Here is a 230686-nt window from a genome sequence, read left to right on the forward strand (position 1 = left end):
TTGTACCCGTTTTCATCGCCGTACGACGCGAGGCCCGCGCGCCCGCTGCGCACACCGCTCAGGTGCCGGGACAGGTTGCTGCGGATTTCCTCGGGATCGGGTGCGCCGGTGTCGGAGGGTGGGGTCAGGCCGCCCGGAACGAGCTGAGCGCCCGGATTGCGAATCGGAAGCCCACCGGAGGTCCGATGGTCCAGGATCGGTTTGCTGGCCTCCTCGGCCGCTGCCCAGCCAGCGTCGGCGGGGGAGGACCAGGCGCCACCCGGTTCGCTCGCCGAGGGCTCGACCAGCCATTCGGAGACCATGCGCTGGTAGATGGGTGATTCCGCAGGTTCGGGCGCGCCGGGTTGCTGGACCGGCAGGGTCGCGGTCTGCGCCCACAGGTCCGCGGCCTCGGTTTCCCAGGATGGGGTGGCCCGGGCTGGTTCGGGGACCGCGCGGGCCGGTGTGCCGGCCGGCATCGGCGGGAACTCACCCGAGGGCCAGGGCTCCGCCGCCGGGCGGCGGCGGCGCGGCCGCAGGATCTGCTCGCCGCCCGACGTGGCGGTCGCGGGATTGGAATCAGCCGCACCCCAGGGTTTTTCGGTGACGGCACTCGGTTCGGGACGTGCGTCGGCCCAGAATTGTTCCGCGGGTTCGGATCCGGTCTCCTCCCAGCGCACCGCGCCGGACCAGGAATCGCCGCTCTTCCAGCGGGCGACGTCCGGGCCCTGTTGGTACTGCGGCGCCTCGCTGTCCCAATCCTGTTCTCCCGCAGCCGTTTCCCGTGAGCGCCAACCCGAGGCCGGGCTCGACCACTCCGGCGCCGCCGACTCGTCGTCGTCCTCGTCCGGCGTCGGCAACGCCGACCGGTCCGGAACGGCCCAGGGATCGCGCGCGGTCTCGCCCGCGTGGCCGTACGGATTCCGTTCCTCCGGCGGCGGCTGAAAGCCGATCACGCCGTCGGAGGCCGGGTTCGAATCCCGGTGCGGTGCGAACAGTCCGGTCGGCTCCTCGTCGGGCTCCGGATCGTGCTGCGAGACGAACAGTCCGGTGGGCTCGTCGTCGGCGACGGGCGAGAGCTTCGCCGCCGATTCGCCGGAATCCTCGCGTGCCGGGCGTCGCTGGGGGAGCGGGGTCACCGAGTTACCGAACAGCGGCACCGGGACCGCGATCTCCTCGGGCGCGGCATGAGCCGCGGTCGAGGCCGGCGCGGCGGGCAGCGCGTCGCCGGGGAGGTCGACGGGTTCCGGTTTGTCGGAGGTGATCAGAGATTTCGGCAGATGAACCGTGGCGGTGATGCCGGGCTGCTGTGCCATCGTGGAGGTGCGGCGCAGGCTGACGGTGACCGTATGCCGCTTGGCGAGCCTGCCGACCACGTAAAGCCCCATGCGGCGGGCGGTTTCGACGGTCACCTCACCGCCGGAGGCCAGCCGGTCGTTGATCTCGCGCAGATCGTCGCCGGACATGCCGAGCCCGCGGTCGGTGATCTCGATCAGATAGCCGCCCTCGGGTGCGGCGGACACCGAGACCGCGACCGGAGTGCTCGGCGGCGAGTACCGCAGCGAGTTGTCGATCAGCTCGGCCAGCAGATGCTCGATGTCCACCGCGGGCTCCCCGGCGACCACGCCGTCGGGCACCGCGCCGATCTCCACCCGCTGGTAGTCCTCCACCTGGGAGACCGCGCTCCAGAGCATGTCGGAGAGCGGAACCGGGGGCAGCTGGCCGCGGCGCAGCGCGGTTCCGGCCAGCACGAGCAGGTTGTCGCCGTTGCGGCGCATGCGGGTGGCCAGGTGGTCCAGGCGGAACAGGCTCTGCAGCCGGCCCGGATTCTCCTCGTCGCGTTCCAGATCCTCGATCAGCGTCAACTGCTGCTCGACCAGGGATTGGCTACGCCGCGAGAGGGTTTCGAACATACTGCTGATCAACAGTCGCAAGCGGGCCTGGTCGGCGGCCAGGTGCAACGCCTGGCGGTGCATATCGTCGACCGCGCGGGCCAGCTGGCCGATCTCCTCGGTGGTCTGCACGTCGACCGGGAGGATCTCCGGGGTGGCGCCGCCCTCGCGCACCACCGACAGCTCGGCGGGCAGATCCACGTGGGCGACCTGCAGCGCGCCGCGACGCAGCCGGCGCACCGGCACGACCAGTGAACGCGCCACCGCCAGCGCCAGGGCCAGGCCCGCGAGCAGGGTCAGGACCACGGACGCGACGTCACGCAGAACCGTGCTGCGCGCATCGATCGAGGTGCGGCTCAGACCCGAGGTGATCAGGTCGGCCACATTGTTGACGGCCTCGGTGTAGGTCGCGGTGCTGCGCTGCAGCGAATCGTTCACGCCGGCGATGGTCATCGGCTCGGCGGAGGTCTGACTCAGCGCGCGCAACCGGGTCTGCTGGGCGTCCAGCAGCACGTCCGGCTTGTACGCCGAGTTCGGCTGGACCACCGCGTACTGGTTGATCATGGTGAGTTCGGAGCCGGTCGCGGTGAGCGCCTGCGCCAGCATCGCCGGATTGTTCCTGATCTCGCCGCTGCCGATGATGAGCTGCTGCTGCAGGAACATCCGACGGGCGATGGCGAGATCACCGAGCTGGGTGTAGTAGCGCTCGAGGACCGTCTCCTTGGGCGTGATCAGCGTGGTGACGGCGTTGCTGATGTGCGTGGCGACCTCGTCGGCCTGGGTCCCCACCACCTGGGTGGAACTGCCGTGCAGACTGTTCCGCATCCCGCGTCCGGTGGACAGCGCATCGGTGATCTCGGTGCTCACCTGCTGGTCGACCCGGGCCAGCGGCAGTGCCGACTGCAGATTGGCCGCTGCCTGGTCGAACCGCGCGGAGACCCGGTCCAGCGTCGCCTGCCCGATGTGGTCGCCGACACCGCCGGTGCCCGCGGCGACCGCGAGATCATCGGCGGCGGAGCCGAAGTCGAGCAGCGGCCGGATGATCTGCGCCTGCTGGGTGGCGACGTTCAGCTGGGAGATCGTGCCCAACTCGTCCCTGATCCTCAGGACGGCGAAGACCGAGGCCAGCATGACGGGAAGGAGCAGCACGATGCCGACCTTGCTCGTCACCGAGAGGTTGGAAAGATTCCGCTGCCATGGTCGCGGTGCAGTTACCATCCCGCTTCCGTCGCCTCCGCTCGCGCATTCGCCCTGCGGGTCCCACCGCGGCCGGTTCCCGGCTCACAGCCTCACCTCGCAGGTGCTCGGCGCACTGTGCCGAAGGCGCTGTATCCTCGGCAAGCTCTCGAGCTACCTCGCGGTAACGCAGATCCCGTCGTGCTCGAATTTGCGCAATGTGAACTGACGTTCTTCGGGTCCAACCGCCGGAGAACCGACTGCAGGTCTTCTTTTACGGCAGGCAACATACCGCGTGAACTTGGCCACGGCAATTCGGACTTCTATGCTCTGAAATTCGGTAATTTCGCCACGCACAAGGTGTTTCATCTGCTCGAGGCCGCGCGAGCGGGCAAAGCGACTGGTCACCGGCTCGTCGTGCTCGGCGTGTCGGATGGGGGCTTCTCAGTGGACTCTCAGTCGCTGCGGTCAGACTGGATCGCATGCGCATTCTGGTAGTCGACGACGACCGCGCGGTCCGGGAATCACTGCGGCGGTCGCTGACGTTCAACGGCTACTCCGTCGAGCTGGCGGTCGACGGGCTCGACGCCCTCGAACAGGTGGCCGCGCAGCGGCCCGACGCGCTGGTACTGGACGTCATGATGCCCCGCCTGGACGGCCTCGAGGTCTGCCGCCGGCTCCGCAGTACCGGCGACGACCTGCCGATACTCGTTCTCACCGCCCGGGATTCGGTCTCCGAGCGGGTCGCGGGCCTGGACGCGGGCGCAGATGACTACCTGCCGAAACCGTTCGCCCTGGAGGAGTTGCTGGCCCGGCTGCGCGCACTGCTGCGCCGAACCTCCGCGGACGCGGCGGGCGTCGACGAATCCGAGACGATGACGTTCGCCGATCTGTCGCTGGACCCGATCACCCGCGAGGTATCTCGCGGCGACCGCGCCATCAGCCTCACCCGCACCGAGTTCTCACTGCTGGAGATGTTGATGGCCAATCCGCGCCGGGTGCTCACCCGCAGCCGCATTCTCGAGGAGGTGTGGGGCTACGACTTTCCCACCTCCGGCAACGCGCTCGAGGTGTACATCGGCTACCTGCGGCGCAAGACCGAGGCCGAGGGGGAACCCCGGCTGATCCACACCGTGCGCGGCGTCGGCTACGTGCTGCGCGAGACCCCGCCGTAGCCGTGGGCGTCATCGTGGGAAGGCATGTTCCGCGGTCGGCGACGCGCGGCTCGGGCGGACGGGGACGCGATGGGAACGGGCGTGGCCGGGACGTCGTGGCCGGGCTGCACCCGCGCGCGGACACACCCGATCTGCGCCCGCCGATGCCGCTGACCCGGTCGGTGTCGCTGCGCTGGCGGGTGACGCTGCTGGCGGCCTCGGTCGTGGCGATCGCGGTGGCGGTCACCTCGATCGCCGCTTACGCGGTGGTGGCCCGCGCGCTGAATGCCGATGTGGACAAACAACTTCGGACCAGGGCGACCGGCATGATCGACCAGCGCCTGGACGCGCTGGACTATCAGGAGGTGCTGCAACTCGGCGCGCTGTACTCCAACGACGTGTCCATCGCGCTGAACTATCCAGGCAGCGATCAGTGGGTTTCGTTGTCCCGCAACTCCGATTCGCCGATCGGGGCGCCCGAGGTCGCGGTGGCACACGGCCGTTCCTCGTTCTCCCTGCGCACCAGCCGGAATCAGCGCATTCTCGCCGAGCACATGGAATCGGGTGCGACGCTGGTGATCTGGCAATCCCTGGAACCGACCCAGGAGGTGCTCGACCGGCTCGCCCTGCTGCTGTTCGTGGTCGGCGGCTGCGGCGTGGTGGTGGCCGCGGCAGCGGGAGCCGCGGTCGGCCGCACGGGATTACGGCCGGTGGCGCGGTTGACCGCGGCCGCCGAGCGGGTCGCGCGCACCGACGACCTGGCGGCCATCCCGGTGACCGGTGACGACGAATTGGCCCGGCTCACAGAGAGTTTCAACACCATGCTGGTGGCGCTGGGTGAGTCGCGCGAGCGGCAGCGTCGCCTGGTCGCCGACGCCGGGCACGAGTTGCGCACGCCGCTGACCTCACTGCGGACCAATATGGAGTTGCTGATCGCCTCGTCCCGCCCCGGCGCGCCGCGAATTCCCGAGGACGATATGGCCGAGTTGCGCGCGGACGTGGTCGCCCAGATCGAGGAGTTGTCCACGCTGGTCGGCGATCTGGTGGATCTGGCCCGCGAGGACGCACCGGAGGACGTCTACGAACGGGTGGACGTCGGCGCGGTGACCGAACGGGCGCTCGAGCGGGTCCGCCGCCGCCGCGCCGGGGTGGAATTCGTTGCCGAGCTGTGCCCCTGGTTCGTCTACGGCGACGAGGCCGGACTCGAACGTGCCGTGCTGAACGTCCTGGACAACGCGGCGAAGTGGAGTCCGGCCGGAGATCAGGTGCACGTCACGATGGCCGAGACCGGCCCCGGACTGATGGAGATCTCCGTCGACGACGCCGGGCCGGGTATTCCGCCCGCCGAACGCCGCCTGGTCTTCGAACGCTTCTACCGGACCATGGCCGCCCGGTCCATGCCCGGTTCCGGGCTGGGCCTGGCCATCGTGCAACAGGTGGTGACCAAGCACGGCGGGACGATCACCATCGAGACCTCCGGACGCGGCGGTGCGCTCGTGCGAATCGTGTTGCCCGGCGAGAACCCGGCGCCGCCGGTGCAATAGGGCAGTAACGAAACGGGCAATACCCCTGTGCGGTGCGCTGAATGCCGTCGACGGAGGTTCGCGGAGGCCGGTAGGTTGAGCTTACGAAGGCGGCCCGCCCACGATCGCGGAAGAACTGATGGAGAACTGAAAGCGCCGTCTCAGTTCGCTCTCAGTCGATGTCATCAGTCTGGTCGGCAGACGTGAGGAGATACGAGAAGATGACCGAGGACCCGAAGGACAACCGGGAACAGCCACAGCCGTCGGCGAACTCGGAATTGCGGGGGCAGACGCCCGATGCACGGCCGACCGAGCAGCAGTCCGCCGAGGCCGGTCGCCCGGCGGGGGCGGCGGGCCAGGAAGATCCCGCGCAGTCGTCGGCGTCCCAGCCGGGCGCGTCGCAGTCCGGGGTATCGCAGCCGGGGCCGGGCGCGTCACAGTCGCCGTGGTCCGGATCGGCTGTGCCGCAGTCGTCCTCGTCGCAGTCGCCCTCCGCGCAACCGTCCCCGCCGCAGTCGCCGTTCGGGCAGCAGGAGTCCGGGCAGACGCCGTCGGGCGGATCGGAGTCGCCGTTCGGCCGGCCGGAGTCGCAGGGGTCCGGGTCGCCGGGGTCTGCCGTGCCGCGGGCGCCGTTCACGCAGCCCGGCTCGGAGCCCTCGCCGTTCGGGCAGCCGGCCCCCGGCGGGTCGACGACTTCGCAGTCGCCCTTCGGCCAGTCCGCGCCGCAGGGGTCGCCGTTCGGGCAGCCCGTCTTCGGGCAGCAGCCGCCGGGGCAGACCGGGTTCGGCACGTCGCCGTTCGCCCAGTCGCCGTCTCCGTACGCGCAGTCCGGGCCACAGCAGGCGGTCACCGGTCAGTTCCCGCCGGCCGATCAGCCGACCGGCTCCGGTTCGGTGCCGCCGGAATACTCCCCGTACGCGTCCCGGGAGACGCCGACCCAGCACACCACCCCGATGCCGCCGTATCCGCACGCCTACGGGTCCGGTGGCGGGCAGCAACCGCCGACCGGTCCCGTGCCGACCGGCGCGGGCTCGCCCTTCGGCTCCGAGCACACCGGCGCGTACGCGAGCGCCCCGTATGCGACCGCCACGCCCCCGCGACGCGGCCGGGCCGGACTGGTCGCCGGTGCTATCGTGCTGGCGCTGGTCGCGGGCGGCGTCGGCGGCGCGGTCGGCGCGCTGGTCGCCGATTCGGGCAACGGGTCCTCGGTCGGCAACGCACTCGACAACTCCTCGCCGAACGCCAATCCGGCCTCGGTCACCGCCCCCGCCGGATCGGTGCAGGCGGTCGCGCAGAAGGTCTTGCCCAGCGTCGTGATGATCAAGGTGGCCGGTGATCGCGCCGAGGGGGAGGGCTCGGGGGTGATCCTGTCCCCCGACGGGCTGATCCTGACCAACAACCACGTCGCCAGCGGCGCCGGGCCGGACGCGAAGATGCAGGTGCAGTTCAAGGACGGCAGCACCAGTTCCGCCTCGATCGTCGGCATCGACCCGATCTCGGATCTGGCGGTCATCAGGGCGCAGAACAAGTCCGGGCTGACGCCGATCGACCTGGGCACCTCCAAGTCGCTCCAGGTCGGCCAGCCGGTCGTCGCGGTGGGCTCGCCGCTGGGGCTCGCCGGGACGGTCACCACCGGCATCGTCTCGGCGCTCAATCGTCCGGTGTCCACCAGCGGCGAGTCCGGTTCGACCGGAACCGTGATCTCCGCGGTGCAGACCGACGCGCCGATCAACCCGGGCAACTCCGGTGGCGCCCTGGTCGACATGAACGGCAAGCTGATCGGCATCAACACCGCGATCGCGACCCTGGGCGGAGGTTCGGACACCAGTCAGCAGAGCGGTTCGATCGGCCTGGGCTTCGCGATCCCGGTCGATCAGGTGCGCCGGGTCGCCAACGAGCTGGTCAAGACCGGCCACGCGACCTATGCCCAGATCGGCATGACCGTGCTCAACCAGGCGCCCAGCAACGTCAGCGCCAACGGCGCGGTGGTCAAGGACGTCGCCGCCGACGGGCCGGCCGCCAAGGCGGGCATCCCCACCGGCGTCGTGGTCACCAGACTCGGCGATCTGGTGATCGACAACGGTGACGCGCTGGTCGCCGCGGTCCGCTCGCATCAGCCGGGGGACAAGGTCTCGCTGACCTACACCGACACCAACGGACAGAATGCGAAGACGGTCCAGGTGACCCTCGCCGGAGCCGCCGCGGAGGGCACCCGTTGAGCCGCCCGCCGCGCCCCCTGACCCTCCTGACGGACGGCCGCTCCGGCAGCGGGGGACCCGATTTCCTGTCACCCACGGACGCTACGGTTAGCGATATGGAAATCGATGCTCCCGTGGCGGGTCGTGCGCTCGTGGTGATTGTGGACGACCGGTCCGCCCATGGCGGGGAGGATTCGCTGGGCCCGCTGGTGACCGAGTTGCTCTCCGAGGCCGGGTTCCTGGTCGACGCCACCGTGCTGGTGGCCGGCGACGAGGTCGAGATTCGCAACGCGCTCAACACCGCCGTCATCGGCGGTGTGGATCTGGTGATCTCGGTCGGCGGTACCGGCATGTCTCCGCGCGATGTCACCCCCGAGGCCACCTCCGAGGTGCTCGACCGCGAACTGCCCGGGATCAGCGAGGCGCTGCGTTCCTCCGGCCTGGCCGCGGGTTCGCTCGACGCCGGGCTGTCGCGCGGCCTGGCCGGGATATCCGGCAGCACCCTGGTGGTCAACCTGCCCGGCACCAGGGCCGCCGTACGCGATGGCATGGCCACTCTCGGCCCGCTCGTCAGCCGGGTCATCGATGAGCTGTCCGGTCTGGACGAGTAATGAGTTCCACCCCGAACGAGGACGATCGAGCCCTCCGCCCGCGCCGGGCGGAGGGTTCCGCGCGTTCGGCGGCCGATGCCGCGAAATTGGCGCGCATCTTCGGCGACATCCTCCCGCAAACCACCAGCGACGAACGCGGTACCGATGGTGAATCCCCAACTGTGGGAACATCATCCGAAGAATGGTTGCGATCCCAGGTCCCGCCGCATCACGGATGATCGATCCCTCAGCGCATATGCGTCGTTCTGACGCACTCGAGCCGTGGCGTGCTTCGGTTCCATTTTGCGAGCGCTAACACGCTTTTCGCATTCGGCATTCCATAAGCATTTGCTAATGTGATTTAGATCACAACATGTTTACATGAGCTTACGTTGTCAGCGTCTCCTCCCTGCGTTTAATGTTCGCCTTTGGGCTATACCACAGCGGCTCTTCAGGGCCCGGGAACGGCGTCTCGGCGTCGGTACCGGCGGAACGTAGCCCGGTTCCGACAGGTTGGTCTGGCGGTAGCGCGACCCATGTCGCCGGTTAGGCGGCGGCAACATGCTGGCGAATAGACTGAGCTGGGCCCGACAACGGGCCGCGTTTCCAACCCCGGTGGTCGGGGTCGGAAATCAGCCTCGGTGGTCGAGGCTGACTGCTATAACCTGATGAGGGGAAATATGAGCGAGAACCGCACCAGCGGTGCGCGTCGCGGTGCCCGTTTCGCGGGTATCGGGGCGGCGGCAGCCGTTGCGATCGCATTGCTATCGACCGGCGCTGCCAACGCCGACACCTTCGTGCCGTTGCCGGACGGCCAGAAGGCGGGACCTGATGGCGTTGTCATCACCCGAACACATGAGCACGCCAACATTTCGACTTCCATGGCAGCCAACGGTGCCGGCCGTACTGTCTGGGTGTCGGGTATCGCGGCGGCGGATGTTCCGCACGCACCCAATGCGGAGGTGGGCCCGAACAACGGCCAGCTGAACACTCCGGGCTCCAACAATTCGTCGACCCACGGCGCATCGCAGCTCAATTCGGGCTACATCGTCGGATGTCAGGTCGACATCGGCACCGACGCCATTTCCGCCGGAATCTCCGGCAGCGTCAGCCTGACCAGTGGATCACTCGGCGGATCGATCGGCTTGAACCTCGGCCCCGGCCAGGTCAAGTTCGTACAGATCGACTCGATCGACATCACGCACCCGGGCCACTATTCGGTGGAGTACCAGGACGCGGAAATGCAGATCCAGGGTTGCGCGGGTTACGCACAGGCTCGTGCGTACACCGTTGTCGAGGTCGTCGGCAACAACTACTCGAAGACCACTCTGTACGGGCAGCCCTTCAGCATCGGCTGACGTGCGTGGTTTCCAAGCGCCAACTCTTTTCTCGCGCATAGCGATTCACCCATGAGGGAATTTAATATGAACATCCGTAAGACTCTGGCACGTGTGGCCGGCGTCGGTGCCGTGGCCACTGCCGCTCTAGGTCTGTTCTCGACCGGCGCTGCGAACGCCGACACCTTCGTTCCGCTGCCCGGCGGCAACATCACTCGCACCCTGACCGACGGCACCTCCGTTCGGGTATGGATGGACGGCGAGTCGGCGAACATCAACCCGTCGATGGGTTCGACTCCGCTGCACCGCAATGCGTGGGCCTCGGCCACCGCGCATGTGCACATCGGCGGTAAGACCTCCGCCACCGGCGGCAAGATCTATCCGGGATATGTCGTCGGCTGCCAGGTGAACATCTCCGGCGGTGGCGTCAACGCGGCGCCGAGCGTCGGCGCCAGCTGGGACAGCTCCGGCAACGTCACCCCCAGTGCGTCCGTGGGCACCGGCGGCAACCTGACCCTCGGCCCCGGCCAGGCGCAGGCGTTCTACGTCCTGGACCTGGAGAAGAAGGACGATTTCGGCGCCGACACCCACAAGACCTACACGCCGTTCACCGGTAACGACGGCTCGGTCGCATGGGCGGACGAGACCATCGGCCTGACCGGCTGCGGGGGCTACGCGCAGGCGCGTTCGTTCGTCAGCGTGGAGGTCTCCACCGATAGCGTCATCAGCTGGGTGACGCTGTGGGGGCAGCCGTTCAGCCTGGGCTGATCGGACTCGCTCCTCCGGCATGACGGTGGGCCCGGCGCTTCTCACGCCGGGCCCACTGTCGAATCGGGAAGCGACGCATATCGCGTTGTTCTACAGGCTATTTCGTTCCTTGGAATCGACCGGGAGCTGGGATTCGTGCCGCCCGCCCGTGCTCTTGTTGCCTTCGGCGAGCAAATCGCGGATTTCGGCGAGAAGTTCGGCTTCGGTTTGCACATCGGCCACGCCCCAGCGCTTCTTGACCCGGGCGGCGGGAAGCACGAGGAAGAAATAGACCACGGCCGCGATGATGAGGAAATTGACCGCCGCGGTGATGATCGGGCCGAGCGCGACATAGGTTGCGGGTTTATCGGCGATGATCCGGAATCCCAGGCCCAGGTCCCCGGTTCCGCCGAATACCTCGATGAGTGGTTTGACTATTCCGTTGCTGAATGCCGTGACGATGGCGACGAATGCGGTGCCCATCACGACCGCGACCGCCAGGTCGATCACGTTCCCGCGGAATACGAAATCCTTGAAACCCTTCAGCATTGCTGCTCCTGTCTCATCCGGCGTACCCGGCCAGTGTCGAATGGTCTGGTCATAGCGGTGGACAACCATGATCACCGCTGACAGATCGGGTATTCGGGATGCTAGAGGGATTTTGTGGCAAACAGTTGGCGAATCGGGCGAACGCTACTGAAAAATGACCGTGAGCGCCGTTCGCAGCGAGGCTGCGGCGACCGTTGTGGCATGTGCCGAATCGAGTGCTATCAGTACGACGCGATCCTCGGACCGGGGTGATTTCCCGGTGCCGGCTCTCTCTGGTATCGACACTACGACGGCGCCTTGGGCGAGGGTGCGAGCGGGAGTGGCGGCCGGAGTGTCGGCTTCGGCCGCGGCGACCACATCGACCCGGTCGCCGGTGCGGAGCACCTCCGCAACGGCGTTGTCCGCCAGGCGAATCGGGACGATCCGGGCATCGGGCGCCGCGGTGGCCGCCGTGGCGAGGCGAGGGCCGAGCACCCGCAGATCGGTGAAGATCTCACCGGCCCGCATGGGTGCGGAAAGGGTGGCGCCCAGCAGTGGCGCGGGCTCGTGGATCGCGCCCGCGGGCAGACTGTTCGCGCTGAAGGTGGCGGTACGGAGATCGGCGGCGGCCACCGCGCGACCCGGTGAGAGATCGTGTGCGGCGACCACGACCTCGACGCGCTCGGTGGCCGGGTCGCCGCGCAGCAGCAGAAATCCGGCCAGTGCGGTGAGCGCGGCAGCCAGGATCCGGCGGGCGAGGGTGCCGTCCAGCCAGGCGGGGCGGCGGTGCCGCAGCCATTCCCAGCGAGGGGCGCGGCCCAGATCGATATCACCGCCGCGGACTGGAGCCGACCTGCCTCGGCCGGGCACGCTGTACGTCATACCGGGGACGCTACGGCTCGGGCGATACCGCTCCGCCCGGAAAACAGCTGGTCGACATCGGGCTGTGGATAACTCGGGAGCTGTGGACGAAACCCGGTGCGTCCACAGCGCCTACGGGTCAGGCAGCCGGAGTGCTGGTGGCTGCGCTGCTGGTGGAGGAGCTGCTCGACTCGCTGGACGAGCTGCTCGAGGACGAATTGCTCGACGAGGAATCCGCCTTGGCGGGCTCGCTCGCGGTAGTCGAACCGCTGCGGCTGTCGGTGCGGTAGAAGCCGCTGCCCTTGAACACGATGCCGACCGAATTGAAGAGCTTGCGCAACTTGCCGTCGCACTTCTCGCATGTGCTCAGAGCATCGTCCGTGAACTTCTGAACGATGTCGAACTTATCGCCGCACTGCGTGCACTGATACGTGTAAGTAGGCACAGGAACCTCCACAGTCTCCGTCGTTAGCACTCTACAGCCGACAGTGCCAACAACACCAATCCTCAGTTGATTCCGTGCCGGAACGCGGGGTGACCTCGAGCACGGAACAGCGCGATGCCGGCCACGGGCGCGGGGCGCCGCCGGGGCGTGGGTCAGTGCGTTGCGGACAGCGGGGTGAGGCCCGCGTGCGGGGTGAGGGCCCAGCCCATGCGGCGGTCGTGGGGTTCTTCGGGCAGATGGTCGAGGAGTTCCTCGTCGCGGACGACCGCGACGAGGCGCGCATCGGGGCGGGCGGCGGGCAGGGTCCGGTCGTAGTAGCCCGCGCCGCGGCCGAGCCGGACGCCGCGCCGGTCCACGGCCAGAGCGGGGACCAGGATCGTGACGGCTCGGGCGACGGCGGCCGGAGACAGGTGCGGCCCGGTCGGTTCGAGCAGGCCGTAGCGGGCGCGCCGCAATGCCGCCGGACCGGTGTACTCGGCCCAGTCCAGGGGCCCCGGCGGGCCGGTCACCGGTAGCAGCACCCGTGCGCCCGCACTCCGGAGCGCGTCGAGCACGGCCGGGGAACCGGGTTCCCCTCGCGCCGGGACGTAGGCGGCCACCCAGACCTGTTCGGCGTCGTCCAGCGGGAGCCGGGACACCGCTTCGGCGAGGGCGGCCGCTTCCGCTTCGTGTACGGCGGCATCCACCGCGGCCCGCGCGGCCAGCAGTTTCGCGCGCCATTCGGCTTTGCCCGGCGGGCCGGTGATCTCCACGTGACAACGATAGGACGCCGATCGGCACGGTCGCCGTTCGTCCATCGCGCTCGTGCTGCTCGCGGGTGTCCCATCGCCGGCCGACGTCGCGCAGCTCACGTTCGACCAGGGTTTCCCGCTCCACCCGGCGGGTAATTGACCAAGCACGCTGGTGGTGGGTGGGCGGAGGCGGCGCGATACGTCGCGTGACTCGGCGAGCGGTCGCAGGGGCCGCCCCCTAGGCTTCCGGTGTGCCGCGGGCGAAGCCCGTCCGGCCGACGAAACTGATGGATAGGGTGTGCCTTATGACAGCATCGCGCAGCGGTTCCGTGAGGGGCGACGGTCGGGCGACGGGTGGGTCAGCTGACGCCGCGACGGAGAAATCCTGCTTCCGCACGGCGGTGGTGCCCGCGGCCGGCCTCGGGACGAGGTTCCTGCCCGCGACCAAGACCGTGCCGAAAGAGCTGCTGCCGGTGGTGGATACTCCCGGCATCGAGCTGGTCGCCGCCGAGGCCGCCGATTCGGGCGCGGCTCGTCTGGTGATCGTGACCTCGCCCGGAAAGGACGGCGTGGTCGCGCATTTCGTCGAGGACCTGATGCTGGAGAGCACCCTCGAGGAGCGCGGCAAATTCCAGCTCCTGGAAAAGGTGCGCAAGGCGCCCGGTCTGCTCGACGTGACCTCGGTGATCCAGGAGGAGCCGCTGGGGCTGGGACATGCGGTGGCACAGGCGGAGAAGGCGCTGGACCCCGACGAGGACGCCGTCGCCGTCCTGCTGCCCGACGACCTGGTGCTGCCCTCGGGCGTTCTGGACGTGATGAGCCGAGTGCGCCGCAAGCGCGGCGGTTCGGTGCTGTGCGCCATCGATGTGCCGAAGGATCAGGTGAGCGCCTACGGCGTATTCGACGTGGCGGCGGTACCCGACGCGACGAACCCGAACGTGTTGCGCGTCAACGGGATGGTGGAGAAGCCCGACCTCGCCGACGCGCCGTCCACCTACGCCGCGGCGGGCCGCTACCTGCTCGACCGCGCCATCTTCGACGCGCTGGGCCGCATCGAACCCGGCGCGGGCGGCGAATTGCAGCTCACCGACGCCATTTCGCTGCTGATTTCCGAAGGACATCCGGTCCATGTCGTCGTGCACCGTGGGTCGCGCCACGACCTGGGCAACCCGGGCGGCTATCTTCGAGCTGCGGTCGATTTCGCTTTGGAGCGTGACGAATACGGGCCGGCCTTGCGTGAATGGCTGGAGCAGCGACTCGCCCCCGACTGGGATCCGCAGCTGACCTCGCCGGAGTAGTCTGGCGGGCAGCCGAGCCAGGCCGCATCGGACACGGAACGTGAGGGAAGGGCTGCATGCGCTCGGTGGAGGATCAGCAGATCAAAGTGACCGCGGCGGCCGTTGCGCCGAGACCGGTCCGGGTCGCGATCTCCGAGGCTCAGGGGCTGCTGTGTGCCGAGGATGTGGCCACCGAACGTCCGCTGCCGGGTTTCGATCAGGCGGCCATCGACGGCTATGCGGTGCGCAGTGTGGATGTGCAGGGCGCGGGTGCGGACATCCGGGACGAGAACGGTGATCCGGTCGATCTGACCCTGCCGGTCGTCGGCGAGGTCGAGGCGGGTTCGCGGCAGCCGATCCGGTTGCAGCCGCGGCAGACCGTGCGCGTGGACACCGGTGCGCCGCTGCCCACGCTCGCCGATGCCGTGCTGCCGGTGGACTTCACCGACGGTGGCCGCGCCCGGATCAAGGTCTACGAGCCGGTCCGTACCGGCGATTACGTGCGCCGCATCGGCGATGATGTGCAGCCGGGCGATATCGCCGTCCGGGCGGGCACGATCATCGGCGCGGCGCAGGTGGGGTTGCTGGCCGCGGTCGGCCGGGACAAGGTGCTGGTGCATCCGCGCCCGCGGCTGTCGGTGATCTCGATCGGCGGTGAGCTGGTCGACATCGATCGTACGCCCGGTCCGGGCCAGGTCTACGACGTGAACTCCTACGCGCTGGCCGCGGCCGCCCGGGACGCGGGCGCGGATGTGAACCGCGTCGGCATCGTCAGCGCCGACCCCAAGCGGCTGCGCGATGTGGTCGAGGGGCAGCTGGTCCGCTCGGAGGTGGTGGTGATCGCCGGTGCGGTCGGCGGCTGGGCCTCGGACCAGGTCCGTGAGGCGCTGGACGGCTTGGGCGAGTTGACGATCGATCGGGTGGCCATGCACCCCGGTTCGGTCCAGGGTTTCGGGCGGCTCGGGCGGGACGAGGTGCCGACCTTCCTGCTGCCGTCGAATCCTGTTGGCGCACTGGTGGTTTTCGAGATCATGGTACGTCCGCTGATTCGTATCGCGCTGGGCAGACGGCATCCGATGCGGCGAGTGGTGCGGGCGCGCACGATCATGCCGATCAGTTCGATGGCCGGGCGGCGCGGATATCTGCGGGCGCAGTTGATGCGCGACGAGCAGACCGGGGATTATCTGGTGCAGCCGCTGGGTGTGAACGGTTCCTCGCATCTGCTCTCCACTCTGGCCGAGGCGAACAGCCTGATCGTGCTGGAGCCGGAGGTGACCGAGGTTCGCACCGGCGATGAGGTCCAGGTTGCCTTTCTCGCTCAACGTGGCTGAATAGTTATGGATATGAACGTTTTTCGGGCCGCACAGCACCCCGGCTGGCCCGCGCATCTGGGACCGGTGCGGGTGGCCGCCGGGCAGGTCACGCTGCGTCCGGTCCGGTTGCGTGACGCCTCGGCGTGGGCGCGCATCCGGGTGCGCGACCGCGACCATCTCGAGCCGTGGGAGCCCACCGGCCGCGGGGCGTGGGAGGCGCGCAACCATCCGTCGAACTGGCCGTCGCTGTGGTCGAGCCTGAAGGCAGAGGCGCGGCGCGGGGCGATGATTCCGCTGGTCATCGAGGTGAACGGCGCCTTCAGCGGACAGCTGACGGTCGGCAATATCGTGCGCGGGGCATTGCGTTCGGCGTGGATCGGGTACTGGGTCGCCAAGGATGTCGGCGGCCAGGGCGTCGCGACCGCCGCGCTGGCCCTGGGGCTGGACCACTGCTTCGGCCCGGTGGGCCTGCATCGCGTGGAGGCGACCGTCCGTCCCGAGAATCTGCGCAGCCAGGCGGTGTTGCGCAACGTCGGTTTCCGCGAGGAGGGCATGTTGCGCCGCTACCTGGACGTCGACAATGCGTGGCGCGACCACCTTCTGGTCGCCATGACCGTCGAGGACCTCTCCGGCACGGTGGTGGACAGGCTCATCCGTGCTGGTCGTGCCACTCCCGCATGATCATTCGTGCCGAGCGGCGAGTTCCGATGTGCGCGGGTTCGGCCCGCGACGCCTTTACCCGTGTTACTCCTGGGGCAGATGTTGACGGCGCGCCTGCGACGGATTTCGCGTCGGCCGAATTAGCCTACGGACGTCGGTGGTGCGTCCCGCATCGCCGGAAGGGAGCCGGTGGCATGGCCCGATCATGCGGCGGTACAACCTCTTCCGTTGTTCCGGGACACGGTGCGGGAACGGTCGGCGGCATGTCGGCGATGTATGAGCAGGTCGCGAAATCTGTCGCAGGGTCGACAGTCTGGCGGGGACGGAGGTGCGGGCGCAGTGCCGAATTCGATCTTGTGGGTCGGCCTGGTGGTCCTCTGGGTCTTCGTGCTGTTCCCGATGCTCGCCGCGCGGTATCCGCGCATTCGGCGTACCACCGATACCGCCCTGGCCACCCGGGTACTGCACCGGGGTGGCACCAGACGACGCGCCAAGTCGGGGCCTGCCTCCGGGCACGACTCGGATCCGGACTGGGTGCCCACACGAGTGCAGAGAAGGCTTGTACACGGCGATGATGCGGAGGATCGGATGACGACTTCGGCCGACGGGCCCGTCACCGAGCACGACGACAGCAGCGGCACCCGAGCGGGCGGCGGCGTCGGCGAGGTCGTCGAGGCCGAGGCCGGCGGACCGGGTGAGTCCGAGTTCGGTGGCGCGGACGGCACGGGCATCGCCGGCGCGCAGGTCGGCGCCGCGACATCCGAGGTCGTGGACCCCTCGGCGGATGTGGCGGACGCTTCCGCGGTGGTGGCGGATGAACCCGCTCCGATGAACGCGCGAATCCCCCCGGCGCGCACGGTATCCGCAGCGGCGGAACCGCCCGAGGACGACGCCGCCGCATACCCGGCTGCCGATCCGGACCTGTTCGACGACGAATCCGGCTCCGGCGCAGGACGTTTCATACCGAATCGGCGAGGCCGTGGCGGCTACGATCCGGAGGCCGACGCGGTGGCCCGCGCGGCCCGGTACCGGTTCCGGCAGCGCATGACGCTCGCATTGGCGTTGAGCGCCTTGCTGTTCGGCGGTTTTTCCCTGGCGGTCTCGCCGCTGCTGTGGTGGGGGTGCGGTCTGTCCGCCCTGGTGCTTGCGGGCTACCTGTTCTACCTGCGTCGCCAGGTGCGTTTCGAGGAGGAGATCCGGCGTCGCCGGTCGTCCCGGCTGTCGCGTGGCGCGCGCCCCGCGACCGCACGCGATTCCGCCCGCCCCGCCGAGGCCGACTCGGGCCGCGCGGAGGCCGGCGAACTGCGGCGACGCGCCGTCGTGATGGACATCGACGACGAGGACCCGGCGTTCGACTTCCTGGAGACTTTCGACGCCGCCGCGGCCCGTGCCACCCGCGCCCGCGCGGCGGGCGATGAAATCGCCCGCGCCGCAGGCGAATAGCACTACTACTTGACCGCGAGGGTGATCACCGCGGCCACCACGCCGAGTGCGACCGCACCCAGGCTCCACGCGGCGCCCGAGCGCTGCCAGGGGCGGCCGTGGTCGACCGAGATGCGGCCGGGGCCGGTGAAGGCGATCGCGGCGACGGCGAGGGCGTAGACCAGGGGCAGTTCGTATCCGGAGAAGCCCTGTGCCCAGCCGGCGTGCACGGCATTGATCATGGTGCCCAGGGCGATGGCGGCGGCCAGTGGTGTGAGCAGGCCCAGGATCAGCAGGACGCCACCGGTGACCTCGCTGAGTCCGGCCAGTGTCGCGAAGAATCGGCCCGGGGAGTAGCCCATCGAGCCGAATGCCTTAGCGGTGGCGCTGAGGCCGTATCCGCCGAACCAGCCGAACAGCTTCTGGGTGCCGTGCACGACGAGCAGCGCGCCGAATGCCACGCGCAGGATCAGCAGGCCGATATCGGAGCCGAGCCGGGCCGAGCCGTCCGTGGATTCGAGGACGGGAGTCACGGCGCCGGTCGCTTCGGTATTGGTCGTTGTCATAGCGGAATATCCACCTCGGGGTCGGCGATCGACCCCGGCAGGTGCCGGGGTCGAAACGGACTACGGTCCGATTATGTATCGGAGCAAGTCAACCGTCGACCCGTCGCGGGTATTCCGGATTCCGCGCTGCTGCCTACTCAGTATTTCGGGACGCCCGGATCCTCGAAGCCCGGATCGGCTCGGCGCATCGCGGCGATATCGTCGCGGTCGCGCAGGTGCGGCATGGCGTTCCAGCGTTCGTGCAGACGGGCCACCGCATCGCGGTCGAGCGCGACGCCCAGGCCGGGGGCGTCCGGTACGGTGACCGCGCCCTCGGCGAAGGTGATCCGCTCGGTGATCACGTCCTCGCGCTGCCACGGGTAGTGGCTGTCGCAGGCGTATTCCAGATCCGGCACGGTGGCCGCGACATGGGTCATCGCGGCCAGGCTGATCCCCAGGTGGGTGTTGGAATGCATGGACAGGCCCCGGCCGTACGCGCGGCACACCGCGGCCAGATCGCGGGTGGCGAACAGACCGCCCCAGTAGTGGTGGTCCGAGAGCACGATCTGCACCGCGTCACGGTCGAAGGCCGGCTTCACCTCGTCGAGCGCGGTCACGATCATATTGGTGGCCAACGGGATTCCGGTGTGCCGATGCACCTCGGCCATCTCGTCCACCGTGGCCGCGGGATCCTCCAGGTATTCCACGACCCCGGTCAGCTCCTCGGCGACGTGCAGCGCGGTCTTCAACGACCAGCCCCCGTTGGGGTCCAAACGCAGTGGCGCGTCCGGGAATTCGGCCGCGAGCGCCCGAATCGCCGCGATCTCCTCGTCCGGCGGCATGACCCCGCCCTTGAGTTTGAACGACCGGAAACCGCCGTACTCGAAGAACTTTCGAGCCAGCCGAGCCACGCCCGCCGGATCCAGCGCCGCGCCCCAGTCGTCGGCGGGCGCGTCCGGGACCGGATGCTCGGCCCACTTGTAGAACAGATATCCGGAGTACTCGACCCGGTCTCGCACCTTGCCGCCCAGCAGCGTGTGCACCGGCACGCCGAGATGCTGTCCCAGCGCGTCCAGCGCCGCCACCTCGAGTGCGGACAGCACGCTCAGCCGGACCTTGTCCGTGGTCAGCGCGCCGCGCAACCCGCTGGCCGCGGGCTGCGCGTCCAGTAGCGTGCTCGCTGCCCGCCCGATGCCGGCGATCGAGTTGACCGCCCCGATCGACCGCCCGGCCAGTTCCGCCGCGAGTCCCCTGGCGCGCTCGAAATACACGCTGTCGCCGTAGGTTTCACCGAGCCCGACGATCCCGCCCTCGATCTCGACCTCCACGATCAACCGCGGCGTGTACGGCTGATGCACCCCCGACAGATTCAACAGCGGCGGATCGGCGATCAGAATCGGCGTCAGCCGCACATCGGTGATCGCGGGAAGGCTGGTAGCAGTGTGTAATTCGTCGGCCATCGGGTTCTCCATCGGGTGTCGGGAGGGATCGTGTCTTCGGTCGGCGGCGACTGTCCCGCACCGAGTTTCAGCTGCGCGGAACGCCGTACTCGCGAGAGCGCCTGTACGAGTGACCGATACGAGGTTGTCGGCGACCGGCCCGGGCGAAGTGCGGAGGGGCAGCACATCGACCTTCGGCCCGCCCGGAGTCATCGGGGCGTGTATCGCGCTCGGCGTAGATGGTGTCCGTGGTCGAGGTCGATGTGCCGAGACGGTGCGGCACATCGACCGGGACGCTCGCCTGGAGTCGGCGGGGTTCGTGATAGACGTTGTGTCCGTGGACAATACGGGTTCGTTCAGTGCACCCCGTCTACGCGCCGGGGGAGGTTCCACGGGTTTGCCTCTTGTAGCGGTGGCGGCAGGAGCGCCTCGGGGAAGCCCTGCCAGGCGACGGGACGCAGGAAGCGGTCGATCGCGGCGGTGCCCATGGACGTGAACTGGGGTGAGGTCGTCGCGGGGTATGGGCCGCCGTGCTGCTGGGCCCAGGACAGGGTGATGCCGGTGGGCCAGCTGTTCCAGATCAGGCGGCCGGCCAGTCCGGTGAGCGCCGGGAGCAGGGCGCGGACGACGTCGGCGTCGGAGTCCTGGGCGTGCACCGTGGCGGTGAGGCCCGGCTCGAGCCGGCGCAACAGGGAACGCAGTTCGTCCGCGCCCGCGTATTCGACGATCAGCGAGACGGGGCCGAAGCATTCCGCGTCCAGGGATTCGGCGTGCGCGAGGAAATCCGCGCCACCGACCTTCAGCAGCGTCGGGCCGAATTCGGCCGAGCCGGGTGCGGGTGCGTACAGCACCGTGACCGCGGGATGTTCGCGCAGCCGGTCCAGACTGTCGCGGTAACCGTGCGCGATCCGGTCGTTGAGCAGCTGCTGCGCCGGAACATCGGCCACCGCCGCCAGCAGCGCCTCGTCCAGGCCGTGCCCGGCGGGCAGCAGCAACAGTCCGGGCTTGGTGCAGAACTGCCCCGCACCCAGCGTGAACGATCCGACGTAGCCGGCGGCCACCTCGGCTCCGCGCTCGCGCACGGCGGTTTCGGTGACGACCACCGGATTGACGCTGCCGAGCTCACCGTAGAACGGGATCGGCCGCGGCCGCGCGTTGGCGATATCGAACAGGGCCCGCCCACCGGCTTCCGATCCGGTGAACGCCGCCGCCGCGATACCGGGATGCCTCAGCGCGGTCACACCCGACTCGAGCCCGTAGACGATGCCGACGGTCCCTTCCGGCGCACCCGCGGCGAGCAGGGCCTCGGACAGAATCGCGAAGGTGCGCGCGGACAGTTCCGGATGTCCGGGATGGGCCTTGACGACGACCGGACATCCGGCCGCGAGCGCGGCGGCGGTGTCGTGCCCGGCGACGCTCAGCGTCAGCGGGAAGTTGCTCGCCGTGAACACCAGCACCGGCCCGATCGGAACCGTCATCCGCCGGATGTCCGGCCGCGGCCCCATCGGCCAGTCCGGGTCGGCGTGATCGACCGCGGCGCGCAGGAATTCACCGTCGGTGAGCACCTGCCCGAACAGCCGCAGCTGGAATACGGTCCGAACCATCTCCGAACGCAGCCGGGGCTGCTCGGGCAGATGGGTCTCCTTCGCGGCCAACGTGACCAGCTCGTCCGAGGCCTTCTCCAGCGCATCGGCCGCGGCCTCGAGCCAGCGGGCGCGTTCGGCCGGAGTGGTCTGCGCGAGCTGTTCCGCGGCGTCCGCCGCCGCGGTGACGATGCGATCGATGTCCTCGGGGGATGTCTCGGTTGTCACTGTGTCCTCCACCGGTAGTTGAAACCTGTTGTCGGCCGGGCTGTCTCAGGCCCGAATCCGGAATTCGTCGACGGTCCAGGCGCGCGCCTGATCGCTGAGCGTCACGCCGAGTCCGGGACGTGACGACAGGTGCATGCGCCCGTCGCGGATCTCGAGTCGTTCGTTGAACAGCGGGTCGAACCATTCGAAGTGTTCCACCCACGGCTCGATCGGATACGCCGCGGCGAGATGAACGTGCACTTCCATCACGAAATGCGGTGCCAGCTGCAGATGTTCCCGGCCGGCCAGGGACATCACGTCCAGGAAGCGGCTGATACCGCCGACACGCGGCGCGTCCGGCTGCACGATATCGATTCCGGCCCTGATCAATTCGCTGTGCTCGGCCACGCTGGTGAGCATCTCGCCGGTGGCGATGGACGTGTCGAAGGTCCGCGACAGCTGGGCGTGACCGTCGAAATCGTAAGCATCGAGGGGCTCTTCGATCCAGACCAGCGACAGCGGATCGAACGCCCGGCACATTCGTCGGGCGGTCGGCCGGTCCCACTGCTGGTTGGCATCGACCATCAGCGGCGTGTGGTCGCCGATCTTCTCCCGCACCGCGGCGACCCGCGCGATGTCCACGGCGTTGTCGGGATGACCGACCTTGATCTTGATACCGCCGATTCCGGACTCGAGCGAGGCGGTGGCGCGGTCGAGCACCTCCTCGATCGGCGCGTGCAGGAAACCGCCGGAGGTGTTGTAACAGCGGACCGAATCACGGTACGCGCCGAGCAGTTTCGCCAACGGCAGTCCGGCGCGCTTGGCCTTGAGATCCCACAGCGCGACGTCGAACGCGGCGATCGCCTGCACGGACAGGCCGCTGCGCCCGACCGAAGCCCCGGCCCACATGAGCTTGTCCCAGATCTTGCCGATATCGCTGGGATCCTCGCCGAGCAGAACGGGCGCGATCTCCCGGGCGTGTGCGAACTGTCCGGGCCCGCCCGCGCGTTTGGAGTAGCTGATGCCGATGCCTTCGAGCCCGGCCTCGGTGGTGATCTCGGCGAACAGCACGGCGACCTCGGTCATCGGCTTCTGCCGTCCGGTGAGGACCTTGGCATCACTGATTCCGGTGGGCAGCGGGAGGGTGACCGAGGAGACCGTGACGCCGGTGATCCGGTCCAGTGCGGCTGGAGTGGTGGTCATGACGGAACTCCTTGTCAGGCAATGCTCTTGACGAGCGCGGTCAGCTCGGCGAGCTCGCCGTCGGTCAGATCGGTCAGCGGCGGGCGCACCCGGCTCGACGGGCGGCCCACCGCGGTCAGGCCCGCCTTGATGATCGACACCGCGTATCCCGCGCTGCGATCGCGGATATCCAGGTAGGGCAGGACGAAGCCGCGCAACCGCCGGTACACCTCCTCGCGATCGTGCGCGCGCACGGCCCGGTAGAACTCGAGCGCGAATTCCGGCACGAAGTTGAAGATCGCCGAAGAGTATGTGGTGACGCCCATTTCGGTGTAGGGCAGGGCGAAGGTCTCCGCGGTGGGCAGCCCGCCGATATAGGTGAGCCGGTCGCCCATCCGCGCGTAGATGCGGGTCATCGTCTCGATGTTGCCCACGCCGTCCTTGAAGCCGACCAGGTTCGGGCACCGTTCGGCCATCCGCGCGACGGTCACGTCGTCGATGCGGGCATTGGCCCGGCTGTAGAAGATCACGCCCAGCGAGGTGGCCGCGCAGACCGCGGCGACATGTTCCACCAGGCCGTCCGGCCCGGCCTCGGTCAGATACGGCGGAAGCAACAGAACCCCTTGTGCCCCAGCGGCTTCGGCGTTGCGTACCTGTTCCACCGCCACGGCGGTTCCGGCGGTGGCCGGGGCGATCACCGGCACGCCCTGTCCCGCTGTCTCGGCGACCGCGGCGCGCACGACCCGATCGATCTCGGCGGTGGTCAGCGAGAAGCCCTCACCCGTGCCGCCCGCGGCGAACAGCCCGGCCACGTCGTATTGCGCCAGCCAGCCGATGTGTTCCCGATAGGCGGCCTCGTCGAAGGCGAGGTCGTCGTCGAAGTGCGTGACCGGGAACGACAGCAGCCCGCGACCCAGCGCGGGCCCGAGATCTTCGGCGGATATCTGTGACACGGGTTTCCTCCTCGGGGAATGACATTCGCGGGCGGTATGCCGGCGCGCCGGACTCAGGAGTCCGGCCAGGACTCCAACAGGTCGATGACCCGGCGCAGGGCAGGATTGGCGGGGCGCCGCCGCCACACCGCGTACAGTTCGGCGGGTTCACGCACGCCCGACAGCGGGCGGTAGCGCACCCCGTCGGGATGCAGGTGGCTGGCGGTCTCGGGGACCAGGGCCAGCCCGCGCCCGGCGGCCACCAGCGCGAGCATGGTGTGCACCTGGGTGAGCCGGTCGGCGGGGTCGTAGGAGATCCCGGCCAAGGTCCTGGTCATGAGTTCGGCGAAGTAGCGGGCCGGGCCCGGTGCGTACACCAGCAGCCGTTCGCCCTCCAATTCGGCCAGCGCCATCGGGGTTTCGGCGTCGAGGCGGTGCCCGGCGGGCACGGCCAGCACCAGTGGTTCGCGATGCACCAGCCGGGCGTCGAACTCGGCGCGGTCGAAGGGCGGTCGGGCGAAGGCGAGATCCAGTTTGCCGCTGGACAATTCCTCGAACTGTACGGCGCTGACCTGTTCGGCGAGTACGAGTTCGATCTCCGGCATCGACCGGGAGATCTGGTTGAGGAACCGGCCCAGGAAACCGAAGCCCGCGGTAGCGGTGAAACCGATTCGCACGGTTCCGGTCCGGCCCGCCGCGACCAGCCGCGCGGTACTCGGCGCGGCCTCGGCCAGGGCGAGCAACCGGCGCGCCTCGGCGAGGAAAACCTCACCGGCGGGGGTCAATTCGACCTGCCGCTGGGTCCGGTCCAGGAGCAGCACGCCGATATCGCGTTCGAGCTTCTGGATCTGGCGGCTCAGCGGGGGCTGGGTCATCTGTAGTCGATCCGCGGCGCGGCGGAAGTTGCCCTCCTCCGCGACGACGACGAAGCCGCGCACCTGCTCCAGGGACAACATGGCGGACAACTTGCCGTCGCCGGTCATGGGTGCTCCTCGGTGGTGCTGGCGGGGTCTGTGGACATCGGTTTCCTTTGCAGGCTAGGACGAGCCGGTGATACCCGTCCAACATCGTTTCGGCATCACGATATGCCCAAGAGGTATCACTCACGATTCATATATCTGAATACTTTCCGGAAGCCGGAGGTATTCGAGATTGAGAATGTGGAGGCCTCTCACTAGCCTTCCGAGACACGGGTCACCCAGCGAAGGAGTGCCATGCAGCGCCGCATCGGCAATGAGCGTCGTGCCGATACCGATACCGATACCGCCGCCCGGACCGGCGTCGCGGCCGAATCCGCGGCCGGGGTGAAATCCGCCCGCCGCGCGATCACCCTGCTGGAGGTGTTCGCCGCCCAGCAGTCCTGGTTGTCCCTGGCGCAGTTGCACACCGCCACCGGATTTCCCCGCTCGAGCCTGCACGGCCTGCTGCGCACCCTGCGGGACGCGGGCTGGATCGAGACCGACGAGACCGGCACTCGTTTCCGCCTGGGGGTGCGGGCATTGATGTGCGGCACCGCGTACCTCGACCGCGATCCGGCGATGCCGTTCGCCACCGAAACCCTCGAGCGGCTGCGCGAGCAGACCGGATTCACCACGCACTACGCCCGCCTGGCCGGTGCCGAGGTGGTGTATCTGGAAACCCGCGAATCGCGCACCTCGGGACATCTCATCTCCCGGGTCGGCCGAGCGCTGCCCGCCCACGCCACCGCCCTGGGCAAGGCCCTGCTGGCCGAACTCGCCGACGCCGAACTGGGCGAACTACTGCCCGCCCGGTTGCGTCCGCTGACCGACCACACGATCACCGACCGCGACGTCCTGCACGCCGAACTGGGCGTGGTGCGCGAACGCGGTTACGCCACCGAACGGCAGGAGGGGACCGCGGGGGTGGCCTGCGCCGCCGCCGCGGTGCCCTACCGGATCCCGGCCACCGACGCGCTGAGCTGTTCGATGCCGATGGGCGAGGTGACCGAGGGGGAGCAGCACCGCATCGGCGAGGTGCTGCGCGAGGCCGCGGCCGAATTGGCCATGCGCCTGCGTCGCGCCGGAATTCGTTGAGCCGCCGCGGCTTTCGCGGCACAGCACGCCAGGTATCACAGCGAGGAGTTACACCCATGCCGGATCAGCGCATCCTCATCACCGGCGCGGCGGGCATCGTCGGGACGCTGCTGCGTCCCCGGCTCGCCCGTCCCGGCCGCATTCTGCGGCTGCTGGACATCGCGCCGCTCGAACCCGCAGCGCCCGATGAACCGGTCGAGACCATCACCGGATCGGTCACCGACGCCGAGGTTCTGGCGCGCGCCTGCGCGGGGGTGGACGCGGTGATCCATCTGGGCGGAATCAGCCGCGAGGACACCTGGGAGCGCATTCTCGAGGTCAATATCGACGGCACGCACACTGTGCTCGAGGCCGCCCGGGCGGCCGGGGTGCCGCGGGTGATCCTGGCGTCGAGTAACCACGCGGTCGGCTTCCGCCGGATCGGCGAGGCCGGCCCCGCCGGGCTGCCCGCCGACAGCAGCCCCCGTCCGGACACCTATTACGGCGTGAGCAAGGCGGCCGTCGAGGCGCTCGGCAGCCTCTACCATTCGCGGTTCGGGATGGACGTGAGCTGCCTGCGCATCGGCAGCTGTTTCGAGCGTCCCGGCGACGTTCGCCAACTCTCGATCTGGTTGTCCCCGCAGGACTGCGCGCGGCTGCTCGAGGCCTGCCTGAGCACGCCCGAACCGGGATTCCGCGTGCTGTGGGGCATCTCCGCGAACACTCGCGCGGTGGTGTCGCAGAGTGCCGGGGAACAGATCGGCTATCACTCCCTGGATGACGCCGAGGTCTTCGCCGATCAGGTACCGCCGGGCGAGTTGCCCGGCTACCTGGGCGGCGGATTCTGCGATATTCCGCTGGGGCAGCACAACCCGTTGTGACGCCGGATCTCCGGCCCGCCCGGGTGCTGTGTGTGCGCGGCCGTTCACATATGTGACGGCATTACGCGATACCGAATGAGCATCGTCATGTGTATTGCGTCCACCTATCGAGCATGTGACCCTGAGCACACTCGTTTGGTAGTGAAGGAAGCAGCACATGCAGTACTCGGCAACGGCGCCGGACCAGCGGCGCCGGATCAGCATCTCCTACCTGTATTTCTTCGGTGCGCTCGGCGGCATCCTGTTCGGATACGACCTCGGTGTGATCTCCGGTGTCCTGTTGTTCATCAACCCGCTGTGGCATCTGGGTTCGTTCGCGCAGGGCGTCGTCGGCGGCTCGGTGGCCTTCGGAGCGATCTTCGGCGCCCTGTTCGCCGGCCGGATCACCGACCGGTGGGGCCGGCGGCCCGCCATCGTGGTCGCCTCGGTCGTCTTCGTCATCGGCGTGCTGGGCTGCACCTTCGCACCCGGATTCGGAGTGCTGGTGGTGGGGCGGTTCATCACCGGCGTCGCGGTGGGCTGCTCCTCGGCGACCGTGCCCACCTACCTGTCCGAACTCGCGCCGACCCGGGTGCGCGGCAGGTTGTCGACGCTGAATCAGCTGATGATCGTATCCGGCATCCTGATCGCGTACATCATCGACTGGGCCCTGTCGAACGCCGGCTCGGCCAACTGGCGAATCATGTTCGCCATCGCGGCGGTCCCGGCCGTGGTCCTGTTCGTGGGCTTGATGTTCATGCCGGAGACCCCGCGCTGGCTGGTCAAGGCCGGACGCGAGGCCGAAGCGCGCGAGGTGCTCGCCCAGACCCACCGCAACGACGACATCGATGCCGAGCTGGGCAGTATCCGCGAGGTCATCCGAATCGATTCCGAACAGCGCGGCACGCTGCGCGATCTGATCACTCCCTGGGCGCGCCCGGCGTTGGTCGTCGCGTTGATTCTCGCTGTGGGACAACAGTTCGCCGGCACGAACGCGGTGAACCTGTACGCGCCCACCATGTTCAAGCAGCTGGGCCTGGCCACCTCGGGTTCGCTGCTGGCTTCGATCATCATGGGCGCGGTCAAGCTGGTGTTCACCGGCTGGGTGTTCCTGGTCGTGGACCGCTGGGGTCGCAAGCCGCTGCTGCTGATCGGCAACGTGCTGATGGCGTTGTCACTGGTCCTGTTGGGCGCCTGCGTACTCGGCCTGGACAAGGGCACCGGCACCGGCGTGATCGCCCTGCTGCTGCTGTGCCTGTACTGGGTCGGCTACGAACTGGGGTGGGGTGCGGTCGTCTGGGTGATGATGGCCGAGATCTTCCCGCTGCGGGTGCGCGGTATCGGCATGGGCGTGGGCAGCACGGTGCTGTGGGCGGCCACGTTCGCCATCACCTTCCTGTTCCCGGTGATGAGCGATCATCTCGGCCTGGCCGTCTCGTCCTTCATCTTCGCCGGTGTCAGCGTCGTGCTGTACGTCCTGGTGACGAAGTTCGTGCCGGAAACAAAGGGCCGCAGCCTGGAACAGATCGAACTGGACCTGCGCGCACGCGTCGGCGGTGTCGCGCGGGAGGCCGCGTGAGCGGCCCGACGATCGTCTATGTGTCCAATGCGGGCAGCGCCGAGATCTCGGTGCTGCGGCTGGAGGACGACGGCGCGCTGAAGCCGGTGCAGACGGTGTTCACCGGCGGGACGGTGATGCCGTTGACGACCGGGCCGGGGCATCGGTACCTGTACGCCTCGCTGCGGTCCGAGCCGTATTCGGTGGTGTGCTACGAGATCGCCGCGGGCACCGGCGAACTCACCGAACAGGCGCGAATTCCGTTGCCGGACAACATGGCCTATCTGTCCGTCGATCAGTCCGGTCGTTACCTGTTCGCGGCATCCTATTCCGGCAGCGTCGTCTCGGTGAATCCGATCGGGCCGGACGGGGTCGTGGCGGCCGAGCCGAGTGCGGTTCTCGGCACGCCGCCGCACGCGCATTCGTTCGTGGCCGATCCGTCGAGCCGGTACCTGTTCGCGGCCGCACTCGGCGGCGATGTCCTTCTGCAATATCTGTTCGACCACGTCACCGGGGTGCCCATCCGCAATGCGCCGCCGCAAGTCCCGACCCTGCCGGGGGCCGGGCCGCGACATCTCGTATTCCACCCGGACGGCCGGTGGGTCTACGTGGTGAACGAGCTCGACGGGACGGTCGGCAGCTATGAATTCGACACCGGCACCGGATGTCTCGGGCCGATCGAAACCTATTCGGTGATGCCCGAGGGGTACGGCGAACCGTGGGCCGCGGAGCTGCGGCTCACCCCGGACGGGCGTCGTCTGTACGTGTCCGAGCGACGTTCCAGCACACTCGCCGGGTTCCGGGTGGACGCCGGCACCGGTGTGCTGGAACCGCTGGGGCACACCATGACCGAGGCCTGCCCGCGCGGATTCGACATCGATCCGAGTGGGCGGTACCTGCTCGCCGCAGGTCAGGATTCGGATGCGCTGACGGTTCATCGCATCGATCCGGATACCGGCGCGCTGAGTAGCCGCGGCCGTCAGGAGTTGGGGCGCGACCCGAACTGGGTGGAGATCGTCGAACTCCGCTGAGCTCGCCGTGTCGGCGGGCTGTGCAATGCTGATGAGGGGCACAGCCCGCCGGGTCCGGCGCGGCGGCCGGACGACGGGAGGCGAGGGTGGCCGAGGAGACCCCGGTGGCGGACGAACTGCGAATGAGCGCGGGCGAGGCGCTGATGACGGTGAACCCGGCGACGGGCCGGGTGGCCCGGTTCAGCGTGGGCGCGCACGATCTGCTGCGAGGCGGTCCGCGATTCGGTTGCTTCCCGATGGCGCCGTGGTGCGGCCGGATGCGAGAAGGCGTCCTCGAATGGGCGGGGCAGCGGTATCGGCTGCCCCGCAATGCGGAGCCGCACGCCATCCACGGCACCGTGCGGGACCATCCGTGGGAGGTGGTCCAGCATTCGGAAAGCAAACTCGTTCTCGCGCAGGATCTTCGCGAGCCCTGGCCGTTCGCCGGCCGGGTGACCCAGTCCTTCGAGTTGGGCCCGGACACCGCGACCTTCGCGATGACGGTCGAGGCGACCGCGGCCCCCTTTCCCGCACAGGCCGGCTGGCATCCGTGGTTCGAGCGTCGCCTGAGCGCCGACAGCGCGCCCGTCGATATCGGCTTCACCCCGGCCTGGCAGGAGGAGCGGGGTGCGGACCATCTCCCGGACGGGAACCGCGTCGCGCCGAAACCCGGCCCGTGGGACGACTGCTTCGGCATGCCCGACGGGGTATCGGTCACGCTGACCTGGCCCGGCGCGCTGGAGTTGACCGTGCGCAGCCCGCTGCGATGGGTGGTCGTCTACGACGAACCGGACGACAGCGTCTGCGTCGAACCGCAGTCCGGGCCGCCGAACGGCCTGAACACCGATCCGTCGATCGTCGAGCCCGATATGCCGCTGGCCGCCGAGATGTCCTGGGCCTGGCAGGTTCCGACCGAGGGGGATTCGGCCGGCGAACGGGTCACGTGACGGATCGAAGGATCGGTGCGTCCCGGAGAGATCAGTGCACCCGCGACGAGTCGGGTACCAGATGTCCCACCGAGATCAGAGTCCGTACCGCGGCCCGGCGACGGGGGCATTCGTCGGTGCGGCAATTCAGATGCATCTGCATGATGGTGTGCGCCCGCTCGGCGGTTAGCCCGATGGGTTCGACCCAGCACGTACTGAACCTGTCCACGATCCCCTACCCTTCCTCATAGACGTCGGGTATGACGCCGCCCTGAAATGAGACTAGAAGCTGTTTTCAGGGGGAAGAATGTGACGAGGGGACTGATTGTTGGTAATTTCGGACCGTGGTTCCCATTGGAAGTCCGTTCGGCGCGCTCCCTCGCAGTAGCGCCAGTGTGCGAATGATGATCGCGGTTGGGCATGCGCACGGACTGGATGATTCAACGCTATTACGTGGCACAGGAATTACCGAGCAGAATCTGGCTGACGAGTTTGCCCAATTCTGGGCCGATCAGGAATACGACGTCGCACGTAACCTGCTCGGTGCTTTGGGAGACGAGCCCGGCCTCGGTGTGGAGACCGCTCGGCACGCGACACTCGGCAAGGCCGGTCTGGCGGGCCTGGCGGCATTGGCCAGCGCGACCACCGGCGCGGTGCTCAACGTCGCGGTCCGCTATCAAGACCTGGTTCCGGTCGCCGCGCGGTACTCGCTCGAGGAGGTCGGCGAGGAGGTCCTGATCATCGTCGACGGGCAGGCCATTCCGGAGGATGTGCGGGCCTACTTCGTCGAGCGCGACGTGATGCTGATCTTCGTCGCGGGGGAGGTTCTGGGCGTCGACATCCCGGTGCGTGAGATCAGCCTGCGCGATCCAGCTGACCGGGTCGCGAAATTGACATCGGTGGCGCCGTTCGATCGCTGTCCGGTGCTGTCCGGGCAGGTCCGCAACAGTATCGCCATCCCGCGCGGGTTTCTGCGGCAGCCCATGCCGCAGGCCGATCCGCACACCGCGGCGATGGTGGAACGGCAACTCGGAGAGGCTCTGCGTCAGCTGGTCGGGACCGGTCGCGGACTGACCGCCGCGGTATGTGATCGGCTGCTGCGCGATTCGGGCGTGGTGCCCACGATGGCCGAGGTCGCCGGGGAGTTGCACATCACGGTGCGCACGCTGCGCCGGCAGCTCGCCGCGGAAGGGGCCACGTTCCGCGGTCTGCTCAACAATGTGCGGGAGAGCCGGGCCGCGGAGTTGTTGCGTGGCGGGTCGACCGTCGAGGAGGTCGCCCGGCTGCTCGGCTACGCCGAGACCGCCAACTTCACCCACGCTTTCACTCGCTGGCGGGGTATGTCGCCGCGGGCGTTCCGGCAGTCTCTCACGCGTCGCGGATAACGCGATTGTTCATCCCCGCGTCGCGGTAATCCGGCCGATCCGATCGGCCGGAAAGTGAGGCCGGGATTGGTCAGAAATCCCCCTGGTTCACAATTCGCTACGCTGTTTTGGTAACGATGTTACAACGCCGAACAATCGGCCATCGGAATGGTTGAATTACGAGTTATTTCACGGCACTCGCCATTCCTCGCGCTCCGGCCGGGAATCTCGCCGAGCGGCTTGCCGTCGCAGCCGTTTCACGGCTCGACTCCGATTTCGGAGACTGTAGCGTCCCGAGGTCTCGCTGGGGACACGAAGGGTGAGACACCGCACAGGGGTATTTTCCGGGTAAAATATCTGCTAAGCTTCTCGCATGTTCCCGCCGCCTCACATGCATCTGCGCCCGGTCGATCGCTCGGCCCGGTCGTTGTGGCGCGCATGGCAGGTGCTGTCGTTGCACGGGGTGTTCCGGATGCGCCCGGCCGCGGATACCTGGCGGCGGTCCGCGGTCAGCGGGCTGATCGCGCTCGGCGTTCCCGAGGTGGTGCTGCTGGCCACCGGACATCTGCCGCTGGCGTTCTACACATGTGCCGGCGGGCTCTGCGCGCTGTACGGACACGGCCTTCCCTACGCCGCGCGGGCTCGCGCCCTCGGATGGGTGATCTCCGGGATGGTCGCGGGCGTGGGCGTCGCGCTGACCACTGCGGCGCTGACCGACTCCGCGGTGGTCCGGGTGCTGGTTCTGGCGCTGCTCGCGGGCCTGTGCAAGCTGATCTGCGATGCCTCCCGGATAGGCCCGCCCGGCAATGTCATCTTCACCTTCATCGTCTCCGCCGCGGGATTCCTGCCGGTGCGGCCGGCCGAGGTGCCGGCGCATCTGGAACTCGTACTGTGCGGCGGCGTTCTGGCGTGGGTGGTCTGCATGGCCCCCGCGCTGATCGGCCCGCACGCCCCGGAGCGGTTCGCCGTCGCCCGGGCGCTGACGGCCACCGCGCGCCTGGTGCGGGTGCCGGTCGGCGATCCGGCCGCGGCCCGCGCCCGGTACGACGCCGCGGCGGCGAGTCATGCCGCCTGGCATACCGTCAGATTGGTTCCCTGCGATACGCCGCAGCGGGTCGCCGAGATCACCGCGCTGATCCGCCTCCTGGTTCGCGCCGAATCCCTGGCCGCCGCGGCACAGCCCGAGCCGTCGACACCGGATCGGTCCGGATCGCCCGCCGCCGCACCTTCCGGGCGGGTATGGCGGGCCGGCTCCGACCAGGCCGCTCCGCTCGATCGATCCGCCGAGGCCGACCGGCTCGTGGACTGGGCCCGCCAACTTCGCAGGCGCGCTTCCGGGCGGACCTCAGCGAGGCCCGAGGTCGACTGCCTGGTCGCCGAACAGGACGAGATTCGCGGCATCGCGATACAGCGCGAGGCCGAGCGTGCGCCGAGCGGAATACGCAGGGTGCTGAGCGCTTTCCGGCCGACCTCGCCGGGCTTCCCACTCGCGGTGCGTGTTTCGGCGGGAGCGGCCGCGGCGGGGCTGCTGTCGGTCGCGCTCGGTGTGGATCGCCCGTACTGGGCGGTCATGACGGCCGCGGTGCTGATCGTCGCCAATACCGTGCTGTCCTGGCATCGCACGGTGCAGCGACTGCTGGGCAATCTGGTCGGGGTCGGGCTGTTCACCGCCCTGATCCCGCTGACCGCACAGCCGGTGGCGCTGGTCGCTGTGGCGCTGGTCTGTCAGCTCGTGGTCGAGGCGACGGTCTCCCGGAACTATTGGGTAGCATCGGTATTCGTGACGCCGATGGCGTTGGTGATGGTCGAGTTCGCCGGCCCCCAGCCCGCCGGGCGGTTGGCGCTGGACCGTTGGCTCGACACCTGTGTGGGCGCGGCCGTGGCGGTGGTCATCTGCTTCCTCGTGCCCAACCGGCGCGCCTTCGATCGGGTGGCGTTGGCGCTGCGTGAACTCGATGCCGTGCTCGCCCGTGCCCGCGAGGCGCTGAGTTCCGGGCGCGTGGATCACGATGTGCGGCGTCGGCTCGCGGCCGCGCTGGTGGAGGTGCGCGAGTCCACCGATATCGCGGCGGGGGAGTGGTGGAGCACCGAGGTGCCCGAGGAGCGGATCGTCGCCACCGAACGTTCGGGTCATCAAGTGCTGGCCCAGCTTCCGGTCCGCCTGCCGGTGCTCGTCCGATGAGCGAGGATGCGGTGGCGGGCGTGCTGCGCCAGTGGGAGGTCGTCTATCCGGAGCTGAACTTCGGCCCGATCGCGGTGCTCGGTCGCCTCAATCGCTGTGCGGCACTTCTGCAACGGGTTGCCGACGCTCCACTGGGCTCGGCCGAGTTGAGCCGCCCCGAATTCGACATCCTGACAGCGCTGCGCCGCATCGATGGCGAGGTGACACCGGGCCGCTTGGCCCGCGAGACCTTCGCCTCACCGGCAGCGGTCACCAAGCGGGTGCGCGGCCTCGAGACGCGGGGCCTGGTCGACCGGCGCATCGATCAGCGCGATCGTCGCGTGGCCCACCTCACGCTCACCGACACCGGCCGGGAACTGATCGATCAGCTTCTCCCGCAACAGCTTTCCTACGAGCAGACACTGCTGTCCCGGCTACCCGAAAGCGAACAGGGCGAACTCGCGCGCATCCTCGGCGACCTGCTGGTTCTGCTCGAGGGTCAGCTCGGCAGTGTGGACTACTGAGCCGACCAGCCCGTGACCAGCCTCCGCTGGGCACGGGCGCCTGATTATCGATTGATGGATCTGGGGATACCGGTCGTGATCAGTGATTCGCGGCGAAGGACATGGCCTGGTCCAGCTGCGGGATATCCGCCGGAACCTGCGCTGCGGTAAGGGCTTCCCGTGCCGCGTAGTAGGCGGCCTCGTATCCGGCGCCGAGTCCGTCCACCGAGAACCGCTCGATCACGTGACGTCGGCAGGCGACCGGATCGATGCGACCCACCTCGGCGATGGCGGCGGGCAGCTCCGACGGGTCGTCGCAGATGATGCCGGTGACCCCGTCCTCGACGACCTCCTCGACCGCACCGCCGCGCAACGCCACGACCGGGGTGCCGCAGGCCATCGCCTCGATCATCACGATTCCGAACGGCTCCTCCCAACGGATCGGGAACAGCAGGCAGCGCGCCGAGGACAGCAGCAGCCGCTTGGCCACCGCATCGGCCTCACCGAATACGCAGTCGCGGTCGGTCAGCAGCGGGCGCACCGCGGAATTGAAATACTCCCGTTCGGGCGGTTCGTTCATCTTCGCCGCGAGTACCAGGGGAATATCGGCCGCGTGCGCGGCCCGCAGAGCCAGGTCGGGGCCCTTGTAGGAGGCGTATCGGCCCAGGAACAGGGCGAAATTCTGCTTTTCCAGCTGCAACGGCCATTCGCTGGGCCGCACCGCGTTGTGCACCCGGCTCAGCCAATTCAACCCGGGCGCGAGGGACCGCTGCCGATCGCTGATCGCGATCAACTCCGCCGAGGTGCCCAGCGCACGGTAGTAATCCTGTGGCTCACCGTCCACCGGGCCGTGTACCGTCACCACGGTGGGGATGCCCAGGGACGAATACATCGGCGCGTTCAACGGTCCCGCGAAGGTGTGATCGTGCACGATATCAATGCGTTCGCTACGCGCCAATTCCGTGACGATGCGCCGCACCTTCAGCGCGTGCAGTACCTCGGGAAAGGGATCGCCGAGACGTTCGGCGAGAATGTCGTCCCAGACCTTGACGAACCGCGCGTTGGTTCCCGATCGGCCCGCTCCGAGCAGCGTGACGCGGTGTCCTCGGTCGGTCAATGCGTCCGTGAGCTGCGCGACTACCGCTTCGACGCCGCCGTAACCCGACGGTGGAACTTCGAAATACGGTGGTGCGACCATGACGATATTGAGCGGCGCGACGGACCTTCGGAATCCCACAATGCGTGAATCGGCATCGGACGGGATGGAACTCATGGTACTGCCTCCTCAACGTGTGAAGCTGCGACCAATCGGAACATCAGGTGGATATCGCGCTCACCTGGTGCTGGAGCTCTCGCTCCGCTATCGGGTGCGACCGCATTTCACCGGGCGCGACCCCAGGGTGAGACATACCCAGCATTCAGCCAGCTAATCATATGTCCGAAAATCTTACGGAAGTGCCCGAATTGCGCCGGTAGAATATGGCTCTTGCTCGCCGCTGGTAGATAAAGTGCGCATACTTAGACCCTCTTGTCCGTATATCGCATGACCAGTTCCGAAGGTTGAGCAAAGGCTTTCCTACTTCGGTCGCCCGACCGGAAAGCGGGACGCCGAACCCGAGCTGACGCAGTTACGAGACACGAGCTGGCACTACAGCCGTTTCACATCCGGTCACCCAATATCTTCGCATCCTTCGGTAAAGGGACGCAAGGGATCATCGTGCGGACCGGCGCGAAGGCGCCGCCGAGACGACGGCCGCGACCACGACATTGGCGGCCAAGGAGAACAGCCCGCCATTGATTCCGCACAGCGGATCCCGCCCAGCGGCGTGCAGAGCGAGCACGATGACGGTGCCGACCACCAGTCCCGCGGCGGCCCCCGCGGCGGTCAACCGTCGCCAGTAGAGGCCGAACAGCACCGACGGAAGCAACTGCGCGATGCCCTCGTAGGACAGCACCGACAGATTCACCAGCAGCTTCGGGTATCGCAGCGCACCGCCGAGGGCGATGGCCCCGGCGATCAGGCAGATCAGCCGCGACCATTCGCGTTGCCGATCGCCGGATCGCCCCGGACCGGCGCCCGCACTCCGCGCGGCGCCCGCCAGGCCGCCACCGAGAATCGTTCTGCCCCACAGTGTTCCGATCGACACCAGGAATACGCTCATCGGCACGATGGCCGACAGCGCGCCCGCGATGCCGATGAGCGCCACCACCGCGGGCGGCAGCGAATCGGTGACCAGGGTGAACAGCGCGAGATCCGGATCGGCCAGCTTGGGTGCGACGAACAGCGCGGCCGCGCCGATGAACATCGGAATCACCAGGAGCAGTTGGTACCAGGGCAGCAGGATCGAATTGCGGCGCAGCGCGGTGGGACCGCTCGCCGACAGATACCCCGCGACGGTGGTGGGGAAGATGCAGATGGTCACGAAGTTCAACACGATCGTCGATACGAACCAGGCCGTGCCGAAGGTCCCGCCTCCGGCGCCCGGGAATGTGAGCCACTGTGGACGTTCGGTGACCAGCCGGTCCAGCAGGTGCCCGGGGCCGTGGAAGTAGTGCCACGGCACGTAGATCGCCAGGAACACCACCGACAGCACGGCGAGTGCGTCCTTGAGCACGCTGACCCAGGCCGATCCGCGCAGTCCCGAGGCCAGGATGAACGCTTCGGCCACCACGAACGACACGACGGCGGCGACCTTCAGATCGATGGCTCCGTAGGACATCGCGTGCACCACCACGCCCATCCCCTGAATCTGCAGTTGCACATAGGGAATCAGGAAGATCGTGCAGATCACCGCGACGACGAGGCCCAGAACCCGTGACCCGAACCGGAATTCGGCGATGTCGGCGATCGACATCAGCCCGTGCCGGGCGCAGTAGGTCCACAGCAGCGGCGCGACGAAGTAGGCGGCGACCAGTCCGGTACTCAGATATGCGATCAGATAGAAGATCGGCACGCCGTATCGATAGGACCAGCCCGCCGCGCCCAGAAACGAGAAGCTCGTATAGGACTCGCCGGCCATCAGCAGCAGAACGAACAGCGTGCCGAGTCCGCGCCCGGAGACCGACCACTCCGACATCGAACGTTCCCGCCCGCGCCCGGACAGCACCCCGATCGCGACGGCGACGACCATGGCGACGGCGAACAGGGAGACGGCCACCGCCGCGCGGGCGCTCACCGCCGCACCTCGCCGAGGCCCGGCTCCCGCATACGGCTCACCAACTCACTCACCCCTTCCCCGCCGGGTGCTCGGGGCGGGGTTGGTCGTCGACGGGCACATATTCCGGTGCGCCCGTGCGGTATGCCGGATCGAACCGGGCCACCAGGCCGACCACCGGGCCGGTCAGCACCGTCACGACGAGGAGGTAGACGACGAGGAACGGGATTCCGGCGACCCGTGGCTCGATACGGTCGGCCACGAAGGGGGCGAGGCAGTACAGCACGCCCGGCAGCGCGAGCAGCCACAGGACCCTGCCGCGCCGACGCAGCGGAATCGGTTCGGGCGCGGTCGTGGGTTCGGGCATGGTGTCGCCTCTCGGTACGGTCCGGCGATCGTCTCACCCACCTTGACCGATGCCGGGCGCACGCGCCACCGGGCCCGCACCTGTGCGGCGCGGGTCGATGTTGCCGCCGAATCCGCCTCCGGGCACTCCGGTGCGGCCTCGAACCTCATGTTTGTATTGCGACATTCCGGTGAAAATCCCTCCCTCATAATGGCGTGGCGCCGGTTTTGCCGGACCGACGCCGGATAGTGTTGTGTCCTCATCGATTTGCCGGATATGGGCGGTTTGTCCCGATAGCTGGAGGATCGCTGAAGAGTCGTTCCGACACGATTCCGAGGCATATCAAGATCATCTGTGTGAAGATCAAAATTGTTGCTACGCAACGTCGTTGAGTATGTGTAAGCTGACGGACAATCATGACCCACTACGAGGTGGGACGACCGGCGAGGCGGTGTCACAGTGAATGTCGACAGACTCCGGATACGCCGCGCGGCCTATGTTGCGACCGCGTTCGGCGTGCTGGCTCTGGTGGTAGCGGGTCCGCTTGACCGGTTGTTGCTGGGCACCTTCATCTGCATCGGGCTCGGGTTGGGCTGGCTGAACGCTCAGCTCACCTGGAAGTTCATCACCCATCAGATTCGCTCGGAGACGCCCAGCAAGCAGGGGTTGCTGCTATCATCCGCGGTCCGGCTGTTCGGGCTGACGGCACTGTCGATCCTGGTGGCCTACCTCGCCCGGCCGAACGGCATCGGAGTCTTCTTCGGGCTGGCCCTCTTCCAGGTCATCTTGGTTCTTCACACTGTCCTGCCCGAGTGGAAAGCGATGCGCCAGCTGTCATGACGATCCACGCCTCGTTGACCGGTATCCCGAGTTCGATCGCCCGGTCAGAACTCCCGCTTGCCGATTCCGGCGCCAAGATCAAAGTCGGCGAACACGCCGTCGCGCATTTCTGGGGCATGGACTTCAACGTCGACACCATCGTCTCGACGTCGGTCGCCGCGCTCATCGTGATCGCGCTGGCCATCTTCCTGCGGGTCAAGCTGACTTCCGGCGTACCCAACGGAGTCCAGCTGTTCTTCGAGACCATCACCGTGCAGATGCGCGATCAGGTGGAATCGGCCATCGGCCTGCGGGTCGCGCCGTTCGTCCTGCCGCTGGCGGTCACGCTGTTCACCTTCATCCTGCTGTCCAACTGGCTCTCGGTGCTGCCGGTCCAGTACGGCGAGGGTGAACTGGTGTCGCCGCCCGCCTCGGACGTCAACTTCGTCTATGCCCTGGCGTTGTTCGTCTTCGTCTTCTACCAGGGCGCGGGCATCAAGCGGCGTGGCCCGGGCGGCCACATCAAGGCGCTGCTGAAGGGCCACACCGGATGGGGCCCGATGGTACTGATCAACATCATCGAGGAGATCGCCAAACCGCTGTCGCTGTCCCTGCGACTCTTCGGCAACATGTTCGCCGGCGGTGTGATGATCGCGGTGATCACGCTGTTCCCGGTGTGGATCAGCTGGGGCCCGAACGCAATCTGGAAAATGTTCGATCTGTTCGTCGGAGCGATTCAGGCGTTCATTTTCTCGCTGCTGACCGTACTCTACTTCAGCCAGTCGATGGCGTTGGAGCATGAAGACCACTGATCGGCGCCGCCGGTCGGAGTAACTGTTCGAGAACAGGAAGTGAAAATGGCAGATCCAGCAACCGCTCAGATCGTCCAGGGTGCCCTCATCGGTGGCGGCATCATCATGGCCGGTGGCGCCATCGGCGCCGGTATCGGTGACGGCCTGGCGGGTTCGGCGCTGATCAACGGTGTGACCCGGCAGCCCGAGGCCGAGGGCCGGTTGCGCGGTAACTTCTTCCTGACCGTTGGTCTGGTCGAGGCCGCGTACTTCATCAACCTCGCCTTCATGGCGCTGTTCGTATTCGCCACTCCCGGTAAGTAATACGTGATGTCTCCGCGAACCGATGTGGAGGCCGCAGGGAACTTCCTCATTCCCAACGGCACCTTCTTCGCCGAGCTGCTGATCTTCCTGATCGTGCTCGGAGTCATCTGGTTCTTCGTCGTTCCGCCGATCCGCAAGGTCCTGACGGAGCGCGAGGAGCGGGTCGATCAGACCTCGGCGAACAACAAAGAGGCCAAGGAAACGTTCGCCGAGGCACAGGCCAGATATGAGTCCGCGCTGGAAAAGGCACGCGCCGAGGCCGCCGACATCCGCAACGAGGCACGGGCCGAAGGACGGGCCATCCTCGAACAGCTGCGCGGCGAAGCGCAGCAGGAGGCGGACAACATCGTCGCGGAGTCCGCGGCGCAACTGCGGGCCGAGGCCGACCAGGTCGCCGCGGAGCTGCGTGAGGCGGTCGAGCCGCTGTCGCAGACCCTGGCCGAACGCGTGGTCGGTCGCGACGAAGGGCACGCCGGCACCAGCTCCGGCCAGCGAAGGGGACGGGCTACTTCATGATCAATACGAGCGGTGTGCTCGCTGAGGGCCCCTATCACATCTCGTTCGACTGGCCTGTCTTCTTCAGTCAGCTGTTCGGCTTCGTGGTGATCGTCTTCGTCTTCGTGAGGTGGATCCTGCCGCCGTTGCGACGGATGATGGCCAAGAGCCAGGACGCCATCGCGCGCCAGCTCGAGGAGAGCAACAAGGCGGCGGCCCGGCTCGAGGAGGCCAAGCGGTCCTACGACAACGCGCTCGCCGAGGCGCAGGTCGAACTCGAGCGGATGCGCAGCGATGCCCGTGCCGACGCCGACCACATCATCGCGCAGATGCGTGAGGCGGCGACGGCGGAAGTCGAGCGGGTGCGCAAACAGGGGCGCGATCAGGTCGCCCAGTTGCATCGTCAGCTCGTGCGCGATCTGCAGGCCGAACTCGTCACCAACATGCTCGACCGCACCGAGGAGCGGGTGCGTGAGCAGGTGGCAACTCTGCAGGCCAAGGCCGACAGCGTGGAGAACTTCCTGGAGGATCTCGAGGTGATGGCCAACGCGCACGCCTCACCGGCGGTCAAGCGCCGCGCCCAGTCTCGCTGGAACTGATACATGGCGATCGGTCGCCACATAGCGACGGATTCGCAGTGGGGCGGCCTGATTCGCGACCGAGTCTGCTCCGGTACAACAGAATCTCGCTAGCGCACGGCGGGCCCGGAACTCCGGGCCCGCCGTGCTGTGCTCCGCCGCCTCTCCGCGACTCAGCGTGTCGTCGGGGGGGGATTTCCGGCTCGCGCCGGCGGTCGGGTGGTTGGTCACCGTGTGGGTGTTCCCGGGGGATTACCCATGTGCTTACCAGACCAGTTGTCCCACAAGGATATTGATCCTTGACGCTCAGTGGGCGAGTCGGGTGGGTTCGGGACGTAAGGTCAGGACGGTGATCTCGCTGGGGGCGAACAGGCGCAGCTGCGGGCCCCAGAATCCGGTGCCACGGCTGGTGTAGAGGCGGGTGTGCTCGCCGTGCAGGCTCAAACCCGCGACCACCGGCTGTTCGAGTCGGACCAGATAGTGGAACGGCCAGATCTGGCCGCCGTGTGTATGTCCGGAGATCTGCAGGGCGACACCGGCTTTCACTGCATCGGCCACCTGCCTGGGCTGATGGGCGAGCAGGACGACCGGCAGCCGCGGATCGGCGCCGGCGAGGGCGGCGGGCAGGTCCGGCCCGTGTCCGGTCAGGCCCGAACCGGTCGGATCGTCGATACCGGCCATGACCAGGCTGTCGCCGCCCAGGGTGATGATCTCGTGCTGATTGCGCAGTGGCTGCCAGCCGAGCGAGGTCATATGTTCGAGCCAACCCGGTGCGTCACCGAAGTACTCGTGATTGCCGGTGATGTAGAACCGGCCCAGCCGCGCATCGACCTTGCCCAGCGTGTCCACCTGCGGATGCCGTTTGGCCACCGAGCCGTCCGCGAGATCACCGGCGTGACAGACGATATCGGGCTGCAGCGCGTTGACGATCTCCACGACCCGCTCCGACCAGCGCAGCCGGTTCAGCGCCGCGTAATGGGTGTCGGTGAGCACCACCAACCGCAGTCCGTCCAGATCCGGTCCGAGTCCGCGGATCGGCACGTCGACCTCGCGGACCCGCGGCACTCGCCGGGCCTCGCGAATACCCCACGCCACCAGCACCGCCGATACCGCGAGCACGCCCACCGCGACGATTCGCGAACGCGCCGGATCGTGCACCCCGCCCAGGGCGAGCGCCAACCCGGCGATATTCCCGATCGCCGACCAGGTGAAGAAAACCCACATCACTCCGAGCAGAGTGTCGCCGACGATCGATCCGCTGTCGGACTCCGCGGGCCCGTGCCCGAAGTACATCCCCGCGGGCAGTGCGACATAACCGAGCAGGAAGACCGCCGTGCCGATCCAGAAGAGGGCCCCGGTCGTGACCGCTCCGACCACCGTCCACCACGGCAGTGCGAAAAGTATTGCGGGAATCGCCAGAAACAGGATCAGGCGCGGAATGTATTTCACCAGGTCGTCCTCGTCCGTGTGAGCGCAGGGCACCACACCCGGCCCAACCGACCATACCCGGCAACAACGCCCTCTTCCCGGGTGGAGATCCAGGTATCCGCACCGTATCCGTGTGGCTCGGCAGATCGAGCCGCCGACTCGAGCGCTGCACACCGAGCCGTTCCGCAGCGGCGTTCGGCGCGTGCGCCGCGGCTACCTCGGGCGGGACCCGGTGCGCGAGGTGAAAAGCGGTTTCCCGATGGCGGGAGCGGTCATAGGGTCGCGGTATGACATCGGATCCAGTTGCCGACCTCGAACGGGCCTTCGAGGCGGTGGGTGAGTTGATCGCACGAATCGAGCCGGAGCAGTGGAGTGCGCCGACGCCCTGTACCGAATGGACGGTGCGTGATGTGGTGGGCCACCTGGTCGGGTTGAATCTTGTGTTCGCGGCCCTGGTGCAGGGTGGTCCGATGCCGGACAGCCGGGACGATCATCTGGGTGCGGATCCGCTCGGCGCCTACCGCGCCTCCGCCGCGGCGGTGACCGAGGCCTTCGCTGCCCCCGGCGTGCTGGACAAGACGTTCTCCGGCCCGCTGGGCGATGCCACCGGCGCCGGCCGGTTGCGTATCCGGATGGCGGATCTGCTCACCCACGGCTGGGATCTGGCCCGTGCCACCGGAATTCGAGCGGATCTGCCCGACGATCTGGTCGAGGAGTCGCTCGCGTACATCAGGCGACAGATGGCCGAGCATTCCCGCGCCGGGCGTTTCGATGACGAACAGCCCGTCGTCGAAGACGCTCCCGCCCTCGACAAACTCGCCGCGTTCACCGGCCGCGTCGTCTGAAATTCCCGGTATTGGCGGTGGCCCGGGCGCGTCCTGTCGCATGCTGGACGAAGAACCTGTACCTGTAGATGAGGTTCGCTCTGGGGTGGCTTTCTGCGAGGAGTACCGATGCCGACACGGCGGTTTCGCTGGCTCGTTTCGATGATGGGGATTGTCCTCATGGGCGGACTCGTCGCGGGCCCTGCCCACGCGCAGGGGCCGCTCGACCGGTTCTACCAGCAGCGACTGGATTGGCAGCCCTGTCACGACGGTGACCTCGACGCCGCCGGTGCGGTGTGCGCGCAGGTTCTGGTCCCGCTGGATTACAGCCGCCCCGACGGGCGGACACTGCACATCGCGATCTCCCGGATCGCGGCGACCGATCCGGGACGCCGGCGCGGGGTGCTGCTGTCGAATCCCGGCGGGCCCGGCGGCCCGGGTCTGCGCACGATGACGAGTGTGCAGAAGGCGATGAGCGCGGATGTGCGGGCACAATACGACCTGATCGGGATGGACCCGCGCGGTATCGGCCGCTCGGATCCGGTGCACTGCGCGATTCCGCTGCCGACCATGATGTTCTCGGCCGGATTCGACGTGTTCGGCTATGCCCGCGACACCGCGCTGGCCGGCGCGCTGGCCGCGTCCTGTCTGGCCGGGGACACCGACAAACTTCGCAACATCACCACGCGCAACACCGCCCGCGATATGGATGTCATCCGGGGTGCGCTCGGCGTGGACAAGATCAGCTATTACGGCGCCTCCTACGGCACCTATCTGGGTGCGGTGTATACCCAGATGTTCCCGGCGGCGAGCGACCGGATCGTATTGGACAGCGCCGTGGATCCCGATCGCTACTGGGTCGGACTGTTCCAGGACATGGGCCCGATCAACGAGTACGCGCTGGACGACTGGGCAGCGTGGGCCGCCCGGCACGACGACCAGTACCACCTCGGCGCGACGCCACAGCAGGTGCGCGCATTCGTGCAGGACATGATCCGCCGTGCGGCGAAACATCCGGTGGTCAGCATCGGCTCCGGATATCTGGTGGACGAGCACACCGTGCCGATGATGCTGCTCGCCATGCTGACCAACCCCAAGATGAACGCGAACCTGGCCGACGTAGTGCGGATGCTGTCCGACGGCGTCGACGGGAAACCGCTGGACGTGGCGAAACTCAAGGCCAAGATCAGCGCCGCGACCCCGCTGGAGGCATCCGGCATGGCCGCGGTGATGTGCGACGATCGGGCCGCGCCCCGGAACCCGGCCTGGTACTACCGCAATATCGAGGCCGCTCGGGCAACCCAGCCGGTATTCGGCGCGTTCGCCAACAACATCACCGCCTGCGCCTATTGGCCCGGCCCACTGGAAGCCCCGACCCGGGTGCGCAACGCGGTGCCCGCGCTGATTCTGGGCGTGGTCCACGACACCCGCACCGCCTACTCGGAAGGCCTTGCACTGCATCGTGATCTGTCGGCCTCGCGCCTGGTCACCCTGGCCGACACCAGAATTCACGGTTCCTTCCGGGCCGGTCTGAGCCCCTGCCTGAACGACCGTGTCAACAGCTACTTCGCCACCGGGGCCCTCCCTGCTGGCGACGTCACTTGCGAACCCGATCCGGAGTATTTTCCGAAGTAGGCGCGGCGGGCTATGACGGGGCTGCCGGACCACGAACCCGTGCCGTGGTCGCGGACAGTTCAGCGTCGCGCTGCCGGGGTCGGGATTCGAGGGCCGGCTGCCACAGCATCAATGCGCTCGAGCATCGAGGTCCGAAGTTCGAAGTCCGGTTCATCCGGTGTGATCCAAGGGCTCGCCGTGACCGCCGAGCCCGCGGTGCTGCCGGGTAGATGAGGTCGCGGGCGTGCGTGGGACCGTACTGGTGGCGGAGCTTGCGATGCGTCGCCGTGATTTGGGCGTGCGGGCATCATGGGTGCGAGGCTGTCGCGCGGACTAGGAACGAAATGGCGTGAGAGAGAAGAACGATCGCCGGTGGGAGGGGGCGAGTGAGGACTTCGACTCGGCTGAGCCGGTGCACGGGGCAACGGTGGGCGGGCGTACCGGGATCAGGCGGCACGCGGCCGGAAAGCCGGGCTCGCTGGTCCGCCCGGAGGATCGGCGCGAGCCCGGCGGGCAGGATGGCTTCGGTGACGAAGGTTCGAATCCCGCTGTGGCGCAGCAAGTTACGAGCTTCGACTATGGCGGCTCGCCCGGTCACGGGCGTCGGCGGGCGGCCGGATCCGGCTCGTTCGGGCCCGGCGAGGCGATGCCCGCGGGGGCAGACGGGCAGTACGTGGAGACGTCGGGGAATTGGACGCCCGGCCGAGCAGGTTGCAGCACAACGTCGTTCACGGTCCACACCTTCGCCTTCCACGCCCGGTCGGGCGCGGTACTGGTGCTGGCCATTCTCGCGGACCGGGGCACGGCGGGAGAGCTGACTCCCGATCGGGCGCGCGAAATCCTCACCAGCGTGCGCGAACTGCGCTGACCGGGGTCACAAACCGAGCCCCCGGGCCAATGTCGGCCAGGACTGCTTCAGCGCGTCCTGCCAGTAGCCCCAGGAGTGCGTGCCGGTGGCGGTGTAGTCGACCGTCACCGGGATGCCCAGCTGGTTCAGGCGATTCTGCAGATTGTGTGTGCAGGCGTTGGTTCCCGCTTCGAGCAGGCCGCCCACCAGAAGCTGATTCGCCAGCGACACCGGGCCGGGATGCAACAGGAACGGGCTGTTCAGGGTGTCGTACGGGCCGGGCACACCGCTGCCGGAGGACAGGAACAGGTTGATCCCGCGCAAGCGGTCGGCATGCACGTACGGGTCGTTCGCCGCCCACAGCGGGCTCGAATCCGGACCCCACATATTGGCGGGATCACCGTCGCCCCATACCGATACGGCCGTCTTCACCACCTCACGTCCGAGCGGGTCGCTGGTCTGCGCGCACCCGCTGTAGGAGGCGACGCTGCGGTAGAGTCCGGGCTGAGCCATGGCCAGGGCCAGCACCGAGGTGCCCGCCATCGACAGACCCGCGATCGCGTGAACGCCGTCGGTGCCCAACGACGCGTCGATCAGCGGCGGCAGTTCCCGGGTGAAGAAGGTTTTCCATTTGTTGCGGCCCAGTACCGGATCGTCCTTCAGCCAATCGGTGTAGTAGCTCCACGCGCCGCCGATCGGCTCGATGACGTTGACGTTCTTCTCGGCGAGATAGGGCAGCGCGTCGGTATTGCGCTGCCAGGTCGCCGCGTCCTGCCCGCCGCCCGCGCCATTGAGCAGATACAGCACGGGCCGGGGAACCGAGGTATCGCGGGGACGCTGCACCTCGATGGTGATGTCCTGATTCATCGCCGCCGAACGCACGCGCAGGGTCAGGTGCCGGGCGTCGCGAATGTAGTACGCGCTGATCTTCGACCCGTCGGCCGCGGTGGGGGAGGCCAGCAGATGTTTGCCGCTGATGATCGGATCGGCCGATGCGACCCCCGAACCCATCGCGGTCGACAATGTGGTCAGAACAGCGGTGAGCGCGACCGCCGTGACGGTGCGGATGCTCGATCGGCGGCGCAACGTGAAACCCCTGGGTGCTCTTCGTGATTCGGGTGATGTCGTAGAAGATATCGTCCGGTGCGGGGTACGGCATTACCGAATGGTCGCCGGGCGCTCGAACAGGCGATGCCGACGGCGCCCGGAATTCTTGCGAAAACGACTGAGCCCCGGCGATATTCACCGGGGCCCAGTTGCGAGGAACTCGGATCAGAACAGGCCCGCGAGCGAGGAGTCGCGGGACTGCAGGTCGGAGTTGCCGGTGTGCACGAGCTGAGCCGCACCCTGCAGGGTGGTGTTCAGCTGCATGATGTTCTGGTTCCACTGGGACTGCAGGTGCGCGAACGCGTCGTTCGCGTCACCCTGCCAGTGGTTGGTGACGAAGTCGGTGACCTGCTTGTGGAAATCCTCCAGGTCGGACATCAGGTTGCGGGCGCGGCTGATGAACGCGTCGGCACCTGCGGCGACATCGCCGAAGTTGGCGGAAATCCGCGAGGGATCGTTGGCGGCCATGATTTGCTCCTTATGAACGTGGTGATCTTCGAAGCCCGAACGTGAAGAGCCGGGCGGGATCAGATGGCGGGCAGATCCAGGCTGGAGTTCTGCTTGGCGATCTGCTGCTGGAATTCCTCGTCCTGCTTGGAGTAGTTGTCGGCGGCTTTCATCAGGCTGTCGACGGTGTTCGACAGCTTGTTGTTCATCGCCTGCGCCTGCTCGTAGTAGCGCTCCATGAACTGATCGAAGGCGGAACGAGCCTGACCGCTCCAGCTGGCGGTGGTCTGTTCCTGATCCGCCTTGGTGGACTGGATGTGGGCGATCAGTTTCTGGTGCTGTTCCTCCATGTTCTTGGAGAACGTGTTCATCTGATCGACATTGGCTTCGAGCTTGCCAGCCACAGTGTGCTCCTCTCGGGTCAACGATCGACGACAGGTTGTCCGTCGTGATCGGTATATCTGGTTGGACGCGTGCGACGTCCGTTCGGTTCCATGCCTCAATGAAGTGCACCCCCCAGGCGATGAAGCCGATCTGGTGTGCTCACGTGACGCGAGATGCCACGATGTGGACGTCATCCCGCCCGTGCCGTCGGAGCACCCGGCTCTGGTACCAGGGGCAGTCGAGGCCGCCGAGGCCTCGAATCCGGACCCTCCTTCCCCTCGAGTCCGGCCGCGACGGCCGGAAAGTGCGAACCCCACCATGCCGAAGGGACTCGATCGCCTACAGGTATTCGGACGCAGCATGCGCTGTTTCGGTTCCATCGATCGTCGAACCAATTCTTCCGATCGAATTCCGCGCGAAGAGAATCGGCCGCCGAGACACCCCCTGCGGCAGACATCGCGCGGTGACAGCGTATGTCCTCCTTCCCCCGAGGTGCCGCTGTACCCAGCTGACGGGCATGACTGCCGCTTCACCCTACCAATCGCGAGGCACGGGGGCCACAGGTGCCGACCGGTGTCGGCCCGCTCGCCGTCAATGGGACGGCCGGCCGGCGCACCGTAGGGTAGGTTCGGCACGTCGTCACCGGAGAGTTGGTCGGGTAGCTGAAGTGTCCACGATGCGTTTCCATGTCGTCAATCTGCCGCATACGCAAACCACTCGGGCATATTCGCCGTGTGCGTACACCCAGAAGGTGCGCCGGTTCTGCGACATGATGTCCGGGCTCGGACACGAGGTGTACCTGTACGCCTCGGAGGAGAACGAGGCGGCCTGCACCGAACTGGTCACCATCGTGACCAAGGACGAACAGCGCGAATGGTTCGATCGCAACGACTTTTTCGACGGACCGATCAATATCACCTGGGGTAAGAACGACAAACACTGGGTCATCACCAACGGCCGGGCCGTCGCCGCCATCGCCGAGCGGGCGAAGCCGCGCGATTTCCTGTGCATTATCGGCGGCACCTGCCAGGAGGCGATCGGCGCCGCGCTGCCGGACCTGATGACGGTGGAATTCGGTATCGGCTACAGCGGTGTGTTCGCGAAATACCGTGTGTTCGAAAGTTATGCGTGGATGCACGCGGTGCACGGCGCGCATACGACGCTGCCCGGAATCATGAGCGATCGCGGGCGATTCTTCGATCAGGTGATCCCCAATTACTTCGACGTGCCGGACTTTCCGTTCTCCGCGGAGAAGGACGACTACTACCTGTTCATCGGCCGGCTGATCGAGGCGAAGGGCTATCGGATCGCGGTGGACACATGTCGCACCCTCGGGCGCGAACTCGTGATCGCCGGCGCGGGAACGCCACCGGACTTCGGCGAATATGTCGGCGTGGTGGACACCGCGCGGCGCGGTGAGCTGATGAGCCGTGCCCGAGCGGTTTTCGTGCCCTCGCTGTATCTGGAGCCGTTCGGCGGGGTGCACGTCGAGGCGATGCTGTGCGGAACTCCGGTCATCACCACGGACTGGGGCGCGTTCAGCGAGACCGTGCAGCAGGGCGTCACCGGATTCCGGTGCCGCTCGCTGCGCCAATTCTGCGATGCCGCGGACGCGGTCGACGACCTGGATTATCAGGCGATCCGCGATTACGCCGTCGGCCGCTTCTCCACGGATGTGGTCGCGACGCAGTACGAGGACTACTTCCGCCGTCTGGAAACCCTCTGGGGCGACGGGTTCTACGCGTTGTGACCCCAGCGCCGGGGCCGCCGGTTCACTGAATGTGCTTGCTCAGCACCGGAACCAGCTTGCTCAACTCGGTCTTCTCCGAATCGGCTCCCCAGTTGCGCATGGCCGACACCGCGGTCGGATCGTCCAGCGGGATCACCGTGGCGTTGGACGCGCTGATCTCGTACGGCAGTCCGAGCAGGCCTCCGCCCCCGGCGGCCTTGTCGCTGCGTACCGCGATGATGTAGCTGCCGTCGGCGGTGTTGAGGGAGTCGTAGTCGCTCATCGGCTTCGGTGAGGTCTCGTTGCCCTGTTTGACATAGCTGAGGTTGTAGACGAAGCCGAGTCCCTGCAGGAATTGGGTCTGCGGGGTGCCGCCCAGGTAGATCGCGACCTTGTTGCCGTCGGTGACGTCCACCATGGTGACCGACTTGCCGGCGAAGGCCGGATTCTGCTGCTTGGCCTCGGCCACCGAGCCCGGTGCGGCCGCGGCGGTGGCCGAGGTGGCGGGCCCGGCCGGCTGGTTGCCGTCCCGGGTCACCCAGATCCCGACGCCGGCGGCGACCGCCACCACGACGACTCCTACGGCCGTGGGGATCAGCCACCGGCGACGGCCGGGCGGTTTGGCCAGCAGGGCGGACAGGTCCGGCTCTCCCGGACCGGAATTCGCCATCCGGGGATCGGTATTGCCCTGTGCGATATAGGAACCCGGGACATTCGCGCGCGGGTCGGTGCCCGGCCGGCCGGGCACCTGGACCGGGTACGTCGGCGAGGTGGAGGTACGCACCGGGTTGTAACCGGGGACCAGGGCGCTGGTGGCCGCGTCGGTGAACTCCCGGCAGGTGTTGAATCGCTCGGCCGGATCCTTCGCCAGCACCCGGGCGATGACCTGATCGATGGCCGCGGGGAGTCCGGGGTTCGACGCGGTCGCCCGTGGCGGCGGCTCGTACAGATGGCCCATCATGACCATCGCCGGTTGCATTGCCGGATAAGGGTTCTGGCCGGTCAGCAGCTTGTAGAAGGCGCAGCCGAGACTGTAGATGTCGGCGCGGTGATCCACCGGATTGCCCTGTAACTGCTCCGGCGGGGCGTAGGCGATCGTGGCCACGAAACTGCCGGTCTGGGTCAGCTCGCCCGGATCCTCGGTGGACTTGGCGACGCCGAAATCGGTGAGCAGCACCCGTTCCTCGTCGTCGCCGTCACCGGCGGACAGCAGGAAATTGGCCGGTTTGACGTCGCGGTGCAGCAGGCCGCGGCGGTGCGCGTAGTCCAGGCCGCGCCCGACCTCGGTGACGATGCGCAGCGCACGCAGCGGCGTCATGGCATGCCGGTCACGGGACAGTTCGGCCGAGGCGTCGGTGCCCTGGACGTACTGCATCGCGATCCAGAGTTGCCCGTCCTCCTCGCCGCGGTTGTACACCGAGACGATGTTCGGATGATCCAGTCCCGCGGCGAGATTGGCCTCGCGTTCGAACCGGGCGCGGAATTCGGCGTTGGCGGACAGTTCGGTGCCCAGCACCTTGATCGCGTCCATGCGCGGCAGGCTCGGATGCTTGCCCAGGTACACCGTGCCCATACCGCCCGCGCCGAGCACCCGCTCGATCCGATACCCGCCGACGATGGTGCCGGGACTCATCGCCATCTGTCACAAACTCCTGGTCGATCGGGGGTGAGAGGGTGCCGGTTCCGGGCGGGCGTGCTCTGGCGGAGCATACCGGCCCCGCCGGAGCGCGGTCGAGCTACGGTTCCCACTGACTGTTCGCCAGCAGTGCGTACTGCGCGGCGGCGCGTTGATGCGCGTCGATCAGCTGATCGGATTCGACGTAGCCGACGTAATTGCGGTACGCGACAATGCAGGTGAAGCGTTTGCGATTGGCGAAGATATCGGTCTTCGTATCGTTTTCCACGCAGGCCGAATCGGCGATCTTCGGCACCGCCGCGGCGGCCGACTGATGCGGTTGCGGGGTGAGCCGGTCGTGCACGGCCTTGTCCGCCGACGCGTCGTCCTTGGTCCGGACGACCAGTGCGGCATCGGTTCTGGCGAATTTGACCGCGTTCATCGCGGTGAAGGCCTGTTTCGCCTGCGACCGATAAGGCATGTAGTGCATGACGCCGCGCGGACCGTAGGCGGCGTTCTCGTCGTAGAACCCGATGGTCGTGTTCTTGTCCGGATTCAGCGCGCGGCTGATCATGTACTCCGGATCCCAGTCCAATCGCACGGTGTCCTCGTCCGAGATCGGCCGCAGTTGGTCCAGGACCGGGAATTCCGTGTCGTAGGTCTTCCGGACGAGGGTGGTGAGATTCTGCTGATCGGCTGTGGGGGTGAAGGCGACCACCGCCGCCACGTAGGAACCGTGCGCCAGAAACGATCGCACAACGCCGGTGCCCGGCCGCCAATTCGCGTGCGCGTCGGGGTAACCGGCGACAGGGATCGGTTGGTTCCTGGTGACGCCGATATCGGCATTGGAGAAGTCGGTAGCCGCGCGCCCAGCCGTATCGGCGTCGGGGAACTGCATCACCAGCAGATCGATTGCGGTGGCCTTCTTCGACGACTCGGACGGCCAATCGGTGAGATTCAGGAAGGAATCGGTATCCGACCCCACCGATTCGAAGCCGAAATACATGTTGTCGCGCTTGGCGACCGCGGTCATGGCGGGGCTGTTGCCGAGCGATTCGGCGATGACGCCGCTGGTGAAGGATACGGAGTTCAGACCCCTGGTGAGATGGGGGTCGACATCGTACGCGTCGACCACGTACTCGCCCAGCCGCAGGCCACCGACCTGCAGGCTGTGCAGCAGTCCCGGCGTGGCGTCCAGATGGAAGTCGATCGGTTCGACGGGATAGGGGCCGGTATCCAAAGCGCGGACGTCGATTTCGGCGGGCCGGGCGATACCGTGGTCGGTACCGCAGGAACCGAGTGCAGCGACGACCGCGATACTCCCGAGGACGGCGGCGCAGGTGCGGGCGAGCGATGTCGTGGTCATTTCGCCCTCACCAGGATCGCGTACTGCGCCGAAATGCGTTGCTGCGCATCGAGAAGTTGTTCGCCCCACGATTGCGCGGCATACCGTCCGTAGGCGACCGAGCAGTAGAAGTGCACCGCCGCGCGCACCGGGCCGTGGTACTGGCGGCATTTGGCGATCGGAAGGTTTCGCGGTGGTGCCGCGGATTTGAAATGTTTCGCCGGATCGCCCAGCTGATCGCGAACCTCCTTCGCGCCCTGCGCGTCCCGGGCTCGATAGAGACTGTTGCCGTATTCGGCGAACAGATCCACGCCGGCCTTCTGGAAGATCTTCTGATCCGCGACCGGGTCGGTGGTCCAGCCCAGGGCCGCGTGCGCGTGGAAGACCACGGGCGGGTTCAGCCATTCCCCCGTCGCCGCCTTCGGCCGCACCATCGTGCGGCCGAGCATGCCTTCGATATCGATCGGTTTGTCGGCGAGTTCATTCGCCGGGGTCGGCGTGAATTTCGAGACGGCCGGGACGATCGTGTCCAGGCTCTTGGTGACCATGGTGACCAGGGCGGGCAGATCGGTGTGGTGGAACCAGATCTTCGTGTGGTCGTAGTCGGAGGTGAACACGACCAATGTGCCGGTGGCGTACCAGCTGTCGATCGACTGGTTGCCGGGCTGCCAATGTGCGTGTGCGGCAGGATATTTCGGTACCGGTACCGGCTGATTATCCGGTTTGGCGACGAAATCCCGGTGTTCCAGCGCGGCGGCCGCGTCGGCGGCCTGCTTCTCGTCGGGAAACAGCAATACCGCGTTGAGCAGTTCGATACCGTCGTTGTCGCGGCTGTCGATGCCGTAACTGATGTAGCCGCCGATGAAATTGGGGGCGTCCTCGGCGAAATGCTCGAAGTCGCCGAAATTGTGCAACTGGGTATCCTTGGGATCTTCGAAGACCAAGCTCCCCGAATTGCCGCCGTAGGTCAGGCCCGGATCGATATCCATGGCCAGCGGAACCACGTCGCCGAGACGTTCGGCCTCGTAATCGCGCGCCTGATAGGCGTTCTTGGGCTTGCCCATATCGCGCGGCGTCGCCTCGTAGGGCCCGAAATCCAGTGTGGCGAGGTCGATCACGGGGTCCGCCGGTGCGGCGCCGGGTCCGGAGCCACAGCCTGTCGCGCAGGCCGTGACCAGCGCCATCGCCGCCACGAATATTTTCGACCTGCGCATGGCTTCCCTCCCGTGGAACCGGCCGTCGCGATCCGCTCGGCCACGGCCCGCCGGTAGTGTACACACGGTGGCACCCGCCGATGCCAGTGATTTGCGGCCGTGCGCGAGCCGGCTCACATGCTGTTGGCCAGCAATGCGTATGCCGCCGAGGCCTTCTGCTTCATATCGGATTGGTCATTGCTGATGACCACCTCGACATATCGTCCGTGCGGAATGTAGCAGCGGAATTTGGCCGAATTCGAGTGCACGGCGGAACTGCCGAGCTGCAGGCATTTCGCGCCCGGAAGTTTGTCCGGTGCATCGGTCGGGCTGTAGGCCGATCCGGAGGCCGAGACCAGGCCGGTGATGAGCCGAGCGCCCGCCGCCGCGTCCCGCACCCGCAGCACCGTGCTCGTATCGGCGATGGCGACCGCGTCCAGACCGGTATCGGCGACCAGGCGCTGCCTGGTGGTCTCGTCCTCGGCGATGTTCACGAAGTCGTTGGGCCCGTAGCTGGCGAAGCGGTCCCGATCCGGGGTGTGCTTGTCGCGGTCGTGCACCACGGCGCGAGCGAGCAACCCGTCGGGATCGACCGGCAGGCTCGAGAACTTGTCCTTCGGCGTGGCCTCGAATGTGTCGAGCGCCGAAACCTGCGCGTCGAGGGCCTTCTGTACCCACGCCTCGAGATCGTTCTGGTCGGGCTGGGGACGCTGGATGAACAGTGAGACGACGAAGTTCCCGTGCGCCAGGAACGCGCCGACATTGGATATTCCGGGCCGCCAATGCACCAGCGCGTCAGGGTATTTCGACAACGACAGTTTCTTGTTGATGTCCGGGGCGACACCGAAGTCGGCGTCCTCGAGCTCCTGAGCGGTGCGCTTGGCGGTGTCGGCATCCGCGAAACGCATGACGAAATCGGTGACCGAGGTGGTGTCGGAGGTGGAGATCGAAGTGCCGGGGTCGTCGGGCTTGTCCGCTCCCGACGCGGTGTAACCGGTGAGCAGGCCTTCCCTGTCCAGGATCGGCTTGGACACGGCGGCGAGCAGGCGGGTGGTCGCCTCGGTGTTGTTCAGCACGATGTGGCCGCCCTGCCCGACCTTCAGGGACGGGTCGATCGCCACCGCGGGCACCACCGCCCGGGACATCCGCATACCCTCCACCACGGCGCCCTGGTCGTCGGCGGTCTGGCGGTAGGCGTGCTTGTCGACCGCGTAACTGCCGACGTCGAGTGTGCGCACATCGATTTCGCCCGCTACCGGTGTGCCCTTCACCCCGCACCCGGCCACTACCGCGAGCGCGGCTGCCGCAGCGAACGCGATCCCCGCGCGACGTGTCGTGTGAACCATCGGCCAGCCCCCGTATCTCCAGCAATCTGCTCACAAATTACCGGACCGGCGGTGTTCGCGGGAACAGTCCGCGCGCCGCGATCTGGTGAATGCCGAACCGCGCGAACCGGTCCGGGGATGGACGCGGATCCGTTGCTCTAACCTGGTGCGTGTGGTGACGACCGCATACATGGTCCGCGGAGGCCGATCGCGTTGAGGGATCGGCAGGTCGAGGTTGTCCCGGGCAACCATGTCGTGGTCCGGGTAGCGGGTGCGCTCGTATTGGTCGCCCATCGTGGCCCCGGGCCGGTGCGGGAGGAGTCGGCGGCAATGCGCGTGGCCGAGGCGCTCTCGCAGTTGGTCTTCGAGGCGACCGAACAGGCGCCGGGCGGGCCCGGCCGTCTGGTCGCGCGGGAGGCGACGAACTGGCTGATGCGCGAGGCCGAACAGATCAGTCCCGGCACGCCGGTCGATCTGGGCATCCTGTCGCAGGCCGAGACCGGCGGGGTGGCGATCTTCCTGCACGGTGCGGTCACCGCGCTGCTGGTCGGTGCCGACGGCGTCGAATACCACCGCGGCGTGGACGCGGCGTTCACCGTGGATCGAGTGGTGCCGACACCCGCGCGGGCGGCCGCGATCTTCGCCGACGCGGAATCGGCCGGCGATCCGGAACTGCCCGAACGCGGCATCGGCGCCCTTGGCGAGGGCGTCGCGCAGGCATCCGGTGCGGTGGTCTGGTTCGAGGGACGGCGTTCCCGGGCGCGCGACCGGGACGAGGGCCGGGCCGGGCAGCACCGTCCCCCGCTGACCGGACCGGTTCCGTTCGCCGATGAGCCGCAACCGGTTTCGAATCCGCAGGCCGACCCGCCTCGCGCCGAGACGCATTCGCCGCAAGTGCGGCCGAGCGACGACTCCGTGCCGCAGCCTCCGCCGCTGCCCGCCGCGGGACCGGGTGCCGACTTCGCGCCGCAGCCGCCGCCGCTGCCGGTTGCGGGACCGGATGGCGATTCGGTCCCGCAACCGTCGCCGTCCGCTCCGACTCCGCCGCCGCTGCCCACGGTTCCGCCGCCGCTGCCGAATGCCGGGCCGGATCTGGCGTCGCGGCTGGCGCAGACCCAACTGGGTAGGCCGAGTTCGGTTCCGCCGCAACCTGGTCCGGAGTCGTTCGAGCGCGGTGCGGCCGCCGGTGTCCGGGTGCTCGGATTCAAATGTGCGCGAGCGCATCCCAGTGATCCGCGATCGGCGTTCTGCACCGTGTGCGGTATGCCGGTGGATCAGACCCAGCCGCCGTCCGAGGTACTGCGCCCGGCCCTCGGCGTGCTCGTCCTCGACGACGGCACCACCTTCACGCTGTCCGCCGACACCGTCCTCGGCCGCGATCCGCAGAACTCCGATGCCGCCCAGCGCGGCATGACCCCGTTCAAGATCGAGGACAACTCCGGCGGCATGTCCCGCGCCCACGCCGAGATCCGCCTGGTCAACTGGGACGCCACCATCGTGGACCGCGGCTCGACCAACGGCACCCGCGCCCGCCTGCCCGGCTACCAGGACTGGATCCACCTGGTCCCGAACCAGCCCCTGGTCCTGATCCACGGCACCGAACTCATGCTCGGCAACCGCGTCCTGCGCTACGACCCGTCCGCCCCACCACCATTCTGAAGTCAGTACCTTCGGCCTCCGCCTCGCTCCGGTGTGTTCACCCGGCCTCACCGATTGTCTCGGCGGGTGCTCGTTCCTCGCGCCTGCCGCGTGTCGGGCCGGCGAGGCGGGCGGCGAACTGTGTTTGGTTGCTTCAGCTTCGGCTGGTCTGCGGTACTGATGGTCTCATCGATTGGCTGCGTGTCGGGTGCTTGTTCCTCGCGCCTGCCGCGGGGTCCGGCCAGCGAGACAGGCGGGCCGCGAACTGTGTTTGGTTGCTTCAGCTTCGGCTGGTCTGCGGTACTGATGGTCTCATCGATTGGCTGCGTGTCGGGTGCTCGTTCCTGGCGCCTGCCGCGTGTCGGACCGGCGAGGCGGGCGGCGAACTGTGTTGGATTGCTTAAGCTTCGGCAGGTCCAGGGCACCGATGGTCTTACCGACTGGCTCGGCGGGTGCTTGTTTCTCAGCGCCTGCCACGCATCTGACCGGCGAGGCGGACGCGGACCTGGGTGGGCGTGCTCAGGATGGAGGAGTCCGGGGGCCGTTGCATTGCCCCCGCTTCGCTCCGGCGCATTGGCGCGGTCGGGACTCGGGGATCCGGTGCGGGTGCGTCGTTGCGGAGCCGAAGATGTTGTCCTGGGCCATAGTTCGTTGGTGTCGGCCTCGGCCGGTCAGGCGTAGCGGGATTCGCAGGTCTGCTGGTTGCCGAGTACCCCGGCTCGGAAGGCGTCGACGCGGGAGAAACCGCTCGGGACGGTGTTTCCCGCGATATCGCTGGCGGCCAAGCCGTCGCTCAGCAGGCCGGAGACGGCCTTGTCCAGGTCACCGGGAGACAGGGCGAGGTCGCCGTTGGCCACCGTGCGGGTGGGACTGGCCAGTTTCGCGGTGATCACGCCCGACAGACAGGATGCGCGCAGGCCGGTCTTGGCGCCCGAGAGTTGTTGATGCAGATTGTGCTGCACCGCCAAGGTGTAGCGGGAGATGAAGACGATGTAGGCGTTGTAGTCGCCGCCGATATGGGTCGGGAAATTTTCCTGTTCGTCGGTGTTCGCCTTCGCGCGGGCGGCGAGGGCGGGAACGTCGGTGCCGATCGTATTGGTCGCCGGGCAGTAGGTGACCGGCTCGGTGTCCGTGGCGTCCGGACAGCTCAGTTTCGCGCCGCGGTAGTCGTACGCGGGTTCGGTCGGCACCGGCATGATCGAACTCATCGCCTTGCTCAGCTCGGTGAGATTGTGCTGGGTGACGGCCAATTCGCCGTGGTCGGCATCGCTGCCGTACGACTGCGGCAGATTCTTGCGGCGACGAGTGATGTCGTTCATGTCGATCGCCGCGCAGCCCTTCGGGCCGTCGGTGAAGCCGATCTGCACTGCGGTCACCCGCTCGAAGGCCGAACCGTGCACCGACTCGGGATCGCTCGGATCGGCGTCGCGGATCGCCACCGTCGCGGCCAGCACCTTGTTCAGGCCGTCCGCGGTGTTGATCGTGAAATGCCTTGCCGAGCCTTCGGCCACATGCCGCATGAACGCCCCGGCGAAACAATCGGCCTGCTGCTCCTTGACGATCACCGGCGTGCGGCCGGTGACGAGTTCGGCCATGGTCTGCACGGCGTGGCCGTACTCGTGCGCCAGCACCATCACCACCGACATCTTGCCGAATGCCTTCGTCATCCTCGGCAGCAGAACGCCGCGGTCCCAGCCGATGGAATTGTCCAGGCGGCAGTAGGCGGCGTTGACCAGATGCAGGGTGGTCTGCTGGCAGAACTGGCCGTCCTGGGACTGCGTGGCATCCCAGGAGTAGAACTTCGGGACCGGCGTGAAGGATCCCCGGAAGTCCTTGGAATATTCAGTGCGCCAATAACTTTGGATGTCATCGATGGCGTTGAGCGCCAACTTGTCGTACTCGCCGCCGATCGCGCCGTCGGCGGTCAGGGTGCTGTCCGGAACGTCCGCGCGCGGACCGCTCGGGCCGCTGGTGGTGGGCAGACCGGCCACCTGGAACGGATCCTCGTAGATCGAGACGGCTCGGCCGTCGACGGACGAGGTACAGCCCGTCAAGGTGAGGACGGTCAGAACCAACGCGGAGACCGCGGTTGTCACCTGGAGCTTCGCCACACCTACTCCCTCCCCTGGGTGGTCACGGTTCGAATACCGGCCCGCACACCCTATGTCGGTGGGAAATTGTGGTGCCCCGACACCCGGGCTTTCGCATAGTATCCGGCACATGTCATCACCGGGGGCGCAGAAGATCACCGTGCGCCATGAGGGAATCGATCGGGGTTTCGAAGCGGGGCAGCAGATCACCATCGGCCGGGCGCCGGAGGTGACGCTGTTCGTCGACAGCCCATTGGTTTCCCGTGTGCACGCGACACTCAGCTGGCAGGGCAGTACCTGGGTACTGGCCGACAACGGCAGTACCAACGGCATATTCCTGGACGCGCAACGGGTTACGAGCCCGGTGGCGATCGGGCGGCCGATGCAGGTGCGGCTGGGGGACGCGGTCACCGGGCCGCTGCTGCAGCTCACACCGCAGGCGGTGCCGCCGCTACAGCTGCCGCACCAGGCGCCGCCGCAGCGGCCCGGTCCCGCGCCGCAGGATCGGCAGTCCGGGGCGCGCCCGATCGTGCCGCTTCCGCCGCAGGGTGTGCCGCCGGTGCCGGGCCAGATGCCGGCCCAGGGCGGGCAGGCGCAGGCGGTTCCGCCGCAACGTCCGCCGATGCCGCCCCAGCTGCCCGCGCCGCAGCGCCCGCCCGCGCCGATGCAGCGGCCGTCGGCGCAGGGGGTTCCGCCGCAGCGTCCGCCCGCGCCGCCGCAGGCCTCCGCCGCACCCCCGCAGGTTCAGGGTTTCGCGCCGCAGGACCGGCCCGGTCCGGTGCAGCGGCAACCGGCTCCGCCGCAGCAGCATTCGATGACGCCGCCGCAGCAGCAGGGGCCACAGTCGCAGGCCCCGCAACGTCCGGCGCCGCAGCGCACTCCGGTCGATCGGTCGAATTACTCTCCGCAGCAACCACTTTCACCGCAGCAACCGATCCCGCCGCAGCAACCGATCCCGCCGCAGCCGCTTTCGCCGCCGCAGCCGGTCGCTCCGCAACAGCCGGTCGCTCCGCAGCGACCGGTGTCCTCGCAGCAGCCGATTCCGGCGCAGCAGCAAGTTCCGGCTCCGCAACCGGCTTCGGTCCAGCAACCCGCCGCGGCCGTCGACATGACCGCGAAGGCCGATGCGTCGATGCTGCCGCCGATGCCGCCGCCGATGCGCGCCTCGACCTCCACCGCGCCGTTCGCCCGCGCGGACCGGATTCCCTCGGGCGGCTTGAACATCGGGCGCACCAGCGACAACGAGATCGTGGTGAACGACCCGCTGGCCTCGCGGCGGCACGCGCGCTTGGTCAAGGGCCCCGAGGGACTGGTCATCGAGGACGTCGGCTCGGCGAACGGCACCTTCGTCAACGGCCGCCGCGAACAGCGTGTCGCCCTGCGCGAGCGGGATATCGTCACGATCGGCAACATCGACTTCCTGGTGCAGGAGGGCGCGCTCGTCGTGCGGCAGAAGCCCGTCGCCGAGCAGGGTCTGGACGTGCACGGCGTCGGGTTCACCGTCGAGGGCAACAAGCAGTTGCTGGTCGATGTGAACATGCAGGCCGGGCGCGGCACGCTGACCGCGCTGATCGGTCCCTCCGGCGCGGGCAAATCCACGTTGTCCAAACTCATCGCCGGCGCGACGCACCCGTCCGCGGGCGCGGTCACCTTCGAAGGCCGGAATCTGCACGCCGAATACGAGGCCATGCGCAGTCGTATCGGCATGGTTCCGCAGGACGATGTGCTGCACCGCCAGCTCACCGTGCGACAGGCGCTCGGCTACGCCGCCGAGTTGCGCTTGCCCCCCGACACCTCCAAGGCGGACCGCCGCGCGGTCATCGACGGTGTGCTGGAGGAACTTTCGCTCACCGAACACGCCGATACGCGGGTCGACAAACTCTCCGGCGGCCAGCGCAAGCGCGCCTCGGTGGCGCTGGAACTGCTCACCGGCCCGGCCTTGCTGTTGCTGGACGAGCCCACCTCCGGACTGGACCCGGCGCTGGACCGCCAGGTCATGACCATGCTGCGCGAGCTCGCCGACGCCGGACGCACCGTCATCGTGGTCACGCATTCGGTGGCCTGCCTGGACATGTGCGATCAGGTGCTGCTGCTCGCTCCCGGCGGCAAGACCGCGTACTTCGGTCATCCGGGCGCGGTCGGCGCCTTCCTGGGCACCAGCGACTGGGCGGAGATCTTCGCCCGGGTCGCCGCGGACCCGGATCGCGCCTTCGCGAACTATCGCGCGAAACAGGCCGCGGTGCCGCCGCCACCGCCGCCCGCGCCCCCGGGCGATCAGGGCAAGCCGCCGAAATCCAGTGCGCGCAAACAATTCTCGACGTTGTCGCGGCGGCAGTTCCGGCTCATCCTGGCCGACCGCGGTTATCTGATATTCCTGGTGCTGCTGCCGTTCGTGCTGGGCGGGCTCTCGCTTGTGGTGCCCGGCACCAACGGTCTGGCCATCGGCCCGCTGTCGCAGGTGAGCGACGGGAAGGGCAGCATCATGTTCGTCCCCGACGGTGGCCGGGAGAGCGAACAGCTGCTGGTCGTGCTGATTCTGGGCGCGTGTTTCATGGGGTCCACCCTCACTGTCCGCGATCTGGTCGCCGAACGCGCGATCTTCCTGCGCGAGCGCGCGGTCGGGCTGCGCCCGTGGTCGTATCTGATGGCCAAGGTCGCCATCTTCGGCTTCGCCGCGCTGCTGCAATCCGCAGTGATGGTGGCGATCGTCCTGATCGGCAAGAAACAGCCCGGCCACGGCACGGTGATCCCGTCGGGCAATGTGGAGCTGTACGTCGATATCGCGGCCACCGCGATCGCGTGTGTGCTCATCGGTCTGGCGCTCTCGTCCGTCGCGAGGTCGAACGAGCAGGTGATGCCGCTGCTGGTGGTGGTGATCATGGTCCAGCTGGTGATGGCGGGCGGCGTTATCCCGGTGACCAATCGCGTGGTGCTCCAGCAGATCGCCTGGCTGTTCCCGTCGCGCTGGGGGTTCGCGGCGGGGTCCTCGACGGTCGACATGCCCGCGCTGAATCCCCTCGACAGCAGTGCGGCCACCGATACGCTGTGGAAGCACACCTCGCATGTCTGGTGGCTCGATATCGGCATGCTGGCCGTGCTCACTCTGGTGCTGATGATCGTCACCTGGTGGCGGTTGCGCCTGAAGAAGTCCTCGGCTTAACGGTTCTCCTGCCTGAAGGCGAGGGGATTTCCAGCTCAGACTGCAACCGAACCATCCACCCCGAGGAGGTGATCCGATTGTCTGACATCCTCGACACTGACGTGGCCCCGTTCTGCCACGGCCAGAATCACTCTGGCAGCGTTCCGGTCCCGGCTGTCGGTGAATCCGCAGTCCTGGCACCGGAAGTTTCTCTCGTGCAGTTCGAGTCGTTTGGTTCTCGCGAAACAGGAACTGCACGTCATGGTCGTGTATGCGGGCCGGACCATCACCACCGTCCGCCCGGCCCGCCCGGCACGCTCGACGAGTTCCCGCTTCGCCGCACCGATCGCGGCGTCAGCGCCCTTGCGTGCCATGGTGGATTCGGCCAGGAACAGCGGTTCGAAGTCCTCGACGGCGATCAGGTCGTGGGTGGCGACGACTCGTTTGGCCCATACCCGGGAATCGTGGACGGTTTGCCGGGCGGCTTTCTTCGCCAGCCGAGCAGCCTGTCGCCTGGCCTCGCTGTAACCCCGCGATTGTGGTCGGCCTTTGCGGTGACGGCGGGCCATCTTCCGTTGCGCTCTCGCCAACTCGGCCGCGCATCGCTTCCGATGTCCGAAGTGCGGCAGATCGAAGGACGGCGCGGTGGTCGTCGCCGTGGTGAACACGCCCCAGCCGATACCTATCCCACCTTCACCACGCGGGTCGGTCGTGATCTCGCGGCGTACCACGAACGAGGCGTACCAGCAGCCCAGGCTGTCGCGGTAGACGCGAACCGACGTGGGCGGCGAGGGAAGCTCTCGCGACTACACCACCGGAACCGCGACGCCCTTCGGCAACACCAACCGGCCATCACGGATCGAGAACCCGCGTGTGGTGTACTCCAGCGACGGCAGGGAAGTCCTGCGGGACTTGACCTTCGGATGTCTGCGCCTGCTCATCTTGAACGAGTGGTCCAGCGCCCGCGCGTGATCGCGCAGCATCTGTTGCTGGGCAACCTGGGATCCCTCGCGCAACCACGGGAGTTTCGCCCGAGCCTGGGTGGTGTACCGCACCACCTCATCTATTCGAACATATTATCGAAAGGGGTTGTCATGCGCCACGGACGACGCTCCTGCTTTCACCTTCCCGCCGTGAGCGGTTGGGTATCCCAGGCGGAAATCCGATGAACGGTATGAGCGTCAGTTGTCGTTGTCCACATCCCGCGAAACGGCGGCGACCAGGCGATAAGCCTGCCCGGTCGCGCGTGTCGCCGAAGAAGAAGGCACACTTGTGCGTGTGACGGCTCGAGTTGGGGCGGTACATCTCGGATGGGATGTGGTGTCCGTGGCCGGCGGTGGCGGTGGCATGCCGATCCGCCCGGTCCAGGTGGAAGGAACATATACGCCGCCCGCATATCTGCTGGCGGACGCGTCCGGTCGCCTGCACACTGCGGGCGGCGATCGGGGGCGTTCCGACCTGGGTATCGCCGTGGCCGACGTGCGGGACATCCTCGGCCACAAGCAGATCCGCATCGCGGGCGCGACCTGGCCCTCGGAACTGGTGTTCCGGGCGCGGTTGTACAACCCGCTGGCCGCCATCGGCAAATACGTGCGGGGCAAGCCGGACGTCATCGCGCTGCCGTATCCGGACGACTGGCCCGACGAGAAGATCGACGAATACGCCCGGCTGGTCGAGGAGCTGGACGTGACGAGCGAGCCACTGCCCGAATCGGTGGCGTTATCGGGTTACGTGCGCGCCATCGGCCTGGTCAGCCCGCCCGATGCCAGTGGCCGGGCGACGAGCGCGACCGGCGTCTACTCCGACGGCCGGATGTGCCTGGTCGTCTCGGTGAACGGCGACGACGAGCAACCCACCGAATCGGTCGGCGTACCGATCACCCCCGACGCCATGCGCGACGCGCACCACGCCGACAACGTGGTGATCGAGGTGATGGCCGCGGCCCGCTCGATCGGCGCGGACACCTCGCGGGTGCTGCTGACCGGCAACGTCTGCTTCAACGACGCGTTGCGACTGGCGTTCCAGAACCATCTCGGCCACCGGCTGCACGTGGCCGACCACCCGATGCACGCACTGGTGCTGGGTGCGGCGCATCTGCTGATCACCGACAGTGAATACGCCGACGAGGAGCCCGATCAAGGCTATGGGCCCGAGCCGGCACGCCCCGGCGGCCCGGGCCCGATTCCGCAGGGGCCCGGACAGGCGGCGACCCCGCCGCGTCCGGATCAGGGTCGTCCGGCCGATCCGGGTCGGCCCGGCGGCGGCCGCCCACCCGGCAATCCGGCGGGCGGATATTCCGGCTCGGCCGGCGGGCCGGGCACGGTGAATTCGTCCGCGGCCCCGGCCGAGGACGATGCCGGGTCGTCGGGCGGGCGGCACGGCCGGCGAGGGCCGGAGCCGACGGGCCATCTCACGGGGGTGCGTCCGGGCGGGCAGGGTCCGCGGCACGCGGCGCCCGAGGAGGGCGAGCAGACCACCGTCATCGTGCACGAGCAGGTGTCGAACGTGCATCCGGGCGTTCCCGCGATGGGCGGCCGGATGACCAGGCCCCCGGGTTCCCCGGCCGACACGATGCAGACCACCAGGATGGGTTCCGGCGGCGAACCGGCCGGTCCGCGGGCGCGTCACCCGGAGCCGCCGGTGCAGGAACAGGGTGCGGGCGAGTCCGGCCGGGTGTGGAACAAGGTGAAGGACAACCTTTTCGGCGCCCCGACGATCGTGGGCGCGGTCGCGCTGGCGGCGATCGCGGTGCATATCGGCTCGGCTCCGGGCGGTGCGAATCGGTCGAGCCTCGCGTCCGGGGTGCGCGTGGCGACGGATCTGGTGATCCCGGTCGGGACGCCACAGGACTGCCCGGGTATGCCGAATGCCGACCTGGAGCCCGGCCCGGGTATCGAGTCGGCGGACAGCTGCGCCCGGTTCGGCATCGATAATCTGCACTATCTCGTGCCGATGGTGTCCGATGACCTCGACCAGGGCCCGCCGCTGCACGTGTGAACCGCCCCCGGTCGTCCCGGCGAGCGTTCACGCAGGTGAGGTCACGGGTCCGATTTCGGGGGCGCGATGTCGGACTGGTATCGTTGCCCGCTGGCGTGCGATACGTCGCGAGTTGTTCGCGTCGTGCCACGAGTCCCGGGTCTCCGCTGGCCGCCGGGGTCGCTCGATCGTCCGCCGGGCCGGTAGAACACCACGACAGACAGGGAAGAACTGTGCCTACGTACAGCCCGAAGGCAGGTGACGTCACCCGCCAGTGGTACGTCATCGACGCCACTGACGTAGTGCTCGGCCGCCTTGCCGTTCAGGCAGCGAATCTGCTGCGCGGCAAGAACAAGCCGACCTACGCCCCCAACGTGGATGGTGGCGATTTCGTCATCATCATCAACGCGGACAAGATCGCGATCGCCGGCAACAAGGCCGATCGCAAGTTCCTCTACACCCACTCCGGCTACCCGGGCGGTTTGAAGACCCGGTCTGTCCGTCAGGTGATGGAGACCCGCCCCGAGCGTGTCGTGGAGCGTGCCATCAAGGGCATGATCCCGAAGAACAAGCTCGGCAACAAGATCGCCGGCAAGCTCAAGGTCTACGGTGGCCCCTCGCACCCGCACGCGGCCCAGCAGCCCATTCCGTTCGAGATCAAGCAGGTGGCCCAGTGACCGCTCCTGAGGAATTCAACGAGGAATACGCCGCCGAGGACACCGCGGTCGAGATCGTCGACGAGGGCGCCGGCTACGAGGAGTCCTACGAGTCCGCCTCGGTCGCTCCGATCGTGATCGACCGTCCGGTGCAGACCGTCGGCCGCCGCAAGGAGGCCGTGGTCCGGGTGCGCCTGCAGCCGGGCACCGGCCAGTTCGTGCTCAACGGCCGTCCCATCGAGGACTACTTCCCGAACAAGGTGCACCAGCAGCTGGTGAAGTCCCCGCTGGTCACCGTCGAGCGGACCGAATCCTTCGACGTGCACGCCCGCCTGGTCGGCGGCGGCCCGTCGGGTCAGGCCGGTGCGCTGCGTCTGGCGATCGCCCGCGCGCTGATCGAGGTCACCCCCGAGGATCGTCCCGCCCTGAAGCGGGCCGGATTCCTGACTCGTGACCCGCGTGCCACCGAGCGCAAGAAGTACGGCCTCAAGAAGGCCCGCAAGGCTCCGCAGTACTCGAAGCGCTGAGCCGTATCTTCGGCCTCGGCTTCGCTCCGGCGGGTTCGCGGCCCCCGAAGTCTCACCGGTTCGGCCCCGTGCCGGGTACTCGTTCCTCGTACCCGCCACGCGTCCGACCGGCGAGACGGGCCGCGTGGAGTGCCGGTGCGGCTCCCCGTCCGGGGCGGCCGGGAGTACGGTCGACTCGGCACCCGTACGAGAGCAGGCACCCGATCGGATCGTCCGCGATCGGCTCGGGTGCCTGCTCTCGTGCTGTATCGACAACGGTTCCGCTGACCCCCAGAGCCGGGTGCGCGGATGCCGTACGCAGACATTGAGGGGCATTGGAATGGGACGTTTGTTCGGCACCGACGGAGTCCGCGGGCTGGCCAACGGTTCGCTGGGTCCGGAACTGGCACTGCATGTTTCGGCCGCGGCGGCCCAGGTACTCAGCCGCGGGAAGTCACGTCCGACGGCGGTGGTGGGCCGCGATCCGCGAGCCAGTGGCGAGATGCTCGAGGCCGCGGTGGTCGCGGGCCTGACCTCCGCCGGGGTGGACGTGGTGTCGGTCGGCGTGCTGCCCACCCCCGCGGTGGCCTATCTGACCGCGATCTACGACGCGTGCCTCGGCGTGATGATCTCCGCCTCGCACAATCCCATGCCCGACAACGGGATCAAGATCTTCGCCGCGGGCGGGCACAAACTCGACGACGCGATCGAGGACCGCATCGAGGAGCTGGTGCACCAGCGTGACTTCCTGCGGCCCACCGGCGCCGGGATCGGCCGGCTGCTGAGTGTGTCCGGGATCGACGGCCGGGTCGAGGAGCACTACAGCCAGGCCGGGACGCACGAGCGCTATGTCGAGCATCTGGTGAAGGCGACCGGCCGGGACCTGAACGGGCTGACCGTCGTGGTGGACTGCGCACACGGCGCGGCCTCGGACGTCGGCCCGGCGGCCTATCGGGAGGCGGGGGCGCGGGTCATCGCCATCAACGCCGAGCCGGACGGCCTGAACATCAACGACCGTTGCGGTTCCACGCATCTGGGCGCGATCCGCGACGCGGTGCGCGAATACGGCGCGGATCTGGGCCTGGCCCACGACGGTGACGCGGACCGCTGCCTGGCGGTGGACGCCACCGGCGCGGTGGTCGACGGCGACGCGATCATGGCGGTGCTGGCGATCGGGATGCGGGAGGCGGGCGAACTCGCGCACGACACCCTCGTCGCCACCGTGATGAGCAATCTGGGACTGCACATCGCGATGCGGGATGCGGGAATCACGGTGCGCACCACCGCCGTCGGCGACCGCTACGTGCTCGAGGAGTTGCGCCGCGGCGGGTACACCCTCGGCGGCGAGCAGTCCGGGCACGTGGTCTTCCCGAGGTTCGGCACCACCGGGGACGGCCTGCTGACCGGGCTGCGGCTGCTGGCGCGCATGGCCGAAACCGGCCGCAGCATGGCCGATCTCGCGTCCGTGGTCGAGACGGTTCCGCAGGTCATGGTGAACGTCCCGGTCGCGGACAAGGTCGCGGTCGCGGAGTCCGGGGAGGTCCGGGATGCGGTGCTCGAGGCCGAGCGCGTTCTCGGCGAATCCGGCCGGGTGCTGCTGCGCCCCAGCGGAACCGAACAACTGGTGCGGGTGATGGTCGAGGCGACCGATCCCGACCGGGCTCGTCAGCTGGCCGACGACCTGGCCAAACGCGTCGCCGCGGTGTGATCGCGGCTGCCGGCCGGCCGGGCTTTCCGGTGCGTGATCGGTGATCGGAGAGCGTTTCGGGTCCGGGCCAAGTATGGTGGACTCGACTCATGATGCGACAGCGAGAGCTTGATTTCCGTGAGGGGGAACAGTGGACGCGCTGAAGCTGGATCCGGCGGCGATGGCCGCCTACAAGGCCGTTGCCGACAATGTCTCGCAGCAGTTGGCCTCCGCGGCCGTGGCTGCGGGCGGCGCGGTGAATCCGGATCGGCTCTCGGCCGATCTGGGCCTGGTGGGAGCGGAGTTCGCGGCTCAGTTCACCGCCGCGGTCTCGCAGCATGTGCAGGCGTTGTCCACGGCGGGCCAGCTGGTCCACGCCTACGGACAGGTGCTGCGCGACTACACCTCCGATATGCAGGATTCCGATGCCGGCACAGCGGCCGCCATCGCCAAGACCGGGGAGACACTGGTATGAGGCGTGCACCGCGGCTCGAACGCCGGCCGATCACCCCGCGCTCCGCGAAGCCGGCGACCAAGACCAGCTCCGACGGTGTGGATCCGCCCATCATCGCGCGCCTGGTGCAGCCGATGCTGGCCTTGCGCGCATCGCTCGGCAGCGGGGTCAGCGCGCCCGATGCGAGTATCGTGCGGGCGCTGACGAATTCGTCCACCCAGGCCGCCGATGCCGAGGCGCCGCACCGCGACGGCATGCATGTGCTGGAGTCGACCTGGTCGGGTCCCGGCGCGGACGCCGCAGTTCCGGCGTTGCGCACCACCCAGACCCAGATCGGCGACATCTCCGATCGCGGCCCGCAGTATCTGGCGGTGCTCGGCGATGCGCAGTCCACCAGTTACCGGGCCGCGCAGAAGGTCGACGCGATCATCGCCGATTTCCGTCGCGACGCGCGCACCATCCTGAACAACGCCAAGGCCGCCCCCGACACCGATGCGGTGATCAACCGGGCCAGCCAGGCCTTGCGCGAGGCGATCACCGCGGTCGATACCGCGAAGACCGAAATGGCCTCGCACACTTCGAAATTGAAGGCCATGGGCCCGCTGACGGTCACCACGCCGGTGGATCTGTCCACGAGCCGGTTCTCCGGCGACAGCACGCCGAGCTATTCGAGCAACGACTCGACCAGTTCCAGCAGCTACACGCCGAGCAATTTCTCCAACAGCTACGCCCCCCTCAACAGCGGGACCTCGTTCAACGGAACCTCGTTCAACGGCACCGCGCCCGCGCTGTCCGTGAACGGGACCGGCACCGGCCCTCAGCTCGATCCCGCCGCGGCCGCGCAATTGCAGTTGCAGGAGCAGCTCATCGCGGCGGGTGTGGATCTGGGGTCGTCGGCGATCAGCGCCGGGGTCAACATCGGCACCGAACTGATCGATAAGATCGCCGAGGTCGGTACGCACGCCATCGATACCGGGGCGCAGGTGGCCGAGCAGGCCATCCCGCAGCTGATCAATCCGAAGGCGAACACCGGCGGGACCAATGGATCCGGCGGTACGGACGGAACCGGTGGCGGCACCAGTTCGAGCCTGTTCGATTTCGGCGGTTCGCAGTCCACGACCTCCGCCCAGCCGGCGCAGAACTCGCATTCGATCCTTCCGCCGGATCAGGGCGGGTCCGATTCCGCTTCCGATACGCCCGCGCCGGGCGGCAACAGCACACCGCCGGGCACGAGCGCACCGGCGCCCATGGCGAAACCGGTTCCGCAACCGGCGACTCCCGCGCCCGGTGCCTCGGAGCCCGCGCCCAGCCAGTCCGGGCCGACCGCGGGGCTGGCCCTGCCGCCGTCGGCGGGTACCGGCGGCGGCGACCAGAAACCACGGGACGGCCAGCTCGGTGTGACGGCTCCAGCCGCGGCGCAGATGGTCCCGACCGCCGTCATCGGCGATCTGGGCGATGACGAGATCTGATTCCGAGGAACCGGATCCCGGGCAGGACAATCCGTTCGACCTGGGTCTGCCGATGCTGCGCCCGCCCATGCGGCAGCCGTCCCGGCGGCGGCCGGGACGGCGAGGCGCTCGTCGTCGGCGTCCTCCTCCGGCGCGTCCCGCGCCGATGCCGATCCCGGGCACCGCGGACCGCTCCGGCGATTGGGAGGAATGGCTGGATCAGGGTGCGCGGCAACCGGATCCGCCTCCCCAGGGGCCTCCTCCCGAGCGGGTGCCGGTCAGAGAATACGACTACAGCGACGACGACGGTCCGGTCCGGGTTCCGCAGATCGTCGACCGATCGGGCGGGAGCGCGGGGTCCCGGCTGCGCCGGGCGCGTTCGCGCCGAGCCGACGATCGTCGTCGCCGTGACAAGGTGTTGAGCCTGCTGATCCTGGTCGGCGTCGGCATCGTGATCGTCTCGGTGGTATTGACCGTGGTGCACACCGGCAATCGCAAGCACAACGCCACCGCGGCGGCGAGTGTGCCTGCGGTAGTGGAGGATTCGGCGCCTCGCGGCACACCGGCGACCACCGCGGCGGCCTCGCCGGCGCCGGTCGCGACCGCGGACTGTGAGCAGCGCCGCGACGCGGACGAGGTCTCCGGCACGGATCCGGGCGGCACGAGTTCGGGCCCCGACGCGATCCTGGCCTTCGAACGCGCCTACTACGTGCAGCGTTCCGGTTCGGCGGCTCGCGCGGTTGTCACCGACGACGCGACCGTGTCCTCGGCGTCCTCGGGCCCCTCGGCCTTTCCCGCCGCGGAGAGCATTCAGCGCGGGATCAACCAGGTTCCCGTCGGCACCCGCTACTGCGTGCAGGTCACCCGCGGCAGCAGCGACGGGAGCCAATGGGAGGTCCGGCTCACCCAGCAGAAACCCGGCGAGCAGCCGCACACCTTCACCCAGATCGTCAGCACTCGGACCATCGCCGACCGCACTCTGATCTCCGCGATCAAGGAGGGCTGAGAGCGGCTTCGCCGGCAGGGTGGCGGACAGCGGATCATATGGCCGTGGTCAATCGGTGTGCCCTGAAGCCCGCCGCCGCACCGGCTCGGCATCCGCACAGGTGTGCGCGTTGGCGACCACGGGCCGATCGCGCGGACGATGAGGACTGCGAGGTCGTCCCGGCGTCCGCGCGCCCACCGTCCAAGTGGAGCTGACGGGCACTTCCTGGTCGCCGCCGCGGAGTGGCGATGTGCCGCGCGGGTCAGCCTTCGGTGAGCTGCCCGCCGGTCATCCGCCAGCGTCGCGTCGCCCGGACGTTGTCCAGCATGCGGCGGTCGTGGGTGATGAGAATCATTGTGCCGGTGAAGGATTCGATGGCCTGCTCGAGTTGTTCGATGGCGGGCAGATCCAGGTGGTTGGTGGGCTCGTCGAGGATCAGCAGGTTCACCCCGCGCGCCTGGAGCAGCGCCAGTGCGGCGCGGGTGCGTTCGCCGGGGGACAGGGTGTCGTTGGCGCGCAGCACATGTGGCCCGCGCAGGCCGAATTTGGCCAGCAGCGTGCGCACCTCGGCCTCGGGCCAGTCGGGCACCTGTGCGCCGAACGTCTCGGCGAGCGAGGTGTTTCCACGGAACAGCCCGCGCGCCTGATCGACCTCGCCGACGGCCACGGCGGAACCGAGCGCCGCGGTTCCGGTATCGGGCGTGACCTTGCCCAGCAGCACGGCCAGGAGAGTGGATTTGCCGGAACCGTTGGCACCGGTCAGTACGATGCGGTCGCCCCAATCCACCTGTGCGGTAACCGGTCCCAGCGTGAAGTCACCGCGAGTGAGGCCAGCGCCGGTGATGGTGGCGACCACCGAACCGCTGCGCGGGGCCGCGGCGATCTCCATCCGCAATTCCCACTCCTTGCGCGGCTCCTCCACGACCTCGAGGCGTTCGATTCGCCGCTGGGTCTGCCGCATCTTCGAGGCCTGCTTCTCGGTCGATTCCGCGCGCATCTTGCGGCCCGCCTTGTCCGAATCGGTCTTGGCCTTGCGGCGAGCGTTGCGCACGCCGTGTTCGAGCCAGTTACGCTGCATCGTCGCGCGCGCCTGAAGACCGGATCTGGTCTCCGCGTACTCCTCGTAGGCCTCGCGGGCGTGCCGGCGGGCGATCTCGCGTTCGGCCAGATACGACTCGTAACCGCCGTCGTACACGCCGACCTGCTGCTGCGCGAGATCCAGCTCGACGATGCGATTCACGGTGCGCGCCAAGAACTCCCGATCGTGGCTGATCACCATCAGCGGCGCCCGCGCGGCTGTGCTCGATCGCCGTCGTGCCCGGGGCTCTTCGTGGTTACCCGAACTGCCGCCCGCGGGCCCGTCGGTCACGCCGGCCACGAAGCGCTCGAGCCGGGCCAGCCCGTCCAGGTCCAGATCGTTGGTGGGCTCGTCCAGCAGCAGAATGTCGAAGCGGGACAACAACACCGAGGCCAAGCCGGCTCGTGCGGCCTGCCCGCCGGACAGACCCGTCATGGGCGTGTCCAGACCCTCGGGCAGGCTCTCGCTCAAGCCGAGCTCCGCGGCCACCTCCTGGGCTCGCTGGTCCAGATCCGCGCCGCCCAGCGCCAGCCAACGTTCCAGGGCGGCGGAGTAGTCGTCCGCGTCGTCGGGAGCTTCGGCCAGCCGTTCGGCGGCGGCGTCCATGAAGCGTTGCGCCGCAGCGACTCCCGTGCGCCGGGACAGGAATTCCAGCACCGTCTCCCCGGAAATGCGTTCAGGTTCCTGGGCGAGATAGCCGACCGTCGCGTCGGGCGGGCTCAACGAGATCTGCCCCTCGGACGCGTTGCCTTCGGACAGCATGCGCAGCAGCGTCGACTTCCCGGCCCCGTTCACTCCGACCAGCCCGATCACATCGCCGGGCGCCAGAATCAGATCCAGGTCACTGAACAGGACGCGTTCGCCGTGTCCGGCGGACAGGCCGCGGGCGTGCAGAGTCGCGCTCACGATTCCGCCTCGCCGGCGCGCACGCCGTGTCCTGTCGGTCCCGGGCTGACAAGCTTGTTCACGGATATGAGTCTGCCTGCTCGGGGTTGTACCCCGAGATCGGGCCCGCGGAAATCAGGGTGGGCATCGGTCCTGGTCCCGATGTGCGTGCGGGTGCCGGGACGGCACAGTGGAGATATGACAACCAGTGATATGCGTCGCCTGACCCGTTCCCGTACCGATCGCTGGATCGGAGGCGTATGCGGTGGCCTGGCCGAATACTTCGGCTGGAACGCCACCCTCATCCGCCTGCTGTTCATCCTGTCGTGCCTGCTGCCCGGACCGCAGTTCCTGATCTACCTGGTGTTGTGGGTGGTGATCCCGAAGGACTGAGAGCGGTCCCGAATCCGGGCGTGCGCAGTTGTCCACAGCCGGGTTCGGTTGCCGCACATATGCTCCACGTCGCGATTCGGAAGTTGTCCACAGATAGCCGGCAAAGGCGGATGCGCCGCGGGTGGGTCGGATGACAGGATGGAGCCACTTCCCGCCGGACCCCATCCGAGGAGCTGCACATGGTCAATTCGGGCGACCTGCCAGGCCTGGACATGCCGGACGTCGACGCGCATTCGGATCTCGGCGGCCTCGGCGCTGTCGAGCTCCACCACCCCACCCAGGATCTCAACGGCGATCACATCCCCGACGCCGAAACCGTCCACGGCACGCACTCCATAGACGTATGGAGCGATCTGGACCACGACGGCTTCGCCGATCACGTCACCGCCGTCGACAACAACGGCGACTATTCGGCATGGGAATTCCACCACAACCCCGACGGCACGACCCAGTGGGTGCGCACGGATCAGGGGCACGTGGGCGACCACAAGCACTAACCAGCTCTCGCGGCCGGAGTCGACGGCGCGCCGGATATATGTGCCCGCGACTCCTATGATCGAACGGAACCGTTCGTGTGCCGTGTGCGTCCAAACAGGTAGGGCGATCGCAGGCCGAAGGACCGGCGGAGCGGTTGCCGCAGCCGGTCGGGGAGTGGAGGGACACAGCGATGGCGAACGCGCCGTTGGACGTCAGTACGGACGATCTGGCCAAACTCGCTGGGCACATGCGAGATTCGGCGACGACCGTGGCCAATCAGGCCAAGGCGGTCAGCAGCGGCGACCATATGTTCGGCACCGGCCGCAACGGTGCGGAGTGCGAGGCCGGGCGTGCCTATGTCGCGCAGGGTGCCGCGATCCACGACGGGCTACAGCACATCGCCGACTGGCTGCAGCACTGGAGTGATGCGACCACTGCCACCGCCACCGCGCTGGGGACGAGCGCCATCGCCTATGGCTGGACCGACGGTTACAACGCCGACCAGATCTCGAACGCCGACAAGTAGCCGCGGATAACCAGGGGAGCGTGAGATATGGGGATCGCGGCACCGACCGGCGATGAGGTCAAGGCGCATGCGGGGCAGTCGGTCGATCAAATTCTCGACTGGGGAGCAAAGGGCGGAATCGTCTATTTCATGAAGTTCTACCCGCTGTATCTGAAACTGTGGCCCTCGAATCGAAGTCTTGCGGATATCGAGGCGCGATACGACGAGCAGCGCGGCATGAACCTCGCGAAGCTCGCCGGCACTCGTGATGCGTTGTCGGCGGCGCTGGCCCAGGCGCAGACCGAGCAATACACGCAGCAGAACTGTGCCATTCGGCTTCAAGCCGTATGGAGCGGCGGGGCGACCTCCGAGACCGCGCATAAGATGGCAGTGGAGCAGGTCCGGCTGGCAGGTAACGATATAGCAGCAGCGCAGGCAGCGGTTGATGCGATCAGCAGGTTCATTGATATGGCTCGCAGTGCCGTGACTGGTAAAGCGGCGAATGTCCGCGGTATCACAGATTTCGACGGGGACGATCCGAAGTTGCAGATCGACGGCAGGTCTGCGGATGACATTCAGGAAATGATCGACATTCGCAATGCCAAAGAGTGGATCAGCAATACCCAAGCGGATCATGTGGAAAAATGGTTCCCTGCCAGGCAGTTGAATAAGCTGTATACCGGCGACCATGGAAAGACTCCTATTGAACACTCCGATACTGGCCCCGCAGGGCGAGGGGAAGCCACTCAGATTGCGGTCAATTGGTGGTTGGAGAACGTCTTCAAAGGAGATATCGAAAGGAAGCTGGCAGTACTCGACACGGTTTGCGCTGAAGCCGACACCGATATCAACAGTGCTTACAAGCTCGTCACCGATGCCATGAACGCGGTGCACGACACCAGCTATCCCCGCCCCGCGACGTCCAACGCATCTCCTGCGCCGTCGCCCTCCCCGTCTCCCTCGCCCTCCCCGTCTCCGTCTCCGTCCAAGTCGACAACGCCGGCATCGACGACTACCACCGATTCGGGGGACAAGACGACGACCACGGCGGCGCCCGCGAACAACAACACGAACAACTCGAACAGCAATAATTCCAACCTCGCCACCACGCTCTCCAGCCTTGCGAGCCAGGCCAGTTCGCTGACCAGCACCGCCACCTCGGCGTTGAACGGCCTCGGCAGCACGATGAGTTCGGTGGTCACACAGGGCGAAAGCGCGATCAGCGCGCTGTCGGGGCAGATCGAGAAGGGGATCGATGGCGTCCTGAAATCGGCGGGCGGCGCGTCGGGCGCCTCGGAGAAGTCCATCGCCGAATTCGATGTCGGCGGAAAGCATGTGAAACTCGGGTTGGGCTTGCAAGGCGGTCTCGCGCTGAATCTGTCCGACTCGGCAGGAGACGACAAGACCTACACGCTCAAACTCGACGAGCACGGTATGCCCGTCATCTCCACCGAGGATCACGGGGCATCAGGCCCGCAGGCGGCCTCGGATACCAAGGGCGCGTCAGGACCTCACGGCACGTCGGACTCGCACAGTTCTTCGGATTCGCACAGTTCTTCGAACTCGCACAGCACCTCGGAAACGCCTGGCGCATCGGGCAGTTCCTCGTCGACATCCTCGGATTCGGGCGACCACAAGAGCGAACCAGCCTCGGGTGTGCAGAATTCCACCACTGAGCAGACGCAGGACAAGACGCCGAGCGTCGATAGCGGAAACACCGGAACGACCGTCACTCCGGGAACCGCCGCGTTGAAGAACAACGACCAGGGGGCGAAGAACCAGCCCACCCCCGCCCCAACCAAACCGCTCGACAGTGGCGCGGAGCTGCCGGAGGCGGGGCCGCTGTGATCCGCACCGGGGCCTACTGAACACGGAGTGTCGAAATCGTGGACTACGCCGCTGAAATCGAGCGTATCGGCGCGGAGAACCGCCGCCGGATGTCGATGCTGAGGGAGGAGCTGGACGAGGCCAAACTCCAGACCGAGCGCAACGCCCGGGCATGCACCGAATGGTTTGCCGCGGAGGCGAACCGTGAGCGTCAGGAACGCGAGCAGGCCGCTCGATCCGCAGCCGATCCCCAACACGAACATCGAGTGGCCGAGGCCGACGAACAGCAGCGGGCTGTGACCCGCCGTGAGGCGGAGCTGCGCCAACGACATATGGTTCCGCGCACCGCCCCGGTACGACGGGCCAACGACCCTGCGATTCAACAACATTACGAACAACCCCGCGAAAGTTCGGAGCCGGCCGAACAACTCACCGAGGCCGAACGCCGCGAGGCCGAGCTCCGGGAGCAACGCGCCGCTATCGCACGCGCGGCCGCATTCCGCAAGGCCAACAACGTGGTTCGCCCGGTTGACGACGAAGACGAGGACGACGAATATTACGGCCGCAAGAGTTGGCTGGTCTGAACGGGACATCGCGGCGCTTGCGCGAAAACTCACGCGGCCAGGCGAATTGAAGCTGCACTTCGCTCGGCACCAAGAAATCTGGATCGACAATTGAAGGGGGAGCAATGGCCGTCAGTGTGAAAGTGCCACCCAGCGAAGACTTTTCGGGCTTCTGCGGCTTGGTTGCGAAGCAGGGAGAGCATTTCGGCCCCATGGTCGCCTGGACCGGTAAGCAGTGTTCGGATGTGGACGGGCTGGACGGTCTGCTGACGGTGCTGCAGCCGACGGTCAAGGGAGCCGCCGAGGAGATCGGTGATCTGCTGAAACAGTGCCAGACAGGCATGGGCACCATCAAGACCAAGGTCAGTACGGTCGACAAGGAGTTGCGGACCGAGGACGAGAAGAACGCGGCCGCGCTGAAACAGGCGTTTCCGGACATGGTCGCCGGGGTGCCCGACATCTCGACATTGAGCACCCCGGCCGGCGAGCAGTTGAACTTCAACGACGAAGCCGTGGAGTTGAAGGAGCCGTCAGAGACCAGCAGTACGAAGTCGGGGTTGCTCACGAGTGTTGCCGCGGGATTTATTCCGGGGGCGAAGGACACGAGTAAACCTTCGGTGCTGAGTCAGTTGAAGGACAATTTCAAGGAAGACGGTCTGGGTAATAAGTGGTCCGGTGTCAAAGGTACTGGAATCACAAAGACGACAGATATTCTCAAAAAGCAGGTAACAGGTGAAGGCAATACTATCTGGATTGCTGACAAGGTTTTCAAATTCATCACCGGACACAGCTTTATCGATCTGATCTTCAAGCCGTTGCTCGGTGATTGGGATCGCCTGATATATCTGCATGACGCCTACGACACACTCGGCGACGCATGCTATACGGTGGCGGGAACTCTCCGCAAAGGTTCCTGGAAACTCGGTAGTGAATGGCAGGGGGATACCGCTACCGCATTCGACTCGTACATGTTCCGCTGGACGAACGGAATCGGCGGTGTCGGAGACCGAGCCAAGGTCATCGCGGATGAGTACAAAAAAGGGCACACGATTATCCTTTCCATCGTGCAGCTGGTTGTCTCCTATGCCAGCCAGGCGTTGGACAACGAGATCAAGCAGCTTGCCTTGGATGCCGCGGAGACGGCCGAGGTCGACACTGCGGTGGAAGTTATCGGCGGCGGCCCGGAGGATCCGCTTGCCGATATCGTTGCCGGGGTATTCACTGCCGCGCAGGCAGTGAAGATCTACAAAGATGTCAGAATGGTGGTCAATGTTATCGAACAGATCGATAACTACTACAACTTGATCAAAGAGACAGTCGCAGAGGTGAAGTCGGTCATCGAGAAGATGCAGCACCCGGACTTCTCGGGCAATCAGAGCGTCGGCAGCCTGGTTCAGGATGTCGAGCAGCACGGTTTCGAATTCGAGAAGCAGGGTGGCTGGTCGCCCGAGAATGGCACCTCCCGTACCGGCTATCTGGCAGCTCTCTGAGGGGGATAATACGATGTTGGAAAATGTGACGGAATTCAGCGTCAAAATCCGGTACCTGGCGGGAGAGCAGAGACACGACATTTTTGTTCCAGGGATCAGGAAACCTGTTGCCCGCATGGAACTCATGAATGCGGGACATCCCGAAAAAAAGCACAACATAGGACTTCTTCGGGTGTTCGCCGGGCCGAAACTCCGGGATGTTGTCGGATATGTCAGAATGAATGAATCCGCGTTGAACGCTGCGGGAGCGAGAATCGGAATGGTTTCATTCGCCGGAGGATACCCTAATGGTCCTGTCGTCGGCGAATTCGACCAGTTCGGGCTCGGTAAACTGACTCGAGAGTGCATTCGGAAAAACCCGGAGCGCTCGTACGAGGAAATGAGTCGCTGGGCCAAGATCAGGGCGGAAAACGGCTCTCATGTTGCCCGGTACAGCAGCGCTGACAGTGCCGGATTCACCGTAACCGCCCGAAAGGGATCACGCGTTCATTTTACGGTACACGACGATCGAGTCAACCGATTTCTGATGCTGGCCACCTATCAGAAAGAGCAAAATGATAGTTTGCTTTTCGTCGTAGGCCTGCTGCTGCTCGCAGGCGTGCTCCGGGTATTTTCCGGGAGATGAGGAATAGACCGGCCTCTCGGGATCAGACCAACCAGGATTGCCGAGACTGCCCGTAGCCGTCGTCGTCGTCCCAGTCGGACGGCCCGACGATCCGGTCGCGGTTGGGTTTCCGCGTTCCGGGGATCACTCGGTTCGTGGCGGCCGGCGGGATGGGTGCTGGGCGTGGCGGCGGAGGGGTGGCCGGTGGTGGCGGGGGAGTGAGCGGACTCTCCTGATCCGAAAGCTCTGGGACGGGGAAGAACTCGTCCATGTTCGGCATATCCGCAGGGATGAGGCCCGATCCGACTGAGTCCATACGAGTCTCGTACATCTGGCGAGCCGCTCGCCCAGCTGCTTCGGTGATTGCCGTTGCGAGTTCGCCGACCGTGCCACTGTGGTACGCATCGGACGAGATCTGCACCACCGCAACGATTCCCAGCCCATCGACACCGACACGTGCCTTGTGATCGGTCGATGTCGCCTCCGCTCCGGGTAACGCAGGTGCGTTGGCCGAGCGGGGAATTCGTGGTTCATCGATGGTCGCGCTCAACTCGCGGCCGATCTCGGCGATGGGTGCCGCCGCGGTCTTCGCGCTCTGCCGGACCTGGCGGGTAGCCTGCTGTGCTGCCTCGAGCACGGATCTGCCCAGATATTGGGGAGTGCTGCGGCGAAATGTCTCGGGCGCCAATGTCACGCCGGTGACCGCGCCTGTGGGACTCACCGTCACCTCGACCAGGCCGTCCGCGGACCGAGCCTTGGCGCTGATAGCCGCGAGCTGCTGCTGGGCAGCCATCAGATCGGCCTCTTTCCGATCTATGTCGGCAAGGATCGCAACGAAATTGATCGGCTCGAAATCGGCTTCTTCGTCCATCGGAACTCCCACACCCTCGAATACTTCGCTCGATGATAGCCCCGGCCGGACTCGGCCGGGCAACGAGAACGGTGATCGAAGCACGGTGTGCCGCACCGGAACGAGGAGCCGAACCCGGTGTGCTGTAGTCGTTTTGGCGGGAATCGAGGATTCGACGGATTCGCCGGTTCGGCGAGTAGAGGCGCTTGCGGGATGGCGAGGGCGCGGAGCGCGGACTGAATGCGAACTGTGAACGCGCGCTCCGCGATCCGGTCTGTTACGTGCCGGGCAACTCACGGCGAGGCGCAGGCGTCACTATCGGTGGCGAGGGGTGCTCGAAAATACCGGTCCCCTCGGCGATCAGAACCGCCCGTGCGGGACTGCGAGCGGTTCGGCTGTGATCTAGCCGCGCGTTCGGCGATCCGGCTCTGTCCGGGCGGCGACTTCTGCAGGGCGGGGGTGTCAATGCCGACGCGGAGCGTCGTGCTCGGATTCGCCTGTCCGCTGGGCGATTAGACCAGCCCGCGTACGACACCTGGCGATTACGTGTGTCGTGGGGCGGGCGATCAGGTCGCCGTACTGGGAAGTACGTGAGCCTCGGGTGTCACTGCCACCCGAGGCTCACGGTGGTTCATCGGATGCGATCGATCAGCTCTGCTCGAGCTTGCCCGATCGCACAGAGGCGGTGAAAGCGTCCCACTCGGAAGGAGAGAAGATCAGGGCAGGGCCGGTAGGGTCCTTCGAGTCACGGACTCCGACCATATCGCCGCCGAGGAACGCGGCCTCCACGCAGTCGCGTTCGGGGCCGCTGTAGCTGCTCTTGAACCACATTGCCTTGGATAGGTTGCTGTTCATTCGAACTCCCTAGCTATGTCCAGGATGAGTTGCCTGGAGTCCTGCTCGCTCAGCGCCACGGCTCGAATCGCCTTGCACGCCAATTTGTATCTGTCGATCTCACCGGGCTTGTCCAGGTAAAGCGCACCTGTATAGCCCTCGACGTACACGACCGGCGGCTCTGTCAGTCGCGACGTCGGATGTGCGGGGAACTCCAACAGTGTGAACGATCCGGCAACGAGATGCAGGGGCATTTCAACTGTCAGGGGCACAACTTGGAGGGAGACTGTCGGCAAGTGCGAGGTCGAAGCGAGATGACGATGCTGCTCAGCCATGACGGCTTTGCCGCCGACTCGATGTCGCAGCGCCGCTTCGCTGACGAAGGAGCGAACACTGAACTGATCGGGCGTCTCGCGCAGTCGCACTTGGCGTTTCAGCGCGAACTCGATGCGACGCTCGACCTCGACTGTCGGCATCGAAGGGAAGGTTGCCCAGATCATCGCGCGCCTGTAGTCCGCAGTTTGAAGCAGACCCGGCAGCAGGGTCAGATGGAAGGTCGTCAGCCTGTATGCCGCCTCCTCCAGCCCCAGATAGAGATCGAAATCGGTCGGCACAGCATCCCCGTACGCGTGCCACCAGCCCGGATTCTTCGTCTCCGCCACCAGGCTCACCAGCACCGCCGCATCATCCTCCGACGCGTTGTACAGCCGGCACAGCCTCTCCACGTAGATGTCCTTCAGCTTGGGTCCGGGCTGGCCGGTCTCGATGCGCCACAAGGTTTGCGGGGCAATCTCGATCGCTCGGCACGCAGCGGCCTGGGACACTCCCGACCGCTCCCGCAGTTGCTTCAGACGCCGTCCCAGCATGCGCCGGGGGATCGTGGATCCAGCTGTCATACCTGGCCTCACTATCGGTCGTGTGAAAATTTGGAATGGTTCTGCCGCGGGAATTGGATCTTGGGAATTCTTCGGCCGGATTCACCTCTCGGAACCTTCCCCCGCTCTTGTGGCGAGCGTACTACTGAACGCACTCCAGGTAGCCGGGATGAACCTTTCGGACTCGAAAGTTTCTGCCTTCGGGACCGTTTCGGCCCCGGCTATCTGGTATGCCAAACCATCGCATTCATTCTGGAGTGTTCGCATGTGCAACCTGCCAGTGACGAACCATCGTGAATTGCCCGTGATGACAACCGAATGCGCGCACCTGGGGTACTGACGACGGCTCCGCTGATTCCATCGGAACCGGCTCTGTCCACTGAATCCCGTTGCCCCACAAACGTGGCTCCGGCTCGGCATGCCGAGCCGAGGCCGAGCGGGCGGCGTCCCCGGACCTGCGCAACGGCCCCGCGCGGTCTCCCCTGGGTGCCGGGGCCGCCAACGGTCGCCCGTACCCCGAGGGCGACGAGGGCACTCCCGGAGGACATGGCGACCTGCCCGGAATACCGGCCGGTACCCACCCTTCGGGAGTTCCCCGAATCTCTGCCTCGCGCATGGATTCCGGTGATATGGCGTGGAAATTACTGCCCCCCACTTTCGAAGGCTGTCATGCCAATTGCAGGCAGTTCGAAATCACGTCCGCCGAACTGGAATATCCAGAACCGGCGGCCCATGATTCCGCCCGGCGACACTGTAATCCCGTGCGCGCATCGACATTCGAATTTATCGTCGGGCAGCGGCGGAGTTGGAGCGAGAGCGCAACTCGTCTCGGCGCTCGACTGAGAATCCAACCCCGAGAGTGCAATACGCGTCGGCGGGAATCTGTCCCGCGGGAGGGAAGCGACGCCGAATCGCGTGACTGGGATCGTGGCCGAGATCTTGCCGCCCGCCGGGCGGTGTCCGAAGCTGCCGCCAGCGCATCACCCGCGCTACTCCGAGGCCGGACGCTAGGTCACGCTCGATTCGCGAGAGACCGGCCGCGCCGTGCTGGAGGAGGGCAACGCGTTCTCACGCCCTGATTGCCGGAGCGCTGACCGCGTTCGGCGTCAGCCTCGGGCGCCGGAGGTAGCGTGCATCCATGTCCGATGTGCCTCCGTTCAGTCCGACGATCATGCTGCTCACGGTGAGCCGGATGTGGGAGGCGGCTCTTGCCGACGGGCTGAAGCCGCTCGGGCTGACCACGCGCCAGTACGGGCTGCTGGGGCATATTCGCGCGATGCCGGGAATCTCGTTCAGCGAGCTGGCGCGACGTTCGCGGATCGCCGTGCAGAGTGCGCACACCGCGGTCGCGCGGTTCGTCGCGGCCGGTCTGGTCGATGACAGCACCGCACATGCCGGGGCGGCATCGTCCCTCGCTGTGACGGCAGCGGGGGAGGCTGTCCTGGCTCGGGCCGCGGAAGTGGTGGCCGAACTCGACGCGGAATTCGCCGCCCGGCATCCGGGCCTGACGGACGCGTTACGGGCGCAGATGAGGCGGGCGCCCTCGGCAACCGACTAACCTTCAGCTAGGCTGAAGGTTGTGAAATATGATGAGGCCCTGTGCCCATGAGTATCCGGCATTATCTGCGGCGGCCCCCGGCCGTGGGCGCCGCCGAGGCGGTTCGCCTCGTCGAGGGCGGCGCGCTCGTGGTGGACGTGCGGCGTCAATTCGAGTGGAATCGCGTCCACATTCCGGGCGCGGTCCACGCACCGCTGGAAGTGCTGTTGGATCGCTGCCTGGACTTTCCCGACGATCGCCTGCTCATCACGTTCTGCACCGGCGGCATCCGGTCCGCGGGTGCGGCGAACCTGTTGGTGGAGAACGGGTTCGACGCGGTCAATATGAGCGGCGGTCTGGTGCAGTGGCGCGCAGCTGGTGGACCGCTCACCGACTCGTGAAGTGCTTCAGGAGATCGATGTAGGTGCTGATGGCCTGGATGACGTATCGATACCCGTTGTGGGACACCGGATCGCCCAGTACCGGGTGGCCCTTCAGGGCGCGGCCGCCCCGGACTGTCCTTGCCCACGACGATCGCGCCACCGCACGGCGGTAAGGAAGTAATCCTCGGGTCGGTCGGGCCCCGCGGAGCCGGAGCCGTTGCCGAAAATTTCAGCGGCGACGGCGAGCGGCAGGTAGAGGCCCATCAACCACATCGCGAGCAATCGGCCGAACGACGGGTACCGGCCGGTGTCCGGCCGGAGTGCGACCAGGCCGAATACGGCCTTGCCGATCGTGGTGTGGACGATCGCCTGGATGATCACGCGGTTGACGAAGGAGGCGGCCAGGAAGAACAGAACCGTGAATACCACGATGGGTACGGTGTTCTGCCAAACGCGATGTAACACAGCCTGTTTCACCGGTTCCGGCGCCTTCGCGAAAGCAATGGCCGCGCCGGCTGCCAGATGGATGAGCACATCGAGCCCGAATCCGAGCGAACGCCGGAGTTTACGAGGCGACGGATAGTCCGGATCATCCAGCGCCCCATGGCGTTTCGGCTTGGATTCGGCGTCGGGCTCCCCGGGACGTTTCATCATGACCCGGCCGTTCTCCCGCTGCATCTCGTACTCGCCCGCATCGGATGACCGCGGCTGCCGGTCGCCTGGATCGCGATAGGCGAACGCCGGCGGCTGCCTCGCCGCGGAGTGGTACGCATACCGCAACGGCCCACCGCCCTCGTGCACGGAGATGACGCCGTACTTGCGTGGGTCACCGGCGAACCAGACCTCCGTGGTCCGATGGTTCACCAACTTGCCGATGCCGTTCGCCCAGGTGCTCAGGATCAGCGTCGATACCGGCCGGCGATTCGCGTCGAGAAGTTCCACCCATTCGTAACGGCCGGTGGAGATGTAGTTGATCTGCCAGCGCATCCACGGATTCCGCCGCAATGCCCGGCGTCGTCGTCGGTGTATCCACAGGAACGTCAGCGAGAACATCAGGCCGAAGACGAAAATCAGAAACAGCGGTCCGGCAAGAAATTTGCCCGCCTTCGCCGCACCATGTACCCCAGGGTGGTTGAACGTATCGACCGCTACCACGGCCAGCGGTCCGCAAGCGGCGCTGACGAATACGGCCATCCAGAGCCACAACCGCCGATAGCCCAGAGTGGCACGGGTGGCGGGCCAGTCGATCGCCCGCGGCGGATGAGCGGAATCGGCCACGCCGACGGATTGATTCACCATTGCTCCCGGCTAGAGATTCAGGCTGGAGTACGCGGGCGTCAGTGCGGTGAACTCGATCGAGGTAGCCATTCCGAACAGCATTTCGCCGTACAGCGGGCCGGAATCGACCGACAGTGTGGAGAATTCGATGACCGCAACGGTGGTGCCGTCGTCCGAGGGAACCAGCGCCTCGAGCTGGAATACCGGGATATCCCCGGACTCGCCCTCGTACGCCGGAAGGTCGGGGGCGGGGAACCTCTGGGTGACCTCGGAGAACAGCATCGGCCGTCCGTCGGCTTCGACGGGCTCGACAACTGCCGACGGGGCCTGAGCCAGCTTGTTCATCGCGAGGTCCTGGACGACGAGCCGTGGATTCTGTGGATCTCCGCACTCCAGCAGGGAAATCGTGATCCACGAGGTGATCGATTCACCCGCCTCGGTCATGTGACGTCCCACGCCGCAATATACCGTCCGGCGGGCCGCCAGTGCCTTCAGGAAGAATTCGAGTACGCCCAGCACTTCCGGAATGCTCGAATTCACTGAATCCGGGGCGGTTTCGGTGATCGGTCCCGCCACGTCCCGGAGGGTGCGGTCGATATCCGTCAGCGGCAGCGGATGGTATCCGGATGGGATGTCCACACCGATCGAGTACTCGATCCGGCGCTTCGGTGTTGTGTTCATATGCTCAGCTCGTCGCCTCGTCGTATCCCCAGCTCCCGATCTTGGTCACCGAACTCTTGACGCCCTTCAGGACCTTCAGGGCGACCGCCGGATCGGGTACGGCATGCGCGCCTTCGACTTTCATCGCTTGTAGGACGGTGTGCGTCCCGGCGGTGAGGCCACTGCTGTTGAGCGCTGTCGCGAGTTTGCCGGTGCCGTCACCGATCAACTTCTGATTGATCCACCCCGGCGCGTGCGCGGATTCCGACCATGCCCGCGCCATGCCCTCGAAGCGGCCGACGTCCCCGACAGCGTCGCCCAGCATGGCGACCTTGCCCACCTTCGCCAGACCGCCGACCCCGGGGATCATGCTCATGGCATCGCCGCCCACTGTCTCGGCGGCCTTCAGCTTGTCCGACCAGCTGCCGTGCAGGAAGGCGTCGCGAATGTCCTTGTCGGTCGCGTCCAGTGCGAGTGCTCCCGCGCCCGCGGCGAGTGACACTCCCAGGGCGATGGCATCGATCGGCGGCGGAGTGACGACCGCCAACAGTCCGGCCACCGTGGAAATGATCGACAGGGCCTCGTGCAGGCCTTTGCGATGCTCGTCGATCCACTTCCCGACCGCCTTCACCGCATCGGTGATGCTGTCCCACCAGTGGTGGTTCGGCGCGCTGGGGGCGAAATCCTTTGCGGCGGCGTCGAGTTCGGCGGCAACCTTGCGGGCGAGTTTGCCGTGTTCGGATTCGAGGTCCTTGGCGCGCTTGATGATGGAGTCGATCCGGCCCTGACAGTTGGTGACCGATGTCGTCGCGCTGCGGACGGCGGCGGTGGCGGTGTCGAGGCGGGACTGGGCCGCGGCCAGGGCGTTCTGGTCGGTGAAGGTTCGGTTGGCCAGGCCGAGGTCGGGGTTGGCGCGGGCCTGCTGGAGCGCGGTGACCGCCTTGGCGTGGTCGGCGCGGGCCGCGGCTGCCTCGGTTTCGAGGGTTTTGGCGGTGTCCTGGTAGCCGACCAGGCCGGTGTGCCATTCGTCCAGGACGGTGACGGCGCGTTCCAGGGAGTTCTGCGCGTAGCCGAGATCCTGGGCGAGGGTGTTGTCGAAATGCGTGCGGAACGCGTCGCCCGCATCGCCCTTCCAGATGTCGTCGTTGCTGTTGCGCAGACGTTTGAGCAGGTCGTTGGTCTCCTTGACCGCCGTGCCCGCGGAATTGATCTGCGTCCGCAGGTCGGTGACGCCCTCGGGTGTGCCGGGGACCGGGTCGAAACCGATATTGGGATACGGATTGGTCCGGCTCATACCTTCGTCTCCGCGGCGGAGGTGCTCTCGACGGCGGACTTCGCCTGGGCCAGTGCCTCGGCGAAGGCGGTATCGGCCTCCTGATAGGCGTCGTGACATTGCGAGATGCCGTCCGCGGTGGACCTCGCCGACTTGCCGATCTGCTCGATCCCGTACTTCCACCGGCGCTGGAAGCTCTCGGCGGCGTCGTTGAGCACCTTCGGCCCGATTTCGCCGTGGCCGCCTTGGCCCATCGCGTTCACCGCATCGGTCAGCACCTGTTCGGAGTTGCGCAACGACTGCACCGCTCTACCCAGTGCCTCGATGTCGACCGAGAGAAATCCAGCCAATGTGCCAGCCACCTTTTCATCCGTCACGCGACGTACGACGTCTCCAGTGTTTGCTTGGACGTCCCCGATGGCGTTCCGGTTCCATGACTTTCCGGATAGTCCCGGGGATCTTTCCGTGCCCGGGTGCGGTGCGATCGGCCACCGGCCGGGGCGCAGCCGCCCCCGGACGCGGCGGAGCAGCGGGCAGAACGGGCGAAATATGCCGCCCGTCAGTCGCTTTCGCTACTTGCGCAGTAGCTGGACGACCTGCAGCAGTTGCGTCTTCGACGGCGGCTCGGGCTCCTCGGGCGCGTGCGGATCGATGATCTCCGTGCGCGAGATCACCTCTTCCGGTTCGGCGAACGCCTTGTACTTCTTGTCGCCCAGCAACTGGTAGGTGAGGTAGCCGACCAGCAGGCCGCGGGTGAGCCGTTCGGTCTTGGGCTCGAATTTGGCCGCTCCCAGCGCGGACAGGGCCCGGCGGCCACGGATGATGCCGTTGCGCGTCGCGCCGTCGACCGAGCGCAGGATCGCGGGACCGCCCCACGCGGCGGCCAGTGCCACGGCATCGGAGCCGACCGCATCGGCATCCGCACCGGCGCTCAGGATCAGGGCCGGAGTTTCGATATCGGGGGCCAGGGATTCGGCCGAGGGGGCGGTGACCGCCGGATACAGCGCGGCGACGGCCGCGACCTCGCGCCGCGAGGCGGCGATGACCGCGGCGCCCGCACCCATACCGTGACCGGCCAGGGCCAGTTTGCCGGGATGAACGCTGATCTTGCCCTCGCCCAGCCGCACTCCCGTGCAGATGTCCAGGGTGGTGAGCAGATCGGTGGCCAGGTTCAGGTGCGAGGGAATCGGTCCGCGCTCGGTGTCGGGTGCGGCCGCGACGAAACCCCAGGAGGCGAGATGTTCGAGCAGCTTGCGGTAATGACCCGCACCGGTGAGCCAGCCGTGCCCGAAGACGACGGCGGGCAGATTCCGGCCCGTCTCCGGGGTCCACACCAAACCGGGCTGCCCGGCGATGCCGAGATTGCCGTGCAGGACCCGATGCGGGCCGGGGCTGGCCAGGGTGCTCAGGAGCGATTTCACAGACGCCGACACGACGTCGAATTTATCCGATGGCCGCCCGGGGGCGGCGTTTCGCCGGATCCCGGGATCGTCGCCGAGCCCGACGATTCCGGCGGCAGCGCGTCTGCCAGCGGTTTCCAGGGCGAACCGATGCGACGCTCCCGGCGTCCGACACCCGACACGCCCGCTTTCCGCACCCGATGCCACCGCTTCGCTCGAGCGAGTGTGGCGCTTTGCCGCGCCGAACGAGCGCAGCCGGGCACGCGGGCGAGCGCGTGTCGCGGCCCTGTCGCTGTCCCGGTCGCGCCCCAGTACGCTGGGTCCCCATGTGCGGAATCGTGGGCTACGTGGGATACCGGGACGCGCTCGGCGTCGTCGTGGACGCGCTGCGCCGTATGGAGTACCGGGGATACGACTCCGCGGGCGTGGCCATCCTGGACGGTGCGGGCGGGATCGCCGTGGAACGCAAGGCCGGTCGCCTGGCCAATCTGGAGGCCGAGCTGACCGAGGCCGGGATGGCGACCTTCGCCGGTACCACCGGAATGGGCCACACCCGCTGGGCCACTCATGGTGCGCCCACCGACCGCAACGCCCACCCGCACCGCGACGCCGAGGGGGCGGTGGCCGTGGTGCACAACGGCATCATCGAGAACTTCGCCCCGCTGCGCCATGAGCTGGAGGCCGCCGGGGTGGAGTTGCGCAGCGATACCGATACCGAGGTCGCGGTGCATCTGGTCTCGCGCGCCTACGCCTCCGGTCCGACCGCGGGTGATTTCGTCGCCAGTGCGCTGGCCGTGCTGCGCCGGCTCGAGGGAGCGTTCACGCTGGTGTTCACCCATGCCGCCCATCCGGGCACGATCGTGGCCGCGCGCCGATCGACGCCGCTGGTGGTGGGTGTCGGCAAGGGGGAGATGTTCATCGCCTCGGACGTGACCGCCTTCATCGAACACACCAGGGAGGCGGTCGAACTCGGGCAGGACCAAGTGGTGGTGATCACCGCCGACAGCTACACGGTCACCGATTTCGACGGCAATTCCGGTGTGCCCACCCGCCCCTTCTCCATCGACTGGGATCTGGCCGCGGCCGAGAAGGGCGGTCACGACTACTTCATGCTCAAGGAGATCGAGGAGCAGCCCGCCGGGGTCGCCGATACCCTGATCGGGCATTTCGACAAGGGCCGGATCGTGCTGGACGAGCAGCGCCTGGCCGATCAGGAGCTGCGCGAGTTCGACAAGGTGTTCGTCGTCGCCTGCGGCAGTTCGTATCACGCGGGTCTGCTCGCCAAGTACGCCATCGAACACTGGACGCGGCTGCCCGTCGAGGTGGAACTGGCCAGCGAATTCCGTTATCGCGACCCGGTCCTGGACCGCTCCACGCTGGTCGTGGCGATCTCGCAGTCCGGGGAGACCGCGGACACGCTCGAGGCGGTGCGGCACGCCAAGGAGCAGAAGGCGCGCGTGCTGGCCATCTGCAATACCAATGGCGCGCAGATCCCACGGGAGTCCGATGCGGTGGTGTACACCCGCACGGGCCCGGAGATCGGGGTCGCCTCGACCAAGGCGTTCCTCGCGCAGATCACCGCGAATTACCTTGTCGGCTTGGCCCTCGCGCAGGCACGCGGGACCAAGTACCCGGACGAGGTGGCGCGCGAATTCGGTGAGCTCGAGTCCATGCCGGAACTGGTGGAGCGGGTGCTGGAGACCGCGCCGCAGGTGCGGCAGATCGCGCGGCGGTTCGCCAATGCCTCCACGGTGTTGTTCCTGGGCCGTCACGTCGGCTATCCGGTGGCCCTCGAGGGCGCGCTCAAGCTGAAGGAACTGGCGTATATGCACGCCGAGGGTTTCGCGGCGGGCGAGCTCAAGCACGGTCCGATCGCGCTGATCGAGGACGGCCTGCCGGTCATCGTGGTGATGCCCTCGCCGAAGGGGCGCGCTGTGCTGCACTCCAAACTGCTCAGCAATATCCGGGAGATCCAGGCCCGCGGCGCGAGCACCATCGTGATCGCCGAGGAGGGCGACGACACCGTCCGTCCCTTCGCCGACCACCTGATCGAAATACCGGCCGCGCCAACCCTTTTCCAGCCGTTGCTGTCGACGGTCCCGCTGCAGATCTTCGCCGCCGAGGTCGCGCAGACGCGCGGTTACGACATCGATAAGCCGCGCAACCTCGCCAAGTCCGTCACGGTCGAGTAGGCGTTCGGTCGCGCTCGGACCTGATCCCCACCGCGCCGGGGGCGAGGCGTCCTCGGCCGTCGGCGCGTGTGCCCGGGGCGCCCCCGTGGCGTTCGGAGTTTGCTCGATCCGTGCCGAAGAGTCACTGTCGGATAACGCGAACTCTCCGGCGTAGTGGTTGTGTGATATCGCCGGTTGCGGTGTCACCGCCAGGCCATTGCGCTGGTCACAAGGGTGTGCTCGAGTCACCTCCGACGACCGAGAGTTAGATATGTCTCACCTCAAATTGTGTTTAGTTATACTGTTGTTAACCTTCAGTTCATTTGTCGCGACCATTCTGTGACTTGCCGAGATGAGCAAAGAGCAAATCTCCAGCGTATGGACACGACCGCTTTCGCGACATTCGTCGTCACGGCAGCGTCGGCTGTCGCCGGTTTCCGGCCGGTGTGAGACCGCACGTATCCGTCATGTCTTCGGATAACTGAATCTCCAACTCCCACAACACAACCGACAAACGCCACAGGTAGCGGCGACCGCTTCGACCGCCAGGTCGAGCCGAGCGCTCGCGGGTACCGTCGCGCTGTCAGAAACCCATTCGACATGCATCTTCGAAAACTGATCCCCCTGACCCTGCTAGCCGCCGTCGCGGTGGCCCCCGTGGCCGCGAACGCCGACACATCCATCCCGGGACTGCCGCCGCAGTTGCAGCAGCCCGCTCAGCAGCTGCAGCATCAACTGCCGGCCGCGCAGCAGGCCCAGTTGCAGCAGTTCCTCCAGCCGCTGCCGCAACCGCTGCCGCAGCTGGGGTCGCCCGCCTTCCCGAACAATCTGGACGGCTGGATCCGCAACGCGCAGTTCGTCATGTCGCAGCGCGGCATTCCCGGCAGCTACGAAGGAATTCATCGGAACATCATGCGTGAATCCGGTGGCAATCCGCGGGCGATCAACCTGACCGACTCGAACGCCGCTCGCGGCATTCCCTCCAAGGGGCTGATGCAGGTCATCGACCCCACCTTCCGCGCCTATCACGTGGACGGCACGTCGTGGGACATCTACGACCCGGTCGCCAACATCAGCGCCGCCTGCAACTACGCGGCCCACCGGTACGGCACGATCGACCGCGTGTTCTCGGCGTACTGATCGGTCAACGCGCCGTCACGGTGCCGTGCACATCGGCTACTGCACCGTGACGGTGCCGTGCATATCGGGGTGCAGCGGGCACAGGTAGCGATAGGTGCCCGGAACGGTGAACGTGTGACTCCACGTGCCCGTGTTGAAGATCGGGCTGTTGATACCCATCGCACTGTCGCCGATGCCTTGCACCGCGTGCGGGAACCGGTCGGCGAAATTCCACGTCACGGTGCCGCCGGTCTTGATGGTGACCGCGTCGGGGGAGAACTGCATATTCTTCACCGCGACCGTCACCGCCCCGGCGGGCGCGGCCGCCGCGGTCGGGGACTCCGATCCGGCGGCCGGGCCCGATGTCGGGGCGGATGTCGTTGTCCCGGAACCGCATCCGCTCATCAGCAGGGTTCCCGCGAGCGCGGCGGCCCCGAATCCGGTGCGCAGAAGGTTCCGGCGACTCCAGTCCATCGGCATGCCGCCCAGCCTAATCCCCCGATAACCCCCCTCCGCCGCAGCACCGTTGTCCGTTTCGGTGAACCCGGTATGAAAACGGCTGCTGTCCAGCTTCGGTGGATGCGGTGTGAGTACGGTTGCTGTTTGCCTCTGGTGGGTGTGGTGTGGGGACGGTTGCTGCTCGCCTCTGGTGGATGTGGTGTGAGAACGGCCGCGGTCGACCTCGGTAGGTGTGGTGCGAAGGGGCGGTTGCTGTCCAGCTTCGGTGGATACGGTGCGAGGACGGCTGGCTCGACTGCCGGAGAGTGCCGGGTGAGTGGGCTCTCGCCGACGTTTGGTGCTGCTGAATGTCGAGCGCGGGCAGGTGTGTTGCTGAACAGGTTCGGCGAACTCGGTGTGAGTGGGTGCCGCGTCGTCGTCCGGTTCGTCTCGTTACTTGCCGACCGGGAACGGCTGTTACCCGAGCGGCCGGGTTCGGTCACGTCGGCTTTGCGGTCGGCCGGGACGTTCGGTGCCGCGGCGTAGTCTGCTGTCGTCGGATGTGCCTGGTCGGTGGGTAGGAGGCGAGCGATGGCGGTGCGCGGGTATTACACGGCCGACGAGGTTCGGGCGGCGGAGGCGGAGCTGTTCGGGCGCGTCGCGGCCGGAGTGCCGATGCACCGGGCGGCATACGGGCTGGCGAATGTCGTCGCGGGAGAATTGCGGGAGCGGACCGGCGGGGTGGCCGGGCGTTCGGTGACGTTGCTGGCCGGATCGGGAGACAACGGGGGCGATGCGCTCTGGGCCGGATCGATGCTGCGCCGGCGCGGGGTCGCGGTGTCGGCGGTGCTGCTCGCGCCCGAGCGGGCGCATGCTGAAGGGCTGGCGGCCCTGCGACGTGCGGGTGGGCGGATTCGGGAGGACATCGGCTCGCCCGACCTGGTGGTCGACGGTATCGTGGGCATCTCCGGCCACGGTCCGCTGCGCCCGCGAGCGGCGGAACTCGTTGCGGCAGTGGATGTTCCGATCATCTCCGCGGATCTGCCCAGTGGCGTGGACCCGAATACCGGCGCGGTGGACGGTCCCGCGGTGCGCGCGGACGTGACCGTCGCCTTCGGCGCGTACAAACCGGTGCACGCGCTGGCGGCGCCCTGGTGCGGCCGAATCGAGTTGATACCCATCGGGTTACGCTTGCCCGAACCCGGTCTCGGCGCACTGGAACCGGGTTCGATCGGCGCGAACTGGCCGGTCCCCGGCCCGCACGATGACAAGTACACCCAGGGCGTGACCGGTATCTGCGCCGGAAGCGCGACGTATCCGGGTGCGGCGGTGCTGTGTACGGGCGCGGCGGTGGCGGCGACCTCGGGCATGGTGCGTTACGCCGGGACCGGTGCGGCCCAGGTGCTCGAGAATTTCCCGGAAGTCATTGCCGCCGAGACGGTCTCGGCCACGGGCCGGGTGCAGGCCTGGGTAACCGGCCCCGGCGCCGGCACCGACGACGCCGCCCGCGAACGGCTCTCGGACATCCTCGCGACGGACCTGCCGGTTGTCCTCGACGCGGACGCGCTGACCCTGGTGGCCGCCGACCCCGCTCTGATCTCCGGCCGCCGCGCGCCGACCGTGCTGACCCCGCACGCCGGTGAGTTCAAGCGCCTCACCGGTGCGGAGCCGGAGCCGGACCGGGTGGCAGCCGTACGCGATCTTGCTGAGAAATGGCAGGTCACGGTGCTGTTGAAGGGGCGGGCCACGGTGATCGCCGCGCCCGGCCGTCCGACCCTGATCAACGAGGCGGGCGGGTCCTGGGCCGCCACCGCGGGCGCGGGCGACGTACTGTCCGGCATCATCGGCGCACTGCTCGCGGCCGGACGCGACCCGTCCTGGGCCGCCGCGGCAGCGGCCCGGGTCCACGCCCTGGCCGCCAACCTGGCCGCGCACGCCGAATCTCCCAGCGGTCCGGGCGCTCCCATTTCGGCGACCCCGCTGCTACATCACCTGCGCCCGGCGATTCAGACTCTGCGTACCCTCGCCGAACCGTAGCGGTCATCGAAAAGCGCAGCGGCACAGAACTTCTCGTGGCCGGTTTTCAGGATCCCTGGGCGACTTCGGACACCTTGTTCCATTCGCGCCACTGCGCCAGCCGGGACTCGTAGTCCGCCGTCGCGATGCCCAGCGGATCCACGCCGAAGAAGATGCGCAGCGGCGGCTGCTCGGCGTCGACCACCTGCAGGATGGCCTCCCGGGTGCCACTCGGCTCACCGACGCTGCGTTCGGACCGCTGCTTCTCGCGCAGGGCGCGAACCGCGTCGTACGCCGGATTCGGGGTGCTGCGCTTCGCGGACGGGCCCGCCCAGTCGGTGCTGAAACCGCCCGGCTCGATCAGGGTCACGTGGATGCCGAAACCGGCCACTTCCTGGGCGAGGGACTGGGAGAAGCCCTCCAGCGCCCACTTCGACGCGTGGTATGCGCCGATATTCGGAAACGCGCTGATCCCGCCGATGCTCGACACCTGGATGATGTGACCGCTGCCCTGCGCGCGCAGAATAGGCAGCGCCGCCTGCGTCACCCACAGTGCGCCGAACAGATTCGTCTCCAGCTGTGCGCGAACCTCTTGCTCGGTGAGCTCTTCGATCATGCCGAAGTGGCCGTAACCGGCGTTGTTCACCACGATGTCGAGTCGCCCGAAGTGCTGCGCCGCCTGCCGCACCGTCGCGAAATCCGCGTCCCGGTCGGTGACGTCCAGGTGCAGCGGCAGGAAGGTGCCGGGGTATTCGGCGGTCAGATCGTCGAGCGTGCTCACCTCGCGCGCGGTTCCGGCGACTCGGTCTCCCCGCTCCAGCGCCGCGATCGCCCACTCGCGGCCGAATCCACGCGACACACCGGTAATGAACCAAACTTTGCTCATGGGAACCTTCCATGTCAGTGGTCGGGGCCCTGCCGGCCCCGAAATCAACGGTAAGTACCTGGAGTGCGCTCCAAGCAAGCGCTTCCGGATGGACTGGACCAACCGGACGACGGCCCTGGGCGCGGCAATGGCAGGATCGGTAGCCGTGAACAGCACAGCAGCGCAGGTGGAGACCGTCGTCGACCTGGACGCCATCGCACACAACGTGCGTGTGCTGCGCGACTGCGCGGGTGGCGCCGGGGTCATGGCCGTGGTCAAGGGCGACGGTTACAACCACGGCGCGGTGCAGGTGGGACGGGCCGCGCTGGCCGCCGGCGCCGCCGAACTCGGCGTCACAACCATCGCCGAGGCGCTGTCGCTGCGGGAGGCGGGAATCCGGGCGCCGATCCTGAGCTGGCTGAACGTGGTCGACGCCGATTACTCCGCCGCGGTCGCCGCGGATATCGAGCTCGGCGTGTCCTCGGTATGGCAGCTGCGGGCGATCGAACGGGCTGCCCGCGAAACCGGCGTGACCGCCACGGTATCGCTCAAGGTGGACACCGGTTTGAATCGCAACGGCGTCTCCGATATCGAATACCCGCAGGTCTTGCGGCTGCTGCGGGACCTGGTCGACGAGCGCGCGGTTCGGTTCCGGGCGATCTTCTCCCATCTCGCCCACGCCGACACCCCGCAGCATCCGGGTAACGATCTGCAGCGCGATCGGCTGCTGGAGGCGATCGCCGCCGCGAAGGAGTTCGGACTCGAGCCCGAACTCGCTCATCTGGCCAATTCGGCCGCCGCGCTGGCCCGGCCCGATCTCACCTTCGACATGGTCCGGCCCGGTATCGCGATGTACGGGTTGTCGCCGATCGAGGCGGATGGATTCGGGCTGCGGCCCGCGATGACCTTCCAGGCGCAGGTCGTACTGGTGAAACGGGTCGCCGAGGGGGAGGGCGTGTCGTACGGGCACGAGTGGGTCGCACCGCGCGACACCACCGTGGCGCTGATTCCGGCCGGCTACGCCGACGGCGTGTTCCGCTCGCTGGGCGGGCGGATCTCGGTGCGCATCGGCGAACGCGACTATCCGAGCGTCGGGCGGGTGTGCATGGATCAGCTGGTGGTCGACCTGGGCGGCGATGTGGCCGGCGTCCGGGAGGGCGATACCGCGGTGCTGTTCGGCGGCGGTCCCGGGCAGACGCATCCGCAGCGATGGGCCGATCTGCTGGGTACCATCCACTACGAGATCGTGTGCTCGCCGCGTGGGCGGGTCGTGCGGCGTTATGTGGGCGGAGGGGCCTGTTCATGAAATACGCTCGGCCACAGAGTATTGCGAGAGTCGTCTGTCAGGGCGGGATGGCGACCGCGGGCGTGCTCGGCGCGCTCGCCGCAACGCACGCGCTGCGGCGCGTCGGCGCCACGGTGCAGTGGCCGGCCCGCGTCGACGAACTGCGCGAGGAGGATTTCACGCTGCTCGATCGGGACCGGGCGCGCACGGTGGTCACCGAAGACGGTGTGGCACTGGCGGTTCGGGAGTGCGGACCCGAGGACGCGCCCGCCACCGTGATTTTCGTGCACGGCTTCTGCAACAGTATGGAGTCCTTCCACTTTCAGCGACGCGATCTGGAAAAGCTCTGGGGCCCAACGGTTCGCATGATCTTCTTCGATCTGCGCGGGCACGGTCGCTCGGGGGAGTCGAGCATCGGCGGCTGCACCGTGCCGCAGCTGGGCCGTGATCTGGTCCGGGTGGTGCGGGCGTGCGCGCCGGACGGTCCGCTGATGCTGGTCGGGCATTCCATGGGAGGGATGGCGATTCTCGCCGCCGCCGCGCAGTTTCCGGACCTGTTCGCTGCATCCGATGCCGACCCTTCCGAGGGCCCTGCGTGGTTACGCAAGCTGTCTCCTTCGGGCCCGCCGGGCGTGCCGGGGCGGGTGCGCGCGGTTGCGCTGCTGTCGACCACGGCCGCGCAGGTCGCCGCGGCGGGCGTGCCGCAGCTGCTGCGCAATCCGGCCGTCGACGGATTCCGGGTGGCGGTGCATGCCGCCCCCGCGCTGATCCAGGCCGGGCGGGTCGCCGTCCGGCAGGTGATCACGCCGATCCTGCACGTCAGCTCGTTCCACGGCGAGGTGAGCCCGACCCTGTCCCGGTTCACCACCTCGATGATCGATCGGACCAGCGTCGACACCATCGTCAAATTCCTCGAGGCACTGCACCTGCACGACGAATCCGCGGCGCTGCCCACGCTCGCCCCACTGCCGGAGCTGGTCCTCGGCGGCGGGCACGACATGGTGATCCCGTTCCGGAATTCGGTCGCGCTGGCCAGCCGGTTACCCGAGGCCGATCTGGTCCGCGTCACCGATGCCGCGCATATGGTGCATATGCAGTACCCGGATCTGGTCAATGCCGCTCTGGACCGCCTGCTGTTGCGCGGCGGGCTGCTCGGCGCCGGGGAGAAGCGGGAGGTCGCAGGTGGCTGAACAGCGGATTCTGCCGACGGTCGAGGATACCGAGGCGCTCGGTCGCGAACTGGCCCGCGACCTGGGCCCCGGGGATCTGGTCGTGCTCGACGGTCCGCTGGGCGCGGGCAAGACCGCATTGACCCGCGGGCTCGCGGACGGGCTCGGGGTGCAGGGACGAGTCAGCTCGCCGACGTTCATCATCGCCCGGCAGCATCGCGCCGGGGACCATCCCGGCGCGGTAGGCATGGTCCACGTCGATGCCTACCGCCTCGGCGGAGATCTGGGCGAACTCGACTCCCTCGATCTGGACACCGATCTGGATCACGCCGTCGTGGTCGTCGAATGGGGTCTGGGCGTCGTGGAACATCTCGCCGATCGACACCTGCGCGTGCTGCTGCGCCGCGAGCCGGATTCGGACGTTCGCACCGCGACCTGGGAGTGGGTCGCCGCCACCTGAATCGGCCGGTCGAATGTACTGCCGGATTTCCGGCTCGCGACGGGATCGCAGTGCCCGCGCGGTGTGATGCCGGACACCATCGCCGGGCGTGAACGCCGGATCGTACGGTGGCGGCAAGCCGCGACGATGCCGGTAATCGTTGCGGTGCTTGGTTGTTGGCGTCGGTGCACGGATCCGCGCTACCGGTTGCGGTCCGAGCCGGTGCTACCGCTGCGACGACGAGGTGAACCGGGGGCGGCCGGGTTGCCGTCGTGGAGGTGACCACCCGGTATCGTTGAGGCAATCATGCTTGTACTCGCCCTCGATACCGCGACGCCTGCCGTCACCGCGGGACTGGTGGCACTGGAGCAGGCCGCGCCCCAGCACCATGAGGTCCGCACGCTCGCGTCCCGGGTGACCGTGGACGCCCGCGCTCACAACGAGGTGCTCACCCCGCAGATTCTCGAATGCTTCGACACCGCAGGACGTTCCCGCGCCGAACTCGACGCGGTCGTCGTCGGCGTCGGGCCGGGCCCGTTCACCGGACTGCGCGTCGGGATGGCCACCGCCGCCGCATTCGGCGACGCCCTGGGCCTGCCGGTGTACGGGGTGTGCAGCCTGGACGCGATCGCCGCCGCGGCGTGGCGCGACATCTCCGCGGTCGACGCGGAACTGCTGGTGGTCACCGACGCCCGGCGCCGCGAGGTGTACTGGGCCCGCTACCGCGCGGTGTCCAAGGCGGCCCTGGCCGGATCGTTCGTGGTCGGCAGCGGCAACGGCGGACCGCAGGGGCGCGCGGTGGTGCGGGTCGCGGGCCCGCAGGTGTGCAAACCGGGTGAGCTGGAGTCCGGTGATTCCACCGTCATCGCCGGATCCGCTTCGCATGTGGACTTTTTCGATCTTCCGGTGCTGCCGGTGGAGACACCGTCCCCGGCCGGGCTGGTCGGCTGCGCCGCCGCCGAACTGCTGGCGCGAGCCACTCCGCAACCGCTGATCCCGCTGTACCTGCGCCGCCCCGACGCGGTCGAACGCAGCTATCAGGCGGTCCGGGCATGAGCGGTCGGGGCCGGAGGCGGCAGCGCAGCGTCACCGCGCGGGCCGCCGCTCGTGCCCGAGATGGTGCGGCCATGAGCGGTCGGGGCGAGAGGCGGCAGCGCGGCGTCACCGCGCAGGCCCTCGCGCACGCCCGGAAGGACACAGCATGAGCGGTCGGATCGCGCCGTCGATCCGGATCGAGCCGATGGATCGGTCGGCGATCGATCGCTGTGTCGAACTCGAGCAGGTGCTGTTTCCCGAGGACGATCCGTGGCCGGATGTGGCCTTCGAATCCGAGCTCGCCGGCGCGCACAACCGGTACGTGGTCGCGCGGGACGAATCCGGCCGCATCGTCGGCTATGCTGGGATCGCGCTGCTGGGTCCGCTGAATCATCCCGAGGCCGAGATCCACACCATCGGCGTCGATCCGGACAGCCATCGCAGCAGGATCGGCACGATACTGCTGCGCGCGTTGCTGGCCGAGGCGGGCAGGCGCGGCGGGCCGGTCTTCCTCGAGGTCCGCACCGACAATGCCCCGGCGATCGCGCTGTACGAGAAGCACGGCTTCCACATCATCGGTCTGCGCAAGAACTACTACCAGCCCAGCGGGGCCGACGCGTTCACCATGCGCCGTCCCGCGACCGCCGGTGTCGTCGATCCGAACGAGGTGCTCACATGAACCGCGGCGCACCGCTGGACTTGATCCCTGCGGGCTGTGAAACAGGCTGTCGCACAATCGATGTGCCGACCGACAGGGGTGAGCGGGCATGATCGTGATGGGTGTGGAGAGCTCCTGTGACGAGACCGGCGTCGGCATCGTGCGCTGGCGCGAGGACGGTAGTTGCGAACTGCTGGCCGACGAGGTCGCCTCGAGCGTGGAGCAGCATGCCCGATTCGGTGGCGTGGTCCCGGAAATCGCCTCGCGCGCACATCTGGAGGCGATCGTGCCCGCCATGCGGCGCGCACTGGCCGCGGCCGAGGTGGCCAGGCCCGATGCGATCGCGGTAACCATCGGCCCGGGTCTGGCCGGCGCTCTGCTGGTCGGCGTCGCCGCCGCGAAAGCCTATGCGGCGGCGTGGGATATCCCGCTGTACGCGCTGAACCATCTCGGCGGCCATGTCGCCGTGGACACCCTGGAACACGGTCCGATGCCGCCGTGCGTGGCGCTGCTGGTGTCGGGCGGGCACACCCATCTGCTGCACGTCACCGATCTGGCCGAGCCGATCACCGAACTCGGCAGCACCGTCGACGACGCCGCGGGCGAGGCCTTCGACAAGGTCGCCCGGCTACTGGACCTGGGTTTCCCGGGCGGACCGGCACTGGATGCCGCTGCGGCGCAGGGCGATCCGCAGTCCATCGCCTTCCCGCGCGGTATGACCGGCCCGCGCGACGCGCGTTACGACTTCTCCTTCTCCGGGGTGAAAACCGCCGTGGCCCGGTATGTCGAGGCCGCGCAGCGCGAGGGACGGGAACTGCCGATTCCGGACATCGCCGCCTCGTTCCAGGAGTCGGTCGCGGATGTCTTGACGCGCAAGGCGATTCGCGCGGCACAGGACGTCGGCGTGGACACCCTGGTGCTCGGCGGCGGCGCGACCGCGAACTCCCGCATCCGCTCGATGGCCCAGGAACGTTGCGCCGCAGCCGGTCTCACCCTCCGCGTCCCCAAACCCCGCCTCTGCACCGACAACGGCGTCATGATCGCAACCCTCGGCGCCCACGTCATCGCGGGCGGCGCGAAACCCTCCCCGCTCACCGTCGCCACCGACCCGGGCCTCGCCGTCTCCACCACCCAACTGCCCTAGTCCGGGCGGACTGGACAGCTGCCCTACGCGGCGAAAGCAATCGTCAGATGCTGATCCATCGCATGAGCAACCCTGTTCAACGTTGCCAGCGAGGGCAGGACCGTACCGGCCTCCAGGCGGCTGATCGCATGCGGCTTCATGCCGGCCTGCCTGGCAAGCTCGCTCTGCGACCAGCCCAGGGCCTCACGAGCAGCTTTGACCTGCTGGCCCACGGCATAGGCCAGCTGCAGTCGTTCCATCTCTTCCTGGTACTCCGCAGTGGCTCGCACCTCTGCGCTCCGACGGTCGAACTCGTCCTGTGTGATCATTCGTCCTCCTCTCTTGCAGGGTAAACACGCGATGGTACGTCCGGTCGTGGTCGTTCTCGCAGGCCTTCTTGGCAAGTGATTCGGGCATTGCGGTTGTCCGTGAGAGTGAAGCGGAGTTCCCGCACACCTTCACCCAGGTTGCGGCGAACAGGAACTCGACCACTTCCGCCTCTGCGATTATCTCGAACAGGACAGAACTCAACCTATCACATGAATGTGATAGGTTGAGTCTGAAGGCGCGCTCCGGCGGCCTTCGGTTCGTGTCGTGCAGGCTGTTCGGACCGCTTGTCGCTCAGTGCTTTTCGGTGCCGTCCGCGTTGAGGATCAGCTGGGTGGCCTTGGGGGAGGCGAAGTCGAACATGCCGGACAGGTCGCCCGCGGTGGCTTCGGAGGAACCGTTGCCCAGAACCGGCAGGGACCAGTTCGATTCGATGAACTTCACGATCGACGTCTCATCGGTCAGGGTGTGGTCGACGTGGTTTGTCTTGGCGTAGGGGGAGATCGCCAGCAGCGGCAGGCGCGGGCCGGTGCCGCAGCGGCCCTGGTGACCGCCGAGGGCGGGCTTGCTCGCGCACGGGCCGTAGACGTCCGAGGCGCTGGTGGAACCGTTGATCACCGGTCCGGCGACGTGGTCATACCAGCCGTCGGAGTCGTCGTAGGCGATGAAGATCGCGGTGGACTTCCAGTCCGGCGACTGCTGGATCGCGTTGATCCGGTCCACCAGGAAGTGCTGCTCGTCGATCGGGTCGGAGTATCCGGCGTGGCCATCCTGATATTCCGACGCCTTGACGTAGCTCACCGCGGGCAGCTTGCCCGCCTTGGCGGCCTGGTCGAACCACTCCAGCCCGTACTGGTGGTTGGCCGGACCGGCGTGGCCGACCTCGTCCAGCGAGGCGGGCACGGTGTGATGCGGATTGGACGTGGACTTGAAGTACTGGAACGGCTCGTGGTGCGGGCTGTAGTCCAGCGCCTGCTGACCGCCGACGTTGGCGTGCTTGGAACCGCACACGGCGTACCCGGCGTCGTTCTTGCCGGTCGGGGTGAATCCGCCTTGGAACCAGCCCCAGCTGATGTTCTTGTCGTTCAGCTCGTCACCGATGTTCTTGGCGTTCATGGCCATCAGGTTGTCGGTGGTGGTGTGGCTCTTGTTCGAGCAGTCGTCGTAGGCGGGGTCGGCGTCGTCGATATCGGAGCCGACGCCCTGCGCGTCCGGCGTGGCGACCAGGTTCGGATCCTGTACCGGCTTACCGGTTTTCGCGTCGATGGCCTGCGCGCCGTAGGTCTGCGCGGCGGTCACCTCCAGCGCGCCCGGTGTGGAGGGGCCGAAGGTGGTGCCGAAGGAGTTGTCGCTCAGCGCGTAGTGCTGGGCGTAGTTCCACATGGCGGTGACAGTGTTGCCGTCGTAGTAGTCCATGACGATCCCGTTGGGACCGTAGGCGGCCGGGCATTCGTCCTTCTGCGTCTTCTGGACGAACTGATCCATCTTGCCGTTGTCGAACGCCTCCTGCTCGGCCTTGTAGGAGTGGTCCTGATCGCAGGTCATGGCCTTGTCCGGCCCCAGCCGCTGCGGCTGGAACAGATTCGGGTTGTGTGTCAGCAGATCCGGGGTCAGACCGTTGATCGCGGGGGTGCCGGGCGCGGCCTGGAACTGCACGCCGTCGGTGTTGGCGGCGTTCGGGTACGTGCCGAAATAGTGGTCGAAGGAAATGTTCTCGTCGTACAGCACGACGATGTGCTTGATCGGCGTAGTGGTGCTCGCCGACTGCTCGTTCGCGGTGGTGCTGGTCGAGGACGAGCACGCGGCCGCGAGCAGCCCGACCGTCGCGACGGCGGCGGCGATCGTCGTGCCTCGCTTGGACTTTCCGCTGCCGCCCCGCGCCCGTGCGCGCCACTGGGAGCCTGTACTCACATGTCCTCCTGGGTCGATCCCGCCTCGCCGCTCATGCGAAGTCACACGATAGTCACGAGCGGAGATTTCCCAGGGGTGAACACCGGGCGACGTCCGCTTGTCGGATGGAAGTTCCGCTCACGACTCCGCCTCGCCGGCGCTCGCCTCCGTCGTGCGCGGTGCGCGCTGTGCCGATGGTTCGCTCCGCTGCGCTCCGCTCCGCTCACGACTCCGCCTCGCCGGCGCTCGCCTCTGTCGTGCGCTGTGCCGATGGTTCGCTCCCTCACGTCACCAGCGCGCGAGCGTAGAAATCCGCGTCGTCGCGCACGCCCGGCAGTACGAAGAAATACCCGCCGCCGAAGGGGGAGATGTAGTCGGCCAGGGGTTCGTCCGCGAGCCGATTCTGCACGGCCTCGAACTGCGCGTGCGGATCGGCCTGGTAGCACAGGAAGATCAGGCCCTGGTCGAGATTGCCGGCGTCGTCGTTGCCGCGGTCGTAGTTGAAACTGCGGCGCAGGATTTGACTGCCGGCGGTATCGGGCGTGCGCGGATTGGCCAGGCGGATATGGGCGTTCAGCGGGATGACCAGTCCGGTGGGATCGTCGCTGTAGTCCGGCAGGTCGCTCTCGTGGTTGCCGTTCAGTGGTGCGCCGGTATCGCGCACTCGGCCGAACATGTTCTCCTGCTCGGTGATCGCGACCCGATCCCAGAACTCCACGAGCATCCGGATCAGCCGGACCACCTGATAGGTACCCCCGCCCGCCCAGGCGGGCTCTCCGGCCCCGGCCCAGACCAGATGCGGAAAGTCGGCACTGCCCGGATTGGCGATTCCGTCCTTGAAGCCGAACAGATTTCGCGGTGTCCCACTCGGCCGGGGCGGGCTGACGAAGCCGTTCATCCGCCAGCGCGGCTGCATCGCACCGCGCGTCGCGCGGGTGATGTCGCGCAGTGCGTGCACGCAGACATCGGCGTCGGCGGCGGTCAGTTGCAGGCTCAGATCGCCGTGGCACCAGGCAGATCGGAGATCGTCGTTGGGGAACTTCGGCATCGCGGTCAGTTTCGCCGGCCGCTTGCCGGACAGGCCGTACCGGTCGTCGAACAGACTCGCACCCACGCCCACCGTGATCACCGGCCCGCCCGGTGGTGCGTCCGGCCCGAGTACGCCGCTGTCGGCGGGGGGTGCGGTGATGCCGACCGCGGCGGGCGGCCCGCCGGCGCTGAGGATGCGGGCGCGTTCGGTGAGGGTGCGGAACAGCTCGGTCAGCTCGGCCGGATTCTCGGCGATGACGTCGAACGCCGCTGTGATTCCCTGCGCGCCGGGCGGCGGCGGATCGGCGACTCCGGCCTGATGGATTCCGTGGAACGGTGGTGCGGCCTGTGCGGCGGTGACCGTATGCAGCGCGGCGGGGGCGGCCGCCGAGGCCGCGGTCACCGCGCCGCCGACGCCCGCTGCCATCGCACCACGCAGGAAGGAACGCCGGCTCGGCGATGGATTCGCGCTCACTGGAACGTCTTTCGCGGTTTGCAGATGGTCGCGATCGGTGCGAGATATTCCAGCAACTGACTCAGTGTGCCGTTCAGCCGCTGCCGATCCGAGAAGCTCAGCGCGGACACCGAAGTCCACGTGCCGCTGGCCGGAACGCCGGGACTAGCACCGATGTGCTGCGTCTCCAGCTGCGACTCGAAGCGGTTCAACCAGGTCGTAACCTGGGGGAGCTGTCGGTATCGGCTGCGCAGCACCGGATCCAGCACGGTGAGCAGTTCCCGGGTCCCGGCGATGTTCGCCACGGCGGTGGCCAGAGAGGTGCCGCTGCCGTAGTCGGCTTTGCCGGTCATCTCGAATTGCAGTGTGTTCTCCAGGATTTCGTGCGTGCGCAGCCCCAGATCCAGCAGCGGGACCTGGATGTTCGGGAAGTCCGCGACCAGGCCGTGCACATCCCGGGTCAGCTGATCGACGGATCCGGCCAGCGTGGTGAGCGATTCGCCGTGCCACAGACCGTATTCCACTCGATGGAATCCGGTGAACTGCGGATCGACGGTACCACCGGCGAGACCGTCGGTGCGGCCGTCGAGTTTGCCGTCATATTCGCCGAACGCGTCGTAGGCCGCGCCGAGTCGTTCGTAGTCCAGATGGGCGGTCAGCCAGGCTGTGCGCGCAGCGGTCAGGTCACCGCGATCGACCGTGGCGCGCAGGGCGTCGGTGTCGGCGGCCAGCCGGTTTAGTCCGGCCGCGACGTAGTCCACGTACTGCTTGTCCGGTCCGTACAGATCTTCGGGGGTGACCGGTGGTATCGCCGAGGCCGCGGGCGGCCCGGCGATCGTCACGGTGGGGCCGGTGATCAGCGCGTTGCTCGAACCCTCCATGGCGCATCGGAAGGCGAACGTGCCGCCCCCGACGTCGACGCGGATGCTTCGGGTGGTGTTCGGCCCGATATCGGGCACCTCGGCGGAGATGGCGCCGGTGTGAATGTCGATGAGGTCGACCGTCGTCGGATTGGAACCGGTATTGCGGAAGTAGAGCGTCTGCTGACCGGTGTGCGGATCGGACCACCCCTGGCCGCAAGCGTCCTCGGAGACATCGATGACCTGCTGGATGGGTTTCGCCGGAGTCGGGTGCCCGCATGCGGTCGCGGCCGCCGCGGTGCTGATCGCGGCGACGGCCACGACGATACGGCGTACTGGTCCCATCTGCATGACCGCGACAGCTTACGGCAGCCGTGCGCCCCCGAACGGGGCAGAACAATATGTACAGCGAGTATTCATTCCGATGTCGCAGTGGGTCGATGCGACGGCGATCGGCCGGTGCGCGAGGCCCAGCAGGGCTGACTCGGTACTCGGTACGTATCCGGCACGCTATGCAACCGATGACCGCGCCGACCGGGCCGGAGAACTCCTCCCGGGCGATGGCCGTCGCATCGTCGACATCTGCTGCCATCGATGGATGGCGTCGGTCGGCGCGACGGTATGCAACGCCCGGGTCGGTGCCGACGGCGCGCGAAACAGGCGTTCATGCGGCGGACCCAAGCCGGGTGAAATTCGGCCCGCTCGGCCGTCGGTTGACGGCGTCGGTCGGACAGATTCAGCGCCGTCCCGGCCGATCGGCGCCCGTGCACGGGAGATGCGGGTTGTGTATCGGGATTGGTGTTCCGGTTGGGGAGCGGTGCGACCCCAGCGCGGCGTGTTGTCGTTGGTTGATCACGTCGGTCGGAGCGATGGATGCCGTTGTCGGCGCGCGGGGGACGGGTGGTGTCTTGGGGGCCCGGTTGGGAGCGCGCGATTCCAGCGTGGTGTGTCGTTGTTGGTTGGTGGTGTCGGTCGTACCGATGGGTGCTGTTCCGGCTGAGCGGCGTCCGCACGTGGAATGCGGGTTGTGCCTCGGCGATGGTGTTCCGGTTGGGAGCGGGGTGAACCCAGCGTGGAGTGTCGTTGTTGGTTGGTGGTGTCGGTCGTACCGATGGGTGCTGTTCCGGCTGAGCGGCGTCCGCACGTGGAATGCGGGTGCCTCGGCGATGGTGTTCCGGTTGGGAGCGGGGTGAACCCAGCGTGGTGTGTTGTCGTCGGTTGTGGGTCGTTCGGAGCGATGGATGACGTTCCGGCGCTGAGTGGCGTCCGCACGCGGAATGCAAGGCGCATTCAGGGATTTGGTGTTCCGGTTCGGAGCGGGGCGTTATTCGGCTCGGTGCCGTCGGTCTCAGATGGCCGGGTGAAGTGTCGCTCGCGCGGCCGAACCGGTGTTGGCGCGCGGCAGGTGCGGACCGTGACTCGGTGTCGTCGTCGTGGTGGTCGGGGCCGGGACGGTGTTCGGCACGCTGGTCTGCGGGGTGGTGGTACCCAGCAGCGGGCCGAACAGGTGGGGCAGGTCCGGCAGGGGGATGGGCGGCAGCCCCGGGTCCGGACGCAGCGGCACGCCGGTGGTCTCCGGTGTCGTGCTCGGCGTGGTGGTGGGCTGCTCGCTGGTGTCCGAGGTCGACGGGCTCGAGGTGGTATCGGCAGCGGTGTGCCGGCTCGGCGCGATCGGCTCGGTGGTGGTGCTCGAAGGGCTCGCGGGAAGGGGAGCCGGCTGCGGTGCCGAGGTGGTGGGGAAATCCGCGGTGTGGCTGGTACCGGCGGGTGTGACGTCGTGGTCGGCGGCGGGCACCAGTTCCTTGACGCCGTACCCGATGACCAGGCCGAGTACCACGACCGCGCCGGCCAGAGTGCCGACGAGTTTGGTGAAGGGGCCGGGTTTGGCGTCCGAACCGAGGCTGATCACCGGGAAGGCCGACGGCTGTGCCGAATCGGCAACCAGTGCAGCGCCTTTCGCGGTCGCCGCCTCCGGCTCGGGCACGGTTAGCACGACCGGGTCGAGCAGATCGGCGAGGCCGTTGACCACGGCGGCCATATTGGCGCAGCCGCCGATCACGGTGACCGCGCGGGGATGTTTCGGCGCGCGGGCGAACACCGCGGCGGCGAAGATCGCGGCCTCGTGCAACAGGTCCGCGATCAACTCCTCGAAATCGGCGCGGGTGAGCTTGAGCGCCTGTCCGGCAACGTGATCGATGGTGACCGCCGGGGCGATGGACAGGTGCTCCTTGGCGGCCCGGGCGCGATTGATGAGCATCGTGCGGTTGGGCCGGGTGCCGCGGCGGGCGAAATGGCAGTCGAGCAGATGGTGGTAGATCAGCTCGTCCATGGCGTTGCCGCTGATGTTGTCGGTGCGCTCGCTGTGCAGTACCGCGTCGTCGGCGACGTCGGCCACCGAGACGGTCATACCGGAGGCGCCGAGATCGATCAGGCCGACCGTTTCGTACCGGTCCAGCAGCCCGGTGTGGCGCAGATAGGTCAGTGCGGCAGTGCTTTCCAGGATCAGCTGGACGTCGCGGCGCTGGCGGCCGATGGCGGAGCGGATCGCCACGGCCTGTTCCCGATCGCGGTAGGCGACCGCGATGGCGCCGGGGGTGGGAAACGGTTCGCCGGGCGCCGGTGCGGCGGCGCCCGCACCGCGCGGGTACACGAATTCGCGGGGCATCCGAGTGGTCATCAGCTCGATCGAGGAGGCCACCAGATCACCGAGATCGGATTGTGCGGCGTCCGCGGAGACGATCCGGTAGTCGAATTCCTGAGCGCCGTTGGGTGCGGTGGCGACAAGCGCCGAGCACACCACCTCGTTCCCGGCGGAAATGCCGAGGGATGTTCGCATGTTCACCTCCCTTCGAGCGGATGGTCATCGCGTCGCCGACCATCGGATGCGGACAGCACGGACATCCGCGTGGATGGCGGATGGTCCGAGCCGATCGGGCCGGGCCCGTGATCCGGTCGGGCGTGGGGTCCGGCGACGATCACTTGCGGTCTGATACTCGTTCCATGGTGTGCGCCAAGGGCTCGCGCGGGGTGAAGCAGTATGTACAACGCTCGGCGGATCGCGTGACGATGTGGAACCATTCGACTGCACCTCCCGATGGCGCGGAGCCTTCTGGCGGCACGGCATCTGTATGGCACGGCAACATCACGAAGCCGTCGTCCATAGTGTCACATTCCGTTATCCGAACGTTACAGATTTTTCGGATCGATTACCACCGTGTTGGCCGTGTGACTCGAGTTACCTGTGAGGTGCAGGGTCATCGCGGGTTTCCGCCGGAAAATCGTCGGCGTGTCGCGCAACGTGTCGCACCGCGGCCGGTTGCGGGGCGGGTGTCGAATAAATCAGCACTACCCAACCTTGAGCGCTGGCACTCTGCTGTATAGAGTGCTAGGTGGCACTGGTGGAAGTTGCTCAGCTGCCAGCACGACCACTGCACTGGGGTCCCGGCACCCGCGACGACGGGGCTATGCGCAGGGTCGGCACACGACCGAAACCGTGAGTCCGGGGAACAGCCCCGGACGAGAAGAAATCCCCTGAAAGTGGAGGGCTCAACGTGGCGAGCGTGAACATCAAGCCGCTCGAGGACAAGATCCTCGTCCAGGCCGGCGAGGCCGAGACGACGACCGCCTCCGGCCTGGTCATCCCCGACACGGCGAAGGAGAAGCCCCAGGAGGGCACCGTCATCGCCGTGGGTCCCGGGCGGGTCACCGACACGGGCGACCGCATCCCGGTGGATGTGAAGGAAGGCGACACCGTCATCTACAGCAAGTACGGCGGCACCGAGATCAAGTACAACGGCGAGGAGTACCTGATCCTGTCGGCGCGCGACGTCCTGGCTGTCGTCAACAAGTGACCCAGCTGTAGGCGAATGCTGCCCCGGCGCCCTGAGATGAGGCACCGGGGCAGCGTTCGTTACGGCGCCTCCGCGGCGCTCGAGCTCGGCCCGGCGGCAGTCCGCGTGCGCGGGGCCCGGCGAGCGCCGACGACCAGACACTGAAGGAATTTCGAAACATGGCAAAGCAGATCGAGTTCGACGAGAAGGCTCGTCGGGCAATGGAGCGCGGCGTCGACAAGCTCGCCGACGCCGTCAAGGTCACGCTCGGTCCCCGCGGCCGGCATGTGGTCCTGGCCAAGGCATTCGGCGGCCCGGCCGTCACCAACGACGGCGTCACCATCGCCCGCGACATCGACCTCGAGGACCCCTTCGAGAACCTGGGCGCGCAGCTGGTCAAGAGCGTCGCCACCAAGACCAACGATGTCGCCGGCGACGGCACCACCACCGCCACCGTGCTGGCGCAGGCGCTGATCAAGGGTGGCCTGAAGAACATCGCCGCCGGGGCCAACCCGATCGCCCTCGGCACGGGTATGAGCAAGGCCGCCGACGTGGTCTCCGAGGCGCTGCTGGCGGCGGCCGAGCCGGTCTCCGGTGAGAAGGCCATCGCGCAGGTCGCCACCGTCTCCTCCCGCGACGAGGAGATCGGCGAGATGGTCGGCAAGGCGCTGACCACCGTCGGCAAGGACGGCGTGGTCACCGTGGAGGAATCCTCCCTGGTGAGCACCGACCTCGAGATCACCGAGGGCGTGCAGTTCGACAAGGGTTATCTGTCCGCGTATTTCGTCACCGACCTGGACAAGCAGGAAGCGGTGCTCGAGGACGCCGTGGTGCTGCTGCACCGCGAGAAGATCAGCTCGCTGCCGGATCTGCTTCCGCTGCTGGAGAAGATCGCCGAGAACGGCAAGCCCGTGCTGATCATCGCCGAGGACGTCGAGGGCGAGGCGCTGTCCACCCTGGTCGTCAACGCGATTCGCAAGACGCTCAAGGTCGTCGCGGTCAAGGCGCCGTTCTTCGGCGACCGCCGCAAGGCGTTCCTGGACGATCTGGCCATCGTCACCGGCGCGACCGTGGTCAACCCCGATCTGGGCATCAGCCTGCGTGAGGCGGGCCTGGACGTGCTCGGTTCGGCGCGTCGCGTGGTCGTCACCAAGGATGAGACCACCATCGTCGACGGTGCGGGCACCCAGGAGGCCATCGACGGGCGAATTGCCCAGCTGCGCAGCGAGATCGAGGCCACCGACTCCGATTGGGACCGCGAGAAGCTCGAGGAGCGGCTGGCCAAGCTGGCCGGCGGCGTCGCGGTGATCAAGGTCGGCGCGGCCACCGAGACCGCGCTCAAGGAGCGCAAGTACCGAGTCGAGGACGCGGTCAGCGCGGCCAAGGCGGCGGTCGAGGAGGGCATCGTCCCCGGCGGCGGCACCGCTCTGGTGCAGGCGAGCACCAAGCTGGCCGAACTGCGTGAATCGCTCTCCGGCGATGCGGCGGTCGGCGTCGAGGTCGTGCGCAAGGCGCTCGAGGCCCCGCTGTACTGGATCGCCAGCAACGCGGGTGTCGACGGTGCGGTCGTGGTCAGCAAGGTCGCCGACACCAAGGACGGCTTCAACGCCGCCACCCTCACCTACGGTGATCTGGTCACCGAGGGCGTCGTGGACCCGGTGAAGGTGACCCGCTCCGCGGTTCTCAACGCCGTCTCCGTCGCCCGCATGGTGCTCACCACCGAGAGCGCCGTCGTCGACAAGCCCGCCGAGGAAGAGGCCGACGACCACCACGGTCACGCGCACTGAGCTGTATTTTTGGCCTCCGCTTCGCTGCGGCGGGTTTTCGGCGCTGTAAGGCTCGTCGTTCGGCCCTCGAGACTCGGCCTTCGGCCATGCGCTTCGAGGGCCGAACGACGAGCCCGCGCCGAAAACCCTTGGGGTTGGCCTTGCTGAGCCTTTCGCTTCGCGGGCGATTTCCAGCGGGACGGAGACGCTTCGCCGCTGGGCGCGTTGGTGTTTCGCCTCGCCTCGCTTCGCCTCGGGGCGATGGGTGTGTGCCGAAGTCTTTGGGGTTCGGTGTGGTCGAGTCTTTCGCTTCGCCAGCGGTTACGCCGGACTGAGACGCTTCGGTGGTGTACTTGTCCGGGCTCCGGGCTCCGGGCTCCGGGCTCCGGGCTCCGGGCTCTGGGTTTGGGCTGGGGGCTCTGGGCTCTGGGTTTGGGCTGGGGGCTCTGGGTTTGGGCTTCGCTTCGCTGCAGCGAAGCGAAACCCAAACCCGGTTCGGCGCCCTCGCGGCGACGCTGGGCGGTGTCGTGGAATGAACGGTCTGGCTGAAGCGCGTGTTCGTGTGGTGTTGGGGGAGTGTGCAACTCGCGTAGCCGGTTGTTGGCTTCGGCTACGCGCGAGCGATTCGCGGTCGAGTGGGCTTGCCCGCCGAAGGCGCGAGTTTCTCGGTTCAACCGTGTGTTTCGAGGATGGTCGGCAACGGGTCGATCTTCAACGGAGGCTCGCGGACTGTGCCGCGCGGGGGTGGGGAAGTGGGTCTCCCGCGTTTCGGATTAGTTATCCCGATGGGATATCCGGAATTTCGGCCGGCGCGGCCCAGGACATTCGTTTCGGGGTAAACAGAATTGCGGGCCGTTCACATTCATTCATGAATGTGAACGGCCCGTTGACTTATCAGGAATATCGAGATTCTCGGCTGCGGATTCGGTTGTCCCGCAGTGGGTCGGAATCGGCTAGGCGGTAGGGCTGCCCGGGTGTACCGGATTACGTGGCGTACGGGCCGGTGCGGGACTTTCGGACTCTTCCGCGGCAATCATGTCCAGGACGCGATCGCGTAGCGAGGCGGGCGGTGGGGTTGCCGACGCCGAGGCGAACAGGGTGAGAGCTTGTCGGTTCAGCTGCACTTCCGTGTTGAAGTCCGCACGCAGCGCCGGGTCGTCGCCCTCGGCTATCTCCCGCACTGCGCGCTGGTCCTCGTCGCCGATCGACCCGAGCGCGACCATGTGCGCGAGATCGATCTGGCTTTCGTTCATCTCACGTCACTCCCAAATTCTTCTTCAGTCTGGTCAAGCCGTCCCTGATACGGGACTTAACGGTCGGTAACCCTACGCCGAGCTGCGCGGCTACCTCCGCATACGTATGTCCGCCGAAGTAGGCGAGCGAGATGGCCTCTCGCTGCGTGGCGGTCAGCGTTTCCAGGCCCGCGCGTACGGCCTGCTGCTCCAGGCGCCTGCCGACCTCCTCGGTGACCTCGTCGAACTCGTTACCGAGAGTGCTTGCCCCGTAGGCGACCTCGCGCAGGGCGTGGGCCTGTTCCGCGCGAACCCGGTCGACCGCGCGCCGGTGGGCCAGCGTCATCAGCCAGGTGACCGCGGAACCCTTGGTCGCGTCGAAATTGGCTGCGGTACGCCAGATCTGGAGGTAGACCTCCTGCGTGGTCTCCTCCGCGTAACCCGGATCGTGTAGTACGCGCAGTACCAGGCCGAATACACGTGCACATGTTCGGTCGTACAGTTCGGCGAAGGCTCGTTGATCGGACAGCCCGCACCGTTCCAGTAGTGCTGCCAGTTCGAGTCCTTCGGCTGCGCGCGCCGTCACCGCAGAGTCCACGCTGGGGGAGTTCGCCCGCCCGTCCCGAAACGCTTGGTGGAACGAGTCGTCCTCTGCGGCCGGCGGCCGCGTTGTCACAACGCTCCATTCTGTGTCATCGGCCACTACCGTAGCCTGCCGCTATGACCTCCTCTCCGCTGGGGTATCGGCAAAACCGACTGCGCCTCAGCGGTTTTCGGACATCGCTCGACACGCGGAGATTTTTCGTTGGACACGCCGCGGACACGCCGAGTACATATGCGAAACGCCGTATTGGTGCGCAGTGGATCAACGTCGAACTTGCTCGGTGGATACGGACTGCTGCATGGTTGCGTAGACCGTTTCCGCTGAATCAGGCGGCGCTTGCCGTAATCTCGGGTGGCAACGCTGCCGACCGCCGCACCGCAGGTCTCACGGCGGTAGCCGAATATTCCAGAGTGCGGTGTCCGTGCTGTTCACTGACCGGTGCTCGAGTGGCCGGGTATTTGCTAGGGATTCGGCGCACCCGCGTTCGCGGATGGGGAGAAATTTTCTCCGAACCTCGGCGGCGGCGCGTTCGGGCGGCTCAGACGGCGACGCGGCGGCGGTTACGGCGCGCGTGCATTTCGCGTTCGGTCTCGGACAGGCCACCCCAGATGCCGTACGGCTCGCTGACCTTCAGCGCGTGGCTGCGGCACTGCATGAGCACCGGGCAGTTCCGGCAGATCTCCTTGGCGCGCAGCTCACGCTGGGTGCGGGCACGCCCGCGCTCGCCGTCGGGATGGAAGAATACCGACGAGTCCACTCCGCGGCAGGATCCGCGCATCTGCCAATCCCAGACGTCGGCATTCGGCCCTGGGAGGTGAGTGGGCATGGGCATGGTGAACTCCTCGATGGTGCGAGCTCGTCGGCGTTGTCGAGCGGTGCGGTAGCAACGGCCGTCCGGCTCCCTTGGCGCGGCCGGATGGGACCTCGCCGAGATCGGGCTCGGACTGTGTCGCCGGGGGTCCGGCGATCGCAGTTCGCGGCACTCACATTTTCGTGCGGCGCCGACGACGGCGATGTCGTACGTTAGGACGGACAAACAAATCGAGTCAATAGTTTCCACATTGGGGATTTCAAACCGAGTGAATCGCAGATTTAACCTCTGCGCTGTTTACTTTTCAGCTTAGTGTCGAGATACTGATCTGTTTGGCGTTCGCGCCCGCTTGGCGGCAATCATGTGAGCGCTCACAAAACTGCAGGTAAACGGTAGTTTCCTGATGGAAATGCTCGGTTCGAAGCGGCGCCGCGCGCACCGGGTTCTGTGACCGATGTCATGGTTTGGGCCGACATTCTCCTGGTTCGGGGCCCGTTCGGATGGCCGTTGCGGGGCGTGCAGGTTAATTACCCGAAAAGCGTGCGAACTTTTGACGTGCGTGCTAGGTGATTGCGTGAAGGAGTTTTACGAGATCGAAACACCTGCGCCGCTTTCTGCATGCCGGATGGTTGCCGGGAGTTCCGCCGATGCCTCGGAACAGGTGCGTCGATAGGGTGCTGCGATGCCCGAGTTCAGTTCTGCATCCCGGCCGCGGCACGCGGTATTCGCCGCGGCCGCCTTCGGCTCCGATCCGCGTGCGGCGACCGCGCAATTGCCCGGCGCGGCCGATGGCGTCGAGTCGTGGCTGCGCGCGGTCGCGCTGGGCGGACAGGGCCGGTACGCCGCCGCGCGTGCGGAACTGCGTCGCGCGTACCGGTTGACCGGTGATTCGGCACTGCGTTCGCTGGTCACCAGCACCGAGGCGTCACTGTTGCGGCAGTTGGGCCGGCACGCCGAGGCGGCGATCTCGGATGGCCGGGCCCTGGCCGGCGCGTGCGGTTCGGGAACCCCGCTCGCGCCCACTGCCCGCGTCATCGACACCGAAGTGATCTTTGTCACACGTATCGAAGCGGTGTGCGACGCGCTGACCGGCCTTGCCGCCGATGCGCTCGGAACCGCCCGCCCGGCCCTCGCGGCTCGGCTGCTGGAACGTTGCCGCGAGCCGCTCGGGCGATGCGAGGGCTGGCGCACCCGGCTGCGCTGGCACTGGGTTTGCGCCGAGACCGCCCTCGCGGCTCCGGGGTCCGGCCTGATCGACCGGACCGCGCGCGAGCACGCCGCGGCGGCCGTGGCGATCGCACAGGATTGCCCCTCGGTGCGGCACGCCGTCAAGTCCCGTCTACTTCTGGCCGCCGCGACTGCCGCGGACGGTGACCCCGGTCGCTCCGCCGAACTCGCGGCGGCTGTCTCCGAGGAGTGCCGCGAACACGGACTGCTCCCGCTGCGATGGGCGAGCGCGATGCTTCGCGGCGGAGTCGAAACCGGTTCCGCCGCAACACGCGCGGCCGCCGAAGCAGCCGAGTGTGCTCGTGAACTCGCGGTACGCGGCGGTCTATTGCGTTCGGAGACCTAGGTTCTCGGCGACCCGTAGATTCACCGTGTTGCCGAACCGGAGGTTTGGAACGGCTATTGTTGGTTCCGTTCCGCCGACCGGTGGAAGCACTGGTCAACCATGGACCGTGCCACTTGTAACGCCAGGAATATCTCTGACGATGACGCACACGGGCGAGGAGTTGGACACCGCCGTCGCTGCCGCAGCGCAGGGTGATCGTTCGGCTCTGGCCCAGGTATTGGAGATCGTTCGCCCGTTGGTAGTGCGCTACTGCCGGGCGCGAATCGGTTCGGCGGAGCGTGGGCAGCTCTCCGCGGACGACATAGCGCAGGAGGTGTGCTTGGCCGTGATGACCGCCCTGCCGCGGTATCAGGATCAGGGCCGGCCCTTCATGGCTTTCGTCTACGGAATCGCTTCGCACAAGGTCGCAGACGCCCATCGCAACGCCGCCCGTAACAAGTCGGACGCGATGGCCGAAGTACCAGATGTCATATCCACCGACCAGGGGCCGGAACAGCGAGCTCTCGAATCCGAAGCCGGACGGCAGATGAACACTCTGCTGGCCACGCTTCCGGACAAGCACCGGGAGATCTTGATCCTGCGCTTGGTGATGGGTCTGTCAGCGGAAGAAACCGCAACCGCCGTGGGCAGTACGGCGGGTGCGGTGCGGGTGGCTCAGCACCGGGCTCTCGCGAAACTCAAGTCACAAGTGGCGAGGGCAGGTGAAATGTATGGCTAGGGATGGCGAGCGCGGTCGGGGCGACTGGAAGGCGCGGCTTGGATCGCAGAACAGCGGTCCCTACGCCGAGGATTCCGGTGACACCGGACCGGTGGATATCGTCGCGGTTCGTCGCGACGATGCGCTGATCGATGCGATCGCCGGCGATGGAACCGTGTCGACCGACAGCGACGAGGAGTATCAACTCGCGACGCTGCTGGCGAACTGGCGGTCCGACATCGTCGACGAGCCGTTGCCGGCCGGACCGGATCTGGACGACATTGTCGCGGCTGTCAACCAGGAAATCGGTGCTCGGCAAACAAGGGTCAACGTCGCCAAGCGCGGTCACCTGCGGCTCGTGCGCCCGCTCATGGGCGCCGCGGCCGCGGTCGCGCTGATCGCCGGCGGTATGACCGCGTTCTCCTACAACGCCGAGCCCGGCGATCCGCTGTGGAAGGTCAAGGAGGTCGTGTTCAGTCAACAGGCCCAGACCACCATCGCGCAGAACGCCCAGGGCGATATGGCCAAGGCGCAGGAGCTGATCGCCGAGGGGCACCCCGATCAGGCCAAGCCGCTCCTGGCGAGCGCGCAGGCCAGTGCGGGGCAGCTCAGCGATTCGGGTCGCAAGCAGACCCTCACCGAGCGGTGGAACGAGGTCTGGACGCAGTTGCACGACAAGGCGCCCGAGATCGCCGCCTCGCTGCTGCCCAGCGGCGTGACCGTGCCGACGCTGCCGAGTGGAGCCGTGTTGCCCACGACGCTCCCGTCGTGGCCCAACGGCCAGAATCCGGGCGGCAGTGCCTCGACCACGCGTGATCCGCGCATCTTGCAGGCGCCGTCGGGCAAGCCCACCTCCCCGCAGACTCCCGTCGAGACGGCGCCCGGCGGAGTCACGCTGCCGACCACCCAGCCCGGCAACCCGCCCACCACACACGGGAATCCGCCGACCACGAACGAGAAGCCGCCGACCAGCCTGCCTGGCGGACACGAGCCCACCGGAACCGTTCAACCCACGATCGAGCCGACGAGCGTTCGGGTCGTGCCGACCATGGGGACGGGCCCGACGACGCATCCCGTTCCGACCGAGAATCCACTGCCGACCCAGCAGCATTCGCTGCCCACCGTGCAGCCGGAGCCGGTCCTGCCCTCGACGGTGCACATACCGTCGGGCGGTGGGCTGCTGCCGGGCGGGGGAATCAAATAGCCCGAGTACGGGCACAGAAGAACAACGCGGCGTTCTCACAACGACCGGACGGCCCACAGGGCGTCCGGTTCTTTTTTCGCTTCGTCCGGCCCGCGCATCCGCGCCGGCCGGACGAAGCGGATCAGGCGTCGAACCCGTCGAATCCGTCGCCGTGCAATGCCTCGTTCATCGAGGCGTCGGCGTACCCGCGGCAGTAGTCCCACGTCACGTAGGCCTCCGGTGTCGGATCGTAGGCCGGCTCGTGCGGGCGCACCGTACCGTCGACCAGGAGCTGGAGTAGGTTGGCGCGCAACATATCCCAATCGTGGTAGTGATCCTGCCGACAATCCTCGCAGCTCACCACGAGTCCGCGGATACCGCGGTGCGCGAGTAGCGCCTCGTAGACCGCGAGGTCGGCGAGATCCTCTTCGACCGCTAGCCGCTCGTGGGGGTCCAGCGGCTCCCCAGGCTCGATGGCATCCAGCGCGGCCGACGGGTCGGAGGGGTCTCCGGCGAATGGGTCCGGCGGCAGGCCAGGTGGTAGATGGTCACGCACATTCCCACGGTACGCAGAACCACCCCCTCCGCGCCAGCGCTGTGAATATTTTGACGGGCCTGTCGCGCATCCAGCAAACCCCGCACACCCCCGAACGCGCAACTCGGGAGCCGATGGGGGCCGGGCCGTCCGCCGGTGTCAGCGGAGCCGCCGCGCTCGCGCACATTCGCGGCCGATACCATGGACGCCAGGCGCCGGGAAAGACTTTTCGGCTCCGCAATCCGTCAGAGAAATTCGCGAGCCCGGGCGTGTTCCGGGCTCACAGCGTTCGAGGTCCAGGAGGGGTCGATCCGATGAGTAGTCCCGTGATGGGCGAACGCGCCGTCCGCCCTCGTACGGGTGGCGACGATCCGAACAAGATCGCCATGCTCGGCCTCACGTTCGACGATGTGTTGCTGCTGCCCGCCGCTTCGGATCTGATCCCCAGCTCGGTGCAGACGTCGAGCCGGTTGAGCCGGGACATCACGCTGCGCACGCCGCTGGTGAGTTCGGCGATGGATACCGTCACCGAGGCGCGCATGGCGATCGCCATGGCGCGTGCGGGCGGTATGGGCGTGCTGCACCGCAATCTCGCGGCGGCCGATCAGGCATCGCAGGTGGAGACGGTGAAGCGCTCCGAGGCCGGGATGGTCACCGACCCGGTCACCTGCCGCCCCAGCGACACCCTCGCCGAGGTCGACGCCATGTGCGCGCGGTTCCGCATCTCCGGTCTGCCGGTGGTGGACGAGACCGGCGAGCTGGTGGGCATCATCACCAACCGGGACATGCGCTTCGAGGTCGATCAGAACCGCCGCGTCGCCGACGTGATGACCAAGGCCCCGCTGATCACCGCGCAGGAGGGCGTCACCGCCGAGGCCGCGCTGGGTCTGCTGCGCCGGCACAAGGTGGAGAAGCTGCCGATCGTCGATGGCGAGGGCCGGTTGCGCGGGCTCATCACCGTCAAGGACTTCGTCAAGACCGACCAGTACCCGAACGCCACCAAGGACCGGGACGGCCGCCTGCTGGTCGGCGCGGCCGTCGGCGTCGGCGAGGACTCCTGGTCCCGCGCGATGACGCTCGCCGATGCCGGGGTCGACGTGCTGGTCGTGGATACCGCGCACGGCCATCAGGTGCAGGTGCTGGAGATGGTCACCAAGGTCAAGACCGAGGTCGGCGACCGCATCCAGGTCATCGGCGGCAACGTCGCCACCCGCGAGGGCGCCGCGGCGCTGATCGCCGCCGGTGTGGACGCGGTGAAGGTGGGGGTGGGCCCCGGCTCGATCTGCACCACCCGCGTGGTCGCCGGTGTCGGCGCGCCGCAGATCACCGCGATCCTGGAGGCCGTCGCGGTGTGCAAGCCCGCGGGGATTCCGGTGATCGCCGACGGCGGCATCCAGTTCTCCGGTGATATCGCCAAGGCCATCGCGGCCGGTGCGTCCACCGTGATGCTCGGCTCGTTGCTGGCCGGCACCGCCGAGTCGCCGGGTGAGCTGATCCTGGTCGGCGGCAAGCAGTTCAAGAGCTACCGCGGTATGGGGTCGCTGGGCGCCATGCAGGGCCGCGGGCAGGCCAAGTCCTACTCCAAGGACCGCTACTTCCAGGACGACGTACTCGCCGAGGACAAGTTGGTGCCCGAGGGCATCGAGGGGCGGGTGCCGTTCCGCGGTCCGGTCAATCAGGTGATCCACCAGTTGGTGGGGGGTCTGCGGGCGGCCATGGGCTACACCGGATCGCAGTCGATCCCGGACCTGCAGAACAAGCAGTTCGTGCAGATCACCGCGGCCGGACTCAAGGAGAGCCACCCGCACGACATCACGATGACCGTCGAGGCGCCCAACTACACCGGGCGCGGCTGACACCCCGGTAACCGGGGGGCGACTGGGCGCTGGTGAGGGTGGTTAGGCTCTTGCTGTGCGTCCGGCTCCCGCGCGACATCGGGCCCGTGCTCGTTGCGGGGGCGGTTGCGTGTGCGACGCGGCTCGTTGTTCCGGACCGCGACATCCGCGGTGACGGAGCACCGGCGGATCCGCGGAACGACCGGGCTCCCGGCCCCGCGAACCCGCGATGCCCGAGGCGGCGCAGCACATACTGCGCAGGAATTAAGGAGTACTCACATGCGCGACATGGTCGAGATCGGCATGGGCCGGACCGCCCGGCGGACGTACGAACTGGACGATGTCGACATCGTTCCCTCCCGGCGCACCCGCTCGTCCAAGCACGTGTCCCTGGCCTGGCAGCTCGATGCCTACCGGTTCGACATCCCGCTGGTGGCGCATCCGACCGACGCGCTGGTGTCGCCGGAGTTCGCGATCGAACTCGGCCGCCTCGGCGGGCTCGGCGTCATCAACGGCGAGGGGCTGTGGGCCCGGCACGCCGATGTGGCCTCCTGCATCGATCGTCTGCTGGAGGTGGCCGAGAAGGAGGGCACCGAGGCCGCGATCGCCCTGCTGCAATCGCTGCACGCCGCGCCGATGCAGCCGGATCTGCTGGCCTCGGCGGTCGCGCAGGTGCGCGCCGCGGGCGTGACGGTGGCGGTGCGGGTGAGCCCGCAGAACGCCCGCGCGCTGACCCCGGGCCTGGTGCAGGCGGGAATCGACCTGCTGGTCGTGCACGGCACGATCATCTCCGCCGAACACGTCGGCGACGGCGAGCCGCTGAACCTCAAGACCTTCATCGCCGACCTGGACGTCCCGGTGGTCGCGGGCGGGGTGAGCGACCACCGCACCGCACTGCACCTGATGCGTACCGGCGCGGCCGGTGTCATCGTCGGTTACGGCTCGACCGCGGGCGCGACCACCACCGGCGAGGTGCTGGGCATCGGAGTGCCGATGGCCACCGCGATCGCCGACGCCGCCGCGGCCCGCCGGGATTACCTGGACGAGACCGGCGGTCGGTATGTGCACGTCATCGCGGACGGTGACGTCGTGTCCTCCGGGCAGCTGGCCAAGGCCATCGCCTGCGGCGCCGACGCGGCCATGCTCGGCGTCCCGCTGGCGCTGGCGCAGGAGTCGCCCGCCCGCGGCTGGTACTGGCCCGCCGCGGCCGCACACCCGTCCGTCCCGCGCGGCGCCCTGCTGAAGTTCGCCGACGAGGACGACCGCCCGACCCTGCAGCAACTCCTCTACGGCCCGTCCAGCGATCCGTGGGGTTCGATGAATCTCGTTGGCGGCCTTCGTCGTTCGATGGCCAAGGCCGGTTACCGCGAACTCAAGGAATTCCAGAAGGTGGGCCTGAGCGTCCGCGCCTAGTGGGACTGGGTCAACACGGTCTCTCTGAGGAATTTGCGGATGGCGGAGTTCACCTGCGCCGGATGGGTCATGTTGACCGCCTGACGGGCTGCCTCGATCTCGACGAAACGTGAATTCGTCAGTCGCCGTGCCATTTCCATGGCGTTGGTACGGGCGATACCGGCCTGGGCGGGGTGGATGACCAGGACCGGGCAGGTGATCTCGGGCAGGCGGTCCAGGACCGAATCGCGGCCCAGAACGCAGCCCGCGGCCACCTCGGTGGCGTGCGGGTCGCGGGAGAGCCAGCGCTTGATCCAGACCGCGCGATACCAGGCGTCCTCGCCGATCAGCCACTGCGCCAGCTGCTCGGCCATCTGGCGGCGCAGGCGCGGTTCGTGCCAGCGCTCCAGGAAGCGCCGGGAATTCTCCAGCTCGTGTGCGGTCGGGGCGTGCGCCTCGGTGGCGATCAGGATCAGTGCCGCGACGCGTTCGGGGGCCAGCAGCGCCGTGCGGATGGCGCTGAACCCGCCCTGCGACGTGCCGCCGACGATCGCGCGATCCACCCGGAGTTGATCGAGGACGGTGAGCGCGTCGCGTGCGGAAGTCCAGTAACTGAACGGCAGGCCCTGGTCCCGAGTCTGCCCGTGGCCGCGGGCATCCCAGGTGACGATGCGGAATTCCGGGGACAGCGCGGCGACCTGCGAGGCGAACATCGTTCTGTCCATGAAGAATTCGTGCCCGAGTAGCACCACCGGGCTGTGCCCACCGCTGTCCTCGTAGTGGATTTCGGCGTCGATCGCACGGGCGAATGGCACGAGCACGAGGATAGCTGGAACCCACGGCCGATACGGGCGGTTGTCCAGCTTGTCCCACCGGTACACCGCGATGTCCCGCCGAATCCGGCGCTGCTCCACATTCGCCGGAGCACTGTTGCGCCGCATGAGGATTCGATCGCGTCCGCCCGGAAGCAACACTGCGAAGTCCGCCTCGAAGCCGATGACGTCGACCTGTTGGGTGCCCGGAACACCGCCTTGCCAGCATGCGCCGGTCCGGCACACCACACCCCCAGTCCCGCCGAAGCGAAGCGAGGCGAAACCCCGACGCGCCCAGCGGCGAAGCGTCTCTGTCGGGCTGGGAGTCGCCCGCGAAGCGATAGGTTCAGCAACGCCAACCGCAAAGGTTTTCGGCGCGGGCTCGTCGTTCAGCCCTCGAAGCGCATGGCCGAAGGCCGAGTCTCGAGGGCTGAACGACGAGCCTTACAGCGCCGAAAACAGCCGGAGCGAAGCGGAGGCCGAAAATACAGCCTCGTAGACTGTTGCGGTGGCAGAAACCCAGCGACCGGTGCTCGTTGTCGATTTCGGGGCGCAGTATGCGCAGTTGATCGCGCGGCGGGTTCGCGAATCCAGCGTTTACTCCGAGGTGATCCCGCATACCACGACCGTCGAGGAGATCGCCGAACGCGCGCCGCTCGCGGTGATCCTGTCGGGCGGGCCGTCGAGTGTGTACGCCGAGGGCGCGCCGCAGCTGGATGCCCGGCTGTTCGATCTGAAGATCCCGGTCTTCGGCATCTGCTACGGATTCCAGGCGATGGCCCAGGCCCTGGGCGGTTCGGTCGCGCAGACCGGCACCCGCGAGTACGGACGCACCGAACTCAGCGTCGACGGCGGTGTGCTGCACGGCGGTCTGCCCACCGTGCAGCCGGTCTGGATGAGTCACGGCGACGCGGTCACCGACGCTCCGGCGGGCTTCGAGGTCACCGGTACCAGCGCGGGCGCCCCGGTGGCGGCGTTCGAGGACACCGAGCGGCGGCTGGCCGGCGTCCAGTATCACCCCGAGGTTCTGCACTCCCCGCACGGTCAGCAGGTGCTGAGCCGGTTTCTGCACGAGATCGCCGGCATCCCGGCGGCGTGGACCCCGGCCAATATCGCCGAGGTATTGATCGAACAGGTGCGGGACCAGGTCGGCGATGGGCACGCGATCTGCGGCCTGTCCGGCGGCGTCGACTCCGCGGTGGCCGCCGCCTTGGTACAGCGTGCCATCGGCGACCGGCTGACCTGCGTTTTCGTCGACCACGGCCTGTTGCGGGCGGGGGAGCGCGAGCAGGTACAACGCGATTTCGTCGCCGCGACCGGAGCCAAGCTGGTGACCGTCGACGCGGTGGACAAATTCCTCGGCGAGTTGAAGGGCGTCACCGATCCGGAGGACAAGCGCAAGATCATCGGGCGCGAATTCATTCGCTCGTTCGAGGACGCCGTGGCGCAGGTCGTGAAAGAGGCCGGGGCGGAGGAGGATTCGACCCCGAAGGTGGAATTCCTGGTGCAGGGCACGCTGTATCCGGATGTGGTGGAGTCCGGCGGCGGCGCGGGCACCGCGAATATCAAGAGCCATCACAATGTCGGCGGTCTGCCGGAGGATCTGGAGTTCTCGCTCGTCGAGCCGCTGCGGTTGCTGTTCAAGGACGAGGTGCGCGCGGTCGGGCGCGAACTGGGGCTGCCCGAGGAAATCGTTGCGCGCCAACCGTTCCCGGGGCCGGGGCTGGCCATCCGCATCGTCGGCGAGGTCACCCGGGACAGGCTGGAGACGCTGCGGCACGCCGACGCCATCGCTCGCGAGGAGTTGACCGCGGCGGGGCTGGATCGGCAGATCTGGCAGTGCCCGGTGGTGCTGCTGGCCGACGTGCGCAGCGTGGGCGTCCAGGGCGACGGCCGCACCTACGGTCATCCGATCGTGCTGCGCCCGGTGTCCAGTGAGGACGCGATGACCGCCGACTGGACGCGGCTGCCGTTCGACGTGCTCGAGCGCATCTCCACCCGCATCACCAACGAGGTCGCCGAGGTCAACCGCGTCGTGCTCGACGTGACGAGCAAGCCGCCGGGGACCATCGAGTGGGAGTGAGCGCGGGACTCGCGTGCGGACAGGGCCCGGACCGTTCGACGGTCCGGGCTCTGCTGTGTCCGGGAGTTCAGCGTCATTCCGGATTTCGGCGTCGGCGTCGACGCGGTGAGATCACCATCACGATCCCGGCGACGATGGCTACGGCCACCACGATCCAGCCGACCGGGACGATGCTGTGCGTGGGCCACGCGGACGGTCCCAGGAACGCCCACACACTCACCAGCAGCGCCAGGAATCCCGCGAACAGGAGTGAGAACGACGGCCCGCGACGGGTTTCCGGATCCTCGGTCCTGGTATTCTCAGCCATGGGTCACCTCCGCATCTCCGGCCTGAACATCGATATCGAGGGTGAGCACCGGACCGGTGGCCGGTCCCACGAGTCCCTGCGGACAACTGACGTCGCCGGCCTTCGCCCGGCACCGCGCGTCCAGGCGCATCGACGCGGGTACCAGGACGTGGAAGTCGCCCGCGCGCGCATGCACCGCGACGGTGCGGTTCTCGGTGAGATTCAGCGACCGCAGATCCAGCGTTCCGTCGCCCGCGGTGATCTGGTACGTGGGATTCAGTTCGGCTGTCGTGGCCGGTGTCCAGGTGTGCTGACCCATCGTGGAGCGGTCGAAGGTCACCGGGCCCACGAGTGAGGCCAGGACGACGAATCCGGCCAGCGGTGCGAGCAGCACCATCAGGCCGTAGCCGCGTCGCAGGAACGCGCCGGTCAGCAAGCCGAGACCGATCACCGCCAGCGCGACCGCGCCGATCCGGCCGGGGGTCATCCAGCTCACGCCGGCCGCGGCCAGCGCACCCGCCGCGGCCGCGGCGAGTACGGCCAAGCCGATCACGATCGGGGTGAGCCGGGAGCGCGGACGCGGTGGCGGCGGAGTCGGCAGCACCGGGCGGCGCGGCGTGGGATCGGGCAGATCCCAGGCCAGCGGGGACACCCCCAGCGGATCCCAGCCCGAGGAGGCCGGGCCGATCCGGGACGGATCCGGAGCCGGCCGGAACGAGCCGGCACGCGGGGGCGTAACCGGTTGTGCGCCTTGACTGTTCGCTTCGGTGCTGGTCGGGGGGAGTTCCTCGTCCGTCGGTGCGCCGGGCGAATCCTGTTCCGCGGTGGTCGAATCCACCGGTGCCTCGGAGCGGAGTACGGCGGTGTCCGTCTCCGAGGCATCGGCCTCGGTGTGCGCCGCGGGCTCTCGCGGAATGACCTCGGTCGCGGTGTCGGATACCGGAAACTCCTGTGCGGCAGTGTCTTTCGGCTGGTCCGGCGTGTAGTGGTCGGGGAGTCTGGTGTAGGGGCCGTAGGTCGGCCCGGTCCAGGTGGGACCGCCCGGGAACACCCCGGGGTATCCGGTCGGAGCGGGTCCGGCGTCGGGCAGCAGCGGATCGGCGCTGCCCGCGGGCGGATTGGGTTGACGCAGGTACAGCAGCCACCAACCGGCGACCATCAAGGCGAAACTGATCAGCCCGGCCCCGCCGAGTCCGGCGCCCACCGGTCCCACGGTGCTGACCGCGATCACCAGCGCGACGATCAGCACGAGTGTCTTGGTCGGCGACTGCATGCTGTGTCCCCGGCCGATCAGGCTCTCCGCCGCGGATACGTCGTCCTGGGCGGCGGGCATCAGCAACCACGCCAGCAGGTACAGCACGATGCCCGATCCGCCGAAGATCGTGGACACCACGAAGGCGACCCGCACCAGCACCGGGTCCACCCCGTAGCGGTGCCCGAACCCGGCCGCCACGCCGGCGACGGGTCCCCGACGCGGCAGCCGCACCGGCCGCGTCCGCCACAGATGCTGGAGCTGTTCGTTGAATCCGGTCCGGCCGGTCCCACCGGCCCAGCCGTTCGCTCTGGTCATAGCTCCATGGTGGCCGTGCCGGTGCCCGGATCGCATCGGGGATGTCCCTGATTGGTCTCCTGAGAATCGGCCTCGCGGCGCGGGTTCAGTCCCCGCGCATCCATTGCGGCCCGCCCCCGTCGCGGTTCGCGCCCTTCTCGATCATCGCGAGATTGTGGTAGAAGTGCAGGCCCCGGATGTTGGTATCGGTATTCGATGGCCGTCGTCCGGTGATCTCCTCGTAGTTCAGCCCGTCGACCAGGGTTTTGAGATAATCCATACTCGTCGGGATACCGGCCTGGCCCGGTGGCCGGCCGCCGAAACCCGGCCAGTAGGACGTCTGCAGATCCTCGATCACGTAGATGCCGTTCTCGCGCAGCGCCGGAAACAGCATCGCGAAGCTGGCCTTCACGTGTTCGCTGCGATGGCTGCCGTCGTCGATGACGACGTCCAGCGGCCCGGTCGCGGCCAGGACGCGCCGAAGGTCCTCGGGAGAGGACTGATCCCCCTGCAGCACCGTCGTGCGCGGGCCGGACATGCTCGTCTTGTCGAAGATGTCCAGGCCGTAGACCGCGGCCCGCGGGAAGTAGTTCTTCCACATCCGGAGCGATTCGCCGCCCCGGGCGGAATCCTGGTAGCCGCCGACCCCGATCTCCAGAATGGTCAGCCGGCGATCTCGGATCGGTTCGAAATGCCTTTCGTACCACTGCGGATACTGATGGGTGCCCCACTTGTCCGAGCCGTGGCGCACGCAGAGTTCGGCCAGCCCCGGCCGATAGCCGTGATCGATCGAATCCAGCAGCCTGCGTATGGTTTCGAAGACATCCTGCGGTAGGCCGAACCATCCGGGTGCATCGCCCTGGGCCCAGCGCAGGATCCGGGTGGCGCTGGATGCGCCGCCGCGGGGACCGTAGACCGTTCGGACGACCTCGGGCAGCGACTGCTCGATCGTGACGGCCGCCCCCGGGCGCGGGTCGGTGAAGACGGCCTTCGCGTCCTCGACGCGGATGGCGACCTCGGCGTCGGCGTCTGCCGTGTGCAACCGGAACAAGATGTCGGCGGGCGGGCAGCCGCGCAGATCCACGCGATCGAGTATCTCGGCCAGCACGGTTCGGGCGACCGGGGCCACACCGATGTCCGTGATGCATTCGATGAGGACGCGGTCGCCCGATCCGGCGGCGTCGAGCAGCCGGTCGATACCGGAATTCGAAACGGGGTGAGTCACCCGGCAACCGTGGCATCGGTGTGGTGCCTCGTCAAACGGTGCGCACGCGGGATGGACGGCGCCCCGGCGTGTTTCGGCGTGGGTCCGCCGGCGTTCCGGGGTCCGTCCGCGGCGGGCGGTCTCCCGGAGGAAATGGGGTACTTCCCCGATGGTCGGTGTCGGTGGGGCGTGCCAGTATCGAGGCATGTATCCGTCCGCGCCCGCTTTCGATGCCCGTGGGGTCGAGGTCACCGCGCCGCGCATGCAGCGGCGGTCCGGTGGTCGTGTCGTGGGTGGGGTGGCGGGCGGGGTCGCCGATCATCTCGGGGTCGACGTGTTCAAGGTGCGCGTCAGCTTCGTGCTGCTGTCGGCGTTGATGGGCGCGGGCATCGTCGCCTACGGGATGCTGTGGATCTTCACCACCTCCGGTGCGGACGGCCCGCCGCCGACGGCTCGGGAGCGACGGCAGGCGGCCGGACTGGCATTGCTGGGTGTGACGCTCGCGGTGTCGATGTCCTGGTTGTTCAGTGGTTCCGCGGCTCGGGTGGTCGGGCCGATCGTCGTGGTCGCGGTGGGCGCGGCCCTGGTGTGGCGGGAATTCGACGCGGAGGGCCCCCGGTCGATGTTCGGGCTGCCCGCCCGGCCCACGGTACTGACCTGGACGCGCATCGTGGCGGGCGCGACGTTGATCGTGGTCGGGCTGGGCGTGGTGGTCCTGGGCCGGATCAATCTGAGTTCGCTGGGTTCCGCGCTGATCGCGGTCGCGGTCACGCTGATCGGGGTCGGCCTGCTGACCGTGCCGCTGTGGCTGCGGATGATGCGGGCGTTGAACGCCGAGCGTTCGGCCCGCATCCGCAACGAGGAGCGCGAGGAGATCGCCTCCCACCTGCACGATTCGGTGTTGCAGACGCTGGCGCTGATCCAGCGGCAGGCCGAGGATTCCCAGGAGGTGCTGCGGCTGGCGCGCAGCCAGGAGCGCGAACTGCGCAAATGGCTGTTCGAGGATGCCGCGCCCGCCCAGTCCAGCCTGGCTGCCGCGTTGCGCACCATCGCCGGCGAGGTGGAGGATCAGCACGGAGTGAAGGTCGCCCCGGTGACCGTCGGCGATGTGTCGATGGATCCGGGCGATACCGGATTCGGCCTGCCCCGAGAGCATTTCACCGCTCTGCTCGGGGCGACGCGCGAGGCGCTGGTCAACGCCGCCAAACACGCCGGGGTGCCCACCATCGATCTGTTCGCCGAGGTCGAACCGCATCAGGTGAGTGTGTTCGTGCGGGACCGGGGGGACGGTTTCGATCCGGCCGACGTCCCCGCGGATCGGCAGGGCCTGGCCAAATCCATCCATGCCCGGATCGAGCGTCGCGGCGGCACGGTGGTGATCGACTCGGCGCCGGGACGCGGCACCGAGGTGCGGATCACCTTGCCGCGCAGCGATTCCGAGGGGGTGCAGGAGGAGTCCGGCGATGTGGCGTCCGAGTCCTCCTCGGTTCCCGAGTTCGATTCCGGAAGGCGTTGAGGCGCAATCTGTTCGGGGGTTCTGCGGGGCGGCGGATCGGTGTTCGCGGGTCGGGCGGGCACGATGAGTACGGGCGGGGCGGGATGCGATGTGGTACCGATGACGATGTGCCGTGCCCGGCATGCGTGTGAGTTCCGCTCTCAGGTGAGGAGATGCAGTGTCCATCCGGGTGTTTCTGGTCGACGACCATGCCGTGTTCCGCTCGGGTGTGCGTGCCGAACTGGGCCGCGAATCCGATATGGAGGTCGTCGGTGAGGCGGGTGCGGTGGCCGAGGCCGTCGCCGGAATCGCCGCGGCCCGGCCGGATGTGGTGCTGCTGGACGTGCACATGCCCGATGGCGGGGGAGTCGCGGTACTGCAGGGCCTGGACCGCGACCGGCAGGGCCCGGTCTGCCTGGCGCTGAGCGTATCCGACGCCGCCGAGGACGTGATCGCGGTGATTCGCGCGGGTGCGCGCGGCTACGTCACCAAGACCATCTCCGGCCCGGAACTCGCCGACGGGATTCGGCGTGTGGCCGGCGGTGACGCGGTGTTCAGCCCGAGGCTGGCCGGATTCGTGCTGGACTCGTTCACCGGGCGCTCCCCGGCTCCGGAACCGCCGCTGGATCCGGAACTGGATTCGCTGACCCCGCGCGAACTCGAGGTGTTGCGCCTGCTCGCCCGCGGCTACACCTACCGTGAGATCGCCGAATCCTTGTTCATCTCGGTGAAAACCGTGGAAACCCACGCCTCCAACGTGCTGCGCAAAACCCAGCAGTCCAACCGGAACGCGTTGACCCGCTGGGCTCACCGCCGCCGCATCGACTGACGGGCTGCGTGCCTGCCGCTACATCACGGCGATGAGGATGACGATCAGGATCAGCAGGCCGATGAGCAGGCCCACCGCGATGGCCAGGGGAGCTGCGTTGGGGCCGAGGGAGGAGCGGCTGAAGGCCGGTTTACGTTGTGCGGCAGGGGCTTTGGGCGCGTTGGCCCGCGGCGGGCGCGGCAGCGGAGTGGAGTGCGGACTGCGCAGTCCGGCCGCGGAGTTGCGGGCCGCCCAGGCGGGGATGGTGCCGTCCTCGGTGCGGACCGGGGCGCCGAGAATGTAGGGGCCGGTTCCGGGACCGAATGCGGCGGTGAGGATTTCGTTGCGGGCCTCGGCCATGGTGGGACGACGCTGCGGTGCGGGCTCCATCATGTGCAGCAGTACCTGGGTCAGGACGCCGCTGCGGGTGGGCGAGATGATCTGAGCCATCGCGGCGCGGGTCACGATGACCTCGTCGTCGTCCTCGTCGATACCGTACGGCGGATGGCCCTCGATCGCGGTGTACAGCGTTGCGCCGAGGGAGAATACGTCGCTGGCGGCGGTGGGCTGCGCGCCGCGCGCCACCTCGGGCGGCAGGTAGGCGGGAGTGCCGGTGATCACGTCCTCCGGCTCGTCGGACAGGTCCCCGGCGCCGCGCGAGATACCGAAGTCGCTGAGTTTGACCTTGCCGACCTCCGCGCCCCGATCGGCGACCAGGATGTTGCCGGGCTTGATGTCGCGGTGCACGATGCCCGCGGCGTGCGCGGTGGCCAGCGCATCGGCTACCTGTGCGCCGATCTGCGCCACCTCGATCGGCGAGAGCGCGTCCGCCAGCGCGAGCGCCTTGGCGACACTGCGGGAGGGCAGATACTCCATCACGAGCCACGGCTCACCGGCCTCGAGCACCACGTCGTAGACGGCGATGGCGTGCTCGTGCGACAGCTTGGCAGCGACCCGGCCCTCGTGCACGATCCGATCGCGGACCACCCGGGCCTCGTCCTCGCTCAGGCCGACCGTGGACAGAACCTGTTTGATGGCGACGTCGCGGTTGAGCAGCCGGTCGGTCGCCAGCCAGACCGCACCCATACCGCCGCCGCCGAGTTTGGATTGCAGGCGGTAGCGGCCGGCGACCAGATAGTCGGGGCCGACGATGGAGCGGGCGCGTTCGGTCACGGGCGCGAGAATAGCGGAAAACCTTCCTGACTGGCCTGCTTCGGAACCACGAGGTTGACCAGAGCACCTCGTGGCGGCAGGTCTTCGCCGTCATCCGGAGCGAGGGAGCGGATGCCGCCGCAGGTCACGGCGGCTGTCGAGCCTCCGAGGACGTCCCGGCGCCCGTCTGCGGCCGGGATGTTCGCGGATTTCGCTGTCGGACAGCCGGTTCGAGCCGCGAACAATCTGGTCCGGCTGCTCGCTCCCGGTTCCGTCGCCCGGTTTCGGGCGATATCGGCGGGCAGGAAGTACGACCGATCACCGCTTTCCAGCGAGGGGGTGGCATCGGGTCGATCGCACTGTGATTATGCTGGCGGCGCATGCGCTTCCACCGGAGTGCCCGCGGACCATCCGAGTATCCGGTGGGAGAACCCATCTCCGAAATGCCTGACGCAACCCTGATCGAAGGCCCTTCGCGTGCGGTTCGACCGGATTGTCCGGTGCCGCACCCGTTTTCGGAACGCGAGGGGATGGTTCGTGGATATCCATCCGCTCCGCCGTTTTCGGCCGAATTCCCCCGGTCCGAATTCGCGTGGGGCATCGGTTCACATCTCTTGCAGTACTCATCGGCAGTCGAAAGAGAGGTCGTTCATGGCAGCACGGCATCGCGCTCGGTCGGACAGACGGTCCAGGCGTGCTGGATCGGTATTGGTCACCGCGGCGGTTCTGTCGTCCGGGGCGCTTGCGGAGGTCGCTCCGGCAGTAGCGGATGCGGGCAGTCTTCCGACGGTGAACAGTCGAAACGATATGAGCGGGAAACGGCCTGTCCCGGACGGTAATCTTGCTCCGGTCGACGTGTCTCGGCTGCATCTGCCGACGGCCCTGGCTCCGCCCGTCGCGCCGATCAAGGCGCCGGAGGGGACCATTCGCATCGGCTCCGCCCAGATCGGCCGGCCGGACTGGTTCGATCCCAAGCTCGCCGAGGGGATCAACGACACCTTCGCACAACAGGAGGCCACCTTGGCCCAGGGATTCGATTCGGTCGGATTCGATCCGGCGCGGTCGGATCGGATGGCCGGTGACGCCATGGTCGGTTCGCTCGCCGGAAACGTGGCGGCGGGCGTGGTCACCAGCCCGTTGACCTCCACCAGCGCGGCAGTCGGCGCCGTCGCGGGTTTCATCGCCGGTATTCCGTTCCTGCCGGCGGGTTTGGTGGTGATGCCGGTGGTCGGCGCGGCCATCGGCGCCGCGGTGATCGCGGTTCCCGCGGCTATGGTCGGTTCCGCCATCGGTGTGGGGGCCGGTGCGCTCGAGGGTGCGCTGGCGCCGGCGACCCCGAACGCGCCCGCCGACCAGCGAGCGCCGCATCCGAACCAGCCCGCGCCGCGGGTATAGCCGCCGCGATCCTGTGGTCCGGCCGGCCATCGCCGGCTGGACCACAGCTCGGACGGGCCACCTGTTCTCCGGGATATGCGAGAGTGACCGGATAGCGTGGGTGGATGCGGAGCGTCGACCTCCCCGCTCGGGTGATTTTCCTCAACGGCACGTCCAGCGCGGGGAAGACCACGCTGGCGCGGGCCATCCAAGACGAGAGCGACGTCCCGTTCGTCTACTGGGGGATCGACACCCTGTTCGGCCTGATTCCGCCGAACTGGGGTGGCGGACGCGATGGGCCGCTCAGTCGTGACGGATTCTGGTACGACCGGACCGGACACGACGCGGACGGTCACCCGGTGCTGGTGGTCCGCTACGGCCATGTCGGTTACCGGATGTTGCGCTCGGGGTGCGCTGCGGCTGCCGAGTTCGCTCGCGGGGGTGATCACCTGGTCATCGACGAGATGCTGCTGTCGCCGGATCTGCTGCCGATGTGGCTGGATGCGCTGGCGGGCTTGGATGTTCAGCTGGTCGCTGTCACCTGCCCGCTGGCGGTCGCCGAGGAGCGGGAACTGGCTCGAGGCAAAACGATCGGGCTGGCGCGCGGACATCTGGGCACGGTGCACGATCATGGCCACCCCTACGACACGACCGTCGACACGAGCACCGCGACGCCCGCCGAACTGGCCGGAATCGTACTGCGCCGACAGCGGACCGCGGAGGGGTGACGCCGCCGCAGCGACTCCCCGACGGAGGGGGGTGCCTTCGACGAGCTTCTCGGCTCGGCGTCGCGTTTCGCGGATGTGGATCGGTGTGCAGGGCGATCCGCATCGCCTCTTCGGTTTGCCAGTGCATGTAGTGATCATGTGTCCGGTCACGCACCCGGTGACAGATACAACCCGCGAGTGACAACGACCGACGTCGTCGCAGCCGCTTGACGCAGTCGGGGGTGGGGGTTCTACTGACAGCTGATCGAACGTATATTCGATTGGCATCGATAGCTGGATCGGTGCTGGGATCCACTCGGTGGAGATAGGCGGTCGAGGATGGGTTCGCCCGACGAAGTGCGGCACGAGCGGTTGGCCGAGTTGCGCCGGCGGATGGCCGCGATTCCGGCCCGCGGGGTCGCCTCGGCGGCTCGGGCGCCGCTGTCGCGGGAGCGTCGGAGGGAGTCGTTGCCGGTGCCATCCGCGCTGGGCGAGCTTTTGCCGGAAGGCGGGCTGGTCAGGGGAGAGGTGGTCGAGTACTGGGGTGCCAGCGCGTTGCTGGCTGGACTGCTGGCGTCGGTGACCGGCGCCGGTGGCCATGCCGCCGCGGTGGGGCTGCCCCGGCTCGGTCTGCTCGCCGCGGCCGAGATGGGTGCGGATCTGGAGCGGCTTGCGGTGATTCCCGACCCCGGGCCCGACCCACTCGAGGTTGCTTCAATATTGCTGGATGGTCTGGATCTGGTGATGATCGGTATGGGCGGCAGGGCGGTGCCGCCCGCCCGGGCCCGAGTGCTCTCCGCTCGCGCTCGCGGCAAAGGCGCCACGCTCGTGGTGGCGGGCGGGCGCTGGAGTGGTTCGGTGCTGCGTATCGATACCCGGATCGTCGGTTACGGAGGTCTGGGGCGTGGTTGTGGACGTCTGCGCACCATGCGCCTGGATGTCCGGGTCCAGGGCCGCTCGGTTCCGTACCGCACCGGCACGCTCGACCTGACGCCTCGCGGCGAGCATATCGAATGGGTTGCCGCACAAGCGGATTCCGCTGTGCCGACGATCGCGGAGGCGCGTCATGCGGCTTCGTGATCCGTGGAATGCGGGAGCCGGGACGTTCGGTCCACGTCAGCGTGTGCGCCACAGGGGTTCGTGAACCGTGTCGAAGAGGGCTGGGCGTGCCTCCCGGGTGCTGGCGCTGTGGTGCCCGGACTGGCCGGCCGTCGCGGCCGCGGCGGCGGCGGATATCTCACCGACCCGGCCGGTCGTGGTGCTGCATGCGAATCGGGTCGTGGCGTGTTCGCAGTCGGCGCGGTCCGCTGGGGTGCGGCGGGGGTTCCGGCGGCGGGAGGCGCAGGTGCGATGTCCCGATCTGTATGTGTCGCAGGAGGATCCGGATCGTGACGCGCGGTTGTTCGAACCGGTGGTGACCGCCGTGGACGCGACCGTACCCGGGGCGGAAGTGTTGCGTCCGGGCCTGCTGGTGCTGGCGGCGCGGGGTGCGACACAGTATTTCGGCTCCGAGGAGGAGGCGGCCGAACGGCTCGTCGACGCGGTGGCGGCGACCGGGGTGGAGTGCCGGATCGGGATCGCGGACGAGATGTCCACGGCCGTCCTGGCCGCGCGCCGGGCCGCCCTCGTTCCGCCGGGAAAAGGTGCGCGATTCCTGGCGGCGCTGCCGGTGAGCGAACTGGCCGCCGAGCCGAGCCTGGCCGGTCCGGAGCGTGCGGACCTGGCGGACCTGTTGCACCGCTTGGGTTTACGGCGGATCGGTGATTTCGCCGCGCTGACTCCGGCGGAGGTCGCCTCCCGATTCGGCGCCGACGCGATCGCGGCGCATCGCTGTGCCCGCGCCGAACCGGAACGTTCGCCCGCCGCCCGCCCGCCCGCGCCCGAGCTGACGGTGGAGTATCCCTGCGATCCGCCGATCGACCGGGTCGATGCCGCCGCCTTCGCCGGCCGCTTGCTCGCCGTGCGGTTGCACGAACGTCTGGCCGACGCCGCGGTGGCCTGCACCCGTCTCGCGGTGACCGCGGAAACCGCTGCCGGAGAACGGCTTTCCCGGATATGGCGATGCGCCGAACCGCTCACCCCGGAGGGCACCGCCGATCGGGTGCGCTGGCAACTGGACGGCTGGCTCACCCATCGCGCTCTCCGCGGCGACGTCTCGGACCACGACGAGTGGACCGGAATCGCGGCGATCGGCCGCGAGCCGGACCGTTCCGGGGAACCCCGGACGCGGCGAACGACACCGCCGAACGGGAGTGCGGGCGACACCGCGGTTCCCGGACGACGCGGCGGCGGTGACCCGCCCGCGGCCCCGATCGTCCTGCTGCGTCTGGAACCGGTCGAGGTCGTGACCGCCGGTGCGCTGCAACTCGGTCTGTGGGGAGGGGAGGGCGAACAGGAGGAACGGTTCCGGCGCGCGCTGGTCCGGGTGCAGGGTCTGCTGGGTGGGGAAGCCGTGTTGAAGGGTGTGCTCAGCGGCGGTCGCGGCCCCGCCGAACGCATCACGCTGATCGCGCTCGGCGACGAACGGTCGCCCGCCGCCGACCCCACCCTGCCCTGGCCCGGCCGTCTGCCCATGCCCGCACCAGCGGTGGTCCTGGTCGACCGCCCGGAGGTGATCCTGGAATCCGCTACGGGCGTCCCGGTCTGGGTCACCGATCGCGGCCTGTTCACCGCCGACCCGGCCCGCCTGCGCTGGGGCGCCAAGGACTGGCAGGTCACCGCATGGTCCGGCCCCTGGCCCCTGGATGAACGCTGGTGGTCCGGCGTCCACACCGGTGCCGTCCGCGCCCAGATCCTCCTGCAGGACGACGTCATGGTCCTGCTCCTGTTCGGCCACGACCACACCTGGCACGCGGAGGGCCTCTACGACTAGCCGCCGAACATATCGGCCCGCATCCAGATTTTTCGCCCAGCCGGGACGAACCCGGCGCGCAGGTAGAGGTTCTCCTCGCCCGGTGCGGCGGCTGGAACATACTCCAGGCGCGGCACCCGCCCATACCTTTCGAACACCGCGACCAGCGTGGCGATGTCGGTCGATCCGGGTCGCGCGCCGTCGTCCGGGACGGCGTAGTTGCGCCACGGATCGGCGCTGTACGTGTCGAACGTGGCCAGGAACGGGCCGATTCGCTCATGGACGCGCTGTGCGACCGAGGCTCGGATATACCCGGCGACCAGGCCGGGTATATCGCTGTCGAAGGAAAAACTCATATTGGAACACCTCTTGTACCGAGCTTTCGGGGAAAGGACGCGGCACCGCCGCCTGGCCGTACGGGGACCGGTCGTGCGGCAGCCGCGGATCGGCTGCCTGCTTCGGGGAGGCCTCAGCCCTTTCGGAAGGTGTTCGACATCGTGTTCAGGGATGATCGCGCGACCCGGATATCGAAGCAACCGGATTTTCGCCCGACGGCCCGGCGACCGCGACCGGAACCGCTGCGGCCGCGGCAGCGGCGCGGACCTGTTCGCGGCCGGGTAGCCAGATGCACAGAGCCGTGGCGACGAGCGCGAAAGCCGTTGCCCACCAGAATGCGATGTGGAAGCCGGATGTGATTGCGCCCGAACCGGTTCCGGAGACGGCCTGTTCGAGGACGACGGCCAGGACCGCCGTGCCGAACGATCCGCCGATCTGCTGGGCGATCCGCGTCAGCACGCTCGAATGTGCGATCTGGGATCGGTCGAGTCCGACGTACGAGGCGGTCATGACCGGCATGGTCACCGCGCCGAGGCCGACGCCGCGGATCAGCAACCACAGCGCGAGCAGCCAGTTGTCGCTCGTCGCGTCGGCGAAGGAGAACGGTACCGTCGCGGCCGCGACGACGACGAATCCGACGACGGCGATCGCGCGGGCCCCGATGCGATCGGTGAGCGGTCCGGCGATCTGGCGGCTCAGCAGCGCCCCGACGCCCTGCGGAATCAGCATGAGTCCGGCGGTCAGCGCACTCACACCGCGAACCTGCTGGTAGTACAGCGGAAGCAGCAACATCGCGCCGTAGAGCGCGAAGCCCGACAGGAACAGCACCGAGGTCGAGGATCCGACCGAGCGAACGGCGAGCAGCCGGATATCGACCAGCGGATCGCTGCGACGCAGTGCGTAGATCGCGAACGCGATGAGGAACACGACACCGGCGGTCAGCGGCGCGATGACGTCCGGGTGGTCGAACCCGTCCGCGGATCCGGCATTCGACAGGCCGAGGATCACCATCGCGATGCCGGGGGCGAGCAGTGCCAGCCCCCGGACATCGAGTCGCGGGCGCGCGGCGGCCGGCGACGGGGTGTCCCCGGCAAGGTACCGACCGGCGAGAATCAGCCCCAGGACGCAGAACGGCACGTTGACCCAGAACATGAAACGCCAGCTGAGATGGCTGATGATCGCCCCGCCGGCGAGCGGTCCGAGGATCGGCCCGAACAGTGCGGGCAATGCCACCCAGGTCGTCGTGCGTCCGAGGGCACGGCCGCGTGCGGCCTGCATGATGATCGTCGTCATCACCGGCAGCATCAGCCCGCCGCCGACGCCTTGGACGACACGCCAGCCGATGAGCGCTGCGGCGTTCCAGGCCAGGCTCGCTCCGATCGAACCCGCGAGAAATACGGTGAGGGCGAACATCCAGACCCGTTTGCCGCCGAACCGGGCGAGTGCCCAGGAGCTCAGCGGCACGGCGACGCCCAGCGCGAGCATGTAGCCGGTGGTCACCCACTGGATCGTCGAGACCGGCACATGCAGGCTCGTCGTCAGTTGGTGCAGGGCGACGCTGACGATCGTGGTGTCGAAGACCACCGCGAGCGCGCCGACGACCAGGATCAGCGCGGTCTTCACAACTTTCGGGTCGATTCTGTCGTGCTCAGGTGCGTTCGAGGCCATCGTATCCCCAATAAGAGTTGAACTCATTCCTTAAATTGGAGGGTAGAAGTCCTGGCGAAGGAATGCAAGCCTCTCTTATTCTGGGTGCATGACGCGTGACCAAACGGTGCCTGCGCCGCCGCCCGATACGGTCAAACGCCGCCGTCGCGGGGCGGAACTCGAGCACGCGCTGCTCACCGCGGCCTGGGCGGAGTTGACCGAGGTCGGCTTCGGCAACCTGACGATGGAGTCCGTCGCAGAGCGCGCGCAGACCGGCGTCGCGGTGCTCTACCGCCGCTGGGCGAACAAGAACGACCTGGTGATCGCGGCCTTACGCCACTACGGAACCACCAATCCGGTCGAGGTTCCGGACACCGGCAGCCTGCACGACGACGTAATGGAACTGCTCGCGAACGTCAACGCCGCGCGCACCGAACTCGCGACGATGGTCGGCGCGACATTCGCCGGTTTGCACGAGAGCGCCGGACTGACGCCGATGGACGTTCGCCGCATCGTGCGCGGCGAGTGGCCGGGGCAGTCCGAGGACATCTTCCGCCGGGCGCACGACCGCGGCGAGATCGACCTCACACGCATCCCTCGGCACGTTCTCGATCTGCCGTTCCAGCTGATCCGCCACGACATCCTGATGACCCTGCAACCGGTCTCCGCCGAACGGATCCGGGCGATCGTCGATGACATCTTCTGGCCGCTGATCAACACGCTCAGCGCGTCGTCCGAGGCCTGAACAGCGCGGGCGTCCGGGGTCTGCGCGTCGATATCGGCGGCAGCGGGCCGGCGACCCGTATCCTGGCTGATCGTGGAGGCGATGGTTACCAGTGTTTCGTCGGGGGGTGTGCGGATCGCCTATCGCGATTTCGGAGCCGCTGCCACGGCACATCCGCTGTCCGACGTTCCGGTGCTGCTGGTGCACGGTATGGGCGGGGACGGGCATACCTGGGATCGGTTCGGGCAGCGGCTGATTCGGCTGGGGCGCCGGGTGATCGTGCCGGATCTGCGCGGGCACGGACGCAGTGCGCACGCCGGTTCCTATCGGTTCGACGAATTCGGTGACGACCTGCTACGGCTGTGCGAGCAGCTCGAGTTGACCTCGGTGGATCTGGTCGGGCATTCGCTCGGTGGTTACGCGGCGACCTGTGTGGCGATCGAGCGGCCCGAGCTGGTGCGTCGCCTGGTGCTCGAGGAGCAGCCGTTGCCGCTGCGTTCGGCTGCCGAACAGCTCACGCTCACCCGCCGGCTGCCGACCGTGCCCGAGCTGTGGCACGCGACGACCAGTCTGCTGCGACATCCGGGCGCGGTGCTGGCCTTCGACCGGTCGATGACCCGGATCGCGCTGGAGCAGTTCCGCACCCCGAATCCGCGATGGTGGGAGCGGCTCGGCGAGATCACCGCGCCCACCCTGATGTTGCGCGGCGGACCCGGCGGCATGGTCGATCCGGACAAGCTGACGCTGCTGTGCGCCACCGTCCCGGACTGCACGGTCGTCCCCTTCGACTGCGGGCACAGCATCCACCGCGACCGCTATCGCGAATTCGCCGCGGCGGTCCTGCCGTTCCTCGGACACTGACGGTCGTCGCCTGCCGGGAAACCGGCTGAAAATGGTGTTGCCGCCGTACGCCCGCCGGCGGCACCATCGTGGCATGGAGACTGCCCGGCCCGCGGTGCTGACGCCACAAGTCGCTCCGCCCGAACGAATCGACCTCGGCGACCTGGTGATTCGGCGGTGGCAGCGCGGCGATGCCGAGGCGCAGTTCCAGGCGATCGAGGCGTCGTACGAGGAACTGCACACCTGGATGCCGTGGCTGCCCGAGCGGCGGACGCGTGCGGATCAGCGCGAGTTCATCGAAACCGCGGTCGCGGACTGGCCCGCCGAGGGAAATTGCAACTACGGCATATTCGATTCGGCGGGAACGCTGCTCGGCGCGCTCGGCCTGCACGATCGGGTCGGTCCCGCGACACTGGAGATCGGATACTGGTGCCACACCGGCCATACCGGCCGCGGCGTGATCACCCGCTCGGTTGCCGCGCTGGCGGCGATCGCACTGGACCTGCCCGGTGTCGAACGCATCGAAATCCACTGCGACGCAGCCAATGCGCGCAGTGCGGCCGTGCCCCGGCGGCTCGGATGGCGATTGGATCGGACCGAGCCGCGCGAGCCGCACGCGCCGGGGGAGTCCGGCCGGGGGATGGTGTGGGCGCGCGAACGCGCTGATCTACCAGTGGGTTCCGGGGACCAGACGCGCCGCGCGGCGCAGGACGGTGCGGGTGGCGCGCCCGGCCTGTGACCGTTCGCGGTGCGGTTTACGTTGCGGGGCAAGGGTTTCCGGAGCGGGCTCGGGTGTGCTCGCGGCGGCGGCCTCGCCCTTGGCGGCGGGGGAGTCCGGCAGGGCGCGGTAGTACCGGTGCAGCACCCGGTCCTTGAAACGCGGAGTGAACAGGCTGCCGTATTCGGCGAGGGTGCCCAGCGGGACATCGATGCGCTTGGGGCGTTCGGCCAGCGCGCGCACGATGGTCGCCGCGGCCCATTCGGGGGATTCCGAGGGGCCCTGTCGACCGCTGGGAGCGATCATCGGGGTGCGCACCAGCGGCATGTGGATGGTGGTGAAGGTGACGTTGTCGGCGAGCATTTCGACCGCGGTCACCTCGGCGAACTTGTCCAGCGCGGCCTTGGAGGCCAGATAGGCGGCGAAGCGCGGGGTGGCGACCTGCACACCGGCGCTGGAGATGTTGACGACATGCCCGAACTTGCGTTCGCGCATCTGCGGCAGCAGCGCCAGCGTCATCCGTACCGCGCCGAAATAGTTGACCGCCATGGTGCGCTCGAAGTCGTGCATCCGGTCGGTGGAGCGGTGCACGGCCCGCCGGATGGACCGCCCGGCGTTGTTGACCAGCATGTCGACATGGCCGTGCTCGTCGAGGACGGCCTCGACCGTCTGCTCGACCGATTCGGCGTCGGTCACATCGCAGCGGTATCCGTGCGCCTGCCCGCCCGCGTCCCGCACCTCGGCGACCACCGCGGCCAATTCCTCCTCGCGGCGGGCCAGCAGTAGCACCACCGCGCCCTTGGCGGCGACCGCGAGCGCGGCGGCCCAGCCGATTCCGGAGGAGGCTCCGGTGATGAGTACATGCCTGCCGGTCAGCTCCAGTCGGCCTCGCCGGGGCCGGTCGGCCGCGTGATTGTCGATCATCACCGCTCCCTTGCAGTTGGATTCGAGATTAACTTACTCCAAAGTAAGTTCCGGCGGCAACGGTGTGCCGCGTCATCGGCCGGTTGTCGGTCCCGCGGCCGGGTGGGCGGGGTGATGATGCGCGAATCCGGACACTTGCCACATATCGAATGTATGTTCGAGAATGGAAAGAACCGAATGGTCTGTCGGAGGTGAGTATGGGCTGGGGCCAGGGCCCGCCGAGCTGGGCGGAAATGGAGCGGGTGCTGTCCGGGCGGCCGGGGCGCGAGCAGCCCGAGGGTGACGGCGGGGACAGTCCGGCCTGGTCGCGTAAACGTGGTGCGTATCGGGCGGGAGAGCGACCGCGCGGTGGCGAGCCGGCGGTGCCGTATGCGGAATTGCACGCGCACTCGGCCTACAGCTTTCTCGACGGCGTCTGCCAGCCCGAGGAACTCGTGGAGGAGGCGGTGCGGCTCGGGCTCGAGGCGCTCGCGCTGACCGATCACGACGGGTTCTACGGTGTGGTCCGTTTCGCGGAGGCCGCGCGCGAATGGGGTTTGCCGACGGTGTTCGGCGCGGAGCTGTCACTGGGCGATGTCACCGGAAACGGTATCGGGGATACCGAGCCGCGCGCGGGCAACCCCGATCCGGGCGGCACGCACCTGCTGGTACTCGCCCGGGGGCAGGAGGGCTATCGGCGGTTGTCGCGGGAGATGTCGTTCGCGCACATGACCGGTGGGGAGAAGGGGATCCTGCGCTACGACCTGGATCGGCTCACCGCCGCGGCGGGCGGACACTGGCAGATTCTCACCGGATGCCGCAAAGGCCATGTGCGCCAGGCACTTCGGGAGGGCGACGCACAGGCCGAGGCCGCACTGCGCGATCTGGTGGAGCGGTTCGGCCCCGACCGGGTCACCGTGGAACTGACCCGGCACGGCACCGCGACCGACGACGAGCGCAATGCCCGGCTCGTCGCCCTGGCCGATCGGGTCGGACTGCCGATCATCGCCACCACCGCGGCGCATTTCGCCGCACCTCGGCAGGGCCGGCTGGCGATGGCGCTGGCCGCGGTGCGGGCCCGGCGGAGCCTGGACGGAATGGACGGCTGGCTCGCCCCCGCCGGCGGGGCGCACCTGCGTTCCGGTGCGGAGATGGCCCGGCTGTACTCCGCCTGCCCGCAGGCGGTGCCCAATGCCGTTGCCCTGGCGCGGGAATGCGCTTTCGATCTCCAGCTGATCGCGCCGCAACTGCCGCCGTTCGACGTTCCCGACGGATACGACGAGGATTCCTGGCTGCACAGGATCACCTACGAGGGGGCCGAGCGGCGCTACGGTTCACGGTCGGCGAACCCGAAGGCCTACCGGCAGCTCGACCACGAACTGCGGGTCATCTCCGAGATGTGTTTTCCCGGCTATTTCCTGGTGGTGCACGACATCGTCGAATTCTGCCGCAAGAGCGGCATCCTGTGTCAGGGAAGGGGTTCGGCGGCCAATTCCGCGGTCTGCTACGCCATCGGCATCACCAATGTGGACCCGGTGGCCAACAACCTGCTGTTCGAACGCTTCCTGGCGCCCGAGCGCGATGGGCCGCCCGATATCGACATCGATATCGAGTCCGATCGCCGGGAGGAGGCGATCCAGTACGTCTACCGCAGGTACGGGCGCGAATATGCCGCGCAGGTGGCCAACGTGATCACCTATCGCGGTAAGTCCGCGGTTCGCGATGCCGCACGTGCCCTCGGGTTCTCGCCCGGACAGCAGGACGCGTGGAGTAAACAGGTGACTCGCTGGAACGGTGTCGCCGAGGAGACGAATTCCGATATTCCCCCCGAGGTCCTGGAATTGGCGGGCCGGATCGAGGGGCTGCCACGACATCTGGGCATTCATTCCGGCGGCATGGTGATCTGCGATCGGCCCATCGCCGACGTATGCCCGGTCGAGTGGGCGCGCATGCCCGGACGCAGTGTGCTGCAGTGGGACAAGGACGATTGCGCCGTCGCGGGATTGGTGAAGTTCGATCTGCTCGGTCTGGGCATGCTCTCGGCGTTGCACTACATGATCGATCTCGTACACGAACACAAGGGCGAACTCGTCGAGTTACATCGGCTCGATCTCGCCGAAACCGCCGTGTACGACATGCTTTCGCGCGCCGATGCGGTGGGAGTGTTCCAGGTGGAGTCACGGGCTCAGATGGCCACCCTGCCGCGGCTGCGGCCGCGTGAATTCTACGATCTCGTCGTAGAGGTGGCGCTGATTCGGCCCGGCCCCATTCAGGGAGGTTCGGTACATCCCTATATCCGCCGCCGCAACAACGCCGAAGAAGTGGAGTTCGATCATGAGGCGCTGCGTAATTCGCTGCATCGGACGCTCGGCGTGCCGCTGTTCCAGGAGCAGTTGATGCAGATGGCCGTCGACGTGGCCGGTTTCACCGCGGCCGAGGCGGATCAACTGCGCCGTGCGATGGGTTCCAAACGCTCGCCGCAGCGGATGGAGCGACTGCGCGAGCGGTTCTACCGCGGTATGCGCGAATTGCACGGCATCACCGGCGAATTGGCCGATCGGATCTACGAGAAGGTATACGCCTTCGCGAATTTCGGTTTCCCGGAAAGCCATTCGCAGAGTTTCGCCGCACTGGTCTTCTATTCGGCGTGGTTCAAACTGCACCATCCGGCGGCGTTCTGCGCCGGACTGCTCAACGCGCAGCCGATGGGTTTCTACTCGCCGCAATCCCTGGTCGCCGATGCCCGGCGACACGGGGTGGTGGTGCGCGGCCCCGATATCAACCACAGCCTCGCCGCGGCGACCCTGGAGGAGCACGGGACGCGGGTGCGGCTCGGACTGGGTACGGTCCGGTACATCGGCGACGATCTGGCCGCCCGGATCGTCGAGGCTCGGGCGAGCGGTCCCTACACATCGTTCCTGGACCTGACCGGACGGGTGGAATTGACCGTGCCGCAGGCCGAGTCGCTGGCCACCGCCGGTGCGCTGGACAGTCTGGGGATCACCCGTCGAGAGGCGCTGTGGGCCGCCGGCGCCGCGGCGGGCGAGCGGGCGGATCGGCTGCCCGGCACCGGCGCGGCCACCGCCGCGCCGACACTTCCCGGGATGAGCGACTTGGAGTCGGCCGCCGCCGATGTCTGGGCGACCGGCGTCTCCCCCGGCAGCTATCCGACCGAATTCCTGCGCTCGCAACTGGATGCCCTGGGCGCGATACCGGCCGCCGGATTGCTCGCGGTGCCCGACGGCTCGAAAGTGCTGGTGGGTGGGGCCGTCACACATCGGCAGCGGCCCGCCACCGCCGCCGGGGTCACCTTCATCAATCTGGAGGACGAGACCGGCATGGTGAACGTGGTGTGCTCGGTGGGGTTGTGGCAGCGTTATCGCCGCCTGGCCCAAGGGGCGTCCGCACTTCTGGTGCGCGGACGCGTGCAGAACGCCGAGGGCGCGGTCAGCGTTGTCGCGGAACATCTGCAACGCATGGATCTGCGCGTCGCGTCACGCTCACGCGACTTCCGCTGAACCCGGCTCAGAAGTCGCTGCCGCCGCCTCCGCCGCCGTCACCACCGCCGCCGTCGAACCCGCCGCCGCTGTCGCCGCCGAAGCTGTAATCGCCTCCACCGCCGCCGAACTGGTCGCCGCCCTGATAACCCTGGTCGTATCCGCCCTGGTCGTAGCCCTGGTCGTAGCCGCCGCGGTCACGTTCTTCCTCGCGGCCTTCCATCTTCCCGAGTTCGTAACCGAGCAGGCCGCCGCCCACCGCGCCGCCGACCGCGCCGAGGCCACCGGCCATACCGGGGCTCATTCCGCCGCCCTGGTTGTAGCCCGGGCCGTAGCCGCCGCCGGGGCCGTAGCCGCCTGGGCCGTAACCGCCCGGGCCGTAGCCGCCCGGCGCGCCGCCACCGGGGAATCCGCCGCCGCCGCCACGCCGTCGGCGGACCACCGCGACGATTGCGGCCACGAGCAGGACCAGGATGATCAGCGGGCACAGCCAGCCCAGCCAACTGGTGCCGTGACCGCTGCTCGTTGCGTGGTGGTGAACCCGTTGTGGCGCAACGTTGTTCGAATTGTGCGGGGCCGCCTGGTTGGCGGTGCTCGCGAGCGATTGCAGTGCGGCCACCGTCGCGCCGGTGTAATCACCGGAGCCGAAGGCGCCCTTGAACGCCGCGCCCGCGGCCGAGGTGTCCCGGATGTGCGAATTCGAGCCGGTCTCGATCGCCAGATGCCGGGACTTGGTGTTGATCGCGATCACCACATCGGTCGCGCTCCGAACATCCTTCTTCGCCTCGCTCTCGAACGCGGAGCTGTCGTCGGAGAACTTCTCGGTGGTGTAGATCTGCACCGGATCGGGCAGTGTGTTCCCGGCCGTGGTCACGCGCCCGGCGTCGAGAACCTTCGAATCGTCGTGAATGGTGACCGGACCGGCCAGGGCCGCACCCGTCGTCGCCAGGATGATTCCCGCTGTCATCGCCAGCAGGACTGTCAATCGCTTGGACATACCACACTCTCTGGTCGTTGCCAGGGCCCTGCCGCCCCCGTTCCCACCCGAGCGTACCGGGTCTCACAGACAAGACTCGGTGGTCTCGTATCGGCAAGCCGGCGGATCGGAGAACACGCACCCCCATTTCGTTCCCGCACCCTCTGCGAGCTGCGAAAAGGGTGCGTTCACCGGGAGAGGGTGCGGCTGTCGCTGGACCCGTGACAGGCACGTTCGGGGCTGGATACGGTGCCGGAAGTCGGTGAGCAGCGATTCGAACGAGGGGGAGCGATGTCCGGTTCGGGTGTGATCGGTGATTCCTGTGTGGTCGACACGGATGCGGTACGGCGATTCGGCCGGCTCGCGCGCCAGGCGGGCCAGGAGCTCGACACGGTCCGCGGCGCGGCGATCCAGATAGCCGCGCTGATCGGTGACCTGGTGCCGCACAGTGCCGCGGTGTCGCTGCTGTGCGAATCGGCCTGCACGGCGGCGGATCTGGTCCAGCGCAGTGCCGATCGGCTGGGCGGGCTGGCCGAGCGCACCGATCGCGCGGTCACTGCGTTCATCGAGGCCGATCTCGCGCACGGTCGCCTCCTCGCCGGGCTGGAGGTGCGGATATGACCCCGCCCCGCTCGGTGGTGGTGACCTGGCGCGCGCTCGAGGCGGCCGAGCGGATGCGGGCCGAATTCGGCAGGCACATCGCGGATCTGGAGATGTTGTCGGCCGCGGTGCGCACCGAATGTCATCGACTCGACGGTGACGGCTGGCAGGGCGTGGCCTTCGAGGCGATGCTCTCCCGCGTCGAGGCGGCGCACCGCCACGATCAGATGCTGTGTGACCATGCCGAGGGGCTGTGCGCCGCGGGCGCCCAGGCACTGTCCGATCTGCACTACACCGCGATGGCACTGCTGGACTACGTCGCCGATGCCGAGGCGGCCGGCTGTGCCGTCGCCGACGATTGGACGGTCGCCGCCGGGTCGTCGGCGGCCGCCGAATGGTCCGAGGTGATCGCCGAGGCCGTGGCCGCGCTCGATCGCGCCGAGGAGCGCGGCAGACAGGCCATCCTCGCGGCGGAGCGTGAAATGCGGCATCTGGCCGTCGCTTTCGGCCGCGGCGCGGATTCCGGCGACCAGCACGACGACCGACCTTCCGCACCACGGCGGCATCCCGGCGATGGGGCCGAGAGGGCGAAGCGTTCCGTGAACTCCGACCGTGTCGCGGCGCCTGTCGAACAGCCGGTCACTGCCACGGCTCCGGCCGCTACCGCGCGAACTCATCTCGCGCAGGACGCGCTCGCTCCGGTGGATTCGACTTCCGCGATGGATGCGGTTCCCACGGTGGCTCCGGCTTCTTCGGTGAGTTCGATTTCTACGGAGGGGCCGATGCTCGCTGTGGAACCGGCTCTCGCGCAGCCGGTTCCGATGTCGGCGGCAGGCGATTCCCGCGCGGCCTCCCTGATACGGGACGCCGCCGAAAATACCTCCACCGCAGCGGTATCGACTCCGCTCCCGCCGCAGCAACCCGCGCCGCCGGGCATCACGGCCGAGCAGCTCACCGCGATCATGCCGAATCTGTCGATGGATCGAGCACAGCAATATCTGCCCGCGCTCAACGCCGCCATGCAGGAGGGCGAGATCACCACGCCCGCACGGCGAGCCGCATTCCTGGCCCAGCTGGCCCACGAGAGCTGTGAATTCCGGTATTTCGAGGAACTGGGCGACGACGACTACTTCCATCAGTACGATCCAGGCCGGCCGAATACCGCCGCGGGCAACACTCAGCCGGGCGACGGCCCGCGCTATCACGGCCGCGGCCCCATCCAGCTGACCGGCCGGGGCAATTACCGCGCCGCGGGACAAGCCCTGGGCCTGGACCTCGAGGGCAACCCCGAATTGGCGGCCCGACCCGACGTCGGTTTTCGGATCGCCCAGTGGTACTGGACTTCGCGCGATATCAACGCACTGGCCGACGCCGGTGATTTCGCCGCGGTCACCCGAGCGGTCAACGGCGGGTACAACGGCCTGCCGGCCCGTGAGGCCTACTACCGCCGAGCCCTGGAGGTACTGCGATGACCGGCCGCGATTACTGCGGGGGAAAGATGGCGGTGCTCATCGGGTGCGTGTTGATCGTCTCGAGCTGCGCCACGGGAATATCCCCGGCGTGGTCGGATACGGGCGGGAGTGCCGATGCGGCGCTGAATGCGCGGGTGTTCGTCTTCCGCACCAGCACCGAACTGGTGCTGGCCACTTCGCGGCGGGTGATCGCTCGATATGCCGGTAATTATGCCGAAAGTGGTTTCACACAGGACAATTCGCATATCTATGCCCTCGATGGTTCCGGCGGGGTCACCGCGATGGAGGTGGAACGCGGCACGGCGCTGCCGGGTCGTGTGGACTGTCACTGCGCTCGCATCTTCCCGCTGCACGGGACGACGGTCGGCTGGTGGAACGAGCCCGACAGCTTTATGCAGGCCGATCTGCGCGACCCGCACCCCGTCCTGCGCGCCGAGATCACTCTGCCGCCGCCGGATCCGATCGCGCCGGGGGACGTGGTGTCGGGCCCGCATCTGCTCGCGGCCGGTGAGCGGGTGCTCGTTCTCGACCGGGTCGAGTCACCGCCCGGTGCGCCCTGGGGGATCAATCACCTCTCCCTGGTCGACACCGATACCGGCGTCGTGCGGGCACTGGGCCGGATCGAAGGTGTCACCACCGCTTTCGACCGGGCGGCGCTGCGGCCGGACGGTCAGGCGGTCGCGATCGCGGGCCGGATCCGCGACGGAATCGCCTGTGGCACAACGCGTCTACTACACATCGACCTACTGAACGATCGAATCGACCCACTCGATCCGCCCGGCACCTCGGCCTGTTCGGCCCTGGAGGATCTGCGTTGGGACGGTGCCGATCTGACCGCCACCTACGCGAATTGGGAGTCCGGATCGCCGAGCCGCCTCGTCACCACCGTGTGGAGCCGGTCCGCCACGGGGTGGGAGCGGCGCGGCACCGGCGACACGCTCCGATACGGCTCTCTCACTCCAGCGGCCGCCCTGGAACTCCGCCGCACCGGCGCCCAGCAGCCCCGTGCGACCCCCACCGGCGATCTGCTGCTCACCACGCCCGGGCAGTTGCAGATCCTCGCGCACGATGTCCTCGATATGCGGCTCCCACATGTGTAGCCGGCGGATGGGGCGCCGTGCGGCGCGGGATTACGCTGTGCGCCATGCCGACCGTGGTCCGGGCGACGATCACGCCCAACAGCCGCAAGGGGCCGCTCGTCGAGGTGCTCGAGGACGGCGCGCTACGGCTGTACGTGCGCGCACCGGCAGTCGAGGGCAAGGCCAACAAGGCGGCCATCGAACTGCTGGCCGCGCATTTCGCGGTGTCGAAGAGTTCGGTTCGTCTCACCGGTGGCGCCACTTCCCGCTTCAAGCGCTTCGAGATCGCCGACTGATACCGGTCCGGCGCGGCCTACACCGCCCCGGGGAACCCCAGCTGCCGCCACGCCTCGTACACCGCGACGGCCGCCGCATTGGACAGATTCATCGACCGCCGACCGGGCAGCATCGGGATTCGCAGCCGATCGGTGATGTGCGGGTCGCCGAGCACCTCCTCGGGCAATCCGGTCGGTTCCGGCCCGAACAACAGCACGTCACCCTGACGGTAAGCGATATCGGTGAAGCGCGTGGTCGCTCCGGCGGTGAACGCGAACGTCCGCTCGGGCTTCAGCGATTCCCATGCGGCGGAGAGGTTTTCGTGCACGGTGACCGTGGCGAGATCGTGGTAGTCCAGTCCAGCTCGGCGCAGCTTGGGCTCGGACAGATCGAAGCCGAGCGGCTCGATGAGGTGCAGCGAGAATCCGGACCCGGCCGCCAGCCGAATCGCATTACCGGTATTCGGCGGAATTCGTGGTTCGAAGAACATCAGCCTCAGCACAGCAGAACGCAGCCTTTCATCCCGTCCGGACGGGATGACCCTACGTCTCCTCCCATCGCCACCCGGGTGCCGGGAGGTTCCGCCGGAGGAATGCGAGAATCGGGGGGTGACCGATGCTTCCGCGACCGCTCATACCGGACGACCGCTCGGATTCCTGCGCAACCAGCTGCCGATGCTGCTGGTGGCGGTGGTGCTGGTGGTGGCTGTGGTGTTCCTGGTGCAGGATCGGTGGCGCCGTGGGGCGTTCGTCATCGGCGGCGCGCCACTGCTGGCGTCGGTGCTGCGGCTGGTACTCCCGGAGGTGCGGGTCGGCCTGCTGGCGGTGCGCGGTAAACCCTTCGACGTCGGCGCGTACGCGGTGCTCGGCGGCACGATCATCGCGCTGGCCGCGACGATCAGCAGCTTGGGCGTGGGCTGAGCCGAGCCCCGAGCCGCACCGGCCGCGATCAGGAGCGCGCGGTGCGTGCCAGATCCATCGTCTGGGCGAGCAGCTTGCCGACCGCCTCGGTCTCGGTCAGGAAGCCGTCGTGCCCGTCTCGGGAGTGCACGACCTCGAGCCGCGCGCAGCCGGGCAGCAGATCGGCCAGTTCCTGCTGGGTGCGCAGCGGATACAGCCGGTCCGAGTCCACGCCGCCGACCACACAGGGCACCGAGGTCGCGGCCAGCGCGGCCGCCACGCCGCCGCGCCCGCGGCCGATGTCGTGCCGGTTCATCGCCTCGGTCAGCAGCACATAGCTGGCCGCGTCGAAGCGATTCGCGAGCTTGCGGGCCTGGTGGTCCAGATAGCTCTGCACCGCGTAGCGGCCACCGCGCCGGGGATCCTCATCACCCTGCGGGTGATTCGCGAAGCGGTGATCGAGCTCGAAATCCGTGCGGTAGGTCAGGTGCGCGATGCGCCGGGCGATGCCCAGACCGCTCGTCGGGGCCCGGCCGGTGCCGTGATAGTTGCCGCCCTGCCAGTCCGGGTCGGCGGTGATGGCGGCGATCTGCGTGGTCTGGGTGCCGATCTGGTCGGCGGTCGCCCGTGGTCCGACGGCCAGCACCAGTGCCGCGCCCACCCGCTCCGGATGGCCGACCATCCACTCGAGTACCCGCATACCGCCCATCGAGCCGCCGGCTACCGCGGCGATCCGCTCGATGCCCAGCAGATCGAACAGCGCGACCTCCGCGGTCACCTGATCGCGAATGGAGATTCCGGGAAACCTTGCCCCCCAAGGCTTTCCGTCCGGCGCGAGAGAGCCCGGGCCGGTGCTGCCCTTACATCCGCCCAGCACGTTGGTGGCGATGACGCACCACTCGTCGGTGTCCAGCGGCCCGCCCGGGCCGACGATGCCGTCCCACCAGCCGGGCAGCGGATGCAGGTCGTCGGGTGCGCCGGTGACGTGCGAGTCGCCGGTCAGCGCGTGTTCGATGAGCACGACGTTGTCCGCGGTGGGCGACAGCTCGCCCCAGCGCTGAACGGCGAGTTCGACCCCGGGAACCACGGCGCCGCTCTCCAGCCGGATATCACCGATCGCGATCGTGCCCAGACTTCCGTCCGACGGTGGCAGCAACGTTGCCGCGCGATTACTGGATGCGCTTCGGTCGATGCCCACGGTCACCGCGCCACCGTCGCCTCGGGAGGCGAAATCCGCCGATCCCTCGGACCGGCGAACATCGCGCGGGTCGTCCGCGCACGGGTGCCCGCAAGCGGGTCGACGAGGGGGAAACACACGTCTTCGATGGTAGCCACAGCGTTCCGGTGTCTCGGCGTCGCGCGGGAATACCAGGGCCGGTCAGCGAATATCGGGGTGCGGCGCGGGCTGTGCGGCACGGAGTCCGGATCCGTCGCGGGCGCGGGCGAGTTACTCATGTCATGCTCCGAGAGATGTGCCGGTGGGCGTCAGCGATGTCCGGATAACGAACGGCTACAACACATTTCGGGAATCCTCCTGATGATCGCGCTTGCTCCCGGCCTTCGGGAGCCCGGTCATCACCCGGAGCACCCCACCGCAACAGGAGGGTTGCCGACCAGCGAGCCGGGGCTTGGCGCTGGTGCTCATGACCTTCCGGACATCGTAGCCGGAGCGTGCGCGAGTCCGAAACTCGTGGTGGATTTCACCAGGTACGGGCGGAATCGCCGACGTCCGATAGCGGTTCTACGTTGTAAAGCGGAATTCGCGCGGATGTGACGGATCTATCACTCGGGGCAGGTCCGATGCCGATGAGATCCACCGCACCAGTACGCTTGTTCTGTTTGGCACCTCGAGTCTCGTGGACAACACGGGGCGTATACGTTGTCTGTTGAACAGCTGGGTCCGCTCACAAGCGTGTTCACCTGGCGGAACAATGGGAGCACCATCCTAGGAGGACACGAAGATCCATGTCCAAGATCAAGGTTGAGGGAACCGTCGTCGAACTCGACGGCGACGAGATGACCCGAATCATTTGGCAGTTCATCAAGGACAAGCTGATTCACCCGTACCTCGATGTGAATCTCGAGTACTACGACCTCGGTATCGAGTACCGGGACAAGACCGACGACCAGGTGACCATCGACGCCGCCAACGCCATCAAGGAGCACGGCGTCGGCGTGAAGTGTGCCACCATCACCCCCGACGAGGCGCGCGTCGAGGAATTCGGCCTGAAGAAGATGTACCGGTCGCCCAACGGCACCATCCGCAACATCCTCGGTGGAACCATCTTCCGCGCACCCATCATCATCTCGAACGTTCCGCGCCTGGTCCCGGGCTGGACGAAGCCGATCATCATCGGCCGCCACGCCTTCGGCGACCAGTACCGCGCCACCGACTTCAAGGTGCATCAGGCCGGTACCGTCACCCTCACCTTCACCCCGGAGGACGGCAGTGAGCCGATCGTCCACGAGGTCGTCAAGGTGCCCGAGGACGGCGGCGTCGTCATGGGTATGTACAACTTCAAGAAGTCGATCGAGGACTTCGCGCGGGCCTCGCTGAATTACGGTCTGCAGCAGAACTATCCGGTGTATCTGTCGACCAAGAACACCATCCTGAAGGCCTACGACGGCATGTTCAAGGACACCTTCCAGGAGATTTTCGAGACCGAGTTCAAGCCGCAGTTCGACGCGGCCGGTCTGACCTACGAGCACCGGCTCATCGACGATATGGTCGCCTCCTCGCTCAAGTGGGAGGGCGGATACGTCTGGGCGTGCAAGAACTACGACGGCGACGTGCAGTCGGACACCGTCGCGCAGGGCTTCGGTTCGCTGGGCCTGATGACCTCGGTGCTGATGACCCCGGACGGCAAGATCTGCGAGGCCGAGGCCGCGCACGGCACCGTCACCCGGCACTACCGGATGCACCAGCAGGGCAAGCCCACCTCCACCAACCCGATCGCCTCGATCTTCGCGTGGACCCGTGGCCTGGCGCACCGCGGCAAGCTGGACAACAGCCCCGAGGTGATCGGCTTCTCCCAGACCCTCGAGGACGTCGTCATCAAGACCGTCGAGGACGGCCAGATGACCAAGGACCTGGCACTGCTGGTCGGCGGCGATCAGGGCTATCTGACCACCGAGGAATTCCTCGGCGTGCTCGATGCCAACCTGGCGCGCCAGCTGAGCTGAGCCGGTCGCTCGTCCGGTGTGAACCGCACCGCGGCGAATTGAAACAACGGGCACCCGCCCCCACCGCACGCGGTGGCCGCGGGTGCCCGAACTGTTTCGCCGGACCGAGGTGGTGATTCGGGTTACAACCGAGTCCTTCGGAGCGAGCCCGCAGGCGGGAACCTTTGTCGCCCAGTCGATTCGGAAATCCGTGCGGCACCGCTGCCGTCGACGGTGAGTGAGATCACCGGCTGCTCGGGTATCGGTGCCGATCCCTGCCGTGTTGGCGTTGACCGTGCCCGAATCCCTTTCCGCGTCCGAAGTGTCCGTGCAGCCCGAACCAGCCCGCCGGGACAGCGTTCCGGCCGTGCCCCCGTCGCGGGACGGTGAGTCACCGCGCACGCGCTGGCACATTCCCGCGATGTTGGCGCTGGCGCTGGGCGGCTTCGGCATCGGGACGACCGAATTCGTCACCATGGGCCTGCTGCCGGATATCGCGCATGCCATGCGCGTGTCCGAACCGACGGCGGGCTACAGCGTGTCGGCTTATGCGCTGGGCGTGGTGGTAGGTGCGCCGGTGATCGCCGCGCTGTGTGCGCGGGTGCCGCGCAAGCGGTTGCTGGTGGTCCTCATGGCCGCGTTCACGGTGGGCAACCTCGCGACGGTGCTCGCGCCGACGTTCGGCACCCTGGTACTGGCCCGATTCGTCTCCGGACTTCCGCACGGCGCCTACTTCGGCGTCGCCTCGCTGGCCGCGGCGACGCTGGCCCCGGCGGGACAGCGTGCCAAGGCGATTGCCGCGGTTATGCTGGGGTTGAGCGCCGCCAATGTTGTCGGCGTTCCCGCCGCTACCTGGCTGGGGCAGAATCTGGGCTGGCGGGACGCCTATCTGGTAGTGGCCGCGATCGGCCTGACGACCGTTTTCGCCATCGCCCGTTTCGTGCCTCAGCTGTCCGGCATCCGGGTCACCGACCCGCGCACCGAACTGGGTGCGCTGCGCCGCCCGCAGGTGCTGCTGACCCTGCTGGTGGGCGCCGTGGGCTTCGGCGGCATGTTCGCGGTCTACACGTACATCACCACCACGCTCACCGACGTGGCCGGATTGTCGCTGGGCCTGGTCCCGGTGGTGCTGGCGCTGTTCGGCTTCGGCATGATCGTCGGCAGCATCCTCGGCGGCGTGCTGGCCGACCGCGGCGTGGACTCCTCGGTATTCGCCGCGTTGATCGCGATGGTGATCATTCTCGCCGGATTCGTTGCCGCAGCGCATAATCCGATCTCCGCGGCAGTGGGTGCGTTCCTGGTCGGCGCGGCGGGCGCGGCATTGTCGCCCGGTTTGCAGACCAGGTTGATGGATGTCGCCCACGATGCCCAGACCCTCGCCGCCGCGCTCAACCACGCCGCTCTGAACATCGCCAACGCGGCCGGTGCGTGGCTGGGCGGACGGGTCATCGCGGCCGGCCTGGGGTACACCGCCCCGGCCGCGGTCGGGGCCGCTCTCGCCGTGGCGGGCGTGCTGTTGTTCACGGTGACCGTCCGCCTCGCCCGGCGCACTGCCTGACGGCTGACCTGCCCGATGCGGGAGGACAGCATTTCCATTCAGATCTGAACGCAAGTGTAGAATTCCCGGAATGACCAGGCCCGCACCGTCCAAGCCGCTGCGCCGGACCCAGGAGCAGCGCAGCAGTGAGATGCGGGTGCGGCTGCTCGATGCGACCATCGACTGCCTGGTCGAATACGGCTACGCCGGGACGACGACGCCGCGCGTGGCCGAGCGAGCGGGTGTCACCCGCGGTGCGCAGGTCCATCATTTCGGCTCCAAGACCGATCTGGTCGTGGCCGCGATCAGCCATCTGGCCCAGCGCCGCACCGAGGCCGCCATGCGAGCGCTCGGCCGGGTGCAGGTCGGGGGCGATCCGATCGGCGCGATGCTCGATTCGCTCTGGACGCTGCACCAGGGGCCGCTGTTCATCGCCGCGATGGAGTTGTGGGTGGCCGGTCGCACCGACGCGGTGCTCGCCGCCGAGATGGAGAAGGTCGAACCCTTCGTCAACAACGCCGTCTTGATGTCGGTGGCGCAATTCGTCCCGGACGAGTTGCGCCGCAAAGAGGTTCGCGATTTCGTCTACACCGCGATGGACGTGCTGCGCGGAATCCTGGTGTCCAACTTCATCTCTCCCGATCCCGAACGCGCCCAACGCCGTTGGCGGCGCGCCTCGGCTCATCTGCGCGCCGCCGCCGAATCTCTGCTCACCGGACTGAACCTCACCCTCGACTGATCCGCAACGGCAGCCCGATGCGGTCGGCTCCGCACATCCCTTGCGTCGCGGACTGTATGTAGCCGCGGCGGGCTCTGAACTCGCCGTCTTCTCGGAGGCGACCCCTTGCGGTGTTACATACAGCTTTGTATGTTTGTTTCATTCGGTCCTGCGGGAATCGTGGATGCCGCCGCCCTGGTGCGGTCGGCGGCCGGAGGTGAGGAGTTCGATGGCGAACAAGGTCTACGTCGTCGGCGTCGGCATGACGAAGTTCGAGAAGCCGGGACGCCGCAAGAACGAGGACGGCAGCGACTGGGACTACCCGGATATGGCGCGCGAGTCGGGTACCGAGGCCCTCGCCGACGCCGGGATCTCGTACCGGCAGGTGCAGCAGGCATATGTCGGCTACGTGTACGGCGAATCCACCTCCGGTCAACGCGCGGTCTACGAACTGGGGATGACCGGAATTCCCGTGGTCAACGTCAACAACAACTGTTCGACCGGATCGACCGCGCTCTACCTCGCGGCACAGGCGATCCGGGGCGGGCTGGCCGACTGCACGCTGGCGCTGGGGTTCGAGAAGATGCAGCCCGGCTCACTCGGATCGACCTGGGACGACCGGGAACAGCCGATGGCCAAGCACATCATGGCGATGGCCGAGATCTCCGAGGTGCTCTTTCCGGTGGCGCCCTGGATGTTCGGCGCGGCGGGCCGCGAGCACATGAAGCAATACGGCACCACCGCGGAGCATTTCGCGAAGATCGGGTTCAAGAACCACAAGCATTCGGTCAACAATCCGTACTCGCAGTTCCAGGACGAATACACGCTCGACGACATCCTGGGCGCGCGGATGATCTACGACCCGCTGACCAAACTTCAGTGTTCGCCGACCTCCGACGGTTCCGGCGCGGTGGTTCTGGCATCGGAGTCCTTCGTCGACGAGCACGGGCTGGCCGGACAAGCGGTGGAGATCGTCGGCCAGGCGATGACCACCGACTTCGCCTCCAGCTTCGACGGCACCGCCAAGAATCTGATCGGCTACGACATGAATGTGCAAGCCGCGCAACAGGTATACGCGCAGGCGGGGCTGGGTCCGGAGGACTTCCAGGTGATCGAGCTGCACGACTGCTTCTCCGCCAACGAACTGCTGATGTACGAGGCCCTGAGGCTGTGCGGGGAGGGCGAGGCCGCCGCGCTGCTGGACGCGAATCAGACCACTTACGGCGGCAAGTGGGTGGTCAATCCGTCGGGCGGGCTGATCTCCAAGGGGCACCCTCTGGGCGCGACCGGACTGGCTCAGTGCTCGGAACTGACCTGGCAGCTGCGCGGTACCGCGGACAAGCGCCAGGTCCCGAATGTGAGCGCCGCGCTGCAGCACAACATCGGCCTCGGCGGCGCGGCCGTCGTCACGGCATATCGGCGCGCCGATCGCTGAACGCGGGCTCATCGATCCGCACACCTGCCGGAAACCGCTGCCCGGCAACCGAACTCGACGAGGAGTTGTACCGTGGGACATATCGAATACACCAAGAAGATGGCTGCCGAACCCGAGGCGTTATGGGCCGTGGTCGGCAATCCGAACACCTGGGGCGACTGGTTCTCCATTCACGAGCGCTGGATGGAGGAGCCGCCCGCCACGCTCGAGGTCGGCAGCAAACTCGTCGCCAAGGTCGTCATGCTGGGTATGGCGAACAAGTTCGAGTGGAACGTCGTCGCGGTCGACGCGCCGAACACGCTGACCCTCGGCGCGACCGGAATGGCCGGTGTGAAGGTCGAATTCACCTTCCGGATCTCCGCTGACGGCGAGGGCAGCGCACTCTCGCTGCAAGGCGACTTCGAGGGCGCACTGATCAAGGGCGCCCTCGGCAAGGCCGTGGAAAAGGACGGGATGAAGCAGCTCGAAACCTCACTCGAGGCCCTGGATACCCTGGCCGCGGCATGAACGGTCAGGCGCGAAGGCGGCAGCGGAGCGTAACCACGCAGCGCCCCGGCTCATGCTCGAGGAATACCGCGTGAAGACGGTCGAATTCGACGATTCGGGGCTGAACACCTGGTCCGACGAGGAACGTTTCGAGGTCACCGGGGAGCGGATCGCCGAATACGCCGCTGCCACCAACGATCCCATCGCCGCGCATCGCGCCGGGGACCTCGCCCCACCGGTTTTCGCGATCGTCCCGGTATTCGACGCCATGCTGGTTCCGGTGATCGACGTCGCGCCGATGGACATCTTCGGCCGAGTCGTCCACGGCGAGCAGGACTTCCACTTCCACCGCCCGATCCGTCCGGGGGAGACGCTGGTGGCCAGGGCGCGCGCGATCGGATACGCGAGTCGCAGCAGCGGCAGCACGATCACGATGCATATCGAAACCCGTTCCGCGGCAGGCGATCCGGTCAACGAGCAGTATCTGACCGCGTTCTTCCGCAATGTCGACGCGGGTCGCACGGTCGGGGAATCGGCCCCGCCACATGGTTTCGACGACACCCTTCGCTCCCGGGATCCGATCGCGGTGATACCGCAGCACGTGGACGAGGACCAGACCTTCCGCTACGCACCGGCATCGGGTGATCCGGTGCCGCTGCATCTGGACGAGGAGGTCGCCAAGGACGCCGGACTGCCCGGCATCATCGCGCACGGCCTGTGCACGATGGCCTTCGCCTCCTGGGCGGTGCTCACCGAGGTCGGCGGATCCGATGTGCGCCGGATGCGCCGACTCGCCGTCCGGTTCGCCGGACTCGTGTTCCCCGGGGACGACCTGTCGACCCGCATCTGGAAGGTGAAGGCCGGCGACGGCATCACCACTTACGCATTCGAGACCGTGCGCGGTTCGGACGTCGTGCTCAGCGACGGTCTCGCCGAGATCGCGGACTGACGTTCCGCCTGGCCCGGCGCGCGCGGTTCGCGAACCGAACGCGCCGGGCTTCCGGACATATCGAACAGGAGAAATGATGGGTGCATTGGAGGGCAAGGTCGCGGTCATCACCGGCGGCGGCCGGGGGATCGGGCGTGAGCACGCACTGCTGTTCGCTCGCGAGGGCGCGAGCGTGGTGGTCAACGACCTGGGCGGCGACAACGCCGGCGAGGGCGCCGACAGCGGCCCGGCGCAGGAGGTGGTGAACGAGATCCTCGCTGCGGGCGGCCGCGCGTGCGCCAACACCGACAGCGTCGCGCTGTGGGACGGTGCGAAGAGCCTTGTGGACCAGGCGGTTTCGGAATTCGGCCGACTCGACGTGGTGGTCAACAACGCCGGCATCCTGCGGGACGGATTCGTCGCGGGCCTGGCGGAAGCGCAGTGGGATGCCGTGATCGCGGTCCACCTGAAGGGACACTTCAACGTGCTGCGCCATGCCGCGTCGTACTGGAAGGAACAGTCCAAGGCGGGGAATCAGCCCAGCGCCGCGGTGGTCAACACCGCCTCGGCCTCGGGCGTCACGATTCCCAATGCGGGACAGGCCAATTACGGTGCGGCCAAGGCCGGGATCGCCGCACTGACCCTGGTCGCCGCCGAGGAACTGGACCGATACGGCGTACGGGTCAACGCGATAGCCCCGATGGCGCGCACCCGGCTGACCCTCGCCACGCCCGGTATGGGCGCGATCTTCGCCGCGGAGGTCCCCGAGGGTGAGTTCGACGCGTTCAGCCCGGCCAATATCTCTCCGCTGGTCGCCTACCTGGCCTCGGACGGCTGCCCGCTGACCGGCAAGGTGTTCGCGGTGCAGGGCGGGGCGATTTCCGAGCTGGCGGGCTGGCACGACGTGAAGACGATCGAGACCGAGGGACCCTGGACGATCGACGATATCTCCGCCCGGTTGCCCTGAGCGGCTCGGGCCGGAAAAATTTGGAGGACAACGATGTTCGAATGGTCCGAGACCGACGAGATGATCCGCGCCGCGGTACGCGGGTTCATCGACAAGCAGGTTCGGCCGCATGTGGATGCGATGGAGAGCGGCGAGATGACGCCGTATCCGATCATCCGTAAACTGTTCGCGGAGTTCGGCATCGACGCGCTCGGTGCGGAATCGGTGGAGAAGATGCTCGCCAGGGAGCGAGCGCGGGCCGACGCGGGGTCGGCCGAGCCGCCCGAGTCGGGGAAGTCATCCGGCGGTGGGCCGTTCGGCGGACAACAGTCGATGATGGCGGTGCTCATCGGTGAGTTGTCCGGTGTCTGCATGGGTTTGGTGTCCGCGATGGGCGTCAGTCTCGGTCTCGGCGCGGCCACCATCATGTCCCGGGGCACGCTCGCGCAGAAGGAGCGCTGGCTCGCCGACATCGTCACGATGAAAAAGGTTGCGGCGTGGGCGATCACCGAGCCCGATTCGGGGTCGGACGCATTCGGCGGGATGAAGACCTACGTCCGCCGTGACGGCGAGGACTACATCCTCAACGGCCGCAAGACGTTCATCACCAACGGCCCGTACGCCGATACGGTGATCGTCTACGCCAAGCTCGACGAGGGAGACGGCGCGGATCGTCGCGATCGCAAGGTGCTGACCTTCGTGCTCGACAAGGGCATGGAGGGCTTCACCCAGGGAAAGCCGTTCCGGAAGATGGGCCTGCACGCCTCGCCGACCGGCGAGTTGTTCTTCGACAACGTGCGCCTGGGCCGCGATCGGCTGCTCGGGGAGACCGAGGAGCACAAGGGTGGCGACGGACGCGAAAGCGCACGTTCGAGTTTCACCGCCGAGCGCATCGGCGTCGCGTTCATGGCTCTGGGCATCATCAACGAATGTCACCGCCTGTGCATCGATTACGCCAAGAGCCGCAGCCTGTGGGGCCAGGAGATCGGCCGCTTCCAGCTCATCCAGCTCAAACTGGCGAAGATGGAGGTAGCGCGAATCAACGTGCAGAACATGGTTTTCAACGCACTGGAGAGCACCCAGGCCGGCAAGCCGCCCTCCCTGGCCGAGGCGTCGGCCATGAAGCTCTACTCCTCCGAAGCGGCCACCGAGGTGGCCATGGACGCCATCCAACTCTTCGGCGGCAACGGCTACATGACCGAATACCGGGTCGAGCAACTGGCCCGCGACGCCAAATCCCTGATGATCTACGCGGGCAGCAACGAAATCCAGGTGACGCACGTGGCCAAGGGCCTGTTGGGGCAATAGCGCCGCCGAACCGCCGACGCTGAGAGCAACGAAGCCCAGGTGACCAGCACCGACGAGGTGACACATCGCGAGAAAAGGGCTTCGAGTCGCAGAAATCGTCGCGCCTGGGCACTCGAATGCCCTTCACCCGCCCTCCGACGAGACATCCACCTACGTGCTGAGCGGCGAAGGCTCTCTCGTCTCAACTACGAACGTACGGCGAAGCGAAGCGAGGCGACGACCAACACGCCCAGCGGCGAAGCGTCTCCGTCCGGCTGGGAGTCGCCCGCGAAGCGATAGGTTCAGCAACACCAACCCCAAAGGTTTTCGGCGCGGGCTCGTCGTTCGGCCCTCGAAGCGCATGGCCGAAGGCCGAGTCTCGAGGGCTGAACGACGAGCCTTACAGCGCCGAAAACCAGCCGGAGCGAAGCGGAGGCCAATTACACAGCTCGTAGATGCGTCCTGCTGGCGTAGACGTGTTCCGCGATCAACGTCGCGATCCTGTCCGGAGCCTCCAGCATCGGTACGTGCCCGACGCCGTGCATCAGTATCCGATCGCAGGATTCGGGCAGCTCGCGCAGGAATCGTTGTGCATAGGGCTGATTCGGGATCACCCGGTCGTTCTCGCACATCAGCAGGCGCACCGGCGTGCGCAGTGTGGACATGTTCTCCAAGGCGGGCATCCGGAGTCCACCGGTCAGCAGGGGCAGCATCGCCGGGCAGTTCATCGCGGACATGATCGCCGCCTCGACCAGTCGCCGCGGCACCGCCGAGGTGTTCTTGCTCAGGATCATCGCCGCGAATTGCCTTGCCGGAGCGCTCAATCCGACCGTATTCCCGACCCGCCTGCCGACCTGCACCACCGGCACCAGCGACAGGAACTTCAGGCCGACCCGGATTTGCATCAGGGACGGGCTGGCCCAGCCGCCGGCCGGAGCGATCGCGGTGAGGGTGCGGGCCCTGCCGCGGCGAGCGAGTTCGAAGCCGACCCAGCCGCCGAGTGAGTTGCCAGCCATATGACATGTGCGCCAACCCAATTCGTCGAGTTGCTCCTCGACCTGATCGGCGAGCGTGGTGATGTCGACGCGCCAGCCGTCGAGGGCGGGACCGCCCCAGTGGCCACGCAGGGCCGGGGCGTACACCTCGCAGGTGCTCGACAGTCGCTGCGCCACGGATTCCCAGCAATGTGGGGAGAGCATGAATCCGTGCAACAGCAGAAGGGGATCGCCCGAGCCCGTGTGCAGGGCTTTGGTCGGCATGAGCGGGGCGGTGCCTGACATCATCGTCCTCACCCCTTCCTGGACTACAGTGTCCGCAGGGAGTGTCTCTGACCAGCATTGTACGGTCTTTCGGTGGCCAATATCATCAGTACGATCAACGTGAACGGGGTGCGCGCGGCCACCGGTAAGACAGGCAAAGGGATGCTCGAGTGGCTCGCGGTCACCGAGGCCGACGTCATCTGCCTGCAGGAGACGCGCGCGACCGATGAACAGACCCGCAAGGCGCTGGGTCCGGCCCTCGATTCCGGGTGGCATCTCGCCCTCGCCGAGTCCGGCACGAAGGGACGCGCCGGCGTCGCGATCCTGTCCCGTCGGGAGCCGCTGGCGGTGCGGATCGGCTTCGGCAGCGCGGAGTTCGACGGACTCGGCCGCTACATCGAGGCCGAATTCGACGACCTCACCGTAGCCAGTGTCTACGTGCACACCGGTGAGGCCGATACGCCGCTGCAGGACGAGAAATACCGCTTCCTGGCCGAGCTGGGCGCACATATGAAGGCGCAGACCGGCAATTTCGTGATCAGCGGCGACTGGAACGTCGCACACACCGAACTCGACATCAAGAACTGGAAGGGCAACATCAAGAACGCCGGTTTCCTCCCCGGCGAACGCGCCTGGCTCGACGAAATCATCGCCGCGGGCTACGTCGACGTCGTCCGCACCCTGCACCCCGGCGTCCCCGGCCCGTACAGCTGGTGGTCCTACCGCGGCCGAGCCTTCGACAACGACGCCGGCTGGCGAATCGATTACCAGCTCGCCCGAGGTGAAATAGCCGGCCGCGCCAAACAGGCCGTCGTCGAACGCGCCGCCGACTACCACCTGCGCTGGTCCGACCACGCCCCGGTCACGGTGCAGTACCGCTGAGCCTGTGCATCGTAAGTCCAGCCGCTCAGCGGAAGACAAGCCCCGGTGAAACAGGAACCCACCTCAGAGAACCGCAAGGTCAGGAGGAATCCCGGGCATTCATGGCCGGGAGAACGTCAAGTAGATTCGGTAGTTATGAGTGACAGCCGTGCGGCCGGTGGGGCGCGTAACTTGGCCTGCATCGCGGAATCCGTCCACACCGCCGTGACGAGGCAGTGCCGATGAAGTTCTCCGGCAAGAGGTTTCAGAGTTTGCTCGGGCTCGGTGCGGTCGTTGTCGTGATCGTGATCGGGCTGCTGGTGTCGCACGGGAGTTCGTCGCAGTCGTCATCGGGGGCGGCCTCGTCGTCGAAGGCGGCGGCGGTGCAGGTGAAGGGGACCGCGACACCGGTCACCGGCCATGCCGCGGGCGTGCCCGACCGCGCTTATCAGACGTTGACCGAGATCGATGCGGGACGTTGGCCCGGTTCGGCGAACGCTCCCGGCACCAAGGGCGGCGATCAGTGGATGAACCGCGGCGGCTCGCTGCCCAAGACCGATTCCTCGGGCAAGGCGATCAGCTACCGGGAATGGGATGTCAACCCGAAGAAGCGCGGCCAGACCCGCGATGCCGAACGCATCATCACCGGCAGTGACGGTTCGGCCTACTACACCGGCGACCACTACAAGACGTTCACCAGGATGCGCTGACGGGCTCGGAGCGGGTCTCGCGGCGGTTTTCGAAAGGGATGCTCTCGATGGGTGAGGCGATCACGCTCGCACACTTTCTGACCGGTGCGCACGCAGATGCGTCCACCGCATCGGTCCTGGGTTCATTGACCGTCGACGCGGCCGGATTCAGCGGCGTGCGGTTCCGGGCGCCGGAGGGCTATGTCGTACGCGAATTGCGCGGGTCGAAGATGCGTACTCTCGCGGGCGTCTTCGACGAGTTCGCCGCGGCCTTCCAATTCCCGTACTACTTCGGGCAGAACAAGGACGCCTTCGACGAATGTCTGCGGGATCTGGACGAATTCGTCGGCCCGGCACCGGGATACATTGCGGTCGTGCGTGATTCGGCCCAGTTGCTGGCCGAGCGGTCCGCCGAACGCGACTGGTTCGTCTCGGCGATGACCGACTGCGCGCAGTACTGGTCCGCACACGACGGGATATTCCGCGTCGTACTGCAGTCCGCGCCGGAAGGGCTGCCGGCCGTCGCGTTGACTCTGTGACACTGAGTCCGGATCTGTTTCCGGACAAGGTATTTCGTATTCCGGCCGCCGTTCCGAAGACACGTGCCGTGGGCCGTGGCCCAGACCGCTCAGCGCAGCCGGCCGGCCAGATCCTCGCCCAGTAGCACGAACACCTCGGTGGTGTGATCGATGAGTTCGTCGCGGGTCATCGGCAGATCGCCGTGCAGCCAGCTGGTCAGGGTCTGCACCAGGCCGCCGACCAGGTAGGTGGCGCGGAAGCCGATCGACGGGTCCGCGTTCGGTCCGGCGATGGCGTAGAAGTTGCTGCCCTCGGCGGCGACCAGACCGGCGAAACCGCGGATGGAGTCCATGGTCCGTGCCCGCAGTTCGGGGGTCGCGGCGCTGATGATCAGGGCGATCTGTGCCTTGCGCGGATCGTCGGTGAGGACGTGGATACCCGCGGCGATGGCCGCGTGCGCGCGCCCGTAGGTGTCGGTGGGCGCGTCCTGTGCCGCGGCCAGGATGGCCGTGGCGAGTTCCTCGGCGATGCCGTCGAACAACGCGATCAGCACGGCATCGCGACCGTCGAAGTTCTCGTAGTAATACCGCTCGTTCAGCCCGGCGCGAGTGCACAGCCCGGCCACGGTCAGGCGGTCCAGGCCCTCGGTGCCGATGATGTCGAGTGCGGCCTCGAGCAGGGCGGCACGGCGCTGGGCGCGGCGTTCCTGCGCGGAGACTCCGCCGTAGGTGCGTTGCGCTGCCATCCGTCGATTCTGTCATGCCGTCAATTCTGGTTCTTGCCATTGCCAGATTCGTTGATCTGGGGGATGCTTTTGCCAGATGCTCTGAACGAGGAGGCAACGATGCCCGAGTCCGGTTACTTCGCAGACGATTCGATGATTCGCCGTGTCATGCGCAAGCGGGCGGTCGGCCTCACCTATGGGCAGCGGGCGCTGGTGGTCGGCGCGGTGAATCCGCTGCTGTACGTCGGGACCGCGGAGCACACCGCGCATCGCACGACCCCGTACACCCGGCTGGCCATCACCGGCCGGTTGTTCGAGGCCGTCGCGCTGGGCACCAAGGCCGAGGCCGACCGGGCGCGCTCGTACACGGACAAGAAACATGCGAAGGTGCACGGCGCGTTGCCCGAGGACGCCGGTGTGCAGCACCCCGCGGGCACGGCCTATTCCGCGCGCGATCCGCATCTGATGTTCATGACCATGGCCTTCACCTTCGACTCCGCCGAGGTGATGCACGATCTGCTGGTCCGCCGGCTCACCGCGACCGAGCGCGAGGATCTGTATCAGGACTACGTGTACTGGGGCGAGCTGTTCGGCATGCCGCGCGAGTCCGCGCCGGCGAGCTATGCGGGATTCCGCCGTTATTTCGACGATTATCTCGCGTCCGACGCGCTGCACCTCACCGACGAGGCTCGCCTGGTCGGCTCGTACCTGGCCGGGCAGCAGGTGCCCTATCCGCTGCCGCTGCCGCTGAACCAGGTCGTGAACAGTGTGCATCTGCTGGTCCAGGGCAGCCTGCCGCCGCGTATCCGCGAGATGTACGACATCCGCTGGGGCCGTCGCGAGGAGTTGGCCTTCCGCACCCTGACCCGCGCGGTCCGCACCGCGCACACCTCCGTACCTCTGACTCCCCGGGTGCTGCACGGCACCCTGGCCGGGCCCAGCGCTCCGGTCTACCGCATGCTCGGCCGCCGCGAACGCGAACTCGTCGACTCGGGCCGCCCCAGCATGCCCGGGGTGGATCCGCGCAGCTATGCCGAACGGCATGCGATCTGAACGGGGATCAGCCGGTGCGTGACAATCGGCGTCCGGTGACCTCGTCCGGCGTGATCGCGACGTAGTTGTACTTGCTGCCGAGTTCCCACGGGTCGATACCCAGTTCGTCGAGCGCGGTCATCTCGCTGAACGACCGAACGAGACGGGCTGATCCGTGCACCACGACGCTCCAGGCCACCCGTTCGGCCCGGTGGTCGACCTCGAAAGCGACCTCCGGAGCGACGGCCAGGCTCGCCAGCTTGCTGCCCTCCGCCGACTTGAAGTAGACGGTGCGGCCGGAAACTCCGTAGTTCACCGGAAAGACCTCCGGCCGGCCGCCGGCAACGGTGATCAGCCGACCGAGCTTTTCGGCGGCGAGCAAATCCCAGCAATCGTCGGCTGCCAAGACTTCTTTCAGTTGTCCATCCACTTCGTCACTGCTCATATCGCTCCTTCGGCTATAAAGGCTGCGTAGCGGTGCTGCATCGACTCCAATGGCAAACTATCAGCGATTGCCGGTGCGGGGTGGTCTTCCTACGTCCCCGGCACGCTGAATTCCCGGGTCGGCCGGGGAGCTAGGATCGCCCTATGTCGAGTCCTGCACCCACCGGTGAGCGCAAGCAGCGGGTCCTGTCCGGGATCCAGCCGACGAGTGATTCCTTTCACCTCGGCAATTACCTTGGCGCGCTGCAGTATTGGGTGCAGCTGCAAGAGGATTTCGATGCGCTCTACTTCATTCCGGATCTGCACGCCATCACCGTTCCGCAGGACCCCAAGCAGTTGCGCAACCGCACCAAGCGCGCGGCGGCCCAGCTGCTGGCGCTGGGCATCGACCCGAAGCGCTCGACCCTGTTCGTGCAGAGTCAGGTGCCCGAGCACGCCGAGCTGACCTGGGTGTTGAACTGCATCACCGGATTCGGCGAGGCCGGCCGGATGACGCAGTTCAAGGACAAGTCCGCCAAGCAGGGGGCCGACAACGCGACGGTCGGCCTGTTCACCTATCCGGTGCTGATGGCGGCGGACATCCTGCTGTACCGCCCGCACCTGGTTCCGGTCGGCGAGGATCAGCGCCAGCACCTCGAACTGACCCGAAACCTGGCCCAGCGCTTCAACACTCGCTACAAGAAGACGTTCGTGGTTCCGGACGCGCACATCGTGTCCGGAACCGCCAAGATCTACGACCTGCAGGATCCCACCTCGAAGATGAGCAAGTCGGCCGGCACCGACGCGGGCCTGCTCAATCTGCTCGACGATCCGAAGGTGTCGGCCAAGAAGATCCGCTCCGCGGTGACCGACACCGAACGCGAAATCCGCTACGAGCCGGAGACCAAACCGGGAGTGAGCAATCTGCTGGTGATCCTGTCCTCGCTCACCGACACGCCGATCGTGACACTCGAAAAGGATTATGTCGGCAAGGGATACGGCGAGCTCAAGGGCGATGTCGCCGACGCGCTGGTGGAATTCGTCACCCCGCTGCAGGCGAAGGTGCAAGAGTATATGGGCGATCAGGGCGAACTCGATCGCATCCTCGCCGCGGGCTCGGAGCGGGCTCGGGAGATCGCCGGCAACACTCTTGCGCAGGTTTACGACCGGGTGGGCTTCCTGGCCCGCTGAATCCGGGCGAGAAGTTGGGCCTCGCGGGCGTAGCCGAGGCCTGTGCGGGTATGCCCTGAGCGAGGATCGGCCAGTCGAGTTGCCGTCCGCGCGGGTTCGTGTGCTGAAGTAGCCGCCCTCCGCGGACATCCGAGCGGTTGCGGGAGGTTGCGTGTTCGACGGGATCAAGGCGCGGATCTCCGGCGCCGTCCGGACCCGCCCCTGGCTGGACCATCTGGTCCGGGCGGGTGCGAGTTACCAACGCCAGCGCGGTGACTACTACGCGGCCGGAATCACGTACTTCACTGTGCTGTCGCTGTTTCCGATGCTGATGGTCGCCTTCGCGGTGGCCGGATTCGTGCTGTCGCACAATCCGCATCTGCTGACCGAGATGCAGGGCAAGATCGTCGCGAATCTGCCCGGATCACTCGGCGATCAGGTCAACAGCCTGGTCGATCAGGCCGTCAAATCACGCACCAGCGTCGGAATCATCGGTCTGGTCGGCGCGTTCTACGCCGGGCTGGGCTGGATGGCGAACCTGCGTGCCGCGTTGACCGAGCAGTGGGAACAGCAAGCGCCGCAAGGGAATTGGTTCCGTAGCAAACTTTCCGATGTGATCGCGCTGCTCGGACTCGGTGTCGCCCTGGTGATCTCGTTCGGTATGTCGGCGCTGGCCTCGAGCAATCTGGGCCGCGACCTGCTCGCGCTGGTCCACCTGGAGAACGCACCCGGTGTCGGTGTGCTGCTCACGATATTGTCGCTGGTCCTGGCGGTGCTCGCGTCCTGGGCGGTATTCGCCTGGGTGATCGCGCGCCTGCCGCGTCAGCCGGTCACCCTGGTCAGTGCGGGCAAGGCGGCGTTGATCGCGGCGATCGCGTTCGAGGTGTGGAAACAGGTCGCCGGTCTGTACCTCAAACGGGTCCTGACCAGCCCGGCGGGTGTCGCCTTCGGCCCGATCCTGGGCCTGATGGTCTTCGCCTACATCACCGCGCGCATCATCCTGTTGGCCACCGCCTGGGCGGCCACCGCACGGGAGAACATACTCGAGGCCGAGGTGCCGCCGCCCGGCCCCGCGGTGATCCAGCCGCGGATGTCGGCGGGCATGACCGCGAAGACGGGCGCGATGTTGTTCGGTGTGGGCGCGGTCACCGCGGCATTGCTACCCCGATTGCGCCGGGTGACCCGGCGCTCGGCCGAAAGCGGTTGATTCCCGGCGTATTTCGCCTCACGCGGACCGCTCAGCGCCGGGCCCGTCCGCTGATTCGCCAGGCCAGAACGACCAGGATCAGGACAACGGCCAGGCCGGCCACGATCAGGGTCGTCCGCAGGTTCTCGTGGCCGTGGCTCGCACTCGGCGCCGATGCGCCGACGCCGTGCGCCGGCGGAGTGGCCAGAGCCGCGGTGGGAGTGGGGGACCGGTCGGTGTCCGAGCCCGGGAGGGAGCCGATATCGGCGCCCGCCGGGAGCGCGAAGCCGTAGTCGAGCAGGCGGGCGGCCTGTTCGGGCGGGCGGATCGGCAGGACGTCGGCCTTGAGCAGGGTGACGACCAGGCGGTGGCCGCCCCGCTGCGCCGCGGTCACGAAGGTCTGCCGGGCGTCGTCGGTGTAGCCGGTCTTACCGCCGAGATCACCGTCGTAGTCGTAGAGCAGCCGGTTGTCGTTGGCGATCGGGAATCCGGGGTGGTCCTTGTCGCCGGGAATCTTCGGATCGGCCGGGAAGCCGGGGAAGTTGTACTGCTCGGTGTGCACGATGTCGGCGAACGCGGGAATCGTCATATCGTGGCGGAAGATGGCGGCCAGGTCGTAGGCCGAAATACTCATCCCCGGCCCGTCCAGGCCGGACGGGGTCGCCGCCCGGGTGTCCAGGGCGTGCAGTTCCGCGGCCTTCGCGTCCATCTGCCGCAGCGTCGCGTCCACGCCGCCCAATTCCATGGCGATGGCGTGTGCCGCGTCGTTGCCCGAGCACATCAGCAGCGCGTGCAGGAGCTGGTCGTTGGTGTAGCGGCCGCCGGGGCCGATGCCCACGCGGGTGCCGTCGGCGTTCGCGTCGTCCTGGGTGCCGATCACGACCTTGTTCAGGTCGAGTTGCGGTAGCGCGACCGCGGCCAGCAGGGTCTTCATCGTCGAGGCGGGGCGGTAGCGGCCGTGCGGATCCTTCGCGGCCAGCACCTTGCCGGTGTCCAGATCGGCGATCACCCAGGCGGTCGCGGAGATGTCCTTCGGCGCCGGCGGCGCGCCGCCGGGCAGCAGTACGCCGCAGCTGCCGAGTTTGCCGCCGCCGACCGGCGTCGCCGGTACGGGCAGGGGCTTGGGTGCGGTCTGCCCCGGTTCCGGGACCTCGGATTCATCGATCGGCGGCGGCGGAGCGAGTCGATCGGGGCAGGAATCGGTGTTCGGGGTGACGAAAGGCACCGAGGTCCCGGTCGGCTGCGCGGCCGCCGTGCCGGAGACCGCGACGCCGGTCGCGGCGGTGGCGGCGACGAGTCCGGTGGCCAGAGCGATGGCGAGGAAGCTGCGCGGGCGTCGGCTCGCGCGCGAAGTGCTGGTGCGGCTGTCGGGCCGAGGTGTTCGAATGCGCATCGCCCTCGAGCTTATGCGGAACCTCGCCCGGCGTGGCTGTGAGCTGCGTCGAGTATCGGGCTCGGCCATGGCCTACTCGGGACATCGCGCCTCGTACCGGGTATTGACATCTCCTCTGAAATGAGAGTTACTATCAAAATAAAGACTCATCCAAACGATTGGAACTCTCATGAAGGCAATGGACGCGCGCGACAGCGGCCCACTCGCCGAGTCGCCGGGGGAGGCGGCACAGTCGTCCGGCAAGGCGCGCTGGCTGGCACTGGGAGCGCTCGCGGTAGCCATGCTCGCGATCGGGCTGGATACGACGGTGCTGGTGGTGGCCCTGCCGACCATCGCGGTCGACCTGAACGCCGGCACCTCGGCCCTGCAGTGGTTCACCACGGCGTACACGCTGGTCCTGGCCGCGCTCATGCTGCCCGCGGGCGCGCTCGGAGATCGCTACGGCCGCAAGCGCTTTCTGCTCGCCGCGCTGGTGGTCTTCGGCGGGGCCTCGTTGTGGTGCGCGCTGGCGACCTCGTCGGGTGAGCTGATCACCGCGCGTGCGCTGCTGGGACTGGCCGCCGCCGCGATGATGCCGCTGTCGATGTCGGTGCTCCCGGCGCTGTTTCCCGAGAAGGCCGATCTGCAACGGGCGCTGACGGTTTGGGTCACCTCGTCCGCGATCGGCATGCCGCTGGGCCCGATCGTTGGCGGTTGGCTGTTGCGGAACTTCTGGTGGGGCTCGGTCTTCCTGATCAACGTCCCGATGGTCCTGATCGGCTTGATCGCGGTGGCTCTGCTTGTGCCGGAATCGCGCAGCGAGAGAGCGTTCCGGATCGATCTGCTCGGCGTCGCGCTGTCCGCGGCCGGAATGCTCGGGCTCACCTACGGTTTCATCCGCCTCGGCGGACAGGGCTGGGGCGATGCGCTGGGCTGGAGTGCGGTCGCCGCGGGCGCGGTGGTGCTCGGCCTGTTCGTCGGGTGGCAGCGCCGCACCGATCATCCGCTGATCGATCTCGGTCTGTTCGGGGGGGACGGATTCCGTTGGGGGACAATGTATTCCATAGTGATCAACTTCGCGATGTTCGGCATGTTCTTCACCGTGCCGCAGTACTTCCAGGCGGTGCTGGGCGTGGATTCGCTCGGCAGCGGATTGCGTCTGCTGCCGTTGATCGGGGGGTTGCTGGTCGGCACCCGGTTGGTGGACAAGCTGCTGCCCCGGGCCGGGTTGCGCGTGGTACTGGTCGCCGGATTCCTGCTGCTGGCGAGCGGCCTGGTGATCGGCGCGCTGACCACGGTGAGCAGCGGGTACGGGTATGCCGCGCTGTGGATCGGGCTGCTCGGGACCGGGATGGGATTCGTGATGCCCGCCGCGATGGGCATGGCGATGGGTGAACTGGACGCCGAACGATCCGGCTCGGGCTCGGCACTGATCCAGGCACTGCGGCAGGCCGGTGGGACTATCGGCGTCGCGGTCCTGGGGACCGTACTGGCCACCCAGTATCGCGACCGACTGGGCGGCTACGACCGTTCGCCGATCTCGGACGGTGTCAGCGGGGGCGTGGCGGTCGCGCACAAGCTCGGTGACGCGGCGATGCTCGGCAAGGTGCAATCGGCCTTCGTCGGCGGTATGGGCGCGATGCTGTGGGTGTGCGCGGGAATCTGCCTGTTCGCGGCCGTCGTCGCCGCGATCCGCACCCGCGGTGCGGCATCGTCCGCGCGGGCCGCGGGCCATGCGGGAGAATCGCTACATGTCGGCTGAGTCGAAGGCACCGCCAGCGCAGGCCCATGCCCGGGTGAGTTCGCCCCGGATGGGCCTGCGCGAGCGCAAGAAGGAACGCACCCGCCGCACCATCCGGACCGAGGCGATGCGGCTGTTCCGCGAGCAGGGTTACGCCGAGACGACGGTCGAACAGATCGCGGAGGCCGCGGACATCTCGCCGAGCACGTTCTTCCGCTATTTCCCGTCCAAGGAGCAGGTCGCCATCACCGACGATCTGGACCCGCTGATGATCCGCGCGGTCGAGGCGCAGCCCGCGGACCTGTCGCCGCTGCGCGCGTTCGTCCGTGCCACCGTCGAGGTGTTCGAATCGCTCGAGCCGGACGAGCTGGAATTCGAGCAGCAACGGATGAAGCTGATCTACACGGTGCCGGAGCTGGCCAGCGTCATCGCCCGGGAGACCGAGCGCAATGTGCGTATGGTCGCCCAGTTGGTCGCGGACCGGGTCGGTCGTTCCGCCGACGAGCTGGAGGTCCGTGCGTTCGCGGGCGCGATGATCGGCGCGATGAGCACCACCTTCGACGCCACCGCCGGGCTCGGATTGGACATGGACAAGCTCAAGCAGGTCGCCGAGTTCCTCGAGTCGGGTATGCGGCTGTAGTCCGCCGCGCGACGGTATCGTCGGTCACCGTGGCGAAGAATCCGCCGATTACGTCCTCGATCTCGGAAATCGAAGCCGCACAGTACAATACGGGCTGATAGTGGGTGATGTCGTAGGTCGCCGTGCCCATCTCGGCCACGTTCAGCGGCCGCAGTTCGGCGGTGCGGAACTCCTCGATCTCACCGTACGAGGACAGCAGACCCGCACCGTAGCAACGGATCTCGCCGTGTTCTCGGACCACGCCGAATTCCATCGAGAACCAGAACACGTCGGCCAGGAATTTCAGTGCCGCATCGGTTTCCAGCCGCGCCACCGCCGCGCCGACCTCGGCATAGATTGCCGCGAACCGGGGACTCGCCAATTGGTTGGCGTGGCCGATGATTTCGTGGATCGCATCGGGTTCGGGCGTGTAGAGCGGGGCCGAATGATGCCGGATGTACTGGGTGGAATGGAAGACGCGGTCGGCGAAGGAGCCGAAGAATTCCCGCAGCGGAACCAGCCCGGCCGCGGGCACGTAGCGAAAACCGCTGAGCGGCACCAGTTGTGCGGACACCTCGTCGAGTTGCGGGATGTGATCGTGCGGCAGGCCGAGGCGTCGCGCGCCCGCGAGCACCTCCGCGGACGCGTACACCTCGTGTTTGCGGGACAGTTCGGCCGAGGCGATCCGCCACACCCGCTGCTCGTCCTCGGTGTAATCGATCCGGGGCGTCGGCTCGCCCCGCCGGTGAGCCAGCGCCCGTGCGGCGATCGCATTGCGACGAGCCCGGTAGGCGGGATCGTGCACGCCGGGATGCTCGTCGCTCAGATGCACGGTCACATCGCCGTCGGCACCCGTGGTGACCGGCGAATACAGCTGAGCTTCGGTGAACATGACTCGATGCAATCACTGCTGAGCTCAGCCGACAATAAACGGTCGATTACCTTGACAAATTGACTAGGTGATCCGGCGGTCACCGACGCTCGATGCCATCAGAAGAAGCCGTCGTTGCGCGCTGCCGCTATTGCGTCGAGTCCACGATGAACTCTCTGCCGAGGGAGAGGAGGACTCGGTCCGCAGTGAGTAGTCGCAGACCTTCGCACCACGCCTGGGCAGTGAGCAGTCGGTCGAAGGGGTCGTGCCGGGTCAGTTCGGGGAAGGCTCGCACCTGTTCGGCGTGATGTCCGGTCACATCCAGGGTGCTCAACCCTCGATCACCGATGAGTTCGGTGAAATTCGCCGGGATCTTCAACTTCCCGAGCATGCATTTGATCGTCAGCTCCCACACGGTCGCCGCCGAGACATGAACTTCTGGGGCCGAGGTGATCGCGCGGCGGGCACCTGCTCCGAGGCGCGGATTGTCGTCAAGCACCCACAGGGCGGTCTGACTATCCAGTAGCATCGGAGTCCTCCCCGTAGAACATCTGCTGGATATCAGGGTCGATGTCGAAGGCCGTGTCGTCGTAAGCGATTTGGCCCCGCAAGCTACCGAAGATCACCGGGATGTTCCGATGCGGCACGAGGTCTGCAATGGGCTGGCCGGCCTTCGAGATCACGATCCGCTCACCCCGGGACACCCGTTCGAGCAGTTTGGATAAGTGTGTCTTGGCCTCATGAATGTTCACAGCAGTCATACGACCAAGGATACTGGACTAAACTTAGTCTAGTCCAGACTAGTCGGGCTGCCCGCCGGCACCTCGATATCAGTCGATCTCCAGCATGCCGAAGGCCGCCCCCGTCGAATGATGGAGGCGGCCTTCGGGTTCGGGCTCGGGGAACTCAGCGCGCGAACAGCAGGGCGCGTTTGACTTCCTGGATCGCCTTGGTGACCTCGATGCCGCGAGGGCAGGCGTCGGTGCAGTTGAAGGTGGTGCGGCAGCGCCACACGCCTTCCACATCGTTCAGGATGTCCAGGCGCTCGCGGGCGCCCTCGTCACGGCTGTCGAAGATGAAGCGGTGCGCGTTGACGATCGCGGCCGGGCCGAAGTAGCTGCCGTCGTTCCAGTACACCGGGCATGAGGTGGTGCAGCAGGCGCACAGGATGCACTTGGTGGTGTCGTCGAACCGGTGCCGGTCGGTCTGGGACTGGATGCGTTCGCGGGTGGGCTCGTTACCCGAGGTGATCAGGTACGGCTTGACCGCGCGGAAGGCGTCGAAGAACGGCTCCATGTTCACCACGAGGTCCTTCTCCACGGGCAGGCCGCGGATGGGTTCGACGGTCATGGTGAGGGTTTTGCCGCTCTTGGGCAGCATGTCGCGCATCAGCACCTTGCACGCCAGCCGGTTCACGCCGTTGATGCGCATGGCGTCCGAACCACAGACACCGTGCGCACAGGACCGGCGGAAGGTCAGCGTGCCGTCCAGGTAGGACTTGATGTAGATGAGCACATTCAGGAAACGGTCCGTGGGCAGCACCGGGACCTGGAAGGAATCCCAGTGCGCGCCCTTGTCGTCCTCCGGGTTGAACCGGGCCACCTTGACGGTGACCATGACCGATCCGTCCGGAACGGGGGCCGGTTTCTGCCCGGCGGGAGCTTCGGCTACAGCAGTCATCAGTACTTACGCTCCATCGGCTCGTAACGGGTCTGCACGACCGGCTTGAAGTCCAGCCGGATGTCGGCGATCAGTTCCGCCGGCGCACCGGGCTCGACCTGCTTGTACGCCATGGTGTGGCGCATGAAGTTGGTGTCGTCGCGGTTCGGGTAGTCCTCGCGGGCGTGGCCGCCGCGCGACTCCTTGCGGTTCAGCGCGCCCACCACGGTCACCTCGGCCAATTCCAGCAGGAAGCCCAGTTCGACGGCCTCGAGCAGGTCGCTGTTGTAGCGCTTGCCCTTGTCCTGCACGGTGATCCGCTCGTAGCGCTCCTTGAACCCGTGGATATCGGTGAGCACCTTCTTCAGCGTGTCCTCGGTGCGGAACACACCGGCGTTGGCGTCCATGGTCGCCTGCAACTCGCTGCGGATATCGGCGACGCGCTCGTCGCCGTGCTCGGACAGCAGGTTGGCCAGCCAGTTCTGCACCATCGTCGCGGGCTCGGACGGCAGCTCCACGAAGTCGTGGCGCTGCGCGTACTCCGCGGCGGCGATGCCCGCGCGGCGGCCGAACACGTTGATGTCCAGCAGCGAGTTGGTGCCCAGACGGTTCGAGCCGTGCACGGAGACGCAGGCGCACTCACCGGCGGCGTACAGGCCCGGCACCACGTCGGTGTTGTTGCGCAGCACCTCGCCGCGGATCCGGGTGGGGATGCCGCCCATGACGTAGTGGCAGGTCGGCATGACCGGCACCGGCTCCTTGACCGGGTCCACACCAAGGTAGGTGCGGGAGAACTCGGTGATGTCCGGCAGCTTCTCCTCGAGCACGTCCTCGCCGAGGTGGGTCACGTCGATGAAGACGTAATCCTTGTTCGGCCCGCCGCCGCGGCCCTCGGCCACCTCCATGACCATCGACCGGGCGACGATGTCGCGGGGGGCGAGGTCCTTGATGGTGGGGGCGTAGCGCTCCATGAACCGCTCGCCCGAGGCGTTACGCAGGATGCCGCCCTCACCGCGGACCGCCTCGGAGATCAGGATGCCCAGACCGGCCAGACCCGTCGGATGGAACTGGTGGAATTCCATGTCCTCCAAGGGAAGTCCCTTGCGGAACACGATCGCCATGCCGTCGCCGGTCAGCGTGTGCGCGTTGGAGGTGGTCTTGTACATCCGGCCCGAACCGCCCGTGGCGAAGATGATCGCCTTGGCGTGGAACACGTGCAGTTTGCCGGTGGCCAGCTCGTAGGCGACCACACCGGTCGCGACCTGGCCGCGGTCGGTGTCGGTGAGCAGCAGGTCCAGCACGTAGAACTCGTTGTAGAACTCCACGTCGTGCTTGACGCAGTTCTGGTACAGCGTCTGCAGGATCATGTGACCGGTGCGGTCCGCGGCATAGCACGCGCGCCGCACCGGCGCCTTGCCGTGGTCGCGGGTGTGACCGCCGAAGCGGCGCTGGTCGATGCGGCCCTCGGGGGTCCGGTTGAACGGCAGGCCCATCTTCTCCAGGTCGAGCACCGCGTCGATGGCCTCCTTGGCCATGATCTCCGCGGCGTCCTGGTCGACCAGGTAGTCACCACCCTTGACGGTGTCGAAGGTGTGCCACTCCCAGTTGTCCTCCTCCACGTTCGCCAGCGCGGCGCACATGCCGCCCTGGGCCGCGCCGGTGTGGCTGCGGGTGGGGTAGAGCTTGGTCAGCACGGCGGTGCGGACGCGGGGCCCGGCCTCGATCGCCGCACGCATCCCCGCGCCACCGGCACCGACGATCACCACGTCGTAGCGGTGTTCCTCAATCGGATTCTCGGTCATGGAAGTGGCGTTCCTAACTGATGTTGGGGTCGAAGGTGAAGATGACGTAGGTGCCCACGCCCATGATCAGGATCATTGCCACGACCAGCAGGGTCTTGAGCCAGAACCGGGTGGAATCCTTGCGGGAGTAGTCGTCGATGACGGTGCGCAGACCGTTGCCGCCGTGCAGCTGGGCCAGCCACAGCATGGCCAGATCCCAGATCTGCCAGAACGGGCTGGCCCAGCGGCCGGCCACGAAGGCGAAGTTCAGGCGCTTCACGCCGCCGTCGAGCATCAGCATGATCGTCATGTGGCCCAGGACCAGCACGATCAGCAGGATTCCGGAGAAGCGCATGAACAGCCACGCGTACTTCTCGAAGTTGTTGCCCGAGGCCCGGCGCGGCGTGCGGGGCGAGTCGAGGCTGGCAGGCCGGTCGTAGGACTTGCCGAGGACAGGTGCGGTCATGCCTCCACCTCGCTAACGCTCGGCTCCAGCACGCCCGCACGGTGCGCTGTGTTGATGATTCGTTCGCTGCGCTCACTCATATGGCCTCAGAGCTCCGTCGTGATCATGTAGAACAGCTGGCGTCCCACGCCCATACCGGCGACGATCACCCAGACCGCGAGCACGATCCAGAGCATCAGCCGCTGGTACTTCGGGCCCTTGGACCAGAAGTCGACCAGGATGACCCGCACGCCGTTCAGTGCGTGGAACAGCACGCACACGACCAGGGCCATCTCCATCAGAGCGACGATCGGGTTCTTGTAGGTCTCGATCGCCCGGTTGTAGGTGTCCGGGCTGACCCGCACCAGAGCGGTGTCGAGCACGTGCACGAAGAGGAAGAAGAAAATCGTCACACCGGTGATCCGGTGCAGCGCCCAGGACCACATGCCAGGGTCGCCGCGGTACAGGGTCTTCCGCTTCGGCTGAGCCGGAGCTTCCAGCGTGGTGGTCATGAGAGTGCGGTGCCTCCAACGTCGTTGTGGACCCGCCGGGCGGGCCGGCAAGTGGCGATCCGGTCGCAGATTTCGGGGCGCGGACTCGGAGCCGTTGGATCTGAATTCACCAGCTCTGTGCCCGGAGCCGACACCCCAGAGGCGGTGGCCGCCGGTGCACGGCCAAACCTGAACCGATCTGTCAGAACTGTAATCCCCGGACATTCGCGGAACTAATTCGGCGTGCCGGGCGTTGGGCCGAAATTCAATGAGTTAGGTTTGCCTTGCCTGATATATCGAAGCGCCTGCGGTAGCTTTTCCTCGACCGTGAACGACCCGCCCCGACGGAGGCTCGATATGCCGGAAATTGATTGGGATATATTGCGCCGCAATGCATCCGAAGTTATGCAGAATGCGTATGCACCGTACTCGCGGTATCCCGTGGGCGCGGCCGCGCGCGCTGTCGATGGCCGAATGGTGCTCGGGTGCAATGTGGAAAATGTCTCATACGGTTTGGGGCTGTGTGCTGAATGTGTACTGGTCGGTAACCTCTGCGCGTCCGGCGGTGGAAGGTTGCTGGCGATTGCTGTGTGCGATTCGCGCGGGGCTGTTCTGATGCCGTGCGGCCGTTGCCGGCAGCTGCTCTACGAGCACGGAGGCGGCGATCTGCTGGTCGATCACGCGGACGGCCCGATGCCGCTGAAGCGTTTGCTGCCGTTTGCCTTCGGACCCGATGATCTTGCGGTCGGGCGGAAATGATGTGAGCTTTCGCACGGCTTTTTCGTGATACTGGACGTTCGCTCGGCGAGCTGTCCGTCGGCTCGGGAAGGCTGTGAGGTTTGCGTACAGCTGTTGGATTATGAAAAGCCCTGTGGCGCAAAGGCTTACAGTGTTCCCTCGAGTGGTGGCGTGGGTGCATGTGAGCTGCGTTACCTATAGGTGTGGCCGCAAACGGGACGGTAACGGGACCGCGCGGACCGACGCGGGCCCGGGAAGGGGACCGCACAGGCCGGATCGGCGTCCACGGAAGAAGGGCTGTGAGTTGTCCGGCGGGTGCACAGACCTGTTTGCCGGCCGCAAGCGAGTCCTTCCCACACGCGCCGAGGGGCCGTGCGCGGATGGGAATCCTCTGGAAGCCTGTCGGACATGGTGAGTGTGCATTCGGCGGTGTCGGTGATCACGGCCAAGCGTGATGGTGGGGAGTTGTCGGACGAGCAGATCGATTGGGTGGTCGGCGGATTCACGCGTGGGGAGGTGGCCGACGAGCAGATGTCGGCGTTGGCGATGGCGATCCTGCTGCGCGGAATGAATCGGCGAGAGATCGCACGGTGGACGCGCGCGATGATCGAGTCGGGGCAGCGGATGAGCTTCGCCGAGCTGACGCGCCCGACGGTGGACAAACACTCCACCGGCGGTGTGGGAGACAAGATCACCCTGCCGCTCGCGCCACTGGTCGCGGCGTGCGGCGCGGCCGTGCCGCAGTTGTCCGGGCGCGGTCTGGGACATACCGGCGGCACCCTGGACAAGCTGGAGTCGATTCCCGGGTGGCGAGCCGATATCTCGGTTCCGGACATGCGCCGGGTACTCGCGGATCCGGCGATCGGCGCGGTGATCTGCGCCGCCGGGGCCGATCTGGCGCCGGCCGACAAGCGGCTCTACGCGTTGCGGGACGTCACCGGGACCGTGGAGTCGATACCGCTGATCGCGAGTTCGATCATGAGCAAGAAGATCGCCGAGGGCACCGCGGCGCTGGTGCTGGACGTCAAGGTCGGCGCGGGCGCGTTCATGAAAACGCTCGACGCGGCCCGCGAATTGGCAACGGCGATGGTCGAACTGGGCGCCGACGCGGGCCTGCGCACCGTGGCGCTGCTGACCGGTATGGACACCCCGCTCGGCCGGACCGCGGGTAACGCCCTCGAGGTCGCCGAGGCGGTCGAGGTGCTCTCCGGCGGGGGGCCCGGGGATGTCGTCGAGCTGACCCTCGCCCTGGCCCGGGAGATGCTGGCGCAGGCCGGAATCGATGACATCGATCCGGCCGACGCGCTCGCCGACGGCCGGGCCATGGATCACTGGAAGGCGATGATCCGGGCCCAGGGCGGTGATCCGGACGCCGCCCTGCCGGTTGCCGCGCACACCGAGGTCGTCACCGCCGACCGATCCGGCACACTGACCCGCCTCGATGCGATGGGCGTCGGCCTGGCCGCCTGGAGTCTCGGGGCCGGGCGCGCCCGTCAGGGCGATCCGGTCCAGTTCGGCGCGGGCGTCGAGCTGCACGCCAAGCCCGGCGCGAAGGTTGTCGCGGGACAGCCGCTGCTCACCCTGCACACCGATACACCCGAAGCATTCCCGGCCGCGCTCGCGGCGCTGCGCGATGCCTATGTGATTGACGCCGCGCCGGGGCCGTCCGCTCCGGTCGTGCCGGCTACCGAGTCGACTTCCTCCGCGTCGTCGGCCGGGAATCCGGCCGCGCCCGGCTCGATCGTGCTCGACCGCATCGAGCCCTGAGCGCACTGTGCGCGTGGCTGCCGCGCTCGTGGGTAACTTCTCGGGGACGGGCTGACCCGGCCACTCGTCGACCGCCGGACGCGGACGGCAATTGCCTGGCACCCGAATCCGGCCTGAAGGCGCGGGGCGGCGGGATGAGCTAGCGTCGATACATGACTGGACCGATGCCTTTGACCCTTGCCTCGATCCGCCAGGCCCCGAAGGCCGTGCTGCACGACCATCTCGATGGTGGCTTGCGCCCCGCGACCGTCCTGGAGCTTGCCGCACAGTGCGGTTACGACCAGCTACCCGCGCAGGACGCCGCCGCGCTGGGCAACTGGTTCCGCGATGCGGCGGACAGCGGATCGCTGGAGCGATATCTGGAAACCTTCGCGCACACCACCGCCGTCATGCAGACCCCCGAGGGCCTGCACCGGGTGGCCCGAGAATGCGCCCTGGACCTGGCCGAGGACGGCGTGGTGTACGCCGAGGTGCGTTTCGCGCCCGAACAACATCTGGAGCGCGGCCTGTCCCTGGACGAGGTCGTCGAACACACCCTGGCGGGCTTCCGCGAGGGTGAACGGCTTGCCGCCGAGGCGGGCATGCCCATCCGGGTCGTATGCCTGCTCACCGCCATGCGGCACGCGGCGCGCTCACTCGAGATCGCGGAGCTGACCGTGCGGTGGCGCGATCGCGGCGTGGGCGGATTCGATATCGCCGGCGCCGAGGCGGGCTACCCGCCGAGCCGGCACCTGGACGCGTTCGAATACATGCGGGCCAACTGCGGGCACTTCACCATCCACGCCGGTGAGGCGTTCGGCCTGCCGTCCATTCACGAGGCCGTCGCGTTCTGCGGCTGTGAGCGGCTCGGCCACGGCGTGCGCATCACCGACGACATCAGCGACTCCGAGTCCGAGCCGAAACTCGGACTGGTCGCCAATTACGTTCGGGACCAGCGGATTCCGCTCGAGCTGTGTCCGTCGTCGAATGTGCAGACCGGCGCGGTGCCCTCCCTGGAGAAGCACCCGTTCGACCTGCTGGCCCGGCTGCGGTTCCGCGTCACGGTCAACACCGACAACCGGCTGATGAGCGACACCAGCATGAGCCGGGAAATGCTCAAACTGGTGAACACCTTCGGCTACGGCTGGAGCGACCTGGAACGCTTCACCATCAACGCCATGAAATCCGCCTTCATCGCGTTCCCCGAACGCCTGCGCATCATCGACGAGGTGATCAAGCCGGGCTACGCGGTGTTGCTGGGGTAGCCCGGGGTCCGCGTCAGGTCGTGGCCGCGGCCGGGCCGTAGCCATGGCGGATCTCGCGGACACGGCCGCCCGCGACCGGAATCTCCCAGCGCCGCAGGAGATCCGGAGTGCTCGCCGCATCGTCGGTGATCACCACGCGGAGTCTGTCGAGCCCCGCGGGGTCGATCGCGGCCAGCTCCGCCGCGGTGAGGACCGCGTGCGACACCCGCTGTCGACGCAGCAGCACGGCCAGGTCCTTCCCGTGGTCGACGGTGGGTGCCGCCACCACCAGGGTCGCGCCACCGCCGACGGCCAGGAGTAGCTCCAGCATCGCCGCGTCGGACGACGGTGTGGCGAAATGCAGGGTGCGAGAACCGCTCGTCACTCGGAAACGCTCTCCCAGTTCCGCGCAGAAACCGGCCAACGCGGCGTGGTCGACGGTGACGACCCGGGACGGGCCGCTCGATCCCGAGGTGCGCACGACACAGGCCGGATGATCGGGACGCAGCGGCCGAGGGCGATCGATATCGCCGATCGGTGCTGGCGACCGGTCGGCGAGTTGCCGGGCGAACTCGTCGGTGCCCAACGTCAACCGGGGCAGCGCATCGGGCAGGTCGACGCCTGGGACGGTCAGTCCCAGCGCCGCGTCCGCGGGCAGGTGACTACTCGGGTCCGCCACGGAGGCCGGATCCACTGGCACGATGGCCGCCCCGGTCTTGACCACGGACCAGATCGCGAGCACCGAGGTCGCCGACCGTGGCATGCCGATCACGACCAGATCCCCCGGCCCGACGCCGCGATCGAGCAGCAGGCGGGCCAGCCGGTTCGACTGCTCGTCCAGTTCGAGGTAGTCGAGCCGGTCCAGCTCCCGGGCGGAATCGTCGACGATCACCGCGACGCCGTCCGGATTGCGGTCCGCGGCCGCGGCCAGCAGATCCGGCAACAGCTCGATTCGCCGCGGCCGGGCCGGTTCCGGTCCGGCGGCCACCAGCGCCCGGTCGCGTTCGCCCGCGTCGAGGACATCGATATCGCCGACGAGTACCTGCGGATCGGCGGCAACACCGGTCAGGATCCGTTCGAACCGGCGACCGAGGCTCTGTATGGTCGGTGCGTCGAAAAGGTCTGTCGCATAGGTGAATACGACGATCAGCTCATCCCGGACACCATCGTCGCGGTGGTGTGGATCGACGATCACCTCCAGATCGAATTTGGCCGTCACCTCGCCGGTGTCCAGCGCCGAGATCCTCAGCCCCGGCAGCTCGAACGCCGGCGCTTCGGTGTTCTGGAACGACAGCATCACCTGGAACAGGGGATGCGCCCCGCCCGCCCGGGCAGGAAGGACCGCGTCGACCACGCGCTCGAACGGAATGTCGGCATGGGCGAACCCGGACAGGTCGACCTCCCGCACAGTGTCGACGAGTGCGGCGAACGGGGCCGACCGGTCCACGGTGGTGCGCAGGGTCAGGGTATTGACGAACATGCCGACCAGATCGTCCAGTACGGCGGCTCCGCGACCCGCGATCGGCGTGCCGATCGCGATATCCGATCCGCCGGACAACCGGGCCAGCAGGACGGCCAGGGCGGCGTGCACGACCATGAACAGCGACGAGTTGTGCTCCTGCGCGATCTGCGCCAGTCGCGTGTGCACGTCCGCGGGCACCGCGAACGCGATGGACGCGCCGCGCTGGGACGCGCGCGCCGGGCGCGGATGATCCAGCGGCAACAGCGATGCGCCGGCTATGCCCGCGAGCTCGCGCTGCCAGTAGGCCAGCTGCCGGGCGGCGACCGAGTCCGGGTCGTCCTCGCTGCCGACGGCCTTGTGCTGCCAGATCGCGAAATCGGCGACCTGCACGGCCAGCGGCGCCCATCTCGGCGGGTCACCCGCGACGCGCGCCAGATATGCGGTCGTGAGATCCCGCGCCAGCGGCGCCATCGACGCACCGTCCGCGCAGATGTGGTGCGCGACGACGACCAACACGTGCTCGTCCGCGTCGTGGCCGCGGAACAATCGAATCCGGACCGGGGGTTCGGCGGTGACGTCGAAGCCGGTGGTCGCGAGTTCGGCGATGCGGTCGAGGACGCCGTCGGTGGCGTGGTCGACCTGCAACCCGTGCGGCAGCGCCTCGGTCACCGGCAGGATCTGCTGGTACGGCTGCCCGTCGGGGCCGTCGGCCGGATATCTGGTGCGCAGCGCCTCGTGCCGCTCCAGAACGTCCTGAACGGCTTGTGCCAGCGCGGGCACATCCAGCGAGCCGCGCAGGTGCAGCGCGAACGGAATGTTGTAGGCGGGGGATTCGGGGTCGATCCGGTTGAGCACCCACATGCGCAGCTGAGCCAGCGACAGCGGTACGAACTCACCTCGTTCGACCGCCCGGAGCTCGGGGCGCTCGGCCGCATCGTCGCCGCCGGGCACGATCCCCGCTGCCAGGTCGGCGACGACCGGCCGGTCGAACAGAGCCCGCACCGGCACCCGCGTCCCGAGGGCCGCGCTCAACCGGGCCACCGCCCGCGTGGCGACCAGCGAGTTACCGCCGAGTGCGAAGAAGTCGTCGGCCGTGCCCACCCGATCCAGGCCGAGCACCTCGGCGAAGACTCCGGCCACGATCTCCTCGGCAGGCGTGCCCGGCGCGCGGAACTCCCGGAGGCCGAACTCCGGCAGAGGCAGCATTCGGCGGTCCACTTTGCCGCTGGTATTGCGCGGGAATTCGGCGAGTTCGACGATCGTGGCCGGGATCATGTAGGCGGGCAGCGTGCGTGCCAGGGCCGCCAGCGTTTCGGCGGTGTCGTGCCGGGCATCGGGTGCGGGCACCACGTAGCCGACGAGCTGGTCGCCCAGCTGTGAGGGCAGCACCGCGGCCGCGGCCTGTCGCACCGACGGCAACGCCGCCAGCGCGGACTCGATTTCGCCCAGCTCGATGCGCTGGCCCCGGAACTTCACCTGGAAGTCGGTGCGGCCCAGGTATTCCAGTACGCCGTCCGCGCGCCATCGCACCAGATCACCGGTTCGGTACATGCGTCGACCGTCGTCGAACGGGTTGGCCACGAATCGTTCCGCGGTCAGCGCCGCCCGGCGCACATAGCCGCGGGCCAGCTGGTCGCCGGCCAGATACAGCTCACCCCGAACCCCGGCCGGGACCGGCCGCAGGCGTGAATCCAGCACGTACACACCGCAATTCCAGCCGGGCGTGCCGATCGGTATGTCGGTGCGTTCGTCGCCGGAGGCGGTCCGGGAGGTGATCGAGACGGCGGTCTCGGTCGGCCCGTACAGGTTGTGCACGCGAGCGTCGCAGATCGCATGCAGTGCGGCGACGGTCTCCGCGGTCAGCACCTCGCCGCCGTTGATCACGTGCCGCAGGGTCGCGACCGCGGCCGCGTCCACCTGGGCCGCGAACTCCGCGAGCATCGAGGGTACGAAGTCCGTGGCTGTGACTCGTTGCGCGGCAATGGTTTCCGCCAGATATACCGGGTCCCGGTGGCCGTCGGGAGTGGCCAGCACCAGCTTCGCGCCGACGCGCAGCGGCATGAAATAGCCCCATACCGACATGTCGAAGGTGGTGGGCGCCTTCTGCAGATAGGCGTCGTCGGGGCCCAGCGGATGCCGGTCGAGCATCCACGCGAGGTGATTGCCGACCGCGCGGTGCGTTATCGCGACGCCCTTCGGCCGGCCGGTGGAACCGGAGGTGAACAGGACGTACGCCAGATCGTCGGTGCGGGCCGGCCGCAGCAGTTCCGCGGCCCGCACCGGTGTGCTCTCGAATCCGTCCGGCTCGCCGGAGTCGATGCGCAGCACCGCGATTCCGTCCGGCACCGGCACGGAATCCGTGGTGAGCACACACACCGGCTGGGCGGTGCGCAGGATGTACGCGATGCGCTCGGCGGGATGATCCGGATCCACCGGGACGTACGCACCGCCCGCGGCGAGGACCGCGTACATGCCGACGACCAGCTCCGGTGACCGCCGTATCGCGAGGCCGACCAGGCTTTCCGGGCCGACGCCGCGGGAGATCAGCGCACGCGCGAGGCGGTTGACCCGCTCGTCGAATTCCCGGTAGGTCAGTTCCGAGCCCGCATAGGCGATCGCGACCCGATCCGGATGGGCCGACACCGCGCGCCGATAACCGTCCAGCAGCAGCTCCGGCTCGACCTGATGCCGAGAGCCGTTCCACTGCAACAGGATCCGGTTCCGCTCGGCCTCGTCCAGCAGGATGTCGATGCCACCGACCGTGGCCACGGGATCGCCCGAGAGCGCGTCCAGAACACGGACCAGCCGCGCGGCCATGGTTTCCACCTCGCCTGCGGTGAACCGGCCGTTCAGATACCGCCAGGTGATCTCGATCGTCGACCCCGCCGTGACCACCAGGGTCAGGGGGTAGTGGGTGTCGTCCGCCAGTCTCACGCCGGTGACCGACATGCCGTCGATCGAGCTGGTGGCTGCGATCGCCTCGCGGTCGATCGGATAGGACTCGAAGACCAGCAGGGTGTCGAATTGCGCTGCGGCCCCGGCAATCCGCTGGATATCGCTCAGGCCGACCTGATGATGGTCCAGCAATGCCGCCTGGTCGCGCTGCACATCCTGCAGGAACTCACCGACCGTGTGGCGCTCGTCGATCCGCACCCGCACGGGCAGTGTGTTGATGAACAGGCCCACCATGGATTCCACACCGGGCAGCTCGGCCGGTCTCCCGGATACCGTGGCGCCGAACACGACGTCGTCGCGGCCGGTCAGCCGGCCCAGCAGCAGACCCCACGCCACCTGCAGGACGGTATTCACCGTGACACCGAGTGCCGCTGCGCGCTCGGTGATCCGGCGGGTGCGGCCGGCATCGATCTCGGTGTTCAGCCTGTCGATCCGCGTCCGTTCGCCGGGGCGGGATGGTGACGCCAGCAAGGTCGGCTCGTCGAGGCCCGTCAGCGCCTTCGCCCAGGTCTGTAGCGATGCCTCGCGGTCCCGCCCGGCCAGCCAATTCAGATAGCCACGGTACGGCGCCACCCGCGGCAACCCGCTCTCGTCGCCACGCGATGCGTACAACAGCAGCAGGTCACGCAACAGCAACGGCATCGACCACCCATCCAGCAGGATGTGGTGGGAGGTGATGACCAGGCTCCACTGCTGTTGTGCCGCAACGTCTTCGGTGTGCTCGGTTGCGGTGTCGACCGCAGCGCCGGTGCGATACAGGGTGAATCGCAGCAGCGGCGGCGCCGCGAGGTCGAAGTGGTTCCGGCGATCCGCGTCGACCAACCGCCGCAACTCCGCGCGGCGTTCACCGTCGGGCAGCCCGGTCAGATCCACCTCGCGCCACTGCGCCTCGCTCCGGCTCATGACGAGTTGTACGGCGTTGCCATCCGAATCGGTGACGAACGCCGTCCGCAGATTGGGGTAGCGAGCCAGCATCGCCTGGGCCGCCGTGCGCAGCCGCGCCGTCTCGAGCTCGCCCGCCAGATCCACCGTCGACTGGGTGGTATAGACGTCGACGTCCGAGCCCGCCAGCAGGGCGTGGAAGAGCAGACCGGCCTGAAGCGGCGCCAACGGCCACACATCGGCCAGTGCCGGGTAGTTCCGTTCCCACACCTCGATATCCGATTGGCTCACCCGCACCAGCGGCAGGTCGGACGGTGTGCGCCCGCCCGCGTCCGAGCGCCGCGCGTGCCGCGAGAACGCGGTGAGCGCGGCTGTCCACAGCTGCGCGAACTCCTGCACCCGGTCACGGGAAATCACCTTGGTGGCGAACGCGAACGACGCGGTCAGCTCGGGCCCGTCCGCACCGTCGGCCACGATCGCGTTGATATCGATCACGCCGTTGGCGGGCATATCCGAATCCATCTCGGCGGTCGGTTCGCCAAGGTCGTCGACCGGCATCCAGCCCAGTTCCGCGAGTTCGGCGGGGATCTCGCCCGCGGTGACACGGCCCAGGTAGTTGAAGCCGATCTGCCCGGCCTCGGCCAGTCGTGCGGTGCTGTCCGGGTCGAGATACCGCAGCAGGCCGTAGCCGATGCCGTTGTCCGGCACGGCCAGTAGCTGTTCCTTCACCGACTTAACGACAGCGCCCAGGGCCGGGCCACCCGCGAACGCGTCGTCGAGATCGATCTCGCCCAGCTCCAACCGCACCGGAAACGCGCTGGTGAACCACCCGATGGTGCGAGAAAGATCCGAGCCCGCCACGACCTGCTCCTCGCGACCGTGGCCTTCGAGCTTGATCACTGCCGAACCGCCCTTGTCCAGGCGTCGCCATCGGCTCAGCGCCAATGCCAGCGCCGACAGCAGAGCGTCGGCGACGCCGCCGTGATAGCGGCTCGGGATCGTGGTCAGCACGGCGTTGGTCACCTCGGCGGGCACCGTCACCCGCACGTGGTCGACGGTGGCGAGGGTGTCGATCGCCGGATCGAGGGCGCGGCTGCCCAGTGGCGGGTCGTCGGCGTCGCAAATCTGCTGCCAGAACTCGAGTTCCGCCCGGCGTGCCGGCTCGGTCGCCATCTCGGTCAGCGCGTGTGCCCAGCGCCGCATCGATGTGCCGTTGGCGGGCAAGGACGCCTGCCGGCCGGCGACCAGTTGCGACCACGCCAGCGCCAGATCCGGGATGAGAATGCGCCACGACACGCCGTCGACCACGAAATGGTGTGCGACCACGAGTAATACGTCCCGGCGTCCCGGGGGCGAGTCGGGCTCCGGTGTCGCGAAGGCGAACCAGAGGAACTGCAGCATCACCGCATTCGCCGGATCGAGCCGGCCCAGCGCGCCGTCGTAGGCCGCGCTCGCTCTCCGGGACAGCTCCGCGTCGTCGATGCCGGCGGGCAGCTCGATCCGGTGCACCAGCGCGTCGACATCGACCGCTCCGCGCCCGAGGACCTCGAATGTCCAACTGGCCGTGTTCGAATCGGCTCCGAGCCCAGGATCCGCCGGCTCCGCGGCGCGCAGCCGCGACCGCAGCACATCGTGGTGCGTGATCACCGCGTCGAGGGTGGCTACCAGGGTCTCGCGGTCGATATCGGTCGGCAGGCGCAGCGCCATCGATTGCGAGAACCGTTGCCACGCTGTGCCTTTGGCCAGGGTGGCGGCCATTATCGGCGTCAGCGGAATCGTGCCGACACCGCCTCCGGGCAGTTCGTCCAACCGGGGCTGCTCCGGATCGGAAGCCGACGTCGCGATTTCGGCCAGCGCGGCAACGGTTCGATGATCGAACACATCTCGCGGGGTGAACACCACTCCCCGCTTCCTGGCTCGGACCGCCATCTGGATGGACAGGATCGAGTCGCCACCCAGCGCGAAGAAGGAATCGTCGATGCCGACCCGTTCGACACCGAGCACCGCGGCGAAGGCCTCCGCGATAACCGACTCGGTTTCGGTGACGGGAGGACGGAATTCGGCGGTCGCGAAGGCCGGTTCCGGCAATGCGGCACGATCCACCTTGCCGACCGATGTGAGCGGGATCTCGTCCAGCACGGTGATCGATGCCGGCACCATGTACTCCGGCAGACGGTTCGCGACGAACGCGGTGAGTTCGTCGATGTCGAGCGTGCCGCCTTCCCGCGGCATCACGTACGAGACCAGGGCGGTGGCGCCGGAGGGCAGCGTCTTGCCGACGGTTACGGCGAAGCCGATGCCGGGATGGGCGGTGAGCGCGCTGTCGATCTCGCCCAGCTCGATCCGGAAGCCGCGGATCTTGATCTGGAAATCCGATCGGCCCAGATGTTCGAGGGTGCCGTCGGTTTCATTGCGCCGCACGAGGTCCCCGGTGCGATACAGCCGCACCTCCCGCGCGCCGGCCTCGGCTCCGAACGGGTTGGCCACGAATCGCTCGGCGGTCAGACCCGGGCGGCCCAAATACCCCTCGGCCAACGCCGGGCCGGACAGATACAACTCCCCGACGCTGCCGGCCGGGGCCGGCCGCAACCGCGTGTCCAGCACGATTGCCGCCACGCCGGCGATCGCGCGCCCGATCGTCACCGGGCCCTCGGGCGGGATCGGATCACTCAGGGTCGCCAGCACCGTCGCCTCGGTCGGGCCGTACCCGTTGATGAACAGCCGTCCCTCTCGCGCCCACCGCGCCACCAATTCCGGGCCGCACCGGTCGCCGCCCACCTCGACCACTTCCAGGTCGTCGAGTCCGTCCGGATCCAGTGACGCGAGTGCTCCCGGGGTCATCGACAGATGGGTGACACGCTCGCGTCGCAGCAGATCGGCCAGTTCCGGGCCGCCGAATATATCCGGTGGCACCACCACCAGCGTCGCACCCGAGGAGAAGGCCACCAGCAGCTCCTCGACCGAGGCGTCGAAGCTCGGTGACGATGCGTGCAGCACGCGCGAGTTCGGGCTCACTCGCAGCGTCTCCCGTGACGAGGCCACCAGGCCGCCGAGGCCGGTATGGGTGATCACGACGCCCTTGGGGGTTCCGGTCGAACCCGAGGTGTAGATGATGTACGCCGGATGCCGTGGATCGATGGGGCGTATCCGATCGAGATAGGAGATCGGATGGTCCGGGTTTTCGGCGATACGCGCAGCCTGCGCGGGATCGTCCAGCTCGATCCACTGCACCGCATCGCCCAGCGCGCTCCGGTGCACCGTCGAGGTCAACCCCAGTACCGCTCCCGAATCCGCGACCATGTGTGCGATGCGTTCGGGCGGATACGCCGGGTCCACCGGCACGAAGGCGGCACCCGCCTTGGCAATCGCCCAGACCGCCACGACCGACTCGACGCTGCGTCGAAGGCCCATCGCCACCGCATCGCCGGCACCGATACCGCGTCCGATCAGCTCACGTGCCAGTCGAGAGGACACCGCGTCCAGTTCCTGGTATGTAAGTTGCCGTTGGTCGGCCGGGTCGCCCGATGGATTGAAGCGAACGGCGATCCGATCGGGGTCCGATTCCACTGCGGCCGTGAGCAGATTCGTCAGGAGCGGAGTATGTGAACGACGATTGCGAGAATGCGGCGAACGACTTTGTCGTGCCATGCCCAGGGCCCTTTCGTACATCCCGACCCGGTGAACCACTTTCACTGGCTGTAGTGAGGTTATTACAGCACGAGAAAGCGGCGGTGCGGAAGGTATTACTCTGGCTGAACAGAGCTGTTCCCACCACTGGAGTGGGCCTCTACCGGGGCGTGTCGGCGCCCCAGCAGCCAGAGTGCTCAAATGACGCCCTGGGAAAGACGGGAATATTGTGGGCGCCGCGGTAAATCCGCAGTCCGGAAACTGCGGCCGAATAAATGGCGAACAAGACCGCGGTTTTCGGGGCGGCGCCGCCCGCCGCAAACCGACCCGATATGAATTCATCGAGTCTGCCGAAGTTTGCGGAAAAGGTTGTCGTCTTCTTCTACGGAAGTGCCGGCCGGTGCCTAATCCTTGTGCAGGCGGGCTTCGAAGGAGCGTTCCAGAGCGCGCCAGGCTTCGGCCTCGGCGGCGAAGGGCGCGCTGGGCGCCAGCCGGCCCGGGTCGGGTTCGAGCAGATACGAGACGTACGAACCGAGTGAGGTGGACTTGGCCAACGCCTGTTCCACGGTGTCGTCGTCGGCGTAATCCGCCGCGTCGGTGAACAATTCGACCGCGAGATCGAGCTGATCGAGATCGACGGCCTCCGGGCCCTCGGCCAGATCGTCGGCCAGGCCGGGCAGGACGTAGACGTTCTCGTCGGAGACCTCCACCTCGAGCGATCCGTCGATCGCCGCCGTGTGCACCTCGCCGTACGTGCTCACCGCGGCCAGGTCGTGATCGTGGTCGTCGGCCAGGTAGCGGGCCAGGGCGCGCTCGGAGCCGAAGACCGTGATCTGGCCGTTGCTGCCGAGGAACACCGGCTCGTCGTCGAGATAGCAACGCAGCGTGAAGAATTGGCCTTCGGAGGTGACGATCCGGACCGGGTCGATACCGACTCCGTGCCAGAAGGTCTCGTCCTCGTCCTCGTCCTCGTCTTCGGCGTCCTCGTCTTCGGCGTCGAGGTCGACGTGCTCGATCTCGTCGTCCTCGTCATTCTCGGCAGCGTCCTCGGCGTCGACGATATTCTGTTCCGCCGCAAGCAGTTCCGCCTCGGCGACCGATACGGCGTCCGCATCGACCTCCGGCGATTTCACCACCCCGTCGATGGCGTCCACGACCGCGTCCCAATCCTTGACGATGGCCGCGCCGATCTGCCCCCACAGCTCCTCGCCCTCGCGGCCGAAGAACGCGGTCACGCCCGCGGGCAGCGTGCCGATCTCCGGATGCGAGTCGAAGAACTTGGTCACCACCTCGAGTTCGCAGACATCGCCGATCGTGCGAGCCATATCGAGCGTCGCCTCGAGTTCGGCGACGACATCGGGATCGGGATCGCCCGCCGCCAGCTCCGGCACCGCGACCAGATCGAAGATGTGCTCGTCCTCGGGCTCGAGCTCCGCGGCCGACAACTCGGCGACGACCTTCCACGCCGGATGGTCGACCAGATCGTTGTCGTCGTTGGTCCGGATGAACGCGACCAGCTCCGCGACCGAGTCGAACCCGTACAGCGCGTCCTCGTGTCCGAGGAATGCCTCCCACTCGTCCTCACCGTCGCGCCAGCGCGGTGCCCATAGGGTGACGAGATCGCCGTCGGTCAGGCCGAGCTCGATCGGGACGATGTCTCCAGAAGCCATGACCGTGAGCCTATCGACCCTGCGCCTGTGGCACTATTCGGCCCGCCCCCCAACATTTCCCGCCGGCGGTGCGGTGAAGCTCGAATTGAGCGTCGCCACGACCGCCGAGCGCTGTTCGCCCGCATCCTGGGCGGCCTGTGTACAGGCCTGGATGATGGCTTGGCCCACCTCGGCGGGCGGACGGGAGGTGATCGACTCGGCGAGTTGCAGCCCGACCAGGGCGCCGTCGCTGTTCACCTCGACGCTGATCAGACCGTCGTCGGTGGTGTGCCTGCCGCGCACCTGGCCGAGGCCGTGCAGCGCGGCCTCGAGGGCCTCCAGCTTCTCGGTCGCCGCGGCGACGAGAGCGTCCATCTCAGCACTCATACCCTCAGACCTGCCTCATCCAGCTCGTTGGCCCGGTGTCCTCGTCGTCCATGCGGTCCAGCTCGTCCACGGCGGTCTGGCGGGTGGGCAGGCCGAGCTTGTCCAGGATCTCCACCGGCATGCCGGACTCGGCGAGCAACTCCCGCCGCCGCGCCTTGGCCACGATCGCCGAACGCTTGGTCAGGCGCAGGATCTCGGCGGCCAGAGCCGCTGCGCCGTAACGGTATTCGCTGCGCTCGAACTTGATCTCCACCGGCATGCCCTGATCGGTCGCCCGCACGGTGATGGTCCCGGAACGATTGGTGCTCGAGGCGACCGTGACGTTCGGGATCTCCTTCTGCGGCTGCGGCGCGCTCATGACGTGGGCCTGTAGAAGCCGTGGAACGCCATTCCCATGTTCTCCGTTCGAATCGCGTCGATCTGTACCGGATCTCCGGCCTCGACCATCTTTCCGTTACCCACCACCATGGCGACGTGACCATCCCAGATGGCCAGGTCGCCGGGCATCACATCGCCGGGGGCGACCCGTGTGGCGCCCTGACTCTGATCGGCCGCCAGGCGGGGCAGGTCGACACCGGCCTGGCCGTACGCGTATTTCGTCAGACCACTGCAATCCAGGCCCTGACCGGGGGTGTTACCGCCCCACACATAGGGCGTGCCGCAGCAGCCGATCGCCGCCTTCACCGCGGTGGCGGCCTTCTGGTTGGGCGCTTCGACCTGGGTGCCGTCCGGCAGCGTGATCATCACGCCGCCGTTCTTGGTGGTCTTGTCGGTGCTGCTGTTGGCCGCGGTGGAGGTCTTCGAAGACTTGGCCGAGGCCGGCGTGGTCATCGAGCTGACCGCCGAACCGCCGCTGGACAGTACGCCGCCGAGCAGGGACGAGGCCGTCTCCACGCCGCTGCCGGCCTGGGAGATCAGCGAGGCCGTGTTGACCGGGGCGGCGACTGCGGACGGGGTGGACGGGGGCGGGGTCAGCTGGGTCATCGAGGCGGTGTGCGTGTCGAGATCCGAGCGCACCTGCCCGACCACGCCCACCGCCTGGCCGAAGTGGTCGATCGCGGAGGTGACGACCGTGGTCAGGCCCACGGGCGTGGTCGCCGCGGGGCCCAGCACGTTCACCTGGTGCACGAAGTCCTGCAGTATTCCGGCGAGTTTCTGCTGGCCGGTCTGCACCGTGGCGGCGGCCTGGCTGACCACGTCGGCCATGCTCGTGCCGCGATCGGAGATGTTCGCCGCTGAGGTCTGCACCTGCATCGCCTTGTCCATGGCGGCGTCACCGGCGCGGCCGTTCCAGGCGTCGGTCATCTGGTTGATGCTCGTACTACCGGCCCGGTGGATGCCGTCCAACGTCGCCGAGGTCCGGCGCAGCGCATCCGCGGGGCCGCCGGCGGGCAGCACGCCGGTGCCGAAACTGGCGACCAGATCCACCAGCGGTCTGGCCAGGGCGTCGAGATCGATCCCGGCGATCATGCCTGCAACTCTTCCTGTACGGCATGCATGGCGGTGACGCGCTCGGCATCGTTCTCCGCGTAGCTGACCGAGGCGCCGGCCGCGGCGGTGCCCACGGTGCCCAGTACCGCGGACAGCTGCCCGATCGACGCCACGTGCCCGGCGTGGGCGGCGGAGTACGCGGTGAGGAAATCGCCCCCGACGAGCCCGAAGATCGGGCCGAGCAGGGCCGGATCGGCGGCCGCCGCCGCGGTTGCGGCCGAGGCCATTTCACCGGCCAGTCCACCGGCTGTCGCACCGTAGGCGGCAAGGCCCTCGGTGTCGACCGAGATCTTTGGCATCACAATCCCCCATCGTGCTGGTCTGGTGGCAGATTACGTCATCCGAGTGGTTTGACGCAGGCGCCACGAGAACGGTTCCACTCCGCGAGCGAGAAAAACCCGGACGGAGTGCGGGCCGAGCCCCGGTGCAAACCTTATCGTTCCCTCATGCGAACGCACACCGTGGATCATCCGCTCGCTTCGGCTCTGCTGACCATCATGCGCGACGCGCGCACCCCCAACCCGGCTTTCCGTGGCGCACTGCGGGATCTGACCGGAATCCTCATCTACGAGGCACTGCGCGAGGCCCCGCTGACGACGTTCGAGATCAGCACGCCGGTAGCGGACACCGAGGGTGTGCGGCTGGCGCATCCGCCGCTGCTGGTGCCGGTGTTGCGGGCCGGGCTGGGCATGGTGGACGCCGCCAGTGAGCTGATCCCCGAATCGCGCGTCGGCTTCGTCGGCATCGCCCGCGACGAGCGCACCCATCAGCCGGTGCCGTACATGGAGTCGCTGCCCGAATCCCTGGCCGGGGTACCGGTATTCGTGCTGGACCCGATGCTGGCCACGGGCGGTTCGATGCGGCACACCCTGGAATTGCTGGCCGCCCGCGACGCCACCGACATCACGGCGGTGTGCGTCGTCGCCGCGCCCGAGGGCGTCGCGGCGCTCGAGCGGTCCGGGCTGCCGGTCCGGCTGGTCACCGCGACGATCGATACCGGACTCAACGAAAACGCCTATATCGTCCCGGGTCTGGGCGATGCGGGCGATCGCCAGTTCGGTCCACGCTGAGCCGCTCGGCCTACCGGAGGCTCTCGAAATACTTGCGCAGATCGGACAGGCGTTGTGCGGCAGCAAGTTTCGCCTCGGGCAACGCCGCCCGGGAGGATACCTGCTCGATCACCTCGAGGTAGCACTTGAGCTTGGGCTCGGTGCCCGAGGGACGCACCACGATGCGCTGGGTGTCCGCCTCGAAGATCAGCGCGTCGGTGCGCATCGGCCCGCGCACCCGGGCCAGATCGGTGCAGACGACCGGCGTCCCGGCGATGGCGTCCGGCGGATTCTCCCGCAGCCGTTCGAGAACCGCTGCGGCGGCGTCCTGATCGGCCAGCCGCAGGGCCACCTGGTCTCCGGCGTGCAGGCCGAATTCGAGTGCGTAGTCGTCGAGCAGATCGAGCGGGTCGCGATCGCGGGCCCGCAGCCGGGCGACGAGTTCGGCGGCCGCGACCGCCGCGGAGATGCCGTCCTTGTCCCGCACCGCCGCAGGATCCACGCAGTGCCCGATCGCCTCCTCGTACGCGTACACCAACCGGGGTTGCCGGGGCGTGATCGGTGGGCCCGGGTGGTTAGGCTCCGCTGCTGCCACTGTGCCCGAAGGCGGCGCTTGCGAGGCCCGTTCGCGGTTACGCGCGCTGTCTCCTTCGGGCCCGCCGGGCGCGCCGAGCCCTGACCCGATCATGCCGCTCCCGGCCCGCGCGAGCCACTTGAACCCGGTCAGCGTCTCGGCGTAACGGGCGCCGCGCGCCGGGGCCAGCTTGCTCAGCAGCCGCGAGGACACGATCGTGGTCGCCGCCAGAGCGTCGGCGGGTGCGCCGCGCAGCACGAAATCGCCCAGCAGTACCCCGGTTTCGTCACCGCGCAGCATGCGGTGCCCCTGCGGTCCGGGCAGCGCGACGGCGCATCGGTCCGCATCCGGATCCAACGCGATCGCCAGATCGGCATCGATCCGATCGGCCAGTGCCAGCAGCAGGTCCGCGGCGCCCGGCTCCTCCGGATTGGGGAAAGCTACCGTCGGAAAATCCGGGTCCGGCGCGAACTGCTCGATCACGACCTGCACGTCGGTGAACCCGGCCGCGTGCAGCGCCGCGACGGCGAGTTCCCCGCCCACGCCGTGCATCGGCGTCAGCGCGATGCGAAGTTCGTTGCGCCGCAACGGCATAGGAGCGTTCTGCGAAGAGGCTGCCGGTGCCCGGACCGCGTCGCCGGTGGCCGGTGCGCCGGTGGCAGCGGCGGGCGTTCCGGTCGTCGCATCGTGCGCGCCGGGCGCCGCGGCGGCCCGGTCGCGCGGGGCTTCGGTTGCGCCGGTACGGATTTCGGATTCGCCGAGCCGGAGATCGGGCGTATCGGCCCGCAGGCCGGCCGTGCTTGTTTCGACGGGAACCGCGTCGAAACCCCCGAGCCGCGCGGGCAGGGTCGCGACGCGGTCCAGGTAGCGGCGGACGATCTCCTCGCCCAAATCGGCGACCGGAGTGCCGGGTGGGAGCGTGAGCAGTCGCGGATCGGGGGAGGTCGGCCGGGGATCGGCGCGAGGGATCGGTTGACGCACCGCTTCGATGCGCTGTTCGATCTCCGCGTCGGCGGGCGGGATCAGTTGCGAGCCGCCGCTGAGATAGACCTTGTAGCCGTTATCGGTGGCCGGATTGTGCGATGCGGTGATCTGCACTCCGGCCACGGCGCCGAGTTCGCGCACCGCGAAGGCCACGACCGGGGTGGGCAGCGGGCGCGGCAGCGGCAAGACCGAGAATCCGGCGGCGGCCAGCACTTCCGCGGTGGCCGTGGCGAATTCGGCCGATCCGTGCCGGGCGTCGCGGCCGACGATCACCACGCCGCCGCCCAGACAACGCTCACGCAGCCAGTCGGCGAGTCCGGCGGTGGCACGCAGCACCGTGTCGAGGTTCATCCCGTCCGGGCCGTCCCGCAGCGGTCCCCGCAGACCGGCCGTCCCGAATCGCAGCATCAGCACAATCCTTTCCGGCACATCGAGTTTTCCGGCACATCGAACTCCGGGGCGGTCGAGCCGCATCGGCGCGGTTCGCGGATTGGCCGCCTCAGATGCGTTCGAGCACTCCGCGCAGCAGTTTGCCCAGGCGCGGTGCGGCGGCGCGTCCCTCGGCGAGCACCTCGGCATGGGAGAGGTGTTCGCCGGTCACCCCGGCGGCCAGGTTCGTGACCAGTGAGATGCCGAGCACCCGCGCGCCCAGCGCGCGACACGCGATGGCCTCGAGAACCGTCGACATGCCGACCAGATCCGCGCCGACCGTGCCCAGCATGCGGATCTCGGCGGGCGTCTCGTACTGCGGTCCGGTCAGTCCCGCGTACACGCCCTCGGTCAGATCCGGATCGACTTCCTTTGCCAGACGGCGCAATTCGGGATCCCACGCGTCGACCAGATCGACGAACACGGGGCCGTCGAGTGGGGTGCGCCCGGTGAGGTTCAGGTGATCGGAGATCAGCACCGGGTCACCGACCCGCAGCCCCGGGCGGATCCCGCCGGCCGCGTTGGTGAGCAGGACGGTGTCCGCTCCGGCCGCGATCGCCGTGCGCACCCCGTGCACTACCTGTGCGGGGTCGTATCCCTCGTACAGATGCTGACGGCCCATCATCAGCAGGACGGGAGAATCGTTCACCGGAACCGAATGGACGGTGCTCTGGTGGCCCCGGGCGGTGGGCGCGTCGAATCCGGGTAACTCGGTCATCGGCACCGACGCCGCCGGGACGCCGATCTCGGTGGCGGCGTCCTGCCAGCCCGATCCGAGTACGACCGCGATGCGGTGGTGTTGAACTCCGGTGCGCTCGGCCAGCGCCGCCGCGGCCTGTTCGGCAAGCATGTGGTTCACGATAGTGCGGTAGCTCACCGCATGCGGTTTCCGGGTGACCTGCCGTCGTACGGAGTGCCTGGTAGCGTCGCGCACGCCCGGACCCGCGGAACGCGGGTGGACGTCGTGTCGAAAATGTGGTGGGAACAGAGTCGTGACTGCGCGTGAGCTCGTCGTGCTGGGGACGGCCAGCCAGGTGCCGACCCGCCAGCGTAACCACAACGGGTATCTGCTGCGCTGGGACGGCGAGGGGCTGCTGTTCGACCCCGGCGAGGGCACCCAGCGGCAGATGTCGTTCGCGGGCGTGTCGGCGGCCTCGATCACCCGGATCTGCCTGACCCACTTCCACGGCGATCACTGCCTCGGCCTGCCGGGGGTGCTCGCGCGCCTGAACCTGGATCAGGTGACGCATCCGGTCGACATCTGCTTCCCGGCCGCGGGCCGCGAGTTCTATTGCCGGTTGCGCGACGTGGTGCCGTACTTCGCCGGTCTGCGCGAACGGCCGATCGACGCGGCGGGGCCGATCCCGTTGCCGGACACCGCGTTCGAGGTCGAGGCGATCCGGCTGGACCATCGCGTCGAGACCTTCGGCTACCGGTTGATCGAGCCCGACGGCCGGCGCATCCTGCCCGACCGGCTGGCCGAATTCGGCATCTCCGGACCGGATGTCGGCCGTTTGCAGCGCGAGGGTTCGCTACGGCTCGCCGAGGATCGGGTCGTCACCCTGGACGAGGTCTCCACGGTGCGCCGGGGGCAGCGGTTCGCCTTCGTCATGGACACCCGGATGTGTTCCGGGGTAACGCAATTGGCGCAAGATGCGGATATGCTCGTGATCGAGGCGACCTTCCTGGACACCGACGCCGGCCTGGCGCACGAGTACGGTCACCTCACCGCCGCGCAGGCCGCCCAGGTGGCCCAGGCCGCGGGCGTGCGAACCCTGGTACTCACCCATTTCTCCCAGCGTTACGCCGATCTCGAGGACCACCGGCTCGAGGCGAGCAAATATTTCGACGGCGAGTTGGTCGTGGCCGAGGATCTGATGCGGGTGCCGATACCGACTCGCCGGTAACTTGTGCGGCCGCGTCGTTATGCTGCTGCGTATGCCGTATTTGGAACGTGACGGGGCCGTGTTCGTGCTCTACCTCGGCAACGAGGGCCAGACCGATACCGAGAACCGCTTCCACCCCGACTGGATCGACACCTTCCACGGGTTGCTGGACGAGGTCGAACAAGCCGGTGTCACGCCCGGGCAGCCGAGTCCGCCGGCCGCGCTGGTCACCGTCTCGACCGGCAAATTCTTCAGCAACGGTCTGGACACCGACTGGCTGTTCGGCAACTTCGACCGCAGCGGCTGGTATCTGGACCGGGTGCACAGCATGTTCAGCCGCCTGCTCACCTTCCCCATGGCCACGGTCGCGGCCGTGAACGGTCACGCCTTCGGCGCTGGCGCGATGCTGGCCACCTCGCACGACTTCCGGGTGATGCGCGCCGATCGCGGGTACTGGTGCCTGCCGGAGGTCCATCTGGGCATGCCGTTCACGGTGGCGATGAACGCGCTGGTGACCGAGCGGCTGAGCAATCAGGTCGCGGTCGAGGCGATGACCACCGGACGTCGCTACGGCGCGGATGACGCGATCGCCGCCGGAATCGTCGACGCCAAGGCCGATCCGGAGGTCCTGCTGGCCGCCGCGGTCGAGCGCGCCGCCGCGCTGGCCGGTAACCGCAAGCCGAATCTGCCGGTCATCAAGCGCGCCCTGCACGGCCGCGCGCTGGCCGGGCTCGCGGTGCCGACCACCCAGGACAACCTGGCCTTCCAGGTCTGACCGGAGCCGTACGCCCGCGGGTCGCCGGTGCCGGACCCGCGGTCGTCCCGGCCAACAGCGCGCAACCTGCCGGTCGGGTGCGAGACTGATGCCATGGCATATCGCGGCGCCGACCCACAGCCCGAGCCTGCGGATCCGTCGCCCGATCCGGTCCTCGCGGCGGCCGATCCGACGCTCACCGCGGCCGCCGACGCCGGTATCGCCCGCGCCGCCGCGGAGCTGATCGCGCTGTCGCACTCGATCCACGCCGAACCCGAACTGGCCTTCGCCGAGGTCCGCAGCGCCGCCAAAACCCTCGCGCCGCTGCGCGAGCGCGGGTTCAGCGTGGACGCCGGAGTCGCCGGACTGGATACCGCGTTCACCGCGACCTATGGTCACGGCCCCCTGGTCGTGGGAATCTGCGCCGAATACGACGCGTTGCCCGGCATGGGTCATGCCTGCGGGCACAACATCATCGCCGCCGCGGCGGTGGGTGCGGCACTCGGGCTGGCCGAGGTGGCCGATGCGTGCGGGATCACGGTGAAGGTGTTCGGCACGCCGGCCGAGGAGAGCGGCGGTGGCAAGGTGCTCATGCTCGAACGCGGCGTGTTCGACGGCGTGGCGATGGCGATGATGATCCATCCGGGGCCGCACGACATCGCCGGTGCGCGCTCACTGGCCCTGGCCGATCTGTCCATCACGTATCGCGGCCGGGCCGCACATGCCAGCGCGGCCCCCGAACACGGCCGCAACGCCGGTGACGCGGTTACCGTCGCGCAGGTCGCGCTGGGGTTGCTGCGTCAACATCTCGCGCCCGGGCAGCAACTGCACGGTATAGTCGAATCCGGCGGCGTGGCCCCCAACATCGTGCCCGAGCGCGCGGAACTGCTGTATTACCTACGGGCAGCCGACTCCGCAAGCCTGGACGATCTGATGCGACGGGCATCGGCTTGTTTCGAGGCGGGAGCGCTGGCTACCGGAACCACCCACGACATCCGGATGCTCGCGCCCACGTATACCGAGCTCACACCCGATGCGGCAGTACTGTGTGCCTACCGCGAGCAGCTGGCCGGTATCGGACGCGTACCGCTACCGCCGGAACTCGAGGCAGCACGTCCACTGGGCAGCACCGATATGGGCAACGTCACCAACGTCATCCCGGGCATCCACCCGGTCATCGGGATCGATGCCGCGGGAGCTGTGACGCATCAGCCGCGATTCGCGGCGGCGTGCGTCACCGAATCCGCGGATGCGGCGGTGATCGACGGGGCCACGGTGTTGGCGCGTACCGCGATACAAGTTGCGGGCGATCAATTCCATAGGGAACGGTTGTTGGAACACAGCGTTCAGCGACAGGAGGATTTTCGGTGAGCACAGATGGCCGAACCGCGGCGGCGGCAGGCCCGGACACGACGGCCTCGGCGGACGAACCCGGCAGTCCGGCCGCGGGGCGCGCGATCGTCGACGCGTGGCTCCGCGACAACGCGGACGATCTGATCGGGTGGCGGCGGCATCTGCACACCAACCCCGAGTTGTCCCGCACCGAATTCGCGACGACGGAGTTCGTGGAGTCCTGGCTGGTCAAGGCCGGACTCGAGCCTCGCAAACTGCCCACCGGCACCGGTCTGCTGTGTGATATCGGCCCCGGCGGCCCGCGGATCGCCCTGCGTGCGGATATGGACGCGCTGCCGTTGCAGGAGTACACCGGGCTGCCCTTCGCCTCGACCGTGCCGGGCGTCTCGCACGCCTGCGGTCACGACGCGCACACCGCGATTCTGCTGGGCGTGGCCTCGGCGCTGGCCGAGGTGCCGAATCTGCCGGTCGGCGTCCGGCTGGTCTTCCAGCACGCCGAGGAGGTCATGCCCGGCGGAGCGATCGATATGGTCGCCGCGGGCGCGATGGAGGACGTCTCCCGGACGTTCGCGCTGCACTGCGATCCCCGGCTCGAGGCCGGGCGGGTCGGGGTGCGGGTGGGTCCGATCACCTCGGCCGCGGACACCGTGGAGCTGGTGCTCGATTCGCCCGGCGGGCACACCTCGCGACCGCATCTGACCAGCGATCTGGTGTACGCGATCGGCACGGTCATCACCGGCTTGCCCGGATTGCTGAGCCGCCGGATCGATCCGCGCACCAGCACCGTGATGGTGTGGGGCGCGGTCTCGGCGGGCAAGGCGCCCAACGCGATTCCGCAGACCGGCATGCTCACCGGCACCGTCCGCACCGGCGATCACGCGACCTGGTCGCTGCTCGAACCGACGGTGCGCGAGATCGTCGACGGCCTGCTCGCGCCCACCGGCGTGCGGTATCAGCTGAACTACAAGCGCGGCGTCCCGCCGGTGGTCAACGACGAACAGGCCACCCGGATGTTCGAGGATGCCATCCGCGCGATCGGCCCCGACGCGCTGTCCGACACCCCGCAGTCCGGCGGCGGCGAGGACTTCTCCTGGTACCTCGAACAGGTTCCCGGCGCGATGGCCCGGCTGGGCGTGTGGTCCGGCCACGGCGAACAGCTCGACCTGCACCAGCCCACATTCGACCTGGACGAACGCGCCCTCGCCGTCGGTGTGCGGGTGCTGACCAACCTGGTCCTGAACGCGCGCTAGCTCACCCGCCACTCACGACGGCAGCATCCACATCGGATGCTGCCGTTGCGTTTCGAGCCCCACGGCAGCCGGCAATCCCACACCCGCGCATCGCGCTCTCACCTGAGAATCGCGACGTGCGTGCTCTCCCGGCCCCGCGCGGAGCGAGCCTTCGAGCGACCGTTCGCGGCCGGCTCGCCGCTGAGCACTCGAAGCGCATGGGCGGAGCCCGAGTCTCGAGTGCTCAGCGGCGAGCCTTCGGGGCCGCGAACACGCCGGAGCGGAGCGGAGGCCAATTACACAGCTCCCGGACCGACGTTGCGGGAGTTCCGGGTACGCAGCGCGTGAACGTATTCGGCTGGGGCTCCGGCCTTTTCGGCGGCGTCGGCGATGACGCCGATGTAGCGGGCCGAGGGCAGGCCGCCCTCGTAGGCGTCCAGGACGTACAGCCAGGCGAGCACCGGTTGCGAGCCGGTGCCCGAACTCGGGGTGACGCGCAGCCGGATCTTCTTGTGTATGCCGAAATCCGAGCCCTCCCAGCGGTCCAGGCTCGCCTCGTCCTCGTCGGGGACGTCGTACAGCACGACGAACACCCGAGCCCCTGGCTCCTCGACCACCGTCGCCAGCGGTCCCTCCCAGCCGATGTCGTCTCCGGCGAAGGTCAGGCGCCAGCCCTCCAACCAACCGGTTCCGTACACGGGGGAGTGCGGACAGCGCTTGAGCATCTGCTCGGGATCCATATTGGATCCATATGCGGCGTATATCGGCACCAGGCAAGAGTATCGAATGACCGCGCGCACTCGCCCCCATCCCGCCCATCCGATATCCGGCGCCCGGATCGGGTGCCCCGCGACAACCGCTCGGACGTGCGCGAAGACGCTCGCGAACGAATCGGTGCGCGAGGCGCCGCCGCGCTGGTGGGATGGTCCGGCGATCGCCGGGCACTCGGGGTAACCGCACGCGGCGGTGGCCCGCTGACGACCGCGCGCCGGGCCGCAAACCTGCGGCGGCCGAGCCTGCGTGTCGCCGCACAGATACCCTTTCCACGACCGGAGATCCCGATCGAACAGCACGAAGGCGGAGGTATCCATGACCCGCATTGCAATCATCGGCGGTGGCCCGGCGGGCTACGAGGCCGCGTTGGTGGCCGCAGCGCACGGCGCGGAGGTCACCGTGATCGATCGCGACGGCGTCGGTGGCGCATGCGTGCTGTGGGACTGCGTGCCCTCCAAGACGTTCATCGCCTCCACCGGCGTGCGCACCGATCTGCGCCGCGCCCGGGACCTGGGGATCACCCTGCATCCGGCGCAGGCCCAGGTGCGGTTGTCCGAGGTGAACTCCCGGGTCAAGGCGCTCGCGCAGGCGCAGTCCTCCGATATCCGCGCCAAACTCCAGGCCGCCGGCGTCACCATCCTGAACGGGGACGGTGAACTGATCGATCAGATTCCGGGCCTGGCCACCCATATGGTGCGCGCCAGGATGGCCGACGGCGCCGAACGGGTGCTCGAGGCGGAGGTCGTGCTGATCGCCACCGGCGCGAGTCCGCGCGTGCTGCCCGGGGCCGAACCGGACGGTGAGCGAATCCTGAACTGGCGGCAGCTGTACGACCTGCAGGAACTGCCGAAGACGCTGGTGGTCGTCGGATCCGGCGTCACCGGTGCGGAATTCGTCAACGCCTACACCGAGATGGGCGTGCAGGTGAAACTCGTGTCCAGCCGGGACCGGATGATGCCCGGCGAGGACGCCGACGCCGCACTCGTCCTCGAGGACGCGCTGGCCGAACGCGGTGTGGAACTGGTCAAGCAGGCGCGCGCGGACGCGGTGGAGCGCACCGCGGACGGCATCGTGGTCAAACTCTCCGACGGCCGCACGGTCACCGGCTCGCATGCCCTGATGACGGTCGGTTCGACCCCGAACACCGGCAACCTCGGCCTGCAGCGGATCGGCATCGAACTGGACCGCGGCGGCTACCTGCGGGTGGACCGGGTCTCGCGCACGTCGGTTCCGGGTGTGTACGCCGCGGGCGACTGCACCGGACTGCTCCCGCTGGCCTCGGTGGCGGCGATGCAGGGCCGGATCGCGATGTATCACGCACTCGGCGAAGGGGTGCAGCCGATCCGGCTCAAGACGGTGGCCTCGGCGGTGTTCACCCGCCCCGAGATCGCCACGGTCGGGGTGAGCCAGAACGCGATCGATGATGGTGAGGTCCCGGCGCGCACGGTGATGCTGCCGCTGAACACCAATCCCCGGGCCAAGATGTCCGGACTGCGACGCGGTTTCGTGAAGATCTTCTGTCGCCCGGCGACCGGTGTGGTGATCGGCGGTGTGGTGGTGGCCCCGATCGCCTCGGAGCTGATCCTGCCGATCGCGATGGCGGTGCAGAACAACCTCACCGTGAACGATCTGGCGCAGACCTTCTCGGTGTATCCGTCGCTGTCCGGTTCGATCACCGAGGCGGCTCGCCAGTTGATGCGGCACGACGACCTCGGTTGACCCCGGCCGCACGGCATTCGGCGAGCTCTCCCGCGGCGCCCGATCAGCCCCCTCGACGACGTGTCATACGGGAACGAGTGCGTTTGCGCCAGTGGGAATTCGGTTCATGTTGCCGGAAACCTGTTCGTATGATTCACTTCCCGCAGAGATGTGAGTGGTGGGTCGGTTGGCAGGTTTCGTGTGCGGGGGGATGGTGCCTTTCCCGACCGGAATTCGCGAGCGACCTCCGGGGTCGCGGCAGCGGTCCGGCATCTGATGAGGGACAACGGGAGCGCGGTAGGCCTTGCGGGACGTGACGGCGGCCGCGCTCGGGAAAGGGACTGCGAGCAGTGAAACATCATCGTAGTAAGCCGAATCGGGTGCAGCGCGCGGTGGCGACGTCGTTGCCGCTGGCCACCGCGGCCGCCGTTGCCACTCTGCTGGCGGCGCCGGCCGGTGCGGACCCGGTTGGTCCGTCCGCGGTTCCCACCACGCCCGCCCAGCCGGGCGGCACGCAGGCGGGTAACCCCTCGACGCAGAATCAGGCCCCGACGCAACCGGGCGTCACCAAGCCGGGCCAGCAGTCGAACGACACCAACACGCCGCAGCCCGGTGTGACCTCGCCCCAGCCGGGCGTGACCGCACCGCAGCCGGGAGTCACCCAGCCCAATTCCGATGGGACGCAACCGAATCAGAGTCTGACCGGTCCCGTCCAGCCGGGTGTGACGACGCCACGTGTCGCGCCGCTGCCGGTGCCGGGGCAGAACGCCCAGGAGCAGAACGGCCCGGCGCAGCCGGCCATCATGCCCGGCCCGAACGAGACCCAGCCGCAGCCTGACCAGCAGCCGCAGCCGAGCCAGGACAACACCAACACCCTGAACGGCCCGTCCGGCAACGGCAATGCCCATCAGGGCACCGTGCAGGCCCCGCCGCGTTGGAACTCGCCAAGCCTGCACTCCGCCCCGGCCGCGCCGGTCGTGCAGATGAACGGTCCGCACACCGAGGTCGGCGCGAATGTCGACGGCGGTAGTGTCGCGCCCGGTTACGTGGCCAATACGCACCACTTCAACAACGCCAACGGTTATGTCGGCACGGTCGGCTACCGGACGCCCACGGGCACCGGCGATGCGGGTGTCTCGATCGAGTACGTCGAGGCCAACAAGATCAAGGTCACCACGTACACCCACACCACGGGTATCGATGACCTCAAGGCCCGCACCGGTTTCAACGACGTCAAGAACGAGACCTACGTCGACTCGACCCAGGCCAACGCGGCCAAGGCGGCGGTCGAGGGCTGGATCCGGATGCAGCCGGGCGGGGTCGCGGCACTCGATGCGGCCGCGCACGTTGGTAAACTGCCCGAGGGGAATTACGCCCCGCAGACGGTGAATGTCGCCGGTGTCACCACCCAGTGGAGCGGTTCGGTCCAGAACTGAAATTCCGTACGGGCGGGCCGGAAGGCGCCGGTGCAAGCTGATTCGACGTGGGGCGGTCGTTGGTTGACCGCCCCACGCGGGTGTCATGGGGAAGGAACGGGTGATGGCCTCCATGGACGATGCGGAACACGACGAATCGGGGGAGTCGGTTCCGTCGTCGCGCGATCGTGGCGAGTCGGCCTTCGGGCCGCCGACGTCCGAATTCGGCCCGCCGGTAGGTGAATTCGGTCCTCCCGTGGACGCGTTCGGCCCGCCGACCGCCACTGGGAAACCGGTGGGATGGCAGCCCGCCGACGGTCCGGAACGTCCCACCATCGGATGGCAGCCCGCGGACATACCCGAGCGGCCCAGCCTCGGCTGGCAGCCGGTCGATCAGCCCGCGCAACCGACAGTTCCCGCGCCGCCGCAGCAGTATCGTGCGCCGGATTCGACGGGTTCGCGGGAGATCGTGCAGCCGCAGCAGTATCGTGCGCCGGATTCGACCGGTTCGCGGGAGATCGTGCAGCCGCAGCAGTATCGCGCGCCGGATTCGACCGGTTCGCAGGAGACGGTCCGGTATCCGGATCAGTCCGTCGCTCAGCAGGGCGGGCCGGATACGGGTGCACGTTGGCGGACCGCGCCGCCGCGCCCGTCCGAACAGTCCGCCGATGCGCCGAAGCCCCAGTACGGGCAGACCGGACAGCCGCGCTCGCTGTGGGATGACGACGATCTGGCCAAGAAGCTCGCAGCTCCGCGTGAGCCCAGCGTCGCCGCCCGAGGCTCCGGCTCCGGCAAGGGTTCTTCCTCCGGCTCGCTGTGGGATGACGAGGATCTGGTCCTGAAGGTCGGCGGTACCTCCGGACGCCAGGTCTCCACGCCGCCCGCCGACCGGCCACGGCGTAACCGCGGTGTGTTGATCGGCGGGATCGCCGCGGCGGTCGTCGTGGTGGTGGCGATCGTGGGAGTGATCGTGTTCGCCATGCGCGGGAAGGGGGACACCAGCACTTCCGCCGCCGCGACGTCGGCCCCGGCGGCCGGATCGGGGTTGGATTGCGCCGCCAAGACGACCCCGACGATGGTCGTCGGAAATGGGCCCGGGGATACCAACAGCGGGCCGGGGGCGATTCTGGGTTACTGGCATGCGCTCATCGTCGATCGTGACGCGCGGCTGATGCACAGCTTCTCGGCGCCGAACGTGAACCTCCAGCCGGTACAGGAACTGCAGGCCACGATCGACGCGCAAATTCCGAAGGGCGCGACCTTCTGCGCGACGATCACGCTGCAGGCACCGGGCCAGTACAGCGTTGTGGTCACCCAGCGTGATCCCAGCGGCAAGATAACCGGTTACAACCCGGAGGTAATTACGACCGCAGTCGTCGGAGGTAAGACTCTCGTGCAGCTGACCCGGGTGCTGAATTGACCACAATGTGGGATTTTGGTTTCACGATTTGAGTTACCGCGTGCGATGGTGAATGTGTTCGAAGCTTCGCCCTCGCACTCGGAGGTATCCCGTGTCGCCGATCGCACCCTCGCTGTCCAGTCGTCTCGATGGCCTGCGGAGTTCGGCGATTCGTGACCTGCTGAAGCTGACCGAGCGGCCGGAGGTGATAGGCCTGGCCGGTGGCCTGCCGGACGAGCAGCTGATGCCGCGTGACCGGATCGCCCGTGCCGCCGAGTCGGCGCTGTCCGATCGGTCGCGGTTGCAGTACACGCAATCGGCGGGCTGGGGACCGTTGCGCGACGTGCTCGCTGCGCGCGAGTCGACCCGGCTGGGCCGATCGGTGCCGGTGGGGGAGATTTTCGTCACTCACGGCTCGCAGCAAGCGTTGTCGCTACTGGGTGAGGTGCTGTTGGACCCGGGTGCGTTGGTCGTGGTGGAGGACCCGGCCTATGTCGGTGCGTTGCAGGTCTTCCGTGCTGCCGGGGCGCGCATCGTGTCGGTTCCGCTGGACCAGCAGGGTATGCGCGTCGATGTTCTCGGCGAACTGCTCCGGCGTGGTGAGCGTCCGGCGGTCGTGCATACGGTCAGCAACTTCCATAATCCGCGAGGCGTGACGCTGAGCGCGCGGCGTCGCGCGGAACTGGCCGGGCTCGCCGACCGGTACGGCTTCTGGGTGATCGAGGACGATCCCTACGGCGAGCTCTGGTTCGATCGCCCGTCACCCGATCCGGTCGCGACCTACTCGCCCAATGTGATCCGGCTGTCCAGTGCCTCCAAGATCCTCGCGCCCTCACTGCGTGCGGGCTGGATGGTCGCGCCGGACTCGGTGTGCCGCGGTGTGGAACTGCTCAAACAGGGCGCGGACCTGTGCGGTTCGGCGCTGACCCAGCAGATCACCGCCGAACTACTCGCCGACGCGGATTGGCTTGCCGCGCATGTGAATACAGTGCGAAATAGCTACGGCGAGCGGGCGAAGGCGCTCGTCGGCGCGCTCCGGGAACGGTTCGGGGACCGGGTCGTCAGCACCGACGCCACCGGCGGCATGTTCGTCTGGGCAGCTTTCACCGACGGCACCGACACCTCCGAATCGCTCTCGCGCGCAGTCGATCATGGTGTCGCCTATGTTCCCGGGTCCGCATTCGCGGTCGAATCGGACTACCGCAACGCAATGCGCCTGTGCTTCACCACATTCGACGCGCCGGTTCTGCACGAGGCGGTGGATCGGCTGGCTCGCGCCCTCGGCGCGTAGCGAAAGACACTGTGGCACAAGATTTTGCGTCCGGATCGGACATCATTTGCGCCTGGATCGAGGTGTCGCACCTGTTACGTCCCCCCGGGTAAGTCATCTGAAGGGAGCAGATCATGATTGCGAAATTCATTGCGGGAGCGGCGCTTGTGGTGAGCGTCGCTTCGTTCGGGGCGGGCATGGCGCAGGCCGACTGTCCCCCGACGCAGCCGGGAGGGGTACAGCCGGGTGTATGCAACAACCCTTCCGCGCCGCCGCTGCCGCCGCCTCCTACGCAGCCCGGAGTCGGACCTGGACCAAGCTAGCCTTCGATGGTGGAATCTCCGGCCTGCGCGCGAGGGTGACTGCCGGACAATGAGAGCTGTGCCCGGCCGATCCGATCTGCCGGGACAGCCGCCTCCTGGCGGCGTGGGAGTCCGGATCGATGGGGCGATTCGGGGCTCGCTCGCCGTTCGACGGCCGGGCCGGTGTGCTTCCACCGGTCCGAAGGCGCCGGACCCGCATGGGGCGTGCCGGCCGGGAGTGATCGGATGCTGAAAATCGCCCGCGGGCCGGCCGGCAATGTAGCCGAGGCGCTGTCAGCGGTACCCCCCTTGCCCGGCGGATGTGCTCTGCCGGGCAAGGGTGCATCTCGATCTCGATGTGCGGGAAAGGCTGGTCCGGGTATGCCCTTCGGGGCGTAGCGCCTCGGTGCCGGGGTAGTGCACTACTGTGAGGGCAGCTACTGGCCGGTAACGGGTTGGGGTGCGAGACGGGGCCGTGCGTATGTCGGGCGGCATTCGGTGATCTCCGGCCCGGGACCGATCGACCAGGACAAGGGCGTCACCAACGAGCGTTTCGGCAATGGCTGGAGGAGTCGAGGATGACGAAGACATCGCAATCGCAGTCTCGGTCGGCCGCGGAGTTGGGGCCCGCGCAGCGGGTGGCCGCGTGGGAGCGACTGGGGCGGGATCATTTCGACGTGGTCGTCATCGGCGGCGGGGTGGTCGGCGCGGGTATCGCGCTGGACGCGGCCACTCGCGGGCTCGAGGTCGCGCTGGTGGAGGCGCGCGATCTGGCCTCGGGTACGTCGAGCCGCTCGTCCAAGATGTTCCACGGTGGGCTCCGGTATCTCGAGCAACTGGATTTCGGGCTGGTGCGCGAGGCGCTGCACGAACGCGAGTTGAGCCTGAAAACCCTTGCGCCGCATCTGGTCAAGCCGCTGCGGTTCCTGTATCCGCTGACCCATCGGCTCTGGGAACGTCCCTACGTCGCTTCCGGGCTGGTGCTGTACGACACCATGGGCGGTGCGAAATCCGTTCCGGGACAACATCATCTGACTCGATCGGCGGCGCTGCGGCTGTCTCCCGGAATCCGGCGGGACGCACTGATCGGCGGAGTCACCTACTACGACACGGTCGTCGACGACGCCCGGCACACCATGACCGTGGCCCGCACCGCGGCGCACTACGGCGCGGTCGTCCGGACCTCAACGCAGGTGGTGGGATTTCTGCGCGAGGCCGATCGCGTGGTCGGGGTGAAGGTGCGCGACAGCGAGGACGGCCGCACCACCGAGGTGCGCGGTCACGTGGTGATCAATGCGACGGGCGTGTGGACCGACGAGATCCAGGCGCTGTCGAACCAGCGCGGCCGGTTCCACGTGCGCGCCTCCAAAGGCGTGCACATCGTGGTGCCGCGCGATCGGATCACCAGCGATGCCGCGCTCATCCTGCGCACTGCGACCTCGGTGCTCTTCGTCATCCCGTGGGGTGCGAGCCACTGGATCATCGGGACCACCGATACCGACTGGAATCTCGACCTCGCCCACCCCGCGGCGACCAAGGCCGACATCGCCTATCTGCTCGAGCGCGTGAACCAGGTTCTGGTCACCCCGCTCACCCACGAGGACATCCAGGGCGTCTACGCCGGACTGCGACCGCTGCTGGCTGGGGAGAGCGATGAGACCTCCAAGCTCTCCCGCGAACATGCCGTCGCGCGGATCTGTCCCGGCTTGGTGGCGATCGCGGGCGGCAAGTACACCACCTACCGCGTGATGGCGTACGACGCGGTGGACGCCGCGGCGCAGGACATCCCGCAGCGGGTCTCGCCCTCGATCACCGAGAAGGTGCCGCTGCTCGGTGCGGACGGCTATTTCGCCCTGCTCAACCAGGCCCAACAGCTGGCCCAGAGCTACGGTGTGCATCCCTATCGCATCGAACATCTGCTCGATCGCTACGGCTCGCTGGTCACCGACGTGCTCGATCTCGCGGCCGGCGAACCCGATCTGCTGCAACCGATCACCGAGGCCCCGACGTATCTGCGGGTGGAGGCGATCTACGCGGCCACCGCCGAGGGCGCGCTGCATCTGGACGACATCCTGGCCCGCCGCACCCGCATCTCGATCGAGTATTCCCATCGCGGCGTGGCCTGCGCCGAGGAGACCGCTCGGCTGGTCGCGCCGATCCTGGGCTGGAATGCGGAACGCACGGCCCGGGAGGTCGAAACCTACAACGCGCGGGTGGATGCCGAGGTCTGTTCCCAGACACAACCGGACGACGTGTCGGCCGACGCCCTGCGCGCCGCTGCTCCCGAACCGCGCCCGGAGATCCTCGAGCCCGTCCCGGCCGATGGCTGAACCATGGGAAGTTACCGATAGGAGTCGGATCGTTTGGCGACGACGTAGACCGTGATCAATCGCGCGTCGTCGTCCGCCTTGTACACGATGCGGCACTGACCGATACGCACACGCCGATCGCTGTGGCTCCCGACGAGTTTTTCCGCGCCAGCCGGCCTCGGGTCGTGACGTGATCCGATGATCGCCTGAAGGGCGGCCTCGAATGCTTCGCGTGGCAGCTTTTGTATGTTCAACATGTTGCACCGGGAGATCGAGACTATCGGCTCGTGGCGTGCAGCAGCAGGTAGCTCAGGAACATCATGACGGCGAGTGCGACCAGCGCGTACACCAGTTGCAGGGTGAGGCGGGCGATGCGTCGGGCGGTGGCTGCGGTCATGGACGACCTGTCTCGTGTTTTCCCATCGGCGGATATGTCGGCCGGTCGGAACGAGATATTAGCTACTGAGTGGCAAACGACACTGTGCGGGTTGGGCGGCGCGTCGCGGGGGAACCCTGCGAGCCCCCTGATTCACTCCTGGCAGCCGGTGCAGAAGTAGAGCGCGCGCTCACTGTCCGGGCCCTCGCCGATGAGGGTCAGGGTGAGGTTGGTGCCGCAGCGGCGGCATGGTTGCCGGTGGCGGCGGTAGACGTACGGCCGCCAGGGCGGATCGTGCGCGGCGCTGTGCAGCACCCGATGCGCCCGATCGACCAGGGCCGCCAGATCGGGCACCGATCCGACCGGGCGGCGCGGGTCGACGCGTTCGATGAAACAGATCTCGCTGCGGTAGATGTTGCCGATCCCGGCCAGGTTGCGCTGGTCGAGCAGAGCCAGGCCGATCGGGCGATCCGGCTGCGCGAGCAGTCGGCGGACCGCTTCGGCCGCATCCCAATTCGGACCAAGGAGATCCGGGCCGAGCCGGTCCAGGACGGTGTGTTCCTGATCGCGTCGCAGCACCTCCACCGTGCCCAGCGCGAAGCCCACGGCCTCGGCTTCCGCGGTGGCCAGGATCAGCCGGGCGGTGAACGCCGGCTTGGTCCAGCGCTGGCCGGGAGTGAACACGCGCCACGTACCCTCCATCTTCAGATGGGTGTGAACGCTGACCGCCGGGGTCCGCACGAACAGATGTTTGCCGTAGCTGCCGACCTCCTCCACCGGTTGCCCCGACAGATCCAGCGTCGCATAGCGTGGAACCCGGAAATCGCTGCGCACCAATATCTTTCCGGCCAGGGCCGTGCGCAGTCTTGCCGCGGCGAGGAAGACGGTGTCACCTTCGGGCATCTCGGCCCCCCGCGAGTGATCGGACTCCGCTCTGTCGCGGTACCTCCGGAAACGTCCGTCGCGCAGCGTGATCCGGTTCGTGCGCCGGTTCCGTTCCGCGCGGATGCCGCAGCGCTCTCGAACGTGTTGGCCGCATCGCCGGGCTCGCCACTCGTGAGTGCAGAGGTCTGCCCGGGCGGCCCGGTCTCGTTGTCGTGTGGCCGGGGCGTACCGCCTGCTCGGGTCCCGTCACGCGTTCCGGTGCCGGGCTCACCACGGCGCTCGGATGTCTCGACCTTCGCGCAGGTCCCGATCCCGACTCGCGTTGTGCGAGGGAGCGGGGCTCATTGTCCGCCTCGTTTCGCGTACTCACGGCCGGCTCCGCAGGCGGAACCCGCGCGGGGTGGCGGCGAAACCTGCTTCGGTCAGAAAGGTGGCGAAGGTGTTGCCGTGTACGGATTCCCCGTCCACACGCTCCACGACCAGCGAGTCGATGTGGTGATCGTGGACCAGCGCGGCCAGGGCCGCGGCGGCGCGGGCGCGGCGGTGGGGATCCTCGGTGAAGGTCAGCAGGGTTTTGCCGCCGCGTTCGAGGTAGAGGGCGAGGTCGCCGTCGACGAGGACGACCAGGGCGCCTGCCTTGCGTCCCGGACGGTGCCCGGCGCCCTCGCTCGCTCCCTTCGGCCAGGGCAGCGCCGCACCGTACGGATTGGCGGGATCGCAGGCGGCCAGAGCCAGAGCGGTATCCAAGGTATGTTGTGCGCGTTCGATTTCGGGAGTCCGCTCGGTGTCGAAGGAGCGCAGCCGGTCCACCACGTCGGTCGTGGAGAATTGCGCGCCGCCGAGCGAGTCGATGAAATAACCGCGCCGGCAGCGGCCGCGGTCCTCGAATTCGGTGAGTACGCGATACATCAGCGCGAAGCCGCCCGGGACCTGTTCGCCCTGAACCGATCCCCGGGTCAGCACCCCGTACCGCTCCAGCAGCAGATCGGCCGTGGCGTGGGCGCGAATCGTGTTGTCCACCGCGCGTTCCGGCAACAGCGACCAACGTCCGGCGACTGTGGGCGGACCCGTGCGCGTCGGCATGTTCGCCCGCGGCAGATACATCCGCCCCCGCGGCGTGCGCCGGGGCGAACGATGTGTGGTGGTGCTGCGCGTCGTGCCCGACAGCAACGCGCGTACCGGTGCGAAGGTGTCACCGGCGACGTGTCCGGCCCACACCAGCTCCCACAGCGCCGCAGCCACCGCCGCGTCGTCGAGCAGTCCGGTGGCATCGGAGAGTTGCCGGAAGAAGTACGCGCCGCCCGCCGATGGCACTACTCGTGCCGAAAGAGCACCGTCGATCGGCTCGCCCGGTGAACCTGGACTCTCCTCCGGAGACGCTGCGGCCGTTCGCGGAATCACAGTGGCGCCGAGGGCGAGCAGGAGTTGGGTCTGGGTTTCGGTGAGGTCGATATCGTCGGGCGGCGGGAGAGTCAGGGCGGCCTGCTCGGCGGGGTGCAGGGCGATCCAGCCGTCCTTGGCGGTGAGGGAACCGTGGCCGGACCAGATGACCTCACCCGTGGACATCAGCTCGTCCAGCATGGCGGGTGCATAGTCGCGCACCCGGGCGGGCAGGATCAGGGACTCCCACGCCGAAGCCGGAATCGGCACGCCCGCAAGCTGTTCCACGACCGCGGCCACACCGTCGACGCCGCGCAACTGACCGGTGCCCACCTGCTGCCAGGCGGGCAGGAACCGGGCGAACGCGGTGGTCGCGACGGGTTCGATCTCCTTGCGCGCCGCGGCCAGCGAACGCCGCCGCAACCGGCGCAGCACCTGGGTGTCGCACCATTCCGTACCGGCCGCGCCGGGGGTGAATTCACCCTCCACGACCCGCTTCTCGGCGGCGAGCCGATGCAGGGCGGTCGCCGCGACGGCCGGGCCGATACCGAATCGGCTTGCCAGCGCCGCTAATTCGAACGGGCCGTGCGTGCGTGCGTACCGGCCGACCAGATCGCCCAGAGGGTCGGCGACCGGCTCGATGAAGGCCGCCGGAACCCCGATCGGCAGCGGCACACCGAGTGCGTCGCGCAGCCGGGCGGCATCCTCGATCGCGACCCACCACTGCTGTCCGGCATACGAAACCGACAGGGCGCGACGGGCTCGAGCGAGTTCGGCGAACCACGGTTCGGGGTCGGCGGTACATCGCAGCGCTGCCTCGGCCGGGGTGAGCGGGCCCAGCAGACGCAGCAGATCCGCCAGCGCCTCGGCGTCGCGGGCCTGCCGTTCGGGGGTCAGGCGCTGCAATTCGCGTTCGGTGAGTTCGAGTACCCCGGCGTCGAGCAGTTCGCGCAGTTCCACGCGGCCCAGCAGTTCGGCGAGCAGTCCCGAGTCCAGCGACAGCGCCGCGGCGCGCCGTTCGGCCAAGGGGCTGTCGCCCTCGTACATGAACTGGGCGATGTAGTCGAACAGCAGGGCGTTGGCGAACGGCGAGGGGGTGGCGGTCTCGACCTCGACCAGTCGCAGCTTGCGGTGGGCGATCCCGGTCTGCAGCTCGCGCAGCGAGGACAGGTCGTAGACGTCCTGCAGACACTCGCGGGCGGTCTCCAGCAGGATCGGAAAATCCGGGAATTTGCGCGCCACATCCAGCAGTTGCGCCGCGCGTTGGCGTTGCTGCCACAGCGGTGCACGGCGGCCCGGATCGCGGCGCGGCAGCAACAGCGCCCGCGCCGCGCACTCCCGGAACCGGGAGGCGAACAGCGCCGAGCCGCCGACCTGTTCGGTCACCACGTCGTCGATCTCGTCCGGTTCGAAGACGAACAGATCCGCACCGGGCGGGTCGTCGGTGGTGTCGGGCAGGCGCACCACGATTCCGTCGTCCGAGGCCTGTGGCGCGGCGTCCACCCCGAAACGCTCGCGCAGCCGCGCGCCCACCGCCAGCGCCCACGGCGCGTGCACCGGCAATCCGTACGGCGAATGCAGAACCACGCGCCAATCGCCGAGTTCGTCCCGGAACCGCTCGACCAGCAACGTCCGATCGGTCGGCAGATGCCCGGTCGCGGAGCGCTGATCGCGCAGCAGCGCAACCAGATTGGCGGTCGCGAAATCGTCGAGCCCGGCGCTGTGCACGATCTCGCCGAGTTCATCGATATCGGCGGCGCTCCCGTTCCCGCGGCGGGACCGGGTGCGCCCCTGATCGCCGCTCACCCCGGCTCGCTTGCCTCGCGAATCGGCCGGCGAACTGCCGTCCGGCGACGCCTTGCGTCGTGGTGACCGAACAGATTCGGCGGGGCCGGAGTTCCCGGGCCGCTGGCCGGCGGTAGAGCCATCGGGGGGCGGCGACTCCGAGATGCGCGAGTCGGCCTGTGGGACAACGCCGGGCGAAGCGGCATCCGCGGTGGGGCGCCGCGCTGAGCCTGCGGATTGTCCGGATTCCGGGAAGCCGGGGTCGTCGGGCGGCTGCCCGAGGCCGGACCCGTTGACCCGCAACGGGTCCGAGAGTCGTGCGGGAGTGCCGACGGCCGGCTCGGCGGTCGCGGGGTAGGTGGGGCCGGGTGATGTCGCGGCACCGAGTAACGCGTCGAGCCCGGCCGCGGGCGCGCGCTCGATGGCCTGCCCCGCGGTCCGCACGAATTCACCCAGGGCGCTGCCCAATTCGGCCGGGCGGCCGAGGGAATCGCCGTGCCAGAAGGGCAGCCGGCCGGGCAGGCCGAACGCGGGGGTGACCAGGACGCGATCGTGGGTGATCTCCTCGATGCGCCAACTGGTCGCGCCGAGGGCGAAGACGTCGCCGACGCGGGACTCGTAGACCATCTCCTCGTCGAGTTCGCCGACGCGAGAGGCCTTCTCGCCCACCATGAACACCGGGAACAGGCCGCGGTCCGGAATCGCGCCACCGGAGGTGACGGCCAGGCGCTGTGCGCCAGGACGTCCGGCCAGCGTGCCCGCGTCGCGATCCCACACCAGCCGCGGGCGCAGTTCGGCGAATTCGTCCGAGGGATAGCGCCCGGACAACAGGTCCAGGACCGATTCGTAGGCCGAACGCGGCAGTGTCGCATAGCTTCCCGTGCTCCGGACGATGTCGAACCAGGTATCGACGTCGATCGGGTCCAGGGCGCAGGCCGCGACGGTCTGCTGGGCCAGGATGTCCAGCGGATGCGCGGGAATGCGCAGCTGTTCGATCTGTCCGGCCGTCATCCGCATCGAGGCGACCGCGCAGTGGATCACATCGGTGCGGTGCTTGGGAAAGATCACGCCGCGAGAGATCTCACCGACCTGATGTCCGGCCCGCCCGACCCGCTGCAGGCCGCTGGCCACCGACGGCGGCGCCTCCACCTGCACGACCAGATCCACCGCCCCCATATCGATGCCGAGCTCGAGACTGCTGGTGGCGACCACGCAACGCAGCCGGCCGGTCTTGAGGTCGTCCTCGATGATGGCGCGCTGCTCCTTGCTCACCGACCCGTGATGCGCGCGAGCCAGCAGGGACGCACTGCCGTGATTGACATCCGAGGTCGAGCCCAGCAGCGCTGGAGTGCGCCGGGCCGGCTCCGGCGCGGGTTCGGCGTCCTCGGAACTCACGCCGACCCGTTCGGCATATGTCTCGTTCAACCGGGCGGTGAGCCGTTCGGCCAGCCGCCGCGAGTTCGCGAAGACGATCGAAGATCGGTGTGCCAGAACGAGTTCCACGATGGCCGAATCGACGTGCGGCCAGATCGAGCCGGGCTGGTCCGAATCGCCCGCCGGGTCCGGCTCGGTCATATCCGCCACCGGCACCCGCACCGACAGGTCGAAGGTCTTCGGCGCGGGCGGGGCGACGATGGTGATCGGCGCGCTGCCGACCAGGAACCGGCCGACCTCCTCCGGGGGCCGGACCGTGGCGGACAGGCCGATCCGCTGGGCGGGCCGCTCGGTCAGCCCGTCCAGCCGGGCCAGCGAAAGTGCCAGGTGCGCACCGCGTTTGGAACCCGCGATGGCGTGCACCTCGTCCACGATGACGGTCCGCACCGACCGCAGCGTCTCCCGCGCGGCCGAGGTGAGCATCAGGAACAGTGATTCGGGCGTGGTGATCAGAATGTCCGGCGGGGTGCGCTGCAACGATCTGCGTGCGGCCGCGGTGGTATCGCCGGAGCGCACCCCGACGCTGATCTCGGGCGCGGGCAGTCCCAGCCGCTTGGCGGTCTGCGTCACCCCGACCAGCGGTGATCGCAGATTGCGCTCCACATCCACCGCCAACGCCTTGAGCGGTGAGATGTACAACACACTGGTGCCGCCGATCTGCTCGGCTGTCGGCCGAGCCGCGAGCTGGTCGATCGCCCACAAAAACGCCGACAACGTCTTGCCCGACCCGGTCGGCGCGATGACCAGCGTGTGCTCCCCGGCGGCGATCGCCCGCCACGCACCCAGCTGAGCGGCCGTCGGCGCGGGAAACGCGCCGTCGAACCACTCCTGCGTGGGTCGGGAGAACTGGTCCATGCGCACAGTCTGCACCCCACCACCGACACGAGGCCGCGCCTCGACCCTCGCGCCGGTCGATCCGTCCTCGGTCACCGAGGAGTTCCGCGGCAAAGTGCACGCCGTCGACACGCGCGGCCCGTTCCGCCTGTCGGCTCACCCGGTGCTGTCCGGAGCCGTCGACACCGACCTCGCGAAGGCTGGGGGTCCCGAGGCGCGGGCCCCGATGAAGCGCATCGGGGTCCCGCGGGATATCGCGCGACCGTGCGCCTTCTGGCCGGACCGGTCGCCGGGCACAGCAACGGCGCTCCGACACCTCATCGACCGGCCGGTGCCGGAGCGCCCCGAGTCGGCGGGGCTACGTTGCGGGGAACTCGATGCCCTGCGCCAGCGGCAGTTCGGTGGAGTAGTTGATCGTGTTCGTGGCCCGGCGCATGTACGCCTTCCACGAATCCGAGCCGGATTCGCGGCCACCGCCGGTCTGTTTCTCACCGCCGAACGCGCCGCCGATCTCCGCGCCCGAGGTACCGATGTTGACGTTGGCTATGCCGCAGTCGGAGCCGTCGGCGGCGAGGAATCGCTCGGCCTCGCGCTGGTCGCGCGTGAACACCGCGGAGGACAGCCCCTGCGGAACCTGGTTGTGCAGGGCGATCGCGTCGTCGAAATCGTCGTAGGTGAGCAGGTACAGGATGGGTGCGAAGGTCTCCTCGCGCACCACCTCGGTCTGCGCGGGCATGCGCACGATCGCCGGGCGCACATAGTAGGACTCCTCGCCGTTGACCATGACACGCTCACCGCCGCACAGCAATTCGCCGCCGTCGGCGAGAGCGCGGGCGAGCGCGTCCTGCATCGAGGTGTAGGCCCGGCCGCTGATCAGCGGTCCGACCAGCACGTCGTCCTGCTGCAGCGGATCCCCAACGCGCAGTTGGTGATAGGCGCGGCACAGCCGGTCGGCCAGCGGGCCGGCGACGTCCGTGTGCGCGATCACCCGCCGCAAGGTGGTGCAACGCTGGCCCGCGGTGCCCGCGGCGGCGAAAAGCACCGCGCGCGTGGTTAATTCCAGATCGGCCGACGGGGTGACGATAGCCGCGTTGTTCCCGCCCAGTTCCAGCAGGCAGCGTCCGAACCGGGCCGCCACCCGCGGGCCCACGGTGCGGCCCATCCGCACCGATCCCGTCGCGCTGACCAGTGCGATCCGCTCGTCGTCCACCAGGCGTTCCCCGACGTCGGCCGCGCCTTGGATCAGCTGATGGATCTCCGGGTCCGCGCCGACGTCGGCGGCCGCGCGCCGTACCAGCGCATGACCGGCCAGTGCCGTCAAAGGTGTTGTCTCCGAGGGCTTCCAGACCACGGTGTCGCCGCAGACCAGGGCGATCGCGGTATTCCACGACCAGACCGCCACCGGGAAGTTGAACGCCGAGAGCACCCCGACGACACCGAGCGGATGCCAGGTCTCCATGAGGCGATGCCCGGGACGTTCGGAGGCCATGGTGCGCCCGTACAGCTGCCGGGACAGGCCCAGGGCGAATTCGCAGACGTCGATCATCTCCTGCACCTCGCCGCGGGCCTCCGCGCCGATCTTGCCCGCCTCGAGGGTGACCAGCTCGCCCAGCTCGTGCAGGTTCTCCCGGAGCAGTTCGCCCAGCCGCCGCACCACCGCGGCCCGCTGTGGCGCGGGCACCGTGCGCCAGCTGCGAAACGCGTTGGCGGCCTTGCCGATCGCGGCCTCGACCGCCGCATCGTCACTCGGCGCGAGGGTGGTCAGCCGCGCGCCGGTGATCGGTGTGCGCGCCACCAGCGAACCCGGTGCGGGCAGGGTGACGCCCAGCTTCAGCAGGAGTCCTTCGGCGCGTGCGGCCGGATCGCCGACGGCCGATGCGGTACGTGTCATGGGTACCTCCGTGAGGGTGCGGGTGTGGGGCGGCGGCCGTGGTTCCGGCCACGAGTCCGAATCGCTGCGTTAGCCTTCGCTGATGGCGGACGCACCGGCGAAATCTGTTCTGGACGAGATCGATCGACTATTGATCCGCGAGCTGACCGAGGACGGCCGCGCCACGCTGTCCAACCTCGCGGAGAAGGCGAACCTGTCGGTGTCCGCGGTGCAGTCCAGGGTGCGCCGGCTCGAGGCCCGGGGCGTGATCCAGGGATATACCGCGAAGATCGATCCGGAGGCGCTGGGGCAACTGCTGTCGGCATTCGTCGCGATCACTCCTCTCGACCCGTCCCAGCCCGATGACGCCCCGGCCCTGCTGCGGCACGTCCCGGGTATCGAGGCGTGCCATTCGGTGGCCGGCGAGGAGAGCTACATCCTGCTGGTGCGGGTGGCCTCGCCCCGGCATCTGGAGCAGTTGTTGCAGGAGATCCGCGCGACGGCCAACGTACGGACACGAAGCACCATTATTTTGCAGACATTCTATGACAGATGATCTCTGATCGTAACTTCTACGGAAGTCTGTAGAGTTTGCGTAAAAATTTTCGTAACCTTGAGGGGTGACCCTAGAACTGGAGCGCCCCGGGGTGGTTGCTGACGCGCCGCTGGTCACCCCCGAAAGGGTGCATGAAATTCTGCGCGCGAACATCCTCGCCGACGGGTTCGAGCTGGTCCTGGACCCGGCTCGATCGCACGGCCGCCGGCTCGTCGACGCCCGCGACGGCACGGCCTATCTGGACATGTTCGGCTTCTTCGCCTCCTCGGCCCTGGGCATGAACCACCCCGCCCTGGTCGAGGACGAGGTGTTCCGGGGCGAACTGCTCACCGCCGCGATGTACAAACCCAGCAACTCCGATATGTACACCGTCGAGATGGCCCGGTTCGTGGACACTTTCGCCCGCGTGCTCGGCGATCCGGCGCTGCCGCATCTGTTCTTCATCGACGGCGGCGCGCTCGCCGTGGAGAACGCGCTCAAGGCGGCTTTCGACTGGAAGAGCCGCCACAACGAAATGCACGGGCGCGCACCGGAACTCGGCACGAAGGTGCTCCACCTGTCCGGAGCCTTCCACGGGCGTTCGGGATATACCATGTCGCTGACCAACACCGAGCCGGTCAAGGTCGCCCGCTTCCCGAAGTTCGCCTGGCCGCGGATCGATACCCCGTATCCGGCCCCCGGTGTGGACATCGAGGCCGCCGAGGCGCACGCGCTGGCCCAGGCGCGTGCCGCCTTCACCGAGAATCCGCACGACATCGCCTGTTTCGTGGCCGAACCGATCCAGGGCGAGGGCGGCGACCGGCATATGCGGGCCCGGTTCCTGCGGGCGATGCAGGCGATGTGCCGGGAATTCGACGCGCTGTTCGTGCTGGACGAGGTGCAGACCGGCGTCGGGGCCACCGGCACCCGGTGGGCGTACGAACAACTCGGTCTCAGCCCGGATATCGTCGCTTTCGGTAAGAAGACCCAGGTCTGCGGCATCATGGCGGGCGGCCGCATCGACGAGGTCCCCGGTAACGTCTTCGCGACCAGTTCGCGGCTGAATTCCACCTGGGGCGGCAATCTCGCCGATATGGTGCGTGCGCGCCGCATCCTCGAGGTGTTCGAGCGCGACGGCCTGGCCGGACGCGCGGCCCGGCTCGGCGCCCACCTGCTCGACCGGCTCACCGAGCTGGCGGACCGTCATCCACGGCTGAGCGATCCGCGCGGACGCGGGCTGTTGTGTGCGATCACGCTGGAATCGGCCGAACTGCGCGACGATGTCCTCACCCGGCTGCGCCACGACGAGCACGTACTGCTGCTCGGCACCGGCGAACGCGGCATCCGGTTCCGCCCGCCGCTGACCGTCACCGTCGACGAACTCGACAGCGCCGTCGACGCCTTCGATCGGGTGCTGAGCTGAATCCGGCCGTGACGATCCGGCCCGTCACCTACCGACCGTCCGGTGGCGTTCGCGGGGCTCGAATGTGACTTTTCACGGACTCCCGGGAGCGGTTTCCGATCTCTCTCACCGCATTTCATCAGGGGTTTTCAGCTGGCGAACAGCCAATAACGGTACCGATCAGTAGCCCCTACTGGAATTCCGCGCGGCACTGGTACTGGCTACACTCCGGGACATGACGAGTGTCCAGCAGCAGCCAACGCCGGGGTCGGCGGGCGCCCCTGATATTCACACCACCGCCGGCAAGCTGGCCGATCTGCGCAATCGGCTGGAAGAGGCCAAGCATCCGATGGGTGAGGCCGCCGTCGACAAGGTGCACGCCAAGGGCAAGATGACCGCGCGCGAGCGGATTCTGGCCCTGTTGGACGAGGGCTCGTTCGTGGAGATGGACGCGCTGGCCCGGCACCGCAGCGTCAACTTCGGCCTGGAGAACAACCGGCCGCTCGGCGACGGCGTGGTGACCGGTTACGGCACCATCGACGGCCGCGACGTGTGCATCTTCTCCCAGGACGTCACCGTCTTCGGCGGGTCGCTCGGCGAGGTCTACGGCGAGAAGATCGTCAAGGTCATGGATCTGGCGCTGAAGACCGGCCGTCCGCTGATCGGCATCAACGACGGCGCGGGCGCGCGGATCCAGGAGGGCGTGGTCTCGCTCGGCCTGTACGGCGAGATCTTCCACCGCAACATCCAGGCCTCGGGCGTCATCCCGCAGATCTCGCTGATCATGGGTGCGGCCGCGGGCGGGCACGTGTACTCCCCGGCCCTGACCGACTTCGTGGTCATGGTCGACCAGACCAGCCAGATGTTCATCACCGGCCCCGACGTGATCAAGACCGTCACCGGTGAAGAGGTCACCATGGAGGAGCTGGGCGGCGCGCACACCCACATGGTGAAGTCCGGTACCGCGCACTACGTCGCCTCGGGCGAGCAGGACGCGCTGGACTACGTCAAGGACCTGCTCAGCTACCTGCCCAGCAACAACCGCGCCGAAGCCCCGCGCTTCGCGCCCACCGACCCGGTCGACGGCGCGATCGAGGATTCGCTGACCGAGGAGGACCTCGAGCTCGACACGCTCGTCCCGGACTCGCCGAATCAGCCGTACGACATGCACGAGGTCATCCGTCGCCTGGTGGACGACGACGAATTCCTCGAGGTGCAGGCCGAGCGCGCGCAGAACGTCATCATCGGGTTCGCCCGGATCGACGGCCGCAGCGTCGGCTTCGTGGCGAATCAGCCGACCTACTTCGCCGGCTGCCTGGACATCGACGCCTCGGAGAAGGCCGCGCGTTTCGTGCGGACCTGCGACGCGTTCAACATTCCGATCATCACCCTGGTCGACGTCCCGGGCTTCCTGCCGGGCACCGATCAGGAATACAACGGCATCATCCGTCGCGGCGCGAAACTGCTGTACGCGTACGGCGAGGCGACGGTCGGCAAGATCACCATCATCACCCGCAAGGCGTACGGCGGCGCGTACGACGTGATGGGCTCCAAGCACATGGGTGCGGACGTCAACCTGGCGTGGCCGACCGCGCAGATCGCGGTCATGGGCGCTTCGGGTGCGGTCGGTTTCGTCTATCGCAAGAAGTTGCAGCAGGCCGCCGCCGAGGGCGCCGATGTCGACGCACTGCGTCTCGAACTGCAGAACGAGTACGAGGACACGCTGGTGAACCCGTACGTGGCCGCCGAACGCGGTTACGTCGACGCGGTCATTCCGCCCTCGCACACCCGCGGTCAAATTGTTTCGGCACTGCGACTGCTGGAACGGAAGATGGTCGCGCTGCCGCCGAAGAAGCACGGCAACATTCCGCTCTGATTCGACGATATGTCCAGTGCGGGGCGCAGACTTGCTGTGAGACGTCCTACACTCGCCGCGCGAGCGGCTCATCCGAGCAAAGATGGAAAGAGCGGTTGTCGAGGAAACGGGAGCCGCGGCGAATACCGTTCGCGGGTTTCGGAAAGAACTTCGAATCCCCGGACGTCCGGCCTTCCGGGGCCGGGCACAAAAACAGGAGGAGCTGGCGCTGTGACGGCTGTGGCTGATGAAGAGGTCCTTCGCGCTGCTGAATTGGCTTTGTCGGTCGACGAGGTCGTCGACACGGTCGAGCCGGTGGTGGCCGAATCCGAACCGAGCGCGGGACCGGACATCCGGATCCTGAAGGGCTCGCCCACCGACGCCGAGATCGCTGCCCTGGTGTGTGTCTTCGCGGCCGCCGCGAACGCCGCCTCCGCCGCGCCCGCGCAGTCCGGGCCGGTGGATCTGTGGGGCAAGCCGACCATGATGCATCGCGGCGCGATGCCGTTCTCGCCGTACGCTTTCCCGTTCCTGTCGCATCTGCGCGACTGACGTGACGCGGTTCGTACTCGGGTCGGCCTCGCCTGCCCGCCTGCAGGTGCTGCGTTCGGCGGGTCTGGACCCGATGGTGCGGGTCTCGCAGGTGGACGAGGACGCCGTGGCGGACGCCCTGCCCGCCGGTACCGCACCCGAGGGCGTGGTCTGCGCCCTCGCGCGGGCCAAGGCCGAGGCGGTGGCCGCCGCGCTGATCACCGAACAGTCCGACATCGTCGCCGATTGCGTTGTCGTGGGCTGTGATTCGATGCTGCTGGTGGACGGCCGGCTGCAGGGCAAACCGCTGACCCCGGAAGTGGCGCTCGAGCGTTGGGCCGCAATGGCGGGGCGCAGCGCCGACCTGCTGACCGGGCACTGTGTCCTGCGGGTGCGCGAGGCGCGGATCACTGCCGAGGCGGCGGACTGCACCGGCACCACAGTGCATTTCGCTACTCCGGACGCAGCCGAACTGGACGCCTACATCGCCACCGGTGAGCCGCTCCAGGTGGCGGGGGCGTTCACCCTGGACGGGCGCGGCGGCTGGTTCGTGGATCGCATCGACGGCGACCCGTCCAGCGTGATCGGGATCGGGCTACCGCTGGTTCGTCGACTGCTTGCCGACGTGGGTGTCGCCGTGACGCAGCTGTGGGTCGGCGGGGCGCAGTTGCGGGCCGACGCGGCTCGCTGACGGGGTCGCCGCGGCGATCCTCGGTTCGGTCGCACCCGCCGGTGCGTCCGGCATCGCGTTGTGGTCGGGCACCAGCGAGTCCTTGACCGCCTCCAGGCGCGCCACACACAGTTCGGGGCCCACGAAGGGGTGCAGCCGCACGTTCACCGTGTCGTGCGCGCCGTTGCGGTCCAGCGCTTCGCGCAACAAGCCCATGTGCACGCCGCACACCACCTCCGAATGTGTGCGGGCCAATCCCCGCAGCGGGCAGCCGGTCATCCGGATCAGCGCCTGTTCGTCGGGTTCGGGACCGGTCTCGCGTTCGGGTGCGAAGCCGAGTTCGGACATCGCGGTGACGATCAGATTCCGGGCGTCCTCCAGCGTCTCGATCGGCTGCTCGAGCGTTTCCAGCTTCGAACCCCAGGCGCGTCCGGCGGCCATGGCCGCCTCTGTGCGACGACGCGGATCACTGCCGAGCTGATCGGCGAGCACCTGAGCGAGATCCTGGTAGCCGACCGATCGCTGGACGGCGCTGTACCCGATCCGCGGGCGGCCGCGACCCCGCGGCGGCTGCTGGAACTGCCGCACGAGCGACTCTCGCGTGAGCACGTCGAGGTGGAATCGCACCGTCGTGACGTGCTGCCCGGTGATCCTGGCCAGTTGCTGGGCATCGAGAGGCTCGCCGGCGCCGCGCAGGATCGCAAGCAGACGCCGTCGCGGCCAAGAATCGGACATAGCTCACCCCTCCTCCCGGGAGACTTTATCGGATGAGGCTGCGACTTATTCGCTCATTCATCCGATTCGCGACTGGGGGACCAGTTGTTGTAAGGCTTCGCGCTTACCATCGGAAACGGAACCGCTCGACCACCGTCCATCACCTCTGAAGGACCAACCACCGTGCCCGTCGCCTCGGACCCTCATCCTTCGTTCGGCTCGTACGCATACCCGCACCGACTGGTAACCACGCAGTGGCTGTCGGCGAACATCGGCACGCCGGGACTCAAGATCGTCGAGTCCGACGACGACGTTCTGCTCTACGACATCGGGCATGTGCCAGGTGCCATCAAGATCGACTGGCGCGCCGAGCTTACCGATCCGCTGACCCGCGATGTCGTGGATGGTGCGCGTTTCGCCGAACTGATGCGAGCGAAGGGTATTTTGCGTGAAGATACCGTGGTTGTCTACGGAGACAAGGGCAATGGCACCGCGGCGGCCACGATGTGGGTCTTCACCCTGTTCGGTCATGCCGATGTGCGCCTGCTGGACGGCGGGCGCGAGGCCTGGATCTCCGAGGCCCGCGACACCACCTTCGAGGTGCCTGCCGCGGGGCTGGGCGAGTATCCGGTCGTCGAGCGGGACGACAGCCGGTCGCGGGCCTTCCTGGACGATGTGCGCCGGAATCCGGGCCGTCCGCTGATCGATGTGCGCACGGCCGAGGAGTACTCCGGCGAACTCGACCGGATCCGGGACCGGCCGGACGAACAGACCCTGCGCGCCGGGCACATCCCGACGGCGGTGAACATTCCGTGGACCTCGGCCCTCGGCGCGGACGGGCGATTCCGGCCCCGCGCCGAATTGCGCCGGATCTACGACGGGATTCCCGCCGAGCGGGAGACGATCGTCTACTGCCGCATCGGCGAGCGGGCCGCGCACACCTGGTTCGTGCTCACATTTCTGCTCGGAATGGCGGATGTGCGAAACTACGACGGCTCGTGGACCGAATGGGCGAATTCCGTCCGCACACCCATTGTCAAGGGGGCTGCGCCCGGCCGGCCGGTATCGATGCCGGACACGACCGTGGCGCCGGGGATCTGAGCACACTCCTACTGTTCGGTAGTGCCTCCCGGGTTCGGGTTCTATTGGCAGAGTGCCTACACTCGCCCGAGACGAAAGTATTCAGAGCACAGGAGGCTCAGTGCCCAACCATGCCAACGCGCAGATCACCAAAGTCCTTGTAGCGAACCGGGGCGAGATTGCCGTGCGCGTGATCCGGGCCGCCAGGGATGCCGGAATCGCCAGTGTCGCGGTGTACGCGGAGCCGGACGCGGATGCGCCGTTCGTGAAACTGGCCGATGAGGCGTTCGCCCTGGGTGGGCAGACTTCGGCCGAGTCGTACCTGGTGTTCGAGAAGATCCTCGACGCGGCCGCCAAGGCCGGCGCCGACGCGATCCATCCCGGATACGGATTCCTTTCCGAGAACGCCGATTTCGCGCAGGCCGTGCTGGACGCGGGCCTGATCTGGATCGGGCCGTCGCCGCAGTCGATCCGGGATCTGGGTGACAAGGTCACCGCCCGGCACATCGCCGAGCGGGCGCAAGCGCCGATGGCCGCGGGCACCAAGGATCCGGTGAAGGACGCCACCGAGGTCGTGGAGTTCGCGAAGCAGTACGGGGTTCCGGTCGCGATCAAGGCCGCGTTCGGTGGCGGCGGTCGTGGCATGAAGGTCGCGCACACCATCGAGGAGATTCCCGAGCTGTTCGAATCCGCGACGCGTGAGGCGACCGCGGCGTTCGGGCGCGGCGAATGCTTCGTGGAGCAGTACCTGGACAAGGCGCGGCACGTCGAGGCGCAGGTGATCGCCGACAAGCACGGCAACGTCGTGGTCGCCGGTACCCGCGACTGCTCGCTGCAGCGGCGGTTCCAGAAGCTGGTGGAGGAGGCCCCCGCGCCGTTCCTGAGCGATGAGGTCCGCGCGAAGATCCACGAGTCCGCCAAGCGGATCTGCAAGGAAGCCGGATACTACGGCGCCGGCACCGTGGAGTATCTGGTGCAGGGCGAGACCGTGTCCTTCCTCGAGGTGAACACCCGGCTCCAGGTCGAGCACCCGGTGACCGAGGAGACCTCCGGCCTGGACCTGGTGCGTCAGCAGTTCCGGATCGCCGAGGGCTACGAGTTGTCGGTCACCGAGGATCCGACTCCGCGCGGGCACTCGTTCGAGTTCCGGATCAACGGTGAGGACGCCGGCCGCAACTTCCTGCCCGCCCCGGGCCCGGTGACCGTGTACAAGGAGCCCACCGGCCCCGGTGTGCGCGTGGATTCCGGCGTGGTCGCGGGCAGCGTCATCGGCGGGCAGTTCGACTCGATGCTCGCCAAGCTGATCGTGACCGGCGAGAACCGCGAGCAGGCGTTGCAGCGCGCGGCGCGGGCGCTGGCCGAGTACGAGATCGAGGGTCTGGCCACGGTGCTGCCGTTCCACCGGCACATCGTGGAGAACCCGGCGTTCATCGGCGACGGCGAGAAGTTCGACGTCTACACCAAGTGGATCGAGAACGATTGGGACAACCCGATCGAGCCGTACACCGGCGGCCAGCCGATCGAGGACGAGGAAGAGCCGCGGCAGAAGGTCGTCGTCGAGGTCGGCGGACGTCGCCTCGAGGTGTCCCTGCCGGGACAGTTCAGCGTCGGCGCGGGTGTCGCGGCCGGTGGCAGCAATGGTGCGGGCGCGGTGCGCAAGAAGCCCAAGCCGCGCAAGCGCGGTGCGGGCGCGGGCGCCGCGGCCTCGGGTGATTCGGTCACCGCGCCGATGCAGGGCACCGTGGTGAAGGTCGCGGTCACCGAGGGACAGAGCGTCGAGGCGGGTGACCTGATCGTGGTGCTCGAGGCCATGAAGATGGAGAACCCGGTCAACGCCCACAAGTCCGGTGTGGTCACCGGCCTGGCGATCGAGGCGGGCGCGGCCATCACCCAGGGCACAGTGCTGGCTGAAATCAAGTAGGCCACAGCAGTTTTCAGCCGAGGGCCCGTCCGCTCAGCCGAGCGGACGGGCCCTGGCGTCTGTATCAGGGACGACCGCCGCCGTCACCGGCGGTGCCGTGAATTCTGAAGGCGTCGCGTGCTGCGGTTCCGGTTCGACCAGAATGCTGTGTCTCGGCACGTTTGCGGCGGCCCGAGCGGCGCTGGCCGACCTCGGCCGATCGAGTGCCGATCGTGCCGTCGAGCTGGTCGGGGCGTGTGTGTGGGCGGGCGGTTACTGCCCTGCGGGCGGCGGCCACTGCCAGGTCGGGATGACGATGCTGGGGGCCGGGACGATGGTGAAGGTCGGGGCGGGGATTTTGAAGGTGAAGGTGAAGCCGGGGATCTGCGGGACGGTCGTCGGAACCTGTCCGCCCGGTTCGGAGGTCGGGGCGTTCGGTGCGGGGGCCTCGGCGGTGGTCGCGGGGGATCGAGGAGCGGTCGTTCCGGGATTCACGACGTTCAGGCCACCGCCGCTCATCAGGGCGGTGCAGCCCACGATCACCGCGAAGACGACGGTGGCCAGGATGACCAGTGCGACGATGCCGCGGATGACTCCGGGGGTGAACACCGGACGGTGTGTCGCGGGCGCGCGGATCAGGTCGGGGCCGGCGTCGTCCGGGCTCCTCTGTAATACGCGGGTCGGACGCGGTCCCGCCGCGACCGGCACGGGGTGGCCGACCGCTCCCTCCGGAGTCACCCGGGTCGGCTGCGGTGCTCGACTCGCCGGTGTGCCGGCTTCGGTCACGATGCGCGTGGGCCGCAGCGGTTCTCGCCCCTCGAGTGGCGGCAGCGCCCGGGTGCGGCCCGGCGGTTCGAGTTCCGGCGGTGTTCGTGGAATCGGTTGCGCCATACCGATCGCGGCGAGTGCGGCGGCCGCGAGCTCACCGGCGGTGCGGTACCGGTCCTGCGGGTTCTTCGCCATCCCGCGGGCGATGACCTCGTTGAGGGCCCCGGGCACGGATTCGACGCGCGGCGGATCTTCGTGCAGGTGGGCGTGCAGCTGCTGTACCGCATCGGTATCGCCGAACGGCCTTCGCGCGGTGAGGCATTCGTAGAGCACGCAGGCCAGGGAGTAGATGTCCGAGCGCGGCTCGGCGTCGCCCGCGAACCGCTCCGGGGCCATATAGGCAAGCGTGCCGATGGTGAAACCCGTTGCGGTGATGGTGGTCTGGTTCGAGATGCGGGCGATGCCGAAATCGATCAGATACGCGAAACCGCTGGCGTGCACGATGATGTTGGCGGGCTTGACATCCCGATGGACCAGCCCGGCGGCGTGGGCGGCGTCGAGCGCCTGGGCGACCTGGGCGACCAGATCCACCGTGTCGGGCGTGCGCATCGGGCCGAGCCGCAATTTCCCCGCGACGTCGACGCCGGGGATGTACGCCATGTCCAGGTACAGCCGCCCCTGGTGCGCTCCGAACGTGTGGATCGGCGCCACGTGCGGATTATCCAGGCGCGCACCGATATTCGCCTCGCGTTCGAATCTGCGCCGGTAGTCGGGATCGTCCGTAGCCGAGGGGGAAAGGATCTTCAGCGCCACCGTGCGACCGGTACCCGTGTCGTGCGCGAGCCAGACCTCACCGGCAGAACCGCGCCCGATCAGCCGATCGAGCCGGTACGCGCCGAACTGCCGCCCCGCCATCAGCATCCCCGCGCGGGCCGGGCGCCGTGCACCACGATGGCAGGTCCCCTACGGCTGCGGCGATCGCGGTACATGGTCCGACCCTAAACCGGGGTGCGCGCCGGAGCCAATGTGATTCCGCGCCCGGCGACGTGGTCGTGATACGGCCGCGCCGGCCGGGGGTTAATCTCGTGCTATGGCCGATTCACCCGATATCCGCATCGGTACCGCGGAACGTGAGACCGCCATGCGGCAGCTCTCCGACCATTTCGCCGCCGGGCGGCTCTCGGTCGCCGAATTCGACGAGCGCAGTGCGGTGGTCGCGGCCGCGGTCACCCGGGGTGATCTGGTCCGGGTCTTCGCCGACCTGCCCGACGCGGCCGCGCAGCCGCGACAGCCGGCCCGGCAGCAGCCCGGCCGCCGGGCGGAGGTGCGCGGCGCGGTGATGGGCCTGACCGTCATCGTGGCCCTGGTGCTGTTCTTCGTCTTCCACACCTGGGTGTGTTTCCTGCTGATTCCCGCGGCCGCCATTCTGGTGGGACCTTCGGGGCGCCGGGATCAGGGCCGGCGGCGCGAGGAGCGCCGGGAACGCCGCGACAAGCGACGGGGCCGGTAGATGGAACCCGTCGAGATCAACGCGGGCACGTGGTACCTGCGCGCCCTGCGCGCGGACGATCGCATCGACGACCGCCCGGCCCTGGCCGACGGCGGTATCACCGATCCGGACCACGTCGCTCACCGCAACCGGGAATGGGCCGAGGAGACCGGATATTCGTGGGCTGTCTGTGAGCCCACCACCGCCGAACTCGTCGCAGAGATCGTGGTGACTCCGAATTCCGATGGCACCGCAACTGTTTCGGGCTGGGCCCGCGAAGGCTTCTCCGCCGCGTTGGAAACCGGCGAGACCGCGGTCCGCCGCTTCGTCTCCGGCGCGCTGGGTTTGCAACCAGTGTGAGCGCTCCTGGATGTCGCGCGCCGTTCCGGGGCCGAATGAGATCGGTGAGATATCCGGCTACCCAACACTTGTCGTCAGTGCAGTAGCAGAAGTCTCTGTCCGTCTGTGATTTCCGGGTTCATTACAATCGGAAGCCCAGTGCTGTAAGGACTCTCGCAGCAAGCAGTTCGATCTGAACCCGCGGTACACGCAAACCTCGACGCACGGATCCGCAGCCCGGCCTGCGGGTGGCACGGGTAATGATCCGATACACGTTGTCGCACAGCGATTTACGAGCCGGATCGCGCCCCGGCCTCGCCGCATCCGCACTGCCTGGAAATTCACTGTCCTGTACTGATCATCGGCGTTACGGTAGAGGTCCGATCCGAGCAAGGGGAGGCCGGTATGTGGGAGTGGAGCAGAACCGTCACGGAGCGGGCCGTGGCGGCGGGATGGAGCGGTCGGTGTCGGCGGGAGTCGCGCCCGACGGTCGTGGACCCGGAGCCGTGGGTCCAGGAGCAGGAGCAGCGGGAGGAGCGCTCGGCCGATCACCGAGCCGGCGGCATACCCACCGAGGCATCCAGCGTCAACGCGTACTGCCTCGCGGGCTGAGCCGATGACAGACGGTGGCGTCGCATCCGGACGGGTGCGGCGCCACCGCCGCGTCCGGCGGCCCTGCCCACCGGGGCCCGTGTAGCCTTCCAGGCGTGCACAGGCCCCCCTTGGACATCGCTGAGCTGCGGCGCAGCATCGCCGAATCACCGGATCTGTCGTTTTTCTCGCGAATCGATGTGGTGGAGTCGACCGGATCCACCAATGCCGATCTGATCGCGCGGGCGAGCGATCCGGGCGCGGACGGGCACGTACTGCTCGCCGAAACGCAGGAGCACGGCCGTGGACGGCACGACAGGTCGTGGTCGAGCCCGCCGCGTGCGCAATTGGCGCTGTCGATGCTGGTGCGGCCGGCCGGTATCGCCCCGGCGGCCCTGGGCTGGCTGCCGCTGCTGACCGGCGTGGCGGTCGTGGACGCGGTGCGCGAGACGACCGGACTGAACGCGAATCTCAAGTGGCCCAACGATGTTCTGATCGATGGTCGCAAGGTCTCGGGCATCCTGGCCGAGGTCGCCTCGCCCGGTGACGCGCCCGCGGTGGTGATCGGCGTCGGGCTCAATGTCGGCCTGACACAGCCGGAATTGCCCGTTCCGCATGCCACTTCGCTGCTTCTGGCCGGGGCGTCCGAGGTGGATCGCACCGGCCTGGCACTGTCGATCCTGCGCAACTTCGCCGCGCAGTTCACCCGCTGGCGCGATGCGCACTGGGATGTCGAGGAATTGGCGCAGCGGTATCGCGAGCGGTGCAGCACCCTCGGAGCCCAGGTACGAGCCGAATTGCCCGGCGGCGAAGTGCTTCTCGGCATCGCCACCGGTGTGGACGAGGTCGGTCGGCTGCTCATCGGTGACCGGGCCGTCTCGGCGGGCGATGTCACGCACCTGCGCCCGGTCGAATCCTGAGCCGCCAGTTGCTTGCCGCGGATCGGTCCACCATGGTGCTGTGGGTTAGCTGACGATCGTGCCCGCGCGCTCGCGCGGTAGGGTTCGAACATGGGTTATCCGGAGGGGCTGCTGGCGCCGGACGAGCGCTTGCTGTTGCATCATCATCCGCACTGGAAGATGGTGTTCTGGCCCGCGGTCACATTCATCCTGGCCACCGCGCTGGCCGGATTCGCGGGCGGGCTGGCCTGGCGGCACGTCGGGGACACCGCGCGCACCGCGGTGCTGATCGCCGTCGCGGCGGTCTGGGCGATAGTCGTGCTGTGGCGTTGTGTGGGGCCGGTGATCCGTTGGGCTTCAACACATTTCATCATCACCGATCGGCGGGTGCTGGTGCGTGACGGGGTTCTGACCCACACCGGGATCGACATCCCGATGAACCGCATCGCCAGTGTCCAGTTCCGGCACAGGCTTTTCGAGCGGCTGCTCGGCACCGGGACGTTGATCATCGACGCCGCGTCCGGTGATCCCTTGGAGTACCACGACATCCCCGAAGTGGAGCAGGTGCACGCGCTGCTGTACCACGAGGTCTTCGACAGCCCCCGCGATCCGCGGTCCGACCGTGGCGCCGAAGCGGACCACGAGCACGGACAGCGCGATTACCGCTGATCGATGAGTCGGCCGCGGGGTCGGGAACGTAGTCTGGTCACGTGACCGCCGTATTGCTCGCCGAAGATGACGAGGCTATCGCCGCCCCGCTGTCACGGGCGTTGGGACGCGAGGGT

The 230686-nt window shown here is 67.8% G+C and carries 197 protein-coding genes, 4 pseudogenes and 1 riboswitch (1 of these 202 cut by a window edge); of the genes and pseudogenes, 118 read left to right on the forward strand and 83 right to left on the reverse strand.

Translation table 11 applies throughout. The features are described from left to right. Positions 1–3041, reverse strand: a 3041-nt coding sequence (locus AC5WS7_RS25925; protein ID WP_495957194.1) for an ATP-binding protein, incomplete at its 3' end; no start/stop codon positions are given. A gap of 488 nt (positions 3042–3529) precedes the next feature. On the opposite strand from AC5WS7_RS25925, the gene AC5WS7_RS25930 reads away from it, so the two are divergent. The 6 genes from AC5WS7_RS25930 to AC5WS7_RS25955 all read left to right on the forward strand — a co-directional run bounded on the left by AC5WS7_RS25930 (position 3530) and on the right by AC5WS7_RS25955 (position 10617). Continuing rightward, positions 3530–4222 (forward strand): response regulator transcription factor, encoded by a 693-nt coding sequence (locus AC5WS7_RS25930; protein WP_495957195.1) that lies wholly within the window; start codon positions 3530–3532, stop codon positions 4220–4222. Between the two features lie 143 nt (positions 4223–4365). Then, positions 4366–5745 (forward strand): HAMP domain-containing sensor histidine kinase, encoded by a 1380-nt coding sequence (locus tag AC5WS7_RS25935; RefSeq protein WP_495957456.1) that lies wholly within the window; start codon positions 4366–4368, stop codon positions 5743–5745. A 932-nt stretch (positions 5746–6677) separates the two neighbouring features. Further along, positions 6678–7943, forward strand: coding sequence for a S1C family serine protease (locus AC5WS7_RS25940; protein WP_495957457.1), 1266 nt, complete (start codon positions 6678–6680; stop codon positions 7941–7943). Between the two features lie 95 nt (positions 7944–8038). After that, entirely contained in the window at positions 8039–8533 is a 495-nt protein-coding gene (locus AC5WS7_RS25945) for a MogA/MoaB family molybdenum cofactor biosynthesis protein (RefSeq protein ID WP_495957196.1), read from the forward strand. A 659-nt stretch (positions 8534–9192) separates the two neighbouring features. Next, positions 9193–9870, forward strand: a complete 678-nt coding sequence (locus tag AC5WS7_RS25950) for an MspA family porin (RefSeq protein ID WP_495957197.1) — start codon at positions 9193–9195, stop codon at positions 9868–9870. Positions 9871–9936: 66 nt separating this feature from the next. After that, positions 9937–10617, forward strand: coding sequence for an MspA family porin (locus tag AC5WS7_RS25955; protein WP_495957198.1), 681 nt, complete (start codon positions 9937–9939; stop codon positions 10615–10617). Positions 10618–10707: 90 nt separating this feature from the next. On the opposite strand, the gene mscL is transcribed toward AC5WS7_RS25955, so the two are convergent. The 4 genes from mscL to AC5WS7_RS25975 all read right to left on the reverse strand — a co-directional run bounded on the left by mscL (position 10708) and on the right by AC5WS7_RS25975 (position 13182). Then, positions 10708–11145 carry a large conductance mechanosensitive channel protein MscL gene (gene mscL, locus AC5WS7_RS25960; protein ID WP_495957199.1) on the reverse strand — a complete coding sequence of 146 codons (438 nt, stop codon included), beginning with the start codon at positions 11143–11145 and terminating at the stop codon, positions 10708–10710. Positions 11146–11289: 144 nt separating this feature from the next. Continuing rightward, the gene (gene cpaB, locus AC5WS7_RS25965) at positions 11290–12006 is read right to left on the reverse strand and encodes a Flp pilus assembly protein CpaB (protein WP_495957200.1); all 717 of its coding nucleotides are present in this window, start codon (positions 12004–12006) and stop codon (positions 11290–11292) included. 118 nt (positions 12007–12124) lie between these two features. Continuing rightward, entirely contained in the window at positions 12125–12430 is a 306-nt protein-coding gene (locus AC5WS7_RS25970; protein WP_495957201.1) for an FmdB family zinc ribbon protein, read from the reverse strand. Between the two features lie 152 nt (positions 12431–12582). Continuing rightward, positions 12583–13182, reverse strand: coding sequence for a 5-formyltetrahydrofolate cyclo-ligase (locus AC5WS7_RS25975; protein WP_495957202.1), 600 nt, complete (start codon positions 13180–13182; stop codon positions 12583–12585). A 308-nt stretch (positions 13183–13490) separates the two neighbouring features. Between AC5WS7_RS25975 and AC5WS7_RS25980 the strand changes: the two genes are divergently transcribed. The 4 genes from AC5WS7_RS25980 (at position 13491) to sepX (ending at position 17854) form a co-directional block, all read left to right on the forward strand. Further along, positions 13491–14459 carry a UTP--glucose-1-phosphate uridylyltransferase gene (locus tag AC5WS7_RS25980; protein ID WP_495957203.1) on the forward strand — a complete coding sequence of 323 codons (969 nt, stop codon included), beginning with the start codon at positions 13491–13493 and terminating at the stop codon, positions 14457–14459. A gap of 56 nt (positions 14460–14515) precedes the next feature. Further along, entirely contained in the window at positions 14516–15769 is a 1254-nt protein-coding gene (glp, locus tag AC5WS7_RS25985) for a molybdotransferase-like divisome protein Glp (protein ID WP_495957204.1), read from the forward strand. 12 nt (positions 15770–15781) lie between these two features. Then, a complete protein-coding gene (locus AC5WS7_RS25990; protein ID WP_495957205.1) occupies positions 15782–16432 on the forward strand; it encodes a GNAT family N-acetyltransferase in 651 nt (216 codons plus the stop codon). Between the two features lie 318 nt (positions 16433–16750). Continuing rightward, on the forward strand, positions 16751–17854 hold the full coding sequence (gene sepX / locus AC5WS7_RS25995; RefSeq protein WP_495957206.1) for a divisome protein SepX/GlpR: 1104 nt from the start codon (positions 16751–16753) through the stop codon (positions 17852–17854). Between the two features lie 5 nt (positions 17855–17859). Here the strand turns inward: sepX and AC5WS7_RS26000 are convergent, their stop codons facing one another. The 6 genes from AC5WS7_RS26000 to AC5WS7_RS26025 form a co-directional block, all read right to left on the reverse strand. Further along, entirely contained in the window at positions 17860–18399 is a 540-nt protein-coding gene (locus AC5WS7_RS26000) for a DoxX family protein (protein ID WP_495957207.1), read from the reverse strand. Between the two features lie 137 nt (positions 18400–18536). Next, the gene (locus AC5WS7_RS26005; protein ID WP_495957208.1) at positions 18537–19838 is read right to left on the reverse strand and encodes an enolase C-terminal domain-like protein; all 1302 of its coding nucleotides are present in this window, start codon (positions 19836–19838) and stop codon (positions 18537–18539) included. Between the two features lie 335 nt (positions 19839–20173). Beyond that, entirely contained in the window at positions 20174–21628 is a 1455-nt protein-coding gene (locus AC5WS7_RS26010) for an aldehyde dehydrogenase (NADP(+)) (RefSeq protein ID WP_495957209.1), read from the reverse strand. A gap of 45 nt (positions 21629–21673) precedes the next feature. Beyond that, the gene (locus AC5WS7_RS26015) at positions 21674–22810 is read right to left on the reverse strand and encodes an L-talarate/galactarate dehydratase (protein WP_495957210.1); all 1137 of its coding nucleotides are present in this window, start codon (positions 22808–22810) and stop codon (positions 21674–21676) included. A 14-nt stretch (positions 22811–22824) separates the two neighbouring features. After that, positions 22825–23742, reverse strand: coding sequence for a 5-dehydro-4-deoxyglucarate dehydratase (gene kdgD, locus AC5WS7_RS26020; RefSeq protein ID WP_495957211.1), 918 nt, complete (start codon positions 23740–23742; stop codon positions 22825–22827). 53 nt (positions 23743–23795) lie between these two features. Then, entirely contained in the window at positions 23796–24704 is a 909-nt protein-coding gene (locus tag AC5WS7_RS26025) for a LysR substrate-binding domain-containing protein (protein ID WP_495957212.1), read from the reverse strand. 231 nt (positions 24705–24935) lie between these two features. Here AC5WS7_RS26025 and AC5WS7_RS26030 point away from each other — a divergent pair, with 231 nt between their 5' ends. The 8 genes from AC5WS7_RS26030 to AC5WS7_RS26065 all read left to right on the forward strand — a co-directional run bounded on the left by AC5WS7_RS26030 (position 24936) and on the right by AC5WS7_RS26065 (position 34157). Continuing rightward, positions 24936–25775, forward strand: a complete 840-nt coding sequence (locus AC5WS7_RS26030) for an IclR family transcriptional regulator (RefSeq protein WP_495957213.1) — start codon at positions 24936–24938, stop codon at positions 25773–25775. 56 nt (positions 25776–25831) lie between these two features. Continuing rightward, a complete protein-coding gene (locus AC5WS7_RS26035) occupies positions 25832–26635 on the forward strand; it encodes an NAD-dependent epimerase/dehydratase family protein (RefSeq protein ID WP_495957214.1) in 804 nt (267 codons plus the stop codon). A 157-nt stretch (positions 26636–26792) separates the two neighbouring features. Beyond that, positions 26793–28193 carry a sugar porter family MFS transporter gene (locus AC5WS7_RS26040; RefSeq protein WP_495957215.1) on the forward strand — a complete coding sequence of 467 codons (1401 nt, stop codon included), beginning with the start codon at positions 26793–26795 and terminating at the stop codon, positions 28191–28193. Beyond that, positions 28190–29203, forward strand: a complete 1014-nt coding sequence (locus tag AC5WS7_RS26045; RefSeq protein WP_495957216.1) for a lactonase family protein — start codon at positions 28190–28192, stop codon at positions 29201–29203. Before AC5WS7_RS26040 ends, AC5WS7_RS26045 begins: the two co-directional genes overlap by 4 nt. An 86-nt stretch (positions 29204–29289) precedes the next feature. Next, positions 29290–30129: an aldose epimerase family protein gene (locus tag AC5WS7_RS26050; protein ID WP_495957217.1), complete on the forward strand. Its 840-nt coding sequence runs from the start codon at positions 29290–29292 to the stop codon at positions 30127–30129. A 380-nt stretch (positions 30130–30509) separates the two neighbouring features. Further along, positions 30510–31493, forward strand: coding sequence for an AraC family transcriptional regulator ligand-binding domain-containing protein (locus AC5WS7_RS26055; protein ID WP_495957218.1), 984 nt, complete (start codon positions 30510–30512; stop codon positions 31491–31493). Between the two features lie 352 nt (positions 31494–31845). Next, positions 31846–33654 carry an FUSC family protein gene (locus AC5WS7_RS26060; protein ID WP_495957219.1) on the forward strand — a complete coding sequence of 603 codons (1809 nt, stop codon included), beginning with the start codon at positions 31846–31848 and terminating at the stop codon, positions 33652–33654. Then, positions 33651–34157: a MarR family winged helix-turn-helix transcriptional regulator gene (locus AC5WS7_RS26065; protein WP_495957220.1), complete on the forward strand. Its 507-nt coding sequence runs from the start codon at positions 33651–33653 to the stop codon at positions 34155–34157. Before AC5WS7_RS26060 ends, AC5WS7_RS26065 begins: the two co-directional genes overlap by 4 nt. 79 nt (positions 34158–34236) lie before the next feature. On the opposite strand, the gene AC5WS7_RS26070 is transcribed toward AC5WS7_RS26065, so the two are convergent. The 3 genes from AC5WS7_RS26070 to AC5WS7_RS26080 all read right to left on the reverse strand — a co-directional run bounded on the left by AC5WS7_RS26070 (position 34237) and on the right by AC5WS7_RS26080 (position 37658). Next, the gene (locus AC5WS7_RS26070; protein ID WP_495957221.1) at positions 34237–35409 is read right to left on the reverse strand and encodes a glycosyltransferase family 4 protein; all 1173 of its coding nucleotides are present in this window, start codon (positions 35407–35409) and stop codon (positions 34237–34239) included. Positions 35410–35848: 439 nt separating this feature from the next. After that, complete coding sequence (locus AC5WS7_RS26075) at positions 35849–37312, reverse strand: sodium:solute symporter family protein (protein WP_495957222.1); 1464 nt, start codon at positions 37310–37312, stop codon at positions 35849–35851. A 49-nt stretch (positions 37313–37361) separates the two neighbouring features. Continuing rightward, a complete protein-coding gene (locus tag AC5WS7_RS26080) occupies positions 37362–37658 on the reverse strand; it encodes a hypothetical protein (RefSeq protein ID WP_495957223.1) in 297 nt (98 codons plus the stop codon). Between the two features lie 438 nt (positions 37659–38096). Between AC5WS7_RS26080 and AC5WS7_RS26085 the strand changes: the two genes are divergently transcribed. The 5 genes from AC5WS7_RS26085 to AC5WS7_RS26105 all read left to right on the forward strand — a co-directional run bounded on the left by AC5WS7_RS26085 (position 38097) and on the right by AC5WS7_RS26105 (position 40665). Continuing rightward, positions 38097–38477: a hypothetical protein gene (locus tag AC5WS7_RS26085; RefSeq protein ID WP_040819135.1), complete on the forward strand. Its 381-nt coding sequence runs from the start codon at positions 38097–38099 to the stop codon at positions 38475–38477. Positions 38478–38593: 116 nt separating this feature from the next. Beyond that, entirely contained in the window at positions 38594–39268 is a 675-nt protein-coding gene (atpB, locus tag AC5WS7_RS26090; RefSeq protein WP_495957458.1) for a F0F1 ATP synthase subunit A, read from the forward strand. A 45-nt stretch (positions 39269–39313) separates the two neighbouring features. Next, the gene (locus tag AC5WS7_RS26095; protein ID WP_040819136.1) at positions 39314–39571 is read left to right on the forward strand and encodes a F0F1 ATP synthase subunit C; all 258 of its coding nucleotides are present in this window, start codon (positions 39314–39316) and stop codon (positions 39569–39571) included. A gap of 24 nt (positions 39572–39595) precedes the next feature. Beyond that, on the forward strand, positions 39596–40087 hold the full coding sequence (locus AC5WS7_RS26100) for a F0F1 ATP synthase subunit B (RefSeq protein ID WP_495957224.1): 492 nt from the start codon (positions 39596–39598) through the stop codon (positions 40085–40087). After that, a complete protein-coding gene (locus AC5WS7_RS26105) occupies positions 40084–40665 on the forward strand; it encodes a F0F1 ATP synthase subunit B family protein (RefSeq protein ID WP_495957225.1) in 582 nt (193 codons plus the stop codon). The genes AC5WS7_RS26100 and AC5WS7_RS26105 overlap by 4 nt, the downstream gene beginning before the upstream one ends. Before the next feature lie 285 nt (positions 40666–40950). On the opposite strand, the gene AC5WS7_RS26110 is transcribed toward AC5WS7_RS26105, so the two are convergent. After that, on the reverse strand, positions 40951–42093 hold the full coding sequence (locus tag AC5WS7_RS26110) for a metallophosphoesterase (RefSeq protein WP_495957226.1): 1143 nt from the start codon (positions 42091–42093) through the stop codon (positions 40951–40953). A gap of 266 nt (positions 42094–42359) precedes the next feature. Between AC5WS7_RS26110 and AC5WS7_RS26115 the strand changes: the two genes are divergently transcribed. The 3 genes from AC5WS7_RS26115 to AC5WS7_RS26125 all read left to right on the forward strand — a co-directional run bounded on the left by AC5WS7_RS26115 (position 42360) and on the right by AC5WS7_RS26125 (position 45378). Further along, entirely contained in the window at positions 42360–42917 is a 558-nt protein-coding gene (locus tag AC5WS7_RS26115; protein ID WP_495957227.1) for a TIGR03086 family metal-binding protein, read from the forward strand. A gap of 108 nt (positions 42918–43025) precedes the next feature. Continuing rightward, positions 43026–44531: an alpha/beta fold hydrolase gene (locus AC5WS7_RS26120; RefSeq protein ID WP_495957228.1), complete on the forward strand. Its 1506-nt coding sequence runs from the start codon at positions 43026–43028 to the stop codon at positions 44529–44531. 328 nt (positions 44532–44859) lie between these two features. After that, positions 44860–45378: a DUF8017 domain-containing protein gene (locus AC5WS7_RS26125; RefSeq protein WP_495957229.1), complete on the forward strand. Its 519-nt coding sequence runs from the start codon at positions 44860–44862 to the stop codon at positions 45376–45378. A 6-nt stretch (positions 45379–45384) separates the two neighbouring features. Here the strand turns inward: AC5WS7_RS26125 and AC5WS7_RS26130 are convergent, their stop codons facing one another. From AC5WS7_RS26130 to AC5WS7_RS26140, 3 genes are all read right to left on the reverse strand, one after another. After that, complete coding sequence (locus tag AC5WS7_RS26130) at positions 45385–46368, reverse strand: alpha/beta hydrolase (protein ID WP_495957459.1); 984 nt, start codon at positions 46366–46368, stop codon at positions 45385–45387. A gap of 261 nt (positions 46369–46629) precedes the next feature. Continuing rightward, entirely contained in the window at positions 46630–46932 is a 303-nt protein-coding gene (locus AC5WS7_RS26135; protein ID WP_495957230.1) for a WXG100 family type VII secretion target, read from the reverse strand. Between the two features lie 59 nt (positions 46933–46991). After that, positions 46992–47315 carry a WXG100 family type VII secretion target gene (locus tag AC5WS7_RS26140; protein WP_495957231.1) on the reverse strand — a complete coding sequence of 108 codons (324 nt, stop codon included), beginning with the start codon at positions 47313–47315 and terminating at the stop codon, positions 46992–46994. A 656-nt stretch (positions 47316–47971) separates the two neighbouring features. Here AC5WS7_RS26140 and AC5WS7_RS26145 point away from each other — a divergent pair. Next, positions 47972–49045 carry a glycosyltransferase gene (locus AC5WS7_RS26145; protein ID WP_495957232.1) on the forward strand — a complete coding sequence of 358 codons (1074 nt, stop codon included), beginning with the start codon at positions 47972–47974 and terminating at the stop codon, positions 49043–49045. Positions 49046–49067: 22 nt separating this feature from the next. On the opposite strand, the gene AC5WS7_RS26150 is transcribed toward AC5WS7_RS26145, so the two are convergent. The 4 genes from AC5WS7_RS26150 to AC5WS7_RS26165 all read right to left on the reverse strand — a co-directional run bounded on the left by AC5WS7_RS26150 (position 49068) and on the right by AC5WS7_RS26165 (position 54523). After that, positions 49068–50663 (reverse strand): serine/threonine-protein kinase, encoded by a 1596-nt coding sequence (locus AC5WS7_RS26150; protein ID WP_495957233.1) that lies wholly within the window; start codon positions 50661–50663, stop codon positions 49068–49070. Positions 50664–50760: 97 nt separating this feature from the next. After that, on the reverse strand, positions 50761–52005 hold the full coding sequence (locus AC5WS7_RS26155; protein WP_495957234.1) for a DUF7373 family lipoprotein: 1245 nt from the start codon (positions 52003–52005) through the stop codon (positions 50761–50763). Further along, positions 52002–53198, reverse strand: a complete 1197-nt coding sequence (locus AC5WS7_RS26160) for a DUF7373 family lipoprotein (protein WP_495957235.1) — start codon at positions 53196–53198, stop codon at positions 52002–52004. Before AC5WS7_RS26160 ends, AC5WS7_RS26155 begins: the two co-directional genes overlap by 4 nt. A gap of 113 nt (positions 53199–53311) precedes the next feature. After that, positions 53312–54523: a DUF7373 family lipoprotein gene (locus AC5WS7_RS26165; protein WP_495957236.1), complete on the reverse strand. Its 1212-nt coding sequence runs from the start codon at positions 54521–54523 to the stop codon at positions 53312–53314. Positions 54524–54715: 192 nt separating this feature from the next. Between AC5WS7_RS26165 and AC5WS7_RS26170 the strand changes: the two genes are divergently transcribed. Continuing rightward, complete coding sequence (locus AC5WS7_RS26170) at positions 54716–56161, forward strand: FHA domain-containing protein (RefSeq protein WP_495957237.1); 1446 nt, start codon at positions 54716–54718, stop codon at positions 56159–56161. A gap of 650 nt (positions 56162–56811) precedes the next feature. Here the strand turns inward: AC5WS7_RS26170 and AC5WS7_RS26175 are convergent. After that, a complete protein-coding gene (locus tag AC5WS7_RS26175) occupies positions 56812–58251 on the reverse strand; it encodes a neutral zinc metallopeptidase (RefSeq protein WP_495957238.1) in 1440 nt (479 codons plus the stop codon). Positions 58252–58360: 109 nt separating this feature from the next. On the opposite strand from AC5WS7_RS26175, the gene AC5WS7_RS26180 reads away from it, so the two are divergent. Next, complete coding sequence (locus tag AC5WS7_RS26180) at positions 58361–61390, forward strand: FHA domain-containing protein (protein ID WP_495957239.1); 3030 nt, start codon at positions 58361–58363, stop codon at positions 61388–61390. Between the two features lie 35 nt (positions 61391–61425). Here the strand turns inward: AC5WS7_RS26180 and AC5WS7_RS26185 are convergent. Both AC5WS7_RS26185 and AC5WS7_RS26190 read right to left on the reverse strand, forming a co-directional pair. Then, positions 61426–62148 (reverse strand): annotated as a pseudogene (locus AC5WS7_RS26185) (RNA-guided endonuclease TnpB family protein); the annotation flags it as partial. 27 nt (positions 62149–62175) lie between these two features. Next, positions 62176–62427 carry a hypothetical protein gene (locus AC5WS7_RS26190; RefSeq protein WP_495957240.1) on the reverse strand — a complete coding sequence of 84 codons (252 nt, stop codon included), beginning with the start codon at positions 62425–62427 and terminating at the stop codon, positions 62176–62178. A 220-nt stretch (positions 62428–62647) separates the two neighbouring features. Here AC5WS7_RS26190 and AC5WS7_RS26195 point away from each other — a divergent pair, with 220 nt between their 5' ends. The 7 genes from AC5WS7_RS26195 to AC5WS7_RS26225 all read left to right on the forward strand — a co-directional run bounded on the left by AC5WS7_RS26195 (position 62648) and on the right by AC5WS7_RS26225 (position 70102). Further along, positions 62648–64366: a hypothetical protein gene (locus AC5WS7_RS26195; RefSeq protein WP_495957241.1), complete on the forward strand. Its 1719-nt coding sequence runs from the start codon at positions 62648–62650 to the stop codon at positions 64364–64366. A 212-nt stretch (positions 64367–64578) separates the two neighbouring features. Beyond that, positions 64579–65022, forward strand: a complete 444-nt coding sequence (gene rplM, locus AC5WS7_RS26200) for a 50S ribosomal protein L13 (protein WP_495957242.1) — start codon at positions 64579–64581, stop codon at positions 65020–65022. Further along, positions 65019–65528, forward strand: coding sequence for a 30S ribosomal protein S9 (rpsI, locus tag AC5WS7_RS26205; protein ID WP_495957243.1), 510 nt, complete (start codon positions 65019–65021; stop codon positions 65526–65528). The genes rplM and rpsI overlap by 4 nt, the downstream gene beginning before the upstream one ends. Positions 65529–65847: 319 nt before the next feature. Continuing rightward, positions 65848–67215, forward strand: a complete 1368-nt coding sequence (glmM, locus tag AC5WS7_RS26210) for a phosphoglucosamine mutase (protein ID WP_495957244.1) — start codon at positions 65848–65850, stop codon at positions 67213–67215. A 130-nt stretch (positions 67216–67345) separates the two neighbouring features. Beyond that, on the forward strand, positions 67346–67669 hold the full coding sequence (locus tag AC5WS7_RS26215; protein WP_495957245.1) for a hypothetical protein: 324 nt from the start codon (positions 67346–67348) through the stop codon (positions 67667–67669). Beyond that, positions 67666–69117 carry a hypothetical protein gene (locus AC5WS7_RS26220; protein WP_495957246.1) on the forward strand — a complete coding sequence of 484 codons (1452 nt, stop codon included), beginning with the start codon at positions 67666–67668 and terminating at the stop codon, positions 69115–69117. The genes AC5WS7_RS26215 and AC5WS7_RS26220 overlap by 4 nt, the downstream gene beginning before the upstream one ends. After that, the gene (locus tag AC5WS7_RS26225; RefSeq protein ID WP_495957247.1) at positions 69104–70102 is read left to right on the forward strand and encodes a DUF8176 domain-containing protein; all 999 of its coding nucleotides are present in this window, start codon (positions 69104–69106) and stop codon (positions 70100–70102) included. Before AC5WS7_RS26220 ends, AC5WS7_RS26225 begins: the two co-directional genes overlap by 14 nt. Before the next feature lie 241 nt (positions 70103–70343). Here the strand turns inward: AC5WS7_RS26225 and AC5WS7_RS26230 are convergent, their stop codons facing one another. Further along, complete coding sequence (locus AC5WS7_RS26230) at positions 70344–72065, reverse strand: ABC-F family ATP-binding cassette domain-containing protein (RefSeq protein WP_495957248.1); 1722 nt, start codon at positions 72063–72065, stop codon at positions 70344–70346. 177 nt (positions 72066–72242) lie between these two features. Between AC5WS7_RS26230 and AC5WS7_RS26235 the strand changes: the two genes are divergently transcribed. The 7 genes from AC5WS7_RS26235 to AC5WS7_RS26265 all read left to right on the forward strand — a co-directional run bounded on the left by AC5WS7_RS26235 (position 72243) and on the right by AC5WS7_RS26265 (position 77924). Then, complete coding sequence (locus AC5WS7_RS26235; RefSeq protein WP_495957249.1) at positions 72243–72437, forward strand: PspC domain-containing protein; 195 nt, start codon at positions 72243–72245, stop codon at positions 72435–72437. A 179-nt stretch (positions 72438–72616) separates the two neighbouring features. Continuing rightward, positions 72617–72934 (forward strand): DUF6802 family protein, encoded by a 318-nt coding sequence (locus AC5WS7_RS26240; RefSeq protein ID WP_495957250.1) that lies wholly within the window; start codon positions 72617–72619, stop codon positions 72932–72934. A gap of 170 nt (positions 72935–73104) precedes the next feature. Next, positions 73105–73440, forward strand: a complete 336-nt coding sequence (locus AC5WS7_RS26245; protein WP_495957251.1) for a hypothetical protein — start codon at positions 73105–73107, stop codon at positions 73438–73440. A gap of 27 nt (positions 73441–73467) precedes the next feature. Continuing rightward, entirely contained in the window at positions 73468–75267 is a 1800-nt protein-coding gene (locus tag AC5WS7_RS26250) for a hypothetical protein (protein WP_495957252.1), read from the forward strand. Positions 75268–75305: 38 nt separating this feature from the next. Further along, positions 75306–75830, forward strand: coding sequence for a hypothetical protein (locus tag AC5WS7_RS26255; RefSeq protein WP_495957253.1), 525 nt, complete (start codon positions 75306–75308; stop codon positions 75828–75830). A gap of 104 nt (positions 75831–75934) precedes the next feature. Further along, the gene (locus AC5WS7_RS26260; RefSeq protein ID WP_495957254.1) at positions 75935–77299 is read left to right on the forward strand and encodes a hypothetical protein; all 1365 of its coding nucleotides are present in this window, start codon (positions 75935–75937) and stop codon (positions 77297–77299) included. Positions 77300–77312: 13 nt separating this feature from the next. Next, positions 77313–77924, forward strand: a complete 612-nt coding sequence (locus AC5WS7_RS26265) for a hypothetical protein (protein WP_495957255.1) — start codon at positions 77313–77315, stop codon at positions 77922–77924. A 22-nt stretch (positions 77925–77946) separates the two neighbouring features. On the opposite strand, the gene AC5WS7_RS26270 is transcribed toward AC5WS7_RS26265, so the two are convergent. The 3 genes from AC5WS7_RS26270 to AC5WS7_RS26280 all read right to left on the reverse strand — a co-directional run bounded on the left by AC5WS7_RS26270 (position 77947) and on the right by AC5WS7_RS26280 (position 80483). Beyond that, positions 77947–78774, reverse strand: coding sequence for a YbaB/EbfC family nucleoid-associated protein (locus AC5WS7_RS26270; RefSeq protein ID WP_495957256.1), 828 nt, complete (start codon positions 78772–78774; stop codon positions 77947–77949). A 627-nt stretch (positions 78775–79401) separates the two neighbouring features. Next, positions 79402–79608, reverse strand: coding sequence for a DUF397 domain-containing protein (locus AC5WS7_RS26275; protein ID WP_495957257.1), 207 nt, complete (start codon positions 79606–79608; stop codon positions 79402–79404). After that, positions 79605–80483, reverse strand: a complete 879-nt coding sequence (locus AC5WS7_RS26280) for a helix-turn-helix domain-containing protein (RefSeq protein WP_495957258.1) — start codon at positions 80481–80483, stop codon at positions 79605–79607. Before AC5WS7_RS26280 ends, AC5WS7_RS26275 begins: the two co-directional genes overlap by 4 nt. Positions 80484–81600: 1117 nt before the next feature. On the opposite strand from AC5WS7_RS26280, the gene AC5WS7_RS26285 reads away from it, so the two are divergent. Beyond that, on the forward strand, positions 81601–82020 hold the full coding sequence (locus tag AC5WS7_RS26285) for a MarR family winged helix-turn-helix transcriptional regulator (RefSeq protein ID WP_495957259.1): 420 nt from the start codon (positions 81601–81603) through the stop codon (positions 82018–82020). A 47-nt stretch (positions 82021–82067) separates the two neighbouring features. Continuing rightward, positions 82068–82400: a rhodanese-like domain-containing protein gene (locus AC5WS7_RS26290; protein WP_495957260.1), complete on the forward strand. Its 333-nt coding sequence runs from the start codon at positions 82068–82070 to the stop codon at positions 82398–82400. 93 nt (positions 82401–82493) lie between these two features. On the opposite strand, the gene AC5WS7_RS26295 is transcribed toward AC5WS7_RS26290, so the two are convergent. The 5 genes from AC5WS7_RS26295 to AC5WS7_RS26315 all read right to left on the reverse strand — a co-directional run bounded on the left by AC5WS7_RS26295 (position 82494) and on the right by AC5WS7_RS26315 (position 87026). Then, the gene (locus tag AC5WS7_RS26295) at positions 82494–83681 is read right to left on the reverse strand and encodes a hypothetical protein (protein WP_495957261.1); all 1188 of its coding nucleotides are present in this window, start codon (positions 83679–83681) and stop codon (positions 82494–82496) included. Between the two features lie 9 nt (positions 83682–83690). Continuing rightward, positions 83691–84341 (reverse strand): hypothetical protein, encoded by a 651-nt coding sequence (locus AC5WS7_RS26300; protein ID WP_495957262.1) that lies wholly within the window; start codon positions 84339–84341, stop codon positions 83691–83693. A gap of 4 nt (positions 84342–84345) precedes the next feature. Then, positions 84346–85614, reverse strand: coding sequence for a WXG100 family type VII secretion target (locus AC5WS7_RS26305; protein WP_495957263.1), 1269 nt, complete (start codon positions 85612–85614; stop codon positions 84346–84348). Beyond that, entirely contained in the window at positions 85611–85955 is a 345-nt protein-coding gene (locus AC5WS7_RS26310) for a hypothetical protein (protein WP_495957264.1), read from the reverse strand. The genes AC5WS7_RS26305 and AC5WS7_RS26310 overlap by 4 nt, the downstream gene beginning before the upstream one ends. A 210-nt stretch (positions 85956–86165) precedes the next feature. Next, positions 86166–87026: a dienelactone hydrolase family protein gene (locus tag AC5WS7_RS26315; RefSeq protein WP_495957265.1), complete on the reverse strand. Its 861-nt coding sequence runs from the start codon at positions 87024–87026 to the stop codon at positions 86166–86168. A gap of 293 nt (positions 87027–87319) precedes the next feature. Here AC5WS7_RS26315 and glmS point away from each other — a divergent pair, with 293 nt between their 5' ends. Together glmS and AC5WS7_RS26325 are read left to right on the forward strand one after the other, a co-directional pair. Beyond that, a complete protein-coding gene (gene glmS / locus AC5WS7_RS26320; RefSeq protein WP_495957266.1) occupies positions 87320–89185 on the forward strand; it encodes a glutamine--fructose-6-phosphate transaminase (isomerizing) in 1866 nt (621 codons plus the stop codon). 579 nt (positions 89186–89764) lie between these two features. Continuing rightward, entirely contained in the window at positions 89765–90304 is a 540-nt protein-coding gene (locus tag AC5WS7_RS26325; protein WP_495957267.1) for a transglycosylase SLT domain-containing protein, read from the forward strand. Positions 90305–90340: 36 nt separating this feature from the next. Here AC5WS7_RS26325 and AC5WS7_RS26330 read toward each other — a convergent pair whose 3' ends face one another. Beyond that, positions 90341–90763, reverse strand: a complete 423-nt coding sequence (locus AC5WS7_RS26330) for a cupredoxin domain-containing protein (RefSeq protein WP_495957268.1) — start codon at positions 90761–90763, stop codon at positions 90341–90343. Between the two features lie 555 nt (positions 90764–91318). On the opposite strand from AC5WS7_RS26330, the gene AC5WS7_RS26335 reads away from it, so the two are divergent. Next, positions 91319–92758, forward strand: coding sequence for an NAD(P)H-hydrate dehydratase (locus AC5WS7_RS26335; RefSeq protein ID WP_495957460.1), 1440 nt, complete (start codon positions 91319–91321; stop codon positions 92756–92758). A gap of 46 nt (positions 92759–92804) precedes the next feature. On the opposite strand, the gene AC5WS7_RS26340 is transcribed toward AC5WS7_RS26335, so the two are convergent. After that, the gene (locus AC5WS7_RS26340; RefSeq protein WP_495957269.1) at positions 92805–93623 is read right to left on the reverse strand and encodes an SDR family oxidoreductase; all 819 of its coding nucleotides are present in this window, start codon (positions 93621–93623) and stop codon (positions 92805–92807) included. A 127-nt stretch (positions 93624–93750) separates the two neighbouring features. Here AC5WS7_RS26340 and alr point away from each other — a divergent pair, with 127 nt between their 5' ends. From alr to tsaD, 6 genes are all read left to right on the forward strand, one after another. Further along, the gene (gene alr, locus AC5WS7_RS26345; RefSeq protein WP_495957461.1) at positions 93751–94908 is read left to right on the forward strand and encodes an alanine racemase; all 1158 of its coding nucleotides are present in this window, start codon (positions 93751–93753) and stop codon (positions 94906–94908) included. Beyond that, positions 94905–96077, forward strand: a complete 1173-nt coding sequence (locus tag AC5WS7_RS26350) for an alpha/beta fold hydrolase (protein ID WP_495957270.1) — start codon at positions 94905–94907, stop codon at positions 96075–96077. The genes alr and AC5WS7_RS26350 overlap by 4 nt, the downstream gene beginning before the upstream one ends. Next, positions 96001–96516 (forward strand): tRNA (adenosine(37)-N6)-threonylcarbamoyltransferase complex ATPase subunit type 1 TsaE, encoded by a 516-nt coding sequence (gene tsaE, locus AC5WS7_RS26355; RefSeq protein WP_495957271.1) that lies wholly within the window; start codon positions 96001–96003, stop codon positions 96514–96516. The genes AC5WS7_RS26350 and tsaE overlap by 77 nt, the downstream gene beginning before the upstream one ends. Before the next feature lie 285 nt (positions 96517–96801). Further along, the gene (tsaB, locus tag AC5WS7_RS26360) at positions 96802–97551 is read left to right on the forward strand and encodes a tRNA (adenosine(37)-N6)-threonylcarbamoyltransferase complex dimerization subunit type 1 TsaB (RefSeq protein WP_495957272.1); all 750 of its coding nucleotides are present in this window, start codon (positions 96802–96804) and stop codon (positions 97549–97551) included. Positions 97552–97696: 145 nt separating this feature from the next. Next, positions 97697–98209, forward strand: a complete 513-nt coding sequence (rimI, locus tag AC5WS7_RS26365) for a ribosomal protein S18-alanine N-acetyltransferase (protein ID WP_495957273.1) — start codon at positions 97697–97699, stop codon at positions 98207–98209. Positions 98210–98297: 88 nt separating this feature from the next. Next, the gene (tsaD, locus tag AC5WS7_RS26370) at positions 98298–99332 is read left to right on the forward strand and encodes a tRNA (adenosine(37)-N6)-threonylcarbamoyltransferase complex transferase subunit TsaD (protein WP_495957274.1); all 1035 of its coding nucleotides are present in this window, start codon (positions 98298–98300) and stop codon (positions 99330–99332) included. Between the two features lie 23 nt (positions 99333–99355). Here tsaD and AC5WS7_RS26375 read toward each other — a convergent pair whose 3' ends face one another. The 5 genes from AC5WS7_RS26375 to AC5WS7_RS26395 all read right to left on the reverse strand — a co-directional run bounded on the left by AC5WS7_RS26375 (position 99356) and on the right by AC5WS7_RS26395 (position 106707). Beyond that, the gene (locus AC5WS7_RS26375; RefSeq protein WP_495957275.1) at positions 99356–99640 is read right to left on the reverse strand and encodes a helix-turn-helix domain-containing protein; all 285 of its coding nucleotides are present in this window, start codon (positions 99638–99640) and stop codon (positions 99356–99358) included. A gap of 292 nt (positions 99641–99932) precedes the next feature. Further along, positions 99933–101549, reverse strand: a complete 1617-nt coding sequence (locus AC5WS7_RS26380) for a phospholipase C (RefSeq protein ID WP_495957276.1) — start codon at positions 101547–101549, stop codon at positions 99933–99935. 262 nt (positions 101550–101811) lie between these two features. Next, a complete protein-coding gene (locus AC5WS7_RS26385; RefSeq protein ID WP_495957462.1) occupies positions 101812–102984 on the reverse strand; it encodes a Dyp-type peroxidase in 1173 nt (390 codons plus the stop codon). Between the two features lie 44 nt (positions 102985–103028). Then, the gene (locus AC5WS7_RS26390; protein WP_495957277.1) at positions 103029–104222 is read right to left on the reverse strand and encodes an EfeM/EfeO family lipoprotein; all 1194 of its coding nucleotides are present in this window, start codon (positions 104220–104222) and stop codon (positions 103029–103031) included. A 997-nt stretch (positions 104223–105219) separates the two neighbouring features. Next, entirely contained in the window at positions 105220–106707 is a 1488-nt protein-coding gene (locus AC5WS7_RS26395) for an Hsp70 family protein (RefSeq protein WP_495957278.1), read from the reverse strand. 715 nt (positions 106708–107422) lie between these two features. Here AC5WS7_RS26395 and groES point away from each other — a divergent pair. Continuing rightward, a complete protein-coding gene (gene groES / locus AC5WS7_RS26400; protein ID WP_067683434.1) occupies positions 107423–107722 on the forward strand; it encodes a co-chaperone GroES in 300 nt (99 codons plus the stop codon). A 158-nt stretch (positions 107723–107880) separates the two neighbouring features. Further along, positions 107881–109488 (forward strand): chaperonin GroEL, encoded by a 1608-nt coding sequence (groL, locus tag AC5WS7_RS26405; protein ID WP_495957279.1) that lies wholly within the window; start codon positions 107881–107883, stop codon positions 109486–109488. A 932-nt stretch (positions 109489–110420) separates the two neighbouring features. Here groL and AC5WS7_RS26410 read toward each other — a convergent pair. The 3 genes from AC5WS7_RS26410 to AC5WS7_RS26420 form a co-directional block, all read right to left on the reverse strand. Continuing rightward, positions 110421–110720: an RskA family anti-sigma factor gene (locus AC5WS7_RS26410; RefSeq protein WP_495957280.1), complete on the reverse strand. Its 300-nt coding sequence runs from the start codon at positions 110718–110720 to the stop codon at positions 110421–110423. Between the two features lies 1 nt (position 110721). Then, positions 110722–111297 (reverse strand): sigma-70 family RNA polymerase sigma factor, encoded by a 576-nt coding sequence (locus AC5WS7_RS26415; RefSeq protein WP_067683424.1) that lies wholly within the window; start codon positions 111295–111297, stop codon positions 110722–110724. A 544-nt stretch (positions 111298–111841) separates the two neighbouring features. Continuing rightward, on the reverse strand, positions 111842–112135 hold the full coding sequence (locus tag AC5WS7_RS26420; protein ID WP_040819224.1) for a WhiB family transcriptional regulator: 294 nt from the start codon (positions 112133–112135) through the stop codon (positions 111842–111844). Positions 112136–112796: 661 nt separating this feature from the next. Here AC5WS7_RS26420 and AC5WS7_RS26425 point away from each other — a divergent pair. The 3 genes from AC5WS7_RS26425 (at position 112797) to AC5WS7_RS26435 (ending at position 115588) form a co-directional block, all read left to right on the forward strand. Beyond that, on the forward strand, positions 112797–113687 hold the full coding sequence (locus AC5WS7_RS26425) for a hypothetical protein (protein ID WP_495957281.1): 891 nt from the start codon (positions 112797–112799) through the stop codon (positions 113685–113687). A 139-nt stretch (positions 113688–113826) separates the two neighbouring features. Then, a complete protein-coding gene (locus AC5WS7_RS26430) occupies positions 113827–114405 on the forward strand; it encodes a sigma-70 family RNA polymerase sigma factor (protein ID WP_495957282.1) in 579 nt (192 codons plus the stop codon). Then, positions 114398–115588, forward strand: coding sequence for an anti-sigma-D factor RsdA (locus AC5WS7_RS26435; RefSeq protein ID WP_495957283.1), 1191 nt, complete (start codon positions 114398–114400; stop codon positions 115586–115588). The genes AC5WS7_RS26430 and AC5WS7_RS26435 overlap by 8 nt, the downstream gene beginning before the upstream one ends. A 121-nt stretch (positions 115589–115709) precedes the next feature. Here AC5WS7_RS26435 and AC5WS7_RS26440 read toward each other — a convergent pair whose 3' ends face one another. Beyond that, positions 115710–116123 (reverse strand): DUF5319 domain-containing protein, encoded by a 414-nt coding sequence (locus tag AC5WS7_RS26440; protein ID WP_019932909.1) that lies wholly within the window; start codon positions 116121–116123, stop codon positions 115710–115712. Between the two features lie 293 nt (positions 116124–116416). Between AC5WS7_RS26440 and guaB the strand changes: the two genes are divergently transcribed. Then, complete coding sequence (guaB, locus tag AC5WS7_RS26445) at positions 116417–117958, forward strand: IMP dehydrogenase (RefSeq protein ID WP_495957284.1); 1542 nt, start codon at positions 116417–116419, stop codon at positions 117956–117958. 258 nt (positions 117959–118216) lie between these two features. After that, positions 118217–119350, forward strand: coding sequence for a GuaB3 family IMP dehydrogenase-related protein (locus tag AC5WS7_RS26450; RefSeq protein WP_495957285.1), 1134 nt, complete (start codon positions 118217–118219; stop codon positions 119348–119350). On the opposite strand, the gene AC5WS7_RS26455 is transcribed toward AC5WS7_RS26450, so the two are convergent. Further along, a complete protein-coding gene (locus tag AC5WS7_RS26455) occupies positions 119347–120270 on the reverse strand; it encodes an alpha/beta fold hydrolase (protein ID WP_495957286.1) in 924 nt (307 codons plus the stop codon). The two genes, AC5WS7_RS26450 and AC5WS7_RS26455, sit on opposite strands and share 4 nt — an antisense overlap. 379 nt (positions 120271–120649) lie before the next feature. Between AC5WS7_RS26455 and guaA the strand changes: the two genes are divergently transcribed. Then, a complete protein-coding gene (guaA, locus tag AC5WS7_RS26460; RefSeq protein WP_495957287.1) occupies positions 120650–122224 on the forward strand; it encodes a glutamine-hydrolyzing GMP synthase in 1575 nt (524 codons plus the stop codon). Between the two features lie 73 nt (positions 122225–122297). Here guaA and AC5WS7_RS26465 read toward each other — a convergent pair whose 3' ends face one another. The 3 genes from AC5WS7_RS26465 to AC5WS7_RS26475 all read right to left on the reverse strand — a co-directional run bounded on the left by AC5WS7_RS26465 (position 122298) and on the right by AC5WS7_RS26475 (position 125284). Further along, positions 122298–122531, reverse strand: coding sequence for a hypothetical protein (locus AC5WS7_RS26465; protein WP_495957288.1), 234 nt, complete (start codon positions 122529–122531; stop codon positions 122298–122300). After that, positions 122524–124080, reverse strand: coding sequence for a PspC domain-containing protein (locus AC5WS7_RS26470; protein WP_495957289.1), 1557 nt, complete (start codon positions 124078–124080; stop codon positions 122524–122526). The genes AC5WS7_RS26465 and AC5WS7_RS26470 overlap by 8 nt, the downstream gene beginning before the upstream one ends. Positions 124081–124165: 85 nt before the next feature. Then, entirely contained in the window at positions 124166–125284 is a 1119-nt protein-coding gene (locus AC5WS7_RS26475) for a hypothetical protein (protein ID WP_495957290.1), read from the reverse strand. Positions 125285–125468: 184 nt separating this feature from the next. On the opposite strand from AC5WS7_RS26475, the gene AC5WS7_RS26480 reads away from it, so the two are divergent. After that, positions 125469–126779, forward strand: coding sequence for an ATP-binding protein (locus AC5WS7_RS26480; protein ID WP_495957291.1), 1311 nt, complete (start codon positions 125469–125471; stop codon positions 126777–126779). A 163-nt stretch (positions 126780–126942) separates the two neighbouring features. Next, a complete protein-coding gene (locus AC5WS7_RS26485; protein WP_495957463.1) occupies positions 126943–127587 on the forward strand; it encodes a response regulator in 645 nt (214 codons plus the stop codon). 18 nt (positions 127588–127605) lie between these two features. Here the strand turns inward: AC5WS7_RS26485 and AC5WS7_RS26490 are convergent, their stop codons facing one another. Further along, positions 127606–128739, reverse strand: coding sequence for a serine/threonine-protein kinase (locus tag AC5WS7_RS26490; RefSeq protein ID WP_495957292.1), 1134 nt, complete (start codon positions 128737–128739; stop codon positions 127606–127608). 834 nt (positions 128740–129573) lie between these two features. Here AC5WS7_RS26490 and AC5WS7_RS26495 point away from each other — a divergent pair. The 4 genes from AC5WS7_RS26495 (at position 129574) to AC5WS7_RS26510 (ending at position 133671) form a co-directional block, all read left to right on the forward strand. Continuing rightward, positions 129574–130113, forward strand: coding sequence for a hypothetical protein (locus AC5WS7_RS26495; RefSeq protein WP_495957293.1), 540 nt, complete (start codon positions 129574–129576; stop codon positions 130111–130113). A 104-nt stretch (positions 130114–130217) separates the two neighbouring features. After that, complete coding sequence (locus AC5WS7_RS26500; RefSeq protein WP_495957294.1) at positions 130218–130820, forward strand: chloramphenicol phosphotransferase CPT family protein; 603 nt, start codon at positions 130218–130220, stop codon at positions 130818–130820. 318 nt (positions 130821–131138) lie between these two features. Beyond that, on the forward strand, positions 131139–131879 hold the full coding sequence (gene imuA', locus AC5WS7_RS26505) for a DnaE2-dependent mutagenesis accessory factor ImuA' (protein WP_495957295.1): 741 nt from the start codon (positions 131139–131141) through the stop codon (positions 131877–131879). A 67-nt stretch (positions 131880–131946) separates the two neighbouring features. Continuing rightward, entirely contained in the window at positions 131947–133671 is a 1725-nt protein-coding gene (locus AC5WS7_RS26510; RefSeq protein WP_495957296.1) for a DNA polymerase Y family protein, read from the forward strand. On the opposite strand, the gene AC5WS7_RS26515 is transcribed toward AC5WS7_RS26510, so the two are convergent. Together AC5WS7_RS26515 and AC5WS7_RS26520 are read right to left on the reverse strand one after the other, a co-directional pair. Then, positions 133668–134006, reverse strand: a complete 339-nt coding sequence (locus AC5WS7_RS26515; RefSeq protein ID WP_495957297.1) for a hypothetical protein — start codon at positions 134004–134006, stop codon at positions 133668–133670. The genes AC5WS7_RS26510 and AC5WS7_RS26515 overlap by 4 nt on opposite strands. A 145-nt stretch (positions 134007–134151) precedes the next feature. After that, entirely contained in the window at positions 134152–135681 is a 1530-nt protein-coding gene (locus AC5WS7_RS26520) for an MDR family MFS transporter (protein WP_495957298.1), read from the reverse strand. A 61-nt stretch (positions 135682–135742) separates the two neighbouring features. Between AC5WS7_RS26520 and AC5WS7_RS26525 the strand changes: the two genes are divergently transcribed. The 3 genes from AC5WS7_RS26525 (at position 135743) to AC5WS7_RS26535 (ending at position 137936) form a co-directional block, all read left to right on the forward strand. Further along, on the forward strand, positions 135743–136378 hold the full coding sequence (locus tag AC5WS7_RS26525; protein WP_495957299.1) for a TetR/AcrR family transcriptional regulator: 636 nt from the start codon (positions 135743–135745) through the stop codon (positions 136376–136378). A 72-nt stretch (positions 136379–136450) separates the two neighbouring features. Continuing rightward, on the forward strand, positions 136451–137218 hold the full coding sequence (locus tag AC5WS7_RS26530) for an alpha/beta fold hydrolase (protein WP_495957300.1): 768 nt from the start codon (positions 136451–136453) through the stop codon (positions 137216–137218). Between the two features lie 73 nt (positions 137219–137291). Next, a complete protein-coding gene (locus tag AC5WS7_RS26535) occupies positions 137292–137936 on the forward strand; it encodes a GNAT family N-acetyltransferase (protein WP_495957301.1) in 645 nt (214 codons plus the stop codon). Here the strand turns inward: AC5WS7_RS26535 and AC5WS7_RS26540 are convergent. Beyond that, positions 137865–138839 (reverse strand): SDR family NAD(P)-dependent oxidoreductase, encoded by a 975-nt coding sequence (locus AC5WS7_RS26540; RefSeq protein WP_495957302.1) that lies wholly within the window; start codon positions 138837–138839, stop codon positions 137865–137867. The genes AC5WS7_RS26535 and AC5WS7_RS26540 overlap by 72 nt on opposite strands. A gap of 197 nt (positions 138840–139036) precedes the next feature. On the opposite strand from AC5WS7_RS26540, the gene AC5WS7_RS26545 reads away from it, so the two are divergent. Beyond that, on the forward strand, positions 139037–142336 hold the full coding sequence (locus tag AC5WS7_RS26545) for an error-prone DNA polymerase (RefSeq protein ID WP_495957303.1): 3300 nt from the start codon (positions 139037–139039) through the stop codon (positions 142334–142336). A 7-nt stretch (positions 142337–142343) separates the two neighbouring features. Here the strand turns inward: AC5WS7_RS26545 and AC5WS7_RS26550 are convergent, their stop codons facing one another. Beyond that, positions 142344–143312, reverse strand: a complete 969-nt coding sequence (locus tag AC5WS7_RS26550) for a hypothetical protein (protein ID WP_495957304.1) — start codon at positions 143310–143312, stop codon at positions 142344–142346. A 270-nt stretch (positions 143313–143582) separates the two neighbouring features. Between AC5WS7_RS26550 and AC5WS7_RS26555 the strand changes: the two genes are divergently transcribed. The 4 genes from AC5WS7_RS26555 to AC5WS7_RS26570 are packed head-to-tail and all read left to right on the forward strand — an operon-like array spanning position 143583 to position 146738. Beyond that, the gene (locus tag AC5WS7_RS26555; RefSeq protein WP_495957305.1) at positions 143583–143912 is read left to right on the forward strand and encodes a hypothetical protein; all 330 of its coding nucleotides are present in this window, start codon (positions 143583–143585) and stop codon (positions 143910–143912) included. Continuing rightward, the gene (locus AC5WS7_RS26560; protein ID WP_495957306.1) at positions 143909–145363 is read left to right on the forward strand and encodes a glycoside hydrolase family 19 protein; all 1455 of its coding nucleotides are present in this window, start codon (positions 143909–143911) and stop codon (positions 145361–145363) included. Before AC5WS7_RS26555 ends, AC5WS7_RS26560 begins: the two co-directional genes overlap by 4 nt. Then, positions 145360–146463: a hypothetical protein gene (locus AC5WS7_RS26565; RefSeq protein ID WP_495957307.1), complete on the forward strand. Its 1104-nt coding sequence runs from the start codon at positions 145360–145362 to the stop codon at positions 146461–146463. The genes AC5WS7_RS26560 and AC5WS7_RS26565 overlap by 4 nt, the downstream gene beginning before the upstream one ends. A 44-nt stretch (positions 146464–146507) precedes the next feature. Further along, the gene (locus tag AC5WS7_RS26570) at positions 146508–146738 is read left to right on the forward strand and encodes a DUF167 domain-containing protein (RefSeq protein WP_495957308.1); all 231 of its coding nucleotides are present in this window, start codon (positions 146508–146510) and stop codon (positions 146736–146738) included. 17 nt (positions 146739–146755) lie between these two features. Here the strand turns inward: AC5WS7_RS26570 and AC5WS7_RS26575 are convergent, their stop codons facing one another. Then, positions 146756–147220, reverse strand: a complete 465-nt coding sequence (locus AC5WS7_RS26575; protein WP_495957309.1) for a tRNA (cytidine(34)-2'-O)-methyltransferase — start codon at positions 147218–147220, stop codon at positions 146756–146758. A gap of 172 nt (positions 147221–147392) precedes the next feature. Here AC5WS7_RS26575 and AC5WS7_RS26580 point away from each other — a divergent pair, with 172 nt between their 5' ends. Further along, positions 147393–147638 carry a DUF3017 domain-containing protein gene (locus AC5WS7_RS26580; RefSeq protein ID WP_067886685.1) on the forward strand — a complete coding sequence of 82 codons (246 nt, stop codon included), beginning with the start codon at positions 147393–147395 and terminating at the stop codon, positions 147636–147638. A 28-nt stretch (positions 147639–147666) separates the two neighbouring features. On the opposite strand, the gene metX is transcribed toward AC5WS7_RS26580, so the two are convergent. Further along, positions 147667–148821 (reverse strand): homoserine O-acetyltransferase MetX, encoded by a 1155-nt coding sequence (gene metX / locus AC5WS7_RS26585; RefSeq protein WP_495957310.1) that lies wholly within the window; start codon positions 148819–148821, stop codon positions 147667–147669. A 334-nt stretch (positions 148822–149155) separates the two neighbouring features. After that, positions 149156–149266, reverse strand: a riboswitch (SAM riboswitch). Positions 149267–149582: 316 nt separating this feature from the next. On the opposite strand from metX, the gene AC5WS7_RS26590 reads away from it, so the two are divergent. The 8 genes from AC5WS7_RS26590 to AC5WS7_RS26625 all read left to right on the forward strand — a co-directional run bounded on the left by AC5WS7_RS26590 (position 149583) and on the right by AC5WS7_RS26625 (position 158137). Next, positions 149583–150800 carry an NADP-dependent isocitrate dehydrogenase gene (locus AC5WS7_RS26590; RefSeq protein ID WP_495957311.1) on the forward strand — a complete coding sequence of 406 codons (1218 nt, stop codon included), beginning with the start codon at positions 149583–149585 and terminating at the stop codon, positions 150798–150800. A gap of 400 nt (positions 150801–151200) precedes the next feature. Further along, positions 151201–152337, forward strand: a complete 1137-nt coding sequence (locus tag AC5WS7_RS26595) for an MFS transporter (protein ID WP_495957464.1) — start codon at positions 151201–151203, stop codon at positions 152335–152337. Between the two features lie 70 nt (positions 152338–152407). Then, positions 152408–153055 (forward strand): TetR/AcrR family transcriptional regulator, encoded by a 648-nt coding sequence (locus AC5WS7_RS26600; protein WP_495957312.1) that lies wholly within the window; start codon positions 152408–152410, stop codon positions 153053–153055. 208 nt (positions 153056–153263) lie between these two features. Further along, positions 153264–154469 carry a lipid-transfer protein gene (locus AC5WS7_RS26605; RefSeq protein ID WP_495957313.1) on the forward strand — a complete coding sequence of 402 codons (1206 nt, stop codon included), beginning with the start codon at positions 153264–153266 and terminating at the stop codon, positions 154467–154469. Between the two features lie 72 nt (positions 154470–154541). Beyond that, positions 154542–154976: a type II toxin-antitoxin system Rv0910 family toxin gene (locus AC5WS7_RS26610; protein WP_495957314.1), complete on the forward strand. Its 435-nt coding sequence runs from the start codon at positions 154542–154544 to the stop codon at positions 154974–154976. Between the two features lie 70 nt (positions 154977–155046). Next, positions 155047–155904, forward strand: a complete 858-nt coding sequence (locus tag AC5WS7_RS26615; protein ID WP_495957315.1) for a MaoC/PaaZ C-terminal domain-containing protein — start codon at positions 155047–155049, stop codon at positions 155902–155904. Positions 155905–155980: 76 nt separating this feature from the next. After that, positions 155981–156850 (forward strand): SDR family oxidoreductase, encoded by an 870-nt coding sequence (locus tag AC5WS7_RS26620; protein WP_495957316.1) that lies wholly within the window; start codon positions 155981–155983, stop codon positions 156848–156850. Positions 156851–156883: 33 nt separating this feature from the next. Beyond that, positions 156884–158137, forward strand: coding sequence for an acyl-CoA dehydrogenase family protein (locus AC5WS7_RS26625; RefSeq protein ID WP_495957317.1), 1254 nt, complete (start codon positions 156884–156886; stop codon positions 158135–158137). Positions 158138–158556: 419 nt separating this feature from the next. Here the strand turns inward: AC5WS7_RS26625 and AC5WS7_RS26630 are convergent, their stop codons facing one another. Beyond that, positions 158557–159399, reverse strand: coding sequence for an alpha/beta fold hydrolase (locus AC5WS7_RS26630; protein ID WP_495957318.1), 843 nt, complete (start codon positions 159397–159399; stop codon positions 158557–158559). 69 nt (positions 159400–159468) lie between these two features. On the opposite strand from AC5WS7_RS26630, the gene AC5WS7_RS26635 reads away from it, so the two are divergent. The 3 genes from AC5WS7_RS26635 to AC5WS7_RS26645 all read left to right on the forward strand — a co-directional run bounded on the left by AC5WS7_RS26635 (position 159469) and on the right by AC5WS7_RS26645 (position 161464). Beyond that, positions 159469–160257 (forward strand): exodeoxyribonuclease III, encoded by a 789-nt coding sequence (locus AC5WS7_RS26635; RefSeq protein ID WP_495957319.1) that lies wholly within the window; start codon positions 159469–159471, stop codon positions 160255–160257. Positions 160258–160478: 221 nt separating this feature from the next. Continuing rightward, positions 160479–160946: a guanyl-specific ribonuclease gene (locus AC5WS7_RS26640; protein ID WP_495957320.1), complete on the forward strand. Its 468-nt coding sequence runs from the start codon at positions 160479–160481 to the stop codon at positions 160944–160946. A 47-nt stretch (positions 160947–160993) separates the two neighbouring features. Continuing rightward, the gene (locus AC5WS7_RS26645) at positions 160994–161464 is read left to right on the forward strand and encodes a barstar family protein (protein ID WP_495957321.1); all 471 of its coding nucleotides are present in this window, start codon (positions 160994–160996) and stop codon (positions 161462–161464) included. Between the two features lie 89 nt (positions 161465–161553). Here the strand turns inward: AC5WS7_RS26645 and AC5WS7_RS26650 are convergent, their stop codons facing one another. Further along, positions 161554–162189, reverse strand: coding sequence for a TetR/AcrR family transcriptional regulator (locus tag AC5WS7_RS26650; protein WP_495957322.1), 636 nt, complete (start codon positions 162187–162189; stop codon positions 161554–161556). 99 nt (positions 162190–162288) lie between these two features. On the opposite strand from AC5WS7_RS26650, the gene AC5WS7_RS26655 reads away from it, so the two are divergent. After that, the gene (locus tag AC5WS7_RS26655; RefSeq protein WP_495957323.1) at positions 162289–163221 is read left to right on the forward strand and encodes an oxygenase MpaB family protein; all 933 of its coding nucleotides are present in this window, start codon (positions 162289–162291) and stop codon (positions 163219–163221) included. A 7-nt stretch (positions 163222–163228) separates the two neighbouring features. On the opposite strand, the gene AC5WS7_RS26660 is transcribed toward AC5WS7_RS26655, so the two are convergent. Then, positions 163229–163645: a pyridoxamine 5'-phosphate oxidase family protein gene (locus tag AC5WS7_RS26660; protein WP_495957324.1), complete on the reverse strand. Its 417-nt coding sequence runs from the start codon at positions 163643–163645 to the stop codon at positions 163229–163231. A gap of 143 nt (positions 163646–163788) precedes the next feature. On the opposite strand from AC5WS7_RS26660, the gene trpS reads away from it, so the two are divergent. Both trpS and yhjD read left to right on the forward strand, forming a co-directional pair. Then, positions 163789–164814: a tryptophan--tRNA ligase gene (trpS, locus tag AC5WS7_RS26665; protein ID WP_495957325.1), complete on the forward strand. Its 1026-nt coding sequence runs from the start codon at positions 163789–163791 to the stop codon at positions 164812–164814. A gap of 151 nt (positions 164815–164965) precedes the next feature. Beyond that, on the forward strand, positions 164966–166000 hold the full coding sequence (yhjD, locus tag AC5WS7_RS26670) for an inner membrane protein YhjD (RefSeq protein WP_495957326.1): 1035 nt from the start codon (positions 164966–164968) through the stop codon (positions 165998–166000). 31 nt (positions 166001–166031) lie between these two features. On the opposite strand, the gene AC5WS7_RS26675 is transcribed toward yhjD, so the two are convergent. Next, on the reverse strand, positions 166032–167372 hold the full coding sequence (locus AC5WS7_RS26675; protein ID WP_495957327.1) for a D-alanyl-D-alanine carboxypeptidase family protein: 1341 nt from the start codon (positions 167370–167372) through the stop codon (positions 166032–166034). A 280-nt stretch (positions 167373–167652) separates the two neighbouring features. Here AC5WS7_RS26675 and AC5WS7_RS26680 point away from each other — a divergent pair, with 280 nt between their 5' ends. Both AC5WS7_RS26680 and AC5WS7_RS26685 read left to right on the forward strand, forming a co-directional pair. Beyond that, a complete protein-coding gene (locus AC5WS7_RS26680; RefSeq protein ID WP_495957465.1) occupies positions 167653–169113 on the forward strand; it encodes an MFS transporter in 1461 nt (486 codons plus the stop codon). A gap of 49 nt (positions 169114–169162) precedes the next feature. After that, a complete protein-coding gene (locus AC5WS7_RS26685) occupies positions 169163–169732 on the forward strand; it encodes an acyl-CoA-like ligand-binding transcription factor (RefSeq protein WP_495957466.1) in 570 nt (189 codons plus the stop codon). Here AC5WS7_RS26685 and AC5WS7_RS26690 read toward each other — a convergent pair. From AC5WS7_RS26690 to sdhC, 7 genes are all read right to left on the reverse strand, one after another. Next, positions 169689–170603, reverse strand: coding sequence for a phenylalanine 4-monooxygenase (locus AC5WS7_RS26690; RefSeq protein ID WP_495957328.1), 915 nt, complete (start codon positions 170601–170603; stop codon positions 169689–169691). The two genes, AC5WS7_RS26685 and AC5WS7_RS26690, sit on opposite strands and share 44 nt — an antisense overlap. A 127-nt stretch (positions 170604–170730) precedes the next feature. Beyond that, a complete protein-coding gene (locus tag AC5WS7_RS26695) occupies positions 170731–171111 on the reverse strand; it encodes a type II toxin-antitoxin system VapC family toxin (protein WP_495957329.1) in 381 nt (126 codons plus the stop codon). After that, on the reverse strand, positions 171098–171343 hold the full coding sequence (locus AC5WS7_RS26700) for a type II toxin-antitoxin system Phd/YefM family antitoxin (RefSeq protein WP_495957330.1): 246 nt from the start codon (positions 171341–171343) through the stop codon (positions 171098–171100). The genes AC5WS7_RS26695 and AC5WS7_RS26700 overlap by 14 nt, the downstream gene beginning before the upstream one ends. Before the next feature lie 145 nt (positions 171344–171488). Then, positions 171489–172262: a succinate dehydrogenase iron-sulfur subunit gene (locus AC5WS7_RS26705; RefSeq protein ID WP_495957331.1), complete on the reverse strand. Its 774-nt coding sequence runs from the start codon at positions 172260–172262 to the stop codon at positions 171489–171491. Then, complete coding sequence (gene sdhA / locus AC5WS7_RS26710) at positions 172262–174043, reverse strand: succinate dehydrogenase flavoprotein subunit (protein WP_495957332.1); 1782 nt, start codon at positions 174041–174043, stop codon at positions 172262–172264. Before sdhA ends, AC5WS7_RS26705 begins: the two co-directional genes overlap by 1 nt. 13 nt (positions 174044–174056) lie before the next feature. Further along, entirely contained in the window at positions 174057–174488 is a 432-nt protein-coding gene (locus AC5WS7_RS26715; protein WP_495957333.1) for a succinate dehydrogenase hydrophobic membrane anchor subunit, read from the reverse strand. Positions 174489–174574: 86 nt separating this feature from the next. Then, on the reverse strand, positions 174575–174979 hold the full coding sequence (gene sdhC / locus AC5WS7_RS26720; protein WP_495957334.1) for a succinate dehydrogenase, cytochrome b556 subunit: 405 nt from the start codon (positions 174977–174979) through the stop codon (positions 174575–174577). A gap of 336 nt (positions 174980–175315) precedes the next feature. Between sdhC and AC5WS7_RS26725 the strand changes: the two genes are divergently transcribed. The 3 genes from AC5WS7_RS26725 to AC5WS7_RS26735 all read left to right on the forward strand — a co-directional run bounded on the left by AC5WS7_RS26725 (position 175316) and on the right by AC5WS7_RS26735 (position 178707). Beyond that, positions 175316–175717: a cytidine deaminase gene (locus tag AC5WS7_RS26725; protein ID WP_495957335.1), complete on the forward strand. Its 402-nt coding sequence runs from the start codon at positions 175316–175318 to the stop codon at positions 175715–175717. A gap of 396 nt (positions 175718–176113) precedes the next feature. Next, positions 176114–177463 (forward strand): thymidine phosphorylase, encoded by a 1350-nt coding sequence (locus AC5WS7_RS26730; RefSeq protein ID WP_495957467.1) that lies wholly within the window; start codon positions 176114–176116, stop codon positions 177461–177463. A gap of 152 nt (positions 177464–177615) precedes the next feature. Further along, positions 177616–178707 (forward strand): adenosine deaminase, encoded by a 1092-nt coding sequence (locus AC5WS7_RS26735; RefSeq protein ID WP_495957336.1) that lies wholly within the window; start codon positions 177616–177618, stop codon positions 178705–178707. Between the two features lie 13 nt (positions 178708–178720). Here the strand turns inward: AC5WS7_RS26735 and AC5WS7_RS26740 are convergent. The 6 genes and pseudogenes from AC5WS7_RS26740 to AC5WS7_RS26765 form a co-directional block, all read right to left on the reverse strand. Then, positions 178721–187585, reverse strand: a pseudogene (locus AC5WS7_RS26740) (amino acid adenylation domain-containing protein); the annotation flags it as partial. A gap of 431 nt (positions 187586–188016) precedes the next feature. Then, on the reverse strand, positions 188017–189282 hold the full coding sequence (locus AC5WS7_RS26745) for a SatS C-terminal domain-containing protein (protein ID WP_495957337.1): 1266 nt from the start codon (positions 189280–189282) through the stop codon (positions 188017–188019). Between the two features lie 33 nt (positions 189283–189315). Continuing rightward, the gene (locus tag AC5WS7_RS26750; protein WP_495957338.1) at positions 189316–189648 is read right to left on the reverse strand and encodes a YbaB/EbfC family nucleoid-associated protein; all 333 of its coding nucleotides are present in this window, start codon (positions 189646–189648) and stop codon (positions 189316–189318) included. Between the two features lie 4 nt (positions 189649–189652). Then, positions 189653–190006: a hypothetical protein gene (locus AC5WS7_RS26755; protein ID WP_495957339.1), complete on the reverse strand. Its 354-nt coding sequence runs from the start codon at positions 190004–190006 to the stop codon at positions 189653–189655. Further along, positions 190003–191118: a bifunctional WXG100 family type VII secretion target/C40 family peptidase gene (locus AC5WS7_RS26760; RefSeq protein WP_495957340.1), complete on the reverse strand. Its 1116-nt coding sequence runs from the start codon at positions 191116–191118 to the stop codon at positions 190003–190005. Before AC5WS7_RS26760 ends, AC5WS7_RS26755 begins: the two co-directional genes overlap by 4 nt. Then, positions 191115–191438, reverse strand: a complete 324-nt coding sequence (locus AC5WS7_RS26765) for a type VII secretion target (RefSeq protein ID WP_495957341.1) — start codon at positions 191436–191438, stop codon at positions 191115–191117. The genes AC5WS7_RS26760 and AC5WS7_RS26765 overlap by 4 nt, the downstream gene beginning before the upstream one ends. 147 nt (positions 191439–191585) lie before the next feature. Here AC5WS7_RS26765 and upp point away from each other — a divergent pair, with 147 nt between their 5' ends. After that, positions 191586–192209 carry a uracil phosphoribosyltransferase gene (gene upp / locus AC5WS7_RS26770; RefSeq protein ID WP_495957342.1) on the forward strand — a complete coding sequence of 208 codons (624 nt, stop codon included), beginning with the start codon at positions 191586–191588 and terminating at the stop codon, positions 192207–192209. 10 nt (positions 192210–192219) lie between these two features. Here the strand turns inward: upp and AC5WS7_RS26775 are convergent, their stop codons facing one another. Together AC5WS7_RS26775 and AC5WS7_RS26780 are read right to left on the reverse strand one after the other, a co-directional pair. Beyond that, positions 192220–194154 carry a phospho-sugar mutase gene (locus AC5WS7_RS26775; protein ID WP_495957343.1) on the reverse strand — a complete coding sequence of 645 codons (1935 nt, stop codon included), beginning with the start codon at positions 194152–194154 and terminating at the stop codon, positions 192220–192222. A gap of 91 nt (positions 194155–194245) precedes the next feature. Continuing rightward, positions 194246–195025, reverse strand: a complete 780-nt coding sequence (locus AC5WS7_RS26780) for a purine-nucleoside phosphorylase (RefSeq protein WP_495957344.1) — start codon at positions 195023–195025, stop codon at positions 194246–194248. 142 nt (positions 195026–195167) lie between these two features. Here AC5WS7_RS26780 and AC5WS7_RS26785 point away from each other — a divergent pair, with 142 nt between their 5' ends. The 4 genes from AC5WS7_RS26785 to AC5WS7_RS26800 all read left to right on the forward strand — a co-directional run bounded on the left by AC5WS7_RS26785 (position 195168) and on the right by AC5WS7_RS26800 (position 199418). Then, positions 195168–196082, forward strand: coding sequence for a ribonuclease Z (locus AC5WS7_RS26785; protein ID WP_495957345.1), 915 nt, complete (start codon positions 195168–195170; stop codon positions 196080–196082). Positions 196083–196113: 31 nt separating this feature from the next. Then, a complete protein-coding gene (locus tag AC5WS7_RS26790; protein ID WP_495957346.1) occupies positions 196114–196836 on the forward strand; it encodes an enoyl-CoA hydratase-related protein in 723 nt (240 codons plus the stop codon). 93 nt (positions 196837–196929) lie between these two features. Further along, the gene (locus AC5WS7_RS26795; RefSeq protein ID WP_495957347.1) at positions 196930–198186 is read left to right on the forward strand and encodes a M20 family metallopeptidase; all 1257 of its coding nucleotides are present in this window, start codon (positions 196930–196932) and stop codon (positions 198184–198186) included. Positions 198187–198272: 86 nt separating this feature from the next. Beyond that, complete coding sequence (locus AC5WS7_RS26800; protein ID WP_495957468.1) at positions 198273–199418, forward strand: M20 family metallopeptidase; 1146 nt, start codon at positions 198273–198275, stop codon at positions 199416–199418. 275 nt (positions 199419–199693) lie between these two features. Here AC5WS7_RS26800 and AC5WS7_RS26805 read toward each other — a convergent pair whose 3' ends face one another. Then, entirely contained in the window at positions 199694–200167 is a 474-nt protein-coding gene (locus AC5WS7_RS26805) for a gamma-glutamylcyclotransferase family protein (protein WP_495957348.1), read from the reverse strand. A 319-nt stretch (positions 200168–200486) separates the two neighbouring features. Here AC5WS7_RS26805 and AC5WS7_RS26810 point away from each other — a divergent pair, with 319 nt between their 5' ends. The 5 genes from AC5WS7_RS26810 to glpD all read left to right on the forward strand — a co-directional run bounded on the left by AC5WS7_RS26810 (position 200487) and on the right by glpD (position 208585). Beyond that, the gene (locus tag AC5WS7_RS26810) at positions 200487–201890 is read left to right on the forward strand and encodes an NAD(P)H-quinone dehydrogenase (RefSeq protein WP_495957349.1); all 1404 of its coding nucleotides are present in this window, start codon (positions 200487–200489) and stop codon (positions 201888–201890) included. 329 nt (positions 201891–202219) lie between these two features. Beyond that, positions 202220–203305 carry a hypothetical protein gene (locus AC5WS7_RS26815; protein ID WP_495957350.1) on the forward strand — a complete coding sequence of 362 codons (1086 nt, stop codon included), beginning with the start codon at positions 202220–202222 and terminating at the stop codon, positions 203303–203305. 103 nt (positions 203306–203408) lie between these two features. Further along, positions 203409–204704, forward strand: a complete 1296-nt coding sequence (locus AC5WS7_RS26820) for a DUF8176 domain-containing protein (RefSeq protein ID WP_495957351.1) — start codon at positions 203409–203411, stop codon at positions 204702–204704. A 100-nt stretch (positions 204705–204804) separates the two neighbouring features. Then, positions 204805–205974 (forward strand): aminotransferase-like domain-containing protein, encoded by a 1170-nt coding sequence (locus tag AC5WS7_RS26825; RefSeq protein WP_495957469.1) that lies wholly within the window; start codon positions 204805–204807, stop codon positions 205972–205974. 859 nt (positions 205975–206833) lie between these two features. Then, entirely contained in the window at positions 206834–208585 is a 1752-nt protein-coding gene (gene glpD / locus AC5WS7_RS26830; protein ID WP_495957352.1) for a glycerol-3-phosphate dehydrogenase, read from the forward strand. Positions 208586–208596: 11 nt separating this feature from the next. Here glpD and AC5WS7_RS26835 read toward each other — a convergent pair whose 3' ends face one another. The 5 genes and pseudogenes from AC5WS7_RS26835 to amaB form a co-directional block, all read right to left on the reverse strand. Continuing rightward, the gene (locus AC5WS7_RS26835) at positions 208597–208695 is read right to left on the reverse strand and encodes a type II toxin-antitoxin system RelE family toxin (RefSeq protein ID WP_495957353.1); all 99 of its coding nucleotides are present in this window, start codon (positions 208693–208695) and stop codon (positions 208597–208599) included. 398 nt (positions 208696–209093) lie between these two features. After that, entirely contained in the window at positions 209094–209843 is a 750-nt protein-coding gene (locus AC5WS7_RS26840; RefSeq protein WP_495957354.1) for a DNA-formamidopyrimidine glycosylase family protein, read from the reverse strand. 348 nt (positions 209844–210191) lie between these two features. Beyond that, a pseudogene (locus AC5WS7_RS26845) lies at positions 210192–212927 on the reverse strand (Lhr family ATP-dependent helicase); the annotation flags it as partial. Between the two features lie 486 nt (positions 212928–213413). After that, a pseudogene (locus AC5WS7_RS26850) lies at positions 213414–215279 on the reverse strand (DEAD/DEAH box helicase); the annotation flags it as partial. Between the two features lie 337 nt (positions 215280–215616). Then, a complete protein-coding gene (amaB, locus tag AC5WS7_RS26855) occupies positions 215617–217149 on the reverse strand; it encodes an L-piperidine-6-carboxylate dehydrogenase (RefSeq protein ID WP_495957355.1) in 1533 nt (510 codons plus the stop codon). Between the two features lie 82 nt (positions 217150–217231). Here amaB and AC5WS7_RS26860 point away from each other — a divergent pair, with 82 nt between their 5' ends. The 5 genes from AC5WS7_RS26860 to AC5WS7_RS26880 all read left to right on the forward strand — a co-directional run bounded on the left by AC5WS7_RS26860 (position 217232) and on the right by AC5WS7_RS26880 (position 222142). Continuing rightward, complete coding sequence (locus AC5WS7_RS26860) at positions 217232–217684, forward strand: Lrp/AsnC family transcriptional regulator (protein WP_040819361.1); 453 nt, start codon at positions 217232–217234, stop codon at positions 217682–217684. A 64-nt stretch (positions 217685–217748) separates the two neighbouring features. Further along, positions 217749–219086 carry an L-lysine 6-transaminase gene (gene lat, locus AC5WS7_RS26865; RefSeq protein WP_495957356.1) on the forward strand — a complete coding sequence of 446 codons (1338 nt, stop codon included), beginning with the start codon at positions 217749–217751 and terminating at the stop codon, positions 219084–219086. A 214-nt stretch (positions 219087–219300) separates the two neighbouring features. Continuing rightward, positions 219301–220941 (forward strand): acyl-CoA carboxylase subunit beta, encoded by a 1641-nt coding sequence (locus AC5WS7_RS26870; protein WP_495957357.1) that lies wholly within the window; start codon positions 219301–219303, stop codon positions 220939–220941. 210 nt (positions 220942–221151) lie between these two features. Beyond that, on the forward strand, positions 221152–221472 hold the full coding sequence (locus AC5WS7_RS26875; protein ID WP_495957358.1) for an acyl-CoA carboxylase subunit epsilon: 321 nt from the start codon (positions 221152–221154) through the stop codon (positions 221470–221472). Position 221473: 1 nt separating this feature from the next. Beyond that, positions 221474–222142 (forward strand): Maf family protein, encoded by a 669-nt coding sequence (locus tag AC5WS7_RS26880; RefSeq protein WP_495957359.1) that lies wholly within the window; start codon positions 221474–221476, stop codon positions 222140–222142. On the opposite strand, the gene AC5WS7_RS26885 is transcribed toward AC5WS7_RS26880, so the two are convergent. Beyond that, positions 222047–222856, reverse strand: a complete 810-nt coding sequence (locus AC5WS7_RS26885) for a helix-turn-helix transcriptional regulator (protein WP_495957360.1) — start codon at positions 222854–222856, stop codon at positions 222047–222049. The genes AC5WS7_RS26880 and AC5WS7_RS26885 overlap by 96 nt on opposite strands. A 162-nt stretch (positions 222857–223018) precedes the next feature. Between AC5WS7_RS26885 and AC5WS7_RS26890 the strand changes: the two genes are divergently transcribed. Then, entirely contained in the window at positions 223019–223936 is a 918-nt protein-coding gene (locus tag AC5WS7_RS26890) for a sulfurtransferase (protein ID WP_495957361.1), read from the forward strand. A gap of 100 nt (positions 223937–224036) precedes the next feature. Continuing rightward, positions 224037–225836: an acetyl/propionyl/methylcrotonyl-CoA carboxylase subunit alpha gene (locus AC5WS7_RS26895; protein WP_495957362.1), complete on the forward strand. Its 1800-nt coding sequence runs from the start codon at positions 224037–224039 to the stop codon at positions 225834–225836. A 252-nt stretch (positions 225837–226088) separates the two neighbouring features. Here the strand turns inward: AC5WS7_RS26895 and AC5WS7_RS26900 are convergent, their stop codons facing one another. After that, positions 226089–227498 carry a serine/threonine-protein kinase gene (locus AC5WS7_RS26900; protein WP_495957363.1) on the reverse strand — a complete coding sequence of 470 codons (1410 nt, stop codon included), beginning with the start codon at positions 227496–227498 and terminating at the stop codon, positions 226089–226091. 175 nt (positions 227499–227673) lie between these two features. Between AC5WS7_RS26900 and AC5WS7_RS26905 the strand changes: the two genes are divergently transcribed. From AC5WS7_RS26905 to AC5WS7_RS26925, 5 genes are all read left to right on the forward strand, one after another. Then, positions 227674–228093 (forward strand): DUF1707 SHOCT-like domain-containing protein, encoded by a 420-nt coding sequence (locus AC5WS7_RS26905; protein WP_495957364.1) that lies wholly within the window; start codon positions 227674–227676, stop codon positions 228091–228093. Then, positions 228094–228432, forward strand: a complete 339-nt coding sequence (locus tag AC5WS7_RS26910) for a hypothetical protein (RefSeq protein WP_495957365.1) — start codon at positions 228094–228096, stop codon at positions 228430–228432. Positions 228433–229118: 686 nt separating this feature from the next. Continuing rightward, positions 229119–229922 (forward strand): biotin--[acetyl-CoA-carboxylase] ligase, encoded by an 804-nt coding sequence (locus AC5WS7_RS26915; RefSeq protein WP_495957366.1) that lies wholly within the window; start codon positions 229119–229121, stop codon positions 229920–229922. Positions 229923–230012: 90 nt separating this feature from the next. Next, positions 230013–230570, forward strand: coding sequence for a PH domain-containing protein (locus AC5WS7_RS26920; protein ID WP_495957367.1), 558 nt, complete (start codon positions 230013–230015; stop codon positions 230568–230570). A gap of 41 nt (positions 230571–230611) precedes the next feature. Next, positions 230612–230686, forward strand: the 5' end (the start) of a protein-coding gene (locus AC5WS7_RS26925; protein ID WP_067886009.1) for a response regulator transcription factor. Its footprint extends 603 nt past the window's final position; 75 of the gene's 678 nt are visible here — the first part of the coding sequence; it begins with the start codon at positions 230612–230614; its stop codon lies beyond the right edge, outside the window.

It is taken from the genome of Nocardia sp. PLKS1-43, from assembly GCF_059510335.1.

Bases quoted from the DNA above. Each gene is read 5' to 3' on its own strand.
- AC5WS7_RS26715 (WP_495957333.1), bottom strand. From the start codon at position 174,488: ATGACCGCACCTGTCCTCGGCAAGTCCTACGACCGGCCTGCCAGCCTC.
- AC5WS7_RS26600 (WP_495957312.1), top strand. From the start codon at position 152,408: ATGACCAGGCCCGCACCGTCCAAGCCGCTGCGCCGGACCCAGGAGCAG.
- AC5WS7_RS26465 (WP_495957288.1), bottom strand. From the start codon at position 122,531: ATGGCTGAGAATACCAGGACCGAGGATCCGGAAACCCGTCGCGGGCCG.
- groL (WP_495957279.1), top strand. From the start codon at position 107,881: ATGGCAAAGCAGATCGAGTTCGACGAGAAGGCTCGTCGGGCAATGGAG.
- AC5WS7_RS26150 (WP_495957233.1), bottom strand. From the start codon at position 50,663: ATGGCGATGAGTCCCGGCACCATCGTCGGCGGGTATCGGATCGAGCGG.
- AC5WS7_RS26240 (WP_495957250.1), top strand. From the start codon at position 72,617: ATGGTCAATTCGGGCGACCTGCCAGGCCTGGACATGCCGGACGTCGAC.
- AC5WS7_RS26515 (WP_495957297.1), bottom strand. From the start codon at position 134,006: ATGAGTTTTTCCTTCGACAGCGATATACCCGGCCTGGTCGCCGGGTAT.
- AC5WS7_RS26545 (WP_495957303.1), top strand. From the start codon at position 139,037: ATGGGCTGGGGCCAGGGCCCGCCGAGCTGGGCGGAAATGGAGCGGGTG.
- AC5WS7_RS26550 (WP_495957304.1), bottom strand. From the start codon at position 143,312: ATGTCCAAGCGATTGACAGTCCTGCTGGCGATGACAGCGGGAATCATC.
- AC5WS7_RS26675 (WP_495957327.1), bottom strand. From the start codon at position 167,372: ATGCGCATTCGAACACCTCGGCCCGACAGCCGCACCAGCACTTCGCGC.
- AC5WS7_RS26860 (WP_040819361.1), top strand. From the start codon at position 217,232: ATGGCGGACGCACCGGCGAAATCTGTTCTGGACGAGATCGATCGACTA.
- AC5WS7_RS26055 (WP_495957218.1), top strand. From the start codon at position 30,510: ATGATGATCGCGGTTGGGCATGCGCACGGACTGGATGATTCAACGCTA.
- amaB (WP_495957355.1), bottom strand. From the start codon at position 217,149: ATGACACGTACCGCATCGGCCGTCGGCGATCCGGCCGCACGCGCCGAA.
- AC5WS7_RS26235 (WP_495957249.1), top strand. From the start codon at position 72,243: ATGACAACCAGTGATATGCGTCGCCTGACCCGTTCCCGTACCGATCGC.
- AC5WS7_RS26630 (WP_495957318.1), bottom strand. From the start codon at position 159,399: ATGATGTCAGGCACCGCCCCGCTCATGCCGACCAAAGCCCTGCACACG.
- sdhC (WP_495957334.1), bottom strand. From the start codon at position 174,979: ATGACCACCACGCTGGAAGCTCCGGCTCAGCCGAAGCGGAAGACCCTG.
- AC5WS7_RS26025 (WP_495957212.1), bottom strand. From the start codon at position 24,704: ATGACCGGCGACGGCAAGTTGTCCGCCATGTTGTCCCTGGAGCAGGTG.
- AC5WS7_RS25950 (WP_495957197.1), top strand. From the start codon at position 9,193: ATGAGCGAGAACCGCACCAGCGGTGCGCGTCGCGGTGCCCGTTTCGCG.
- AC5WS7_RS26295 (WP_495957261.1), bottom strand. From the start codon at position 83,681: ATGGTGAATCAATCCGTCGGCGTGGCCGATTCCGCTCATCCGCCGCGG.
- AC5WS7_RS26000 (WP_495957207.1), bottom strand. From the start codon at position 18,399: ATGACAACGACCAATACCGAAGCGACCGGCGCCGTGACTCCCGTCCTC.
- AC5WS7_RS26565 (WP_495957307.1), top strand. From the start codon at position 145,360: ATGACCGGCCGCGATTACTGCGGGGGAAAGATGGCGGTGCTCATCGGG.
- AC5WS7_RS26260 (WP_495957254.1), top strand. From the start codon at position 75,935: ATGGCCGTCAGTGTGAAAGTGCCACCCAGCGAAGACTTTTCGGGCTTC.
- AC5WS7_RS26780 (WP_495957344.1), bottom strand. From the start codon at position 195,025: ATGCTTGCCGAACAGGCCGCGGCGGCGCTGGCCGAGCGCACCGGAGTT.
- AC5WS7_RS26165 (WP_495957236.1), bottom strand. From the start codon at position 54,523: ATGGTTCACACGACACGTCGCGCGGGGATCGCGTTCGCTGCGGCAGCC.
- glmS (WP_495957266.1), top strand. From the start codon at position 87,320: ATGTGCGGAATCGTGGGCTACGTGGGATACCGGGACGCGCTCGGCGTC.
- AC5WS7_RS26095 (WP_040819136.1), top strand. From the start codon at position 39,314: ATGGCAGATCCAGCAACCGCTCAGATCGTCCAGGGTGCCCTCATCGGT.
- imuA' (WP_495957295.1), top strand. From the start codon at position 131,139: ATGGGTTCGCCCGACGAAGTGCGGCACGAGCGGTTGGCCGAGTTGCGC.
- AC5WS7_RS26425 (WP_495957281.1), top strand. From the start codon at position 112,797: ATGCCCGAGTTCAGTTCTGCATCCCGGCCGCGGCACGCGGTATTCGCC.
- glpD (WP_495957352.1), top strand. From the start codon at position 206,834: ATGACGAAGACATCGCAATCGCAGTCTCGGTCGGCCGCGGAGTTGGGG.
- AC5WS7_RS26480 (WP_495957291.1), top strand. From the start codon at position 125,469: ATGTATCCGTCCGCGCCCGCTTTCGATGCCCGTGGGGTCGAGGTCACC.
- AC5WS7_RS26450 (WP_495957285.1), top strand. From the start codon at position 118,217: ATGCGCGACATGGTCGAGATCGGCATGGGCCGGACCGCCCGGCGGACG.
- AC5WS7_RS26430 (WP_495957282.1), top strand. From the start codon at position 113,827: ATGACGCACACGGGCGAGGAGTTGGACACCGCCGTCGCTGCCGCAGCG.
- AC5WS7_RS26790 (WP_495957346.1), top strand. From the start codon at position 196,114: ATGCCGTATTTGGAACGTGACGGGGCCGTGTTCGTGCTCTACCTCGGC.
- AC5WS7_RS26745 (WP_495957337.1), bottom strand. From the start codon at position 189,282: ATGGCTTCTGGAGACATCGTCCCGATCGAGCTCGGCCTGACCGACGGC.
- AC5WS7_RS26285 (WP_495957259.1), top strand. From the start codon at position 81,601: ATGTCCGATGTGCCTCCGTTCAGTCCGACGATCATGCTGCTCACGGTG.
- AC5WS7_RS26775 (WP_495957343.1), bottom strand. From the start codon at position 194,154: ATGCTGCGATTCGGGACGGCCGGTCTGCGGGGACCGCTGCGGGACGGC.
- AC5WS7_RS26920 (WP_495957367.1), top strand. From the start codon at position 230,013: ATGGGTTATCCGGAGGGGCTGCTGGCGCCGGACGAGCGCTTGCTGTTG.
- AC5WS7_RS26410 (WP_495957280.1), bottom strand. From the start codon at position 110,720: ATGAACGAAAGCCAGATCGATCTCGCGCACATGGTCGCGCTCGGGTCG.
- AC5WS7_RS26750 (WP_495957338.1), bottom strand. From the start codon at position 189,648: ATGAGTGCTGAGATGGACGCTCTCGTCGCCGCGGCGACCGAGAAGCTG.
- AC5WS7_RS26640 (WP_495957320.1), top strand. From the start codon at position 160,479: ATGAAGTTCTCCGGCAAGAGGTTTCAGAGTTTGCTCGGGCTCGGTGCG.
- AC5WS7_RS26625 (WP_495957317.1), top strand. From the start codon at position 156,884: ATGTTCGAATGGTCCGAGACCGACGAGATGATCCGCGCCGCGGTACGC.
- AC5WS7_RS26305 (WP_495957263.1), bottom strand. From the start codon at position 85,614: ATGAGCCGGACCAATCCGTATCCCAATATCGGTTTCGACCCGGTCCCC.
- AC5WS7_RS26590 (WP_495957311.1), top strand. From the start codon at position 149,583: ATGTCCAAGATCAAGGTTGAGGGAACCGTCGTCGAACTCGACGGCGAC.
- tsaD (WP_495957274.1), top strand. From the start codon at position 98,298: ATGATCGTGATGGGTGTGGAGAGCTCCTGTGACGAGACCGGCGTCGGC.
- AC5WS7_RS26820 (WP_495957351.1), top strand. From the start codon at position 203,409: ATGGCCTCCATGGACGATGCGGAACACGACGAATCGGGGGAGTCGGTT.
- AC5WS7_RS26040 (WP_495957215.1), top strand. From the start codon at position 26,793: ATGCAGTACTCGGCAACGGCGCCGGACCAGCGGCGCCGGATCAGCATC.
- AC5WS7_RS26115 (WP_495957227.1), top strand. From the start codon at position 42,360: ATGACATCGGATCCAGTTGCCGACCTCGAACGGGCCTTCGAGGCGGTG.
- AC5WS7_RS26680 (WP_495957465.1), top strand. From the start codon at position 167,653: ATGCTCGCGATCGGGCTGGATACGACGGTGCTGGTGGTGGCCCTGCCG.
- tsaE (WP_495957271.1), top strand. From the start codon at position 96,001: ATGCCGCTCTGGACCGCCTGCTGTTGCGCGGCGGGCTGCTCGGCGCCG.
- AC5WS7_RS26270 (WP_495957256.1), bottom strand. From the start codon at position 78,774: ATGGACGAAGAAGCCGATTTCGAGCCGATCAATTTCGTTGCGATCCTT.
- AC5WS7_RS26700 (WP_495957330.1), bottom strand. From the start codon at position 171,343: ATGACTGCTGTGAACATTCATGAGGCCAAGACACACTTATCCAAACTG.
- AC5WS7_RS26350 (WP_495957270.1), top strand. From the start codon at position 94,905: ATGAAATACGCTCGGCCACAGAGTATTGCGAGAGTCGTCTGTCAGGGC.
- AC5WS7_RS26905 (WP_495957364.1), top strand. From the start codon at position 227,674: ATGGCCGATTCACCCGATATCCGCATCGGTACCGCGGAACGTGAGACC.
- AC5WS7_RS26385 (WP_495957462.1), bottom strand. From the start codon at position 102,984: ATGGCAGCGGGCGTCGGCGGCGCGGTGACCGCGGCCTCGGCGGCCGCC.
- AC5WS7_RS26570 (WP_495957308.1), top strand. From the start codon at position 146,508: ATGCCGACCGTGGTCCGGGCGACGATCACGCCCAACAGCCGCAAGGGG.
- AC5WS7_RS26435 (WP_495957283.1), top strand. From the start codon at position 114,398: ATGGCTAGGGATGGCGAGCGCGGTCGGGGCGACTGGAAGGCGCGGCTT.
- AC5WS7_RS26420 (WP_040819224.1), bottom strand. From the start codon at position 112,135: ATGCCCATGCCCACTCACCTCCCAGGGCCGAATGCCGACGTCTGGGAT.
- AC5WS7_RS26520 (WP_495957298.1), bottom strand. From the start codon at position 135,681: ATGAGTTCAACTCTTATTGGGGATACGATGGCCTCGAACGCACCTGAG.
- AC5WS7_RS26250 (WP_495957252.1), top strand. From the start codon at position 73,468: ATGGGGATCGCGGCACCGACCGGCGATGAGGTCAAGGCGCATGCGGGG.
- AC5WS7_RS26655 (WP_495957323.1), top strand. From the start codon at position 162,289: ATGCCCGAGTCCGGTTACTTCGCAGACGATTCGATGATTCGCCGTGTC.
- tsaB (WP_495957272.1), top strand. From the start codon at position 96,802: ATGCTTGTACTCGCCCTCGATACCGCGACGCCTGCCGTCACCGCGGGA.
- AC5WS7_RS26135 (WP_495957230.1), bottom strand. From the start codon at position 46,932: ATGGCCGCCAACGATCCCTCGCGGATTTCCGCCAACTTCGGCGATGTC.
- AC5WS7_RS26810 (WP_495957349.1), top strand. From the start codon at position 200,487: ATGACCCGCATTGCAATCATCGGCGGTGGCCCGGCGGGCTACGAGGCC.
- AC5WS7_RS25940 (WP_495957457.1), top strand. From the start codon at position 6,678: ATGCCGCCGTATCCGCACGCCTACGGGTCCGGTGGCGGGCAGCAACCG.
- AC5WS7_RS26795 (WP_495957347.1), top strand. From the start codon at position 196,930: ATGGCATATCGCGGCGCCGACCCACAGCCCGAGCCTGCGGATCCGTCG.
- AC5WS7_RS26080 (WP_495957223.1), bottom strand. From the start codon at position 37,658: ATGCCCGAACCCACGACCGCGCCCGAACCGATTCCGCTGCGTCGGCGC.
- glmM (WP_495957244.1), top strand. From the start codon at position 65,848: ATGGGACGTTTGTTCGGCACCGACGGAGTCCGCGGGCTGGCCAACGGT.
- AC5WS7_RS26070 (WP_495957221.1), bottom strand. From the start codon at position 35,409: ATGAGTTCCATCCCGTCCGATGCCGATTCACGCATTGTGGGATTCCGA.
- AC5WS7_RS26470 (WP_495957289.1), bottom strand. From the start codon at position 124,080: ATGACCAGAGCGAACGGCTGGGCCGGTGGGACCGGCCGGACCGGATTC.
- AC5WS7_RS26525 (WP_495957299.1), top strand. From the start codon at position 135,743: ATGACGCGTGACCAAACGGTGCCTGCGCCGCCGCCCGATACGGTCAAA.
- sdhA (WP_495957332.1), bottom strand. From the start codon at position 174,043: ATGACCGAGAATCCGATTGAGGAACACCGCTACGACGTGGTGATCGTC.
- AC5WS7_RS26290 (WP_495957260.1), top strand. From the start codon at position 82,068: ATGAGTATCCGGCATTATCTGCGGCGGCCCCCGGCCGTGGGCGCCGCC.
- AC5WS7_RS25935 (WP_495957456.1), top strand. From the start codon at position 4,366: ATGCCGCTGACCCGGTCGGTGTCGCTGCGCTGGCGGGTGACGCTGCTG.
- AC5WS7_RS26535 (WP_495957301.1), top strand. From the start codon at position 137,292: ATGGAGACTGCCCGGCCCGCGGTGCTGACGCCACAAGTCGCTCCGCCC.
- AC5WS7_RS26580 (WP_067886685.1), top strand. From the start codon at position 147,393: ATGCTGCTGGTGGCGGTGGTGCTGGTGGTGGCTGTGGTGTTCCTGGTG.
- AC5WS7_RS25930 (WP_495957195.1), top strand. From the start codon at position 3,530: ATGCGCATTCTGGTAGTCGACGACGACCGCGCGGTCCGGGAATCACTG.
- AC5WS7_RS26500 (WP_495957294.1), top strand. From the start codon at position 130,218: ATGCGGAGCGTCGACCTCCCCGCTCGGGTGATTTTCCTCAACGGCACG.
- AC5WS7_RS26275 (WP_495957257.1), bottom strand. From the start codon at position 79,608: ATGAACAGCAACCTATCCAAGGCAATGTGGTTCAAGAGCAGCTACAGC.
- AC5WS7_RS26155 (WP_495957234.1), bottom strand. From the start codon at position 52,005: ATGACCACGACATCGCTCGCCCGCACCTGCGCCGCCGTCCTCGGGAGT.
- AC5WS7_RS26685 (WP_495957466.1), top strand. From the start codon at position 169,163: ATGGGCCTGCGCGAGCGCAAGAAGGAACGCACCCGCCGCACCATCCGG.
- AC5WS7_RS25955 (WP_495957198.1), top strand. From the start codon at position 9,937: ATGAACATCCGTAAGACTCTGGCACGTGTGGCCGGCGTCGGTGCCGTG.
- AC5WS7_RS26650 (WP_495957322.1), bottom strand. From the start codon at position 162,189: ATGGCAGCGCAACGCACCTACGGCGGAGTCTCCGCGCAGGAACGCCGC.
- AC5WS7_RS26560 (WP_495957306.1), top strand. From the start codon at position 143,909: ATGACCCCGCCCCGCTCGGTGGTGGTGACCTGGCGCGCGCTCGAGGCG.
- AC5WS7_RS26870 (WP_495957357.1), top strand. From the start codon at position 219,301: ATGACGAGTGTCCAGCAGCAGCCAACGCCGGGGTCGGCGGGCGCCCCT.
- AC5WS7_RS26060 (WP_495957219.1), top strand. From the start codon at position 31,846: ATGTTCCCGCCGCCTCACATGCATCTGCGCCCGGTCGATCGCTCGGCC.
- AC5WS7_RS26755 (WP_495957339.1), bottom strand. From the start codon at position 190,006: ATGAGCGCGCCGCAGCCGCAGAAGGAGATCCCGAACGTCACGGTCGCC.
- glp (WP_495957204.1), top strand. From the start codon at position 14,516: ATGCGCTCGGTGGAGGATCAGCAGATCAAAGTGACCGCGGCGGCCGTT.
- AC5WS7_RS26900 (WP_495957363.1), bottom strand. From the start codon at position 227,498: ATGGCGGGGCGGCAGTTCGGCGCGTACCGGCTCGATCGGCTGATCGGG.
- AC5WS7_RS26220 (WP_495957246.1), top strand. From the start codon at position 67,666: ATGAGGCGTGCACCGCGGCTCGAACGCCGGCCGATCACCCCGCGCTCC.
- AC5WS7_RS26245 (WP_495957251.1), top strand. From the start codon at position 73,105: ATGGCGAACGCGCCGTTGGACGTCAGTACGGACGATCTGGCCAAACTC.
- trpS (WP_495957325.1), top strand. From the start codon at position 163,789: ATGTCGAGTCCTGCACCCACCGGTGAGCGCAAGCAGCGGGTCCTGTCC.
- rimI (WP_495957273.1), top strand. From the start codon at position 97,697: ATGAGCGGTCGGATCGCGCCGTCGATCCGGATCGAGCCGATGGATCGG.
- AC5WS7_RS26690 (WP_495957328.1), bottom strand. From the start codon at position 170,603: ATGTTCACCGAAGCTCAGCTGTATTCGCCGGTCACCACGGGTGCCGAC.
- AC5WS7_RS26160 (WP_495957235.1), bottom strand. From the start codon at position 53,198: ATGCGCAGGTCGAAAATATTCGTGGCGGCGATGGCGCTGGTCACGGCC.
- AC5WS7_RS26540 (WP_495957302.1), bottom strand. From the start codon at position 138,839: ATGATCGACAATCACGCGGCCGACCGGCCCCGGCGAGGCCGACTGGAG.
- AC5WS7_RS25990 (WP_495957205.1), top strand. From the start codon at position 15,782: ATGAACGTTTTTCGGGCCGCACAGCACCCCGGCTGGCCCGCGCATCTG.
- AC5WS7_RS26455 (WP_495957286.1), bottom strand. From the start codon at position 120,270: ATGCGGCGCAACAGTGCTCCGGCGAATGTGGAGCAGCGCCGGATTCGG.
- AC5WS7_RS26030 (WP_495957213.1), top strand. From the start codon at position 24,936: ATGCAGCGCCGCATCGGCAATGAGCGTCGTGCCGATACCGATACCGAT.
- AC5WS7_RS26325 (WP_495957267.1), top strand. From the start codon at position 89,765: ATGCATCTTCGAAAACTGATCCCCCTGACCCTGCTAGCCGCCGTCGCG.
- AC5WS7_RS26645 (WP_495957321.1), top strand. From the start codon at position 160,994: ATGGGTGAGGCGATCACGCTCGCACACTTTCTGACCGGTGCGCACGCA.
- AC5WS7_RS26300 (WP_495957262.1), bottom strand. From the start codon at position 84,341: ATGAACACAACACCGAAGCGCCGGATCGAGTACTCGATCGGTGTGGAC.
- AC5WS7_RS26145 (WP_495957232.1), top strand. From the start codon at position 47,972: ATGCGTTTCCATGTCGTCAATCTGCCGCATACGCAAACCACTCGGGCA.
- AC5WS7_RS26005 (WP_495957208.1), bottom strand. From the start codon at position 19,838: ATGGCCGACGAATTACACACTGCTACCAGCCTTCCCGCGATCACCGAT.
- guaB (WP_495957284.1), top strand. From the start codon at position 116,417: ATGAGTAGTCCCGTGATGGGCGAACGCGCCGTCCGCCCTCGTACGGGT.
- AC5WS7_RS26390 (WP_495957277.1), bottom strand. From the start codon at position 104,222: ATGCAGATGGGACCAGTACGCCGTATCGTCGTGGCCGTCGCCGCGATC.
- AC5WS7_RS26725 (WP_495957335.1), top strand. From the start codon at position 175,316: ATGCCGGAAATTGATTGGGATATATTGCGCCGCAATGCATCCGAAGTT.
- AC5WS7_RS26330 (WP_495957268.1), bottom strand. From the start codon at position 90,763: ATGCCGATGGACTGGAGTCGCCGGAACCTTCTGCGCACCGGATTCGGG.
- AC5WS7_RS26225 (WP_495957247.1), top strand. From the start codon at position 69,104: ATGACGAGATCTGATTCCGAGGAACCGGATCCCGGGCAGGACAATCCG.
- AC5WS7_RS26015 (WP_495957210.1), bottom strand. From the start codon at position 22,810: ATGACCACCACTCCAGCCGCACTGGACCGGATCACCGGCGTCACGGTC.
- AC5WS7_RS26130 (WP_495957459.1), bottom strand. From the start codon at position 46,368: ATGGGTTCGGGGGTCGCATCGGCCGATCCGATCATCAGCGGCAAACAT.
- AC5WS7_RS26660 (WP_495957324.1), bottom strand. From the start codon at position 163,645: ATGAGCAGTGACGAAGTGGATGGACAACTGAAAGAAGTCTTGGCAGCC.
- alr (WP_495957461.1), top strand. From the start codon at position 93,751: ATGGCAGGATCGGTAGCCGTGAACAGCACAGCAGCGCAGGTGGAGACC.
- AC5WS7_RS26735 (WP_495957336.1), top strand. From the start codon at position 177,616: ATGACTGGACCGATGCCTTTGACCCTTGCCTCGATCCGCCAGGCCCCG.
- upp (WP_495957342.1), top strand. From the start codon at position 191,586: ATGCGAACGCACACCGTGGATCATCCGCTCGCTTCGGCTCTGCTGACC.
- AC5WS7_RS26180 (WP_495957239.1), top strand. From the start codon at position 58,361: ATGTCATCACCGGGGGCGCAGAAGATCACCGTGCGCCATGAGGGAATC.
- atpB (WP_495957458.1), top strand. From the start codon at position 38,594: ATGGACTTCAACGTCGACACCATCGTCTCGACGTCGGTCGCCGCGCTC.
- mscL (WP_495957199.1), bottom strand. From the start codon at position 11,145: ATGCTGAAGGGTTTCAAGGATTTCGTATTCCGCGGGAACGTGATCGAC.
- AC5WS7_RS26280 (WP_495957258.1), bottom strand. From the start codon at position 80,483: ATGACAGCTGGATCCACGATCCCCCGGCGCATGCTGGGACGGCGTCTG.
- AC5WS7_RS26035 (WP_495957214.1), top strand. From the start codon at position 25,832: ATGCCGGATCAGCGCATCCTCATCACCGGCGCGGCGGGCATCGTCGGG.
- AC5WS7_RS26395 (WP_495957278.1), bottom strand. From the start codon at position 106,707: ATGCGAACATCCCTCGGCATTTCCGCCGGGAACGAGGTGGTGTGCTCG.
- AC5WS7_RS26840 (WP_495957354.1), bottom strand. From the start codon at position 209,843: ATGCCCGAAGGTGACACCGTCTTCCTCGCCGCGGCAAGACTGCGCACG.
- AC5WS7_RS25945 (WP_495957196.1), top strand. From the start codon at position 8,039: ATGGAAATCGATGCTCCCGTGGCGGGTCGTGCGCTCGTGGTGATTGTG.
- AC5WS7_RS26065 (WP_495957220.1), top strand. From the start codon at position 33,651: ATGAGCGAGGATGCGGTGGCGGGCGTGCTGCGCCAGTGGGAGGTCGTC.
- AC5WS7_RS26695 (WP_495957329.1), bottom strand. From the start codon at position 171,111: ATGCTACTGGATAGTCAGACCGCCCTGTGGGTGCTTGACGACAATCCG.
- AC5WS7_RS26760 (WP_495957340.1), bottom strand. From the start codon at position 191,118: ATGATCGCCGGGATCGATCTCGACGCCCTGGCCAGACCGCTGGTGGAT.
- AC5WS7_RS26885 (WP_495957360.1), bottom strand. From the start codon at position 222,856: ATGTCCGATTCTTGGCCGCGACGGCGTCTGCTTGCGATCCTGCGCGGC.
- AC5WS7_RS26105 (WP_495957225.1), top strand. From the start codon at position 40,084: ATGATCAATACGAGCGGTGTGCTCGCTGAGGGCCCCTATCACATCTCG.
- AC5WS7_RS26120 (WP_495957228.1), top strand. From the start codon at position 43,026: ATGCCGACACGGCGGTTTCGCTGGCTCGTTTCGATGATGGGGATTGTC.
- AC5WS7_RS26910 (WP_495957365.1), top strand. From the start codon at position 228,094: ATGGAACCCGTCGAGATCAACGCGGGCACGTGGTACCTGCGCGCCCTG.
- AC5WS7_RS26595 (WP_495957464.1), top strand. From the start codon at position 151,201: ATGTTGGCGCTGGCGCTGGGCGGCTTCGGCATCGGGACGACCGAATTC.
- AC5WS7_RS26620 (WP_495957316.1), top strand. From the start codon at position 155,981: ATGGGTGCATTGGAGGGCAAGGTCGCGGTCATCACCGGCGGCGGCCGG.
- AC5WS7_RS26555 (WP_495957305.1), top strand. From the start codon at position 143,583: ATGTCCGGTTCGGGTGTGATCGGTGATTCCTGTGTGGTCGACACGGAT.
- AC5WS7_RS26375 (WP_495957275.1), bottom strand. From the start codon at position 99,640: ATGATCACACAGGACGAGTTCGACCGTCGGAGCGCAGAGGTGCGAGCC.
- AC5WS7_RS26765 (WP_495957341.1), bottom strand. From the start codon at position 191,438: ATGCCAAAGATCTCGGTCGACACCGAGGGCCTTGCCGCCTACGGTGCG.
- cpaB (WP_495957200.1), bottom strand. From the start codon at position 12,006: ATGACGTACAGCGTGCCCGGCCGAGGCAGGTCGGCTCCAGTCCGCGGC.
- AC5WS7_RS26605 (WP_495957313.1), top strand. From the start codon at position 153,264: ATGGCGAACAAGGTCTACGTCGTCGGCGTCGGCATGACGAAGTTCGAG.
- AC5WS7_RS26265 (WP_495957255.1), top strand. From the start codon at position 77,313: ATGTTGGAAAATGTGACGGAATTCAGCGTCAAAATCCGGTACCTGGCG.
- AC5WS7_RS26705 (WP_495957331.1), bottom strand. From the start codon at position 172,262: ATGACTGCTGTAGCCGAAGCTCCCGCCGGGCAGAAACCGGCCCCCGTT.
- AC5WS7_RS26340 (WP_495957269.1), bottom strand. From the start codon at position 93,623: ATGAGCAAAGTTTGGTTCATTACCGGTGTGTCGCGTGGATTCGGCCGC.